The sequence below is a fragment of the Aeromonas sp. S18(2024) genome (assembly GCF_041402525.1).
In the GTDB taxonomy this organism is placed as follows: domain Bacteria; phylum Pseudomonadota; class Gammaproteobacteria; order Enterobacterales; family Aeromonadaceae; genus Aeromonas; species Aeromonas enteropelogenes.
This window is the reverse complement of record NZ_JBGLQV010000005.1, coordinates 56,942-279,900: the sequence shown is the minus strand read 5'-3', so window position 1 is coordinate 279,900 and position 222,959 is coordinate 56,942. Positions and strand designations below refer to the sequence as shown.

Annotated in this window: 221 protein-coding genes and 1 pseudogene (2 of these 222 running past the window's edge); 114 read left to right on the top strand and 108 right to left on the bottom strand. The window is 60.6% G+C overall.

Features of this window, described 5'->3' with window-relative positions:
* Positions 1–25: the final stretch of an iron-containing alcohol dehydrogenase gene (locus ACB034_RS11300; protein ID WP_371172853.1), read on the top strand. 1,127 nt of this gene lie to the left of the window's left edge; the window shows 25 of its 1,152 coding nt (coding positions 1,128–1,152); its start codon lies beyond the left edge, outside the window; the stop codon is at positions 23–25.
* A gap of 67 nt (positions 26–92) precedes the next feature.
* Here ACB034_RS11300 and ACB034_RS11295 read toward each other — a convergent pair whose 3' ends face one another.
* The 3 genes from ACB034_RS11295 to ACB034_RS11285 form a co-directional block, all read right to left on the bottom strand.
* Positions 93–551, bottom strand: a complete 459-nt coding sequence (locus ACB034_RS11295; RefSeq protein WP_026456374.1) for a methylglyoxal synthase — start codon at positions 549–551, stop codon at positions 93–95.
* 166 nt (positions 552–717) lie between these two features.
* Positions 718–1,194, bottom strand: coding sequence for a bacterioferritin (gene bfr, locus ACB034_RS11290; protein WP_042025922.1), 477 nt, complete (start codon positions 1,192–1,194; stop codon positions 718–720).
* Between the two features lie 132 nt (positions 1,195–1,326).
* Positions 1,327–1,533: a bacterioferritin-associated ferredoxin gene (locus ACB034_RS11285; RefSeq protein ID WP_026456376.1), complete on the bottom strand. Its 207-nt coding sequence runs from the start codon at positions 1,531–1,533 to the stop codon at positions 1,327–1,329.
* A 138-nt stretch (positions 1,534–1,671) separates the two neighbouring features.
* On the opposite strand from ACB034_RS11285, the gene ACB034_RS11280 reads away from it, so the two are divergent.
* A complete protein-coding gene (locus ACB034_RS11280) occupies positions 1,672–1,986 on the top strand; it encodes an HlyU family transcriptional regulator (RefSeq protein WP_371172852.1) in 315 nt (104 codons plus the stop codon).
* The gene (locus ACB034_RS11275) at positions 1,983–4,031 is read left to right on the top strand and encodes a tRNA(Met) cytidine acetyltransferase TmcA (RefSeq protein WP_371172851.1); all 2,049 of its coding nucleotides are present in this window, start codon (positions 1,983–1,985) and stop codon (positions 4,029–4,031) included. Before ACB034_RS11280 ends, ACB034_RS11275 begins: the two co-directional genes overlap by 4 nt.
* Before the next feature lie 59 nt (positions 4,032–4,090).
* On the opposite strand, the pseudogene ACB034_RS11270 reads toward ACB034_RS11275, so the two are convergent.
* From ACB034_RS11270 to ACB034_RS11235, 8 genes and pseudogenes are all read right to left on the bottom strand, one after another.
* Positions 4,091–5,061: pseudogene (locus ACB034_RS11270) on the bottom strand (ElyC/SanA/YdcF family protein).
* Between the two features lie 170 nt (positions 5,062–5,231).
* Positions 5,232–7,982, bottom strand: a complete 2,751-nt coding sequence (locus ACB034_RS11265) for a collagenase (RefSeq protein WP_061476300.1) — start codon at positions 7,980–7,982, stop codon at positions 5,232–5,234.
* A gap of 216 nt (positions 7,983–8,198) precedes the next feature.
* Entirely contained in the window at positions 8,199–9,593 is a 1,395-nt protein-coding gene (locus ACB034_RS11260) for an AMP-binding protein (RefSeq protein ID WP_061476297.1), read from the bottom strand.
* 13 nt (positions 9,594–9,606) lie between these two features.
* Positions 9,607–10,536 (bottom strand): o-succinylbenzoate synthase, encoded by a 930-nt coding sequence (menC, locus tag ACB034_RS11255; RefSeq protein WP_061476294.1) that lies wholly within the window; start codon positions 10,534–10,536, stop codon positions 9,607–9,609.
* The gene (gene menB / locus ACB034_RS11250) at positions 10,536–11,396 is read right to left on the bottom strand and encodes a 1,4-dihydroxy-2-naphthoyl-CoA synthase (protein ID WP_061476291.1); all 861 of its coding nucleotides are present in this window, start codon (positions 11,394–11,396) and stop codon (positions 10,536–10,538) included. The genes menC and menB overlap by 1 nt, the downstream gene beginning before the upstream one ends.
* An 87-nt stretch (positions 11,397–11,483) precedes the next feature.
* Positions 11,484–12,287 (bottom strand): 2-succinyl-6-hydroxy-2,4-cyclohexadiene-1-carboxylate synthase, encoded by an 804-nt coding sequence (gene menH / locus ACB034_RS11245; protein ID WP_061476286.1) that lies wholly within the window; start codon positions 12,285–12,287, stop codon positions 11,484–11,486.
* The gene (gene menD, locus ACB034_RS11240) at positions 12,247–13,992 is read right to left on the bottom strand and encodes a 2-succinyl-5-enolpyruvyl-6-hydroxy-3-cyclohexene-1-carboxylic-acid synthase (protein ID WP_061476283.1); all 1,746 of its coding nucleotides are present in this window, start codon (positions 13,990–13,992) and stop codon (positions 12,247–12,249) included. Before menD ends, menH begins: the two co-directional genes overlap by 41 nt.
* Before the next feature lie 34 nt (positions 13,993–14,026).
* Positions 14,027–15,346, bottom strand: a complete 1,320-nt coding sequence (locus ACB034_RS11235) for an isochorismate synthase MenF (RefSeq protein ID WP_042025912.1) — start codon at positions 15,344–15,346, stop codon at positions 14,027–14,029.
* A 208-nt stretch (positions 15,347–15,554) separates the two neighbouring features.
* On the opposite strand from ACB034_RS11235, the gene ACB034_RS11230 reads away from it, so the two are divergent.
* On the top strand, positions 15,555–16,460 hold the full coding sequence (locus tag ACB034_RS11230; protein ID WP_042072708.1) for a 1,4-dihydroxy-2-naphthoate polyprenyltransferase: 906 nt from the start codon (positions 15,555–15,557) through the stop codon (positions 16,458–16,460).
* A gap of 105 nt (positions 16,461–16,565) precedes the next feature.
* On the top strand, positions 16,566–16,784 hold the full coding sequence (locus ACB034_RS11225) for a DUF6500 family protein (protein ID WP_042072669.1): 219 nt from the start codon (positions 16,566–16,568) through the stop codon (positions 16,782–16,784).
* Between the two features lie 79 nt (positions 16,785–16,863).
* Here the strand turns inward: ACB034_RS11225 and ACB034_RS11220 are convergent, their stop codons facing one another.
* Positions 16,864–18,261, bottom strand: coding sequence for a PepSY-associated TM helix domain-containing protein (locus ACB034_RS11220; RefSeq protein ID WP_371172850.1), 1,398 nt, complete (start codon positions 18,259–18,261; stop codon positions 16,864–16,866).
* A gap of 286 nt (positions 18,262–18,547) precedes the next feature.
* On the opposite strand from ACB034_RS11220, the gene ACB034_RS11215 reads away from it, so the two are divergent.
* A complete protein-coding gene (locus ACB034_RS11215; protein ID WP_371172849.1) occupies positions 18,548–18,940 on the top strand; it encodes a hypothetical protein in 393 nt (130 codons plus the stop codon).
* On the opposite strand, the gene ACB034_RS11210 is transcribed toward ACB034_RS11215, so the two are convergent.
* Both ACB034_RS11210 and dbpA read right to left on the bottom strand, forming a co-directional pair.
* On the bottom strand, positions 18,937–19,227 hold the full coding sequence (locus ACB034_RS11210) for a YkgJ family cysteine cluster protein (protein ID WP_371172848.1): 291 nt from the start codon (positions 19,225–19,227) through the stop codon (positions 18,937–18,939). The genes ACB034_RS11215 and ACB034_RS11210 overlap by 4 nt on opposite strands.
* A gap of 74 nt (positions 19,228–19,301) precedes the next feature.
* Complete coding sequence (gene dbpA / locus ACB034_RS11205) at positions 19,302–20,681, bottom strand: ATP-dependent RNA helicase DbpA (protein ID WP_371172847.1); 1,380 nt, start codon at positions 20,679–20,681, stop codon at positions 19,302–19,304.
* 507 nt (positions 20,682–21,188) lie between these two features.
* Between dbpA and ACB034_RS11200 the strand changes: the two genes are divergently transcribed.
* Positions 21,189–22,394 carry a NupC/NupG family nucleoside CNT transporter gene (locus ACB034_RS11200; RefSeq protein ID WP_124238924.1) on the top strand — a complete coding sequence of 402 codons (1,206 nt, stop codon included), beginning with the start codon at positions 21,189–21,191 and terminating at the stop codon, positions 22,392–22,394.
* A gap of 53 nt (positions 22,395–22,447) precedes the next feature.
* On the opposite strand, the gene ACB034_RS11195 is transcribed toward ACB034_RS11200, so the two are convergent.
* The 4 genes from ACB034_RS11195 to ACB034_RS11180 all read right to left on the bottom strand — a co-directional run bounded on the left by ACB034_RS11195 (position 22,448) and on the right by ACB034_RS11180 (position 24,486).
* Positions 22,448–22,948 carry a metal-dependent hydrolase gene (locus ACB034_RS11195; RefSeq protein WP_201979788.1) on the bottom strand — a complete coding sequence of 167 codons (501 nt, stop codon included), beginning with the start codon at positions 22,946–22,948 and terminating at the stop codon, positions 22,448–22,450.
* Positions 22,949–23,036: 88 nt separating this feature from the next.
* The gene (locus ACB034_RS11190) at positions 23,037–23,597 is read right to left on the bottom strand and encodes a cytochrome b/b6 domain-containing protein (protein WP_371172846.1); all 561 of its coding nucleotides are present in this window, start codon (positions 23,595–23,597) and stop codon (positions 23,037–23,039) included.
* A gap of 46 nt (positions 23,598–23,643) precedes the next feature.
* Positions 23,644–23,913: a PepSY domain-containing protein gene (locus ACB034_RS11185; RefSeq protein WP_042025904.1), complete on the bottom strand. Its 270-nt coding sequence runs from the start codon at positions 23,911–23,913 to the stop codon at positions 23,644–23,646.
* 120 nt (positions 23,914–24,033) lie between these two features.
* Complete coding sequence (locus tag ACB034_RS11180) at positions 24,034–24,486, bottom strand: YaiI/YqxD family protein (RefSeq protein ID WP_026458268.1); 453 nt, start codon at positions 24,484–24,486, stop codon at positions 24,034–24,036.
* A 118-nt stretch (positions 24,487–24,604) separates the two neighbouring features.
* On the opposite strand from ACB034_RS11180, the gene zntB reads away from it, so the two are divergent.
* Both zntB and ACB034_RS11170 read left to right on the top strand, forming a co-directional pair.
* Positions 24,605–25,570, top strand: a complete 966-nt coding sequence (gene zntB / locus ACB034_RS11175) for a zinc transporter ZntB (protein WP_371172845.1) — start codon at positions 24,605–24,607, stop codon at positions 25,568–25,570.
* Positions 25,571–25,579: 9 nt separating this feature from the next.
* Complete coding sequence (locus ACB034_RS11170; RefSeq protein ID WP_026457682.1) at positions 25,580–26,098, top strand: mechanosensitive ion channel domain-containing protein; 519 nt, start codon at positions 25,580–25,582, stop codon at positions 26,096–26,098.
* 40 nt (positions 26,099–26,138) lie between these two features.
* On the opposite strand, the gene ACB034_RS11165 is transcribed toward ACB034_RS11170, so the two are convergent.
* From ACB034_RS11165 to lpxL, 7 genes are all read right to left on the bottom strand, one after another.
* Positions 26,139–26,387 carry a hypothetical protein gene (locus ACB034_RS11165; protein ID WP_042025902.1) on the bottom strand — a complete coding sequence of 83 codons (249 nt, stop codon included), beginning with the start codon at positions 26,385–26,387 and terminating at the stop codon, positions 26,139–26,141.
* 65 nt (positions 26,388–26,452) lie between these two features.
* Positions 26,453–27,031, bottom strand: coding sequence for a DNA-J related domain-containing protein (locus tag ACB034_RS11160; protein WP_371172844.1), 579 nt, complete (start codon positions 27,029–27,031; stop codon positions 26,453–26,455).
* On the bottom strand, positions 27,028–28,815 hold the full coding sequence (locus ACB034_RS11155) for a sodium:proton antiporter (protein ID WP_354688487.1): 1,788 nt from the start codon (positions 28,813–28,815) through the stop codon (positions 27,028–27,030). Before ACB034_RS11155 ends, ACB034_RS11160 begins: the two co-directional genes overlap by 4 nt.
* Before the next feature lie 171 nt (positions 28,816–28,986).
* Positions 28,987–29,508, bottom strand: a complete 522-nt coding sequence (locus tag ACB034_RS11150; RefSeq protein ID WP_042072650.1) for an MltR family transcriptional regulator — start codon at positions 29,506–29,508, stop codon at positions 28,987–28,989.
* Between the two features lie 116 nt (positions 29,509–29,624).
* Positions 29,625–30,773 (bottom strand): mannitol-1-phosphate 5-dehydrogenase, encoded by a 1,149-nt coding sequence (locus ACB034_RS11145; protein ID WP_042025898.1) that lies wholly within the window; start codon positions 30,771–30,773, stop codon positions 29,625–29,627.
* Positions 30,774–30,810: 37 nt separating this feature from the next.
* Entirely contained in the window at positions 30,811–32,739 is a 1,929-nt protein-coding gene (locus tag ACB034_RS11140; RefSeq protein WP_371172843.1) for a PTS mannitol transporter subunit IICBA, read from the bottom strand.
* 642 nt (positions 32,740–33,381) lie between these two features.
* Positions 33,382–34,305 carry an LpxL/LpxP family Kdo(2)-lipid IV(A) lauroyl/palmitoleoyl acyltransferase gene (gene lpxL, locus ACB034_RS11135; protein WP_371172842.1) on the bottom strand — a complete coding sequence of 308 codons (924 nt, stop codon included), beginning with the start codon at positions 34,303–34,305 and terminating at the stop codon, positions 33,382–33,384.
* A gap of 204 nt (positions 34,306–34,509) precedes the next feature.
* On the opposite strand from lpxL, the gene hldE reads away from it, so the two are divergent.
* Positions 34,510–35,937 carry a bifunctional D-glycero-beta-D-manno-heptose-7-phosphate kinase/D-glycero-beta-D-manno-heptose 1-phosphate adenylyltransferase HldE gene (hldE, locus tag ACB034_RS11130; protein ID WP_042025895.1) on the top strand — a complete coding sequence of 476 codons (1,428 nt, stop codon included), beginning with the start codon at positions 34,510–34,512 and terminating at the stop codon, positions 35,935–35,937.
* Positions 35,938–36,038: 101 nt separating this feature from the next.
* Here the strand turns inward: hldE and tolC are convergent, their stop codons facing one another.
* Positions 36,039–37,361, bottom strand: coding sequence for an outer membrane channel protein TolC (gene tolC, locus ACB034_RS11125; RefSeq protein ID WP_026456748.1), 1,323 nt, complete (start codon positions 37,359–37,361; stop codon positions 36,039–36,041).
* Positions 37,362–37,670: 309 nt separating this feature from the next.
* On the opposite strand from tolC, the gene nudF reads away from it, so the two are divergent.
* The 9 genes from nudF to parC all read left to right on the top strand — a co-directional run bounded on the left by nudF (position 37,671) and on the right by parC (position 45,750).
* Positions 37,671–38,312, top strand: a complete 642-nt coding sequence (nudF, locus tag ACB034_RS11120) for an ADP-ribose diphosphatase (protein ID WP_026456747.1) — start codon at positions 37,671–37,673, stop codon at positions 38,310–38,312.
* Between the two features lie 96 nt (positions 38,313–38,408).
* Positions 38,409–38,858 (top strand): DUF1249 domain-containing protein, encoded by a 450-nt coding sequence (locus tag ACB034_RS11115; protein WP_371172841.1) that lies wholly within the window; start codon positions 38,409–38,411, stop codon positions 38,856–38,858.
* 22 nt (positions 38,859–38,880) lie between these two features.
* Complete coding sequence (gene cpdA, locus ACB034_RS11110) at positions 38,881–39,699, top strand: 3',5'-cyclic-AMP phosphodiesterase (RefSeq protein WP_201941705.1); 819 nt, start codon at positions 38,881–38,883, stop codon at positions 39,697–39,699.
* Between the two features lie 10 nt (positions 39,700–39,709).
* A complete protein-coding gene (locus ACB034_RS11105; protein ID WP_371172840.1) occupies positions 39,710–40,297 on the top strand; it encodes a YqiA/YcfP family alpha/beta fold hydrolase in 588 nt (195 codons plus the stop codon).
* A 2-nt stretch (positions 40,298–40,299) separates the two neighbouring features.
* Positions 40,300–40,923, top strand: a complete 624-nt coding sequence (locus tag ACB034_RS11100) for an NUDIX hydrolase (RefSeq protein ID WP_201941704.1) — start codon at positions 40,300–40,302, stop codon at positions 40,921–40,923.
* A 36-nt stretch (positions 40,924–40,959) separates the two neighbouring features.
* On the top strand, positions 40,960–41,142 hold the full coding sequence (locus tag ACB034_RS11095; RefSeq protein WP_371172839.1) for a hypothetical protein: 183 nt from the start codon (positions 40,960–40,962) through the stop codon (positions 41,140–41,142).
* Positions 41,143–41,176: 34 nt separating this feature from the next.
* Positions 41,177–43,063 (top strand): DNA topoisomerase IV subunit B, encoded by a 1,887-nt coding sequence (gene parE, locus ACB034_RS11090; protein WP_042025890.1) that lies wholly within the window; start codon positions 41,177–41,179, stop codon positions 43,061–43,063.
* A 20-nt stretch (positions 43,064–43,083) separates the two neighbouring features.
* Positions 43,084–43,395, top strand: a complete 312-nt coding sequence (locus ACB034_RS11085) for an antibiotic biosynthesis monooxygenase (protein ID WP_371172838.1) — start codon at positions 43,084–43,086, stop codon at positions 43,393–43,395.
* Between the two features lie 63 nt (positions 43,396–43,458).
* Positions 43,459–45,750, top strand: a complete 2,292-nt coding sequence (gene parC, locus ACB034_RS11080) for a DNA topoisomerase IV subunit A (protein WP_371172837.1) — start codon at positions 43,459–43,461, stop codon at positions 45,748–45,750.
* A gap of 44 nt (positions 45,751–45,794) precedes the next feature.
* Here parC and ACB034_RS11075 read toward each other — a convergent pair whose 3' ends face one another.
* Positions 45,795–46,712: a hypothetical protein gene (locus ACB034_RS11075; RefSeq protein WP_371172836.1), complete on the bottom strand. Its 918-nt coding sequence runs from the start codon at positions 46,710–46,712 to the stop codon at positions 45,795–45,797.
* 390 nt (positions 46,713–47,102) lie between these two features.
* Between ACB034_RS11075 and ACB034_RS11070 the strand changes: the two genes are divergently transcribed.
* Both ACB034_RS11070 and ACB034_RS11065 read left to right on the top strand, forming a co-directional pair.
* The gene (locus tag ACB034_RS11070; RefSeq protein WP_371172835.1) at positions 47,103–47,426 is read left to right on the top strand and encodes a hypothetical protein; all 324 of its coding nucleotides are present in this window, start codon (positions 47,103–47,105) and stop codon (positions 47,424–47,426) included.
* Between the two features lie 64 nt (positions 47,427–47,490).
* Positions 47,491–47,703: a hypothetical protein gene (locus ACB034_RS11065; RefSeq protein WP_026457462.1), complete on the top strand. Its 213-nt coding sequence runs from the start codon at positions 47,491–47,493 to the stop codon at positions 47,701–47,703.
* A 140-nt stretch (positions 47,704–47,843) separates the two neighbouring features.
* On the opposite strand, the gene ACB034_RS11060 is transcribed toward ACB034_RS11065, so the two are convergent.
* The gene (locus ACB034_RS11060; RefSeq protein WP_042025886.1) at positions 47,844–48,095 is read right to left on the bottom strand and encodes a hypothetical protein; all 252 of its coding nucleotides are present in this window, start codon (positions 48,093–48,095) and stop codon (positions 47,844–47,846) included.
* 701 nt (positions 48,096–48,796) lie between these two features.
* On the opposite strand from ACB034_RS11060, the gene tnaC reads away from it, so the two are divergent.
* From tnaC to ACB034_RS11045, 3 genes are all read left to right on the top strand, one after another.
* Positions 48,797–48,916: a tryptophanase leader peptide gene (gene tnaC, locus ACB034_RS11055; RefSeq protein WP_082037478.1), complete on the top strand. Its 120-nt coding sequence runs from the start codon at positions 48,797–48,799 to the stop codon at positions 48,914–48,916.
* Between the two features lie 179 nt (positions 48,917–49,095).
* Positions 49,096–50,553, top strand: a complete 1,458-nt coding sequence (gene tnaA / locus ACB034_RS11050; protein WP_042072637.1) for a tryptophanase — start codon at positions 49,096–49,098, stop codon at positions 50,551–50,553.
* Between the two features lie 83 nt (positions 50,554–50,636).
* Entirely contained in the window at positions 50,637–51,851 is a 1,215-nt protein-coding gene (locus ACB034_RS11045) for an aromatic amino acid transporter (protein ID WP_371172834.1), read from the top strand.
* Between the two features lie 199 nt (positions 51,852–52,050).
* Here ACB034_RS11045 and ACB034_RS11040 read toward each other — a convergent pair whose 3' ends face one another.
* The 9 genes from ACB034_RS11040 to ACB034_RS11000 all read right to left on the bottom strand — a co-directional run bounded on the left by ACB034_RS11040 (position 52,051) and on the right by ACB034_RS11000 (position 59,373).
* On the bottom strand, positions 52,051–52,491 hold the full coding sequence (locus ACB034_RS11040) for a hypothetical protein (protein WP_197064454.1): 441 nt from the start codon (positions 52,489–52,491) through the stop codon (positions 52,051–52,053).
* Between the two features lie 316 nt (positions 52,492–52,807).
* Positions 52,808–53,710, bottom strand: coding sequence for a hypothetical protein (locus ACB034_RS11035; RefSeq protein WP_371172833.1), 903 nt, complete (start codon positions 53,708–53,710; stop codon positions 52,808–52,810).
* 11 nt (positions 53,711–53,721) lie between these two features.
* Entirely contained in the window at positions 53,722–54,489 is a 768-nt protein-coding gene (locus ACB034_RS11030; RefSeq protein WP_042025944.1) for a hypothetical protein, read from the bottom strand.
* A 12-nt stretch (positions 54,490–54,501) separates the two neighbouring features.
* Complete coding sequence (locus ACB034_RS11025) at positions 54,502–55,032, bottom strand: hypothetical protein (protein ID WP_216993652.1); 531 nt, start codon at positions 55,030–55,032, stop codon at positions 54,502–54,504.
* A gap of 6 nt (positions 55,033–55,038) precedes the next feature.
* Complete coding sequence (locus tag ACB034_RS11020) at positions 55,039–55,323, bottom strand: J domain-containing protein (RefSeq protein ID WP_026458058.1); 285 nt, start codon at positions 55,321–55,323, stop codon at positions 55,039–55,041.
* A gap of 299 nt (positions 55,324–55,622) precedes the next feature.
* Complete coding sequence (locus ACB034_RS11015) at positions 55,623–56,144, bottom strand: protein disulfide oxidoreductase (protein ID WP_371172832.1); 522 nt, start codon at positions 56,142–56,144, stop codon at positions 55,623–55,625.
* A 3-nt stretch (positions 56,145–56,147) separates the two neighbouring features.
* Positions 56,148–56,894, bottom strand: a complete 747-nt coding sequence (locus ACB034_RS11010; RefSeq protein ID WP_371172831.1) for a DsbA family protein — start codon at positions 56,892–56,894, stop codon at positions 56,148–56,150.
* Positions 56,895–56,904: 10 nt separating this feature from the next.
* Complete coding sequence (locus tag ACB034_RS11005) at positions 56,905–58,947, bottom strand: protein-disulfide reductase DsbD family protein (RefSeq protein ID WP_371172830.1); 2,043 nt, start codon at positions 58,945–58,947, stop codon at positions 56,905–56,907.
* A 51-nt stretch (positions 58,948–58,998) separates the two neighbouring features.
* Positions 58,999–59,373 (bottom strand): hypothetical protein, encoded by a 375-nt coding sequence (locus ACB034_RS11000; RefSeq protein WP_371172829.1) that lies wholly within the window; start codon positions 59,371–59,373, stop codon positions 58,999–59,001.
* Between the two features lie 164 nt (positions 59,374–59,537).
* Here ACB034_RS11000 and ACB034_RS10995 point away from each other — a divergent pair, with 164 nt between their 5' ends.
* The 4 genes from ACB034_RS10995 to pspG all read left to right on the top strand — a co-directional run bounded on the left by ACB034_RS10995 (position 59,538) and on the right by pspG (position 61,611).
* Positions 59,538–60,266 (top strand): 1-acylglycerol-3-phosphate O-acyltransferase, encoded by a 729-nt coding sequence (locus ACB034_RS10995; protein WP_371172828.1) that lies wholly within the window; start codon positions 59,538–59,540, stop codon positions 60,264–60,266.
* Positions 60,267–60,475: 209 nt separating this feature from the next.
* Positions 60,476–61,138 (top strand): phage shock protein PspA, encoded by a 663-nt coding sequence (gene pspA / locus ACB034_RS10990; protein ID WP_342017684.1) that lies wholly within the window; start codon positions 60,476–60,478, stop codon positions 61,136–61,138.
* Positions 61,139–61,140: 2 nt separating this feature from the next.
* Entirely contained in the window at positions 61,141–61,347 is a 207-nt protein-coding gene (locus ACB034_RS10985) for a PspC domain-containing protein (RefSeq protein ID WP_026457503.1), read from the top strand.
* 45 nt (positions 61,348–61,392) lie between these two features.
* The gene (gene pspG / locus ACB034_RS10980; RefSeq protein ID WP_042025875.1) at positions 61,393–61,611 is read left to right on the top strand and encodes an envelope stress response protein PspG; all 219 of its coding nucleotides are present in this window, start codon (positions 61,393–61,395) and stop codon (positions 61,609–61,611) included.
* Between the two features lie 75 nt (positions 61,612–61,686).
* Here pspG and ACB034_RS10975 read toward each other — a convergent pair whose 3' ends face one another.
* A complete protein-coding gene (locus tag ACB034_RS10975; protein ID WP_371172827.1) occupies positions 61,687–62,022 on the bottom strand; it encodes a GIY-YIG nuclease family protein in 336 nt (111 codons plus the stop codon).
* A gap of 44 nt (positions 62,023–62,066) precedes the next feature.
* Here ACB034_RS10975 and ACB034_RS10970 point away from each other — a divergent pair, with 44 nt between their 5' ends.
* Positions 62,067–62,801, top strand: coding sequence for an ABC transporter substrate-binding protein (locus ACB034_RS10970; protein ID WP_268855389.1), 735 nt, complete (start codon positions 62,067–62,069; stop codon positions 62,799–62,801).
* Here the strand turns inward: ACB034_RS10970 and rarD are convergent.
* Entirely contained in the window at positions 62,783–63,670 is an 888-nt protein-coding gene (rarD, locus tag ACB034_RS10965; protein ID WP_042025872.1) for an EamA family transporter RarD, read from the bottom strand. The genes ACB034_RS10970 and rarD overlap by 19 nt on opposite strands.
* Positions 63,671–63,768: 98 nt before the next feature.
* Here rarD and ACB034_RS10960 point away from each other — a divergent pair, with 98 nt between their 5' ends.
* Positions 63,769–64,350 carry a uracil-DNA glycosylase family protein gene (locus tag ACB034_RS10960; RefSeq protein WP_042025941.1) on the top strand — a complete coding sequence of 194 codons (582 nt, stop codon included), beginning with the start codon at positions 63,769–63,771 and terminating at the stop codon, positions 64,348–64,350.
* A gap of 13 nt (positions 64,351–64,363) precedes the next feature.
* Here the strand turns inward: ACB034_RS10960 and ACB034_RS10955 are convergent, their stop codons facing one another.
* Positions 64,364–65,221, bottom strand: a complete 858-nt coding sequence (locus tag ACB034_RS10955; protein ID WP_042071044.1) for a DMT family transporter — start codon at positions 65,219–65,221, stop codon at positions 64,364–64,366.
* A gap of 91 nt (positions 65,222–65,312) precedes the next feature.
* Between ACB034_RS10955 and ACB034_RS10950 the strand changes: the two genes are divergently transcribed.
* Positions 65,313–66,230 carry a LysR substrate-binding domain-containing protein gene (locus ACB034_RS10950; protein ID WP_042071046.1) on the top strand — a complete coding sequence of 306 codons (918 nt, stop codon included), beginning with the start codon at positions 65,313–65,315 and terminating at the stop codon, positions 66,228–66,230.
* Between the two features lie 97 nt (positions 66,231–66,327).
* Here ACB034_RS10950 and znuB read toward each other — a convergent pair whose 3' ends face one another.
* Positions 66,328–67,107 (bottom strand): zinc ABC transporter permease subunit ZnuB, encoded by a 780-nt coding sequence (gene znuB / locus ACB034_RS10945; protein WP_026456077.1) that lies wholly within the window; start codon positions 67,105–67,107, stop codon positions 66,328–66,330.
* Positions 67,108–67,128: 21 nt separating this feature from the next.
* Positions 67,129–67,893: a zinc ABC transporter ATP-binding protein ZnuC gene (gene znuC / locus ACB034_RS10940; protein WP_371172826.1), complete on the bottom strand. Its 765-nt coding sequence runs from the start codon at positions 67,891–67,893 to the stop codon at positions 67,129–67,131.
* 95 nt (positions 67,894–67,988) lie between these two features.
* On the opposite strand from znuC, the gene znuA reads away from it, so the two are divergent.
* Both znuA and ACB034_RS10930 read left to right on the top strand, forming a co-directional pair.
* Complete coding sequence (gene znuA / locus ACB034_RS10935) at positions 67,989–68,903, top strand: zinc ABC transporter substrate-binding protein ZnuA (protein WP_371172825.1); 915 nt, start codon at positions 67,989–67,991, stop codon at positions 68,901–68,903.
* A gap of 73 nt (positions 68,904–68,976) precedes the next feature.
* Positions 68,977–69,651, top strand: coding sequence for a transglutaminase-like cysteine peptidase (locus tag ACB034_RS10930; RefSeq protein ID WP_042025866.1), 675 nt, complete (start codon positions 68,977–68,979; stop codon positions 69,649–69,651).
* Here the strand turns inward: ACB034_RS10930 and ACB034_RS10925 are convergent.
* Positions 69,646–70,575 carry a TAXI family TRAP transporter solute-binding subunit gene (locus ACB034_RS10925; RefSeq protein WP_042025864.1) on the bottom strand — a complete coding sequence of 310 codons (930 nt, stop codon included), beginning with the start codon at positions 70,573–70,575 and terminating at the stop codon, positions 69,646–69,648. The genes ACB034_RS10930 and ACB034_RS10925 overlap by 6 nt on opposite strands.
* Positions 70,572–71,870 carry a LapD/MoxY N-terminal periplasmic domain-containing protein gene (locus tag ACB034_RS10920; RefSeq protein ID WP_371172824.1) on the bottom strand — a complete coding sequence of 433 codons (1,299 nt, stop codon included), beginning with the start codon at positions 71,868–71,870 and terminating at the stop codon, positions 70,572–70,574. The genes ACB034_RS10925 and ACB034_RS10920 overlap by 4 nt, the downstream gene beginning before the upstream one ends.
* A 260-nt stretch (positions 71,871–72,130) precedes the next feature.
* Between ACB034_RS10920 and mepM the strand changes: the two genes are divergently transcribed.
* The gene (gene mepM / locus ACB034_RS10915; protein WP_026456082.1) at positions 72,131–73,468 is read left to right on the top strand and encodes a murein DD-endopeptidase MepM; all 1,338 of its coding nucleotides are present in this window, start codon (positions 72,131–72,133) and stop codon (positions 73,466–73,468) included.
* 74 nt (positions 73,469–73,542) lie between these two features.
* Here mepM and ACB034_RS10910 read toward each other — a convergent pair whose 3' ends face one another.
* Positions 73,543–74,487: a D-2-hydroxyacid dehydrogenase gene (locus ACB034_RS10910; RefSeq protein ID WP_371172823.1), complete on the bottom strand. Its 945-nt coding sequence runs from the start codon at positions 74,485–74,487 to the stop codon at positions 73,543–73,545.
* Positions 74,488–74,650: 163 nt separating this feature from the next.
* Here ACB034_RS10910 and ACB034_RS10905 point away from each other — a divergent pair, with 163 nt between their 5' ends.
* From ACB034_RS10905 to ACB034_RS10885, 5 genes are all read left to right on the top strand, one after another.
* On the top strand, positions 74,651–75,232 hold the full coding sequence (locus ACB034_RS10905) for a YjaG family protein (protein WP_042071060.1): 582 nt from the start codon (positions 74,651–74,653) through the stop codon (positions 75,230–75,232).
* Between the two features lie 467 nt (positions 75,233–75,699).
* Positions 75,700–76,890 (top strand): Na+/H+ antiporter NhaA, encoded by a 1,191-nt coding sequence (gene nhaA / locus ACB034_RS10900; RefSeq protein WP_371172822.1) that lies wholly within the window; start codon positions 75,700–75,702, stop codon positions 76,888–76,890.
* Complete coding sequence (locus ACB034_RS10895; RefSeq protein ID WP_371172821.1) at positions 76,887–77,291, top strand: hypothetical protein; 405 nt, start codon at positions 76,887–76,889, stop codon at positions 77,289–77,291. Before nhaA ends, ACB034_RS10895 begins: the two co-directional genes overlap by 4 nt.
* Positions 77,278–78,210 (top strand): transcriptional activator NhaR, encoded by a 933-nt coding sequence (gene nhaR, locus ACB034_RS10890; protein WP_042025859.1) that lies wholly within the window; start codon positions 77,278–77,280, stop codon positions 78,208–78,210. Before ACB034_RS10895 ends, nhaR begins: the two co-directional genes overlap by 14 nt.
* 48 nt (positions 78,211–78,258) lie before the next feature.
* Positions 78,259–78,561, top strand: a complete 303-nt coding sequence (locus tag ACB034_RS10885) for a metalloregulator ArsR/SmtB family transcription factor (RefSeq protein WP_026457879.1) — start codon at positions 78,259–78,261, stop codon at positions 78,559–78,561.
* A gap of 49 nt (positions 78,562–78,610) precedes the next feature.
* Here the strand turns inward: ACB034_RS10885 and rpsT are convergent, their stop codons facing one another.
* The gene (rpsT, locus tag ACB034_RS10880; RefSeq protein WP_042025858.1) at positions 78,611–78,874 is read right to left on the bottom strand and encodes a 30S ribosomal protein S20; all 264 of its coding nucleotides are present in this window, start codon (positions 78,872–78,874) and stop codon (positions 78,611–78,613) included.
* A gap of 191 nt (positions 78,875–79,065) precedes the next feature.
* On the opposite strand from rpsT, the gene murJ reads away from it, so the two are divergent.
* The 12 genes from murJ to tppA all read left to right on the top strand — a co-directional run bounded on the left by murJ (position 79,066) and on the right by tppA (position 92,923).
* Positions 79,066–80,631, top strand: a complete 1,566-nt coding sequence (murJ, locus tag ACB034_RS10875) for a murein biosynthesis integral membrane protein MurJ (RefSeq protein WP_042025857.1) — start codon at positions 79,066–79,068, stop codon at positions 80,629–80,631.
* 61 nt (positions 80,632–80,692) lie between these two features.
* Positions 80,693–81,667, top strand: coding sequence for a bifunctional riboflavin kinase/FAD synthetase (gene ribF, locus ACB034_RS10870; protein ID WP_201979630.1), 975 nt, complete (start codon positions 80,693–80,695; stop codon positions 81,665–81,667).
* Positions 81,667–84,528, top strand: a complete 2,862-nt coding sequence (gene ileS / locus ACB034_RS10865; RefSeq protein WP_371172820.1) for an isoleucine--tRNA ligase — start codon at positions 81,667–81,669, stop codon at positions 84,526–84,528. The genes ribF and ileS overlap by 1 nt, the downstream gene beginning before the upstream one ends.
* Positions 84,528–85,043, top strand: coding sequence for a signal peptidase II (gene lspA / locus ACB034_RS10860; RefSeq protein WP_201979589.1), 516 nt, complete (start codon positions 84,528–84,530; stop codon positions 85,041–85,043). The genes ileS and lspA overlap by 1 nt, the downstream gene beginning before the upstream one ends.
* Positions 85,040–85,492, top strand: coding sequence for an FKBP-type peptidyl-prolyl cis-trans isomerase (gene fkpB / locus ACB034_RS10855; RefSeq protein ID WP_224210421.1), 453 nt, complete (start codon positions 85,040–85,042; stop codon positions 85,490–85,492). Before lspA ends, fkpB begins: the two co-directional genes overlap by 4 nt.
* Entirely contained in the window at positions 85,492–86,427 is a 936-nt protein-coding gene (gene ispH, locus ACB034_RS10850; protein WP_026455784.1) for a 4-hydroxy-3-methylbut-2-enyl diphosphate reductase, read from the top strand. The genes fkpB and ispH overlap by 1 nt, the downstream gene beginning before the upstream one ends.
* A 256-nt stretch (positions 86,428–86,683) precedes the next feature.
* Positions 86,684–87,187 (top strand): type IVa pilus pseudopilin TppE, encoded by a 504-nt coding sequence (gene tppE, locus ACB034_RS10845; protein WP_042071071.1) that lies wholly within the window; start codon positions 86,684–86,686, stop codon positions 87,185–87,187.
* Positions 87,184–87,597 carry a type IV pilus modification protein PilV gene (pilV, locus tag ACB034_RS10840; protein WP_223379148.1) on the top strand — a complete coding sequence of 138 codons (414 nt, stop codon included), beginning with the start codon at positions 87,184–87,186 and terminating at the stop codon, positions 87,595–87,597. Before tppE ends, pilV begins: the two co-directional genes overlap by 4 nt.
* A complete protein-coding gene (locus ACB034_RS10835) occupies positions 87,594–88,688 on the top strand; it encodes a PilW family protein (protein ID WP_371172819.1) in 1,095 nt (364 codons plus the stop codon). The genes pilV and ACB034_RS10835 overlap by 4 nt, the downstream gene beginning before the upstream one ends.
* 11 nt (positions 88,689–88,699) lie before the next feature.
* A complete protein-coding gene (locus ACB034_RS10830; RefSeq protein ID WP_124240288.1) occupies positions 88,700–89,176 on the top strand; it encodes a PilX N-terminal domain-containing pilus assembly protein in 477 nt (158 codons plus the stop codon).
* A gap of 10 nt (positions 89,177–89,186) precedes the next feature.
* Positions 89,187–92,513, top strand: coding sequence for a pilus assembly protein (locus ACB034_RS10825; RefSeq protein ID WP_371172818.1), 3,327 nt, complete (start codon positions 89,187–89,189; stop codon positions 92,511–92,513).
* A gap of 8 nt (positions 92,514–92,521) precedes the next feature.
* Complete coding sequence (gene tppA, locus ACB034_RS10820; protein WP_042025847.1) at positions 92,522–92,923, top strand: type IVa pilus pseudopilin TppA; 402 nt, start codon at positions 92,522–92,524, stop codon at positions 92,921–92,923.
* A 3-nt stretch (positions 92,924–92,926) separates the two neighbouring features.
* Here tppA and ACB034_RS10815 read toward each other — a convergent pair whose 3' ends face one another.
* Positions 92,927–93,316, bottom strand: a complete 390-nt coding sequence (locus ACB034_RS10815) for a type IV pilin protein (RefSeq protein WP_026455777.1) — start codon at positions 93,314–93,316, stop codon at positions 92,927–92,929.
* 95 nt (positions 93,317–93,411) lie between these two features.
* Between ACB034_RS10815 and ACB034_RS10810 the strand changes: the two genes are divergently transcribed.
* The 8 genes from ACB034_RS10810 (at position 93,412) to luxS (ending at position 100,952) form a co-directional block, all read left to right on the top strand.
* The gene (locus tag ACB034_RS10810; protein WP_026455776.1) at positions 93,412–93,945 is read left to right on the top strand and encodes a GspH/FimT family pseudopilin; all 534 of its coding nucleotides are present in this window, start codon (positions 93,412–93,414) and stop codon (positions 93,943–93,945) included.
* Positions 93,946–93,965: 20 nt separating this feature from the next.
* Positions 93,966–94,553 (top strand): PilW family protein, encoded by a 588-nt coding sequence (locus ACB034_RS10805; RefSeq protein WP_026455775.1) that lies wholly within the window; start codon positions 93,966–93,968, stop codon positions 94,551–94,553.
* 4 nt (positions 94,554–94,557) lie between these two features.
* Positions 94,558–95,664, top strand: coding sequence for a PilX N-terminal domain-containing pilus assembly protein (locus tag ACB034_RS10800; RefSeq protein WP_042071082.1), 1,107 nt, complete (start codon positions 94,558–94,560; stop codon positions 95,662–95,664).
* Between the two features lie 8 nt (positions 95,665–95,672).
* Positions 95,673–97,781, top strand: coding sequence for a prepilin-type N-terminal cleavage/methylation domain-containing protein (locus ACB034_RS10795; RefSeq protein ID WP_371172817.1), 2,109 nt, complete (start codon positions 95,673–95,675; stop codon positions 97,779–97,781).
* Between the two features lie 73 nt (positions 97,782–97,854).
* Complete coding sequence (locus tag ACB034_RS10790; protein WP_371172816.1) at positions 97,855–99,477, top strand: NAD+ synthase; 1,623 nt, start codon at positions 97,855–97,857, stop codon at positions 99,475–99,477.
* A gap of 9 nt (positions 99,478–99,486) precedes the next feature.
* Positions 99,487–99,825 carry a nitrogen regulatory protein P-II gene (gene glnB, locus ACB034_RS10785; RefSeq protein WP_026455772.1) on the top strand — a complete coding sequence of 113 codons (339 nt, stop codon included), beginning with the start codon at positions 99,487–99,489 and terminating at the stop codon, positions 99,823–99,825.
* Positions 99,826–99,830: 5 nt separating this feature from the next.
* Positions 99,831–100,424 carry a transglycosylase SLT domain-containing protein gene (locus ACB034_RS10780; RefSeq protein ID WP_061476378.1) on the top strand — a complete coding sequence of 198 codons (594 nt, stop codon included), beginning with the start codon at positions 99,831–99,833 and terminating at the stop codon, positions 100,422–100,424.
* 18 nt (positions 100,425–100,442) lie between these two features.
* Positions 100,443–100,952, top strand: a complete 510-nt coding sequence (luxS, locus tag ACB034_RS10775) for an S-ribosylhomocysteine lyase (protein ID WP_026455770.1) — start codon at positions 100,443–100,445, stop codon at positions 100,950–100,952.
* Between the two features lie 302 nt (positions 100,953–101,254).
* Here luxS and ACB034_RS10770 read toward each other — a convergent pair whose 3' ends face one another.
* On the bottom strand, positions 101,255–101,887 hold the full coding sequence (locus tag ACB034_RS10770; protein ID WP_026455769.1) for a prepilin-type N-terminal cleavage/methylation domain-containing protein: 633 nt from the start codon (positions 101,885–101,887) through the stop codon (positions 101,255–101,257).
* A 43-nt stretch (positions 101,888–101,930) separates the two neighbouring features.
* On the opposite strand from ACB034_RS10770, the gene ACB034_RS10765 reads away from it, so the two are divergent.
* From ACB034_RS10765 to deoD, 7 genes are all read left to right on the top strand, one after another.
* Complete coding sequence (locus ACB034_RS10765; RefSeq protein ID WP_371172815.1) at positions 101,931–102,710, top strand: TatD family hydrolase; 780 nt, start codon at positions 101,931–101,933, stop codon at positions 102,708–102,710.
* Positions 102,711–102,926: 216 nt separating this feature from the next.
* A complete protein-coding gene (locus ACB034_RS10760; RefSeq protein ID WP_061476227.1) occupies positions 102,927–104,201 on the top strand; it encodes a NupC/NupG family nucleoside CNT transporter in 1,275 nt (424 codons plus the stop codon).
* Positions 104,202–104,325: 124 nt separating this feature from the next.
* Entirely contained in the window at positions 104,326–104,496 is a 171-nt protein-coding gene (locus tag ACB034_RS10755) for a XapX domain-containing protein (protein WP_005340467.1), read from the top strand.
* Between the two features lie 390 nt (positions 104,497–104,886).
* Positions 104,887–105,660 carry a deoxyribose-phosphate aldolase gene (deoC, locus tag ACB034_RS10750; protein WP_371172814.1) on the top strand — a complete coding sequence of 258 codons (774 nt, stop codon included), beginning with the start codon at positions 104,887–104,889 and terminating at the stop codon, positions 105,658–105,660.
* Positions 105,661–105,766: 106 nt separating this feature from the next.
* The gene (deoA, locus tag ACB034_RS10745; RefSeq protein WP_026458151.1) at positions 105,767–107,098 is read left to right on the top strand and encodes a thymidine phosphorylase; all 1,332 of its coding nucleotides are present in this window, start codon (positions 105,767–105,769) and stop codon (positions 107,096–107,098) included.
* 14 nt (positions 107,099–107,112) lie between these two features.
* Positions 107,113–108,321 (top strand): phosphopentomutase, encoded by a 1,209-nt coding sequence (locus ACB034_RS10740; RefSeq protein WP_124238431.1) that lies wholly within the window; start codon positions 107,113–107,115, stop codon positions 108,319–108,321.
* Between the two features lie 78 nt (positions 108,322–108,399).
* Positions 108,400–109,116: a purine-nucleoside phosphorylase gene (deoD, locus tag ACB034_RS10735; RefSeq protein ID WP_005340471.1), complete on the top strand. Its 717-nt coding sequence runs from the start codon at positions 108,400–108,402 to the stop codon at positions 109,114–109,116.
* Positions 109,117–109,176: 60 nt separating this feature from the next.
* On the opposite strand, the gene ACB034_RS10730 is transcribed toward deoD, so the two are convergent.
* Together ACB034_RS10730 and ACB034_RS10725 are read right to left on the bottom strand one after the other, a co-directional pair.
* The gene (locus ACB034_RS10730; RefSeq protein ID WP_371172813.1) at positions 109,177–111,423 is read right to left on the bottom strand and encodes a PAS domain S-box protein; all 2,247 of its coding nucleotides are present in this window, start codon (positions 111,421–111,423) and stop codon (positions 109,177–109,179) included.
* A gap of 55 nt (positions 111,424–111,478) precedes the next feature.
* Positions 111,479–112,099 carry an AhpA/YtjB family protein gene (locus ACB034_RS10725; protein ID WP_042025835.1) on the bottom strand — a complete coding sequence of 207 codons (621 nt, stop codon included), beginning with the start codon at positions 112,097–112,099 and terminating at the stop codon, positions 111,479–111,481.
* 119 nt (positions 112,100–112,218) lie between these two features.
* Here ACB034_RS10725 and serB point away from each other — a divergent pair, with 119 nt between their 5' ends.
* Together serB and ACB034_RS10715 are read left to right on the top strand one after the other, a co-directional pair.
* Positions 112,219–113,226 (top strand): phosphoserine phosphatase SerB, encoded by a 1,008-nt coding sequence (gene serB / locus ACB034_RS10720; protein WP_371172812.1) that lies wholly within the window; start codon positions 112,219–112,221, stop codon positions 113,224–113,226.
* A 61-nt stretch (positions 113,227–113,287) separates the two neighbouring features.
* Positions 113,288–114,193, top strand: a complete 906-nt coding sequence (locus ACB034_RS10715) for an alpha/beta fold hydrolase (RefSeq protein WP_201979547.1) — start codon at positions 113,288–113,290, stop codon at positions 114,191–114,193.
* A 103-nt stretch (positions 114,194–114,296) separates the two neighbouring features.
* On the opposite strand, the gene ACB034_RS10710 is transcribed toward ACB034_RS10715, so the two are convergent.
* Positions 114,297–116,675 (bottom strand): PilZ domain-containing protein, encoded by a 2,379-nt coding sequence (locus tag ACB034_RS10710; RefSeq protein WP_371172811.1) that lies wholly within the window; start codon positions 116,673–116,675, stop codon positions 114,297–114,299.
* A gap of 100 nt (positions 116,676–116,775) precedes the next feature.
* Here ACB034_RS10710 and radA point away from each other — a divergent pair, with 100 nt between their 5' ends.
* Complete coding sequence (gene radA, locus ACB034_RS10705; RefSeq protein WP_371172810.1) at positions 116,776–118,143, top strand: DNA repair protein RadA; 1,368 nt, start codon at positions 116,776–116,778, stop codon at positions 118,141–118,143.
* 66 nt (positions 118,144–118,209) lie between these two features.
* Here radA and ACB034_RS10700 read toward each other — a convergent pair whose 3' ends face one another.
* Both ACB034_RS10700 and ACB034_RS10695 read right to left on the bottom strand, forming a co-directional pair.
* Positions 118,210–118,590: a PilZ domain-containing protein gene (locus tag ACB034_RS10700; RefSeq protein ID WP_026458689.1), complete on the bottom strand. Its 381-nt coding sequence runs from the start codon at positions 118,588–118,590 to the stop codon at positions 118,210–118,212.
* 98 nt (positions 118,591–118,688) lie between these two features.
* Positions 118,689–119,171 (bottom strand): Rsd/AlgQ family anti-sigma factor, encoded by a 483-nt coding sequence (locus tag ACB034_RS10695; protein ID WP_042025829.1) that lies wholly within the window; start codon positions 119,169–119,171, stop codon positions 118,689–118,691.
* A gap of 328 nt (positions 119,172–119,499) precedes the next feature.
* On the opposite strand from ACB034_RS10695, the gene hupA reads away from it, so the two are divergent.
* Complete coding sequence (gene hupA, locus ACB034_RS10690; protein ID WP_005340484.1) at positions 119,500–119,772, top strand: nucleoid-associated protein HU-alpha; 273 nt, start codon at positions 119,500–119,502, stop codon at positions 119,770–119,772.
* Between the two features lie 100 nt (positions 119,773–119,872).
* On the opposite strand, the gene ACB034_RS10685 is transcribed toward hupA, so the two are convergent.
* Both ACB034_RS10685 and ACB034_RS10680 read right to left on the bottom strand, forming a co-directional pair.
* Positions 119,873–120,724, bottom strand: coding sequence for a hypothetical protein (locus ACB034_RS10685; protein WP_371172809.1), 852 nt, complete (start codon positions 120,722–120,724; stop codon positions 119,873–119,875).
* A gap of 112 nt (positions 120,725–120,836) precedes the next feature.
* Positions 120,837–122,060 carry an Nramp family divalent metal transporter gene (locus tag ACB034_RS10680; protein ID WP_371172808.1) on the bottom strand — a complete coding sequence of 408 codons (1,224 nt, stop codon included), beginning with the start codon at positions 122,058–122,060 and terminating at the stop codon, positions 120,837–120,839.
* 237 nt (positions 122,061–122,297) lie between these two features.
* Here ACB034_RS10680 and rpsF point away from each other — a divergent pair, with 237 nt between their 5' ends.
* From rpsF to ACB034_RS10660, 4 genes are all read left to right on the top strand, one after another.
* On the top strand, positions 122,298–122,684 hold the full coding sequence (rpsF, locus tag ACB034_RS10675; protein ID WP_026456576.1) for a 30S ribosomal protein S6: 387 nt from the start codon (positions 122,298–122,300) through the stop codon (positions 122,682–122,684).
* A gap of 30 nt (positions 122,685–122,714) precedes the next feature.
* Positions 122,715–122,945 carry a 30S ribosomal protein S18 gene (rpsR, locus tag ACB034_RS10670; RefSeq protein WP_005308890.1) on the top strand — a complete coding sequence of 77 codons (231 nt, stop codon included), beginning with the start codon at positions 122,715–122,717 and terminating at the stop codon, positions 122,943–122,945.
* A gap of 52 nt (positions 122,946–122,997) precedes the next feature.
* A complete protein-coding gene (gene rplI, locus ACB034_RS10665) occupies positions 122,998–123,444 on the top strand; it encodes a 50S ribosomal protein L9 (RefSeq protein WP_026456575.1) in 447 nt (148 codons plus the stop codon).
* Between the two features lie 100 nt (positions 123,445–123,544).
* On the top strand, positions 123,545–124,288 hold the full coding sequence (locus ACB034_RS10660) for a ferredoxin--NADP reductase (RefSeq protein WP_201979530.1): 744 nt from the start codon (positions 123,545–123,547) through the stop codon (positions 124,286–124,288).
* A gap of 53 nt (positions 124,289–124,341) precedes the next feature.
* Here the strand turns inward: ACB034_RS10660 and ACB034_RS10655 are convergent, their stop codons facing one another.
* Positions 124,342–124,662, bottom strand: coding sequence for a hypothetical protein (locus ACB034_RS10655; protein WP_082037480.1), 321 nt, complete (start codon positions 124,660–124,662; stop codon positions 124,342–124,344).
* 33 nt (positions 124,663–124,695) lie between these two features.
* On the bottom strand, positions 124,696–124,992 hold the full coding sequence (locus tag ACB034_RS10650; RefSeq protein ID WP_224210400.1) for a hypothetical protein: 297 nt from the start codon (positions 124,990–124,992) through the stop codon (positions 124,696–124,698).
* A gap of 257 nt (positions 124,993–125,249) precedes the next feature.
* Between ACB034_RS10650 and ACB034_RS10645 the strand changes: the two genes are divergently transcribed.
* Entirely contained in the window at positions 125,250–126,254 is a 1,005-nt protein-coding gene (locus ACB034_RS10645; protein WP_371172807.1) for a Preprotein translocase subunit SecY, read from the top strand.
* Between the two features lie 7 nt (positions 126,255–126,261).
* Here ACB034_RS10645 and fos read toward each other — a convergent pair whose 3' ends face one another.
* The gene (gene fos / locus ACB034_RS10640) at positions 126,262–126,663 is read right to left on the bottom strand and encodes a fosfomycin resistance glutathione transferase (RefSeq protein WP_026456571.1); all 402 of its coding nucleotides are present in this window, start codon (positions 126,661–126,663) and stop codon (positions 126,262–126,264) included.
* A gap of 32 nt (positions 126,664–126,695) precedes the next feature.
* A complete protein-coding gene (locus ACB034_RS10635; RefSeq protein ID WP_167335326.1) occupies positions 126,696–126,863 on the bottom strand; it encodes a hypothetical protein in 168 nt (55 codons plus the stop codon).
* A 56-nt stretch (positions 126,864–126,919) separates the two neighbouring features.
* On the opposite strand from ACB034_RS10635, the gene ACB034_RS10630 reads away from it, so the two are divergent.
* From ACB034_RS10630 to gshA, 4 genes are read left to right on the top strand one after another with little or no spacing between them, the layout of a single operon-like run.
* A complete protein-coding gene (locus tag ACB034_RS10630; protein ID WP_371172806.1) occupies positions 126,920–127,897 on the top strand; it encodes an NADP-dependent oxidoreductase in 978 nt (325 codons plus the stop codon).
* The gene (locus ACB034_RS10625; protein ID WP_042025822.1) at positions 127,894–128,331 is read left to right on the top strand and encodes a YqaA family protein; all 438 of its coding nucleotides are present in this window, start codon (positions 127,894–127,896) and stop codon (positions 128,329–128,331) included. The genes ACB034_RS10630 and ACB034_RS10625 overlap by 4 nt, the downstream gene beginning before the upstream one ends.
* A gap of 25 nt (positions 128,332–128,356) precedes the next feature.
* Complete coding sequence (locus ACB034_RS10620) at positions 128,357–131,170, top strand: M16 family metallopeptidase (protein ID WP_371172805.1); 2,814 nt, start codon at positions 128,357–128,359, stop codon at positions 131,168–131,170.
* A 59-nt stretch (positions 131,171–131,229) separates the two neighbouring features.
* Positions 131,230–132,828 (top strand): glutamate--cysteine ligase, encoded by a 1,599-nt coding sequence (gene gshA / locus ACB034_RS10615; protein ID WP_223379109.1) that lies wholly within the window; start codon positions 131,230–131,232, stop codon positions 132,826–132,828.
* A 45-nt stretch (positions 132,829–132,873) separates the two neighbouring features.
* On the opposite strand, the gene ACB034_RS10610 is transcribed toward gshA, so the two are convergent.
* On the bottom strand, positions 132,874–133,596 hold the full coding sequence (locus ACB034_RS10610) for a lipopolysaccharide kinase InaA family protein (RefSeq protein ID WP_371172804.1): 723 nt from the start codon (positions 133,594–133,596) through the stop codon (positions 132,874–132,876).
* A gap of 154 nt (positions 133,597–133,750) precedes the next feature.
* The gene (locus ACB034_RS10605) at positions 133,751–135,541 is read right to left on the bottom strand and encodes a long-chain fatty acid--CoA ligase (protein WP_224210394.1); all 1,791 of its coding nucleotides are present in this window, start codon (positions 135,539–135,541) and stop codon (positions 133,751–133,753) included.
* A 186-nt stretch (positions 135,542–135,727) separates the two neighbouring features.
* Here ACB034_RS10605 and ACB034_RS10600 point away from each other — a divergent pair, with 186 nt between their 5' ends.
* Complete coding sequence (locus tag ACB034_RS10600) at positions 135,728–136,270, top strand: thioredoxin family protein (protein WP_371172803.1); 543 nt, start codon at positions 135,728–135,730, stop codon at positions 136,268–136,270.
* A 29-nt stretch (positions 136,271–136,299) separates the two neighbouring features.
* On the opposite strand, the gene rimI is transcribed toward ACB034_RS10600, so the two are convergent.
* The 3 genes from rimI to ACB034_RS10585 form a co-directional block, all read right to left on the bottom strand.
* A complete protein-coding gene (gene rimI, locus ACB034_RS10595; RefSeq protein ID WP_026456903.1) occupies positions 136,300–136,749 on the bottom strand; it encodes a ribosomal protein S18-alanine N-acetyltransferase in 450 nt (149 codons plus the stop codon).
* Positions 136,750–136,879: 130 nt separating this feature from the next.
* Complete coding sequence (locus ACB034_RS10590; RefSeq protein ID WP_201979499.1) at positions 136,880–137,284, bottom strand: DNA polymerase III subunit psi; 405 nt, start codon at positions 137,282–137,284, stop codon at positions 136,880–136,882.
* Positions 137,285–137,292: 8 nt separating this feature from the next.
* Positions 137,293–137,445 carry a hypothetical protein gene (locus tag ACB034_RS10585; RefSeq protein WP_201979495.1) on the bottom strand — a complete coding sequence of 51 codons (153 nt, stop codon included), beginning with the start codon at positions 137,443–137,445 and terminating at the stop codon, positions 137,293–137,295.
* A gap of 78 nt (positions 137,446–137,523) precedes the next feature.
* Between ACB034_RS10585 and ACB034_RS10580 the strand changes: the two genes are divergently transcribed.
* Together ACB034_RS10580 and viaA are read left to right on the top strand one after the other, a co-directional pair.
* Positions 137,524–139,137, top strand: a complete 1,614-nt coding sequence (locus tag ACB034_RS10580) for an ATPase RavA domain-containing protein (protein ID WP_371172802.1) — start codon at positions 137,524–137,526, stop codon at positions 139,135–139,137.
* A 9-nt stretch (positions 139,138–139,146) separates the two neighbouring features.
* Positions 139,147–140,601: an ATPase RavA stimulator ViaA gene (gene viaA, locus ACB034_RS10575; protein ID WP_371144234.1), complete on the top strand. Its 1,455-nt coding sequence runs from the start codon at positions 139,147–139,149 to the stop codon at positions 140,599–140,601.
* A gap of 12 nt (positions 140,602–140,613) precedes the next feature.
* On the opposite strand, the gene ACB034_RS10570 is transcribed toward viaA, so the two are convergent.
* Positions 140,614–141,618: a diguanylate cyclase domain-containing protein gene (locus tag ACB034_RS10570; protein WP_338611231.1), complete on the bottom strand. Its 1,005-nt coding sequence runs from the start codon at positions 141,616–141,618 to the stop codon at positions 140,614–140,616.
* A gap of 199 nt (positions 141,619–141,817) precedes the next feature.
* Here ACB034_RS10570 and ACB034_RS10565 point away from each other — a divergent pair, with 199 nt between their 5' ends.
* From ACB034_RS10565 to ACB034_RS10550, 4 genes are all read left to right on the top strand, one after another.
* Positions 141,818–143,680, top strand: coding sequence for a diguanylate cyclase (locus ACB034_RS10565; RefSeq protein WP_371172801.1), 1,863 nt, complete (start codon positions 141,818–141,820; stop codon positions 143,678–143,680).
* Between the two features lie 259 nt (positions 143,681–143,939).
* On the top strand, positions 143,940–145,529 hold the full coding sequence (prfC, locus tag ACB034_RS10560; protein WP_124240017.1) for a peptide chain release factor 3: 1,590 nt from the start codon (positions 143,940–143,942) through the stop codon (positions 145,527–145,529).
* A 168-nt stretch (positions 145,530–145,697) separates the two neighbouring features.
* Positions 145,698–146,036 carry a nuclear transport factor 2 family protein gene (locus ACB034_RS10555; RefSeq protein WP_342010552.1) on the top strand — a complete coding sequence of 113 codons (339 nt, stop codon included), beginning with the start codon at positions 145,698–145,700 and terminating at the stop codon, positions 146,034–146,036.
* Between the two features lie 116 nt (positions 146,037–146,152).
* The gene (locus ACB034_RS10550; RefSeq protein WP_223379088.1) at positions 146,153–147,103 is read left to right on the top strand and encodes a bile acid:sodium symporter family protein; all 951 of its coding nucleotides are present in this window, start codon (positions 146,153–146,155) and stop codon (positions 147,101–147,103) included.
* A gap of 61 nt (positions 147,104–147,164) precedes the next feature.
* On the opposite strand, the gene ACB034_RS10545 is transcribed toward ACB034_RS10550, so the two are convergent.
* Positions 147,165–148,073 carry a GNAT family N-acetyltransferase gene (locus ACB034_RS10545; RefSeq protein ID WP_371172800.1) on the bottom strand — a complete coding sequence of 303 codons (909 nt, stop codon included), beginning with the start codon at positions 148,071–148,073 and terminating at the stop codon, positions 147,165–147,167.
* 89 nt (positions 148,074–148,162) lie between these two features.
* Positions 148,163–149,359 (bottom strand): multidrug efflux MFS transporter MdtH, encoded by a 1,197-nt coding sequence (gene mdtH / locus ACB034_RS10540; RefSeq protein WP_042026994.1) that lies wholly within the window; start codon positions 149,357–149,359, stop codon positions 148,163–148,165.
* A 93-nt stretch (positions 149,360–149,452) separates the two neighbouring features.
* On the opposite strand from mdtH, the gene ACB034_RS10535 reads away from it, so the two are divergent.
* The 3 genes from ACB034_RS10535 to rimJ all read left to right on the top strand — a co-directional run bounded on the left by ACB034_RS10535 (position 149,453) and on the right by rimJ (position 151,547).
* Positions 149,453–150,349, top strand: coding sequence for a LysR family transcriptional regulator (locus ACB034_RS10535; RefSeq protein WP_042026993.1), 897 nt, complete (start codon positions 149,453–149,455; stop codon positions 150,347–150,349).
* 92 nt (positions 150,350–150,441) lie between these two features.
* Entirely contained in the window at positions 150,442–150,996 is a 555-nt protein-coding gene (locus tag ACB034_RS10530; protein WP_371172799.1) for a GNAT family N-acetyltransferase, read from the top strand.
* Positions 150,996–151,547 (top strand): ribosomal protein S5-alanine N-acetyltransferase, encoded by a 552-nt coding sequence (rimJ, locus tag ACB034_RS10525; protein WP_342010554.1) that lies wholly within the window; start codon positions 150,996–150,998, stop codon positions 151,545–151,547. Before ACB034_RS10530 ends, rimJ begins: the two co-directional genes overlap by 1 nt.
* 62 nt (positions 151,548–151,609) lie before the next feature.
* On the opposite strand, the gene ACB034_RS10520 is transcribed toward rimJ, so the two are convergent.
* From ACB034_RS10520 to ACB034_RS10510, 3 genes are all read right to left on the bottom strand, one after another.
* Complete coding sequence (locus ACB034_RS10520) at positions 151,610–151,858, bottom strand: hypothetical protein (RefSeq protein ID WP_026457957.1); 249 nt, start codon at positions 151,856–151,858, stop codon at positions 151,610–151,612.
* Positions 151,859–152,167: 309 nt separating this feature from the next.
* Positions 152,168–153,217, bottom strand: a complete 1,050-nt coding sequence (locus tag ACB034_RS10515; RefSeq protein ID WP_371172798.1) for an oxidoreductase — start codon at positions 153,215–153,217, stop codon at positions 152,168–152,170.
* A 113-nt stretch (positions 153,218–153,330) separates the two neighbouring features.
* A complete protein-coding gene (locus tag ACB034_RS10510) occupies positions 153,331–154,494 on the bottom strand; it encodes a multidrug effflux MFS transporter (RefSeq protein WP_026458190.1) in 1,164 nt (387 codons plus the stop codon).
* Positions 154,495–154,730: 236 nt separating this feature from the next.
* Between ACB034_RS10510 and rdgB the strand changes: the two genes are divergently transcribed.
* Positions 154,731–155,327 carry an RdgB/HAM1 family non-canonical purine NTP pyrophosphatase gene (gene rdgB / locus ACB034_RS10505; RefSeq protein WP_342013204.1) on the top strand — a complete coding sequence of 199 codons (597 nt, stop codon included), beginning with the start codon at positions 154,731–154,733 and terminating at the stop codon, positions 155,325–155,327.
* Positions 155,328–155,419: 92 nt separating this feature from the next.
* Positions 155,420–156,565: a radical SAM family heme chaperone HemW gene (gene hemW / locus ACB034_RS10500; RefSeq protein WP_371172797.1), complete on the top strand. Its 1,146-nt coding sequence runs from the start codon at positions 155,420–155,422 to the stop codon at positions 156,563–156,565.
* 114 nt (positions 156,566–156,679) lie between these two features.
* Here hemW and ACB034_RS10495 read toward each other — a convergent pair whose 3' ends face one another.
* Both ACB034_RS10495 and zntR read right to left on the bottom strand, forming a co-directional pair.
* A complete protein-coding gene (locus tag ACB034_RS10495) occupies positions 156,680–156,940 on the bottom strand; it encodes an alternative ribosome-rescue factor A (protein ID WP_371172796.1) in 261 nt (86 codons plus the stop codon).
* 148 nt (positions 156,941–157,088) lie between these two features.
* Positions 157,089–157,520, bottom strand: coding sequence for a Zn(2+)-responsive transcriptional regulator (gene zntR / locus ACB034_RS10490; RefSeq protein WP_371172795.1), 432 nt, complete (start codon positions 157,518–157,520; stop codon positions 157,089–157,091).
* A gap of 421 nt (positions 157,521–157,941) precedes the next feature.
* Between zntR and purH the strand changes: the two genes are divergently transcribed.
* Positions 157,942–159,534 carry a bifunctional phosphoribosylaminoimidazolecarboxamide formyltransferase/IMP cyclohydrolase gene (gene purH, locus ACB034_RS10485; RefSeq protein WP_371172794.1) on the top strand — a complete coding sequence of 531 codons (1,593 nt, stop codon included), beginning with the start codon at positions 157,942–157,944 and terminating at the stop codon, positions 159,532–159,534.
* 110 nt (positions 159,535–159,644) lie between these two features.
* Positions 159,645–160,934, top strand: coding sequence for a phosphoribosylamine--glycine ligase (gene purD / locus ACB034_RS10480; protein WP_371172793.1), 1,290 nt, complete (start codon positions 159,645–159,647; stop codon positions 160,932–160,934).
* Positions 160,935–161,053: 119 nt separating this feature from the next.
* Here purD and ACB034_RS10475 read toward each other — a convergent pair whose 3' ends face one another.
* Complete coding sequence (locus ACB034_RS10475) at positions 161,054–161,371, bottom strand: hypothetical protein (RefSeq protein ID WP_042026978.1); 318 nt, start codon at positions 161,369–161,371, stop codon at positions 161,054–161,056.
* Between the two features lie 310 nt (positions 161,372–161,681).
* Between ACB034_RS10475 and ACB034_RS10470 the strand changes: the two genes are divergently transcribed.
* Together ACB034_RS10470 and chrA are read left to right on the top strand one after the other, a co-directional pair.
* Positions 161,682–162,125, top strand: a complete 444-nt coding sequence (locus ACB034_RS10470) for an NUDIX hydrolase (RefSeq protein ID WP_371172792.1) — start codon at positions 161,682–161,684, stop codon at positions 162,123–162,125.
* 125 nt (positions 162,126–162,250) lie between these two features.
* Positions 162,251–163,393: a chromate efflux transporter gene (gene chrA, locus ACB034_RS10465; RefSeq protein ID WP_371172791.1), complete on the top strand. Its 1,143-nt coding sequence runs from the start codon at positions 162,251–162,253 to the stop codon at positions 163,391–163,393.
* A gap of 80 nt (positions 163,394–163,473) precedes the next feature.
* Here the strand turns inward: chrA and msrB are convergent, their stop codons facing one another.
* The 4 genes from msrB to malQ form a co-directional block, all read right to left on the bottom strand.
* Positions 163,474–163,860 (bottom strand): peptide-methionine (R)-S-oxide reductase MsrB, encoded by a 387-nt coding sequence (gene msrB / locus ACB034_RS10460; protein ID WP_042026974.1) that lies wholly within the window; start codon positions 163,858–163,860, stop codon positions 163,474–163,476.
* Between the two features lie 68 nt (positions 163,861–163,928).
* Positions 163,929–166,085 (bottom strand): glycogen debranching protein GlgX, encoded by a 2,157-nt coding sequence (gene glgX / locus ACB034_RS10455; protein WP_371172790.1) that lies wholly within the window; start codon positions 166,083–166,085, stop codon positions 163,929–163,931.
* A complete protein-coding gene (gene glgB / locus ACB034_RS10450) occupies positions 166,085–168,262 on the bottom strand; it encodes a 1,4-alpha-glucan branching protein GlgB (protein WP_371172789.1) in 2,178 nt (725 codons plus the stop codon). Before glgB ends, glgX begins: the two co-directional genes overlap by 1 nt.
* Before the next feature lie 82 nt (positions 168,263–168,344).
* Positions 168,345–170,534, bottom strand: a complete 2,190-nt coding sequence (gene malQ / locus ACB034_RS10445) for a 4-alpha-glucanotransferase (protein ID WP_371172788.1) — start codon at positions 170,532–170,534, stop codon at positions 168,345–168,347.
* 345 nt (positions 170,535–170,879) lie between these two features.
* Between malQ and gap the strand changes: the two genes are divergently transcribed.
* Positions 170,880–171,875 carry a type I glyceraldehyde-3-phosphate dehydrogenase gene (gap, locus tag ACB034_RS10440; protein WP_026457038.1) on the top strand — a complete coding sequence of 332 codons (996 nt, stop codon included), beginning with the start codon at positions 170,880–170,882 and terminating at the stop codon, positions 171,873–171,875.
* An 85-nt stretch (positions 171,876–171,960) separates the two neighbouring features.
* Entirely contained in the window at positions 171,961–172,827 is an 867-nt protein-coding gene (locus ACB034_RS10435) for a D-hexose-6-phosphate mutarotase (RefSeq protein ID WP_371172787.1), read from the top strand.
* Between the two features lie 59 nt (positions 172,828–172,886).
* Here ACB034_RS10435 and nadA read toward each other — a convergent pair whose 3' ends face one another.
* From nadA to ACB034_RS10420, 3 genes are all read right to left on the bottom strand, one after another.
* On the bottom strand, positions 172,887–173,960 hold the full coding sequence (gene nadA / locus ACB034_RS10430) for a quinolinate synthase NadA (RefSeq protein WP_371172786.1): 1,074 nt from the start codon (positions 173,958–173,960) through the stop codon (positions 172,887–172,889).
* A 214-nt stretch (positions 173,961–174,174) separates the two neighbouring features.
* Positions 174,175–174,630 (bottom strand): NfeD family protein, encoded by a 456-nt coding sequence (locus tag ACB034_RS10425; protein WP_342013217.1) that lies wholly within the window; start codon positions 174,628–174,630, stop codon positions 174,175–174,177.
* Positions 174,627–175,550, bottom strand: coding sequence for an SPFH domain-containing protein (locus ACB034_RS10420; protein ID WP_042071176.1), 924 nt, complete (start codon positions 175,548–175,550; stop codon positions 174,627–174,629). The genes ACB034_RS10425 and ACB034_RS10420 overlap by 4 nt, the downstream gene beginning before the upstream one ends.
* 256 nt (positions 175,551–175,806) lie before the next feature.
* On the opposite strand from ACB034_RS10420, the gene cysG reads away from it, so the two are divergent.
* The 5 genes from cysG (at position 175,807) to cysC (ending at position 182,162) form a co-directional block, all read left to right on the top strand.
* Positions 175,807–177,240: a siroheme synthase CysG gene (gene cysG / locus ACB034_RS10415; RefSeq protein WP_371172785.1), complete on the top strand. Its 1,434-nt coding sequence runs from the start codon at positions 175,807–175,809 to the stop codon at positions 177,238–177,240.
* Positions 177,241–177,344: 104 nt separating this feature from the next.
* Positions 177,345–178,253 (top strand): sulfate adenylyltransferase subunit CysD, encoded by a 909-nt coding sequence (cysD, locus tag ACB034_RS10410; RefSeq protein WP_371172784.1) that lies wholly within the window; start codon positions 177,345–177,347, stop codon positions 178,251–178,253.
* 11 nt (positions 178,254–178,264) lie between these two features.
* Positions 178,265–179,692 (top strand): sulfate adenylyltransferase subunit CysN, encoded by a 1,428-nt coding sequence (gene cysN, locus ACB034_RS10405; protein ID WP_371172783.1) that lies wholly within the window; start codon positions 178,265–178,267, stop codon positions 179,690–179,692.
* A gap of 4 nt (positions 179,693–179,696) precedes the next feature.
* Complete coding sequence (locus ACB034_RS10400; protein ID WP_371172782.1) at positions 179,697–181,421, top strand: SLC13 family permease; 1,725 nt, start codon at positions 179,697–179,699, stop codon at positions 181,419–181,421.
* Between the two features lie 147 nt (positions 181,422–181,568).
* Entirely contained in the window at positions 181,569–182,162 is a 594-nt protein-coding gene (cysC, locus tag ACB034_RS10395) for an adenylyl-sulfate kinase (protein WP_371172781.1), read from the top strand.
* A gap of 274 nt (positions 182,163–182,436) precedes the next feature.
* Here cysC and ACB034_RS10390 read toward each other — a convergent pair whose 3' ends face one another.
* The 10 genes from ACB034_RS10390 to ACB034_RS10345 form a co-directional block, all read right to left on the bottom strand.
* Positions 182,437–183,732 carry a hypothetical protein gene (locus ACB034_RS10390; RefSeq protein ID WP_371172780.1) on the bottom strand — a complete coding sequence of 432 codons (1,296 nt, stop codon included), beginning with the start codon at positions 183,730–183,732 and terminating at the stop codon, positions 182,437–182,439.
* A 602-nt stretch (positions 183,733–184,334) separates the two neighbouring features.
* Entirely contained in the window at positions 184,335–185,972 is a 1,638-nt protein-coding gene (locus ACB034_RS10385) for a PAS domain-containing methyl-accepting chemotaxis protein (protein WP_371172779.1), read from the bottom strand.
* Between the two features lie 242 nt (positions 185,973–186,214).
* Positions 186,215–187,075, bottom strand: coding sequence for a TIGR03899 family protein (locus ACB034_RS10380; RefSeq protein WP_225634077.1), 861 nt, complete (start codon positions 187,073–187,075; stop codon positions 186,215–186,217).
* Between the two features lie 103 nt (positions 187,076–187,178).
* Positions 187,179–187,649 carry a DUF3299 domain-containing protein gene (locus tag ACB034_RS10375; RefSeq protein WP_371172778.1) on the bottom strand — a complete coding sequence of 157 codons (471 nt, stop codon included), beginning with the start codon at positions 187,647–187,649 and terminating at the stop codon, positions 187,179–187,181.
* Between the two features lie 35 nt (positions 187,650–187,684).
* Positions 187,685–188,932, bottom strand: coding sequence for an ABC transporter permease (locus ACB034_RS10370; RefSeq protein ID WP_371172777.1), 1,248 nt, complete (start codon positions 188,930–188,932; stop codon positions 187,685–187,687).
* Positions 188,926–189,615 carry an ABC transporter ATP-binding protein gene (locus tag ACB034_RS10365; protein ID WP_216993730.1) on the bottom strand — a complete coding sequence of 230 codons (690 nt, stop codon included), beginning with the start codon at positions 189,613–189,615 and terminating at the stop codon, positions 188,926–188,928. Before ACB034_RS10365 ends, ACB034_RS10370 begins: the two co-directional genes overlap by 7 nt.
* Before the next feature lie 4 nt (positions 189,616–189,619).
* Complete coding sequence (locus tag ACB034_RS10360; protein ID WP_371172776.1) at positions 189,620–190,198, bottom strand: DUF2796 domain-containing protein; 579 nt, start codon at positions 190,196–190,198, stop codon at positions 189,620–189,622.
* 27 nt (positions 190,199–190,225) lie between these two features.
* Positions 190,226–190,522, bottom strand: coding sequence for a hypothetical protein (locus tag ACB034_RS10355; RefSeq protein WP_371172775.1), 297 nt, complete (start codon positions 190,520–190,522; stop codon positions 190,226–190,228).
* 44 nt (positions 190,523–190,566) lie between these two features.
* Positions 190,567–191,109 (bottom strand): YtfJ family protein, encoded by a 543-nt coding sequence (locus tag ACB034_RS10350; RefSeq protein ID WP_026458078.1) that lies wholly within the window; start codon positions 191,107–191,109, stop codon positions 190,567–190,569.
* 220 nt (positions 191,110–191,329) lie between these two features.
* A complete protein-coding gene (locus ACB034_RS10345; protein WP_026458079.1) occupies positions 191,330–192,211 on the bottom strand; it encodes a hypothetical protein in 882 nt (293 codons plus the stop codon).
* A 139-nt stretch (positions 192,212–192,350) separates the two neighbouring features.
* Here ACB034_RS10345 and ACB034_RS10340 point away from each other — a divergent pair, with 139 nt between their 5' ends.
* Entirely contained in the window at positions 192,351–192,698 is a 348-nt protein-coding gene (locus ACB034_RS10340; protein ID WP_061476151.1) for a hypothetical protein, read from the top strand.
* 25 nt (positions 192,699–192,723) lie between these two features.
* Here the strand turns inward: ACB034_RS10340 and ppa are convergent, their stop codons facing one another.
* From ppa to hrpB, 4 genes are all read right to left on the bottom strand, one after another.
* Entirely contained in the window at positions 192,724–193,254 is a 531-nt protein-coding gene (gene ppa, locus ACB034_RS10335; RefSeq protein ID WP_042071210.1) for an inorganic diphosphatase, read from the bottom strand.
* A gap of 198 nt (positions 193,255–193,452) precedes the next feature.
* Positions 193,453–193,854, bottom strand: coding sequence for a VOC family protein (locus tag ACB034_RS10330; protein WP_216993735.1), 402 nt, complete (start codon positions 193,852–193,854; stop codon positions 193,453–193,455).
* A gap of 63 nt (positions 193,855–193,917) precedes the next feature.
* Complete coding sequence (gene mrcB / locus ACB034_RS10325) at positions 193,918–196,239, bottom strand: penicillin-binding protein 1B (RefSeq protein ID WP_042071216.1); 2,322 nt, start codon at positions 196,237–196,239, stop codon at positions 193,918–193,920.
* A 156-nt stretch (positions 196,240–196,395) separates the two neighbouring features.
* A complete protein-coding gene (hrpB, locus tag ACB034_RS10320) occupies positions 196,396–198,849 on the bottom strand; it encodes an ATP-dependent helicase HrpB (RefSeq protein WP_371172774.1) in 2,454 nt (817 codons plus the stop codon).
* A 178-nt stretch (positions 198,850–199,027) separates the two neighbouring features.
* On the opposite strand from hrpB, the gene thpR reads away from it, so the two are divergent.
* The 8 genes from thpR (at position 199,028) to panC (ending at position 205,707) form a co-directional block, all read left to right on the top strand.
* Positions 199,028–199,561: an RNA 2',3'-cyclic phosphodiesterase gene (gene thpR / locus ACB034_RS10315; protein WP_371172865.1), complete on the top strand. Its 534-nt coding sequence runs from the start codon at positions 199,028–199,030 to the stop codon at positions 199,559–199,561.
* Positions 199,562–199,564: 3 nt separating this feature from the next.
* Positions 199,565–200,308, top strand: a complete 744-nt coding sequence (sfsA, locus tag ACB034_RS10310) for a DNA/RNA nuclease SfsA (RefSeq protein WP_371172773.1) — start codon at positions 199,565–199,567, stop codon at positions 200,306–200,308.
* Between the two features lie 119 nt (positions 200,309–200,427).
* Positions 200,428–200,877, top strand: coding sequence for an RNA polymerase-binding protein DksA (dksA, locus tag ACB034_RS10305; protein ID WP_005335644.1), 450 nt, complete (start codon positions 200,428–200,430; stop codon positions 200,875–200,877).
* Positions 200,878–200,986: 109 nt separating this feature from the next.
* A complete protein-coding gene (gene gluQRS / locus ACB034_RS10300; RefSeq protein WP_371172772.1) occupies positions 200,987–201,907 on the top strand; it encodes a tRNA glutamyl-Q(34) synthetase GluQRS in 921 nt (306 codons plus the stop codon).
* Between the two features lie 81 nt (positions 201,908–201,988).
* Positions 201,989–203,437 (top strand): polynucleotide adenylyltransferase PcnB, encoded by a 1,449-nt coding sequence (gene pcnB / locus ACB034_RS10295; protein WP_371172771.1) that lies wholly within the window; start codon positions 201,989–201,991, stop codon positions 203,435–203,437.
* 11 nt (positions 203,438–203,448) lie between these two features.
* The gene (folK, locus tag ACB034_RS10290; RefSeq protein ID WP_026458410.1) at positions 203,449–203,958 is read left to right on the top strand and encodes a 2-amino-4-hydroxy-6-hydroxymethyldihydropteridine diphosphokinase; all 510 of its coding nucleotides are present in this window, start codon (positions 203,449–203,451) and stop codon (positions 203,956–203,958) included.
* Positions 203,955–204,749, top strand: a complete 795-nt coding sequence (panB, locus tag ACB034_RS10285; protein ID WP_061476138.1) for a 3-methyl-2-oxobutanoate hydroxymethyltransferase — start codon at positions 203,955–203,957, stop codon at positions 204,747–204,749. Before folK ends, panB begins: the two co-directional genes overlap by 4 nt.
* 103 nt (positions 204,750–204,852) lie before the next feature.
* The gene (gene panC, locus ACB034_RS10280) at positions 204,853–205,707 is read left to right on the top strand and encodes a pantoate--beta-alanine ligase (RefSeq protein ID WP_342018152.1); all 855 of its coding nucleotides are present in this window, start codon (positions 204,853–204,855) and stop codon (positions 205,705–205,707) included.
* A gap of 74 nt (positions 205,708–205,781) precedes the next feature.
* Here the strand turns inward: panC and ACB034_RS10275 are convergent, their stop codons facing one another.
* The 5 genes from ACB034_RS10275 to hpt all read right to left on the bottom strand — a co-directional run bounded on the left by ACB034_RS10275 (position 205,782) and on the right by hpt (position 209,243).
* Positions 205,782–206,309: a rhodanese-like domain-containing protein gene (locus tag ACB034_RS10275; protein ID WP_371172770.1), complete on the bottom strand. Its 528-nt coding sequence runs from the start codon at positions 206,307–206,309 to the stop codon at positions 205,782–205,784.
* Between the two features lie 4 nt (positions 206,310–206,313).
* Positions 206,314–206,733 (bottom strand): MauE/DoxX family redox-associated membrane protein, encoded by a 420-nt coding sequence (locus tag ACB034_RS10270; RefSeq protein ID WP_042026932.1) that lies wholly within the window; start codon positions 206,731–206,733, stop codon positions 206,314–206,316.
* Positions 206,734–206,911: 178 nt separating this feature from the next.
* Complete coding sequence (locus ACB034_RS10265; protein ID WP_026457884.1) at positions 206,912–207,685, bottom strand: ABC transporter permease; 774 nt, start codon at positions 207,683–207,685, stop codon at positions 206,912–206,914.
* On the bottom strand, positions 207,682–208,599 hold the full coding sequence (locus ACB034_RS10260; protein WP_042027009.1) for an ABC transporter ATP-binding protein: 918 nt from the start codon (positions 208,597–208,599) through the stop codon (positions 207,682–207,684). The genes ACB034_RS10265 and ACB034_RS10260 overlap by 4 nt, the downstream gene beginning before the upstream one ends.
* Before the next feature lie 113 nt (positions 208,600–208,712).
* Complete coding sequence (gene hpt, locus ACB034_RS10255) at positions 208,713–209,243, bottom strand: hypoxanthine phosphoribosyltransferase (protein ID WP_026456183.1); 531 nt, start codon at positions 209,241–209,243, stop codon at positions 208,713–208,715.
* Between the two features lie 201 nt (positions 209,244–209,444).
* On the opposite strand from hpt, the gene ACB034_RS10250 reads away from it, so the two are divergent.
* The gene (locus ACB034_RS10250; RefSeq protein WP_026456182.1) at positions 209,445–210,059 is read left to right on the top strand and encodes a TetR/AcrR family transcriptional regulator; all 615 of its coding nucleotides are present in this window, start codon (positions 209,445–209,447) and stop codon (positions 210,057–210,059) included.
* A 78-nt stretch (positions 210,060–210,137) separates the two neighbouring features.
* On the opposite strand, the gene ACB034_RS10245 is transcribed toward ACB034_RS10250, so the two are convergent.
* Together ACB034_RS10245 and mpl are read right to left on the bottom strand one after the other, a co-directional pair.
* Complete coding sequence (locus ACB034_RS10245) at positions 210,138–210,743, bottom strand: flavin prenyltransferase UbiX (protein WP_371172769.1); 606 nt, start codon at positions 210,741–210,743, stop codon at positions 210,138–210,140.
* Complete coding sequence (gene mpl / locus ACB034_RS10240; protein ID WP_371172768.1) at positions 210,740–212,122, bottom strand: UDP-N-acetylmuramate:L-alanyl-gamma-D-glutamyl-meso-diaminopimelate ligase; 1,383 nt, start codon at positions 212,120–212,122, stop codon at positions 210,740–210,742. The genes ACB034_RS10245 and mpl overlap by 4 nt, the downstream gene beginning before the upstream one ends.
* Positions 212,123–212,322: 200 nt before the next feature.
* On the opposite strand from mpl, the gene ACB034_RS10235 reads away from it, so the two are divergent.
* Complete coding sequence (locus ACB034_RS10235; protein WP_201941605.1) at positions 212,323–213,024, top strand: phosphatase PAP2 family protein; 702 nt, start codon at positions 212,323–212,325, stop codon at positions 213,022–213,024.
* Between the two features lie 66 nt (positions 213,025–213,090).
* On the opposite strand, the gene galE is transcribed toward ACB034_RS10235, so the two are convergent.
* The 7 genes from galE to barA all read right to left on the bottom strand — a co-directional run bounded on the left by galE (position 213,091) and on the right by barA (position 221,878).
* Positions 213,091–214,104 (bottom strand): UDP-glucose 4-epimerase GalE, encoded by a 1,014-nt coding sequence (gene galE, locus ACB034_RS10230; RefSeq protein ID WP_268855456.1) that lies wholly within the window; start codon positions 214,102–214,104, stop codon positions 213,091–213,093.
* Positions 214,105–214,187: 83 nt separating this feature from the next.
* Positions 214,188–215,183: a 2Fe-2S iron-sulfur cluster-binding protein gene (locus ACB034_RS10225; protein WP_371172767.1), complete on the bottom strand. Its 996-nt coding sequence runs from the start codon at positions 215,181–215,183 to the stop codon at positions 214,188–214,190.
* An 88-nt stretch (positions 215,184–215,271) separates the two neighbouring features.
* Positions 215,272–216,921, bottom strand: coding sequence for a hydroxylamine reductase (gene hcp, locus ACB034_RS10220; RefSeq protein ID WP_371172766.1), 1,650 nt, complete (start codon positions 216,919–216,921; stop codon positions 215,272–215,274).
* Positions 216,922–217,128: 207 nt separating this feature from the next.
* The gene (locus ACB034_RS10215; RefSeq protein WP_026456176.1) at positions 217,129–217,596 is read right to left on the bottom strand and encodes a Dps family protein; all 468 of its coding nucleotides are present in this window, start codon (positions 217,594–217,596) and stop codon (positions 217,129–217,131) included.
* A gap of 123 nt (positions 217,597–217,719) precedes the next feature.
* A complete protein-coding gene (locus ACB034_RS10210) occupies positions 217,720–218,586 on the bottom strand; it encodes an N-acetylmuramoyl-L-alanine amidase (protein ID WP_371172765.1) in 867 nt (288 codons plus the stop codon).
* A gap of 16 nt (positions 218,587–218,602) precedes the next feature.
* A complete protein-coding gene (locus tag ACB034_RS10205; RefSeq protein WP_124240719.1) occupies positions 218,603–219,082 on the bottom strand; it encodes a DUF1456 family protein in 480 nt (159 codons plus the stop codon).
* Between the two features lie 87 nt (positions 219,083–219,169).
* Positions 219,170–221,878 (bottom strand): two-component sensor histidine kinase BarA, encoded by a 2,709-nt coding sequence (gene barA / locus ACB034_RS10200; protein WP_371172764.1) that lies wholly within the window; start codon positions 221,876–221,878, stop codon positions 219,170–219,172.
* A 153-nt stretch (positions 221,879–222,031) separates the two neighbouring features.
* Between barA and rlmD the strand changes: the two genes are divergently transcribed.
* Positions 222,032–222,959: the 5' portion of a 23S rRNA (uracil(1939)-C(5))-methyltransferase RlmD gene (gene rlmD, locus ACB034_RS10195; RefSeq protein WP_371172763.1), read on the top strand. It continues 395 nt past the right edge of the window; 928 of the gene's 1,323 nt are visible here — the first part of the coding sequence; it begins with the start codon at positions 222,032–222,034; its stop codon lies beyond the right edge, outside the window.

The following is a 222,959-nucleotide window of genomic DNA, read 5'->3' as shown; positions in this document are numbered from 1 at the left end:
GCGGATCCTGGTTCGAGCGCTGTGAGCCCGTCAGGCAAGTGCACAACGACAAGGGCCGCATCATGCGGCCCTTGTTGCATCTCGAGATTCGATTACTCGGTTCTGGCCTTGAGATAGCCGGCGTAATCGGGGATCTGCACGCTGAATTTTTGCTGCATGTGGGGGCTGTCCATGATGAAGTCGGCGGTCGCCTCGTTGGTGGCCACCGGGATGTTCCACACCGCCGCCAGGCGCAGCAGGGCCTTCACGTCCGGATCGTGGGGCACCGCATTGAGGGGATCCCAGAAGAAGATCAGCACGTCTATCTTGCCCTCGGCGATCAGGGCGCCGAGTTGCTGGTCACCGCCCATGGGGCCGGAGAAGAGGCAGGTGATGGGCAACTGGGCATTTTTGCCGAGCATGGTGCCCGTGGTGCCGGTGGCATAGAGATGGTGGAGCTTGAGCTCCTCCTTGCGGCGCATCACCCAGTTCAGCAGGGCGGTCTTCATGTTGTCGTGAGCCACCAGGGCGACCCGCTTGTGAGGGGCCATCTCGCGTGCGATCTGTTCCATGGAAAATGTCCGTAATCATATGATGAGAAGAGAGGCGTATCCTAAACGAAAGCCGTGGCGCTTGCTGTACCGGTCGCGCTAACTGTGATCCTGGCGGACAGTTTTGCGGGCCGGCAAACGAAGACACCCGCCGTAGCGGGTGTCGGGTGGCATGCATGAGGCGCTCTCAGGAGTCGTGATGCAGTTGGGATTGCTGGTAGTTCTCCAGGCCGATGCGATCGATGAGATCGAGCTGGGTCTCCAGCCAGTCCACATGCTCCTCTTCATCTTCCAGTATGTCCTGGAACAGGTCGCGGCTGACGTAGTCCTGCACCGACTCGGCGTAGGCGATGGCCACCCTGAGATCGGGGATGGCGTCCAGCTCCAGCGACAGGTCGCAGCGCAGCATCTCCTCCACCGTCTCACCGATGCGCAGCTTGCCCAGATCCTGCAGGTTGGGCAGCCCTTCCAGAAACAGGATCCGCTTGACCAGTTCGTCGGCGTGCTTCATCTCATCGATGGACTCGTGATACTCCTTGTGCCCGAGCGCCTTGAGGCCCCAGTCATCGTAGATACGAGCGTGGAGGAAGTATTGGTTGATGGCAATCAGCTCATTGGCCAGCACCTTGTTGAGGTGGGCAATGATCTTGGGATCTCCTTTCATCGACAGTGCTCCTTGGTTCGTGCCTGCGGCTTCGATCGTTAGAGCTTAGTCGAGAAAAGTGACAAAAGAAGGTCAGACGAGCCTGCTCGTCTGATGGGAGGGGTGAGTCGGCAAAGCCGACAGATGGCCGGATCAAGCCACTTCGTAGTAGAGCGGAGGTTGCTCCTTGGCCAGTTTGTCGAGCTCGGTGGCGATGATCTCCATGGTCATGCGCACACACTTGCCACACTGGGCGCCGACTTCCAGCTCCTGCTTGAGCTGGCGAAACTCGCCGCTGCCTGCCTGTACCGCCTTGCGGATCTGGGTATCTGTGATGCCACGGCACAAACAGACATACATAGTGATTACCTCATGCTGCAATTGAGGGAAATCTAAATGATAATGGTTTGTAATGCAAATAACCATTGGTAATAAGTTGCTCCGCTTGCCACTCATCCACCCCTTGGGGACAATGCCCTGTCACAGAGGGGGATCATCATGCTCAAGAAACTGTTCGGCGCCCTGTTCGGGAGCCAGTCACCGCAAGCCGCCGAGGTCACGCCCACCGAATACGCCGGTTATCTTATCTACCCCGAGCCCATGGCGGAGGGAGGCCAGTACCGGCTGGCAGGCCGCATCACCAAAGAGGTGGACGGTGTCCTGCTGACCCACCGCTTCATCCGCTCCGATCTGTTTGCCAACCCGGCCGATGCTGAACGCTTCATGGTGCAGAAGGCCCACATCTTCATCGACCAGATGGGGGAGCGCATGTTCGAGCCCAGGGTCAAACCGGGCGACAACACCGCATCATGACGCCATCAGAGGTGGGAGACTTGCGCCAATGCCTGGCCCGTACCGGTGAGCGGCGGCTGATCTGGCTGGAGGGGGAGCAGACCGACTGTATCGCCCGTGCCGATGCCCTGCTCGGCGAGGCTGTCTTTTGGCTCGGGGAGGGGCCTGTCTGTCATAACCCCCTGCCGGCAGCCAAGGCGTTGCAGCGACTCGGGCAGGAGTGCGACACCCTGGTGCTCAACGCCTTCAGCGGCTTTCACCCCGACGCCTTCGGGGCGTTGGCCGGTACCCTGCGCGCTGGCGGCTTGCTGCTGTTGCTGACTCCGCCGAGGGCGCAATGGCCCGGCTACCCGGACTCGGATCGGGTGCGGCTGGTGGCCCGGCCCGAAGAGGCCGCGCAGGCGGGGCACGGCTTTATCGCCCGGCTGGTGCGGTTGCTGGAAGGGGATCCGGCGCTCTCTTTGCTGCCCCCGGACGATGGCGAGCCCTGGCAGCCGTTGGGGCCCGATCGTCCCTTGAGCGACGATCAGGCCCTTGCCCTGCCCGCCATCCACAAGGTGCTGCACGGCCATCGTCGCCGTCCGTTGGTGCTGAGCGCCGACCGTGGCCGTGGCAAGAGCAGCCTGTTGGGGATCGCCGCCGCCGAATTACTGCGTGACCAGCCCGACCTGCAGATAATTGTGACGGCCCCCTCCCAGGGGACGGTCGCCACCCTGTTTGACCACGCGGCCAAAAGGCTTGGCACCACGGTGGAGAAGCTGGCGGGCATTGCGTATTGCTCGCCGGATCGGCTGGTACACGAGGGGCTGCAGCCCGATCTGCTGCTGGTGGACGAAGCCGCCGCCATCCCGACCCCTCTGCTGGAGGCCATGCTGGCCCGTCACAGCCGCATCGTCTTCGCCACCACGGAGCACGGTTACGAGGGGACGGGGCGTGGCTTTCATCTGCGCTTCAAGCGGGTGCTGGACAGGGAGACGCCGGACTGGCAGGAAGTTCACCTGGCCTCGCCAATCCGCTGGAGTGCCCGGGATCCGCTGGAGCCGCTGGTGTTTCGCCTGCTCGGCCTCAACGCCGAGGTGGCAGCTCCCTTGCCGCCGACTCATCCGCGCTGGCGGATGATCGCGCAAGACGTGTTGGCAAAGGACGAAACGCTGCTCAACCAGATATTCGGCCTGCTGGTGCTGGCTCACTACCAGACTACGCCAAGTGATCTCAGAGCTCTGCTGGAGAGCCCAAGCCTCGATATCCACCTGCTGGAAGAGGCGCAGAGCTTGCTTGGGGTGGCTTTGGTAGCGCGGGAGGGCCAGATAGAACCCGAGCTGGCGGAGGCGATCTGGGCTGGCCGGCGGCGACCGCGCGGTCATCTGCTGCCCCAGTCATTGCTGGCCCACGCGGGGTGCAAGACGGCTGGGGAGCGCAGCTACGCCAGGGTGATGCGCATCGCCATCCATCCCGAGCTTCATCGCCATGGTCTCGGCTCGCTGTTGCTTGGCCAACTGGAGGCGCACTACCGCCAGGCGGGCCTCGACTACCTCGGCTCCGCCTTCTCGGCCAGCGCCGATCTGCTGCCGTTCTGGCGCAAGGCGGGGCTGGTGGCGCTGCGCATCGGGTTGCAGCGGGATGCCGCCAGCGGCAGCCACGCCGCCCTGCTGCTCAAGGCGCTCAAGCCGGAACATGAGCCCGAGCTGGCCCTGTGGCGACGGCGTTTCGTGGCCCAGTTGCCGACCCTGCTGGCGGGGGAGCTCAAGGGGCTGGACCCAGAGCTGGTGTGGCAGTGTGTGCAGGGCAGCGAGCCTGTCTCGGGTGAGCCGGATGCGTTCGTGTGTGATGAGCTGGCCTGCTTTGCTCACCATCACAAGCCGTTCGAGCTGTGTCAGCCCAGCCTGCAGCGCTGGCTGGCGGGCAATATTGACCGGCTCGCGCCGCTAATGGCCGACGAGCGCCATCTGCTGATCGCCACCATCTGGCAATATGCAGACTGGACCCGTCTGGCCGGCCGGCTGCAACTGGCGGGCAAGCCTGCGCTTATCAAGGCGCTGCGTGCCCTGCTGGCCCGTCTGCTGTAACCGTTGGCAACTTCCCCTTCAACGAAAACGACCCGCCAATTGGCGGGTCGTTTGTCATATCAGGTGGCCATGGCGGCGTTGGTCGCAGACTCCGGCGCTTGCTGCTCTACCGGTGGTGCGACGGCTGGCTCGGGTTCTTGCGGTTTCACCGGTGGCGCGACGGCCGGCTCGGATTCTTGCGGTTTTACCGGCGGCGCGACGGCCGGCTCTGATTCTTGCGGTTTTACCGGTGGCGTAACAGCTGGTTCGGATTCTTGCTGCTTTACCGGCGGGCGACGACTGGCTCGGATTCTTGCTGCTTCACCGGTGGTGTGACCGCCGGTTTGGGCTGCTTGATGCAGGGATGCCGGGTACTCAGGGTGCTCAGTGGCTCGCAGGGGACGGGCAGACCGATGGGAACCGGGTCGCCGAGAAACTTGGGCCCCTTGTCCAGCACATAGAGATCGAGCAGCCCCATCACCCTGGCAAACACCTCCCGGATCCGGGTGCGGATCCCCTGATAGGCGCTGGGGTCCTCGGCGTTGAAGCCGATGGCGTTGATGCCGAAGTGGTGGGCGATGAAGATGGCTCGCTCATTGTGAAAGCCCTGGGAAACTACGGTGAAGCGCTCCTGGCCGAACACCTCCTTGGCCCGTACCACGGAATCCAGCGTGCGGAATCCGGCGAAGTCCATGTAGATGGCAGCTGCCGGGATGCCCGCCTTGATCAGGGCGCGGCGCATCTGGCGCGGTTCGTTGTATTGCAAGGTGGCGTTGTCGCCGGAGACCAGGATGTAATCCACCTTGGCGTTGTTGTATAGCTCGGCCGCGGCCTTGATGCGGTACTTGAAGTAGTGGTTGGGGCCGCCACCTGCAAGGTATTTGGAGGTACCCAGCACCACGGCTACCGGGTTGTATGGCACCTCGCTCACCTCGTCATAGGTGTATTGGCGGGTGTCGGAGACAATCCACTCGCCATAGGCCAGCAGCGAGGCAATCAGCGCCAGCAGCAACAGCAGGGAGGCGAGGAGGATCTTGGCAAACTTCTTCATGCGCGGTGCGATTCGGGTCTGAAGTTGAAGTGGTTTTCGGCATTCTATTACAACTCGGGGGCGGGCGTCAGACTTGATAGCAAGGGGTTGTCTGGCTGGGGCAGGGCTTGTCGCAGCGGCAGAGGATAAAAAGGGGACAGCCATGGCTGTCCCCTTGTGTATCAAATGAATCAGTGCACGGAGTCATTCCCCTTGCAGGCGTCGGACTCCTTGTTGGCCTGCCACCAGGGCAGCAGTTCCCTGTTCAGCCAGGTCTGATAGGCGGCACTGTCGCTGGCGATCAGTCGATCCATCTCCCCCTCGAAGTCACTCAAAGCCTGCTGGCGATCCGGGTTGCGCAGGGCCTGCGCCAGGGCCAGCCAACTGGCGTTGCGACCGGTGTCGTTCAGGAAGCGGTGAACGGTATAGGACCAGGAGTAGACCATGTCGCCGCCCTGATCGTAATCGAGGTGGAGGATCTCCCCCAGGGTTGGCTGCCGGTCGGCGGGGCGGCCGGCTACATTGTCCAGACCGCGGGCGAAGCACTGGCCGTGGGCGATGTACTCCGCCAGCCCCTCCGCCCACCAGGTGGTGCGGTTGAGGGGGTACTGGCCGAAGCTGCCGTACTGGTTGAAGCGGGCATCCAGATAGTGGACGTATTCGTGGCGCAGGTTCCACACCTGGAAGGCGGGGCGCTTCCACTCCGCCTCATAGGCGAAGAAGCGGGCCTGGTTGCCCGGACGAGCCGGATCCCCTTCGATATAGATGCCGCCATTGTCGGTGGAGACCCCGAACAGGGCGCCGCCGTAGCGGTTCCAGTCGGCGGAGGAGTCGAAGATCACCAGCTCGAGGGTCTCGTTGTGATCGTCGGCCACCGGTTGCCAGCCTGTCTCCATCTGCTGGTGGAACTGCTGCTCCTCCGCCCCCAGCTCGCGGCAGATCTCCTCGGCCTGGGCCTGGGTCAGATCCTGGGCCCGCAGGCGCAGGGTGGGTGAGCAGGTGTGTTCGAACGGCAGTATGTCCTCCATCCGGATGGGGGTGCAGAGTCCGGCGAAGTCACCGCTGATGCAGGCCTCGCTGGTGCGATCCGTGTAGGTGAGGTAGTAGCTGGAGAGGGTCAGGGAGACATCCTCCAGCAGCGTGGCCGGGTGGGGGCCGCCCGGGATCAGGCCGTGGTGACGCATGATGGCGATGACATCGCGGTCCAGCAGCTGGCGATAGCGGGCCGCCTCGTCCGGTCGGCTGTAGCTCATCATCCGGTAGAGGCGGCTGTGGGCGTCGAGGATGTTGTTGAAGACAAACAGATCCCGCGACCCGTCACGCTGTTTCCAGAGCGCCAGCTCGCTCATGCCCAGTTGGCGCAGGCTCTGGCGCAGAGAGGGCTCCTGTGCCATGAAGGTGGCGCTGAAATCGGCCTGCTGGCCGGCGTTGGCGCTCTGGTCGATCAGGTTGAGCAGCTCGAAGATGCCGTCAGCCCACGGCTTGTGGCCATTGATCAGGACGGCATGCTGCGCCGCGTAGGCGAGCGCCCGGTTGAGCTGGACCAGCATGGGGCCGGCGCTCTGGCGAAACGCACTTTGCTCCAGCTGCCCCTGGGCGGCGACGCTCCAGGCCTCCAGCACGGTACCGGCCTGATCCTGCGGTTCGGCGGTGAGCAGCAGGGGGTGATCGAGCAGCGCCATCATCACGGCCGCGAGTTCCCGGGCTACCTGATCGCTCTCCCGGCGCACACCGTCATGGTAGTTGTGGGCGCGCACATAGTAGAGCAGCTTGTCCATGGCCGGGTGGGTCGGCTGGTTGGCGGCCAGCAGGGCGCGCATGCCGCGCACCACCGCCATCAGCTTGGCGTCGTCGTGGCCATAATCGGCCTGCCAGGCGGGACTGTTCTGGCCGCTGACATCGGTGACCAGCTGCGCCGCGTCGGCATCCAGCAGCGTAGTGTCGGGCTGATCCGGCTCGCCGCAGGGACGGCCATTGGGGCGGTGGCACGCCAGTAGCTCCTCCTTGCTGGCCAGTACGATGGGGCGCTGTATCACCCGGCTCTCCTGCCACTCGTCGGTCTCCGGCAGGGGTTGCCACTCACGGCCGCTGACCGGGTTCTGATAGCCCGTGTCTTTCAGGGTCACCATCACCTCGCTGCCGGCCGGAATGACCTGGCGGCAGAGGCGGTAACGAACGGTGTTCTCCCCCTCCTGGCGCTCCATGGGCTCGTCACACTCCTGCTGGATGGCGGCGGCCTGCTCCAGCTGCCAGCGATAGCTGCGCCAGACGTGCAGCTCGCTGACCTGGCTGGCCGCCAGGCTGCCGGGGACGGGCTGCAGGCGGAAGAACACCTGCTCCAGTCGGCCATCCCGCTCACTCGGGGTCTCCTCCTTCACTTCCAGCTGTTGCCAATCCTGCGGCTGATAGTGCCACTCGGGATCGGCGCAGCGCCCCCGGGCGTTCAGTTCGCAGCGATCCAGCTCCTGCTCGGTATGACCCAGCAAGACGGGTTCGGGTAGGGGGAAGCGATCCGTGCGGGAGGCGGTCGGCGTGCCGGCCAGCTGTTCCCATCGCCCCTCCTTGAGGCCATAGCCGTAGTCGTAGCTGGTGGCGGGCACCGCCTTGCCGGCCGGCACTCGCTGCTCGCAGCTGAGATAGCGGATTTGCCAGCCCGCCTCGACCCGCAATTTGGGTTCGCTGCAGTGATTTTCAGCCAGCGAGGCGAGATCGCTCTCCTGCCAGTCGAAGCGACGATAGACCCTGAGTTGCTGATAGGGGGCATCTGCGTCGCGTGCCTTGAGTTCGTAGGTCACCTCGGTAACGCGGGGGGCGAGCTGGCGGTTTGATTCACCGGTCAGCCGGTAGTCTTGCCAGTCGGTGGGGGAGTAGTCGGCCTGTGCCTGGGCGGCAACAAGCAGCGGGGTGGCCAGCAGCCACCACCTTGAGCCTGAACGAGTCATTGTTATCCCTTCGTTTTTTATTGTCTACGTGGTGAAGGGAGGGCAATCTACTAGGCCCCAAAAGGATATCAACTGTAAATTAACACACTGAAAAATAGATAAAATTTATATCATACGCCAGTTTGTGACTCGGACGGGGCTTGATTGAAAGTAAAGACTCACATGCGGCTTTTTTGAACGATGGGTAAAAACATAAAATGTGATAAACATCACATTTCATGTCCTGTCTCCCACGTGGATCCGGGCCGTGTGGGCCAGATGCTGACGGGAGGGCTTCAGGTTGCCGCCGAGATCGGGCCAGGGCAGCCAGTGATCCGGCACCATAAAGCCGGGCAGGGAAGCCTTGATCCAGGCGACCAGTTCGGCATGGGGAACGGGGTCTCCGTGCCAGTCGATAAAGGCGGCGGGGCGCTGCCCCCACTCATCGTTCGGCACCGGCACCACCAGCGCCTGGGCGATGGCGGGGTGATCCACCAGCCGCTGCTCTATGGTTTCGGGCTGGATGTTCTCCCCGCCCGAGATGAAGAGGTTGTCAAGCCGCCCCTCCACCACCAGCTCGCCGTTCGGGGTGAGGTGCCCCTTGTCGCGGGTGTGGAACCAGCCGTCCTGATCGAGGGGCAGTTCCAGCGCGCCATCACGGTAGTAACCGGCAAACAGGGTGGCGCCGCGCACGCAGATTTCCTGTCCCTTGATGCACAACTCCCGCCCCGGCAGCGGGCGGCCCACCATCCCCGCCCAGGCAGGCAGAGCGGTACAGACCTGGCTGCCCATCTCGGAGAGGCCGTAGCTCACCTTGGGGGTGAGCCCCATGGCGGCGAGGCGCTCGACCAGCGGCTGCGGGATGGCGGCGCCGCCGAGCAGCAGCTCGCGCAATCGGGAGCGTGCAGGATCAAAGCCCCGGGCCAGCAGGCGCCAGAGCTGGGTCGGTACCAGGGACAGGTGGGTGATGGGCTGGCGCTCGAGCCGTGCCTCGAGGGGGCGGCTGCGATCGTCCAGCACCAGGGCGGCTCCCGCCAGAAAGACCCGAAACAGAATGGCGTAACCGCCGACATGAAACAGCGGCAGGGAGAGCAGCCAGCCACACTCTTCGTCGAGGGGAATGAGGGCTGCGGAGCCCCGTGCCGAGGCCAGATGGTTGGCCAGCCGGTGCATCACAGCTTTCGGTGTGCCACTGGAGCCCGAGGTGAGGATCATGTTGTTGAGCTGGGTTGGCTCAAGCGGCCACTCGTCATCACCTGCTGCCAGCTCGCGGCTGAAATCGAGCCGTAGCGCTTGCCAGTCACCGCTCGGCATGTCGCCCGCCGACCAGAAGGCCCGGGCGTCGAGGCGGCTGGCCAGCTCGGCTTGTCGGGTGAGCGGAAAGGCGGGATTGAGCGGACAGAACACGATACCGCTGCGCACGCAGGCCCAGGCCAGCAGCACATCCTCCAGCGCGCCGCGCACCACGGCGGCCAGATGATCCCCGCGGGTGAGGCCGGCACGGGCGAGCTGGTCGCACAGGCTGTTGAGGCGCCGATCGAGCGTCCGGTAGCTCAGCGGGGTGTCGGTGTGGATGGCGATGCGATGGGGGGCGAGCCTTGCCCAGTGGCGTACTGGGCAAGTCTCCTGCATTGGGGCGGGGAAATCAGTCACGGTAAAACAGGGTCTCCAGGGCGCCGGTGTCCGGCTCCCCGGCTTCGTTTAACAGATCCGCCGCCATCCAGCGACGGGTATCCAGCCCGGGGGCCTGCTCCGGGGCCCACTCTCCGGCGAGGTGGAACAGCTGGTTCAGGCCAAGGCCGGATTCGAAACAGGAGGAGATGATCACCTTGAGTCGCAGCTCGCGGGCGCGGCTGATCAGCGCCTCGCAGCGTTCCAGCGAGCCGAGCAGCATGGGCTTGAGCACCAGGGCGCGCAGCTGCGGGATGGGCTCCCATGGTTTGCCCTGGGCCAGCAGCTCGTCCAGCGCCACCGGCATGCCGGTGCGGTTGGCGACAAAAGCGATGTCGGCGAAATCGGCGCAGGGGTCTTCCAGATACTCGATCCGGTTCGGGTCCAGATGGCCGCAGAAGGTCCAGGCCTCCTCGCGGGTCCAGCCCTGGTTGGCATCCAGCACCAGCTTGAGGGTCGGAATGCGGTCGCACAGCAGCCGGATCAGCGCCAGCTCGTCCCGCATGGGATAGCGGGCCACCTTCAGCTTGGCCTTGTTGGGAGTGCGATGGAGCCACTCTTTCCAGTGTTTCAGCAACTCTTGGGGGGAGCCCTGAATAAGGGGATAGGGTTCGGGCAGGGGGGGCGTCTGTGCGGGCCAGACCCGGCGGGCACAGTCGAAGCCAAATTGCACCGAAGGCAGGCGCGGGGCTATGGGCTGCCCCGCGGCCAGTTGTTCCAGACAGGCGATGGCCTCGGCGTGTGCCTCGGCCAGGGTCTCTTTGGAGAAACCGGGCAGGGGGGCTATCTCCCCCCAGCCGTCGCCAACGCGGACCAGCAAGCCCTCGCGCGCCACCTCCACCTTGCCGTGAAAGGTCAGGGGCTGGGTAAAAGGCAGTCGGTAGCGATAGAGGGCGAGTGTCATCAGGGGTTCCGCTTGTATTTGGAGAAGTCGGGGCGGCGCTTTTCGTTGAAGGCATTGCGCCCTTCCTGACCCTCTTCGGTCATGTAGAACAGCATGGTGGCATTGCCCGCCAGCTCCTGCAAGCCCGCCTGACCATCGCAGTCGGCGTTCAGCGCGGCTTTCAGACAGCGCAGGGCCATCGGGCTGTGTTGCAGCATCTCGCGGCACCAGCGCACGGTTTCACGCTCCAGCTCGGCGACCGGTACCACGGTATTGACCAGTCCCATGTCGAGGGCCTGCTTGGCGTCATACAGACGGCACAGGAACCAGATCTCGCGAGCCTTCTTCTGGCCGACGATGCGTGCCATGTAGGAGGCACCCCAGCCGCCGTCGAAGGAGCCTACTTTCGGACCGGTCTGGCCGAACATGGCGTTGTCCGCGGCGATGGTCAGATCACACATCATGTGCAGCACATGGCCGCCGCCGACGGCGTAGCCGGCCACCATGGCCACCACGGGTTTCGGGCAGGTGCGGATGTCGCGCTGGAAGTCGAGCACGTTGAGGTGATGAGTCCCCTCGTCGTCGCGGTAGCCGCCGTAGTCGCCCCGGATCTTCTGGTCGCCACCGGCGCAGAAGGCCTTCTCGCCGAAGCCGGTCAGGATGATGGTGCCGACCTGATCGTCATAGCGGGCATCGGCCAGCGCCTGCAGCATCTCTTTCACGGTGCGGGGGCGGAAGGCGTTGCGTACCTGGGGACGGTTAATGGTGATCTTGGCAATGCCATCGCCGGACTTGTGATAGAGGATGTCCTCGTAACCGGCGGAGCAATCGCGCCACTCGACAGGTGCGTACAGTTCCGCTTCCGTCATTGCCTCAATCATGGTTTTTTCCTTCTAGTCTGTTCGAGCGAAAATGGAGCAATCACGGCCTGCTGGACAGGTGCGTACCGTTCCGCTTCCGTCATTGCTTCAATCATGACTCTTCTCTTCTGGTTGGTTGACCCACTTCGCAAGGAACCGGGCAAAGATCTCGGGCTGGCTGGCGTGCAGGTTGTGGCCGCCATCCAGTACCAAGTGGTTGATTTTGCGATGCTGACTCGCCAGCTGGCAAGCCAGGTGGTGGAATTTCTGATCCCGCTTGCCGCTCACATAGGTGACCGGCAATTCGGCCTTTGCCAGCCAGGGGGCGAGATCGGGCTGTTGCCCCAGCGAGGTGGCGCGCAGCATGGTGGCGATGGCGCCCCCCCGGTTGCCGAGGCGACGGGCGATCTGGCGGGCTCGGGCCGTTTCGTCCAGATCGGCAAAGACCCCCTGCCGGTACCAGTCCGCCAACACGTCGGCAAGCGGCTCGCGCTCGAAGCGCATCGCCCACCCCTCGTCATGGGCGATGCGGGCGGCCCGCTCGGCAGCAGGCAGACCGGGATGGCAGTTCTCCAGCAGCAGGGCCTGCAAACCATTCGGGGAGCGGCTGGCGTGATAGAGGGCGAGGCGCCCGCCGAGGGAATAGCCCGCCAGCAGATAGTGCTCGATATCGTGGGCGGCCAGCTCGTCACAGAGCCAGCGATGGGCCTCGTCAAAGCCGTTCACCCGCACAGCGTGGTTGCAGCCGTGGCCCGGCAGGTCGAGGGCCACGCAGCGGATGGCGGGCAGGCGGTCGATCACCGGCTGCCAGTCAGCGGCATCCCCCAGCAGGCCGTGCAGCAGCACCAGGGAGCGCGGCCGTTGGGCCTGTTCAGGCGCCACGGATGGCGGCCCCCAGTGCCTTGATATCATCGGCCACCTGTTCGCTCGGCACCCGGATCTCGATCAGGGTGACGCCGGCACCAAGCGCCTCGGTATAGGCCTGCTCGAACTCGGCCAGGCTGTCCGGCGCACGATAGGCGAGGCCGAACATGGCGGCGGCATGCTCAAAACTGAGGCCATGGGGCAGCCGATAGTAGCTCTCCAGCAGCTCCCCTTCGGTGGGCACCGGCAGCATGCGAAAGATGCTGCCACCATCGTTGTTGAGCAGGATCACCACCAGCGGTCGGCTGGCCTTGCCGAGCAGGGCCAGGCTGTTGAGATCGTGCAGGGCGCTGAGATCCCCGAGCAGCAGGGTGGTGGGCTCGGCGCTGCCCTGCTCGACCGATTGCGCGAAGCCGTAGGCGGTGGCAATGAGGCCATCGATGCCGGAGGCGCCGCGGTTGGTCATCACCCGGCTCGGCCCCTGGCCTGGAATGCCCAGCATATCCATCAGCCGGGCCGGCATGCTGTTGCCGACAAACAGCTGACCCCGGATCAGCCGGTTGAGGCGATGGCATACCCCCAGCTCGGAGAAGCGCTCGCAGGCGGCGGCGATTTGCCGACTCGCCTTTTGTTGCAGGGCCTCCAGTCGGTGCCAGGGAGTCGCCGTGGCTGCGACCGGATGAGTCGCCACGAAGGCGCGGGCGCTGCACAGCAGGCGGTTGCGCAGCCGGTAGTCGGGGTCGAGCCGGGCCGGCTGCGGATCCACCAGCCAATAATCCTGCCAAGGGTGGCTCTTGATAAACTGGCCGAGCCGCTTGGAGACCAGACGGGCGCCAAATTGCAGCAAGACCTCGGCGCGCCCCAGTTCGGCGACGAATTCGGGATCGTTGAGCGCCAAATCCATGTGAATGAGGTTGCGGGCATCGAAGCGGATCTGGCTCTGGATATCCGCCAGCAGGGGCCAACCGAGGCGCTCGGCCAGCTCTACCACCGCCTGTGCCTGCTCGGGGTGGGTGATCCGCCCGGCGATGATGACGCCGCGCTTGCCCTGCAGCTCGCTCCAGCCGGCCTGGGGCGGGCAGCTCTGCTCACCCAGCTGCCAGGGGCTCCAGGGACGAGCCGAGGTGAGCCAGTCGCCGAGGGGGGCCAGATAGGCGGCAAAATCCTGATACTGGTCGCCGGGGTAGAGGGGCTCGGGATACATGCAGTTGATGTGTACCACCCCCGGCGTGCGCGCTTGTTGCGCCAGCGCCTGATCCACCGAGCTCAGCACGAAAGCGGCGGGGATGGTGGGGGTGGGGCTTGGCAGGCTCTGCTGAAAAACGGGGTAGTGGCCGAAGATCCCCTGCTGATCGATGGCCTGGTTGGCGCCGTTGTCGATGAGCTCGTGGGGGCGGTCGGCGGAGAGAATGATGAGCGGCACACCGGTGAGCTGGGCCTCGGCCACCGCGGGCCAGAGGTTGGCGACCGCGGTGCCCGACGTCATGATCACTGCCACCGGCCGGTTGCTGCCCTTGGCCAGCCCCAGCGCCATGAAGCCCAGACCCCGCTCGTCGAAATGCAGATGGCGGCGAAACCCGGAGTGGGCGGCGGCGGCCATGGTGAGCGGGGCGCTGCGCGAACCCGGGGCCAGCGCGATATCGCGCACCCCGAGGCGATAAAGCTCCTCCAGTAGCAGGGAGGACCAGACATGGTTGAAGGTGGCGTGCTGAGTGGGAAAGACGGTGCTCGCAAACACTTCACTGGCGGACATAAGCGCTCTCGCGGGTTGGAAAGAGGATGAACGGCTATCCCAGCAGGGAGAGCACATTGGCGATCTTGTTGTCGAGCTCGGCCCACTCGGCGGCGGGCTCGGAACCTGCCACTATGCCAGCGCCGGCAAACAGGGTGACGCTGCCAGGCTGGATGCGGGCACTGCGAATGGCGACGGCAAACTCCGAAGTCTCCCGGCTCAACATGCCGCAGGCCCCGGCATACCAGCCGCGCTCGTAGGGTTCGTTTTCGCGGATGAAAGCCAGCGCCGCTTCGCGCGGGGCGCCGCCCACAGCAGGGGTCGGGTGCAGGGCTTCGAGCAGCTGCCAGTCGCAGACGCCGGGCTTGAGCTCGGCCTCGATGTCGCATTTGAGGTGCTGCAGCAGGCGCAGCTTCAGGATGCGCGGCTCGGTCAGGGTGGCGTCGTGGGCCAGCTGGGCCAGGCGGCTCAGGATGTCGGCATGCACCAGCCGATTCTCCAGCCGGTTCTTGCTGTCGGCCAGCAGCTCGGCGGCCAGGGCTGCATCGGTCGCCTCGTCGCCGGAACGGCGGATGGTGCCTGCCAGCGCCTCGCTAAAGAGGTGGCGATCCTCGCGTCGGTAAAGGCGCTCGGGGGAGCAGGCGATAAAGGCCTGCTCGGGGGAAAACTGGAAGCCGAAGTGGAAGCAGTCCTGGGCATGGCCGATCCACTGGTTGAGCATGACCCAGGGGCAGACATCCTCGCCGCCTTGGTGGCTGGTCAGCACGCTCTCGCGGGAGAGCACCACCTTGGGGGTGTGGGCCTGAAATTCGGGGGAGGTGACCTGCTCCACCAGGCGCTGCCACTGGGCCGGCTCAGGGCAATCCTGACGCTGCCAGCGCTGCTTTTGCAGCTGGGCCAGGGGCGCTTCCGGCTGCAGGGCGTCGAGGGCGGCTTCGGCGGCGGCCAGCTCTGACTCGAGGTTCTCTTTGGTCAGCCAGAGATTGAGGCAGAGGCTGACACACTCGCCGCGGCGCACCAGCTCGATGCGGGGCAGCACGAAGCGGCAGGCGCCAAACCCTTGCCAGCCCGGCTGGGCCGGATCGAACGCCACGCCGCCATAGTAGCGGGGGCTGTCGTCATGATACTGGCTGGTGTTGGTGCAGACCTGGCGGATGGCATCGGGCTCGGTCAGCTCGTGGATGGCGCCCAGGGCAACATACTCGGGGCGATCCTGGCCACGGGCGTGCCAATAGATGCGGGGGTAGAGAGTCTGCGCCGCGAGCCAGCCCAGGAAGGATCGAACCTCGATCCCTACGCGCAGTCGTACGAAGCCGCTGACGTTGTTGTGACGCAGGGCGTCCAGTTGTTGCTTGATATGGGTCTGAGCCAACATGGATGTAGTGTCTGAACCGGGTAGTAACGACCGATCCCGTAGCAGGATGCCGTAGGTTTATGCCAAAGGGCGATGATTTCCTATATATTATCTGCCCATTCGTCCATGTAAATCGCCCGAGGGAGCTTCACTTCCGGGGCCCAGTATACCCAAATCCGGTTCGATAACCCTTAACACGATCAATATCCGATTGTTTGGCCATCACAATATGACAAATACCTTATCAACATGGTTGCTGGCGGCTCGTTTGCGAACATTGCCGCTCGCCTGCTCGTCCATTCTCCTGGGTTCCGGGCTGGCCGCCAGCCGCGGCGCCTTCGACGGCACCATCATGGCGCTCTCCCTGCTGACCGCCATCCTGCTGCAGATCCTCTCCAATCTGGCCAACGACTACGGCGATGCGGTCTCCGGTGCGGACAATGGCGAGCGGATCGGTCCCCAGCGGGCCGTGGTATCCGGCCTCATCACCCGCAAGCAGATGTGCGTGGCGATGGCGCTGACCGCGCTGGCGGCGGTGGCGAGCGGCCTGTTGCTGCTGGGCTGCGCCTTCGGCGGCCAGTGGCTGCAGATCCTGGCGTTTGTGGTGCTGGGCGGGGCGGCCATCGTCGCGGCGGTGACCTACACGGTGGGCAAGACGCCTTACGGTTATCGCGGCTTTGGCGATATCTCGGTGTTCCTCTTCTTCGGCCTGCTGGGGGTGCTCGGCTCCTACTACCTCTTTACCAAGACCCTGCAGTGGGATCTGCTGTTGCCCGCGGCCGCCTGTGGCCTGCTGGCCACCGCCGTGCTCAACATCAACAACGTGCGCGACATCGAAACCGATGCCGCCAGCGGCAAGATCACCCTGGCAGTGCGCCTCGGTCGCAATCGCGCCATCGCCTATCACTGGGTGCTGCTGGGATCTGCCGTGCTGGCGACCGTACTCTTCATCCTGACCCAGCCGGCCAGCTTCTGGCCCTGGATCTTCCTGCCGGCCATGAAGCCACTGACCGATGCGGCCAGGACACTGCGAGAGAGTTTCGATGGCGAGGTGCTGACAGGCGCCCTCAAGAAGACCGCCATCAGCGCCTTCCTCTACAGCCTGTTGCTCTCCATCGGGCTGGCGCTCTCCTGAGTCGCGACCCGTTTTGGCAATGAAAAAGGGCTCCCGGACGGGGGCCCTTTTTGCTGGCTGGGGTATGCTGCCTTGCATGCCACCCACCAAGCAGGGAAAGCCGCCATGCGCGACTCACTCAGAGAGAAAATCATCCAGGTCTGCCACCAGAAAATTGCGCAAAAGGGGGAGGCGGTCGGGCTCTCCTTCTATGCCTTCTTCGCCAACAAGAATGAGGATCCCGAGTTGTTGATGGAGGCGGCGACCTGGTGGATCCAGACCCACAGGCTCGATCACTTCGAAAAGGCCAGCAAGATCCTCCGGCTGGTCGAAGCGATGAAATAGCCGGACTGAAGCAGCAAGGGCTCCCCATCGGGAGCCCTTGCTATTGAATGGCGTTGTCATTCGGTCGCGAGAGTGGGGTCTAGCCGATCTCCGCCAGTTTGGGGGCGCGGCGGGAGAAGATCAGGCTGTCCAGCAGCCAGATGGCGACCATGGAGGCGCCTACCAGCGGGAAGCAGATGCCGAGCAGGATCAGCAGGGCGATGGCGCCACGCATGGGGGGGAGGCTGGCGGGCAGCGGCGGGGCGGCCAGGCGGCCCTGCGGGCGACGGCACCACCAGATCCACAGGCCGCTCACCGCGCTGGCCAGCACCATCAGGCAGATGAGCAGCATGGCGAGCTGGTGAGGCCAGCCATAGAGCTTGCCCATGTGCAGCATGACGCCAGTCTCCACCGTTTTGGCCACCGGGCCGTAATCCTGCCAGCGCACGTCGGCCAGCACCTTGCCGCTGTATTGATCGATGTGCAGGGTGGCGTCGTTGCGCGGGTCGTCGGCAAACAGGGCGATGGTGAAGACACCGCTATCCCCCGCCGGCGGCGTGATGCTGTAACCTGGGCTGACCCCGCGTTTGTGGGCAATCTCCACCACCTGTTGCAGCGGGATGCGCCGGCTGGCCATTACCACGCCGTCGTGGGTACTGCCATGGTCCATGGCGCCGTGATCATGGCCCTCTTCCACCATCTTGGAATCCGGCATGGGGGTATTTTCCACCGCCCAGGGCACTGTCTGCTCATGAGCCTGGTTGAGGCTGCGGGCAAGGGGGGCCGATTTGGGCACCTGGTTCCACATGGCGGCGGGGAAGCGGTTCCACACATTGGCAAACTGATCGCCCCAGAAACCGGTCCAGGTCATGCCGCTCAGCAGCAACAGCAGCAGGAAGCCGGCCCCCCAGAAGCCGACCACGGCGTGCAGGTCACGCCACCAGAGGCGGCCACGTTGGTGCATTCTGGGCCAGAGGATGCCGCCCATGCCCGGTCCCTTGCGTGGCCACCAGAGATAGAGGCCGCTGATGAGCAACACCAGCCCCCAGCCGGCGGCCAGCTCGATCAGCCGATCCCCCGTGGTGCCGAGCAGCAGATCGGCGTGCAGGGCGCGCGCCACCGCCTGCAGGTTCCACTTGTTGTCCATGGTGCCGAGCAGGTTGCCGCTGGCGGGATCCATGAACAGGGTCAGCTCCTGGCCCTGTTGCATGACGATGAGCTGGGCGCTGGCATCAGGGCTGGTTGGCGGCAGGTATTTGCGCAGGCTGGCATCCGGCATGGCGGCCATCGCTCGGGTCAGCAGTTCATCGGCACTCAGAGTCTGGGCCGTCGGGGTCACCTTCATCAGCTCGGGGTACATGAGGTTGTCGAGCTGGGGCTTGAACAGATAGATGATGCCGGTCAGGGAGAGCAGGATCAGGAAGGGGGCGACAAACAACCCGGCATAAAAGTGCCAGCGCCAGATCCGTTGGTAGTAATGGGCATCCCTGTTTTTCATCTCGGTTCCTTGTATCGATGACCAACATTCCTGCTGGTGGAGTGTTTTATGGTCGCGGATGATAACAGCAACGTTTTGTTAACGGCAATGCCACATCTCTGGTCGGCCCCTTGGATGAAATGAAAAGAGATTGTTGATAAAGATCATAATGAGTGGAAGCAAGGGGGCGCCATGGGGTCAGCGGCAGTATGGGAACCTGGTGATGTTTTCGATGTTGTAGATTTTTTGATGTAAATCATTATCTTATAAAAAAACACCGGAATGGCGCCAGTCAGGGAGGAGCGGAATGCAGCCGCACGGCAAGTTTGCAATGGAACGCAGGGGGCAGATGCTGATCTGCCGCCCGAGTGGTGCCTTCAATCTGGCGGGCGCCATGGCCTACGAGGCCCGCTTCCGCGATGTGTTGGCGGAACTGCAAGGCGGCCCCTGGGGCATAGTCGAGGTTATCACCGAATTCGAGGCGGCCGGCCCCGAAGTGCTGCACCGCTTTCATCGCCAGTTTGACTGGTGCGCCGGCAGCGGTTGCCAGTATCTGGCGGTAGTGTTGTCGGGAGGCTTCAAGCGTTATCTGGCCGATCAGGTCTTCGCCGGCGTGCCCTTCAGGGCGGTGCACTATTGCGAGTGCGAACAGGCGGCCATCACCTGGCTCGAGGCGCAACTGGCCTGCTCACCCTCCTAATCGAGTCTGATAAACCACTTGTTGCGTTCGTCGATGCAGTCGGGTTCGCCCATTTCGAATTCGCGGCAGATCAGGGGGCGCACATCATAGATGCGACACATCATGGTATTGCGATCGAGCGCCGCGCACCAGCCATCGTCCAGCCGCTGCATCACGGGTACTTCGCCCTCCCGCTCTTCGATGTAGCGATCCGGCACCCCTGTGTCGGTCAGCAGCATTACTTCCAGGCGGCAGCAGCAGGCTTCGCAGTTCTGGCAGCTTATCTGTGGCTCAGTTGTCCGGGTCATGGTCTCTGTCTTGTCGTCTTGCGACCTTGGTGAAAATGAAACAGGCGCCATGCCGGCGCCTGTGCTCGTCGGGCTTAGCCCAGTTTGCGGGCGCGGTAGCTGCGTCCCTTGATCTTGCCTTCCTGCAGCCGCTTGAGCGCCGCCTTGGCCACGCTCTGCTTGACCGCAACGTAGGAGTACTGCTCGGCGATCTGGATCTTGCCCACATCTGCCCCGGCAATACCACCCTCGCCGGTCAGGGCGCCCAGGATATCCCCAGCCCGCACCTTGGTCTTGCGACCCGCGTCGATGGAGAGCGTCACCATCTGGGGCGCAAGCGGCTTGATAGTGCGGCCGATGGCATCGAGATCGCCTTGTAGCAGCGGTGCCTGCTGGTACTCCTCGATGAGGTTGACGCGCTGCGCTTCGTTCGGCTGATAGAGGCTCAGGGCCAGACCCTGCTGCCCGGCGCGGCCGGTGCGGCCGATACGGTGCACATGCACCTCGGGGTCATAGGTGAGCTCATAGTTGATGACGGCGCCCAGCTCCTTGATGTCGAGGCCGCGGGCCGCCACGTCGGTGGCCACCAGTATGGTGGCGCTGCCGTTGGCAAAGCGCACCAGCACCTGATCCCGCTCGCGCTGCTCCAGATCGCCGTTCAGCGCCAGCGCCGAGAAGCCCTTGGCGGCCAGGTGGTCGGCCACATCGTTACAGGCGCGCTTGGTGTTGCAGAACACCACGCAGGAGGCCGGTTGATAGTGGCTGAGCAGCCAGGTGAGGGCGTCGAGACGCTGGCCGGCCGGCACTTCATAGAGCTTCTGTTCGATGGCGCTCTCCTGGTGCAGGGACTCCACGCTCACCTCGACCGGGTTGCGCTGCACGCCACGACTCATCTGGGCGATCCCCTCCGGATAGGTAGCGGAGAAGAGCAGGGTCTGGCGATCCCGCGGCGCATAACCGATGACCCGGTTGATGTCTTCGCCAAAGCCCATGTCCAGCATGCGATCAGCCTCGTCCAGCACCAGCGTCTTGAGGCAATCCAGATCGAGGGTGCCCTGCTCCAGATGCTTGAGCACCCGGCCCGGGGTGCCGACGGCGATGTGGGCACCAAAGCCCAGGGTGGCCGACTGCGGTGCGGTCGGGGTGCCGCCGCACAGGGTCACCAGTTTGACGTTGGGCAGGGTGCGGGCCAGACGACGGATCTCGGTGGCTACCTGATCCGCCAGTTCGCGGGTCGGGCAGAGCACCAGTGCCTGCACCTCGAGCCGGTTGACGTCGAGGCTGGCCAGCAGGCCGAGACCGAAGGCGGCGGTCTTGCCGCTGCCGGTTTTTGCCTTGGCGATCAAGTCTTTGCCATCGAGCACCAGAGGCAGGCTCTGGGCCTGGATCGGGGTCATCTGCAGATAACCCAGGCTGGCGAGGTTCTCTTGCAGGGCGGAGGGGAGGTTCAGGCTGCTAAATTCGCTGTTGTTCACAAAAGGACTCTATTTCACGGAAAACGGGGTGCGCGGCGCGCAAGGGGGCGCATCATACCAGAATGTGACGTCCGATGTGGCGGAAATTTGAACGGTTGACCGAGGGGCTGTTGATGGTGTCATTGGTTTATCTGCCAGAGTTTGATGGCACGCCAACGGCAGCTGCGAAGAAATTAAATAAAAGGTGTTTGGTTATATAAGATAAACGTTTTGCTGATGTCTTGTTTAAATAAAGGAATGTTTCGGCGCCTGTTTAAACAGGGTTAAAAATATCAAAGGTCAATAAATGTTATCTGATTAATAATTTATCGTATTGAATTTGCACGATTTTGGTGTTTTTTGCTCAGGGTGTTAAAAACGGATTTTTCAAGATTAATTTAAAAACGTTTTTACCATAGCAAGCTCCCGCTTATTGAGTGGGAGTGTGATGATTCTCTGATTTTTAAATATACGAATCTCTATGATGGCGCCGGTCGAAAATTACAATTCACCCAGGTGCTACAGGTTATGGAATATCTTCACTTCGTGCTCGGACTCGTGATGGTCCTTGCGCTCTCGCTGCTGGTCAACCGCCACAACTGGAAACAGATCAAGGTGCGCTACATCATCCAGCTGCTGGTGGTCGAGCTGGCGCTGGCCTGGTTCATGCTGAACTCGGAAGTGGGTCTGGCGGTGGTGGGCGGTTTTGCTGCCGGTTTCACCAAGCTGATGGAGTTTGCCAAACAGGGAACCGACTTCGTGTTCGGCGGCCTGGTCAACGAGGGGGCTTTCTCCTTCTTCCTGATGGTGCTGATGCCCATCGTCTTCATCTCCGTGCTGATCGGCATCCTGCAGTACATCCGTCTGCTGCCGCTGGTCATTCGCGGCATCGGTACCGTGCTGGCCAAAATCAACGGCATGGGCAAGCTGGAATCCTTCAACGCCATTAGCGCCATGATTGTCGGCCAGTCTGAAAACTTCATTGCGCTCAAGAAGATACTGCCGCACCTCAACGAGAAGCAAATGTACACCCTGGCGGCGACCGCCATGTCCACCGTCTCCATGTCCATCGTCGGCGCCTACATGCAGCTGATCGAGCCGCGTTACGTGGTGGCCGCTCTGGTGCTCAACATGTTCAGCACCTTCGTGGTGTTGTCCCTCATCAACCCCTACGAGCCGGACAACACGGTGACCGACGCCAAGGCGCTGGCCGAGGGGGACGAGCACCACACCCCGAAGAAGGAGAACTTCTTCGAGATGCTGGGGGAGTACATCATGGCTGGTTTCACCGTGGCGGTCATAGTCGGGGCCATGCTGGTGGGCTTCATCGCCCTGATCGCCCTCATCAACTACCTGTTCGAGATGGCGTTTGGCGTCAACTTCCAGCACGTCATGGGCTACATTTTCTATCCCATCGCCTGGATCCTGGGCATCCCGGGCAGTGAAGCGCTGCAGGCGGGCTCCATCATGGCGACCAAGCTGGTGACCAACGAGTTTGTGGCCATGATGGATCTGGGCAAGATCGCCGCCGATCTCTCGCCGCGCACCGTCGGCATCCTCTCCATCTTCATGGTCTCGTTCGCCAACTTCAGCTCCATCGGCATCATCGCCGGTGCGGTGAAAGCGCTCAACGAAGAGAAGGGCAACATGGTCTCCCGCTTCGGCCTCAAGCTGGTCTACGGCTCCACCCTGGTGAGCCTGCTCTCCGCCGTGATCGCAGGCATCATGATCTGATCATTCGCTGCCTTGCGATTGTCAGGCCCCCGGCTTTTCGGCCGGGGGCTTTTTCATAGGCGCCAGCCGCACCACCAACCCGCCACCAGCAGGGTGAGGGTGCAAAAACCGGTCTCGAGGGCGCCGCCACTTTTAAGGGGCCAGCCCGGCAACCGGTAGCGCCGCTTGCCGGGCCACAGCAGCGGAATACCGGCCGGAGTGAGCCAGTCCCCCAGCAGATGGCTGAGATAGCCGACGATCAGGGCATCCTTGACACCAACCGGCAGGGTATCGGGGGGAAGGCTCTGGTTCAGCCCCCAGATGGCCACAGCCACCGCCAGCAGACTGTGGGTGAAGCCGCGATGACCGAACAGCCGGGATAGCGGTTTCGAGATCCACGGCAGCCGCTGTCCCAGCACAGATTTGGGGTGATCGAGATCCGGCAGCAGGGCGCTGGCCAGTGCCGCGGGAATGGCGTGCCACAGGCTGGCATCGGCCAGGGCCGGGGTGAGCTGGAATTTGTGGGCGAGCAGGGTGCAGGTAACGGAAAACAGCAGGTGCCCTTGGGCGGTCATGGTTGTCACGGCGTGGAGAAACGGCGGCGCATCTTACCTGTGTCACCGGGGATTGCAGCAAAAAACCGGGGCCGGCAGGCCGGCCCGGTCACTCGTTGCGCGGATCTTCCACCTTGATGTGAAGGGGCACCCGTTTTTTGCCGAACACCATGGCCCGCAGCAGATCGCTGCGGGTGAGGCGATCGGTCAGGATCACCACGGCGGCATGGACGCCCACCGCCGCCATCAGGGTGTTGGCGATGACGCCGTGCAGCTCCTCCAGCCAATCCTCGCCCCAGAAAGCATCCCAGGTAGTGAGCCAGCCGGTGACGATAGTGCCGAGCAGCGACAGCAACAGCAGCCAGATCATCAGGGCGCCGGCCGGATTGTGCCCGAGGTAATAGGGATGGCGTCCCTGCAGCAGCTGGCGCAAATAGGCGCGCACCCTGGCCGGGGTGGGCCACCACTGGCCGAAGCGGGCATAGTAGGAGCCGACCAGCCCCCACAATAGCCGGATCAGCAGCAGGGCACCCAGGGCATAGCCGACATATCTGTGGTTGCGGCTGCCCTCTTCCAGCACGAAGAAGTTAAGCAGACAGAGGGTGACCGTCAGCCAGTGAAATACCCTGATGACGGGGTCCCAGACCCAGGTTTCAGTCCAGTTGGTCATGGCAAGGCTCCATAGAGAGGGCCGCGGGGTGCGGCCCGTCGGGACGTCAGTTGTCGATCTCTTCTTTCACTTTCTTGAGATCGGTCGGGTCGAAGTAGATCTCGACACGGCGCTTCTCCTTGTCCCAACCGTAGATCTCGTAGCAGTTGGTGTCGGTGACCTTGAACTTCTTGATCTCGTAACCCATCGCCTTGATCTGCTGCTGGGCATCGGCCTCGCTCAGCCAGCTGGCCTTGTCGGTCTGGGTACACTGGGGTTCGGCCAGGGCGGCGGCACTGAACAGGGGGATCAGCAACAACAGGGGGGAGAGTTTCATCACAGGCTCCTTGTGGATGTCAGTCAAACATCCACAAGGCTAGTTCGTGAGGCTTAAGAAAGAATTAAGCGCGAAACGGGCGGAGGGCTTTTTTGCAGGCAGCGGGGCAGAGTGCCAGGGTCACCCCAGCTTGCCGCGGATCAGCCACTTGTCGAGGGCGTTGGCGAAACGCTGCTTGTCGGCGGCGTTGAGGGGGGCCGGGCCGCCAGTCTGGACCCCGGCCGAGCGCAGCTCCTCCATGAAGTTGCGCATGCCGAGCCGCGCCTTGATGGTCTCGCGGGTGTAGATCTCGCCGCGGGGATTGAGCGCCTCGCCGCCGGCTTCGATCACCCAGGAGGCGAGGGGGATGTCCCCCGTTATCACCAGATCGCCGGGTTGGACTTGCTGGGCGATGACATGATCCGCCACGTCGAATCCCTTCTCCACCTGCTGGGTCTTGATAAAGGGGGAGGGTGGCACCCGCAGCCCCTGATTGGCTACCAGGGTGGTCACCACCTGGGCGCGGTGAGCGGCGCGGTAGAGGATCTCCTTGATGGGAATGGGGCAGGCATCGGCATCAACCCAGATCGGCATGGCGTGGTTTCCTGTAGGCAAAAAAACGCGAGCGGGCATGGTATCACAGGGGCGGGCTGAGTCGGGGCAGCCTTTGGTGTAAGCTGGGCGCCAGCGATTGAATCAGCGAGGAGAAGAGATGGATCGGGTGCCCAGTGATGTGATTTATGCCCTGACCCTGGATGGCAAGGGGGGCATGACCCCGCTTGCAGCAGGCAGCGAGGTGCCGGCGGAGGAACCCGGCTGGTTGCATCTGGATTACGGCAATCCGGAGGCGGCACGCTGGCTGTTGCAGACCCCGCTGCTGAGCGATGCGGCGCGCGAATCCCTGCTCGGCCAGAGCAACCGCCCCAAGCTGGTGCGGATGGGGGAGACTGTGCTGCTGATCCTGCGCGGCATCAATCACAACAAGGAGCACAGGCCAGAGGAGATGGTGGCCCTGCGCATCTTCATCACCCCTGATCTCATCATCAGCAGCCGGCGCCGGCCGTTGCTGTCGGAGCAGGACGTGTTCAACCAGCTCAAGCTGGGGGGCGGCGCCGACACCCCGGCCGACTGGCTGGTGGAGGTGTGTGATGCCCTGACCGATCGGGCTGGGGAGTTTGTCGAGGAGTTGCACGACCAGATCCTCGATCTGGAGGAGCAGGTGTTGACGCGGGATCTGCCCGCCAATGGCCGGCTGGCGCTGATCCGCAAGCAGCTCATCATGATCCGTCGCTACCTCTCGCCCCAGCGGGATCTGGTAGCGCGGCTGGCCAACGAGAAGATCAGCTGGCTGGACGAGGACGACAGGCGCCGCCTGCTCGACATCGCCGATCGGTTGCGGCGCTGGCTCGACGATCTGGATGCCGGGGTGGCGCGTACCGCCGTGCTGGCGGACGAGATCAACAACCTGATGGCGGAGGCGACCAACCGCCGCGCCTACCAGATGTCGGTGATGGCGCTGCTGTTTTTGCCCGCCAGCTTCCTGACCGGCCTGTTCGGCATCAACCTGGGGGGGATCCCGGGGGCTGACAGCCCGACCGCCTTCTGGATCTTCTGCGGTTCCCTGACCGCGCTGGCTGTCGGGTTGGCGGTCTGGCTCAAGCACAAACGCTGGTGGTGACCCATGAACCTGACCATGTGGCAATCCATCGGCCTCACCCTGCTGCTGTTGCTGGCCCATGCCCTGCTGCGGCGGATCATTCGCAAGAGCCTGCTGGCGCTGGCCCAGACCAAGCAGGTAAGCGAGAACCGGGTCATCTACGTGGCCCATGTGTTCCACTTCCTGCAAGGGTGCGCCACCCTGCTGATCCTGGCCGGGGTGTGGGGGCTCGACTTCTCCCGGCTGGTGGTGCTGGCCTCCTCCTTCTTCGCCGTGCTGGGGGTGGCCATGGTGGCCCAGTGGTCGATCCTCTCCAACATCACCGCCAGCATCACCATCTTCTTCGCCTTCCCCTACCGGATTGGCGACCGGATCCGCATCCTCGACAAGGATGACTCCGTCACCGGCGTCATCACCGAGATAGGTCTCTTCTATGTGCGGGTGCGCGATGACAACGGCGATCTGGTCACCTATCCCGCCAACCTGATCCTGCAAAAACCGGTCAGGCGACTGGAGGGCAAGGAGCCGGAACCGCTGCAACCGGAATGAAAAAAGGCTCCTTCGGGAGCCTTTTTCTGGTTGGGGGCGCTCAGCGCTCGAAGAAGCGGTAGAGGTGTTCTACCTGCACCGGGCAGTCCGCCACCAGGTGGACATGCTCGCGGGCCTGTTCAACCGTGCCGAAGCTGATGGGGCAACCCAGGGTGTCAGTCAGCTCGAACAGAGAGCCATCCTTGCCGCGAAACTCGATGATCCAGCCGGGAATGGCAATGTCGTGCAGGATCTCGGCCTCTTGCAGGGTCTGTTGCTGATAGAGCTTGCGAAGTTCACTGACGGTCATGATGCGCTCCTGTGGAGGAATATCCCTCTTCAGTTTATGTCCGGCACCAAAGAGCCGCAAAGGGCTCACCCTCGCAGGCACTCCCAGGCCCAGCGGATGCGCATGAAGGCCTCTGCATCTCCGCCCCGATCCGGGTGATGACGCAGTGCCAGTACCCGCCAGCGCTGGCGGATGGTCTCCCGGGTCGCATCGGCCGCAAGCCCGAACAGGGCCAGCGCTTCCCGCCGGTTCTCCTCGCCATCCAAGCCTCGCCAGAAGCGGTTGAGCAGTGCCTCTACCTCCTCCCGGTCGGTCTGCCAGAACACCTGCCAGTCGCAGTAGTAGTCGCGAAGAGAGTGGTTGTGCGCCATTGCCTTTTCATCCATCGACTTGCCAGCACGAGCCTCCAGCCGGATATCCAAGGTGCTGATCACCAGCCACCATCCCTCCTCATAAAGCTCCTCCTGTAGCTGGTAGAGGGCGTTCATGATGAGGAAGTTGACCCGAAACAGCTGCAGTTGCTCATCCTCGGCCAGGGTGGGGATGGCCCCCTGCCGGCGCAGTTCGGCCAGCAACTCGTGCACCTTGTAGCTGCCGCTCGCCTGTTGCAGCAGTGCCAGCAGGGGAGCGAGCAGCGGGTTGCCTGGAGGCGTGCCGGTGCTCACGGCAAGGGGTTCTCTTTTGGCGGTTGCAGGGCGATCAGTAACTCACCGGCATCCGGGCTGACCGGCCCCGTCACTATTTGCGGCGTACCCTTGGCATCCAGCACGAATAGCGGGATGGCGCCCGGGTTGGCCTCCTGATATTGCGCCCAGTCGAACGCCTCGCTCAGGCGGGTCCCCTTGATCTGGCCGCCGCGGCTCAGCAGGCTGCTCAGGCGGGCGTAGGTGACCTCTGGCCCGAACAGGTTCTGGCGGGCGCGGAAGGTGGCGCTCTCCCGATTCGCCTTGCCGTGCTGTTCGCTGGAACGCAGGGAGTAGACCCTCTCCTCCCCGTAGAGGTGGGCAAAATGCAGCACCCCGAGGGCGTTGTTGTGGCGGTTGGGGGAGAGGGCCAGCACGTTGCTGATGCTGGTGAGGGGCAGATGCAGCTCGGCATGTTCCGACTGGGGATTGCCGAAGTAGCAGGGCAAGTTGCTCATGCGCGCCTGGCGGCAGAACTCCCAGGCCGGGTCGCAGAGCTGAACCGGCACCCCCTGGTCCGCCAGCGCCTTGCCGATGGCCCGCGCCACCGAGTTGGCACCTATGATGAGCAGGGTGTTGGGGGCGCTTTGGCGCATCTGGAGCAGCTCCGCCAGCGGTGCCGAGGTGAGGCTCTGCAGCACCACGGTGGAGATGATCACCGCAAACACCAGGGGCACCAGCTTGTCCGCATCCGGGATACCTGCTTCATGCAGGCTGATGGCAAAGGAGGCGCTGACCGCCGCCGCCACTATGCCGCGCGGTGCGATCCAGCCGAGCAGGGCCCGCGCGCGCCAGGAGAGATCCGATCCCCAGGTCGAGACCAGGATGCAGAGTGGGCGGGCGATGAATTGCACCACGCACAGCAGCGCCAGTACCATGGGGCCGAGCTGCCAGAGCTGGGCCAGATCGAGGCGGGCCGCCAGCAGGATGAACAGGCTGGAGATGAGAATGACGGCGAGGTCCTCCTTGAAGGCCAGCACCTCCTCCAGATCCAGCCCCTCCTGATTGGCGAGCCAGATGCCGAACACGGTCACCGCCAGCAGGCCGGATTCGTGGCTGAGCCAGTCGGAGAAGGTGAAGGTGATCAGCACCAGCGCCAGCACACCGAACTTGTGCAAGGTGACCGGCAGCCAGTCCTTGCGCATGAGCAGGGTGGTGAACCAGCCTGCCGCCACCCCGGTCAGGGTGCCGATGCCCACCGTCTTGGCCAGGGCCAGCAGGGTGTGGCTGACCAGATCCCCCTGGCTGCCGAGGCGCACCGCCTCGAACACCAGCACCGCAAACAGGGCGCCGATGGGGTCGATGACGATCCCCTCCCAGCGCAGGATGCGGTCCACCTCCCGGGTGGGACGGATCACGTTGAGCATGGGGGCGATCACGGTCGGCCCCGTCACCACCAGCACGGCGCCGAGCACCATGGCGACCCGCCAGTCCAGTCCCAGCAGGAAGTAACCGGCGCTGCCGATGACGGCGAAGCTCACCAGCATGCCGGTGGAGCAGAGGTTGCGTACCACCTTGCCGATCCCCTTGAGCTCCTTCAGGTGCAGGGTCAACGCCCCCTCGAACAAGATGATGGCGACCGACAGCGATACCAGCGGGAATAGCAGATCCCCGAGCAGGGCATCCGGGTCGAGCAGGCCGCTGACCGGCCCCAGCGTGAGGCCGGTGAGCAGCAAAAACAGGATGGCAGGCACCCGCAGCGACCAGGCAAGCCATTGGGCCAGCACGGAGACCAGAGCGATGCCAGCCAGGGAGAGAGCGATCATGAAGACCTCGATTCAGGAGATGGACCTGGAGCTAGTGTAGTGGGGTTCATGGTCGGATTGACACCCCGTAGAGTGAGGAACAGCGACGATGACAGGGAGAAAACGGCAATGGAAGGTGCCGGAAAAAGGGAGGGCGACTCCTTGTCGCCTGGCTCGGGCCGCAGGGCCTGATTAGATGGGGCTTTCCTTGTGGAGATCGTTGACGCAGTCTGCGATCGCCAGCACCAGTGCGGAGCGCACCATCTGATCGAGTCGGTTGAGTTGCATCTGGTAGAAGGGCCAATCCGCTTCGTCGGCGGGGGGCTCCTGGGAGAGCATGCTGCCGGAGTTGATGCCGTGCAGGCGCTCGAGCAGATCACGAACCGGTTTGTCGCAGAATCGGTAGTCCTTGGGGTCGCGCACCAGAAAATCGCGGAACTTCAGATAGGCTTCAAGATCTTGATAACGTTCGAGGGAGATGAGGCCGAGGGCGAAGATGAGCTTGAGCCGTACCTCCAGCTGACCGAGGGGGCCGCTCTGGTTGAGCAAGGGTTCGATGGCGTATTTGACGGCGTACTCCTCCTGACGAAAGGCTTGTCGCATCAGGGAGTCGACCGCTTCTTCCAGGATGGTGACGGCTTCGAGAAAGAAGCCTCGGGGGCCATCCTGCTCGTTTAGTCGTTCCAGTACTTCATCTTCCTGGTGTGTGGTCATAACTTCATTGGGTCCTGCTGACTTGGGAGAGAGAAGGCCTCTCTCCCGGTTGCTGTCATATGGGGCGTATTGGCCGATCCTTCAATGGCTTGTGATCACAGCAAGCGCCCCTCCGATCACTTCATGCTCTCGTAACGGGCGACGATGGTGCCCACTATCTCACTGTCGGCCTCCAGCCCGGTCACCCGGGCCAGTGCCCTGGCCGGGCCCAGATCCGCCAGCAGGGTCTGCAATTCCACCGCCTGGGGATCATCGGCGTTGCGATAGTGCAGCGCCGCGGCGATCCCCTCCTGCAGGTGATCATTGGGCAGGCCGTACTCCAGGGTGCCGAGCAGTGGCTTCACCAGCCTGTCCCCTGCCGCCAGCTTGCGCAGCGGCTGACGGCCAACCCGGTCGATCTCGTCCACCAGATAGGGGTTGGCAAAACGGGCCAGGATCTTTTCGATATAGGCGGCGTGCAGACGTGGGTCGAAGCCGTAGCGTTTCACCAGCACGGCACCGCTCTCCTCCATGGCGCGGCGCACCTTGCTGCGGATCACCGGATCCTCGATCGCCTCGCGTACGGTGCGATAGCCCCTGAGTTTGCCGAGGTAGGCGGTGACGATGTGGCCGGTGTTGAGGGTGAACAGCTTGCGCTCGACGAAGGCCATCAGGTTGTCGGTGGGCTCCATGCCTGCTACCTGGGGCAGCTCGCCCTTGAACTGGGTCTGGTCGACGATCCACTCGCTGAAGCTCTCCACCGTTACCTCCAGTGGATCGTCGTTGGCCGCGGCCGTGGGCGGGACTATGCGATCCACCGCCGAGTCGACGAAACCGACGCAGGATTCGAGGGTGGCATGATACGCGACAGGCAGATACTTGAGTACCTCCTGCTTGAGGTGGCTGGTGCCGCGCACCATGTTTTCACAGGCGATGATGTTGAGCGGAGTCAGGTTACCGGCATCGAAGCGTGCCTGTAGCCCCTTGGCCAGGGTGCTGGCAATCTTGTCCAGAATGTTGGGGCCGACCGCCGTGGTCACCAGATCGGCGGTGATGAGACGGGCGATCACCTCATGACCGGCGGAGCTGACGGCGGCGACGTTGCGCACCACGTCCAGCTTCTGGTCTGCCCCCACCACGTGGACCCTGTACTCCTGACGGTGGTTGAGCTGGTCGATCAGGGTCTCGTTGACGTCGGCGAAGGTGACCTGGTGGCTGGCATCCGCCAGCAGTTTGCCGATGAAGCCACGACCGATATTGCCTGCACCAAAATGTAAAGTTTTCATGATGTTAACCTCTATAACCAAAGACGATGAAGGATGATTAGGCGGCCTGTTCGGCACCCAGCAGATCCAGGAACTCCTGGGGATCCGTGGTGCTGGCCAACTGGTCGATGAGACCGGGTTCATCCAGTGCATTGGTCAGGCGGGTTATCACCTGAATGTGTTCGTCGTTGCGGGCGGCGATGCCGATCACCAGGCGTGCCACCTCGTCCGCCGCCTCACCGAACGGAACGCCGGCCGGATACTGACAGATGACGATGCCGGTACGCTTGACGTGCTCCTTGGCGGCGATGGTGCCGTGGGGCACGGCGATGGACTCGCCGAGATAGGTGGAGACCAGCTGCTCGCGCTCCAGCATGGCGTTGACGTAGTCCGGTGCCACATAGCCCCGCTCCGCCAGCAGCCTGCCGGCCGCCAGGATGGCCTCTTCCTTGTTGTCGGCCTTGAGGCCCAGATGCACGTCCTGCAGGCTCAGGGTGAAGACTTCCGGCTCCTGCTGCTCATAGTTGTCATCGTTGGCAGCCACCAGCAGCTTGGGGTTGGCCACGTCGTCGTTGGCGGCGCGGGCCTGGGTCAGGCTTTGTACCAGCTCCTGATAGAGCGCGTTGTCGAGGAAGTTGGTGAGCGAGATGTGGTGAGCATTCGGCGCATGGCGGCGGGCCCGCTCGGTCAAATCCTTGTGGGTGATGACCCAGTCCACCTGATCATCGAGCTGATCGATGGCGCGGTTGGTCACGCTGATATCGAGACCGGCGGCCTGCACCCGCTTGCGCAGCATGCCGGCACCCATGGCGCTGGAGCCCATGCCCGCATCGCAGGCAACCACGATATTGCGTACCGCCATCAGTTCGCCATTGCTCTTCTTGGCGGGGGCGCTTTCCGGTTTGCCGCCTTTCATGGCTTTCATCTTGCGAGTGGCTTCATCCAGCGCATCGGCCTCGTCGGCTTCCGGCTGCTGGGCACGGACAAAGACGGCGGCGACCAGGAAGGAGACGGTAGTAGCGGCGGCGATGGAGAGCAGCACGCCCACCAGGGAAGCCTTGGGTGTCATCAGCAGCACGGCGAAGATGGAGCCCGGAGACGCCGGGGAGACCAGACCCGCGTTGAACAGGGTCAGGGTGAAGACCCCTGTCATGCCACCGGCGATGACGGCCAGAATGAGGCGCGGATTCATCAGTACGTACGGGAAGTAGATCTCGTGGATGCCACCGAAGAAGTGGATGATGGAGGCGCCGGCGGCAGATTGCTTGGCGGCGCCGCGACCGAACACCATGTAGGCCAGCAGCACGCCCATGCCAGGGCCCGGATTCGCTTCGATCAGGAAGAAGATGGAGCGACCCTGCTCGGTGGCCTGCTGGATCCCCAGCGGCGAGAAGATGCCGTGGTTGATGGCGTTGTTGAGGAACAGGATCTTGGCCGGTTCGACGAAGATGGAAGTGAGGGGCAGCAGGTTGTTGTCAACCAGGAAGCCGACACCGCCCGCCAGCATGCCGGAGAGCACCTTGACGAAGGGACCGATCACGAAGAAGGCGAGGATGGCCAGCAACATGCCGATGAGACCGGCGGAGAAGTTGTTGACCAGCATCTCGAAACCGCTCTTGACGCGTCCGTCCATCGCCTTGTCGAAGCGCTTGATGGCCCAGCCGCCGAGGGGGCCAACCATCATGGCACCCATGAACATGGGGATGTCGGTACCGACGATGACCCCCATGGTGGTGATGGCGCCCACCACGCCGCCCCGCTCACCACCCATCAGCTTGCCGCCGGTGTAGCCAATCAGCAGCGGCAGCAGGTAGGTGATCATGGGACCGACCAGCTTGGCCAAGGTTTCGCTCGGCAGCCAGCCGGTGGGGATGAAGAGGGCGGTAATGAACCCCCAGGCGATGAAGGCGCCTATGTTGGGCATGACCATATTGGACAGGAAGCGTCCAAAATTCTGTATCTTGACTTTGGTATCCGGTGATAACATGACGGCACCCCGTTTTAAGCCTGTTTGATTGAAAGTAGTAGTCGGGATGACGGGTTTTGCCGAACCCCCATCCCTAGTCGTCTAAGCAACTTCAATCTACCAGCTTGCGATCAAATTAGGCTGAAAACGGGGTGTCTTGTGATCTACATCTCACATACCCCGGGGTGGCACATCTATTCATAGTGACGCCGATCACATTAAATTTATGTAATTCGGCTACATTTCGACATTTCCTGTTTTTTACTCCCATTTTTTGTGATCGATATCACCATTTATCGTTTGCGCAAGATACTGAAATAGATGATCTGTATCACAAATTTAATTTTTGCATCCAAACGAGGCTTGCTGGCGAGTGCAACTATTCGGGGTGGTAGCAATCGATTTCTGGCGATCAAATCCTGCTCACCAATGAATCAATAAATTTGTAACTCACTTTCAGTTTTTGCCCTAAGTAACTAGGTCTCGTTCGTTTAGCATCAGGTGTTACTTGCAGAGGGGAGAAAGGGATTTATGTGAGCGTCGATTTCTCTTGCCAAAGGCCGTTTGATGAGGGCGATGAGAGAGAGCATCGAGGTTCGTGGAAGGCCCATAAAAAAACCGCCAGCAGGCGGTTTTTTTATGGGCTTTTTATCACAGGGGGCGTTAGTAGAAGCCGGCGTCCTCGGGGGAGGGGCGGGTCTTGAAGCGGCGGTGCAGCCACATGTATTGCTCCGGCGCCTGCCGAACGGCGGCTTCTATTTCCCTGTTGGCACGGGCGGCATCGGCCAGGTCATCGCCAGTGGGGTAATCGGCCAGCGGTGCCCCTATGTGCAGGGTGTAGCCCTCTTTGGTGCGGATGTTGTAGCAGGGCAGGGTGACGGTGGTCTTCACCCGCGCCAGGGTGGCGGTGCCTGTGATGGTGGCGGCCTGCTCCACCGCGAAGTAGGGTACGAACACGCTGGCATGAGCACCGTAGTCGTGATCCGGCGCGTACCAGAGCGCATCGCCGTTGCGCAGCGCCTTGATCATCCCCTTCACGTCGGTGCGATCCACCAGGTATTTGTTGGAGGCACAGCGGCCATGGTACTGGGCATATTCCAGCACCGGGTTGGTGTTGGGGCGATAGACGCCGACCCCGGGACGTACCAGACCGAAGCAGCGGGCATTGAGCTCCAGAGTCAGGAAATGACAGGAGAGCAACAGCATGCCCTGGCCCTGTTCCACGGCGGCGATGACGTGCTCTTCTCCTTCTACCTTCATCAGATTGCGCATCCGCCAGTCCGGCCAGAACCAGGCGATGCCCACTTCGAAGATGGCGCAGCCGACGCTCTCGAAATTCTGCACAAGCAGCTTCTCCCGCTGATCCTTGGTCAGCTCGGGCATTGCCAGCTCCAGATTGCGGCGGGCAATTCTGACCCGCGATTTGAGCACCTTGGCGGCGAGACGACCGAGGTGGCGCCCCAGCCACATCTGGCTGCGCCACGGCAGCAGTGTCAGCAGCCAAAGCAGGGAGAGGCCGAACCAGCTGGCCCAGTAACGGGGATGAAACAGGCGGGGCTCAAGGCGGGGAGCGTTGTCGTGTGCCATGGCTAATCTCTTGTTCGCAAACACAATCGGGAGATTCTATCCGAAAAGGGGGCGAGTGGGCGAATGGCCGTGCGCTGGTCAGAGGGGTCGTTGCGTCCGCTTTACGTGACAAGGGTTGGCAACCGCGTTCGGCTTTTTCTACACCGGCTAAAAGAGTGTGATAAAATCGGCGGCTGATTTTTCAGGTTTTGAGAGTCTATACAGATGAAGATCACCCTGCCCGAGTTTGAAAAAGCCCGCATTCTGGTCGTTGGCGATGTCATGCTTGACCGCTATTGGCATGGCCCCACCGGCCGGATCTCGCCCGAGGCACCGGTGCCCGTGGTCAAGGTTGAGCACATCGAGGAGCGCCCTGGCGGCGCTGCCAACGTGGCCCTCAACTCCGCCGCGCTGGGTGCCCAGGCTGTGCTGCTGGGCCTGACCGGTCAGGATGAGGCGGCCGATGCCCTGGCTGGCCAGATGGCCGGCGTCAAGGTCGCCTGTGACTTCGTGCGTCTGGCCGACTATCCGACCATCACCAAGCTGCGGGTGCTGTCGCGCAACCAGCAGTTGCTGCGCCTCGACTTTGAAGAGGGCTTCCATGCGGTCGATGCGTCCCTGCTGATGGGCAAGGTGGAGCAGGCGCTGCCGAACTCCGACGTGATGATCCTCTCCGACTACGGCAAGGGTGCCCTCAACGACGTGCCCGGCATGATCAAGCGTGCCCGCGCCGCCGGTATCCCGGTGCTGGTCGATCCCAAGGGAACCGACTTCGAGAAGTATCGTGGTGCCACCCTGCTGACCCCCAACATGTCCGAGTTCGAGGCCGTGGTAGGTAAGGTGAAGAGTGAAGACGAGCTGGTCGCCAAAGGCCTGGAACTGGTCAAGCGTTTCGAGCTGGATGCCCTGCTGGTGACCCGTTCCGAAAACGGCATGACCCTGATCCGCGAAGGGCAGCCCGAGCTGCACCTGCCGGCCCAGGCTCACGAGGTCTATGACGTCACCGGTGCCGGCGATACCGTGATCTCCACCCTGGCTACCTCACTGGCGGCAGGCAAGAGCCTGGATGAAGCCTGTGCCCTGGCCAACACGGCTGCCGGCATCGTGGTCGGCAAACTGGGTACCTCCACCGTCAGCCCGGTGGAGCTCGCCAACGCGCTCTACACCGAGCAGGAAACCGGCTTCGGCGTCATGTCCGAGGCCCAGCTGAAGGTGGCCGTGCGCGCCGCCCGCCTGCGCGGCGAGAAGGTGGTGATGACCAATGGCTGCTTCGACATCCTGCATGCCGGTCATGTCTCCTATCTGGCCAATGCCGGCAAGCTGGGGGATCGCCTGATCGTGGCGGTCAACACCGACGAGTCGGTGCGCCGCCTCAAGGGACCGGGTCGTCCGGTCAACCCCACCGAGCGTCGCATGGCGGTGCTGGCTGCGCTGGGTGCCGTGGACTGGGTGGTGCCGTTTGGTGAAGACACGCCGCAGCGTCTGATCGCCGAGATCCTGCCAGACCTGCTGGTCAAGGGTGGCGACTACAAGCCGGAAGAGATCGCCGGTTACGCCGAGGTGACTGCCAACGGTGGCGAAGTGCGTGTTCTCAACTTCGAAGACGGCTGCTCCACTACCGACATCATCAAGACCATCCGCGAACGCGGTTAAGGTCGAGCGGGGCCCGCTAAGGCTGGCCCGGCTTCCTGACCTGGCAACGGGCAGCAAAAAGGCGACCTTGTGGTCGCCTTTTTCATATCCGGGTCATGCTATCAGGCCTTGGGTTTGGCGCTGGCGGGCATCAGTCCCTGGTTCACTTCCACCAGATCCTGCTCTTCCAGGATGCCGGCCGCCTGTTTCAGGCTCAGGATGTTGAGGATGTAGTTGTAACGGGCGGCAGAAAGTTTCTGCTTGGCGTCGTACAGCTTGCGGGTGGAGTCCAGCACGTCGACGATGGTACGGGTACCGACCTCATAACCGGCTTCGGTCGCCTTCAGGGCGCTGTCGGCGGAGATGACGGACTGGCTGTAGGCACGTACCGAGCCGATGCTGGCGTTCACGTTGTTGTAGGAAGAGCGCACAGTGCTCTGCACCGAGCGGAAGTTCTTCTCCAGCAACTCGCTTGCGGCCACATAGTTGAACTGTGCCTGTTTGACCTGGGAGCTGGTGGCGCCGCCGCTGTAGATGGGCAGCTTGAAGGTCAGCCCGACATTGGCCTGGTTGCCATTGCTCTCGGGGTTGATCACTTCATCCTTGTAGTCGGTGTTGCTGGCGGAGAGACCGGCACCCAGATCCAGAGTCGGTTCGTGGCCGGTCTTGGCCAGATCGATCTGTTCCTTGGCGATGTCTTTCGCGATGCGGGCACTGTGCAGTTGCAGGTTCTTGTCCAGCGCCAGCTCCAGCCACTTGTCGGAGCCAAAAGCGGTCTTCTGCGGGCTGAAGCGTTCGGTGTTGAGCACATCCAGCGAACGATGGTCGATACCGGTCAGCTCGCGCAGGGTCTCGTAGCTGTTGTCCAGCTCGTTCTCGGCGCTGATCTCGTCCGCCAGCGCCTGGTCACGGGAGGCTTCGGCTTCATGCACGTCGGTGATGGCGGTCAGACCCACCTCGAAACGCTGCTGGGTTTGCTCCAGCTGACGCTCTACGGCCACCTTGTTGGCACGCACGAACTCCAGGGTGTCCATCGCCTTGAGTACGTTGAAATAGGCCTGGGCGGTACGCAGCATCAGGTTCTGGATTTCAAGGTTGTAGGCGACGTCAGACTGGGTGGCACTCTTTTCGGTCAGATCCAGGTTGACCCAGTTGCTGCGACGATAGATGGACTGATCCAGAGAGAGGGAGCCGCTGGCGGTGGTACCGGTCTGGGTATCGTTCTTGTTCTGCAGGTAGTTCAGACCAGCGCCCAGATTGATCTGGGGCAACAGGGCTGCGCGGGATTCATTGATCTTCTCGAAGGCTTGGTCGCGTACTGCCTTGGATTGCAGCAACTGCGGGTCTTTGAGCTGGGCCTGTTGGTAGATGTCGAGCAGGTTCTCGGCATGGGCACCGGCACTGACGCCCAGCAACACCATGACGGACAAGAGTGTTCTTTTCATAGATCGTTTTAACCTTATGTAGTAACCCAAAATGGTTGCTGGAAGAGGGCAAATATTGTCACCGACCAAGCTTGATTGCAGCTTAATCACTCTACTAGTTAGCAAAATTTAATGCCAAGAGTCTCCGGTCCAGTGACGGGAACGTCAAGAACCGAACGCTATTTTCTCCCCCCTGTGCCTAGCCAAATGGTCTGTGGCTGCTAAAATCCACCCCTCATTGACCTTGGTGCAGAGAGTGAATGAATGTTCATTCATGTTCCTCGGATTTTATGGTCAAACAGATTCAAGTCAAGCTGACGGGAGCCTCGAATGTCACAGCATCCCCTGCCGCAGGATCGGCACTATGCCGCCGAAGACGTAAAAATAATTTCAAAATCATCGGGTTATAACGGCTTCTTCAAGGTGAACGTTTATCGTTTGCAGCACAGGTTATTTGCTGGTGGCTGGAATCAACCCATAGTCCGCGAGCTGTTCGAGCGGGGCCACGCCGCCGCGCTGCTCCCTTATGATCCGGTACGCGACCAGATTGTGCTGGTGGAGCAGTTCCGCATCGGCGCCATGGAAACCAGTCGCACCCCCTGGCTGCTGGAGCTGGTGGCCGGCATCATAGATGAAGGGGAGACTGCCGAGGCCGTGGTACGTCGCGAAGCGGTGGAAGAGGCAGGCATCGAGGTGGGTCGCTGCGAGCACGCCATCAGCTATCTGGTGAGTCCGGGTGGCAGCACGGAGCGGATCGAGGTCTATGTGGGCGAGGTGGATGCCAGCAAGGCCGAGGGACTGCACGGTCTGGCGGAAGAGGGGGAAGATATCCGGGTGCACGTGGTGAGCCGCGAGCAGGCCTATGCCTGGCTCAAGGAGGGGCGCATCGACAACGCCGCCTCCGTCATCGCCCTGCAGTGGCTGGCTCTCAATCATGGCGAGCTGCGCGCCCGCTGGTTGGCGGATCGCTGAGATGGCGATGACCCGGCTTCAGGCCAGCATTCACATGCCAGATCTGCTCGCCTGCGAGTTCAACTACCCGTGGGATTGGATTGATGGAGCTGCAACATGTCGTTAGTCCAGAGCCCGTTCAAACGCTATGTACCTGATTTGATGTCCTTGCAGCGCACCTGCGAGGTCAACTACATGGCGCTGATGAAGCTGTTGCCCCCGGGTGGAGAGGTAGGGGCCGAGCGGCGCTACCGGGTCGGCAACGATCTGCAGTTCCAGCTCACCGTCTGTGGCGAGAGTCGCTTCACCTGCGAGGTGTTGCTGAGCCAGCACAACCCCGAATTGCCCGAATATCTGCAGGCGCAAATAGAGATTCGTTTGTATCATGATGTGCGAATGGCGGAAGTGTGTGCAACGCAACAGATTTCTCGTTTGCAACCACGTTATGATTATCCCAATAAAAAGATGCACCAGCGGGATGAAAAGGAGCAGGTAAATCTGTTTCTGGCCGAATGGCTGAAATTTTGTCTCAGACATGGTACCAGTCCGATCAATATCTCCAGTTGAACAAATATAAAGAAGCGTGATTTTGGAAACAGAGCTACCTCAGGCGCAGGACGGCAGTGTGCACCTGCTGCAAATTACCGATACCCATCTTTTCGCCAGCGCCGAGGGTCGGCTGCTGGCTGTGCGCACCGCAGAGAGCCTGGCCGCCGTGCTGGAGCAGGTGCAGGCCAACGCCCACCCTTACGACCTGATCCTGGCCACCGGCGATCTGTCGCAGGACCACAGTCCGGAGTCCTACCAGCGCTTCGCCACCATGATGGCGCCGCTCTCCCGCCCCATCTACTGGCTGCCCGGCAACCATGACGACAGCCCCCTGATGACGGAGCACCTGCATGCCGCCGGGATCAGCGAGGCCAAGCAGCTGGTGGGGGAACACTGGCAGGTGATCCTGCTCGACACCCAGGTGCGCGGCAAACCCCACGGCATGATCGGGGATCACCAGCTGGAGGCTCTCGACAACGCCCTGCGCCAATATCCGGATCGTCACGCCCTCATCGCCCTGCACCATCAGGCGGTGCCGGTGGGCTGCGCCTGGCTGGATCAGCATAACCTCAAAAACGCCGACGACCTGTTTGCCGTACTTGCCCGTCACCCGCAGCAGAAGACCATACTGTTTGGCCACGTCCATCAGGAGTTTGACGAGGTGCATCGCGGGGTGCGGCTGATTTCCAGTCCCTCCACCTGCATCCAGTTCAAGCCGCTCTCCGATGGTTTCGCGCTGGACGAGTCCGGCCCGGGCTGGCGCTACCTCACCCTCTACCCGGATGGCCGCATCGCCAGCCAGGTGTGGCGTCTGCCGGTCGGCCAGTTCGTGCCCGACCCCAATGCCACCGGTTACTGAGGAGCACTGCATGAAGCCCGTCCTCCTCTACCTGCACGGTTTCAACTCCTCACCGGGTTCCGCCAAGGCCCAGCAGATGGCGGCCTGGGTGGCAGAACACAGGCCCGATATCGAGGTGGTGATCCCGGCCCAGCCCAATACTCCGGCGGCGGCCTGGGCGGCCATCGAGCAGACCATCGCGGATCTTGTGGCTCGCCATGGCGTTGCGCTGCGGCTCGGCGCCGTGGGCAGCTCTCTCGGCGGCTTTATGGCGACCAGAGTCAGTGAGTTGTATGGTTGCCGCGCGGCCCTGATCAATCCGGCGGTGCGTCCCCATGAGCTGCTCTGCGACTATCTTGGCCCCCAAACCAATCCTTATACCAACGAGCGCTACGAGCTGTTGCCGGCGCACATGGACGAACTGAGAGCGCTGGCGGTGCCGGTGACCGCCCCCGGGCGGCTCTGGGTGCTGCAACAGCAGGAAGATGAGGTGCTGGACTATCGCAAGGCACTGGAGGAGTACCGCTTCGCTCGTCTGTCGCTGGAGTGCGGCGGCAACCACGCCTTCGTGGCGTTCGAGCGCTACCCCGCCCAAATCGTCCGCTTCCTCGGGCTCTGATCATGCCACCGCCGCTGGCCGCCTTTCTGGAACAGGTACTGGCCACGGCGCAGGCGGGGCTCACCTACTCCAAAGACCCTTTCGATATCGGCCGCTTCGAGGCGCTGAGAGCGGCCACGGCAGCCCTTATCGCCAGCCAGAGCGAGCTGGCCCCCGAGGCCATCGGCGACTGGATCGCCCTCGACACTGGCTATCCCACCCCCAAGCTGGATGTGCGTGCTTTCATCGTGGATGAGGCAAGACGGATCCTGCTGGTGCAGGAGCGCAGCGACGGCGGCTGGACCCTGCCGGGTGGCTGGTGCGATATCGGCGACTCGCCGGCAGCTGCCGTGGTGCGGGAAGTGGTGGAAGAGACCGGCCTCGAGTGCCGGGCGGTGCAACTGCTGGCCCTGTTCGACAAGCTCAAACACCCCCATCCGCCCCAGCTGCCCCACGCTCACAAGGCTTTCTTCCTGTGCGAGGTGACCGGCGGCCAGCTGCTCACCGAAACCGATGAAACCCGGGGGGCAGCTTATTTTCCCATCGAGGCACTGCCCCCACTCTCCCGCCACCGGGTGGTGGAATCCCAGCTGCATACCCTGCACCGGCATGTGCAAGAGGGGCGGGGCGATACCCTGTTCGATTGATTCACTCGGCACGTAGACTGGCGGCAAGGAGGCAAGATGATCAAGCGTATCGGCAATACTCCCATTCAGGCTAAGCACAAGGCGCGGGGCCTTGGTGCTGGAACTCAGCTTGCCGTACGGCATGGTGATGCCCCGCCAATGAGTCAAAAGCGGGCCGCGCGCCTATTCAGATCAAGCTTTCTGTGCGGGGCGTTTGTCCTGATCCCGCCTAGCAGTTAAGATTCCCTCCAAACGTCAATTCGCAAGGCCCTCCATGTCTACTCAATACAATGCGGATGCCATTGAGGTCCTCAATGGCCTTGAACCGGTGCGTCGTCGCCCCGGCATGTATACCGACACCACCCGGCCCAATCATCTCGGCCAGGAGGTCATCGACAACAGCGTCGACGAGGCGCTGGCGGGGCATGCCCGCAATCTGGAGGTGATCCTCCACGAGGATCAGTCCCTCGAGGTGATCGACGATGGCCGCGGCATGCCGGTCGACATCCACCCGGAGGAAGGGGTGTGCGGGGTGGAGCTGATCCTCTGCAAGCTGCACGCGGGGGGCAAGTTCTCCAACAAGAACTACCAGTTCTCCGGCGGTCTGCACGGGGTGGGGATCTCGGTCGTGAACGCGCTGTCCGATCGGGTCGAGGTGACGGTGCGCCGCGACGGCCAGGTCTATGACATCGCCTTCGAGCGTGGCGACAAGGTGCAGGAACTGACCATCACAGGCACTTGCGGGCGTCGCAACACCGGCACCCGGGTGCGTTTCTGGCCGCAGGCGAGCTATTTCGACTCCCCCAGGTTCTCGGTTTCCAAGCTCGAACACCTGCTCAAGGCCAAGGCCGTGCTCTGCCCTGGCCTCACCATCAAGTTCCTCGACAAGAACACCGGCATCAAGCTTGAGTGGTGCTACGAAGACGGCCTCAAGGATTATTTGATCGACGCGGTCAAGCAGTTCACCTGCCTGCCGGAGCAGCCCTTCGTCGGCACCTTCAGCACCGATCAGTCGGCGGTGGACTGGGCCCTGTGCTGGTTGCCGGAAGGGGGCGAATGCCTCGCCGAATCCTATGTGAACCTGATCCCCACCGCCCAGGGCGGTACCCACGTCAACGGCCTGCGTCAGGGCCTGCTCGACGCCATGCGCGAGTTTTGCGAGTTCCGCAACCTGTTGCCGCGCGGGGTCAAGCTGACCCCGGAAGACATCTGGGATCGCTGCGCCTACATCCTCTCCATCAAGATGCAGGATCCGCAGTTTGCCGGTCAGACCAAGGAGCGGCTGTCGTCGCGCCAGAGCTCGGCGTTCGTCTCCGGCGTGGTGAAGGATGCCTTCAGCCTTTACTTGAACAGCAACACCGAGCTGGCGGAACAGCTGGCCGAGCTCTGCATCTCCAGCGCCCAGCGCCGGATGCGCGCCGCCAAGACGGTGGTACGCAAGAAGATTACCCAGGGCCCGGCGCTGCCCGGCAAGCTGACCGATTGTGGCTGCGCCGACCCCATGCAGGGTGAGCTGTTCCTGGTGGAGGGTGACTCTGCGGGGGGCAGCGCCAAGCAGGCGCGGGATCGCGAGTTCCAGGCCATCATGCCCCTGCGCGGCAAGATCCTGAACACCTGGGAGGTGGAGGCCGGTCAGGTGCTCGCCTCGCAAGAAGTGCACGACATCTCGGTGGCCATCGGGCTCGATCCCGACTCCAACGATCTCAGTGGCCTGCGTTATGGCAAGGTGTGCATCCTGGCGGATGCGGACTCGGACGGTCTGCACATCGCCACCCTGCTCTGCGCCCTGTTTGTGAAGCACTTCCGCGCCCTGGTGGAACAGGGCCACGTCTATGTGGCCATGCCGCCCCTGTATCGTATCGATATCGGCAAGGAGGTGTTCTACGCCCTCGACGAGGACGAGAAGAACGGCGTGTTGCAGCGGGTCGAGGCCGAGAAGAAGAAGGGCAAGGTGATGGTGACCCGATTCAAGGGCCTGGGCGAGATGAACCCCAAGCAGCTGCGGGAAACCACCATGGATCCCAACACCCGTCGCCTGGTGCAGCTCACCATGGACGAAGGGGAAGAGACGCTGCAGCTGATGGACATGCTGCTGGCCAAGAAGCGCGCCAGTGATCGCCGCGAATGGCTGGAAGAGAAGGGCAACCTCGCCGAAGTGTGAGAGCCGGACAAGGAGCACTGATGATAGCCAATACCCCGGAACCCCCTTACTACGCGGTGATCTTCACCTCGCAGCGCACCGATGTGGATGAGGGCTACGCCGCCATGGCCGAACGCATGCTGGCACTGGCCCGCACCCAGCCGGGTTTTCTCGGTGTGGAGTCGGCCCGTGACGGGGTGGGCATCACTGTCTCCTACTGGCGCGATCTCGAGTCGATCCGTCACTGGAAGGGCGATCTCGAGCACCAGGAGGCCCAGCGCCTCGGCCGCGAGCAGTGGTATCGCACCTTCAAGACACGCATTGCAAGGGTGGAGCGCGATTACGGTCTGTAACGCGCCCTTGCCCACGATTTTGGCGGCCACGGCCGCGACCCAAATAACCAAGAGAAGCACCACATGAGTGATCTAGAGCTCAGTCTGGACGGGGTAGAGCGCCAGCCCATGCGCGCCTTTACCGAGCAGGCTTACCTGAACTACTCCATGTACGTCATCATGGACAGGGCCCTGCCCCATATCGGCGACGGCCTCAAGCCCGTGCAGCGGCGCATCATCTACGCCATGAGCGAGCTGGGGCTCTCCGCCCTCTCCAAGCACAAGAAGTCGGCCCGTACCGTGGGTGACGTACTCGGTAAGTACCATCCCCACGGCGACAGCGCCTGTTACGAAGCCATGGTGCTGATGGCCCAGCCTTTCTCCTACCGCTACCCGCTGGTGGATGGTCAGGGCAACTGGGGGGCGCCGGACGATCCCAAATCCTTCGCCGCCATGCGTTATACCGAGGCGCGCCTGTCGCGCTTCTCCGAGCTGCTGCTCTCCGAGCTGGGGCAGGGCACGGTGGAGTGGACGCCGAACTTCGACGGCACCATGAAAGAACCCGTGGTGCTGCCAGCTCGCCTGCCGCACATCCTGCTCAACGGGGTGACCGGCATCGCGGTGGGCATGGCGACCGACATCCCGCCCCACAACGCCCGCGAAGTGGCCCACGCCTGCGTCGAGCTCCTGGACAACCCCACTGCCGGGCTGGATGCCTTGATGGCGCACATCCAGGGGCCGGATTACCCGACCAACGCCGAGATCATCACTCCCCGCGACGACATCCGCAAAATCTACGAGACCGGCAAGGGCTCCATCAAGCAGCGGGCGGTGTGGAGCGAGGAGGATGGCGACATCGTCATCACGGCGCTGCCCCATCAGGCCTCCGGCGCCAAGATCATGGAGCAGATCGCCGCCCAGATGGTGGCCAAGAAGCTGCCGATGGTCACCGACCTGCGGGATGAGTCGGACCATGAGAACCCGACCCGTCTGGTGATCGTGCCGCGCTCCAACCGGGTGGACGTGGAGGGGCTGATGGCCCACCTGTTCGCCACCACGGATCTGGAGAAGAACTACCGGGTCAACCTCAACATCCTGGGTCTGGACAACCGTCCCCAGGTCAAAGACCTCAAGACTATCCTCACCGAGTGGCTGAGCTTCCGCCGCGAGACGGTGCGCCGCCGCCTGCAGTATCGCCTCGACAAGGTGCTGGCTCGCCTGCACATCCTCGAAGGCTTGCTCATCGCCTACCTCAATATCGACGAGGTGATCGAGATCATCCGCACCGAGGAGGAGCCGGGCCGGGTGATGATGGAGCGCTTCAACATCAGCGAGACCCAGGCCGAGGCGATCCTCGAGCTGAAACTGCGCCACCTGGCCAAGCTCGAAGAGTTCAAGCTGCGTGCCGAACAGAATGAGCTGGCGGAAGAGCGCGACAAGCTGGAACTCATCCTGGGTTCCGAGCGCCGTCTCAGCACCCTGCTCAAGAAAGAGATCCTGGCGGACGCCGAGAAGTACGGCGACGATCGCCGCACCCCGCTGGTGGAGCGCGCCACCGCCGTGGCCCTGACCGAGAAGGAGCTTACTCCGAGCGAACCGGTCACAGTGATCCTCTCCGACAAAGGCTGGGTGCGCGCCGCCAAGGGCCACGATGTGGATGCCGAGGGGCTCTCCTACAAGGCGGGGGATAGCTATCTCACCCACGCCTGCGGTCGCAGTAACCAGCAGGCGGTGTTCCTCTCCACCCTGGGACGTACCTATTCCCTCGAGGCCCACACTCTGCCATCCGCCCGCAGCCAGGGCGAGCCGCTCACCGGCCGCTTTGCGCTGGGGGCCGGCGAAGAGGTACGCCATCTGGTGATGGGCAACGAGGGCGAACCGTATCTGATCGCGAGCGATGCAGGTTACGGCTTCGTCTGCAAATATGACGACCTGATTGGCAAGAACAAGAACGGCAAGGCGCTGCTGACCGTACCGGAAGGGGGCCTGGTCATGGCGCCCCAGAAGATAGGCGCGCCGGACACCGATCTCTGCATGGCCATCTCCAACGAGGGGCGCATGCTGCTGTTCCCGCTGAGCACATTGCCGGTGCTCGGCAAGGGTAAGGGCAACAAGCTGATCAGCATCCCCTCGGCCCGCGTGAAGGCGCGGGAGGAGTTTGTGGTGATGGCCGCCGTCATCCCCCAGGGCCAATCGGTCACCCTGTTTGCCGGCAAGCGCAAGCTGACCCTCAAACCCTCCGATCTCGACTACTACCGTGGCGAGCGCGGTCGCCGCGGCGCCAAGCTGCCCCGCGGTTTGCAGCGTGTCGATCGCATCGAGATTGAACCCGTCGCCGGCGCCGAGCCGGTAGCCGGGGAAAATCAGGAAGGGTAATTAATATAGAAGGGCGCAAAAGCGCCCTTCTTATTTGATAGGAATTATGTGTTAGCCCATATTTTATTTGATTCAATAATAATGGACTCACGCTCTTTCTGGTATGCTTTTTTATGTGACAGCCAAGCGTCAAAATTATTATTGTTTATCAAGTAGTCTATGTATTTGTTGATTAACCAAATGTCGTTGATTATTTCTCTTATGTAATGCTGAGATGAATTCTTAGTGAGAAATATGGAGTCAATATTAATTAATATGTTCTCTTTTGAATCATTTAAAAAATCATCAGAATCTGCATTTTTTATTTTTAGAAGAATTTTTCTTACAAAGGGAAGTGCGGACACTATATGTTCAGAACGTTCTTTTACCAATAAGTAATCCTCATTGCTACATGCGGTTATTGATTTACTTAGTTCGATAGTGTAATCCAATGTAATAAAGAAATCTTCAGCTCTACCATCTACTTTTTGTAGCTGAAGATCCATGTTCATAAACATCTCTGCATAATCATCATCCCACCCATTATGAAGGGCTTCGAAGAGATCATCGAAAAACTCTTTTGTAGATTTGCGTTGTAAGCATAAAAATCGAGAGCGTGAATCTCTGCCGAAAGCATTCTTCAGATGCGATTTAATCCATTTTATATGAATTTTTGTATGTATAGCTTTATCTATTAAATTGTCATATGTGGTTTGGTCACGCCACTGTGATGCGGATGCCTCAGCTGCTTTTGCCGCTCTAGATGCAGCAAAAGCAGAATAACCAGTGAATATGGCTGCGGGGATGGTTGCTAATCCAGATACCCATGCACCAGCGTTGGCAACTCCTTGTCCATGCCAATCAATTCCTTTCCACCAATTACATAGCTCTGATGGTGTTATGAAAATAAGCATTCCAATTATTAACCCAAAAAGAAATGCAAACGAGAATCCTTGAAAAATGATTATCCAGTGCTGTTTCATGCTTGTTTCCAAGAGTTATCAAGATGGTGAGTGCGATTCTCGCCATAGTGTACCTCTGTATGGGTCTTGCCTGAAACCGTGAGAGGCTGGATTGCAGGGCTGTAGGTTTGATTAGCGAAGCGTAATCAGACGTTCGCGAAAACAAGTTACCGCAAGGTTACCGGTCATCCATCAGATCTTCTTTTCCATTGGCATGGAGTCTGCGGTGCGATCGATTACGCTGCGGCTCGATATGGTTTTTGTTGCCAGGTAAGAGGGATAGTAGCAAAGCGATTCCGATTCTTGCCGTCGTCATATATAGCGGGTTCTGTTCGGGCGTCTTTAAGGGCATGATGGTTAAGTGCCAATCGAATCAAATGTTGGCGTTGTTGATGCAAGGAAGGTGAGAGGATGAGAGTTGCCCTGTTTTTGTTGTGTGCTGCCTGGCTATTGCCGCTGCATGCCGAGACCCGTGAACCTGTGCAGGCGGGGACCATGGCCAACCAGCAACTGATCCGGGATGCCATGGTCGGTGTCGCGGGCTGGGTGGCAACCAAGGGTTGCGAGGCGCCGGAACGTTTTGTGCCCGCCGTGCTGCAACTGCCCAAGGGGGAGCCGGGTAGTCGCTACTGGCAGGAGCGTTGGACGGTGACGGGCTGCGGCACCGAGTATCCCGTGGTCATCGATTTTCGCGAGACAGGGATGGATAGCGCCATGTGGACCATCACCCCTTGACTCTGCCAACTTCCTGCCCGGGGCCTAAACTGGAAGGGGACACCCCAGTGCCAGGAGGCCAATCATGGAAACAGAAAAAGCCATCGGGCTTATCGAGGCTCACGGGATCTTTCACGGGGATCACTACAGCTTCAACAGCGACGATTTTGTGCAGTGGTGCGAGGAGGATGCCCAGCAGACCCTCACGCTGGAGCAGGCCAATCAGGACCTCTCGCCGTTTTGCATCCGGGTTGGTTACTCGGAGCCGGTGCGGATGTGGCGCTACTACCTGACCTGATCAGGTCAGGCTGCGCCACCACAGATAACAAGAAGGAGCCGATAAGGCTCCTTCTTCAATTTTGGCGTGTCGGCTCAGGGCGCGGGAGCGCTGGCTTCACTCCGCCAGTCGTATCAGAGGTGTATGACGTAGTGAAATGGTCAGGCGGGGATCCGGCCGTTGCGCACCAGGGCCCGCCGGATATTGCGGCACATCTTGCCAAAGCTGGATAGCTCGTCAAAGGTGGGCGGGATGCCGCGATTGATCTGGTATTGCCAGTAGCAGAGCTCGGTATCGACCAGTTCCATCAGTTTCTTCGGGCAGCCGATGCAGGTGTTGTCGGGGCCGCATTTGAAGGTGTCGGCCTGATAGAGGGGGAACTCCTGTTTGACGGCATCAATGATCTGCTGCATCGCGGTAATGCGATCCGGTTTTCTGCTCATCTTGTCAAATACCCCACTTCATATCAGGCGGGAATTATAAACGCTGAGCCTGGTGGCACAATTGCGCAAAGGGGGTAGACAAGATGACTGGATATATCCAGAGCTTTTGTTGGGGAGGCTGTTTATCACGAAATGCCGATGATAGTGAACGTAACGAGTCGATTTAATCTGTCTGTTAAATTATCAATTGATTAATAACCTCTCATCTCATTCCAACGGGTAGCGTATTTCCGGGTTTCTCTTTTCTATATTGAGTGACGACCCCTGACCTTAATCTCTTGAATACAGATGGATATAAAAGGTTGGCCATCAGTTGGTCATCTTGCGGCCAGGAACAGGGGCATATGATGGTCCTTGATAAGGGGAGGAGGGGGAACCAAGCTGATTGCAAGTGCAACAAAATTTAACATGGACTGATGGCCATCCGTTGGTGAAATCACCCGGTAGGCGGATGATTTATTATATTTTTTTGTATTGAATAAGTTGCCAAATATCAATAAATACAAAGCGTTACGCTTGATGTTATTATGTTTACACTTTATTTGGCTGCGCTTGGCTCTATGCCGTGACGGGGCGAGCGTCACTCCCGTTACAAAAAGAGTTGTATAAAATGTTATCAAGATCCCAGTTTACTTATCTGGCGTATTGAACCCGGATGCCTTCTGTTCATAATGAGCTGGTCATATCGACATTTTATTTTCAACTGGGTGGGCACCATGAATCGCACATTCACTTCCTGCAAATGGTTCAATCTTGATCGCAAGATAGCCTTCTTCTTCCCAATCAAATAAGCCTTCCGTTGTGGGCCGGCGGCCCCTTCTGCGCATCTTCCTGTGCTGACATTCTGTTTCTGAAATCTGGTTTGTCGCCATATGTAGCCAAACCGGGTCTCTATTTATCTATTTTCCTGCGCATCCTTTAATTTGCGCCGGATGGCGATCCTGTTCGCCAAATAATGCCGAGGTTTACCATGGAACATTTCAAACACCTGCCCGAGCCGTTTCGCATTCGTGTCATTGAGCCGGTAAAACGCACTACTCGTGACTACCGCGAGGCCGCCATCAAGCAGGCCGGTATGAACCCCTTCCTGCTCGACAGCGAAGACGTCTTTATCGATCTGCTGACTGACAGCGGCACCGGCGCCATCACCCAGGACATGCAGGCGGCCATGATGCGCGGCGACGAAGCTTATAGCGGCAGCCGCAGCTTCCACGCCCTGCGCAAGGCAGTGCAGGAGATCTTCGGCTACGAGCTGACCATCCCGACTCACCAGGGGCGCGGCGCCGAGCAGATCTATATTCCGGTTCTCATCAAGAAGCGTGAGCAGGAGAAGGGGCTGGATCGCAGCAAGATGGTGGCGCTCTCCAACTACTTCTTCGACACCACCCAGGGCCATACCCAGATCAACTGCTGCGTAGCAAAGAACGTCTATACCAAGGAAGCGTTCGACACCAGCGTCACCGCCGATTTCAAGGGTAATTTCGATCTCGACAAGCTGGAGGCGGCAATCCTGGAAGCGGGTCCGGCCAACGTGCCCTATATCGTCAGCACCATCACCTGCAACTCGGCCGGGGGCCAGCCGGTCTCCATTGCCAACCTCAAGGCGGTTTATGCCATCGCCCGTCAATACGAGATCCCGGTGATCATGGACTCCGCCCGTTTCGCCGAGAACGCCTATTTCATCCAGCAGCGCGAGCCCGGCTACGCCGACTGGAGCATCGAGCAGATCACTCGTGAGGCCTACAAGTATGCCGACGGCCTCGCCATGTCCGCCAAGAAGGACGCCATGGTGCAGATGGGCGGCCTGCTCTGCTTCAAGGACGAGTCGATGCTGGACGTCTACAACGAGTGCCGCACCCTGTGCGTGGTACAGGAGGGCTTCCCCACCTATGGCGGTCTGGAAGGGGGCGCTATGGAGCGGCTGGCGGTCGGCCTGCGCGACGGCATGCGCCAGGACTGGCTCGCCTACCGCATCCAGCAGGTGCAGTACCTGGTGGATGGGCTGGAGGCGATCGGCGTGGTCTGCCAGCAGGCAGGGGGTCACGCGGCTTTCGTCGATGCGGGCAAGCTGCTGCCCCACATCCCGGCGGATCAGTTCCCGGCCCACGCTCTGGCCTGCGAGCTCTACAAGGTCGCCGGCATCCGCGCGGTCGAGATAGGCTCCCTGCTGCAGGGCCGTGACCCGGCCACCGGCAAGCAGATGGCCTGCCCGGCCGAGCTGCTGCGCCTGACCATACCGCGCGCCACCTACACACAGACCCACATGGACTTCATCATTGAGGCTTTCCAGGAGGTCAAAAAGAACGCCGCCAATATCAAGGGGCTGACCTTCACCTACGAGCCGCCGGTACTGCGTCACTTCACCGCCCGGCTTGAAGAGGTGGCGCCAAATACGGCGACGACGGCCAGACAGCTGGCCGAAGCATAACAACCAATAAGCAAAGCAAGGCACAGAAGATTCTGTGCCTTTTTTGAATCTGCATTCAGGGAATAAGACAGGGGGGGAATACGATGGCCAAAAATCCATCCATAGTGGGGGGCGCTTGTATCATAGCGAGCGTCTGTGTCGGGGCAGGGATGCTGGGGCTGCCCAGCGCCGGGGCGGGGGCCTGGGCCAGCTGGTCCACTCTGGTCATCACCCTGACCATGATAGTGATGACGGTCTCGGGCTGGATGCTGCTGGAGGCATTCAAAGGCTACGAGCTGACCGTCTCCTTCAATACGGTGACCCGGGATCTGCTGGGATCCAGGGTCAATATGTTCAACAACCTGGCGGTCTATTTTGTCGGCGGGATCCTGCTCTACGCCTATATCACCTCGTCCGGGCTGATCCTGCATGGGCTGCTCGGCATCGACAGCAAGATCGCCTCCGTGCTGTTTGTGCTGCTCTTCTCCAGTCTGGTGTGGCACTCGACCCGGGCGGTGGACCGGATCTCGGTGGTGCTGATCGCCTTCATGCTGTTGAGCTTCGTGTTCGGGGTCTCCGGGCTGGCGATGCGGGTCAATGTGGATCAGCTGTTTGACTCCATGCACCAGGAGATGGGGTATGCCCCCTACGCCCTGGCCCTGCTGCCGGTGGCGCTGACCTCGTTCGGTTATCACCACTCGGTGGCCTCGATGCGGGCCTATTACGGGAGCGAACACAAGGCCAAGAGGGCCATTCTGGGGGGCACCCTGATCGCCCTCGGTTTCTACATCCTCTGGTTGGTGAGCATCTTCGGCAACCTGCCGCGCCAGCAGTTTGGCCCCGTCATCGCTCAAGGGGGCGAGGTGGATGCGCTGCTCAATGCGCTGGGATCGGTGATCGACTCCCGCAGGGTCGACCATGCGGTGCACGCCTTCTCCATGGCGGCGATTCTCTCCTCCTTTATCGGGGTGGGGCTCGGGGTATTTGATTACCTGGCGGATCTGTTCAAGTTCGACAACAGTCGCCGTGGCCGCGCCAAGTCGTGGGCGGTGACCTTTCTGCCGCCGCTCCTGATGTCACTCCTGTTTCCATTCGGCTTTATCATCGCCATCGGTTACGCCGGAGCGGCCGCCACCGTCTGGACCTGCATAGTCCCGGCCCTGCTGGTGATGAAGGCGCGCAAGGCGGAAGGGGGAGATCAGGGCTTCGTGGCACCGGGCGGCCAGGGCATGGTGATGGGGGTGATCCTGTTTGGCATCCTGATCGCGCTGTTCCATATGCTCAATATGGCAAACCTGCTGCCCATCTTCACCGGGTAGTGGCGCAGGCAGAAATCGGATAGCACAACGCCCGGCAAGCCGGGCGTTGTTATAAGGAGAGAGGGGAGGTAACAGGCAAGATGGATTCGTTAAGCGGCAACATGAGATCTGTTACCCAGCCAACGGATCAATAAATCATGGCCAATTTAATTTCATCCGGGAGATGACGATATTTCCCCCGCACTCCCTTCTGGCCAAATTATTTTTTCATCAACTTTTCAAATTCTGCCTTATCGATTCCTTTCTCAATACCAGACATGGCCTTCTGCACTTCAGGAGCGGAAAACAATTCGCTGGCGGCGACCTGACCCAATAACTGGAAGCTGGTACTGATGGTATTGGTCCCTTCATAAGTCAGTGCTTTGGTTGCCTGATCCCGGCATGAACTGGTCAATAATTTGGTAAAGAGTTTGCCCAGCGTGGCATTGGAATCATCCAGTTCTTTTTGTGATACGTTGCTGATGGATTTGACGGCAGGGTGTGCCGATGCCGAGGCGAACATCCACTTGACGAGAGACGTTCTGTCATCTTTTGTTGTTGATTCTACAAGGCATTTCGCAAGATCATCCCCATAGGGGCCGGCATTGGCGGTGTGCGACAGGAAAAGAGCTGCGATGATCGCCAAGTATTTCATTTTCATGATGTGTCTCATGGATAATAGTGGATAGGACTTGGATTAATGCACTGAACTGTGAGTGTGAATCACGGGCATATTAATCGAGAGCATACCAAAATCAAATGGCTCCCTTTTGTGACCGATATCCTCCTTCCTGCGGCTTCTCTCAGTGTTTATTTATTCCGTGCTGTGATGAAAAATACCAGTCATTCGATGTGTGCTGATCTCTAGGCCTGTTTTTGATCTCGGGGGGAAATATTGTGCTGGTTGCCGGATAGCACAACGCCCGGCAAGCCGGGCGTTGGATTACAAAGAGAGCCGCCTGTTGGCAGGCTGGCCATCAGAAGTCGTGATAGAGGGGCCAACCGAGCAGCGGGTGCTTGATACCGGCGCGCATCTCGAAGCTGTCGAGTTTCTCCGGCGAGGCGCTCTCTTTTTGCAGCAGCTGGTACTGGCGCACAAAGCCGAGGGTATGGAGGAGGTTGGGCACAAAGCCCGGGCTCAGCTCCTGGCGGATCGCCGCGGCCATGTCGGCGGGCAGTTCGCCAAGCATCAGGGCGAGCTGGGTCGCCAGATGGTCGGTGTCGTACCACTCCTCCTTGAGCTTAATCTCCCGCGCCAGCTTACGCTTGAGATCCTGCTTCACCTTGAGCGGGGCGGCGCCACTGCCTTTGCCGCAGAGAATGCGATAGAGCAGGGCCTCGGCCAGCTTGTCTTCCATGGTGGGGTGATCGTTCTCGCTGGCGAAGAAGTGCTGGTCGATAAGCCCCATCAATCGGTTCTTGTTGTGCTCGGCCAGCGCCTTCTCGTACTCCTGCCACCCCTGCCACTCCTCCACATCGGGGGGGCTGGAGATCTTGTCCAGCAGGCGTGCATCCACATCACCGTAGAGGCTGTTGCCGGTCTGCCTGGGGCTGACGGTGATGAGCATCGACCAGCCTTTCTGGAACGGCTTGATGGGCCCCTCCGGCGCCTGCAACAGGGCCAGCGCCTTGGCCGGATCCCGCTGGGAGAGCTCCTGCAACCCTAAGCTCACCACACCGATGACGTCGTGGGCGGCCTGTTCCAGCAGGTGCATCTTGTACTTGTTGTAGTACTTGTCGGCGAATTTGAGGCTCATCAGCACCGCCTTGCCCTTGATGGCGGCCAGTTGCTGTTGGCTCAAACGCTCGTTGTCGCGGCCAAAGCGCAGCACCTGGGTGAGAAAGGGGCCCTGGTTGGCATCGCGAATGACTAACTGCATGAATGGGCTCCTTAATCCAGAAAGCTGAACATGTCGTCGACGTCGCCGTACTCGTCTTCCTCGACCTTGTTCTTCTCTTTGGCCTGCATCACCAGCTCGGCGGCGAACTTGTTGATGATGCCGTCCCAGGTGGAGTGTTCATTGCGCAGCAGCGCCTTGATGGATTTTTCCACCTCGGGGGCCAGCTCGCGAATGAGCATCAGCAGGCTTCTCGGGTCATCCAGGGCGTAGTCGTGGACATCCTCGCTCTGCTGGCGTTCGCTGTAGCGCAGGGACTCTTCGAGATCTTCCTCCTCGGCGTGCAGCACGTCGCGATAGCCTTCGTCATCCTCGTAGCGATCGCCGCGATAGAACTCGATAAAGGGGATGGCGAGGTAGAAGAGGCCGGCCGGGTCTTCGGCCACGCACTCGAGGATCTCGCGCTGCTTGGCTTCGCTCTCCTGAGTGCGGATCAGGTAGTTGAGGAAGTCGAAGGTGTGCTGCTGCAACTCGTCGGCGTTGTTCTTGATCGCCTCTTCCCAGTAGAGGGGCTGCTGGCAGACGATGTCGCGGATCCGCTCCGGGGTCATCAGCTCGGAGATGATGGAGGGGAAGGAGATGTCGTGCTGGCCGTTGATCTGGGTCAGGGTGACGATATCAATGTTTTCAATCACTTCTGCCAGCTGATCGTCAGACATGGTCTTGGCGATCAGCTCGAACTTCTCGCTGGCCTGCTTCGGCTCGACCACGGCCAGCTCTTTGATCTCGATGGCGGTAATTTCTATCAGACTGTTGTTCATGCGTTGCCCCAATTAGAAACGTACTTCGTCGTACATATCCTGATCGCCGTCGTCGTGTTCATCGCCATTGTAGTCGGCGTCGGCATCTTCCCCGTCTTCATCCTCGTCGTCGCGCAGCTCATAGTCATCATCGGCACGGCGGCTGCCGCGTGGCAGCGGATTGTCGAGCTGGAACAGCACGGCGCAGGCTTCCATCAGCTGATCTTCGCTCTGGGCGCGCACCGCTTTGACCAGCGGCAGTTCGGCGTTGCTGAACGCCACCGACACCTTGAACTCGTCCCAGGAGGGCTGCTCGCCACTGGTGAGCCAGCGGGTCCACTGCGGTTTGGCCTTGGGCGGAAACTGCACCCGACCATAGAGGGCGAGCGGCAGGTATTCGGGCATAAACTCCAGCATGCTCATGTCGGCCAGCAGCAGGGCCTTCATCTTGCCGGTGAACTGTTCCAGCGCCTTGGGATCGTCCTGATCCCGGTAGGATTCGATATTTTCACTGGCATCGCTCAAGAGGGTCTTGAGTCGTGCCTGATCCCATTTTTTTTGCATGATGCCTCAGGGGTAGAATTGGTCCCACATCTCCTGCATGGCAGAAGCGGGATCGGTCACGATAACGTTGTTGAAATCCTTGATAAAAGCGGCCCGCTGCTTTGGATCGGACAGCACTTCATAGGCCTGCTTTATCTGGTGCAGCTTGATGGCAGCCTGCTCTTTCTCGTCGTCAGTGGCCCCGATCAGCTTGTCGGGGTGGTACTGGTTCGACAGCCGTCGATAGGCTTTCTTGATGTCGTTTTCACTGGCGTTGGACTTGACGCCCAGCACCCGAAAGTAGTTGTTCATGGCAGATCCTGCCTCACTGGCATCTTGGAATTCACACTGCGGGTGCCTGGTCGGGCTTGGCAAACCAGGCACGGCAAAAACCCGTCATTTTAACGGAAACGGATCCGCACCGCCACGCATTGGCGATGATATGGCGAGCAAGTTGCATCACCGGGCTCGTTGGCAGGCGGACGAATGGCGTCAGACACAGCGTAAGTGCCGATTGTTACCATTCTGGCAATGGCGAGAGGTGCTATCTGTGACGGCGGTTGAAAAAATGCCCGGCATGGCCGGGCATTTGCAATTGGCGTGGCGCCGGGTTAGTGAAGGCTCGCCCACCACAGGCGCAGCGTCAGCCCGAGCCCCGAACTCCAGCCCGTGGTGCTGCTTACCAGCTCTCCATCCTTGACGATGAGGAAGGTGGGGGTCACCCCCACCTGCCAGCGGGCGGCGAGCGCTCCCGATTCGTCATTGTGGGTGGGAAAGGTGAGCCCCTTCTTCGCCATCCCTTCACGCAGTTGGGCGTCGCTGCCGGAGCGTTGCGCCACTGTCAGCACGTTCTCCCCCTCCTGCCACAGGGTCTCCACAGTCGGCGTGGTGTAACGGCATACCCCGCACCAGCTGGCCCAGTAGTAGACCAGCAGCGGCTTGCCCCGGCTCAGTGTTGCCAGATCCGTGGTGGTGCCATCCTGCAGGGTAATGGGGGCGCTCATGGCTCCCTCAGGCAGGGTGGGACTGCGCCACAAATCCAGCAGGGTGGAGATAACCAGCGCCATCAGCAACAGCCAGAGCGCCTCCTTGCCCCAGCGTTGCCAGCGGGGCCGGGTGGGTGTGGTCGCCATGATTTACCCCAGCTTGGCCAGCTCGTCTTTTACCAGCTGCTCCAGCTCCTCATAGGGGATGGCCCCCGGTACCAGCTGGTTGCCGATCAGGGTTGCCGGCGTGCCCTGCACCCCCAGGATGGTGCCGATGCGCAAGCTGTTGCGCAGCTCCTCGGTCGTCTTGGCATCGGGCTTGAGCGCCGTGTTGCCGGTGGCGGCCAGCGCCTTGTTGATGTCCGCCTCGGTCAACATGCCCTGCTTGCTCATCAGCTTGTCGTGCAGGGTGAGGAAGCGAGCCGGATCCTGTTGCCACAGGGTCAGGCTGTACTGGGCCGCCTTGGCGGAGCTCTGCCCCTTGAATGGCAGCAGCTTGATCACCAGCCCCAGATCGTTGGGGTAGGCCTTGAGCAGCTTGGCAACCTGGGGATCGAACTGCTTGCAGTAGGGGCAGTTGTAGTCGGTGAACAGCACCAGGGTCAGCTTGGGATTTTTGGCGCCAAGGCGCGGGCTGGTGGTGCTGTTGAACAGCACATCCTTGTTGCCCTTGATGAAGTCGCCGAGCTGGGCTGCCTGGGCCGCGGCGTTCTGCTTCTCCCAGGATTCGGCCGCCTCGTCGAGGATCTTGGGGTTGGCGACCAGGGTTTCGCGAATGAGCTCCTTGATGCGCGCCTCCTGCTCCGGGGTAAAGGGCGCGGCGTGCAGGGACGGCGCCGTCAGCATGCCGGCAGAGAGGGCGGTAAACAGGGCGAGGGTGCTGAGAGTCGGTTTCATGAGGTTCTCCTTAGAATCGGGTTATGCCGGGGCGGATGAGGCCCGCCTGGCTCAACAGAGTAAGCAGGTCGTCCTGATCGAGCAGGGGCGAGAGGGTCTCCCCCTGTGGCAGGCCGGGGCCGTAAATCTGGTTGAAAGGGACGGCTGCGGCGCCGCGCTTGCGCAGGAAGGCGGCTATGGCGTCGTCGGGTCTGCTCCAGTCGCCGCGCAGGGCCACCACATCGGGGGCCGAGAGGGCGGTTTGTACCTCATCGCGCAGCAACACGTTGTATTTGTTGGCCTTGCAGGTCACGCACCAGTCGGCGGTGACATCGACGAAGACCCGTTTCTTCTGGGCCAGCGCCGCAGTGATGGCTTGCTCCGAGAGAGGCTTCCAGACTACCCGATCGACGCTGTTGCTGCCCTGAACGGTGAACGCACCTCCCAGCAGCAGGGCTCCGCCGATGAGGGCCGAGAGGGAGAGGGCAAGGGTGAAGCCCCGGATGCCGTAACGCCAGATGATACCTACCAGCAGCACCAACACCATGACCACCATCAGCCAGCCGGTGGTCGTGCTGCCCAGATGATTGCCGAGCAGGCTGGTGAGCCAGAGGCTGGAGCCCAGCATCATCAGCCCGAGCAGGAGGCGCAGGTGGCTCATCCAGCGGCCGGGTTTGGGCAGCCAGAGCGCGATGCGCGGCACGGCCGCCACCAGCAGCCAGGGCAGGCTCATGCCGATCCCAAGTGCCGTGAAGACGAGCCAGAGCTGGCCGAGCGGCGCCGCCAGCGCAAACGCCACAGCTGTGCCGAGGAAGGGGGCCGAGCAGGGGGTGGCCAGCAGGGTGGCAAAGCTCCCTTGCAGGAAGTGGCCACCCAGACCCTGGCCACCGCGGGTGGCGAGCCGGGTGGTGAGGGAACTGGGCAGACGGATCTCGAACAACCCCAGCAGATTGGCGCAAAACAGCAGGGTCACCAGCACCATGAAGCCGATGAACGTCGGGCTCTGGAACTGGATGCCCCAGCCGACCGCCCCCTGCGTAGCGCGCAGCAGGCTGCTCATGGCTGCCAGCACCCAGAAAGAGGTGACGATGCCTGCGCTGGCGGCGAGAAACTGCTTGCGCACATCGCTTTGTTTTTGCTCTTGGTGTTGCAGCACGGAACCCAGCTTGAGGGCCAGCACCGGCAGCACGCAGGGCATCAGGTTGAGGATGAGGCCGCCAAGCAGCGCCGCCCCCAGCAACCAGAACAGGGGCTGGCTCGGTTCGGGCAGGTTCAGGGGCTCGCCGATGGGGGCCTGGCCCTGCCAGGCCTGCTCCCCGCTGGTGAGTAACACTCCGAGCGCCTTGCCGCGCAAGTCAGGTGCATCCCCCTGCCAGCCATCGCTGACCGGGACGCGAGCGATCAGGGTGGTCTCCTTCACTTCAAGCTCGGGCTTGCCGAATTCCGCCCCTTCAAGGGTATCGATAAAGAGCGCCGGTGTTTGCCAACCGGCGGGCCGCTCGGCCATCAGTTGCAGCTGGTTTTGCTGATAACCCAGGCTGATCCGGATATCGGGGGGCAGTGGCTGGGGCAGGTTGCTCGCCGCCTTCGCATAGGCAAAATCAAAGCCGGCCGGCGCCTCGCCTCCGGCCGCGAGGGTGAAGGGGTAGTCGGTGAGGATGCAGACATTGCTGCAGGTCGAGAGGCGCAGGGTCCCCTTGAGCGGCTTGTCAGCGGGATAGTTCAGGCTGAGCGGGAAGCTTACGCTCTTTTCGTAACCCTGGGTGCTGAGGCCGGCCACCTCGAAATGGCGCGGCGCGGGCCAGCGCCACTGGAACGCCTCGACCGGCTCGTCCCACAGGATCTGGGGCGCAATCCCCCCTTCACCCGGGCTGTGCCAATAGGTTTTCCAGCCTGACTCGAGTTCGACATCGAGCAGGATGCGGGCCTTCTCCGGTGCGCTGCGGTCGGCCTGCAGCCGCACCCTGGCGTGATCGTTCTGGGGGCTGGTGAGCCAGCCCGTGTCGCTGGCCAATCCTATGGATTGCCACAGCAAGCAACCCAGCAGCAGGGTTGCCTTGAAGAGATTTGACATCTGTTTGGTCTCGCAAAAATGAGTGATGACTGACGAAGAACGCAGCCGGGCTCATTCCCGCCAGACGCAGAGGGTGAGGTGCAGACGCCGCTCCGGCGGCGAGATGGCCCTGGGGGGCGGCAAGGGTGGCGTGTAGCGCCAGAGCGGCGCCAGCAGGGCGATCAGCAGTGCGACGGCAAAGAAGATCTGTTCGATGCAGAGCAGGGTGGTGGCACTCAGCCATTTGCCATTGAGCTGGCAACTGGTGTGTTGCGGACTGGGGCTGGCCTCGGCCTGCTCGTCGTCCGTCACCTGGGTGAGCTGGATCTGGCAGCCGATGGCCTGATCGAGCAGGGCCAGCCGGGCCAGCGGCTGGGCCGCACAGTTGAGCACCAGCAGGCAGACCAGCAGCAGTAGGTGTTTCGCCACGCGTTGTTGGTGAATCATACTCGCCCCGTCCATCAAGATGGCCACATCCTAGCGAGCAATGGCAAGCGGGGCAAGCCGAGGCCCCGGCCGTGGCGGTGAGCCTGGTCAGTTCTGTCTGGCGAACGCTTGTTCGCTAAAAGGGGGATCAGTATACTGCGCCGAGTTCAAATTCGAGGTGTTCGATGCTCAAACTTGCCCGTGTGCTGCTGCTTGGTCTGCTGCTCGTCTTCTGGTTCCTGTTCGGTCTGCTGCTCTGTCTGGCCCGTCCGCGTCACCCCAACAACGTCTATGTATTTGCCCGCATGTATCACGCGGTGTGCCCGCTGATCGGGATCCGGGTCAAGGTGATGGTGGATGAGGCGGTCAAGTCGGTGGGGCCGGCGGTCTATGTCTGCAACCACCAGAGCAACTACGACATCTTCACCGTGACCGGCGCCGTGCAACCCGGCGTGGTGGCGGTGGGCAAGAAGAGTCTGCTGTGGCTGCCCTTCTTCGGCCTCATCTTCTGGCTCTCCGGCAACGTACTGATCGACAGATCCAACCGTTCCCGCGCCATTGGCACCATTGGCCAGGTGGTGGATCGCATCAAGGCGCGCGGCACCTCCATCTGGATGTTCCCGGAGGGGACCCGCTCCCAGGGGCGTGGCCTGCTGCCGTTCAAGGCTGGCGCCTTCCATACTGCCGTGCAGGCCGAGGTACCCGTGGTGCCCATCGTCTGCTCCAGCTACTTTGGCCAGATCGACCTCAATCGCTGGGACAACGGCGAGGTGCTGCTGGAGGTGATGGCTCCGGTATGCAGCAAGGAACACGGCGCCGCCGGCATCCGTGAGCTGTCCGAGGTCTGCCGTAGCCGGATGGAGGAGAAGCTGGCCGAACTGGACAGCAAGCTCGGCCACCACAAGGCCGCATGACGCCTCGTCGCGCAAAATGAAGGGGAGCCGCTGGCTCCCTTTTTTTATTGGTGAATTTCACCATTTTGTTGGTGATATTCGCTAACTCATTGCCGGTCATTCGGTACCATCAATTCCCATCTCATTGTAAAACAACATAAAAATATCTTGGCACGGCACTTGTAATGCTCTGAGAAGAGCTAACCATCCCATCAACAAGGAGCCAGACCATGAGCGTATTCAGCCGCCTGACCGACGTGATCAATGCCAACCTGCACAGCCTGCTCGACAAGAGCGAAGAGCCGGAAAAGATGTTGCGCCTAATGATCGAGGAGATGGAGCAGGTCCAGGTCGAGATGCGTACCCAGGCCGCCCGCATCATCGCCGAACAGAAACAGCTGGAGCGGCACCAGCAGACATTGCAGCACCAGATCCAGGAGTGGTCGACCAAGGCCGAGCTTGCCCTGCAGAAGGGGCGTGAGGATCTGGCTCGCGCCGCCCTCACCGAGAAGCTGGCCGAGGTCAGGCGTTGTGAGCAACTGGAGCAGGACAAGGCCCGGGTAGCCGAGGTGCTGACCCAGCTGACCGCCGACAGCGAGCGGCTGGCGGCCAAGCTGACCGAGGCCCGCGAGAAGCAGAAAATGCTGACCCTGCGCGAACAAACTGCCCACAGCCGGCTGCGGGCCCGCGCCCAGGTCGACAACCAGCGGATGCATGAGCTGATGGCCCGTTTCGACGGTTTTCAGGGGCGGATCGATCAGCTGGAAGCCCAGCTTGAAGCGGCGACCCTGGGCCAAAATCCTTCGCTCGAGGCACAGTTCCGCGAGCTGGAGCTCAATGACGAGATAGAGCGTGAGCTGGCTCGCCTGAAAGGCCAGAAGGCGGAGGTGTGATCATGCGCCCCTGGCCCAAGGATCTGGTGCATCGCAAACTGACCGGGGTGTGCGCCGGGATTGCCAATCGGCTGGGGGTCTCCCGTGTCACGGTGCGAATCGTGGCACTGATCGCCCTGATCCTGCTGCCGCCGGTGACTCTGGCCGCCTATCTGCTGGCAGTGCTGGTGATGCCACCCCGTTATGAATTGAAACGCTGGCTGGATTGACCGCAGGGTCAGCGAGTCGGCCTCATCCTCTGTAAGGAGCAAGATATGCTGGAATTTTTCGTATTGCTGGTGGTGTTGGTGATCATGGCGCTGACCGGCTTTACCCTGATTGCCATGTTGCTGGTCAGCGGTTTGTTCGTGCTGCTGGGAGCCCTGGGCGGCATGCTTGCTCTCATCATCAAGCTGGCGCCCTGGCTGCTGCTGGTACTGGTGGTCTGCTGGCTCATCAGCAACCGCAAGCGCCGCACCAACACCTACCTCTAGTTGTCATACGTTGTTAATGCTTCCCGAACTCCCTTTGTTGGCCACTCAATAGAGTGGCCTTTTTTATGTTGGCGCTCAAACGTGCCGGGATTGCCACTCCCGATACCAAGCCGGCCAGAAGGCGGGCTCCTGCATCAGCCGCTCCTTGACCGTTTTGGGCTGCTGCTTGAGACGGTATTCGATGCGCAGGGCCGTGCCCTTGTCTGCTACCTGCTGTTGCCATGCCAGGACAAGCGGCCCCTTGCCACGCAGGGCACGGGATCCCTTGCCACTTTGGTGTTGGCGCAGGCGGCGACCCGGATCCGTGCTGATCCCGGTGTAAAGGGCTCCTGTGGCCGTGCGCACCATATAGACGAACCAGTCGGTGGGCGGGGAGGAAGATAAGGCGGGCTGTGCCGCGGATTTTTTCATTCGTGCTCTCTGTGCCAAACTCAAGGCTAACCTTGGGAGGTGCAATGCGATTCTGGCTCTGGTTGTGGTTCCTACTGGCGACACCCGCGATGGGAGAGACGCTCCGTCTCTACGATTACCATCAGCATCCCCCTTTCAACACCGGGCCTGATGCGGGGATGAGTCGGGAGCTGGTCAAGTATCTCAATGAAAAGCTGGGGGGTGAACCCAGAATAGAACTCTGGCCGGTCAATCGTGCCAGACTGGCGCTGGAGATGTCGGATCCCGGCTTCGACTGCCTGGTTGCCTGGGTCAATCCGGCCTGGATGGGAGATCCCATGCGCGAACGCTACCTCTGGACCCTGCCCATCATGCGCGATACCAACGAACTCATCTCCAGCGTGAACAAGCCGGTCATCTATCACGGGCCGGATTCACTCAAGGGGCTGGTGTTCGGGGGCGTCGAGGGGTATCGCTACCAGGGTATTGATGAGGCCGTGGCGAGGGGAGAGGTCATTCGCCATGATTCCAAGAAGGTGAAGAGCAATTTCAGCATGCTGGTGCGGGGCCGTATTGATGTGACCCTGGTCCCGGGCTCGGCGCTGGCCTTCTTCACCCGGGATCCTGCGTTCGAGGGCAAGCTGTTCGTCTCTCCCTTTGCCCAGTCCACCTATTCCCGCCATATATTGCTGCCCAAGTCTCGCCGCGATCTGCATACCAGATTGAACGACATCGCCGAGCAGATGGACAGGGATCCCCGCTGGCACCAGGTTCTGGAGTCCTACCGCACCGCCCCCTGAGGTCGTCTGAGGCGATGCAGCGGCAGCAGGCTGACCAGCAGGCCGGCCCAGACGAAGGCAAATCCCACCGATTTCACCGGATCCGGCGTCTCGCCAAACCAGTAGATGGCGATCAGGAAGGCGAGGCTCGGCTCGATATATTGCAACAATCCCACCGTGCTCATCCGGGTTCTGGCGACGGCGTAGCAGAACAATCCCACCGGCAGCAGGGTAGCGGGAGCACTGCCGATCAGCAGCAGCTTGTCGGTCAGATCGCCATTGACAAACATTCCCTCGCCCTGCCACGCCAGCAGGCCGATCAGCAACAGGGCGACGGGCAGCTGCACCAGCGCTTCAAGGTAGAGGCAGGTGCCGGTGTCGTAGTGGATCTTCTTCTTGATGAGGCCATAGAGGGCGAAGTTGGCACCCATGATGAGGGAGAACCAGGGCAACTGGCCGTAGCAAAACAGCATGTAGGCGAGCCCCGCCAGCGCCAGGGCGACCGCCAGGTGCTTCTGCGGGGTGAGCCTCTCTTTGAGGAAGAGCACGGCGAACACGATATTGAACAGCGGTGTCATGAAGAAGGCGAGGCTGGTTGCCAGCACCTGGCCGGTGGTCAGGCACCAGGTGAACATGCACCAGCTGATGGACATGACGGGGCCCGCCAGCAGGATGAGGCCAAGCTGGCGTGGCTCGCCGCGCAGGCTGGCCCAGGGAACCTTGTGACCGATCAGCACGAACAGGGCACCCAGCAGCACCACGGACCAGAGCACCCGGTGAGAGATGAGCTCCCACATGTTGACCTCGGGCATGAACTGATAATAGAGCGGCAGCATGCCCCACAGAATGAAGGAGAGGGCGGCCGTGCCTGTACCTAGCCAGTTTTTCATGATCACCTGTTTATTAAATTAAACGCGCGTTGAGATGATATGTGTCTCGTTTGGCTTTCACAAGAGGGAAACCGGGAAAAGCTGTTACTATGAGCCCCATGCAACGTATCGATATCCTGTTTGAGCAAATCAGGGCCTGCCGTCTGTGCGAAGCCCATCTGCCGCTAGGGCCGCGCCCGGTGATCCGGGGGGCCGGGAGTGCTCGTCTGCTGATCATCGGCCAGGCGCCCGGTACCCGGGTTCATGCCAGCGGCATCCCCTGGGACGACGCGTCCGGCGACCGGCTGCGTCACTGGCTCGGAGTGGACAAGGCCACCTTCTACGATGAATCCCGCATCGCCATCATGCCGATGGGCCTCTGCTACCCCGGCAAGGGCAAGTCGGGGGATCTGCCGCCTCGGCCCGAGTGTGCCCCGACCTGGCACGACAAGGTGCTGATGTTGCTGCCCAATATCGAGCTGACCCTGCTCATCGGCCAGTACGCGCAAAACTATTATCTGCGCGAGTCGGGCAAGGGGTCGCTGACCGAAACAGTGCGCAGCTGGGCAGAGTACGGGCCCGGCTGGCTGCCGTTACCGCACCCTTCACCGCGTAACACCTTCTGGCTCAGGAAAAATCCCTGGTTCGAGCAGGATGTGCTCCCGCACCTGAGGAAGAGGGTCGCTCCCCTGCTGGTGTGACCCTCGGTTTTGTTCAGACCGCAGGTTCGGCCAGCGGTTTTGGCTTGCCACGGGCCATGGCCACCAGCGGCAATATGATGCACAGACAGCCCAGCAGCAGCGGCAGGCCGGGCTGCTCGTCAAACAGCCACACCCCGATGGCGACAGCCATCAACAGGCCCGTATATTCCGCCGAGGCGATCTTGCTCGCCTCCGCCTTGCGATAGGCCATCACGCACAATCCGGCATAGACCATGATGAGTGCCGACGAGCCGAAGGCTGGCCACCACATCTGCCACTGCCACTCTCCCCCTTCCCAGAAGGCCAGCGCCAGGATGAAGGGCATGCTCAGCACATTGGTGAAGAACAGGGTCTGGGCGATGGGCTGCTTGAGCGGGATCCGCTTGATCAGCAAATTGTTGACCGCCATGGAGAGCGCCACCCCGAGTGCCGCGAGTGCAGCCCAGTTCACCTCGGTCGGGCGCAGCACGATGAGCACCCCGACGAAGCCGATAAAGGCCGTCAACACCTTCTGGCGCGAGATGGCCTCCCCCGCCAGCCATACCGCCAGCGGCACCATCATCAGGGGCGCAGCGTAGAAGAGGGCGTTGGCGGTGGCGAGTGGCAAGCGGGTGAGGGCGATCACCATCAGGCAGACGCCGACCGCCCAGATGTGGGCACGCAGCAGATGCCACTTGAGCGCCACCGGCGGGTGGCGACGCCACGACCAGAGCAGCCAGGGGGCCAGCAGGATGGCGGCAGAGAGCTGGCGGAAAAAGACAAACTGAAAGACGGGCTGGCTCGGTTCCAGCACCTTGACCAGCGCATCAGAAAAAACCGCCACCATGTTGCCCAGCACCAGATAGAGGATGCCGATCCCGACTGCATTCATACCGCCTCCCGTTTCAGAGTAGAGAAGGGTAGCTCGGGCGCAGTTATCCAGTAAAATGATAAAAAATAACCATCTATGAGATTTTTGGATAATGAAATTGCCCCCCCTGCGCGCCGTCCAATATTTTGAGGCGGTTGCCCGTTTGTTGAGCTTCTCCCGCGCCGCCCTTGAGCTCAACGTCAGCCAGAGCGCGGTCAGCCACCAGATCCGCTTGCTGGAGGATTTTCTGGGGGAGCGGCTGCTGCTGCGTCAGGGGCGAGCGCTGTCATTGACGCCGCAAGGGGAGGTCTATTTCGAGGGCATTGCTGCGGGCCTGGCCCAGATTGCCCAGTGCAGCGAGCAACTGCGTGGTGGCGGCGAGATGCGGCTGCGCCTCGCGGTCTACAGCTCGTTTGCGGTGAAGTGGCTGATCCCGCGCCTGGCCGGTCTGCGCCAACTCTACCCCGAACTGGATCTGAGCCTGGAGATGGTGGCAGAGGATCCCGAGCTTTCTGATCGGGTGGCGGATTGCTTCATCACCGTCTCCCCCGAGGGGCGTGGCTATGTCCACGATCTGCTCTATCGGGAGCGGTTGATGCCGGTGTGCAGCCGGCGCCTGTGGCAGCAGGTGGAGGGGGAGTGGCCGGCAGCCCTGTGGCAGCTGCCGTTGCTCTCCATCCAGGCGATTTACAGGGAGAAGGGGGAGGATTGGCGACGCTGGGCGGAGGCGGGCGGGCTGATGATTGCGCCCGAGGCAAGAATGCACCACTTCAGCCATATCCTGCTGGCGCTGGAGGCGGCCAACTGGGATCAGGGGGTGGCGCTCATCAACGATTACATGCTGCAGCCGGAGGATCCCCGTCTGGTGCGCTTGCCGCTGCATGCCCTCGAGACCGGGGACAACTTCTACTTTGTCTGCAAGCGCTCGCGGGCCCATGAGCCCGCCATCAACCGGCTGCGCCAGTGGCTCTGGCAGGAGGCGCAGGCCAGCCTGCGCCCCGGGGAGACGGAGCCGCTCAGGCGCGTTTGAACTGTGCTCTGGATAAAGAGACTGGATGGCCGAGGGGCCGATCCCGGGCGTGCCCTGATAGCGGTGGAGAGTCCACCGCTATCAGGAGGTGCGATGTTTAAGCGCGTTTGAACTGGCTCAGGATAAAGAGGCTGGTGGCGCAGACGACGACCGATGGACCGGCCGGGGTGTCCTGATACCAAGAGAGGGTGAGGCCGCCCAGTACCGCCAGGCAGCCGATCAGCGCGGCAAAGCCGGCCATCTGCTCCGGCGTCTGGCTGAAGCGGCGAGCGGTGGCAGCGGGAATGATCAAGAGCGAGGTGATGATCAGAGCCCCGACAAACTTCATCGCCACGGCGATCACCAGGCCAATCAGCAACATCAGCACGCAGCGCAGCACATCGACCCGGATCCCTTCAACCCGCGCCAGCTCCTCCGAGATGGTCATGGAGAGCAGGGGATCCCACAATCGCCACAGGGTGAGCAGCACCAGGGCGCCGCCACCATAGATCCAGATCAGGTCCATCGGCTGCACCGAGAGCAGGTCACCGAACAGGTAGGCCATCAGATCGACCCGCACGTTGTCCATAAAGCTCAAGGTAACCAGACCCAGCGACAGTGCGCTGTGGGCCAGGATGCCGAGCAGGGTGTCGGTGGCCACCTGCTGGTTGCGGCTCATGATCACCAGCAGCATGGCCATGGCGAGGCAGCAGACCACCACCGCCAGGGTGAGATCCACTTGCAGCAGGATACCCAGCGCGATGCCGAACAGGCAGGCGTGGGAGAGGGTGTCGCCGAAATAGGCCATCTTGCGCCATACCACGAAGCTGCCGAGGGGGCCGGCCAGCAGGGCGATGCCGAGACCTGCCGCGAGGGCATATAACAGAAAGCTGTCCACTTGAAGGTCCTATTGCTTGCGCTATTTGTTGCGAGAGGGCAGGCGAATGACGGGAGCCTGCGGTTCATGATGATGGTGTTCGCCGTCGCAGTGGTGATGGTGGGTGTAGACCGCCAGTACCTCCTGCTCGGGCCGCCCGAACAGACGGGCAAATTCGGGGTGGCGCGCCACGCTCTCCGGCTCGCCATGGCAGCAGACGTGGCGATTGAGGCAGATCACCTCGTGGGTGCTGGCCATCACCAGGTGCAGGTCGTGGGAGACCATCAGCACGGCGCAGTTGAGCTCGGCGGCCAGCTGACCGATGAGGGCATAGAGCTCGATCTGGCCGTTGATGTCGACCCCCTGTACCGGTTCGTCCAGTACCAGCAGCTCGGGTTTGACCAGCAGGGCGCGGGCCAGCAGCACCCGCTGCATCTCGCCGCCTGAGAGTTTCTGCATTCGGTTGTCCAGCAACTCCTGGGCGCCGACTCGGCCCAGTGCCTCCTCAATGGAGAGGCGACTGTTTTTGCCCAGTTGCAGGAAGCGGCGAACCGTCAGCGGCAGGGTGGGATCGAGATAGAGGCGCTGGGGGACATAACCGACCCGTAAATCACGGCTACGGTTGATCTCGCCGGAATCCGGGGTGAGCAGGCCCAGCACCAGTTTGCTCAGGGTGCTTTTGCCTGCCCCGTTGGGGCCGACCAGGGTGGTAATTTTGCCTTTATTGAGGGAAAAGGAGACCTTGTCGAGCACAGAGCGTCCATCGAACGACAGACTGACCTCTTTCAGCTCCACCAGTTGGGTCATGACAACTCCGGGGTTTACAGCCAGTGAGAGTTATAATATAACAAAAAAATTGGTTTGTTATATTATCACAATGACACCTGCTGACGAGACCCTCAATGCGAATTCTTGCCCTGATCACTGCCCTGCTGGCAGTGAGTTTGCCCGTTCGTGCCCTCGAGGTACTGACTACCATCAAGCCCCTCGGTTTTATCGCCGCCGCCATCACTGACGGCGTGAGCGAGCCCAAGGTTCTGCTGCCCACCGGCGCGTCTCCTCATGATTTCTCCCTGCGTCCTTCCGATATTCGCAGCATTAATGGCGCCGATCTGGTGGTGTGGGTTGGCCCTGAACTGGAAGGCTTCATGGCCAAACCACTGGCCAACCACTCTCATGTGTTGACCCTGACCCAGGTCGAGGGCATGCCGCTGTTTGATTACGCCAAGCAGGAGGGGCACGAAGAGCACGCAGATGAAGAACATGAAGGTCATGACCACGATGGCCATGAGGGACATCACCACGAGGGCATCGATCCCCACCTCTGGCTGGGACCGACCCAGGCCAAGGTCATCGCTCGCGCCATCGCCGTCGAGCTCGGCAAGCAGGATCCGGCCAACAAGTCTCGTTATGAGGCCAATCTCGCCGCCTTTGATGCCAAGGTCGATGCCAAGGACAAGATCATTGCCGAACAGATGAAGGCGGTGAACCAGAAGGGATATTTCGTGTTCCATGAAGCCTATGGCTACTGGGAGCGCCACTACGGCATGAGTTCGAAGGGCCACTTCACCGTGAGTCCGGAACGCCGCCCGGGAGCCAGGACGCTGGTGGAGATCCGCAAGGCGCTGGAAGAGAAGCAGGCCAGTTGCATCTATGCCGAACCGCAGTTTTCCCCCGCCGTCATAGAGTCGGTAGCCCGCAATACCGGGGCCAGGGTATTGCTGCTGGACGAAGTGGGTGAGCAGGTGCCGCTCGGTCCGGATGGCTATCCCCAGTTCATGCAGCAATTGGCGGATGCCTTCGCCCAGTGCCGTTAAGCCTGTCCTTGTCGCGATAGCGCTTGGCCCGCCTACTATACTGACCTCCAGCATCTGGCATGGAGTGTCCGGTATGAAATGGTGGCTCGTCCCTGCCTGCGCGTTGGCCCTTTTGGGGAACAATGTGCAGGCCTCTCGTCTCTCTGACTATATCGCCAGCCCCGAATTGCAGGCCAAGTTGCAGGAGGTGTATGGCGGCAGGGCGATCCAGCGGGCCGAGGCATTCTCCCGCCTGCTTGCGCCGCGGGCCGGCACCACGGATCAGCAAAAGCTCGAGCTGGTGAACAATTACTTCAACAATCTGACCTACAGCGATGATCCCAAGCTGTGGGGGATGGAGGATTACTGGGCCAATCCGCTGGAATTTATCGGCGCCCGCGGTGGAGACTGCGAGGACTACAGCATTTCCAAATACTACACACTCATGGAGCTGGGGGTAGCGGAGGGGAAGTTGCGGTTGGCCTACGTCAAGGCGGTGAGATACAACCAGTTTCACATGGTGACGCTTTATTTTCCGACCCCCAAATCAGACCCGTTAGTGCTCGACAATATCAACAGCCGGATCCTGCCAGGCAGCAAGCGCACCGATCTTATTCCCGTCTACAGCTTCGATGCCAAAAGCATCTGGATCATGAAGTCCCGTCGGGAGGGGACCCTGGCGGGGAGCGCAGACAGGCTGGCGCAGTGGACTGCCATGAAGACCCGCTTCTCCAGCGAACATCTGCGCACGCCACGCCGTCAGTTATAGTTTCCCGGCCGCTTTCAACTCGGCAAAATAACGCGCCGCACCGGGGTGTTGTTCAATGCTCAGCACAGGACCCGTCTTGTTGCGGGCCCGATAAAACATATTGGCATAGCCATAGGTCTGTTCATTGAACTTGGTTTGCTGGTCCACCATGGCCTTGGTCAGCTGGTAAACTGCCTCTTCCGGCATAGTGGCATTGGTGACCAGAGTGGCGGCGATGGCGAAGGTCGGGGTCGGCTTGAGATTGCCCGGATAGATGCGGGCTGGTATTTGACTGCGCTGGTAGTATTTGACGTCTTGGATCAGTTGTTCCCTGAGCTCACCATCTACCGGCAAGAAACTAATGGCGCAGCGTTTGGCGGCATTGAGTACATGGCGGTTCGGATGGCCCATGACGACGGCGAAGGCATCTATCTGTTTGCTGCACAGGGACTCGGGCAGGTTCGCCATGCTCTTGAGGTCGAGATCCTGCTCTTTTATTCCCAGCAGGTTGAACAGCGCCAGAGCGGTTTGGCGGGTACCGGAGTTTTTCAATCCCATGTCGATGGGGGCAAGTTTGAGCTGCTCCAGTTTGGTGATATCACCATCGGCGCGGATCACTATGGTAAAAGGCTCAGCATGAGTGGCGAACAAGGCTCGCAACTCGGGTTGTGGCTTGCCGGTGAAAGGGCCTGCGCCCTGGCTGGCCTGGTAGAGCCAGTCTGACTGCACCATGGCGTAAGAGACGTCGCTGCTCTTCAGGCGCTGCAAGTTCTCCAGTGAGCCGGAGGTGGCTTGCAACTGGCAGTTCAACTGCGGAGCCAGGCGACAAAATTCCCCCATGATTTGATGGTATATCCCCTGTTCACCCCCAGTGCCAATGGTGACGGAGGCTGCCGTGGCAGCCGGTTGCCAAAGCAGGGCCAATAATAGGCTTATCCTTCTCATGATTGAACCTCCCTGGCATATCCGTCGATCCCCCAACTGCGCAACTTGTCTACTTCAGCCAGCTCGCCCGCCTCGGCCAACAGGGTGTAACCGGTTGCATGCATGGTTTGCGAGACCAGATGCCAGTAAATAGGAGCCTCCGTTATCTGGCAACAGATAAACACGGGATTGAGAGGATCGAGTTGATTGAGGGTGTCCGCATTGAGAGGAATGGCGCTGAAAGCGAGTTCAACCCCCTGCTCTTGCAGTGAGAGCAAGAGGGACTGCCCTTGATTCGGAAAGGCGGGGAGATCCCAGCGCCAATCCAGTGTCTTGCCACGGCCCTGGGTCAGCAAGGGGGCTATTTCCGGCCATTGTGGGTGGTTGAGCAGGGAAAGCGGCAAAGAGATGCCCTCGACGTTTTGTTGTAGCCATGGAGCCAGGGCCGCTTCGATAACTGAGAGCTCACTGTCGGCTGACACTGTTTGCTCAGGCAGGAATCGTTGATAGAGGGGGATCTCTCCCTGGGTCGAGAAAAATGTTTGCAGATAGCCTCCTCTAGCTTGTGAAACCATTCCATGCAACGGAACGTGAGGTGTCATAGGAAGCTGTTTACCCAGTTGGGTGATCTTGAGGCGTTGTTGCAGCAGATCCCGTTTTCGTTCCGAGATCAGTTGATTGATGGAGGATGTCACTTCTCTGAGATCGTGCAGCCAGGGGGTGGACAAGGTGTTGTTGTACTGATGCTTGCGAAGCCGGCCAAGTTGCAGGTTGATATCTGTCAGTGGTCGCAGCAGTCGCTTGCAGGCCCAGGAGATCGCCAGGGTAAAAACCAGCAGCCCTGCCAGCAAGGCAAAGCCGGTGCGGCTGATGGCATTCCAAAGATGCTGATAGGCATAACCACTGTGTCCTTCCAGCGTCAGTGTGCCCAGTATGCGCCAACCATCGGTCAGCTCTTGTTCGCTCCTGACAGGTGGCATGTCAATGGCCGAAGGGAGCCAGGACGGCACATTCTGCTGGGAGGATTGAAATACCTTGTTGAGCAGTATTTGGCCATCGGGATCAACCAGGGTCACAGCGCTGACAAAACCGCCATCGAACATGGCATTGACGATGGTTTCGGCCAGTACCTTGTCATCGTTGAGCAGGGTGCCCTGCAGTACCAGACCCAGGGCGGTAATCGCCGTCTCCAGATTGGCCGACATCTGGTCGATGATGGATTGGCGGACGGTCGTGATCTCAAGCAGAAGCAGCAGAACGGCACCGATTAGAAACAGAACGAAAATCATTCTGTTTAACAATTTGGCTAGCGACATATCCACTCCATGGAAAAGTTATTGCAACATTTATGTGCCTTGTTCCGAATCGAGTCTGACCCAGTTCTTAAAAATAAGAAAAAATCGTTAAAAAAGGCGATCATTTCTGCCCATAAGGGAAGGTTATGCATAAAATGTGAGGTTCATGCAGATTGCGATGAACTTTTTGTATCTTTATTTGTCCAAAAATCAGTTTTATACGGTTTTGTCACAACTGACATCGCAACTCACACTATTTAGATCTAAACACAGGATAGCGGATGAAACGTCTCCGTCCCTTGGTCGCGCAGGCTGCCAACTGGGAACCACCGGTTCCCCGCAAACACTTTTATGCCATGGTAATGCTGACGGCCATGACCCTTTCAGCCGTCGCATTGCTCCCGGCACCAGGCGATATCCTGGAACGGCCGTTGCGCCTTGAGTTGCCAATTGATACTGCCGGTACGGCAACCAACGAAAACAACACCGACTTCAACGAAATCCCGGATCACGAGCTGGTTGAGCCGAGCACACCCGAAGATGACATCCCGGTCGATACCACCCCACAATGGCAGGATTATCAGGTCCGCAGTGGCGAGAATCTGACGGCGATCTTTAACAATCTGGGACTCTCTACCACCACCCTTTACAAGGTGCTGGATGCTGACAACAAGAACTATCTGGCTCGTCTCAAACCCGGGCAAAATATCGAGCTGCTGATCGATCAGGACAACATACTGCAGCAACTTAAGATCCGTCTGAATATCAAGCAAACACTGGTAATGTCGCGCAGCGATGATGCCTACACCTCCTCCATGCTCAACGAAAAGGTGGAGTGGCAGCCGCAGCGTTACAACGGGGTGATCAACGGCAGCTTCTATGTCAGTGCACGTAATGCTGGCATTCCGGCCAACCACATCCAGAAGATCGCAAACCTGTTTCAATGGCGGCTCAACTTTGCCAAGGACTTGAAAAAGGGCGACAAATTCAAGGTGCTGGTGCGTCAGGAGACGGTTGAAGGCAAGGGCACGGGCAACAGCCAGCTGCTGGGAGTCGAAGTGACCAGTCAGGGCAAGACGGTATCGGCCTGGCTTGCCGGAGATGGCAACTATTACGATGGTGAGGGTAACAGTCTGGAGCGCGGTTTCCGCCGTTATCCCACCCACAGCCGTTACCGGATCAGCTCCAACTTCAACCCGGCGCGCAAACACCCTGTAACGGGGGCTATCCGTCCCCATGAAGGCACCGACTTTGCTTTGCCGATAGGGACGCCAGTGTTGGCAACCGGTGATGGCGTCGTCCAGAAGGCGACCAGTCACCCGCTGGCGGGCACCTATATCGTCATCAAACATGGACGTACCCTAGCGACCCGCTATCTGCACCTGAGCAAGCTGCTGGTCAAGCCGGGCCAACGGGTGAAGATGGGCGACAAGATTGGCCTGTCGGGCAATACCGGCCGCTCTACCGGTGCCCACCTGCACTACGAGCTGCGCATCAACAACCGTCCGGTCAACGCCATGACCGCCAAGTTGCCAATGGCAGAGGCGCTCAGTGGTAAGGAACGTCGTCAGTTCCTGGCCCAGGTGAAGAGTTATCGCAAGGAGCTGGAGGCGAGTTGATATCGTCTCTTGCTGACGCAATAAAAAGGCCCCGCCACACAGGCGGGGCCTTTTTATTGGGAGGTGGGGCCGGATCAGTAACCCTTGTCGAAATCGATCTTGCCCTCCAGCGGTTGACCGTCGATGAAGCGGATATAGTTGCGCACGAAGATCTGGGCCACATCTTCCGGGAAACTGTAGGCGCCGTTGTGCGGGGTCACGATCAGATTGGGCTGCCCCCAAAGCGGGCTATCAGCCGGCAGGGGCTCCTGTTCGAACACATCCAGTACCGCCATGGCCAGCTTGCCGGTGCGCAGGGCAGTAAGCAGATCATCGGATTGGACCGCGCTGCCACGTCCCACATTGAACAAGATAGCCCCCGGCTTGCAGTGTTCGAAACGGGCCGCATTGAAGAGATGGCGAGTTTCCCGCGTGGCAGGCAGCACGCTGACGATGACATCGGCCTGGGCCAGCAGCTTGTTCAGGGCTGGGAGCTGATAGACCTGCTCAAATCCGGCTCGTTCCCGCCCGGATCGGCTGATGCCGAGCACCTTCATCCCAAAGTGTCTGCCGGTATGGGCGATATGTTGGCCAATGCTGCCGGTACCCAGGATCAGCATGGTGCGCCCCTTGAGACCCTGATAGGAGTGGCTCTGCCACAGGCGTTGCTTCTGTTGCTCCCGGTAGAGCGGCAGTTGACGCATCAGGCTGAGCAGATGGCCGAACACATATTCGCTCATCAGCGGTCCGAAGATGTCGCGTACATTGGTGAGCTGGTAATCTCGACGGCTACCCGCCTCCAGCAAGACGTCGACCCCCGCATAGGTGGATTGCAACCAGGTCAGCTTGCGGGCTTTGGTGATCAGGGGTTTGGCGCGGGCCGGTTCCGCCATCAGGATATGGGCTTCACCGATCAGTTTTTCCGCATCGGCCTGATTATCTGCCCGCAGAATGCGCAGGTGAGGGAGGTTGGCGGCCTTGAGCAGACGTTCGTAGTGAGCATTATCCTGGCTGAGCAAAAGAAGGGTGCGTTGGCTCATACTCTTGTTCCTTATCAGAATTCGCGGCGCAACGAGATGTCGCCCTTGCCCTCATCTTACCCGAGTTGATGTTGCAACATAGCCGACCAGGGCGCATTTTCGTTTTCGCCACGTCCTGTGTGGGCTACAATCTGCCCCACATTTTGCAAAGGATCCGACTCCAGTGTTTGGTGACAAGTTTTATAAGCGACTGGCCGAGCTACAGCCTTGGCAGCAGACCGTCTACACCCTGGCGCTGGCAGAGCGCATGTACCCCAACTATGCCCTGTTCAGCCAGGCCTCCGGTTTTGGCAATGCCGCTTCTTTCCGGCATGCGCTGGATCAGATGTGGAACTACCTCACCGTCAAGGGATCTCGGGTCAATCTGGGGGCAATTCTCGAAGATTTCGAGTCGCACATTCCGGATCCCCGCAAGTTTGAATCTTACGGTGCCTACCCGGCGCTGGATGCCTGTGTGGCGCTGGGTTGTGCCTACAACTCTGTCATTTGCCGGGTGGGGGAAGAGGCCAATGACGCCAGCCATGCCTCGGTTGGTACCGTAGCCGGCTTTATCGATATGCTGGAAGAGCGCGAGCTGACCGAAGAGGAGCTCTACGAGCACGAATACATGGAGGCCGAGCTGGAGTTTCAGGTTGAACTACTCAAGCGGGTTGCCCACGAGCGCGACAGTGATCGCATCCTTGCCATCAAGAAGTTTGCCTCCCAGGGGGGCGTTTCCAACATAGGCATCAGCCTGGAAGAGTAATCTCTCTTTAGTTCGAGGTGACACCTTCGTCACTCAATCAAAAAGCCAGTCATTCTCCTGACTGGCTTTTTTTATCGAGTTTTTATTTACCGACTCAAGGTATAGCCTTAAGTCAGAGGGAGGGGTGACTGGCGCGCCATATGTTGTTGCTTGCGAAGATTTCCAACGCACCAGGATGAACATGACTCAACTACTCCGGCGACGGCTCATGGGGCCTTTGAGCAAGCCTGTGACAACCTGGATGGAGCAGTACCAACCAGAGTGGAGTTTATTCATGAAAATAACTGGAAATTCATTTTAATGACTAGGTTATCGGTAGTGAATGGGGATGGAAAAGGCGCATGGAAATTGTGCGCCTTCGTTTTTCGTTTCGGTATTTCCGTTGTATTGAGCAACAAGAAACGATTTTCCATCAGTTGTTACGCGTTATAGACTCAAACAAAAGCAATACTGTGGACTTTTTAACCATGAGTGACGTAATTAAGAAGTTTCTGAAACTGGAGGCTGCCTCCGGGATTATTCTGATCATGGCGGCATTGCTGGCAATGGTATTGGCCAACACAGGATTGGCTGGTGGGTATCAGGCATTCCTCGATACCCAGGTACAGGTACGTATCTCCGCCCTTGACATCAACAAGCCGCTGCTGCTCTGGATCAACGATGGCCTGATGGCGATTTTCTTCCTGCTGGTTGGTCTGGAAGTCAAACGCGAAATGCTGGAAGGTGCGCTCTCGTCCCGTGTGCAGGCGACCTTCCCGGCCATTGCGGCCGTAGGCGGCATGCTGGCTCCGGCCCTCATCTATGCCTTCTTCAACTATTCGGACGAAGTAGCCCGTGCAGGCTGGGCGATCCCTGCCGCTACCGATATTGCATTTGCCCTTGGCGTGATGGCGCTGCTGGGCAAGCGAGTGCCGGTGAGCCTGAAAGTGTTCCTGCTGGCGCTGGCGATCATGGATGACCTGGGGGTCATCATCATCATTGCGCTCTTCTATACCCAACAGCTGTCGTTGGCAGCGCTGGCTGTAGGCATCATGGCGACCCTGCTCCTGTTCTGGATGAACCGCCGTGGCGAGGACAGGATTAGCCTCTACATGGTGGTGGGTCTGGTACTTTGGGTGGCTGTGCTCAAGTCCGGTGTTCATGCGACTCTGGCTGGTGTGGTGGTGGGCTTCATGATCCCGCTCAATGGCAAGCGTTATGCGTCGCCGCTCAAGCATCTGGAGCATGCGCTGCACCCTTGGTCCGCCTTCCTGATCCTGCCGCTGTTTGCCTTTGCCAACGCCGGGGTCTCGCTGGAGGGGATTGGTCTCTCCTCCCTGATGAGCCCGGTGCCCATGGGGATCATGCTGGGATTGTTTGTTGGCAAGCCGCTCGGGGTGTTTACCATCAGCTGGTTGTCGGTCAAGCTGGGGATCGCTCAGTTGCCGAATGGAGTCAATTTCAAACAGATTTTTGCGGTCAGCATTCTCTGTGGTATCGGTTTTACCATGTCGATGTTTATCGCATCGCTGGCCTTCGAGCATGGCGGGATGGATTATGGCAGTTACTCCCGTCTCGGGATCCTGGCGGGTTCCACCATGGCAGCGCTGGTTGGCTATCTGGCACTGCGGTTGTCTCTTCCCAAGGGGGAGGGAGATCAAAATGCGGAGGGATTATGAAAACACCATGGTTGTTACTGTTGCTGGCCAGCCCCCTTGTCTGGGCTGATGGTCTGGAAGAGTGCAAGCGGGACGCAGCCTCGGCCAGCTGTTCTACCTACCTGAACGGAGTAGTGGACAGCGCCCTGCTGCTCGGTGACAAACAGGCCAAGGCCCGTTTCGGAGAAACCTTCTATGAACGGGCCCTGAGCAGCCGGGCAGGGGAGCGGCTCAAGCACGCCAACAAGCGCTATTGTGGTGATCGACAGCCGGATAAAGATCGTCTCAAGGCCAGCTTGATGGAGCAGTTTACCTTGAACAAGGTTGACTCGGTCAGCGACATGTATGACATTCTGGCGGTTGAACTCAGCTGCTACCGGAGCCCGCGAAAAGCGGTAACCCCATCGGATGTCACACCTTAACTACAACCACCTCTATTATTTCTGGATGACTCAAAAGAAGGGCTCCGTTACCCAGGCAGCGGAAGCCCTTTTTTTGACACCACAAACCGTGACCGGCCAGATCAAGCTGCTGGAGCAGCGCCTGGGTGGCAAACTGCTCAAGCGCAAGGGCCGTTCCCTCGAAGCGACCGAACTTGGCCAACTGGTTTTTCGCTATGCCGACAAGATGTTCAGCCTCTCCTACGAGATGCTGGATATCGTCAACTATCGCAAGGAGAGCCAGATCCTGTTCGACGTTGGTATTGCCGATGCCCTCTCCAAACGCCTCGCCAGCCGGGTGCTGCTATCTGTCATCCCCAACGATGGCTCCATTCATCTGCGCTGTTTCGAATCGACCCACGAACTACTGCTGGAGCAGCTCAGTGAGCACAAGCTCGACATGATCCTCTCCGACTGTCCGGTGGATTCCAGCCAGCACGCGGGGCTGCTCTCCAAGCGGCTCGGGGGCTGTGGTGTCAGCTTCTTCTGCAAGGCGCCGTTGCCCGAGAAACCCTTTCCGGCCTGTCTGGAGGAGCGCAAGCTGCTTATTCCCGGACGCCGTACCGCCATGGGACGTCAACTGACCCAGTGGTTCGAGCAGCAGGGGGTATCGCCGAGTATCCTGGGTGAGTTCGACGATGCGGCCCTGATGAAGGCATTCGGTTTCTTCAATCAGGGTATCTTCATGGCTCCCACCATCTACCGGGAGGAGATCCTGGAGGGGGAAGAGGTGATGTTGCTGGGGGAAACCCAGGATTTGACGGAGGAGTACTACGTCATCTTCGCCGAGCGGATGATCCAGCACCCCGCAGTCAAACGGGTATGCGAGAGTGATTTCACCTCCCTGTTTGCCGGGCAGGAGAACTTCTCGGCGATCCAGCCTGCCACCCTGTCGTTTTAAAACGGCTCGTCACCACGTATCATCGCCGACTGGCAGAGGAGACATTTGATGCAACTGGAAGAGATGGAAGCCAAAGCCGGTCAGGCGGTGGCGCTTCTCAAGGCGCTGGCCAATGAACGCAGGCTGTTTATCCTGTGCCAGCTACTGGAGCGAGAGCTGTCGGTCGGGGAGCTTAACGAGCGGTTGGGGCTGAGTCAGTCTGCCCTGTCACAGCACCTGGCTTTGTTGCGGCGGGATGAATTGGTCACGACCAGAAAAGAGGCCCAGACGGTCTTCTATTCGCTGCGTAGCCATGAGGTGCGCGAGGTGATCAGTTTGCTGCATCGACTCTACTGCAGTGAAGAGAAATAAAAAACCGGCACAATGGCCGGTTTTTTCAGCTTTGGTCAGCGTGAGCTGATTAAGCCATAGCTTTGATCTGGGCAGACAGGCGGCTCTTGTGACGAGCAGCTTTGTTCTTGTGGATCAGGCCTTTGGTCGCCATGCGATCCATGATCGGCTGAGCAACAGCGAAAGCAGCAACAGCAGCAGCTTTATCGCCAGAGGCGATGGCAGCAATTACTTTTTTCAGGTAGGTACGGGTCATGGAACGACGGCTGGCGTTGTGCTGACGGCGTTTTTCTGCCTGAATCGCGCGCTTCTTAGCAGATTTGATGTTAGCCAAGGTAAAACTCCTAAAACTGTCTTAGCGAGTGTATTGAAAAGGCCCAGAAATATGCCTTCCCAACCACATATTGTCAAATGATTTGTGCAAATAAACACCGCCCCCCGGTGGTGTGTCAGATGGGAGACGGTTAAACTGTCGGCCGATTCTAGCAGCATTCTTTTCATTCTGACAGTTCCAGAGGCCCCGTCTTGAGTAAGAAATTGATCAAATCCGGCATGATAGTGTCCGGAATGACGTTGGCATCCCGTGTGATGGGGCTGATCCGCGATGTGGTCATCGCGAATCTGCTCGGTGCCGGGGTGGCTGCCGACGTCTTCTTCTTCGCCAATCGCATTCCCAATTTTCTGCGCCGTCTGTTCGCCGAAGGGGCTTTCAACCAGGCGTTTGTTCCCGTGATGACGGAGTACAAAAAAAACGGTGACGAGCGGGAGGTGCGCGAGTTGCTGGCCGCCGTAGCGGGCACCCTGGGGGGAATAGTTACCGTGGTGACCCTGCTCGGCGTGGTGGGATCGGGCGTACTGACCGCCATCTTTGGCTGGGGCTGGTTCTGGGACTGGTTGCACGGCGGACCTGCCGCCGAGAAGTTCGAGCTGGCCAGTCTGATGCTCAAGATAACCTTCCCCTATCTCTGGTTCATCACCTTTACCGCCATGGCGGGGGCCATTCTCAATACCTTCGGCCGTTTTGCCGTCTCGTCCTTTACCCCGGTATTTCTCAACATCACCATGATTGCGGCCGCCTGGTGGATAGCGCCCATGATGGAGAAGCCCGAGCTCTCGCTGGCGATAGGGGTATTTTTGGGCGGCTTGGTTCAATTTTTGTTCCAGTTCCCATTTTTACGGCAAATCAACATGCTGGTCTGGCCCAAGTGGGGATGGCATCACCCCGGTGTAGTGAAGATCCGCACCCTGATGATCCCGGCGTTATTCGGGGTCTCGGTCAGCCAGATCAACCTGCTGATCAACACCATGCTGGCTTCTTTCCTGGCTACCGGTGCCATCAGCTACCTCTACTATTCTGATCGTCTGCTGGAATTCCCCCTCGGCCTGTTTGCTGTGGCTATCAGCACAGTGATCCTGCCTGCCTTGTCGAAGAAACATGTGGATGCCGACCCGGCCGATTTCTCCCGCACCATGGATTGGGGGGTGCGGATGGTGGTGCTGCTTGGCTTGCCCGCCATGGTGGGGATTGCTGTGATGCGTGAGCCCATACTGCGGGTACTGTTCATGCGCGGCGAGTTCGGGCTGCACGAGGTGAGCATGTCCAGCGCGAGTCTGCTGGCTTCCACCACAGGCCTGCTGTCGCTGATGTTGATCAAGGTGCTGGCGCCGGGTTACTACGCCCGTCAGGACACCAAAACCCCGGTACGCATCGGCATCATGGCCATGGTGGCCAACATGGTGTGCAACCTCATCTTTATTTATCCCCTGGGCTATGTGGGGTTGGCGCTGGCAACCGCCTGTTCCGGCACCCTGAACGCGGCCTTGCTGTTCAAGGGGTTGTATCAGCAGAGCGTCTACCGTCCATCCCGCCAGACCGGAGTGTTCTGTCTCAAATTGCTGGTGGCGACCCTGCTGATGGGGGGCGTGCTGGCTTATCTGTCGCCGGATCTGGCCCAGTGGGGCGCCTGGGGCATGGGCAAGGCCACCCTGGAACTGGCCATGTTGCTCTCCCTGGGGGCTGCCATCTATGCGGTGGCGCTGTTGGCGCTGGGAATTCGGCCAAGACACCTGAAATCGGGGCATGAGGGCTGATCCTGATTGCTGCCTGATATATAATCCGGCGATTTTCATAACAGCAACGTACAAGGCACCGATGGAGCTTATTCGCGGCATTCATAATCTCAAGCCCCGTCACCGGGGATGTGTATTGACCATTGGCAACTTTGATGGGGTTCATCAGGGTCACCATGCGGTACTGGCACGTCTCAAGGAGAAAGCGGCCCATCTGGGATTGCCCGCCTGCGTCATGCTGTTTGAGCCCCAGCCGCTGGAGCTGTTTGCTGGCGCTGCGGCCCCGGCCCGGCTCAGCCGGTTGCGGGAAAAGTATGAAGCGCTCAAGGGGCTGCAGATCGATCGCCTGCTCTGCGTGCGCTTCAGCCACCATTTTGCCGGACAGGCGGCGTCTACCTTCATCGAGCAACTGCTGGTCGAGAAACTCGGCGTGCGTTACCTGGTGGTCGGCGATGACTTTCGCTTCGGCAAGGGGCGGGAAGGGGATTTTCACCTGCTGGAAGAGGCGGGCCGCCGCTTCGGTTTCGAAGTGATCAGCACCCAAAGTTTCCAGCTGTCCCGCCAACGGGTGAGCAGCACCCTGGTGCGCGAAGCCCTCAAGGCTGGCCGGATGGCCGAGGTGGAGCTGATGCTTGGCCGCCCCTATACCATCAGCGGCAGGGTGGCCCACGGCGACAAGCTGGGGCGCACCATAGGTTTTCCTACCGCCAATCTGGCCCTCAAGCGCCAGGTTATCCCGGTCGGTGGCGTGTTCGCGGTGGAAGTGTTATGTTCCGGCAAGACCTTCCCCGGTGTCGCCAATGTGGGTGTACGGCCTACCTTGAGCGGTACACAAGCTAGATTGGAAGTACATCTATTTGATTTTTCTGGTGATCTATATGGTCAACAGGTCAAGGTGCTGCTTCGCCACAAGCTGCGCGAAGAGCAGAAGTTTGCCTCTTTCTCTGCCTTGAAAGAGCAAATCGAACGAGATGCCCTGGCGGCCCGAGCCTGGTTCGGGCTGCCACAATTTCATTTACCCAGCACTCTTTTAGAAAAGAAGGGAACCCAGGACTGATGAGCGACTATAAACACACCCTGAATCTTCCGGAAACCGAGTTTCCGATGCGTGGCGATCTGGCCAAGCGCGAACCCAACATGCTCAAGCGTTGGTACGATCAGGATCTCTACGGCGCTATTCGCCGCGCCAAAGCGGGCAAGCCTTCTTTCATTCTGCACGATGGCCCCCCCTATGCGAACGGCAACATTCACATCGGTCACTCGGTCAACAAGATCCTCAAAGACATCATCATCAAGTCCAAGGGCCTGTCCGGCTTCGATTCCCCCTATGTCCCGGGTTGGGACTGCCACGGTCTGCCCATCGAACTGAAAGTGGAAGGCATGGTCGGCAAGCCGGGCGAGAAGGTTTCCGCCGCCGAGTTCCGCGCCGAGTGCCGCAAGTATGCCAAGACCCAGATCGAGGCCCAGAAGGCCGACTTCATCCGCCTGGGTGTGCTGGGTGACTGGGAACACCCCTATCTGACCATGGATTTTGGCACTGAAGCCAACATCATCCGCTCCATGGCCAAGATCGTCGAGAATGGCCACCTGCACAAGGGCTCCAAGCCGGTGCACTGGTGTACCGATTGCGGCTCTGCCCTTGCTGAAGCTGAAGTGGAGTACTACGACAAGAACTCCCCCTCCATCGACGTGCGCTTCAAGGCCGTCGACGAGGCTGCCGTGGCTGCCAAGTTTGACTGCGCCGAAGGGCACACCGGCAAGGGCACTCTCTCTGCGGTGATCTGGACCACCACCCCGTGGACCCTGCCGGCCAACCGCGCCATCGCCATGCACGCCGATCTCGACTATGCCCTGGTGCAGGTCGAAGGGGACAACCCCGAGCGCCTGATCCTGGCTGCCGAGCTGGTCAAGGATGTGATGGATCGTGCCGGCATCGAGCACTACCACAACCTGGGTTACGCCAAGGGGGCGGCCCTCGAGCTGCTGCGCTTCAACCACCCCTTCTACAGCTTCGACGTGCCTGTGGTGCTGGGTGATCACGTCACCCTGGATGCCGGTACCGGCGCCGTTCACACAGCTCCGGGCCATGGTCAGGAAGACTTCGTGGTCGGCCAGAAATACGGTCTGGAAGTGGCCAACCCGGTGGGCAGCAACGGCGTCTACCTGCCGGATACCGAACTGTTTGCCGGCCAGCATGTCTTCAAGGCCAATGCGGCCGTGGTCGAGGTGCTGACCGAGCGTGGCGCCCTGCTGCATCACAAGGTGTTCAACCACTCCTACCCCCACTGCTGGCGCCACAAGACTCCGATCATCTTCCGTGCCACCCCGCAGTGGTTCATCAGCATGGATCAGAACGGCCTGCGCAAGCGCGCCCTGGAAGAGATCGATCGCATCGAGAAGGATGGCATCGCTCAGCACGGCCAGAGCGGCTGGGTCCCGGCATGGGGCAAGAACCGCATCCAGGCCATGGTGGAAGGTCGTCCGGACTGGTGTATCTCCCGTCAGCGCACCTGGGGTGTGCCCATCTCGCTGTTCGTCCACAAAGAGACTCAGGAGCTGCACCCGGAATCCGTGCGCCTGATGCATGAAGTGGCCAAGCGGGTCGAGCAATCCGGCATTCAGGCCTGGTGGGATCTGGACAAGGCCGAGCTGCTCGGCGCCGATGCCGATCTGTACGACAAGGTGCCCGACACCCTGGACGTCTGGTTCGACTCCGGCTCTACCCACGCCTCCGTGGTCGACGCTCGTCCCGAGTTCAACGGCAAACCGGCCGACATGTATCTGGAAGGCTCTGACCAGCACCGTGGCTGGTTCATGTCCTCCCTGATGATCGGCGTGGCGATGAAGGACAAGGCCCCCTACAACCAGGTGCTGACCCACGGCTTCACCGTGGACGGTCAGGGCCGCAAGATGTCCAAGTCCATCGGCAACGTGGTGAGCCCCCAGGACGTGATGAACAAGCTGGGTGCCGACATCCTGCGTCTGTGGGTTGCCAGCACCGACTACACCGGCGAGATGACCGTCTCCGACGAGATCCTCAAGCGCTCCGCCGACGCCTATCGTCGCATCCGCAACACTGCCCGCTTCCTGCTGGCCAACCTGAACGGCTTCAACCCGGCGACCGATATGGTCGCGCCTGCCGACATGGTCGTAGTGGATCGCTGGGCCGTGGGCCGTGCCAAGGCAGTACAGGCCGAGATCGTGGCGGCGTTCGACGAGTACAACTTCCATGGCGTGACCCAGAAGCTGATGCAGTTCTGCTCCATCGAGATGGGCTCCTTCTATCTGGATGTCATCAAGGACCGTCAGTACACCGCCAAGGCGGACAGCCTGGCCCGCCGCTCCTGCCAGACTGCTCTCTATCACATCGCCGAGGCCATGGTGCGCTGGATGGCACCCATCATGAGCTTCACCGCCGACGAGATCTGGGCACTGCTGCCGGGCGAGCGTGGCGAGTTCGTGTTCACCGAGGAGTGGTACGACGGCCTGTTTGGGCTGGAAGCGGGTGAAGTGCTGAACGACGAGTTCTGGGCCGAGATCCTCACTGTGCGTGGTGAAGTGAACAAGGCGCTGGAAGCCGCCCGTGGCGAGAAGCGCATCGGTGGCTCCCTGCAGGCCGAAGTGACCCTGTTCGCCAAGCCGGAGCTGGCTGCCCGCCTCAACACCCTGGCCGACGAGCTGCGCTTCGTGCTGCTCACCTCCAAGGCCAAGGTGGTCGTGGCCGATGCGGCTCCGGAAGGGACTGTAGCGACCGAGCGTGATGACCTGTGGCTGAGCGTGGCCCAGTCTGCCGCCGCCAAGTGCGACCGCTGCTGGCACCATGTGGAAGACGTGGGTACCATCGCCGGTCACGAAGAGATCTGTGGCCGCTGTGTCACCAACGTCGAGGGTGACGGCGAAACTCGTCAATTTGCCTGATGAACATGACTCACCATAAAAGCGGCCTGCGTTGGCTGTGGCTGGCGGTGCTGGCCTTCATACTGGACCAGGCGAGCAAGCTCGCCGTGGTCAAGTTGCTGCCATTTGGCTACCCGGGGGTGGAGATCACCCCCTTCTTCAATCTGGTCCACGTCTACAACAAGGGCGCAGCGTTCAGCTTTCTGGCCGATCAGGGGGGCTGGCAGCGCTGGTTCTTCGCCGTGCTGGCCTTTGCCATCTGCGGTCTGCTGATCCACTGGCTGCGCAAGCAGTCGGTGACCGAGCGCTGGAGCGGTATCGCCTACAGCCTCATCATCGGCGGGGCGCTCGGCAATGTGTTTGACCGGCTGGTGCTGGGCCATGTGGTCGATTTCCTCGACTTCTACTGGGGCCGGGCCCACTGGCCGGCCTTCAATCTGGCCGATACCTTCATCTTCATCGGCGCCGCCATGATAGTGCTGGACGGCTTTCGCTCATCCAAGGGTGAGAAAGGCGAGAAAAAGGGGGCGGCATGAGCCGACAGATTGGTGCTGACAGCAGCGTGCTGTTTCATTTCGCCATCAAGCTGGAAGATGGTTCGGTTGCCGACAGCACGGCACTGCACGGCAAGCCGGCCCGTCTGCGGATGGGGGATGGCAGCCTGACTTCGAGCTTCGAGCAGTGTCTGCTCGGCCTGGGCGAAGGGGAGAACAAGAGCTTTACCCTGGCCCCTGAACAGGCCTTTGGTCTCTCCAACCCTGACAACATCTACCATCTGGACAGAGCCAAGTTTGGTACCGATGCGGAGCCGAAAGTCGGCACCATCATCCTGTTCGACCAGCCCAACGGTAGCGAGCTGCCCGGCATCATTCGGGCGGTGGAAGGGATGTCGGTGACGGTCGATTTCAACCACCCGCTGGCCGGTCATACGGTCACCTTCGAGGTGGAGATCCTGGGCGTTGACGACGAGGAGAAAGTGCTCTGATGGATATTTTGCTGGCCAATCCCCGCGGCTTTTGCGCCGGTGTAGACCGCGCCATCAGCATCGTCGAGAGCGCACTGGAGAAGTTCGGTGCCCCCATCTATGTCCGCCATGAGGTGGTGCACAACCGCTATGTGGTGAACAAGCTCAAGGATGCCGGAGCTGTGTTCGTCGAGGAGCTGGATGAGGTGCCGGACGACAGCATCGTTATCTTCTCCGCCCACGGCGTCGCCAAGACGGTGCGCGAGATGGCCAAGTCCCGTGCTCTCAAGGTGTTTGATGCCACCTGCCCGCTGGTGACCAAGGTGCACATGGAGGTCCATCGCGCCAGCCGCAAGGGCTCCGAAGCCGTGCTCATCGGTCACGCCGGCCACCCCGAGGTGATCGGCACCATGGGACAGTACGAGAACCGCGAGGGGGGCATGTATCTGGTGGAGACGCCGGATGACGTAGCCAAACTCCAGGTGAAGAACCCGGATGATCTCTGCTTCGTCACCCAGACCACCCTCAGCATGGACGAGACCGCCGAGGTGATTGATGCCCTGCGCCAGCACTTCCCCAAGATCCAGGGGCCGCGCAAGGATGATATCTGCTACGCCACCCAAAACCGTCAGGACGCGGTACGGGAGATGGCGGAGCTGGTCGATGCCATGCTGGTGGTGGGTTCCCGCAACTCCTCCAATTCCAATCGGCTGCGCGAGCTGGCCGAAAAGGTGGGCACCAAGGCCTATCTCATCGATGATGCTTCCATGATCGATGCCGCCTGGCTGGACGGTGTGAAGGCGATCGGTGTGACTGCCGGGGCTTCGGCACCCGAGGTGCTGGTGCAGAGCGTCATCACCCGCCTTCGCGAGCTGGGGGGCAAGATGGTGGCCGAACACCCGGGTCGCGAAGAGAATGTGGTGTTCGAGGTACCGCCCGAGCTGCGCATCATCTGACGCGTCTCATCCTCGCCGGATGACCATGTATTGCCAAAGCCACCTTTTCGAGGTGGCTTTTTGTTTTTGGTTCCAACGAGTCCTTTGTGCACGTTCGCGACCAGATCGCAGCGAAAATTGATGATGTAGCTCGAAATTTTGAATAGACAGGATTGAAACCCAATGTGTCCGGCATAGACTGCCTGCAAGCCCCTACTCTGGCTGAACACACATGGAGCTGTGTCTGCATCCCCGGAACAAATCAGAGCGAAACAGGATGTTTTTGCGTTCAGGTTTTAGCCTTGTCGAGCTGATGGTTACCATAGCGCTCGTCTCTCTCTTGCTGACGCTGGGAGTGCCCTCCTTCAACTCTCTGCTGCGCAGCATGACGCTCAATACCCAGGCCAACAACTTTGTGGCAGCTATCAACCTTGCCCGTTCCGAAGCCATTCGCCGCAATGCGGCGGTGACCCTGTCCGCCTCGGCCGAGAACCTGACCCAGCATCACTGGGAGGCCGGTTGGCAGATCTGGGTCGATGGCAATGGCAACGGCAGGCTCGATAACGGCGAGTTGCTGCGGGGTTTCCCCGATATGGAGACAGGTACCCTGAGCAGCAATACCTCTCTGTTGCGCTTCAGTGGCGACGGTTTTCTCGATGGCCGCTCACAGGCATCGCAGGTGTTTGCCCTGCGCCCGGAAGGGTGCCGCAACGAGGCGGCCCGCGATATCACCATCACTGCGGCAGGTCGCCCTTCCATCGCCGAGGTACGTTGCCCATGACACGACAACAGGGCTTGTCACTGCTTGAAATCATGATCTCGGTGCTGGTGCTCTCCATCGGCATTCTGGGCATGGCGACCCTGCAGCTGCAGGCACTCAAGAGCAATCAGTCTGCCCTGACGCGCACCGAAGCGACCCAGTACGCCTACATGATCAACGACATGATGCGGGCCAATCGCAGTGCGGCCCTGATCGGGCAATACAACATCGATCTGGGCGAGACGGTCTCGGGCAGTTCCATGGCGGTACAGGACTTGCTGCACTGGAAGCGGGTATTGAGCGAGCTGCCGGGTGGCGATGGTGCCGTGGCGGTCAGCGCCGGAAGGGCCACCATCACCATTCAGTGGGATAGCAGCCGGCTGGCCACCGATCCTGCATCGCGCAGCATGACCCTTAGGACGGATCTATGAGCAGGGCCGGTTTGCCACTACGTCAGCGCGGGATTGGCCTGGTCGAGGTGATGATCGCCCTGGTGCTCTCCTTGGTGACTGTGGGGGTCATCATTCAGGTATTTCTTGGCAATCACAAAACCTATCTCACTGGCGAGGCCATTGCCCGGGTACAGGAAGACAGCCGGTTTGCCATCAATCTGCTGCAAAAAGAGTTGCGGATGGTGGGCTATCAGGGGTGCCTCAGCAAACAGGGGGTCAATATCACCAATACCCTCAACAACAACGCGGCACTGCCCTACAACTTCACTACCTTTTTGCGTGGCTATGACAATGTGACGGCCACCTTGCCAGCCCCTCTTTCTGCCCTGTTCACGGGAGCCGAGCCCAGGCCCATGCCGGGTAGCGATGTGCTGCTGGTGCAGGGGCCTACCGGTGTCGGTATCCCTGTGGTGCGCAACAACAGCGCTGCCCAGCTGTTTGTCCAGCATCTCTCCAGCAAGGTGGATTATTGCGGCACCGGCAAGCAGGGTTACAGCGATCTGTGCGAGGGAGACATCGTCATGGTCTCCGATTGCCAGAAGGCGAGGATCTTCCAGATCACCCAGACCCAGGTGGTCGGCGGGGGGGACGAGGTCAATATCGGCCACTCCAATGACAACAAATTCACGCCAGGCAATGCCACCAGCTCCTGGGGCGGTGCAAGCAGCCCGGTCGAGGAGCGCTTCGGCCCGGGCTCGACACTGAACCGGGTGGAAACCCGCCTCTACTATATTGCTCGCCCTTCGGCCAACAGCCCCTACGCCCTCTATCGCAAGAGTGGGGTTGCCATCGGTATGCCCCTTATCGAAGGGGTGGCCAATATGCAGCTCACGTTCGGGGAGGATCAGAACCGGGATCGGGCGACGGATCGCTATGTGAGCGCCGCCAGCAATCCAAACTGGGACAACGTCCTGGGGATTGGGGTGCAGCTTCTGATGCGCAGCAATCAGGGCAATGTGGTGTCGGCCCCGCAAGCCCTGAGCTTTGCCGGCACCACCTTCCAGGCGACCGATCGCAACTGGTACTGGGTAGCCGAGACCACGGTCGCGCTGCGTAACCGGTTACCTTGAGGAGCCCAGTCATGATGCATCGACAACAGGGGATGGCGCTGGTGATCAGCCTGATTTTTCTGGTCATGGTAAGCCTGCTGGGCATGGCCGGCATGCGGGGCGCGCAGCTGCAGGAGAAGATGGCCGGCAACCAGAAGGAGGCATTGCAAGCGCTGCAGGCGGCGGAAGCGGGATTGCGCGCCGCCGAACGCTATATCGAGGCTGGTAACTCGGGTCCTTATGACAACAGCGCGGGCCTGTATGAATTTGTCGATACTGCGGTGGATCCCGCATCACCCTCCACATCCTGGCGCACCTATGCCAACAGCGGTCTGGCGGGGCGTGCCCCCGAATACTTTATCGAACGGCTGCCCTATACCCAGGGGGGCAGCGAGAATCTGGCGGTCGATGAGCCCATCAGCGAGCGTCGCCTCTATCGCATCACGGCAAGGGGATTTGGTCTCTCGGACGAGAGCCGGGTGCTGTTGCAATCGACCTATAGTCGCTAGGAGGCGAGGTATGGGCAAACTCGGTTTTGGACTCTCGGTGATGCTCTGCTGCGCTTCGGCGCAGGCGGCGCTCGATATTGCCCAGGTTCCCCTCTATCTCGGCACCCGAGCCGATCCCAATATCATGTTTACTCTGGATGATTCGGGCTCGATGCATTTCGAGATCATGCCCGAGTCCTTGATCGAGAACGATGCACGCTATGTCTATCCACGTGCCAGCCAGGTCTACGGAAGTGATGATTACGACAACTATACGATCACCTTTGCCAGCGACAATGCCCGCAATGCCTACGTGCGCTCCAGCCATAACAACAAGCTCTATTACAACCCGCAGCTGACCTATCGTCCCTGGGCCAATGCGGATGGCTCCTTGATGGCCAATGCCAAAGTGACCTGTGCCCCTCACAACCCTATGAAGACGGCGGCCGGTTGTCGCGACCTGACTCAAACCAATCGAGCATGGTGGGCCATCTATTACACCGAGTTTTCTCCTTATTATTACAACCAAGACGAGAGTTTCTGGCCGGCTGTCTATTTTGACTACAAGGGAAGTGGCAATGTATTCAACGCCAAGAACTATACCCGGGTGGTGATAAACAAAGCGGTGGCCACCATCTATGACGGTCGCCCCAATCGCAGTGACTGCAAAAATGCGCCCGTTTGTACCTATGACGAGGAAATTCAGAACTTTGCCAACTGGTACACCTATTATCGTTCGCGGATCCTGGCGGCCCGGGCCGGAGTAGGAAGAGCCTTCGCCAGCCAGGGGGAGGCCATTCGGGTCGGCTTTGCCACCATCAATGCCAGCGGCAGCGTGATCCGCGGTGTCACCCCTTTTTCAGGTACTGATCGAACCGCTTTTTTCGATGAGCTGTATGGCCGCGACATTCCGGCGAAGGGGACACCGCTGCGCACCAGCCTGAAAGAGGTAGGGGAGTATTTTTCCCGCAGTGACAATAACGGCCCCTGGTCTGCCCGTGCCGGCAGCACACTTCCTCATCTGACCTGCCGCCAGAGCTACAACATTCTGATGACGGATGGCTACTGGAACGGTGATTCGCCATCGGTCGGCGATCAGGACCAGGATGGCATCAAGAACACCCTGGCGGACGTGGCCTACAAATACTGGAAAACGGATCTGCGTCGCGACCTGGCCAACAAGGTGCCGACCAGCACGGCAGACCCTGCCAACTGGCAGCATCTGGTCAACTTTACCGTAGGGCTTGGGGTCAACGGTTCGCTCAATCCTGCCAACGGTATCCCGGGCAGCTGGCCGAATCCTTATGATTCCGATGAGTTCAAGATCGACGATTTGTGGCATGCGGCCGTCAACAGCAAGGGGAGTTTCTTCAGCGCGGCGGATCCGGATACCTTCGCCGAGGCCCTGAGCAGTACTTTGGCACAGATTGCCGCCCGCAACAGCTCCGCCAGTTCGGTAACGGCCAACGCCACCCGTCTCGACAGCAACACCCATATCTACCAGGCCCGTTACAACAGCGGTGACTGGTCGGGACAACTGGTCTCGATCCCGCTTAACAGTGATGGCTCTCTGGGGAATATCGCCTGGGATGCCGCCACCCAGATACCGGAGCCTTCGGCACGCAGCATCTTCACCCGGCAAGGCGGGGCCGGCATCGCCTTCACCTGGGAGGCGCTTAACAATACCAACCGCACCCTGCTCAATATTGCCGGTGACAATCTGGGAGAAAGCCGGGTCGCCTATCTGCGCGGTGAGCGCGGTGGCGAGCAGCGCAATGGCGGGGTATTTCGTAATCGCAGCGATCTGCTCGGTGACATCATCAACTCGGATCCCGTCTATGTGGGCAAGCGCGATTACGGCTACAGCAGCGCGACTGGCCTGACCCAGACCGAGCGGGAGAGCTATCAGGCGTTCCTCAGCTCGACGGCGATCGCCCGTCGCCCGCCCATGCTCTATGTCGGTGCCAATGACGGCATGCTGCACGGCTTTCGGGTGGCCGACGGTGTCGAGCAACTGGCCTATATCCCGGCCAGCCTGCTGGGGGAACTGCCCCAGCTGACCAGGCCGGATTACAACCACCGCTACTATGTGGACGGGACGCCCAGGGTCGGGGATGCCTATCTGGGGAGTCGCTGGAAGACCCTCTTGCTGGGCTCTACCGGAGCGGGAGGCAAGGCGGTGTTCGCCATCGATGTGACCGCACCGAACAACTTCACCGCTGACAAGATGCTGTGGGAGTTCACCCATTCCGAGATGGGGATCGCGTTGGCCGCCCCGACGCTGGTACGGGTCAAGGCCGACAACAAGTGGGTCGCCCTGGTGGCCAACGGGTACAACAGTAACAGCCAGACGGCACGGCTGTTTGTGCTGGATTTGGCGACCGGCGCCGTTATCAAGGAGATCGACACCCAGGTAGGCTCGGCCAGCGAGCCCAATGGCCTCTCTTCGCCATTGCCTGTGGATGAGGATGGCGATCGGGTGGTCGACTATGTCTATGCTGGCGATTTGCAGGGTAATCTCTGGAAATTCGACCTGAGGGACAACAACAGCGCCCAATGGGGAATCGCGTTCAAGGCCGGCAATAAACCCAAGCCGCTGTTCCAGGCTTGCGATGGCGCCTGCTCGGCCAGCACACGCCAGCCCATCACCATGCGGCCGCTGGCGATCCGCCATCCCAGGGGAGGGATCATGGTGCTGATGGGCACGGGCAGCTATTTTACCAATGATGACAAGTCATTGCCCACCAATCCAAGATTGGAGGCCGTCTACGGCATCTGGGATACGGGGACGGAGGTGAGCCGCAGCCAGTTGTTGCAGCAGAGCATTACCCATGAATTCGTGGCCAATGGCACCACCATCAAGTTCAATGTGCGGGTGGTCTCCAGCAGGGATGTCAATTACACCAGCCAGAAGGGCTGGTATCTGGTGTTGAAATCACCCGGGCTGAGCAAGGGGGTCGGGGAGCGAGCCGTTTCCGAGATGTTGTACCGCCACAAGCGGCTCATCTTCAACACCTTGATACCGTCGGCTGATGCCTGCGATTTTGGTGGCCGCTCCTGGCTGATGGAGCTGGATCCTGTTTCGGGCGCCCGCCTCACCTACTCGGTATTCGACGTCAATGGCGACGGAGCCGTCAACGATGATGACTATGTCGGGATCAAGGATGAGGCTGGCAATGACATCAAGGTGCCGGTCAGTGGCAAGCAATTTGACGAGCTCACCACGACGCCAAGCGTAGTGGAGGATGCCGATATGGAGCGTAAATACATCAGCGGCTCCAGCGGCAACATCTCGGTCACGCTGGAAGAGGGGGCGGGCGATCTGGGTGGTCGTCAGTCCTGGTTGCAACTGGAGTAGAGGCTGGAATGGAACGTGGATTTACCCTGATTGAGTTGATGATAGTGGTGGTCGTGGTCGCCATTCTGGCTGCGATCGCATATCCCAGTTACAACAACTACATGGCGTCCGCCAAGCGGGCCGAAGCCAAAGCGACTTTGCTGGAAGCCGCGCAATATCTGGAGCGGGAGTTTACCGCCAATGGCAATTACGACACTGGCAACCTGGCCTCTGCCGGCTTGGCAACCCTGCCCAGGGACGGTGGTACGGCTTATTACAATCTGGCGCTCAATGCCAGCGGGGCCCGTTATACTCTGACGGCTATTCCGACCGGTGTGATGAATGGCGACCCCTGTGGATTGTTGACTCTCGATCAGAGCGGGCAGCAGGGGGTATCGCGTGCCACCATGACAACGGCCGAATGCTGGTAAAACTTATTTCCAGCACTCGGTCGGGGTCTTGATGTCGGCCTTGTTGATGGTCAGGCTGTCGCAACTGGTGCTGCCGGACTTGTCGCCGACCTGGGCACCCTTGCTGGTTGCAACCAGGGTGTATGCGGTGGCAGTGGCGCCTGAAATGGTGAAGGTATAGTAATCGCTGGTCGGGTTGCCCACATTGGCTACAGCACTGCTGTAGCTGGCATTGGAGATGCGGAACTCTTCCTGTTTGAGCTGCATGGTCAGCAACCCCTTGACGGCTTCAGCCCGACGGGATTTACGCAGACCATCTGTAAAACTGGGGTAGGCGACAGCGGCAATGATGGCGACGATGGCGACTACCACCATCAATTCCAGCAGGGTAATGCCTGATTGTTTGATTCTCATGGGGGCGGCAGGGTTCGTTAAACAGATAGATACTATAGGATAGTACTGACACCACACTCTACTGGCATGTGCGAAAAGAAAGGAGTCTTTAGCCAATGGAATGCGCAGAGTGCCGCTCCGCCGGTTTTACCATGATTGAATTGATGATTGCCCTGGCGCTGGTCGCGTTGCTCCTGACCGTGGCGATCCCCAGCTATCAGTCTTTGCGCCAGGAACAAATGGTCAAAGCAGCCACCCAGGCTGTATACACGGATGTGATGCTGCTCAAGTCAGAAGCGATCAAACGTAATCGCACCTTGCAGTTTATTATCTTCAACAGCGGCACCAGTAACTGGTGTTATCGAATCCATATTGATGGTAGCTGCAGCAGTTGCAGCGATTCCTGCTCAAGCATTGAGGGACGCAAGGGGGCCGATGCCAGCGAATACCCCGGTATCAGCCTGGTGGCCAGTTACAGTGAATCGGTGACCAATGTCAGGCCTCTAAGTATCTCGCCCAGAAGGGCCACCTTGGCGGCGGGGAATATTGCCATTTCGTCCGGTACCTACTCCATGCAGGTCAAGACCAATAATGTCGGGCGTGTGCGCACCTGTGGTGTCAGCAATGTCAGTGGAGTGCCTGCATGTTGAAAGCACCAAGGGGATTCAACGTGGTGGAGCTGATGGTGGCCATGGTCGCGGGTCTGTTTCTGGTCGCCGCAGTGACATCTTTGTTTGCCACCATCCTCAAGGCCAATCAAACATCCATGCAGGTGAGTCGCCTCAATCAGGAGCTGCAGAGCATCACTGACATGATAGCCCGTGACGTGCAGCGAACCGGTTACGATCAGGGGGCGACTGCATTTCTTGGGGCGGCATCGGGAGCCAGATCCCCGTTTTATTTCGATACGAGCAGCGATCTGATGAATGAGACCGTCAGTGGTTCCAAGATTTATCGCTGCATCAGACTGAAATACGATGATGATAACAACGGGTCTCTTGGCTCTGATGAAACCTTTATTTACAGCTATGACAGTGCTGACAAAGGGGTGCAGCTTGGCACCAGTTGCAGCACTGGCAACCTGCTCAGCACCGACAACACCATAGAGGTAACCGATCTGACCTTCTCGCTGTTTGGCAGTAGCGCCTCGGCCGGCGCGAGGACGGTGCGCATGGCCATCTCGGGTCAGTACAAGGCGAACTCCGCACTCAAACTCACCCTGCAGCGCGATATCAAGCTGCGCAACGACGGGTATTGATGCCATGAAACGTCATCTCGGCTTTACTACCTTCACCATCACCCTGCTGCTTATCGTGATCCTGCTTGGCATCTCGTTGCTGGTGGGCAAACTGATGGTGGCGGATCGTCGTGTCAGCCTCAACGAGGTGCAGTATCGCCAGGCGCTGGCGTTGGCCGAACTGGGGGTGTCGGACGGGGTCGGGCGGCTTGCGCAGGATGCCACTTGGCGTACCCCTAGCAGCGGTGTTTCCGTCACCGTATCGGCCGGCAATTACACCCTCTTTGCGCTGGATGAACCGGCTGTGATCGTGGGGGGGGCGAGTGTAACACCGGTGAAAATACGCACCCAGGCGACCCTGGTTGATGCGACGGCCAATGCCGAGGTTGAGGTAAAGGCTATCAAGATAAGCGTATTGGCCGGCACCCCGGCCGCCCCCCTGACGGTAGCTGGTGGCATGGCCGTATCCGGCAACTTTACCGTGGTGGCTAATCCTAACGGAGGGGGACCTGGAGTGCCGCTCTCCATCTGGACCAACGGTAATGTGGACCTGACAAATGGCTCCGGTCAGACCTGCCATCAGGGGGACTACAGCGGAGGCTGCAGCGCCAACATCAGCCAGAAGGGCGACAAACAATCGGACATCAAGGACAACGATACCGACTTCCCCACGGATCTGGTCTGGTATCTGTTCAACGAGAATGATGATGCTGCCGGCTGGGCCAATCTGGAGTCTCGGGCGGTGCAACTGCTGACCAATTGCGATTCACTCTCGACCGCCTCGCGCGGTCTCATCATCGTCGATGGTGATTGCAAACCGGGTGGGTCGATCGGTTCGATCGCTGCGCCGGTCGTGCTTATCATACGCAACGGCAACCTGATGGTGAACGGGAATGCGACCCTGTACGGACTGGTGTTCGCCTACTCAGCCACGCCCGCTACAGCCACCACCGACGTCAGCCTGAAGGGGGGAGCAATCGTCAACGGCGCTGTAGTAGCCAACTATCAGCTGGGCAAGACGGCCAATGGGACCTTCGATGCCAAGTATGATCAGGCGGTGTTGAGCAATATTGAAAATGGGGCGGCGTTTCAGAGCATCAATCTGGTGCCTGGTAGCTGGCGGGACTGGTAGGAGCATCTATGAAACCGCACAAGGGATTTGGGCTGTTGGAGATTTTGATCACCCTGGTTCTGCTTGGGGTGGGTGTGGCAGGTCTGGTGGCCATGTCTCGCTCATTGCTCAATACCTCCCAGGATAGTCGCCGCTACGAGGTGGCCATGCGGCTGGCCGAGTCACAACTCGATGCGTTTCGCACCTTCAACGGGGTGGTGAGTGCGGTTTCGCCGCTCACGGCCTACAACAACATAACGGCGGGCACCAGTTCGGCCACTCCCGCCGATGGCGGGGGGACTTATGCCCTGAGTTGGACCGTCAGCAACCAGTACTGGAATGGTTCTGCCTGGCAGACCACGATCCCGGCGGGTTATTTGTTCTCCTATCCTGGCCGAAAGGTAGTCAATGTGACCGTCAGCTGGAGCGACAGCGTCGGGCAGGCTCATTCCTTGCTGCTCTCCGGGGCCGTGTCGCCGGCGGAGTCGCTGACTCAGAATCAGTTCAACGGCGGGCTGGATACCAGTCGCGAGCCGCCCCACGTGGTCTATACCCCCGGAGTTGCGCCTGATGTCATCTCCATCCAGATCGATCAGGAGGGTCGCAAGCAGGAGACCAGCAAGCCGCTGCCGACCGTGACTTCCAAGGATGGTGCGGTTGGCAAGCTGGTGCAGTTCGAGACGGTCACCTACAAGCCCGACAATGGCGGCAACACCCAGCAGGTGCTGCAGGATCTGGCCTCGGTTTCTTGCTCCTGTACCTATGGCTCGAGCATAAACGCTTATCTGCCCGGCCAGGCCACCCTGACCAGCAGCAATTTGCTTTATTGGAATGCGGGTTCCCAGGTGATCAAGCAGACAGGGGTACTCAACAGCAGCGTCAAGGATCAACCGGCCCTCTGTACCAGTTGCTGCAAGGATCACTTCGATGGCAGTGGCAGCAGTTTCGACCAGTTTTACTCGCCGCTTCATACCAGCCGGCAGCGCTACAGCAGCTCCCTTTCATCGGTCAATAGCGGGAATTATGTCGATGCCTGCCGCTTTGTCCGGCTCGATGGCTACTATCGTCCCCTGCCGGACTGGAATCTGATCAAAGTCATAGTGACCAGCGCCGACTTCCTCGCCAAGGCTGAGAACCAGACCAGCTACCAGAACTACATCAAGTACGTTGTTACCACTTATGTTACCTGGCAGAAGAACACTCTCAACTGGACTTCGAATCCCACGGCAACGCCCCCCTCGATCATTGAATTTGCCGACTGGCTGCCTACCAACGCGGCAGCGGGAGGAGACACCAGCACCAAGATCACCATGAACACGGGGACGGCCCAGCTGATTGCCCGCGGTATCTATGTGGATGTGCTCTCACCAGACAATCTCGCGAAGCTTGATCTGACATCACAGGATTTGTTGGCCCGAATCCCGTTTCAGGACATCAACCTGACCATGCTGGCGGAGTGGAGCCTGGTGCCCCTGAATGGCCAGCTCACCGGCAGTACCTCTGATTACGTGGGAGTGACCAACGAGACGGTCAAGACGGTGGTTGATCTCAGCAACTACTACTTCGGCAGTTACAGCCGTGGCTATTTGTCGGCCAAGAAGAGCACCAAGGATGCGTCCAACGTGTTGCAGAGCGCCTCGATCAAGGTAACCGCCTATCAGGGGAACTCGGGGATCACCGCTTCGCTCATCTCTCCGGTGGATCAGAGCGAGGCCAAGAGTGCCACCATGCCGGTGGCGATCGATACCAGTTCCCAGACGGTGCCGACCCTGACCGTATCGGGACGAATCGAGTGTCTTGAACAGGGCAATGGGCAAAATGCCACTCCAGAGTCCTGTAAGGCCAACACGTTCAGCGGGCTGACAGTCACTACGACAACCACGGGAGCCACCTGTCGTATCGATGTGCCAAAAACCAACAACCAGCCCGCTACATACGTTTGTTCTGCTGCACAAAACAGTAATCTGGTTGTGAATTTATCCTATAGCGCTCAGGGCAATAAAACCTACTTGTTGAAGCCGGCCTCCCTCAGTATCGCCATGACGCCGCCTGCCAGCGGCCAGGTGATCACGGGCCCCTGTGCCCTGCTGGTGGACAACGGAGTCAGCAATGCGGCGAACCTGACTTGTACCCCCTGAACCTCGGGCGCTGGCACAGCCAGCGCCTTTTCTTTATCATTCCCCATCATTTTTGATTTTAAGATGCATCGCCATGGCAAAAGCCCTCTCTCTGATGCTTGCCCAGTTGAATCTGACGGTAGGCGCCATCGAAGAAAACTGTGACAAGTTACTGGCTGCGGCCGCCGAGGCAGAGCGGCAAGAGGCCGATCTGCTGGTCTGCTCCGAGCTCGCATTGACCGGCTATCCGCCGGAAGATCTGCTGCTGCGCAGTGATCTCATGCTCCGGGTTGATGCCGCGCTGGCCCGCCTTGCTGCCTGGGCAGGCAACTGCGCCATTCTGGTGGGGCACCCCTGGCGGGAAGGAGAGACACTCTACAACGCCGCCTCCCTCTACGAGCAGGGCAAGCTGGTGGCACGTTACTTCAAGCAGGATCTGCCCAACTACGGAGTGTTTGACGAGAAGCGTTACTTCACGGCAGGTACAGAGACGTGCGTGGTACCATTCCGTGGTCATCAGTTGGGTCTGCTTATCTGCGAAGACCTCTGGCAGCCGGGGCCGGCGCTGGCCGCCAGGGCGGCGGGAGCCGAGCTGCTGCTCACCATCAATGCCTCACCCTACGATCAGGAGAAACCCTGGATCCGCCGCGAGTTGATGGCGGAGCGCTGCGATCAGACCGGCGTACCGCTGATTTACCTCAATCAGGTGTGTGGCCAGGATGAGCTGATCTTCGACGGCTGCTCAAAAGTCTTCAATAGCCATGGCGAGCTGACTCACAGGCTGGCGCCGTTTGCCGAAGAGCTGGCGCTGGTACGCTTTGCCGATGGTGAGCCGGTGAAAGAGCGGGAACCGGCTGCGCCGCTGAATCCTTTGGCCGAAACCTATCAGGCGCTGGTACTGGCGGTACGCGATTACGTTACCAAAAACGGCTTTCAGGGCGCAGTGCTGGGGCTTTCCGGCGGTATCGACTCTGCCCTGACTCTAGCGATTGCGGCCGATGCCATCGGTGCCGATAAGGTGCAGGCGGTGATGATGCCATTTCGCTATACCGCCCAGATGAGCGTGGAAGATGCCAAGGAGCAGGCCGAGCGGATGGGTGTTGAATTCAACATCATCTCCATCGAGCCCATGTTCGAAGGGTTTATGGGTCAGCTGGCTCCCCTGTTTGAAGGCACTGCTCGCGATACCACCGAAGAGAACCTGCAGGCTCGCTGCCGCGGTGTGCTCTTGATGGCGCTCTCCAACAAGCGTCGTCGCATTGTGCTCACCACCGGCAACAAGAGCGAGATGGCGGTGGGTTATGCCACCCTGTATGGCGACATGGCCGGCGGTTTCGACGTGCTTAAAGACGTGCCCAAGACCCTGGTCTTCAAACTGTGCGAATACCGTAATTCGGTCGATTATGTGATCCCCCAGCGGGTCATCGACCGTCCCCCTTCGGCAGAATTGGCGCCGGATCAGGTGGATCAGGACAGCCTGCCTCCCTATGACATCCTGGATGCCATCCTCAAGCGCTACGTCGAAGAGGATGCCTCGGTCGCCGACATGGTGGCCGAAGGGTTCGAAGAGGCGGTGGTGCGCAAGGTGATCCGTCTGGTGGATCTCAACGAATACAAGCGCCGTCAGGCCGCAGTCGGTCCCCGCATCACGGCCCGCAACTTTGGTAAGGATCGCCGTTACCCCATCACATCCGGGTTTGGCAAACAGAACTGGTAAGGAGTCACCATGAAGAAGATTGAAGCCATCATCAAACCGTTCAAGCTGGACGATGTGCGCGAGGCTCTGGCCGAGATTGGCATCAACGGCATGACGGTATCCGAAGTCAAGGGTTTTGGCCGCCAGAAGGGGCACACCGAGCTTTATCGCGGTGCCGAATACATGGTGGACTTTCTGCCGAAAGTGAAGCTGGAACTGGTGGTGCAGGATGAGGATCTCGATGCCTGCCTGGAAGCGATCCAGAACACAGCCCGCACCGGCAAGATTGGTGACGGCAAGATCTTCGTCTGTGACGTGGAGCGGGTCATTCGTATCCGTACTGGCGAAGAGAACGAAGACGCCATCTGATGTGGATGCGCCTCGTTGTGGTGGCAGGCCTGTTGGCTGGCCTGACCGCCTGTAGTAGCCGGCCGCCGGCCCAGCCGGAAAACCTGTGCCAGATCTTTCGCGAGAAGCCTGACTGGCATGAGGCGGCCCTCAAGATGAACGAGAAGTGGGGAACTCCGATCCAGGTGGTCATGGCCATGATGTATCAGGAGTCCTCCTTCGTACATGACGCCCAGCCGCCCATGGAGTATTTCCTCTTCATCCCGACCGGGCGGGCCAGTTCCGCCTATGGCTACGCTCAGGTGAAAGATGAAACCTGGGCCGATTACCAGCGGGAAACCGGCAACAGCTGGAGTGACCGGGACGATTTTGCCGACGCCATCGATTTTATGGGCTGGTACACTCACAAGGCCCAGCGGTTGAACGGCACCTCCAAGTGGGATGCGTATGGCCAGTATCTCAACTATCACGAAGGGTGGGGTGGCTACCGGCGTGGCAGCTATCGAAGCAAGGGCTGGTTGATGAAAACCTCCCGCAAGGTAGAGGCCCGTGCCCAACGCTACGGCGCCCAGTATCGACAATGCAAGGATCAGCTCTCCACCGGAGGCTGGTTCTGGTAACCCAATCAGGAGTCAGAAATGCCGTTATTGGACAGTTTTACCGTTGACCACACCCGTATGGAAGCCCCTGCGGTACGCGTGGCCAAGACCATGCAGACCCCGAACAAGGACACCATTACCGTGTTCGACCTGCGTTTCTGTGTGCCCAACCAGGAGATCCTCTCCGAGCGTGGCATCCATACCCTCGAGCACCTGTTTGCCGGTTTCATGCGGGATCACCTGAACGGTAATGGGGTCGAGATCATCGACATCTCCCCCATGGGCTGTCGTACCGGTTTCTACATGAGCCTGATTGGTGCGCCGGACGAGGCGCGGGTGGGTGCTGCTTGGCAGGCGGCCATGAACGACGTGCTGACCGTGCAGGATCAGAAGCAGATCCCCGAGCTTAACGAATACCAGTGCGGTACCTTCAGCATGCACTCTCTGGAAGAGGCGCACGCCATTGCCCGTCACGTGCTGGAGCGGGGTATCGGGGTCAACCACAACGACGAGCTTGCCCTGCCCGAAGAGAAGCTCAAGAGCCTCTAAGGCATATGCCTCGTAAATCAATCCAGAGAAGCCGGTCAGCACTGCTGCCCGGCTTTTTTATTGGTACTGATGCGGACAGACAGGCAGCTTGTTCAGCGGGAGTTCTCTGGTAGCATGGTGTTCGACTGAACAAGAAAAGAGGGATGCTATGAGCATGAAAGGAGTCTTGCTGCGTTGGTTGGCCCGTTACGACGCATGGTGCGAAGAGTGGGGGCTCACACCGCAAAACCGGCGCTGCTGCACGCCGGTGCGTTACGATGAGGAGTCATCAAAAGATCAGTCGGAAAAGACCTCTTCTTCCTCTAGTCAAAATTGCGAGTCACGGCACCGGTAACGCTGTTGTACTCAAAGCCGAGGCCGTTTTCATAATCTGAACCAGTCTGGAAGCGACCCATCGAGTCGCGCAGGATATAGCGGCAGTTGTAATGCATCTCATCACCCTCCTCCTCATCAGGATGTCCCGGGCCAACCATGTCCGAAAGATAGTCCGCCTGCTTTTTGATCTCATCAGGTTGGTTGGTAGAAGCTACCGTCTGGTCGCCATCAAGGAGGTCGGTAAACAGCAAACGGCAATCCGATTGATTGCTGACCGAGATATGGTTTCCTGAACCGGGCTGATAGGGAGTATTGGCGGGTTGGTTGTAATCCTCTTCGGAACCTGACGGCCATCCGTAGCGATTGATGTCCGACTTGCCCTCCCCATGGCTCCCCAAATTGTAAAGTGCGACCGCCTCTCCCTTGGTGGCAACAGCCCATCCTGCATGGGCCAGCTGCACCGCACTGGCAAAACTACCCGCCGTCGCCGCGACACTGCTTCTTAACGCATCATCCTTGATATTGATAAAACGGGGCAGGGCGATGACTGCCAGAATACCCAGCACTATGATGACCAGTACCAGTTCAATCAGGGTAAAACCATGGTGTCTGTGTTTCATTGTGTTGAATGACCCATTAAATACCGCAAATAGGTGTAGTGATATGCAGCTGATTGACAGTCATTGCCATCTCGACTTTCCCGTCTTCGACAAGGACAGGGAGGTGTTACTGGCTCATTGTCGGCAGCTTGGGATCCGGGAGTATATCATCCCTGCCATCGCTGAGGATAACTGGGAGCGGGTAATGGCTTTGGCAGGCCAGCATGCCGATATTTTCTATGGCTTGGGCATTCACCCCTGGTATGCCGGCGCACAGCAGAAAGGGGTGATGGAACGGCTGCGGATGCTGGTGGCTCGTCGCCCGACCGGGCTGGTGGCGATAGGCGAGTGCGGGCTGGATCTGCGTTCCCATGTTCCCCAAGAGGGGCAGATGGATCTATTTGAGGCGCAAGTCAGGCTGGCTTGTGAATATGAGCTGCCATTGATCGTGCATTCGGTACGGGCCAATGACACGGTTGCCAAGCTATTGCGCCGTTTCAAACCAGCCAGGGGTGGGGTGATTCATGCGTTCAGCGGCTCCCGGCAGCAAGCCGACACTTTCTGGCAGATGGGATTTCGCTTGGGGGTCGGTGGGGTGATCAGTTATGAGCGGGCCAACAAGACCCGTGAGGCATTTCGTGATATGCCGCTTTCATCTCTGTTGCTGGAAACCGATGCGCCCGACATGCCGTTGCAAGGGGACCAGGGGCAGCGCAATACCCCGGCGTCATTAGTAAAAATAGTGACTACTCTGGCTTCAATAAGAGAGGAAGGCATGTTGGATGTTGCAAGGGTGTTGCATGAATCTACCCTTGAACTTTTCCATCCTGAACGTCAATGCTGAAACATATATGCAACAAGGCTTTTGGGCGGCAGAAAAAAAAATGAGCGTAAAAATCGTTTGCTGTCTACTTTTGTGACAATCGATCATTTTGACACTGATAAAATGTGACCAGCATTCTATTTTAAAGGCCTTTAATTAGTATAATGCGCTCCCCTTGATTAGCGGCTTGAGGTTACAAGTTGCTAACAAGATAGGTGCTACTAGAGGAAGATAATAATGAGCTTAATCATGGGTCTGGTGGGGATGGCAACGCTCGTCCTTATCGCGGTGCTGTTCTCCAGCAATCGCAAGGCAATTAACGTACGTACCGTACTGGGTGCGTTCGCAATTCAAGCCGGTCTGGGCGCTTTCGTGCTCTATGTACCGGTAGGTCGCGATATTCTGGTGGGCGTATCCGACGCCGTATCCAGTGTGATCAGCTATGGCCAGAACGGCATCGACTTCCTGTTCGGTGGTCTGGTCAGCAACAAGATGTTTGAAGTATTCGGCGGCGGTGGCTTCGTGTTTGCTTTCCGTGTTCTGCCGGTCATCATCTTCTTCTCTTCCCTGATCGCAGTGCTCTATTATCTGGGCATCATGCAGGTGGTGATCAAGCTGCTGGGCGGTGGCCTGCAGAAAGTGCTGGGTACCTCCCGCACCGAATCCCTCTCTGCTACTGCCAACATCTTCGTGGGCCAGACTGAAGCCCCGCTGGTAGTTCGTCCTTACATCTCCAAGATGACCGACTCCGAGCTGTTTGCCGTCATGTGTGGTGGTCTGGCTTCCGTAGCCGGCTCCGTACTGGCCGGTTACGCCTCCATGGGCGTCAAGATGGAGTACCTGATTGCCGCATCCTTCATGGCTGCTCCGGGTGGTCTGCTGTTCGCCAAACTGCTGGTGCCCGAAACCGAGACCCCGAACTACGATGAAAGCGCCGCCGATGCCGAGCTGGATGACAAGCCGGCCAACGTGATCGACGCTGCCGCTGCCGGTGCCTCTGCCGGTATGCAACTGGCTCTGAACGTAGGTGCCATGCTGCTGGCGTTCATCGGCCTGATCGCCATGATCAACGGTATCTTCTCCGGTGTGGGTGGCTGGTTTGGCATGCCTGAGCTCTCTCTGGAGCTTATTCTGGGCTGGATCTTCTCCCCGCTGGCCTTCCTGATCGGTGTGCCCTGGAACGAAGCCGTGGTTGCCGGTTCCTTCATCGGCCAGAAGCTGGTGGTGAACGAATTCGTGGCGTACCTGAACTTTGCTCCGTACCTGAAAGATGAGCTGCTGATCAATGGCGCCGTCATGTCCGATCACACCAAGGCCATCATCTCCTTCGCTCTGTGCGGTTTCGCCAACCTCTCCTCTGTTGCCATCCTGCTGGGTGGTCTGGGGTCCATGGCACCGAACCGCCGTGGCACCATTGCACGATTTGGTCTGAAAGCCGTACTGGCCGGCTCTCTGTCCAACCTGATGTCTGCCACTATTGCAGGCTTCTTCCTGGCGCTGTCCGGCATGTAATATCGCCTGACCAGACAGGTATAAACACAAACGCCACGGCATCTGCCGTGGCGTTTGTGTATGGGACGGTGACAACCGTTTTCCTATCTAAACTAATAATAAAATGAGTCAAATCGGAGGTTTTATGAATGAAGTGCTACTGGCGATGGTGGCCGGCTTTATCGTTGGCTTGTTGTTTTCTTTCCTCAAATTGCCCATTCCTGCGCCGCCGGTCTTGTCCGGGGTGATGGGGATCGTGGGGGTCTACCTGGGTGGCTTGGCCTACTCCTGGATCCTCACCCGTTTCTTCTCGTAAGGCTTTTTCTACCAGGGTTTGCCAGATGTGAGATACCTCTGAAAATGGCAAATCCGGCTTGCAAACACGGGGTATCTCGGCTGAAATAGGCATTGCCAGCAGGGTGCTGGCATTGACTAATGCCCGATGAAATCGGGTGTTGGCGGTCAAATGGAATTGATTGGGAAGTCGGGTCAGATGTTGTCGGCCTTTCTCAAGTCTTCATGGAACCAAGTCCGCACTTTTGTAAGAAAGTGACAGGGCTCTTGCCTTATTTGCAGCCAGCTATGCCTCTGCATACGCGCTGTAATTCCATTCCCGTATCCTTGGGAGTCGAGTCTTGCCGGTTGCGTTGCAACAAGCGGGCCTTTGCCCCGGGATCCGGACTACTTAGAGACTTTGGAGAACAGAATGACTGATCTGAAACTGGCCGCCCAGCGCGCCCTGAACCTGATGGACCTGACTACCCTGAACGACGATGACACCGATCAGAAAGTGATCGACCTGTGTCACAAGGCCAAGTCTCCGGCTGGTCTGACCGCCGCCGTCTGTATCTATCCCCGTTTCATTCCCATCGCTCGCAAGACCCTGCGTGACATCGGCGCTGCCGACGTGCGCATTGCGACCGTGACCAACTTCCCCCATGGCAACGACGATATCGAGATCGCCGTGGCCGAAACCCGCGCCGCCGTCGCTTACGGTGCCGACGAAGTGGACGTGGTGTTCCCGTACCGCGCCTTCATGGCGGGCAATGAACAGATTGGTTTCGATCTGGTCAAAGCCTGTAAGGAAGCCTGTGGCGCCGATGTGCTGCTGAAAGTGATCATCGAGACCGGCGAGTTGAAGGAAGAGGCGTTGATCCGTCGCGCTTCCGAGATCTGTATCGATTCCGGTGCCGACTTCATCAAGACCTCCACCGGCAAGGTGCCGGTCAATGCGACTCCGGAAGCGGCGCGCATCATGATGGAAGTGATCAAGGCCAAGAACCCGAAAGTGGGCTTCAAGCCTGCCGGTGGCGTGAAAGACGCGGCCGTTGCCGGCCAGTACCTCGCCATGGCCGAAGAGATCCTGGGCAAGGACTGGGTATCCGCCCGTACCTTCCGCTTCGGTGCCTCCAGTCTGCTGGCCAGCCTGCTGGCGACCCTGGGTCACGGCGAAAAGCCGGCCAATACCAGCGGTTACTAAGTTGACCCGAGAGGGCGAGCCCGGCTCGCCCTGTTATGCCCGGCCACATGGCCTGTGGCAGGGCGTCCGGCTTTTGTAACGCCAGTCATGGCGGAGGGAATGAAAGATGTTTTTGCCTCAAGAAATTATTCGCAAGAAGCGCAACGGCGAAGCGCTCAGTACCCAAGAGATTCAATTCTTCGTTCAGGGCATTACCAACAACACCATCGGCGAGGGCCAGATCGCGGCACTGGCGATGGCAGTCTATTTCCAGGATATGACCATGGATGAGCGGGTTGCCCTGACCTGCGCCATGCGCGACTCCGGCATGGTGCTGACCTGGGATCACCTGAACCTGGGTGGCCCCATCGTCGACAAGCACTCCACCGGTGGTGTGGGTGATGTCGTCTCCCTGATGCTTGGCCCCATGGTCGCCGCCTGCGGCGGTTTCGTACCTATGATCTCCGGCCGTGGTCTGGGCCACACCGGCGGTACCCTGGACAAGCTGGATGCCATCCCTGGCTACCAGACTTCAGTCGACAACGACCGTTTCCTGAAGGTGGTGAAAGAGGCGGGTGTCGCCATCATCGGCCAGACCGGCGATCTGGCCCCTGCCGACAAGCGTATCTATGCGGTGCGTGATATCACAGCCACCGTCGAATCCATCGCCATGATCACCGGCTCCATCCTCTCCAAGAAGCTCGCCTCCGGGCTGGAAGCGCTGGTGATGGACGTCAAGGTGGGCTCAGGTGCCTTCATGCCGACCTTTGAGGCGTCCGAAGAGCTGGCGAAGAGCATCGTCGCCGTGGCCAATGGGGCCGGTTGCCGCACTTCTGCCTTGCTGACCGACATGAACCAGGTGCTGGCCTCCAGCGCCGGCAACGCGGTGGAAGTACGCGAGGCGGTGCGCTACCTGACCGGTGAATACCGCAACCCGCGGATCCACGAAGTAACCATGGCCCTGTGTACCGAGATGTTGATCTCCGCCGGGCTTGCCAGCAATGATGTCGATGCCCGCGCCAAGCTGCAGGCAGTGCTGGACAACGGCAAGGCGGCCGAGATCTTCGGCCGCATGGTGACCGGTCTGGGTGGCCCGTCCGACTTCATGGAACGTTATGACGCTTACCTGCCCAAGGCTGCCATCGTGCGCCCGGTTTACGCGGCCAACGCCGGTTTCGTCACCGCCATGGATACCCGCGAACTGGGTCTGGCCGTGGTCGCCATGGGCGGCGGTCGTCGCGCAGCCGGTGACAAACTCGATTACGCGGTCGGTCTGACCGACTTTATTCGCCTGGGTCAGAGCGTCGATGCAGACAAGCCACTCGCCCTGATCCACGCTCAAACTGAAGAGCAATTCGCTCAGGCTGCCGGCATGGTGCAGGCAGCCGTCAAGATCGGTGATACCCGACCAGAGGCGCTGCCCGAGGTCTACCGTCGCATCGGTCTGGCTGATTTGTAACAAGGGGAAGTCCCATGAAACGTACCTTTATTCTGATGATGGACTCTTTCGGTATTGGCGCTGCCGCCGATGCCGACAAGTTCGGAGATGTGGGCGCCAACACCCTTGGCCATATCGCCAAAGCCTGTGCCTCCGGCGAGATTGAGGGTCGTGGCCCGCTCAACCTGCCGAACCTCAACAAGCTGGGTCTGGGCCACGCAGGTGAACTCGCTTCCGGCACCTTCCCGGCGGGTCTGAACAAGGAGATCGAGGTGGTCGGTGCCTACGGTTTCGCCCAGGAGCTCTCCTCCGGCAAGGACACCCCGTCCGGTCACTGGGAGATTGCTGGCGTGCCCGTGCTGTTCGAGTGGGGCTACTTCAAGGATCACCAGAACAGCTTCCCGCAGGAGCTGCTGGACGCCATTGTCGAGAAGGCCGGTCTGCCCGGGTATCTGGGCAACTGCCACGCCTCCGGCACCCAGGTGCTGGACGACCTGGGCGAAGAGCACATGCGCACCGGCAAACCGATCCTCTACACCTCTGCCGACTCCGTGTTCCAGATTGCCTGCCACGAAGAGACCTACGGCCTCGAGAAGCTCTATGAGCTGTGCCACATCGTGCGCGAGCTGCTGGAGCCCTACAATATCGGCCGTGTCATTGCCCGTCCGTTCGTGGGCAGTGGCAAGGGGGACTTCAAGCGCACCGGCAACCGTCACGACTACTCGGTACTGCCGCCGGCGCCGACCGTGCTGGACTACATGAAAGAAGCGGGTGGCCAGGTGGTTTCCATCGGCAAGATCGCCGACATCTATGCCCAGCAGGGCATCACCAAGCAGGTGAAGGGCACCGGCCTGACCGAGCTGTGGGATCGTACCCTGGAAGAGGTGAAGGCCGCCGGTGACAACACCATCGTCTTCACCAACTTCGTCGACTTCGACTCCTCCTACGGTCACCGCCGTGACGTGAAGGGCTACGCCGATGCACTGGAGTATTTCGACTCCCGTCTGCCGGAGCTGTTCGAGCTGATGCAGGATGGTGACGTGGTGGTACTGACCGCCGACCACGGTTGCGACCCGACCTGGAGCGGCACCGACCACACCCGTGAATACATTCCGGTGCTGTTCTACGGCAAGCCGGTAAAGGCTGGCAGCGTCGGCCGTCGCGACACTTTCGCCGACATCGGCCAGAGCATCGCGGCCTACCACGGTCTGCCCAAGCTGGCATACGGTACCAGCTTCCTGTAAGTTACCCGCCCGCCGCCTCGGCGGCGGGCAAACCAATAAAGACAATAAAACTCAACCCAGTGTGAAGGAATCAAGAGAATGGCAACTCCTCATATCAATGCGAAAGATGGTGCGTTTGCAGATACCGTACTGATGCCGGGCGACCCCCTGCGTGCCAAGTACATCGCCGAGACTTTCCTGGAGAACGTCGAGCAGATCTGCGACGTGCGCAACATGTTCGGGTTCACCGGTACCTACAAGGGCCGTCGTATCTCCGTCATGGGTCACGGCATGGGTATCCCGTCCTGCTCCATCTATGCAAAAGAGCTGATCACCGACTACGGTGTGAAAACCCTGATCCGCGTGGGCTCCTGCGGCGCCGTACGTGAAGATGTGAAACTGCGTGACGTGGTGATCGGTATGGGTGCCTGCACCGATTCCAAGGTGAACCGTCTGCGCTTCAAGGATCACGACTTCGCCGCCATCGCCGACTTCGATCTGGTTGCCAATGCCGTACAGGCCGCCAAGAACAAGGGCGTGGCCGTGCGCGTAGGCAACATCTTCTCCGCCGACCTGTTCTACACCCCGGACCCCTCCATGTTCGACGTCATGGAAAAATACGGCATCCTGGGTGTCGAGATGGAAGCTGCCGGTATCTACGGCGTGGCTGCCGAGTATGGCGCCAAGGCACTGACCATCTGCACCGTCTCCGACCATATCCGTACCGGTGAGCAGACCACTTCCGAAGAGCGTCAGCTGACCTTCAACGACATGATCGAAATCGCGCTGGATTCCGTCCTGCTGGGCGACAAGTAATCCCTTCGCGTATGAAAAAGGCGGCCTTCTGGCCGCCTTTTTGCATTTCTGAAGCAGGGGTTAGAGGTCGAGTACGAAGCGTCCCTTACCGGCCTGTTTGGCCCGGTACATGGCGGCATCGGCTCGATTCAGCAGATCATCGATCCGGGAGTGCCGACCCGAGCGGCAGAGTGCCCCGCCTATGCTGCCGGCAAGGGAGAGCTGATGGCCCGCGACATCGGCGGGCACGGCCATGGCGGCCAGCAAGCGATCGCACAGGGCGGGCAGCTCCTGTTCGGGATGGTGCAGGGCGGGCAGTACGACGGTGAACTCGTCGCCGGCAAGACGAGCCACCATGTCGCCGGGGCGGACTTCCGATGTCAGCACGCTGGCGAAGCGTTGCAGCAGGGCGTCGCCGACGTGATGGCCCAGCCGATCATTGATCTGCTTGAAACCGTCCAGGTCGAGAAACAGCAGACCGAGCGACTCCGCACTGTAATGTACTCGCTCCAGTTCGCGGGCCAGGCGCAGGGTGAAGGCACGCCGGTTCGGCAGCCCGGTGAGGGGATCGTGGGCCGCCTCGTGCTCAAGCTGAGCCTGCAATGCCTTGTACTCGGTGATGTCGGTGCCGAGGATATAGACGCCCTGTTCATCGCTGCGACTCGGGATCATGGTGATGCGCAGATCTCGCTCTCCGATGGGTAGTGTAAAGCGGGACTCGAAGCTGAGTTGCTCGCCGGCCTGTGCGCGCTCGAGATAGGCTTGGGCGCGCTGATAGCTGGTTTCACCCATGCTGTCTCGCAGGCTCGTGCCAAACAGCAAATCGGAAGCCAGCCCGAAGTAGCGACAGTAAGCCTGATTGGCGAACAGATAGCGACCGTTCGGTGCCACCATGCTGATGGTGACAGGCAGGCCGTCGGTGATGGCGCGCAGCCGGGCCCGGCCACGCTCGATTTCGGCCTGCACCCGGCGACGGGCCGTGATGTCGTGTAGAAAAAGGGCCAGGCGAACCTTGTCATCGAAGCGGTAACGCTCGGCAATAACCTCGACCGGGAGACGCCGCCCGTCACGGGTATGGATGTCACACTCTAGACGCCGCGGCTGATCGCCGGAAATCGGCAGCTGGGTGAACAGGGGATGATTCTCTTCAAGCAGGCGAGCCAGGGGCTGACCCAGCATCTCTTCGGCTTGCCAGCCAAGCAGGGTGGTGGAGGCAGGGTTCCAGCCGGTGATGGTGAGTGCCTCGTCGAGCTCGAGAAAGGCATTGCTGGTGTGCTCCAGCATATGCTGCAGGCGTCGCTGCTCTCGCCACAGGCTTTGCTGTACGGCACTGCGTTCGTTCATTTCCCGATGCAACTGCACCACTGTTTCCGACAGTTCGTGAGTGCGTTCGCGCACCTGCTGCTCCAGCCCTTGCTGCAGGGTGAGCAGTTCGGCTTCGGCCTGCTTGCGTTCGCTGAGATCGGCGAACACGGCGATCATATGGGGGGCCACGGTACGGCTCTCGCACAGGGCGACGCTGAGCTGCACCCAGCACAGGGAGCCATCGGCGCGGATCATCCGCTTCTCCAGCCGATAGTCCTGGCGCCGCCCCGCGATCAGCGCTTCAAACAGGGGGAGCTCCCGGACCAGATCTTCGGGATGAGTCATGTCATGCCAGGTGAGCCCGAGCATCGCTTGTTCGCTGTAGCCAAGCAGTCTCTCCAGCCCCGGGTTGGCCCGCAACCACTGTCCCTCAAGGGAGGAGAGGGCCATGCCGACCGATGACTGGTTGAAGGTGAGAGTGAAGAGGTGTTCCTTGTCTTCCAGTATCTGGTTCAGACTGCGTACCTGATGGCGTCGCTCCAGATCGTGCAGGGTGTTCTCCACCAGGCGGCCGAAGTCGTCCAGATCCTGACATTGGGCCTGGTCGAGTTGGCGGGGGTGCTGATCGACCAGGCAGAGGGTGCCGAGCACCACGCCGTCGAGGGCCCGCAGCGGACGGCCGGCATAGAAGACCACGTGAGGCGCTTCTGTCACCAGCGGATTGTCGGCGAAGCGCGGGTCACGCCTGGCATCGGGCACCTGCATGATGTCGGGACGCAGGATGGCGTGGCCGCAGAAGGAGTGTTCCCGGCTGATCTCGCACATCTCCACTCCGCTTTTGGAGAGGAACCACTGCCGATCCACATCGGTCAGGGAGACCATGGCAATCGGCAGCGAGAAGTGTCGGGTGATGAGGCGGGTCAAGCGATCCAGTTGATCGATGGGTTCCCGGTCGAGCAGGCCAAGGATGCGCAGTCGCTCCAGTCGACTCTTCTCATCCAGTGGCAGAGGGGGGGCAATCATGCAGCGCTCCTGCTGTTGGTATTGCCATGGTTATATACAAGGTTACCAATAGGGTCTACTCACCTTGCGGCGGATCGACCGGTTTGCTCTTCTTCTTGTGCTTGCGAACCCGCATATAGTTGCGACGCACTCCATAGGAGAGGAGCAGGCCTGCCAGCAGGGCCACCAACAGCATCAGCCGCTGTTTCTCCTGCGTTACCTTGAGTCGGGTGTCCTTGTCCGCCAGCAACTGCTGCTCTTCCAGGGTGATGCGCAGGTAGCCGAGGGTTTGATCACCATCCAGGATCTCCTGCACGTATTGGGTGCGTCCCTTGCCCTGTTCCGGCACCGACTTGTTGTCACTGCCGATGGGCAGCAGGCTCTCCAGTGGCATGGCCTGTTCCGACTGGGCGAGAGGAATGCCGCGGGCATCGTACAGAGTGACATCGAGGATCTCCGGCTCGGCCGCCAGATCCCGGGCCAGCCGCTCCAGTTCGCCGGTTTTATCTTCCTTGAGCCAGCGTTTCATGTCGCGAGCCGCATAGGCCACCAGTGCCTGGGCACGGTTGCGTGCTTCGCTGTGCAGGGCAGCCTGGCTTTCGCCCTGCATATGGATGAGCACGCCCAGCACCCAGCATCCGAGCAAAATACCGGCGCCCAGACTGAGAACACGTTTGATGGGAAGATGACGCTGCAAGCCGAGGCCTCATGATGACTAGGAGTGGCGGGATCTTGGCGCTTGCCTGTACAAAAAGCAATACGCTACTCTGGGCCGGCACTATTAACCCCCAGATCACCAAGGAAGGCGTACCCCCTATGTTGTTGTCCCAGCTCCCCCCATTGTTGTCCGATTGGCCTGCGCTGTTGTCTCACTCTTCCTGCTGGCAGCTGGAAGGCGAGACCTTGCAGCCTGCGAGCGTGCCCTTGTCGGCCGCCTGGCTGGTGCTGTTTGGTAAGGGACTGGGCCCCGATCATCTGGCCAGGGTGGCAACCTTGCTGGCGGCTAATGGGATGGAGGCCAGCCTCTATCCGCCGACCGAAGTGGCGGGTGTGCCGCTCATGCTGCTTGGCACGGCACGTTTCAGCCAGGAGCTGGTGATGCAGCTCAAACAGGAAGAGTGGGACATCGATCTCTGTCATCTGCCAGCATTGCCGACCCTGAGCGAACCCGGCTTGCTGGTGATGGACATGGACTCTACCGCCATTTGCATCGAATGTATCGACGAGATAGCCCGGCTGGCCGGTGTCGGGGAACAGGTAGCTGCCGTAACGGCCGCCGCCATGCAGGGCAAGCTGGAGTTTGCCGACAGCCTGCGCAACCGGGTCGCCCTGCTGGCAGGTGCTCCCGTCGCCATTCTCGACGAGGTGGCTGCCGACATGCCCTGGATGCCGGGACTGCAACTGATGGTGGATACCCTGAAGAAGGCTGGCTGGAAGGTGGCGATCGCCTCGGGCGGATTCACCCGTTTTGCCGGCGAGCTACAACGGGCGCTGGGGCTGGATGCCATCTTCGCCAACGAGCTGGCGGTGGAAGGGGAACGGCTGACCGGCCAGGTCAGCGGTCGTATTGTGGATGCCGGCGTCAAGGCGGAGGTGTTGCAGCAGCTGGCGCAGGAGTTTGGTGTGCCCGCATCCCAAACCGTGGCCATCGGCGATGGCGCCAACGATCTCAAGATGATGGGGGTTGCCGGGCTGGGTATTGCCATTCACGCCAAGCCGCTGGTGCGGGCCGAGGCCGCCGCCACCCTCAATCATCACGATCTGGAAGGGGTGATCTGTCTGCTGGGCGCGCTGGCCTGTCGCGATCGTCGCTGGAGTTTCTGATATCCCTTATGTCAGGGCGGTGGTACACCGCTCCCTACGTCATGGAGGACGTAACAGTCACATGGAGCTGATGCAACAATCTCTGTTTATTCCCTGTGGCGAACATCAACTGCATGTTCGCCACATCCAACCGGGCATCGCTGTGCATGGCGAGCCGATCCTGATGGTGCACGGCGCCATCGAGAATGGCCGGATCTTCTACACCGAATCGGGCAAGGGACTGGCCTGTTTCCTGGCCCGTCACGGCTATCAGGTCTATGTGGCCGATCTGCGGGGCCGTGGCCTGAGTACGCCAGCCATCGCCGAGCAGGCCGGCCATGGCCAGCATGAACTGATCACCGAGGATTTGCCCGCGTTGCACCGCTGGGTGGCCGAGCGCCATTCAGGCTTCAAGGTGCACTGGGTCGCTCACTCCTGGGGCGGCGTCATCATGGCTTCGACCCTGGTCCGTTTTCCCGAATTGGCCCGGCAGGTGGCCAGTCTGCTGTTTTTCGGCACCAAGCGGGGCGTCTCGGTACAAAATCCGGAGCGCTGGCTGAAAGTGGATCTGATCTGGAACCGGCTGGCCCCCTGGTTGGCCAGGCGCCGTGGTTTTCTGGCGGCGCGCAATCTGAAGATAGGTGCCGATGACGAGCCGCTGCGCTACCTGCAAGAGACCATTCCCTGGGTCAAATGCGGCCCCTGGCTGGATCCCCACGATGGCTTTGCCTATGACGAGGCGGCGGCCCGGGTGAACTGGCCACCGCTCTGGATGATTTCGGCCAAGGCCGACAAGGTGCTGGGACATCCCACCGATGTGCGCCGCTTCAGTGACGAGATGGGGTTGGCGGCGCGCCACACCCGGCTGGGGCGGGACAACGGCAATCGCCTCGACTATGACCATATCAACATGCTGACGGCGCCACAGGCTCAGGAGGATCACTTCCCCCAGATCCTGGCGTGGTTGCAGGACCCGCAGGCGGCTTGATGAAGGCCGGGAATGAAACAATGGCGGGCCTGTGCCCGCCATTGGTTGCTTGCCGATTTGCCTGAGCGATGTCCGGAGTTAACTGGCTCGCCTGTATGAGCGTTTAGTGGCTGGGGGGCGCAATGCCAAGGCGGAACAGCGTGGCCCGGGTGGTATCGGTCAGCTCGCCAACGCCGACCACGCTCCACAACTCCTCTTCCAGCTTGCGCGCCTTGTGGATGGCGAACTTGGCGATGTAGTCGAGCTCGTTGGCGATGAAGTTGGTATCGGGGCGTCCGGTACGGGAGATACCGACCAGTACCGAATAGAACTCCCCTCTCTTTAGCGCCAGCTCGATGAAGGCGCGCTTCTCCTGTGCGCTGGCAAAACTGCTGGCCAACCGGCTGTCAAACACCGGGAGGCCGGTATTGGTCTGCTCGCAGGCGATGTAGACCTCATCCTCCTTCGGTTTGTCTTCCCGCTCTATGGCCCGCAGCGGGTTCATCAGCAACTCCTTGAGCAGCCCCCCCTGAAAGAGAGGATAGAGGTTGTCCTGGTCCGGCAATTCAGCACAGGCTTCAAGCAGCTGGTGAAGGCTGCGTGGTTGCAGCGATTTGCCGATTGATGCCGGTTTGGGGGCGCCTTTCAACTTGTTGATATAGACCGGCGAGTTGAACAGGTGATGGGTATAGATGTTGCGAAGCGCCCGAGCCAGCCCCCGGTAACGCCGCTGCTCCTGCGCTGCCTTGAGCTTGTTCTGGTTGCTCTCTATCAGCAGGCTGAAGAACTGGCGGCCGGTGTGGCGATCCGAATCCCCCTCAATACACAGATGCAGCACGGTACGGGTCGTGTTGAGGCTGACCAGACGGTAGGAGAGACGCTGCAGATCCATGCTCTTGGAGAGCTCCTGCAGACGGGGCAGCGCTATGGTCACCACATCATTCTTTTCGCCGTCGAAGGCCTCTTCCAGCTCTATCTGCAGGCCGTGGGTCGAGATGTCCCGGGTCCAGCCCAGCCAGGATTTGCCCTTGTGATGGATGGCAACCGCCGTCTTGTGGATGTAGCGCAGCTCTTTGCGAAGCTGGACATAGTGCAGGGTTTCGATTTCGAACGGGGCCGCTTTCTGGTCGTGAGCATAGCAGTGCAGCTCGTTGGCATTCTCGTTGAGTGCCTCCTGCGGGCGGAACTCGTCGCGCTGGGACTCCTGGGTAATGTCCTGCAGCAGGCCGACGTAGCCAATCTGTTTGAGCCGCTCGGTCAGCAATATGTCCTGTAGTTGCGGGTTGTCCTGCCCCTGCAGTTGACCGATATCCGCCTCAACCAGATCGCATGCCTCCAGGGTGAACTTGTAGACCCGCCAGCTGGGCCGCCGTGAGCCCACCTGGAAGAACAGGGATTTCAGGCCGCTTTGCTGCAGCTCCTCGGCGCTCGCCGAGAAGAAGTAGATATGGCTGCGTACCGTATGGGTGAAGGCGTAGATCAGGGTTTCGCTGGTGGAGCCCGAGGGGGGACAGAGCTGCTTCATCCGTTCGGCGAAGAACAGGCTCGCCAGGGTGTCGCGGTTTTTCTCGTCTCGCCAGTACTCCAGCAGGTGCTGGTTGTTCTCGGTACGCAGGGCGATTTCCAGAGACGGGCTGTCTCCCTTGCCGAAAAACAGCGGCATGCCGGTCATGCGTGGCAGGTAGAACTGCTCATATCCCTTGATGATGGCGGCGGAGAGCAGATAGTCGACACTGACCCGGTACCGTGCCTTGTTGGCTTCGATGAACTCCTCAAGGAAGGTATCGAAGGCGGAGTGTTCACCGGTGCGCACCAGACGCAGCCAGTACTTCCCCTCCTTGCTCTCCTCGCCGAGGATCTGGTAGCTGACGGGCTGGTGCAGGACGGGGTTGGGGTTGTCCCGTTCCAGTCCGGTGAAGAAGACCTCCACCTGGGCTCCGGTCAGGTAGTTGGGCAGGTAGGGGACGGAGACGCGCATGCCCCCCAGCGACAGATCCGAGCTCTTGGCAAACAGCTTTTCACCATCCTGAAACTTGATCAGCAGGGGGGAGCTGAAGTGCATCCGCTCCTGACGGCGGCCGTAATAACTGGCAAAGGAGATGGTGTTGACATCGTATTGCCGGAAAGGGCTCGCGGGAGGGGTGAGCTGGCTGTCTGAGCGGGCATGGTGTTGCCGCAGCCACTGCTGCATGGCTTCATAGACACCCAGGGTATAGATGTCGCGATAGAGATAGCACTGGGACTGGAACAAGCCTGCCGCCTCGGTGGGCATGAAGTGGGTGATCCCCTCAAACTCGTGCACCTGGCATTCCTCCCCCAGCTCGTCGCGCATGTCGATGACCCTGCGGCAGGGGGAGCATTTGCGTTTGAGCTCCATTTTGATCAGAAAACGGCTGTTGCTGTTTTCCTCCTGGGTCAGGCGGTTGAAGATCTCTTCGAAATCCTTCTCCCGCAGCAAGGGGACGAGTTGTTCAATCAGATGTTGCTGATGCGCTGAATCCATGTGTTCCTGCCACGGAAATCCATTTTTCCGATTCTGGGTTTGATCTGTGGGTTGCAAACAAGTATATCAAGCAGGAATTCATCCTGTCCCCGAGTTATCAATGGCTAAAAATAAAACTGCTTATGTATGTTCCGAATGTGGTGCCGACTTCACACGCTGGCAAGGCCAATGCAGCGAGTGCAAGGAGTGGAATACCATCACCGAGGTGCGCCTCGGCTCGATGCCGCCCGCTGGCAAGAGCGCCCGTTACACCGGTTATGCCGGTGCCATCGGCAGCCAGGTTCAGACATTGGCAGAGATAGCCACCACTGAAATTCCCCGTTTTACCTCAGGTTTCAAGGAGCTGGACCGCGTGCTCGGTGGCGGTGTGGTGCCGGGATCGGCCATTTTGATAGGCGGCAATCCGGGGGCGGGCAAGTCCACCCTGCTGCTGCAGACCATGTGCGGCCTGGCGGAGCGCATGAAGACCCTGTATGTCACCGGGGAGGAGTCTCTGCAGCAAGTGGCCATGCGTGCCAACCGCCTGGGGCTTCCCACCGACAAGCTGCGCATGCTCTCGGAAACCAGCGTCGAGCAAATTTGCCTGATCGCCCAGCAGGAACAGCCCCAGATCATGGTCATCGACTCCATCCAGGTGATGCATGTGGCAGATGTCCAGTCGGCGCCGGGTTCTGTCTCCCAGGTGCGGGAAGCGGCCGCCTTGTTGACCCGCTATGCCAAGCAAAACCACGTGGCCATCTTCATGGTGGGCCATGTCACCAAGGATGGCACCCTGGCGGGCCCCAAGGTGCTGGAACATTGCATCGACTGTTCCGTGCTGCTGGACGGGGGGCACGACTCCCGTTTTCGCACCCTGCGCTCCCACAAGAATCGCTTCGGGGCGGTCAACGAGCTCGGCGTGTTTGCCATGACCGGGCAGGGGATGCGGGAAGTCAGCAACCCTTCCGCCATTTTCCTTAGCCGCGGTGAAGAGCAGGCCCCAGGTTCCATCGTCATGGTGATCTGGGAGGGAACCCGTCCCCTGCTGGTGGAACTGCAGGCGCTGGTGGATTATTCCCAGCTCTCCAACCCGCGCCGGGTGGCGGTGGGGATGGATCACAACCGTCTCGCACTGCTGCTGGCGGTGCTGCATCGCCACGGTGGCTTGCAGATGGCGGATCAGGATGTGTTCATCAACGTGGTTGGGGGCGTCAAGGTCGAAGAGACCAGTGCGGATCTGGCCCTGCTGCTGGCCATGGTTTCCAGTTTCCGCGATCAGGCGCTGCCCAAGGATCTGGTGGTTTTCGGGGAGGTGGGGCTATCCGGCGAAATCCGTCCGGTACCGTCCGGCCAGGAGCGATTGCAGGAGGCAGCCAAACATGGCTTCCGCCGCGCCATCGTGCCCCACGCCAACGCCCCCAAGCATCCCATCGAGGGGATGGAAGTGGTGCCGGTGAAGAAGCTGGCCGATGCGCTGGAAGCCTTGTAACCATATTGAATCACAATAAAAAAGAGCGCTTTGGCGCTCTTTTTTATTGTCGGAACGGCTCTGCCATCAAGGCTGGTTGTGCTCAAGGTGCTCGCTTAGCAGTTGCTCCAGTTCCCGGTGGAGCAGTTCTTCATCACCCACGTTGAGTTCAATCATCCGCTTGAGGTGGGTGGCGCTGTCGATATCGATGTGATGGCAGTAGAAACCCAGCTTCTTGCTGGCAGTATGGGTCAATTCGACTTGCATCTTTATCTCGATGTCGCTGCCACTCAGGACAAAACTTATCTGGTATTCCTTGTTGTCATGCTCTTCCCAGTCATCGGGCCTTATCAGCAGAGCACCCTGCAAGGAGACGTCGACCAGCTGAGTCTGCCACTTCTCTTCCCCTTGAGTTAGTTCAGCCGTGGTCAAATAGAGGATCCGTGCAAAACGGCGGCGCTCAGACATGCTCATCTCCTGTATGCAATTGCTGTAGACGCTGGGTCACTGTTCTGAGTGTAATCGACCTTGACCGCCAGTATCTTGAACTTGCTCCAAAAATGGGCTCAGGCCTGCTGGGCACTCAAAGATTCCACTATATGCAGCGCCTTGACCAGGCGATCCTCCTGCTTGAATCGCTCCTCAAGCACCGGACCCAACTGGTTGAGGTCTTCATCCAGCAGCAGCAACTGCGCTTCGTCGGCTTCACTGTACTTGTCGTTGAACTCGAGGGCGAACTCGGTGCTGGTGCGGATGTGGGGGTAGATGCGTTTGGCCAGCTCCAGGGTCTCTCCGCTGGCCTGTTCGAAGGCGGTGACAACGTGGTGATAAATCTCGAAATGACCTGCACTGACGTAATCGACCAACTTGTCACAGAAGTGCTGCAGTTCTTCTGGTTTGGGCAGGCAGCGTTGCTTGGCGCGCGCCGGGGTGAGGCCGGCCAGCCTCATGTATTCGACCAGCAAGGCTTGCCTTTCATCCAGCCAGTCGTCGATTGCCTTATGTTTGCCTGCCAGCGCCTGTTTGGTCTGTTCCAGTTTCGTCAACATAATCCCTCCATGGGACAAGGCCGGGCGATTGATGGGACTCCCAAGCCGTTTGAGCCGTGACCTCACCTATAACTATGGAAAATCTGTCCGACCGTCAATAGGCTTGCCCGGATATTGTGCATTGGTGAAGAATCAGACGACCCGTGTTGGCAGGGCTAGCAGGTTTCAGGCCTGTCCGCGCTTTTTGGCATGTGTAATGTGACTATTTCCGCAGATCTTGATGAAAACCCCAGCGTTTAACGTCTCCTGGTCGATAAAGCCTTTGCCTGGGCGTTTTTTTTTGCATAGAGTGACCCAGCGCTAAATGCCCGATCATAAAGGAAATGTTATGAACAAAGCTCAACTTGTCGATGCAATTGCCGCCAAAGCAGATCTGAGCAAGGCTCAGGCCAAAGTGGCTCTGGAAGAGATCATCAATGGTATTACCCAGAGCCTGAAAGAAGGTGACGCTGTGCAACTGGTTGGTTTTGGCACCTTCAAGGTCACCCACCGTGCTGGCCGTACCGGTCGCAACCCGCAAACTGGTAAAGAGATCCAGATTGCTGCTGCCAACGTGCCTTCATTTGTGGCTGGCAAGGCTCTGAAAGACGCTGTCAAGTAAGTCCGAAAGTCCAATTCTGTCCAATGCCAGTCAGCTTGCTGACTGGCATTGTTTTTATCTGCCCCCGTGAAATAGCGCCTTCTAGCCTGATCGGCTCACCTTATGGGGGACAGACCCGACTGATCATGGTGAACCCCTCGTCTGAAGGTGCCAGCTGCACAGTAACCTCCCCGAGTTCGGCCAGATCGGCGACATGGGTTCCCCCGCAAGGGATAGTGACCTCTTGCCCATCCAGTGTGCAGTGCCAGTAGCGCGAATCGATGATCGCCTCGCCAGCCCGGCTGCGGCGGATTCTGCCACCAACGGCCAACCACTTGCCCAGCTGCTGGTTGATACTGGCTTCAATATGGGCGAGGTCGGTCAGCAGAGCCTCACCGTTGACTCCCTTCTTGCGCAGGCTCTTGCCGATGCGGTATTGATCGTGGCAGCCCATGGGCTCGACCCGTGACGCCTGCATGGCGAGGCGTTCGAAATCGGGCTGAGCCAGTGCGTCCCGCTCACTCACCTCTTTTCTCCAGTACGGGATAAGTGCCCGGTTGAGGGCCAGTGCCGCTAGATGACAGCCGCTGTGGCCCAGGCTCAGGGCATAGCGGGCACCGTCATCCACCCGCAGTTCGACCAGGGTACCAGCAGCCAAGGTGTGGCAGCCCGCCAGCGGATGCACCACTACGAAGGCCCACCCCTCGGTGCCCCGTTTGACCGGGATGTCCTGATCCACGAACAACTTACCCTCCGGGCTGATGGCGCCCATGCGGCATGGGCCCACAGCCGCTTCGCCACCCTCCCAATGGGCTGTACCCACATCACCCGGTTGATCGGGCCAGAGATGGCTCTGGGGGTGAAATGGAGTGAGATCGGTGACCAGCAGGCTGGTCTCGCCATTTTGGCAATAGAGTACTTTGGCCTGCTCACAGAGATGGTCCAGCATGAAGCTGGTTCGGGTATGTTCCATGGAAAGGCTCCCGTTGTGAAATGAATAGGGGGGAAGGTGGCAGCATACGCCAAAGCGAGCAGGGGCTCATTAACCGACGTTAATGAGCCCCTGCGTTTTTCCATGGTGAACGCTAGATCATGGCGACCAGCAGATAGGCATTGAGCCCTATCACCAGAGCCACAATGAGGCGTCCGAGCGCCTGGGTGACGGGGTGGTTGCGATGCTCGCCCATCAGTGCCCGATCGCCGGTCAGCATCAACAGGGGGATCAGGGCCAGTGCGATACCGAAGCTCAGGATCACCTGGCTCAGTACCAGGATCTCGGTGGTGTTGAGCCCCATGGCGATTACCACGAAGGCGGGGGTCATGGTGATGGCGCGTCGCAGCCAGAGCGGGATGGTAAAGCGCACGAAGCCCTGCATCACCACCTGGCCTGCCAGGGTACCGACCACGGTGGAGGAGATGCCGGACGCCACCAGTGACAGACCAAACAGGGTCGCCGCAGCTTGTCCCAATAGTGGCGTCAGGGTCTGGTAGGCGGACTCCAGCTCGGCCACCTGCTGGTTGCCGGAGCTGTGGAAGGCGGCAGCCGCCATCGCCATCATGGCCAGGTTGACGAAGCCGGCGATGGTCATGGCGATGGCCACGTCGATCCGGGTGGTGTGCAGCCGCTGGGGGACCGAGCCCCGATCCTGGGTGTGCTGGGTCAGCGCCGAGTGCAGGTAGATGACGTGGGGCATCACGGTGGCGCCGAGCACCCCGGCCGCCAGATAGACGGCGTCGCTGTTGGGCAGGCCGGGGAAGAGGGCCCCTTCCAGCAGGCTGGGCAGATGGGGGCGGGAGAACACCAGCTCGACGATGTAGGCCGCCGCCACGAACAGCAGCAGGCCGCCCACCACGAACTCCAGCGGTTTCTGGCCGCGGGACTGCAGCATCAGGATCCCCCAGGTGACCACGGCGGTGATGCCGGCCCCTTCCAGCAGGGTGACGCCGAGCAGCAGCTTGAAGCCGACCGCGGCCCCGATGAATTCGGCCAGATCGGTGGCCATGGCGATGATCTCCGCCTGCACCCAGTAAGCCCAGACCGCCGGCTTGGGCAGCCGATCGCGAATGTGTTCCGCCAGGTTCTTGCCGGTGACGATGCCGAGCTTGGCCGACAGGGTCTGCACTACCATGGCCATCAGATTGGCCCACACCACCACCCACAGCAGTTGATAGCCGAAAGTGGATCCCGCCTGGATATTGGTGGCGAAGTTGCCGGGATCTATGTAACCGATGGCAGCGATAAAGGCCGGCCCGAGCAGGGTCAGCTTGAATTTGCGGGCCGGAATGGCCGTGGTCAGTGCGGGTTGCATGGCATCACCCTCCATAAGGATATGGAGAAAGAATAGATCTAAATGATAACTATTATCAATTGATGTTTTGTATCATACCAATAGGGAAAAACATTTGAGGCGGTGAGTTGCAGTGACGGGCGCGATTTCGTACAATATGCCGCCCTAGAAAAGCAGCGACTAAACACCTTTATGTTCCTTGCCTCCGAGGTCTGGCTGCACCTGGGCGGAGGCTGAATTAATCCGTAAGGAGCTAAAATGCGTCATTACGAAATCGTCTTCATGGTTCATCCGGACCAGAGCGAGCAAGTACCCGGCATGATCGAGCGTTACACCGGCGCCATCACCACCTCCGGTGGTACCATTCATCGCCTGGAAGATTGGGGCCGTCGTCAGCTGGCTTACCCGATCGACAAACTGCACAAAGCCCACTACGTTCTGATGAACGTAGAAGCAGAGCAAGCCGTTATCGATGAGCTGGAAACCAGCTTCCGCTTCAACGATGCCGTTATCCGCAACATGATCATGCGCACCAAGCACGCCGTGACCGAAGTTTCTCCGATGGCCAAGGCCAAAGAAGAGCGCTTCTCCCGTCGTGACGACGAGCGCCGCGAAGAAGCTACTGAAGCTGCTTCCGAAGAGTAATTCTGGATCACTGACTAGAGGATAAAGGCCATGGCACGTTATTTCCGTCGTCGTAAGTTCTGCCGCTTCACCGCCGAGAACGTTACCGAGATCGACTACAAAGATATCGTTACTCTGAAAAACTACATCACTGAATCTGGCAAGATCGTACCGAGCCGTATCACCGGTACCCGCGCCAAGTATCAGCGTCAGCTGGCACGCGCCATCAAGCGTGCTCGTTACCTGGCTCTGCTGCCGTACACCGATCTGCACAACAAGTAAGAATCGGTCCGGCGCTTAAGCCTAACTCAACGAAATTTATAGAGGAAAGGTAATGCAAGTTATCCTGCTCGACAAAATCGCCAAACTGGGCGGTCTGGGTGACCAAGTTTCCGTGAAAGCTGGTTATGCCCGTAACTATCTGATCCCGCAAGGCAAAGCTGTTATGGCCACCAAGGCCAACATCGAAGCCTTCGGTGCTCGTCGCGCTGAGCTGGAAGCCAAACTGGCTGCCAACAAAGCTGCTGCCGAAGAGCGCGCTGCCAAGCTGGGTGAACTGGCTGCCGTTGTTATCGCTTCCAAAGCTGGTGACGAAGGTAAACTGTTCGGTTCCATCGGTACCCGTGACGTGGCTGAAGCCATCACTGCTGCCGGCGTAGCCGTTGCCAAGAGCGAAGTCCGCATGGGCAACGTTCTGCGCAACACTGGCGAGTACGAAGTTGCCGTTCAGCTGCACGCTGACGTTAAAGCAACCGTACAGCTTCAGGTTGTTGCCCTGTAATAGCGATTCGCTGTTGCAGAAAAACCCGCGCAAATGCGCGGGTTTTTTATTTTGGGGCCCGGGGGTAGAGTGAAGATCTGTTCCTCTGGAGGAGATCCTTATGGCAGCCTGGGTCGAAGGCCGCGTCATTGAACGCATCGAATGGACACCCACCCTGTTCTCCCTGCGCGTGGCGGCAGAGCTTGCCCCCTACAAGGCAGGGCAATTCACCAAGCTGGCCCTCGAGCAGGGCGAGCGGCGCATCCAGCGTGCCTACTCCTTCGTCAATCCCCCTTCCTCGCCTTATCATGAATTCTATTTTGTCGAGATCCCGAGCGGAGAGTTGACCCCCTCTCTTGGCTCCTTGCAGGTGGGTGATAATTTGCTGGTGCAGTCTCAGGCCACCGGTTTCCTGACTCTGGATGAAGTGCCTGCTGGCCGCGATCTCTGGCTGCTCTCCACCGGAACCGCCATCGGACCCTTTCTCTCCATGCTGGCGGAAGGGGAGGCCTTCTCCCGTTTTGAGAGTCTGGTGCTGGTGCACGGGGTGAGGAAAGGGGAAGAGCTGAGCTATCAGCCGCTTATCGCCAGTTTTGGCGAGCGTTACGGGGCGCGTTTTCGTTATGTGCCTTTCGTCAGCCGTGAGGTGTGGCCGGGGGCGATGGCCGGGCGGATCCCTGCCGCCATTAGTGATGGTCAGCTGCAAGCACGGGTTGGTCTCGATTTTTCACCCGAGTTCAGTCAGGTGCTGATCTGCGGGAATCCCGCGATGGTGAAGGAGACCCAACAGACCCTGCTGGGATTGGGGCTTGCCAAGAACCTGCGGCGCGCGCCAGGCAACATCAGTGCGGAAAACTACTGGTAGGCAACATGAAAACAGGGGCCTTGGGCCCCTGTTTCATAGATGCGATACACAGGTCAGTGCTTCTTGTTGCCTTTGTCTTTGAACTTGTCGTGCCCCTGACCCGGGTTGTTGCCGCTGTGAATGCTGCGGTTGTAGTGATCCCGGTACTTGCCATCCATCTTGTCGCAGTTGAGCTTGATGCGGCTATCGCCGATGCCGAGATCCAGGCAGTTGTTCTGCCACCAGTCGTACTCCTTGTCATCCCAGTCGACGTTCAGCTTCACATTGTCGGTGGAAATCCGGATGCCATCGCCGTCCTTGGAGTGGGGAGGGGCGGCAAAGGCGACCCCGTTGGCCAGCAGCAGGGAGAGCAGCAGGGCACCTTTGTTGAACATGGTTTTATGAGTCATAACGAGAATTCTCCGTTGTTACTGGCCGTTGCCCGGGGTGGTTGGCATCTGGTTGGTGCTGGGTGGATGATTGCGGTGCTCTTCATCATCGAGATCGATTCTGACTCTCCGGCATTCGGAAGGGGCTGTATCGCCCACCCCCAGATCGAGGCAATCGGCTTGTGACCAGCCAAACTGCTGGTCATCCCAGTCCAGATTGAAGGTTAGCTCATCGACGGAGAACGCTGAACCACCCCCGTCCTCGTACTGTGATACGGCCTGTGCTGCACCGGTAACGAGAAAAAGGGACAGTAACAAGGTAGTCGTTCTGTTCATGATGGCCTCGGTTAATTGTCATTGCGGGTCAGTCTATTCCAGCCGGGCTGAACCCGGGCGGAACCGCACCCAATCTCATCATACTATTCAGTGTGGCAAGAAAGTGTACCGACTTTTTGCTGTCGATTTGTCCGTTTTGGTCGCACTCTGGGCAGCTGATCACTGATCTCGTGCAATTCGCATGATTGCCCTTCTCTCGGCGAGTCCGCTGACTATAATCGGCAGCCACCTTTTCTCCACAGCACCACCTCTTCATCATGACAACACAGCTTTCTTCTGCCCAACGCTACCCCAAGGGATGGTTCGCACTGACCACGGTATACAGTTTTACCGGGCTGGCCATTCTGGCTTCCATCGTCTTCTCCCTGCTGCTGTTTCTCTCCATTGATGACAACCCGCTGATGAAGTGGCTGTTTGGCGGCCTGGCGATCATCTTCGAACTGGGCAAGTTCTATGTCTGGTATGAGTATGGTGAGCGCAAGGCGCGCCGGGATCTCGGCGGCGCCCTCTGGTCACTGTTGTTCTACAGCGTGCTGGCTGCCATCTCCATCGGTGGCAGTATCGGCGGCATCAACAGCGCCACCAACACCATCCTCAACCAGCAGGCCCACCATGAACGGGTTATCGCCCGTTTTGACGAGCAGATTGCCAGCATAGAGCGGCAGATCAAGCTCAACGAGGAGGCGGCCCGCAAATACATCGAGCTGGCGCGCATCTCCAGCGGCGTGACCGCACTGCAGCGTGACAACACTCGCCTGCGCCTGCAACAGGACGAATTGCGCCAGCAGCGCGACGCCAAGCCAGTCAATGAGCAGTCCTCCATGCTGGGCCTGATGAGCAGCCTGGCAGATGGTATGGGGATGAGCATCAGCCAGGTGCAATTCCTGCTGGTTTGCTTCCTCTCCATCCTGCTGGATGTATTCGGTGCTTTCTTTGTCAGTCTGATTGGCGAGGAAAACCGCTTCCGCCGCCAGTGGCAGCGCCAGCAGGATCAGGAGCGCTGGGAGGCCCAGCAGGCTGTGCAAGTGCCGGTGCCTGTCCAGCCCGAGGTGGTGGCTCAGCCCGAGCCGGCTCCGGCCGTAGTGGAGCGGGTACGTGGTGCCCTGGAGAGCGGAGAGCTCAAGTGCAGCAAGCGCTCGGTGGCCCAGGCGCTGTCATTGTCGCTGGAGGAGGTGGACAGGGTATTCCATCACCTCTTGTCACAAGGGGTGCTGGGGCAGGGGAGCAATCGCCACTATCATCTGCGTACTGAAAACAGCTGAATCCTGTTCAGTCGTACCAGACCAATCCCTCATAGGGGCTCTCCCTGAGAGAGGAAAGTCGGCTCTCAAGGTTGCCAACGTGGATTTCAAGTTGATGGCCGTCAGGGTCTTTCAAGTAGAAGGATTCACCTTCGCTGCGATTGGTTTTCCATTCATCAGTGCCCGTCTGGCGTAGGCGGGCACAAAACGCCGAAAAGTGTTCAGAGGTGATGCTGAAGGCCACATGGGTGTAGTCCCTTGCCGGGTGCGGGTGGTCGCAGGAAAGGCAGAGCCACAGTTCGCCCAGTGTTAAATAGGCACCTCTTGTCCAGCGGACACGCGGTTTGAAACCCAGGATTTCGACATAGAAGGCAAGGCTCTTGTCGAGATCCCCTGTTGTCAGGGTCAGATGGTTCAGACCAGTCAGCATTATTCCTCCAGCTCCCTTGTTCGTTCTTGCCCCTAGTGCGTCAGCACCATCATCAGGGCAAGAAATGCTGCCAGCCCGCCACCCAGACCGATGATCCAGTAAAACCCCTTGGCCCCCTGCTTGAGGGGGATGCGAAAGTAGAGCAGAAACGCCCACCAGCCCAGCGCCAGCAACAGGGGAATAAGAAACATTCGAGCCATGGTGTCCTCGCTGTTATTCTGTTGACCCTTGATCAATCAACAGGATGGATTGTGCAATGACGCAACTACAGATTACCGCATTCGGTGACCCCTCGGTACTCAGGCTCAACCCTTCTCTCGACAAGGTGCCGGCAGAAGGGGAAGTGCGGGTGCGCATCTGCTTTGCGGGGGTCAACCCCATCGATGCCAAGACACGCGCCGGCCTCGGCTGGGCGGCGGCCCAGAACAAGGACAAGCTGCCCTGGACGCCGGGCTATGACGTTGCCGGCGTGGTCGAGAAGGTCGGCCCTGGTGTCAGTTCGCTGGTCGAAGGGGATCGGGTGTGCGGCATGGTGGGCTTTCCGCTGCAGGCGGGGGCCTATGCAGAATCCGTGGTGGCTGGTGAAGGGGAGCTGGTCAGGCTCAATGGCGTCAGCCTCAAACAGGGGGCTGCACTACCGCTGGCAGGGCTCACCGCCTGGCAGGGATTGTTCGAGCACGGCGCTCTCAAGGCGGGGCAGCGAGTGCTGATCCTGGCCGGTGCAGGCGGTGTGGGCCATCTGGCGGTGCAGTTTGCCGCCGCTTATGGCGCCGAGGTGGTCGCCACGGCCAGCGGCGACAATCACAGCTTCCTGCACGGTTTGGGTGCCAATACGCTGGTGGATTATCACGATGCCGACTGGGCCGAACAAATAGTGGCCGCGGGCGGCCAGGTCGATCTGGTGCTGGATCTGGTGGGGGGCGAGAGCGGCAAGGCGGCCCTGGCCTGCGTCAAGCCGGGCGGGCTTCTGGTGACGGTGCCGACCATCACGGCCCAGCAGATCAAGGATGCGGGGGCCGAGGCCGGAGTCGAGGTACTCGGCATGCTGGTCCATCCCGACCAGAAACAGCTGGCCCAGATGCTGTTGTTACTGCGCCAGGGCGAGGTGAAGATCACTGTCGCCGGTGAGTTCCCCCTGGCCGAGGGGGCGCTGGCCCACAGAACCATCGAGGGCGGACACGTGCGCGGCAAGCTGGTACTGTGCATGCCCGCCGCCGACGACTACCCTGCATGAACGATCTGATGGAGATGGGGCTGGGGTGGCTCTTTTTGAGCGCCTTCACCTCGGCGACTTTGCTGCCAGGTGGCTCGGAAGTGCTGCTGGGGGCCATGGCAGCCAAGGGGCAGTGGAGCATGGCCAGCCTGCTCGGGTGGGCGACACTCGGCAATACCCTGGGCTCCATGACCACCTGGTGGCTCGGCTGGCTCGCCACCTTCAAGAAAAAACCGGAAGATTTTCAAGGCCGTGGGGAACAAAAAGCCCTGGGTTGGCTCAAACAACATGGCCACTGGTGCCTGCTGTTGGCCTGGACGCCTGTGGTCGGTGATGGACTCTGTCTGTTGGCTGGCTGGCTGCGTCTCTCTTTCTGGCGCTCTCTCGTTCTCATCGGGCTCGGCAAGTTGCTGCGTTATACCCTGATTTTTCTGCTGGCCAGGCAGATCTTCTAGCCCTTTTGTCACTCACGAGGTAACCGTGAACAAACTCATTCCATTAAGCATGCTGCTGGGCTTCACTCTGCCGGTGCTGGCAGCGCCCACCCTGGTGTCGGAACAGGTCAAGGAGGAGGGCAAGCTCGCCATCCCCTACCAGATGTACAAGCTCGACAACGGCCTGACCGTGATCCTGGCTCCCGACAAATCCGATCCCCTGGTGCACCTCGACGTCACCTACCACGTGGGCTCGTCGCGAGAGACGGTCGGCAAGTCCGGCTTCGCCCACTTCTTCGAACACATGATGTTCCAGGGCTCGAAAAACGTCGGTGATCAGGAGCATATGCGGATCATCAACGAGGCCGGTGGCGACATGAACGGCACCACCAACCGGGATCGCACCAACTACTACGAGACAGTGCCGGCCAACCAGCTGGAGAAGGTGCTCTGGCTGGAGGCGGATCGCATGGGCTTCCTGCTTGATGCGGTGAGCCAGAAGAAGTTCGAGATCCAGCGCGCCACCGTCAAGAACGAGCGTGCCCAGCGCGTCGACAACCAGCCCTATGGTCTGGTGGGGGAGAAGGTAGGTGAGGCACTCTATCCGCGCACCCATCCCTACTCCTGGCAGCCCATCGGCTATGTGGAGGATCTCGACCGGGTCGACGTGAACGACCTCAAGCAGTTCTTCCTGCGCTGGTATGGTCCGAACAACGCCACCCTGACCCTGGGGGGCGACTTTGATACCAAGCAGGCGCTCGCCTGGATTGAGAAGTACTTCGGCCCCATCCCGCGTGGCCCCGAGGTGGCGGAGCCAACCCCCAAGCCGGTGACCCTGCCCAAGACCCGCTATGTGACGCTCGAGGACAAGGTTCACCTGCCGCTGCTCTACATCAGCTACCCGACGATTGCTCTTGGCGATCCCCAGGAGCCGGCGCTCGACATGTTCGCCGACGTGCTCGGCGGCTCTGCCAGCTCCATGCTCTACCAGTCATTGGTGAAAACCGGCAAGGCGGTCGATGCGGGAGCCTCCCACTACTGCGAAGAGCTGGCCTGTACCCTGACCGTCTACGCCTATCCCAACCCGGCGGTGGATGGCAGCCTCAAGACCCTCAAGGGGGAGGTGGACAAGGTGATCGGCGAGTTTGCCGAGCGCGGCCTCAAGTCCGACGATCTGGAGAAGGCGATCAACAAGTACCGCGCCTCCGCCATCTGGGGGCTGGACAGCGTCTCCGGCAAGGTGAGCCAGCTCGCCATGGGCCAGGTCTTCGCCCAGGATCCCAACTATGTCTTCAAGACCCTGGATGCCATCGGCAAGGTGACGCCCGAGCAAGTCAAGGCGGCCTACGACAAATTCATCGCGAACAAACCTGCGGTGGTGCTGAGCGTAGTGCCCAAGGGCAAGACGGATTGGCAGGCGGCCACCCCCAACTTCACCCCCACCAAGCGCGAGCTGCCGGATTACAGCAAGCATGACAAGGCGCTGGCCGAGCGGCCGGTGAAAGACAGCTTCGATCGCAGCGTCCAGCCCAAGGCGGCGGATGCGGTGAGCGTCAAGGTGCCGGCCATCTGGCGCGGCAAGCTGGACAAGAACATCGAGATCATCGGCACCGAGAGCGACGAGATCCCCGCCGTCTCCATCATGATCGCCCTGCCGGGCGGCATTCGCGCCGAAGAGCAGGGGCAGCTCGGACTGGCCAATCTGACCGCCGCCATGATGGGGCAGGGGTCGGTACGCCTGACCGAAGCCCAGCTCAGCGACGAGTTGCAAAAGCTTGGCTCCAGCATCAATGTCTCCAGTGCCCAGTACAACACTCTGATCACCATCAGTTCGCTGGCGGACAAGTTGCCCCAGACCATGGCGCTGGTGCGCGAGGTGTACGAGCGCCCCGGCATGCGCGAGGCTGACTTCGAGCGGGTCAAGGCGCAGCTGCTGCAGGGGATGCAGCAGAGCGAGCAGCAGCCAGAATGGCTGGCGGGCCAGGCGTTCCGCGAACTGGTCTACGGCAAGGAGAACCGCCTCGGCCAGCCCACCGACGGTGTGATCGGCGACGTGGCCAAGCTGACCCTGGCGGACGTGAAGCGCTTCTACCAGACCTACTACAACCCGACCAATGCCAAGGTGGTAGTGGCCGGTGATGTGGGTCGCCAGCAGATCGAGGAGCAACTCGGCTTCCTGACCGAATGGAAGGGGACAGCCCCGACTCTGGGCAGTCTCAAGCTCAAGGGCGAGCAGGCCAAGCCCGGCATCTATCTGGTGGACAAGCCGGGGGCGCCCCAGTCGGTGATCCGCATCGGCCGTCGTGCCTTGCCGTTCGACACCACGGGTGACTACTTCACCGCCAACCTGATGAACTTCAACCTGGGTGGCAACTTCAACAGCCGCATCAACCTCAACCTGCGGGAAGACAAGGGTTACACCTATGGTGCCAGCTCCGGCTTCTCCGCCAACCGCGAGGTGGGCACCTTCGCCACAGGCGCCAATGTGCGCAGCGATGCGACCGTGGATGCCATCCGTCAGTTCCTCAAGGAGATGGACAACTACCGGGCGAGCGGGCCGACACCGGTCGAACTCGCCTACATGCGCAGCGCCGTCTCCCAGCAGGATGCCCTCTCCTACGAGACCCTCGGCCAGAAGGCGGGTTTCCTGTTGCAGATGATCATGTATGACCTGAAGCCGGACTATGTGCAGGCCCAGAGCAAGCTGATCAAGACGGTGTCGCCCGAGACGCTCAAGGCCAGTGCGGCCCGCTGGCTCGACCCGGCCGACATGGTGATCGTGGTAGTGGGAGACAAGCAAAAGCTTGAAAAACCCCTGAAGGAGCTTCATCTTCCCATCTATCCGCTGCAGTTGCCGTAACTGGCACTTCATATCAATAGAGCCGCCCTGGACGGGGCGGCCTCACATGAGCCGAGAATATGACTACAACAAGCTTGTCGCTCACCGAGTTGCTGGGGGCGCTGGGAGCGCCGGAACGCCTGACTGCCCTCAAGGGGATCCGGCGCGGGCTCGAGCGTGAATGTTTACGCATCACGCCGGAAGGCCGGCTCGCCCAGAGTGATCATCCGCGGGCGCTGGGGTCGGCCCTGACCCACCCCAATATCACCACCGACTACTCCGAGAGCCTGCTGGAGTTCATCACCCCGGCCACCGACTCCATCGACAGCCTGATGGAGCAGCTCGGCGATATTCATCACCATGTGATGCAGCACCTGGGTGACGAGCGGATTTGGCCTCTCTCCATGCCCTGCTTCGTGGGTGGCGAGGAGAGCATCCGGCTGGCCCAGTATGGCAGCTCCAATATCGGGCGGATGAAGACCCTCTACCGTCAGGGGCTCAAGAACCGTTACGGCAGCCTGATGCAGGTGATCGCCGGGGTCCACTTCAACTTCTCCATGCCGGACAGCTTCTGGTGCGAGTGGCAGGAGCTGGAGTGCGCCGGTTGTTGCAGCCAGCGCTTCATCTCCGACAAGTACATGGGGCTTATTCGCAACGTCTACCGTTTCGGCTGGCTGGTACCCTATCTGTTTGGGGCATCCCCGGCCATCTGCGAATCCTTCCTCAAGGGGCGCAAGAGCGCGCTGCCGTTCCAGAAGACCGGCAAGGGCACCCTCTACCTGCCCTACGCCACCGCACTGCGCCTCTCCGATCTCGGCTATACCAACAGCGCCCAGGCCGGGCTCAAGATCAGCCACGACAGCCTGCCCGCCTATGTGAGCAGCCTGCGCCGAGCCATCAACACCCATGATCCGGACTTTGCCAAGATCGGGGTCAAGGTGGACGGCGAGTACCGCCAACTCAACGACAACGTGCTGCAGCTGGAGAACGAGCTGTATGCCCCGATCCGTCCCAAGCGCACCCCGCGCAGCGGCGAGAAGCCGTCCGACGCGCTGGAGCAGCGCGGCATCGAGTACATCGAGCTGCGCACCGTGGACGTCAACCCCTTCACTCCGCTGGGGATCGAGGCCGATCAGATCCGCTTCTTCGACCTCTTCCTGGTCTGGTGCCTGTTGCGCCCGTCTCCCGTGCTCGGCGAGGAGGAGATCGCCCGCAATCGCCGCAACCAGAACAAGGTGGTGCTGGAGGGGCGTCGCCCCGGTTTGATGCTGGAGGACGAGCAGGGCAACCCCATCGGTCTCAAGGAGTTCGGTCTCAAGCTGTTTGACGAGCTGGCCCAGGTGGCCGAGCTGCTGGATCGCTGCTGCGGCCGCCACCATTACCGCAAGACGCTGGCCGAACACCGCGAAAAGCTGCTCGACCCCGAGCTGACCTACTCGGCCCGCATCCTCAGGGATCTGCTGGCAAGCGGCGAGGACAACGGCTGTTTTGGCGACAAGCTGGCGACCCGTTACCGGGAGCAGCTGCTGGCGGCCGAGCTGCAATACTGGGATGAGGCCTATTTCGCCGGCGAGGCGAAGGACTCCCTGATCAAGCAGCGGGAACGGGAGCGTAGCGACAGCCAGTCGTTTGATGACTTCCTGGCCGACTACTTCGGAGCCAGCACGACTGCCGCCTGATATCAGGCACACCAGAAGCCGCTCGATGAGCGGCTTTTTTATGGGTTAAGGCTTCATGGATTCTGGCTGAGGCAGGCCAGCCAGACGGCGCAGCTGGGTCAGCAGATAATCCCGGTAGAACTGCCCGAACAGCTTGCCGGGCTCGAGAGAGGAAATCACTGTCTGGCGCAGCCGCTCCAGATTGCTGGGCAGGCGGCGCACATGGGTATCGATCCAGACGATGTTGCCGGAAGGGGAGAGCATCAGGTTGCCCAGATGAAGATCCCGGTGATAGTAGCCGTGCTTTGCCAGGTGATAGATATCCTTGGCGAGCCGGTGCAACAGGGCCAGGCGATCGCTCTCGTCTGCCTGTTTGAAGTAGTGCTCGCCGGAGCTGTGCTCCGCCAGGTAGTGCACCGCCAGGAAAGAGGCGTGGGGGTTGAGCGGATTGAGGGCGATACCGGCGGCCTTGCAGGGGACAACCTGGAGCCCGGCCTTGCGCAGGCGGCGATTGCTCTGCCACTCGCGCAGGGCGTCGATATGACCGATCAATCGCTTGCTGAGCTGATCCCGGCACCACCAGCCGAGGGTCCAGCGCGGGTACTTGTCTGGCACTATCTTGCACAGGCTGTTGCTGGCGGGATGGAGCCAGAACTGGCTGCTGGCGATGCGCTCCAGACGGCGGGTCTGCTCGGTCTGCAGCAGTGACCAGTGATCCAGTTCGAGCTGGTCATGGAGCAGCAGGTAATAGTGTTTCTTGCCGTGCAAGTCGAGTGTGGTCAGCGTCATGGGATTGGGCGTTGATCGGGACGATAGGTACCATCCCCGAGGGGATGATGATTATCTGTACCAGTGTGCGACCCTGTTGCTGACCGGAGCTGAATGAACAACAAAAAAGCCGCCCCGGGGAGGGGCGGCTCTTTGTTGGTGCGAAGCGGCGGGATCAGACGTGGTTGTACATCGCCTCGATCTCGTCCTGATACTTGGCCTCGATGATCTTGCGCCGCAGTTTCATGGTCGGGGTCAGCTCCCCCAGCTCCATGGAGAAGGCGCTCGGCAGCAGGGTGAACTTCTTCACCTGCTCGAACTTGGCCAGCTCTTTTTGCAGCTCGTGGATCCGCTCCTCGAAGAAGGTCACCACCTTGGAGTGGCGCAGCAGCTCGGTCTTGCACTGGTACTGCAGGTTGATGGAGCGGGCGTACTCCTCCAGCGACTCGAAGCAGGGCACGATCAGCGCCGAGACGAAGTGGCGGGCATCGGCGACGATGGCGATCTGCTCGATGAAGCGATCTTTGCCGAGGGTCCCTTCTACCAGCTGGGGGGCCACGTACTTGCCGTTGGAGGTCTTCATCAGCTCCTTCAGCCGTTCGGTGAAGTAGATGTTGCCCTCGCCGTCGAGCTCGCCGGCATCGCCGGTGCGCAGGAAGCCATCCTCGGTCATCACCTCGGCAGTGGCCTCGGGTTTGTTGTAGTAGCCGCGCATCACGGTCGGGGAGCGCACCAGCAGCTCGTTGCTCTCGCCAAGCTTCACTTCGATGCCGTTCAGGGCGGTGCCGATGGAGCCCAGCTTGAATTGGCTATCCTCGTAGCAGCAGACAGTGGCGGTGGTTTCGGTCATGCCGTAGCCGTACTTGAGGTTGAGCCCCATAGCCTGGAAGAAGAGGTTCACGTCATCGGCCAGGCGGGCGCCGGCTACCGGCAGGAAGCGGGTACGACCGCCGAAGCGGGCGCGCAGCTTGCGAAATACCAGGCGTTCGGCCAAGGCCAGCTGGGCGTAGAGCCAGGGGGAAGCGGACTTGCCCTGCTGACGGGTGGCAACCATCTGCTTGCCGACCCGGGTAGCCCAGCCAAACAGGGCGCGGCGCAGGCGCGGCGCCTGGGCGACTTTGGCCTGGATCATGGCGTAGGCCTTCTCGTAGAGGCGCGGCACGGCGCACATCACGGTCGGCTTCACCTCGCCGATGACATCCATCACCTTCTGCGGGTCGCGGATGTAGACGTTTTCGGCACCGCAATAGAGCACGTAATAGGTCCAGGCTCGCTCGAACACGTGGCTGAGCGGCAGCATGCAGAGCGACACATCCTGCTCGTTCAGATCGAGGCGGCTGTTGTGCATCTCGAAACAGGCGGCGATGTTAGCAAAATCGAGCATGACCCCCTTGGGCTCGCCCGTGGTGCCGGAGGTGTAGATCAGGGTCAGCAGGTCGTCCATCCGGTACTGGCTTTCGCGCTCCCGCAGCGCCTGTTCGCTGGCCTGATGGTTGCCGGAGACCAGGAAGGTCTGGAAGTGGCTGGCCTGCGGGCAGCCACGCAGATCGACTGTGCCATCGAGGGCGACGATCTGGCGGATCTCGCCGGCCTGCAGCAGGGTCAGCGCCTGATCAAACTGGGGCTGCTCACCGACGAACAGCAGGCCGATGTTGGCATCGCGTACTATGTAGCGCAGCTGATCGAGCGTACTGGTGGGATAGATGGGGACGCTGACGCCGCGGGCGGCGAGGATGCCGAGATCGGCCTGGGTCCACTCCGGCATGTTGCGGGCATAGATGCCGACCATTTCGGTGGGCTGGTGGCCGGCGCGGATCAGCGCCTGGGCGCAGTAGTCCATGGCCTGGCCCAGGGTGCGCCAGCCGATGGCACGCCATTGACCATCCTGCTGAACCCGCAGGGCGGCCTTGTTGCCAAGCTGGGCAATGCGCTCACGCATCAGTCGAACCAGATGAAGCTTCGGCATCAATCAAACATCCTTTAATTACAGTTGTACGCCCGCGAGGGCACTAAAAATCGGGCTAGAGTTTAAACTCGACCATTACAGCTTACAAGTGTTCGCTGTTTGTTCTGGATCACAAAGAGTGCAAATAGCTCTATCTCTGCACAGGGCAGCCGATATAAAAAAAGTGTGTACAGGGGAGGTAACAATATGAATTTATGGCTTAAAGGGGGATTGGCCGCCGGGGTGCTCATGGTGGCGGGGGGCGTCGCCTGGTTCTTCTCGGGCAGTGAGGCGGACAAGGCCGCCAGCGCCTGGTATCAGGGGGATGAGGGCTATCAGAGCGCGCAGCGTCAGGCGCTGTCATCCGGCCAGCCGCTGCTCTATGTACTGGAAACCCCGAAGTGTCGCCGCTGCAAGGCGCTGGATCAGCGCTTCTGGCAGAGCGACGAGATGGTGGGCCCCCTTTCGCGACTGGTGAAGGTGAGGCTCAATCCGGGGAGCGGGGATGGCAGCGAGCAGATCCTGCGCCGCTTCCCCAGGGTGGCGACGCCGCCCGGCATCTACGTACAGCGACCGGGTGAACCCTTGAAGCCCATCAAGCTGGTGGTGGATATCAACCAGATCTGGATGCCGGGCAAGACCTGGCAGCGGGGCTTCTATATGCCGCTCTCGGCGGCAGCCTTCGAAGCCGTGCTCGAGACCACCCTGGCGCTGCAGGATCCCGCCCTGGACAATGCCCCGCTGGAGTGATGTCGGGGCAGGGCACAAAAGCCCTGATGTCAGCCGAAGTCGAACAGGCGCGACATCAGGATCGCATCTTCCCGCTCGCTGCCGGTGCCGTAGTAGTCGGCCCGGCGGCAATATTCCGCAAAGCCGGCGCTCTCGTAGAGGCCGATGGCGGCCAGATTGCTGGCGCGCACCTCGAGAAACCAGGCCTCGGCCCCCTTCGCCTTGCTGCGAGCCAGATACTCCTTCAGCAGCGCCCGGCCCAGCCCCTTGCCCTGAAAATCCGGGTGCACGCAGATGTTCATCAGCGAGCTGTCGCCGGCCACCAGATCCGAGATGTAGAAACCGGCCGGGCGGCCATCCACCAGCATCAGACCGTTGAGATAACGGGGGCCAAAGCAGGAGAGCAGGTTGGCCTGACTCCAGGGCTCCTTATGGGCGGCCTGCTCAATGGGATAGACAAGCTCGAAATCGCTCTCGAGCAGGGGACGAAACTCAGCCATGGAAACTCCGAAACTAGGGAAAAATGGCGACAAGCCGCACTGGCACCCGCCGAACCAGGTGGCGTGCCGCTTTTGTAAAATCAGGTAAAAAGAGCGGCATCACTGGGCCGGCTTGCGACAAGCTGCCCTCTTATGCCGCCGTCGCGGCCAGTCGTTGACGCAGCTGTTGCCACAGCGCCCGCTTCTGCGTCCCGTTGGGTGCGAGCGGGCAGATCAGGGCGTCGGGCCAGCGGGGATCGCCCTCGGTCAACCAGAGCAGGGGCGGCTCGCCGGCGGGCATCTCCCCAAGCAGTGACACCTCTTCCGGCGTAATGCCGAGCAGCTGGCAGATATCGGCCAGCAGAGGCTGAGCGGGCAGCTGCGGGGCCAGCAGCCAGAGCTTGCCGTCTGGCATGACAGCCTCTTGGGTCTGTTCGCCGCTGGCGGGCTGCGGCTCGGTAGGTTCAGGGGCGCCACCCAGCAAGGCCGGGCGGCGCAACTGCCAACCTTGAATGCCCATGCGGGCCAACATGCTCTGACGTACGGGATCTTGCATGGGGTGACTCACTCTTGATCTGCGTTGGGGAAAATCGTGCCGGGCAGGGTACACTCGAACGGGTTTTGCTGCACCCTTTGCAGCGTACAGCCTTGGCCCGTGCGGTTTTTTCCTGCCAGAACGGGGTATTTTGCAGCAACCAGGGCCAGAATAAACATCATAACAAGACAAAATCCAAGGGCGAACAAACGGATATCACCCCTTGGCGCCATCATTATCTCAGCTTCGGAATTGTCTCTATGTCGCTTTCAGCTCAAGCCCACGCCGCCGTGCGGTCCATGCCCATCCATGAACGTTTACCCCGTCTGCTGACCGCGCTCGGCGAGGGGCTCTATGAACGCCAGGATGCCCTGCGGCTCGGTCTGCTGGCTGCTCTCAGCGGCGAGAGCGTGTTTCTGCTGGGACCCCCCGGCATCGCCAAGAGCCTGATCGCCCGCCGGCTCAAGCTGGCCTTTCACGAGGCCCGCCACTTTGAATACCTGATGACCCGATTCAGCACGCCGGAGGAGGTGTTCGGTCCTCTCTCCATCCAGGCCCTGAAGGAGGATGGCAAGTACCTGCGCCTGACCAATGGCTACCTGCCGGAGGCCGAGGTGGTGTTCCTCGACGAGATCTGGAAGGCGGGCCCCGCCATCCTCAACACCCTGCTCACCGCCATCAACGAGCGGCAGTTTCGCAACGGCGATGGTCAGTACCCCATCCCGATGCGGCTGCTGGTGACCGCCTCCAACGAGCTGCCGGCCCCCGACAGCGGGCTGGAGGCCCTCTACGACCGCATGTTGGTGCGGATCTGGATGGACAGGGTGCAGGAGAAGGCCAACTTTCAGGCGATGCTGGCCAGTGACGGTCACGCCCATCAAAACTTGCCGGCCGCCTTGCAGATCCAGGGGGAGGAGTACCTGCAGTGGCAGAGCCAGATCGAGCAGGTGCGCCTGCCGGAAGCCTGTTTCGAGCTCATCTATCAGCTGCGCCAGCAGCTCGACAGCCAGCTGGCCCATCGCTGCTACGTGTCGGATCGGCGCTGGAAGAAGGCTGTGCGGCTGATCAAGGCGAGCGCCTTCTTCAACGGCCGCGACGAGGTGGCACCCCTCGATCTGCTGCTGTTCAAGGATTGCCTGTGGCACGACGAGGAGTCCCGCACCGCCCTGCTGGAGATGATGACCGAGTTTTCCCGCCTCTACGGCTATCAGCAGCTGGCCATGACCCGTCAGCTGCTGGCCCTGCGGGACAGGTTCAAGCAGCTCAAGCAGCGGGTCGCCCAGCGTCTCTGCTGCAAGGCGCGTCAGCGCAAGCAGTGGTTTGGCCGTCGCGCGCGGGGGATCGAGATCCCTCTGGCCAACGCCAGGGCCTTCGGCAAGGCGGTGCACTTTCACCTGCTCACCCCGGCGCCGCTGGATGGCGGCGATCCCGAGCGTCTGACCGAGACTCTGGTGTTCGATCGTACTCTGCTTTCCCACTGGCACCCGACCGGTGAAGCTCTGGCGGGCTATCAGTATGGCAACCCGAAAGAAGGCCATTTTGAGCTGGTGCTGGATGACGAGCTGCGGCTTCACGTGCTGGATATCCAGCGTCAGCAGATCCCGCTGGTACTGATGGAGCGCAACGCCATCCCCGAGGTGGTGCTGGAACCCTGGCTGCAGGAGCTGGACGAGTTGCAGGCCGAGGTGGCCAAGGTGGTGCTGTCGCTCAAGCAGCAGCGCAGCCTGTTCGAGCGCCATCAGCAACACCTCTTCATCGGCCAGCGCTGGCTGCAGCAGGTGGAGGACAGTTTCTTCGTGCTAAACCGGGATCTCGAGCAACTCTCCGGCGAGCTGGCACACTGGCGCGAGCGGTTGCCCAGGCTGGACGACTAAGGAGCTCCCATGCTGGAAATTGGCATGCTGGATCTGGGGCTCCTGATGGGGGAAGGGGAGCTGGCGGGGGAGGTGGCGCTGCTGCTGGCGGCCTCTCCCAAGATCTCCGAGTTCATCAAGCGCTCGCCGCTACAGGGCAAGCTGTTGAAAAAGCGCCTGCAGAGCTGGGGCGAACAGCTTGGCGAGGAGATCCGCCACAAGCCGGTGCCGGTGGCGCTGGAGCAGGAGTACCTGCTCTATCAGGCGCATCGCCAGCTACCGATGACTGAGCTTATCGGCCGCTTGCCGGCGCTGCTGGAGGCGCTCGAGCAGTACAGCCCGTTCGCCGGCGAAGCCCGCAGCCTGGTGCGCCAGCTGGTGGCTCATCCGACCGAGAGCCTGCGCCAGCTGTTTGTCGAGAAGTGGCGTGCCAGCCTGGTGGGCAGTTTGCTGCAACTGCAGCAGCAGATCGCCGAGGCGGAGCGGGAGAAGCAGCGCCAGGAGATCGAGGATCAACTGCTGGCGAGCCGCACCCTGGCCGATGCCCTCGATCCCCACCAGATCTCGGCCGGTGGCTTGTGGGATCTGGCCCAGGGCAGCTGGCACAAGCGCAGTCTGGTGCTGGTCAAGCAGTATGCCCGCATGTTGCAGCGGGAACCCCTGCTGGCTGAGATAGCCGCCCAGCTTGGCCGCAGCGAACGGGATCGGCAGGCGCAGGAGCAGCCGGTGCCGCCGGTGCAGATGCTGGAGCTCGAACCTGCCCCCAGCGATGATGTGCCCGACGATCTGGTGGGGATCCATCAGGCCAGCGACCTGATGCGGCTGCTGCCGAGCGAGGCGGTGATGTTGGGGCTGCCGGAACTGGAGCTGGAGTTCTATCGCCGCTATCTGGAGCGGCGCCTGCTCAGCTACCAGTCACGGGGCACCCTGCCGCGCCAGCGCATTATGCTGCGTACCCCGGAACAGGGGGGACACCAGTTGCAGCAGCGGGGGCCCTTCATCGTCTGCGTCGATACGTCGGGCTCCATGGGCGGTTATCCGGAGGAGTGCGCCAAGGCGCTGTTTCTGGCGCTGCTCAAGGTGGCGATGGACGAGAAGCGCGGCTGCTATCTGATGCTCTTCTCCACCGAGGTGGCGACCCTCGAGATCACCGCTGACACCGGGCTGGACAAGGCGGAGCGCTTCCTCTCCATGAGTTTTCACGGCGGTACCGATCTGGTGCCCTGTCTCGAGAAGGCGTTGATCAAGCTTGACGAGCCTGCCTTTGCCAAGGCGGATGTGCTGGTGATTTCCGACTTTATCGCCCAGAGTCTGCCCCATCCCCTGCTCGATCAGATGAATCGCTATCGTCATCGCGAGACCCGCTTTCACGCCGTCGCCATGTCTCGCCACGCCAAGCCGGCGCTATTGCGGGTATTCGACAACAGCTGGTTGCTGGATTGCGGCCTGCGTGGCCGTCTGCTGCGCCGCTGGCAGCAGCACTGAGGAATCCCGCCGTCAGTGAGCCGGGGTGTGGCTCAAGGCGCGTTCGTTGACCTGTTCCTGATCCAGCAGTGGCTGACCGCTCGGACGGGAGATGTGAAAGCCCCGTTTGCCACTGCGTTTGACCCGGTACATGGCCTGATCGGCCCGGGCCAGGGCGGCGCCGAAGTCATCCTGGGGCCGGATGGCCGCAATTCCCATGCTCAGACCCACATTCCCGTCGCCGTTGGCGAGGGGGAAGGGGGTCGAGATGAGCTCGATGCAGAGTCGGGCCAGCTCGTGGGTGCGGGGATCCTCGCTCTCCCAGGGGAGCAGCAGCACAAACTCGTCTCCGCCGATGCGCCCCAGTTCGCTCTCCTCTGGGCAGCACTGCCTGAGACGCTGGGTCAGGGCGACCAGCAGCTCGTCTCCGGCCCGGTGGCCCAGATTGTCATTGACCTGTTTGAAGTCATCGAGATCGATGAAGCAGATGGATTTGAAACCCTGGTTGAACTTGCGCTGCAAGGCGGTGCGGTTGGCCAGGCCGGTGAGGGGATCCCGATGGGCGAGCCGGGCCAGCTGCTGCTCGTACTCCTTCTCGTGGGTGATGTCGATGTGAGTGCCCATCACCCGGATGGGGTTGCCCTGTTCATCCCGCTCCACCACGCGGCCCCGATCCAGCACCCAGGTGGTCTTGCCATCCTTGGCGATCATCCGGTGCATCACCTGATAAAAGGGGCTCTTGCCGCTCAGATGGTCGAAGAAGGCCTGCAGCACCCGCTCCCTGTCTTCCGGGTGCAGGTGCTCGCGCCAGACGTCGAAATGGGCAGACAGCTCCTTGGGCTGAAATCCCAGCATGGCGCCCCAGCGGCGGTTGAAGATGATGAGCTTGCCGGTGGGGATGTGGTTTTGCCAGATGCACAGGCCGGTACCATCCATGGCTGCGTCCAGTTTTTCGCGGGCATCGTCGGCGATGCGCTTTAGCCGCTCGTTTTCCAGCTGCAGCCTGGCATAGGCAGCCTGCAACTCCTCGTATGTCATCCCGCCACATCCCTGCAAAAAGAACATATAGTCGATGCTGGGTCTGCTCCTGTAAAGCGCCGGATTTCGTCATTGTGAGGAGGGCTAAAAACCGGATTTGGCATAAGGTTTGCTGCCAGGTCGGACAAGGAACGATATGATGAGTTATCAGAGTATCAGTGCTATCGAATGGGGAACCTGATCCGGCATGAAGCGTTGCATGACCTTGATCCTGTGGGCGTGTCTGGCTTGCTCTCCTGCATGGGCGGCACGAGGCCCCCTTGGCGAGCCGCAATTATCCAAAGAGTTGCAAGCGCTGGAAGAGGGGGGCCTGCCCGATCGCATCTACCGATTGCGGGTCGCCGCCCTGGCGGCCAATCGCGATGCCTATTCCCCCGACGTGCAGGGACGGATTGCCCGGTTGCAGTGTCGGGCAATGCCGGCCGAGCGGGACAGCGAGTATCGCGCCGTGGTGGCTTTTGCCGACAAGGAGCTGGCCATCGCCAGGGCGCGCAAGGATCGGCTCACCGAAACCGGACTGCTTGTCTGTCGCGGCTTTCACCAGCAGATGCTCGGCAACATGAAGCTGGCGCTGGCCGATTTTGGGCAGGCACAGGGGTTGGCGCGGGAGCTTGGGGATCGGATGCAAGAGGCCGATGTCCTCAGCTATCGTGGCGAACTCTACTCCTATCAGGGCAAGCTGGCCGAGGGGCTGAAGGAGCTTATCGAAGCGTACCAGCGCTATGAAGATCTGGGCATGGAGGGCAAGGGGCGGGAAGTATTGACCCTGATTGCCAACTCCTATCGGCGCATGGGGCTCTATGAGCGAGCCGACGACTATTTCAAAGAACTGGAGCAGGACTATCGCCAGCTGGGGGCCCGGGAACAGCTGGTGGATATCCATGCCCAGCAGGCGCTGCTCTACGCCGAAATGGACGAGTTCGACCGGGCCCTGCCCCTGATGCAGGAGGCCGAGCGCTACTATCAGTTCCAGCGTCAGGAGGGACTGCTGGCCTGGAGCCAGATCGAGGTGGCCACCATGCTGCTCAACCAGAACAAGGTGAGCGAGGCCAAAGCCAAGCTGAAACAGGCCGAAGTACTGCTGCACGATCGCGAGGGGAGCGACAGCGTGACCCTGGCGCACTGGCAACTGGTGATGGCCATGGTGCTGGATGCCTCGGGAGAGCAAACTAGGGCCCTCGACTATCTGGCGCGGGCGGAGACCGTTTTCGCCAGGGAGCATAACCAGCGTTTTCTGATCCGTGTCTATGGTCTGCGCTCGCGCATCTTCGAGCGTCAGGGTCGGGTCGGCGATGCGCTGGCCAGCCTCAAGCAGTATGTGCAGACCCGGCATGCCACCGAGCTGGTGCTCAGGGAGCAGCGCTCCTTGCAGATGCGCTTCGAGTTCGATCTGGCCCGCAAGGAGCTGGAAAACCAGACCCTCAAGACCAAACAGCTGTTACAGGAAGCCAAGCTCAAGCAACTGCAGGAGCGCCGCCAGTGGCAATTCGCCGTGGTGGCTCTGCTGCTGGTGGTGATGGGCATGCTGGTGCTCTACCTCTTCAACCGCAGCCGCAAGATGAGGCGGCTGGCCATGACGGACGAGCTGACCGGTCTCCACAATCGTCGCCAGATCATGGCGCGGGGTCAGGCCTGTTTCGATCAGGCAAAAAGTGGTGGTCCTTCCCTGAGCGTCTTGTTGCTGGATATCGATCACTTCAAGCAGGTCAATGATCACCTGGGCCACCACATGGGGGACATGGTACTCAAGGCGGTGGCTCGTTGCCTCGGTGAGCAGCTGCGGGTGCAGGACGAGGTGGGACGCAACGGCGGCGAGGAGTTTCTGGTGCTGCTGCCCGACACCAGACTCGAGGAGGCAGCCGAGGTGGCAGAGCGGATCCGCCAGCGGGTCTCCCGGCTGTGTATAGACGGGATGCCGGAGGGGCGTTTTGTCCATGTCAGCATAGGCTGCGCCCAGTATGGCTCCCTCGATGATACCCTGAGTGCCCTGATCCGGCGGGCCGACGAGGCCATGTACCAGGCCAAGCAGACCGGGCGCAACCGGGTGGTGCTGGCTCAATAGGCTTGACGTGTACCTTGCGGATTTATCCACCATGCCAGGCTGGGTATTTTTCGCTCGCGCGGGTATAATGCCGCGCAATTTTGCTTTGACTCAGGCGAGACGACCCATGTAATGCAACGCTTTCCCCCTTTTTCCACCTGGCTGGCCTGATGCCTGCCGGCGTGGCATGCGCTGCATACAGATGTGCCGTGAGTCGAATGCGGCATCCCGGATTTATTCCCACGGTGGCCAAGGCCGCCGCCCAATAGAAGAACGTTGAATTATGTCAGCTGAATTTCTGAGTGAAGTCTCCAAGAGACGCACTTTTGCGATCATCTCGCACCCGGATGCGGGTAAAACCACCATCACCGAAAAAGTCCTGCTGTTCGGACAGGCCATTCAGCGCGCCGGTACCGTCAAGGGCCGTGGCTCGGGCCAGCACGCCAAATCCGACTGGATGGAGATGGAGAAGCAGCGCGGTATCTCCATCACCACCTCTGTGATGCAGTTCCCCTATGCCGACTGCCTGGTCAACCTGCTCGATACCCCGGGTCACGAGGACTTCTCCGAAGATACCTACCGTACTCTGACGGCGGTCGACTGCTGCCTGATGGTCATCGACGCCGCCAAGGGTGTTGAAGACCGGACCCGCAAGTTGATGGAAGTGACCCGGCTGCGCGATACCCCCATCCTCACCTTCATGAACAAGCTGGACCGCGAAGTGCGCGATCCCATGGAAGTGATGGACGAAGTGGAGCGCGAGCTCAACATCATGTGCGCCCCCATCACCTGGCCCATTAGCTGCGGCAAATCCTTCAAGGGTGTCTATCACCTCTACAAGGATGAGACCTACCTCTATCAAAGCGGTCAGGGCCACACCATCCAGGAGAAGCGAGTGATCAAGGGGCTGAACAACCCGGATCTGGACGCCGCCATCGGTGAAGATCTGGCTCAGCAGTTGCGTGATGAGCTGGAGCTGGTGCAGGGTGCCTCTCCCGAGTTCGATCACGACGCCTTCATCGCCGGCGAGATGACACCGGTCTTCTTCGGTACCGCACTCGGCAACTTTGGTGTTGACCATATGCTGGACGGCCTGACCGACTGGGCGCCGGCTCCCATGCCGCGCAAGGCCGAGAGCCGCGAAGTGGCTGCCACCGAGGAGAAGTTCTCCGGCTTCGTGTTCAAGATCCAGGCGAACATGGACCCGAAACACCGCGACCGTATCGCCTTTATGCGCATCGTCTCCGGCACCTACTCCAAGGGCATGAAGATGCGCCACGTACGTCTGGGCAAGGATGTGAACATCTCCGACGCCGTGACCTTCATGGCTGGCGATCGCGAGCAAGCGGAAGACGCCTTCGCGGGTGACATCATCGGCCTGCACAACCACGGCACCATCCAGATCGGTGACACCTTCACCCAGGGTGAGGATCTCAAGTTCACCGGCATCCCGAACTTCGCGCCGGAACTGTTCCGCCGCATCCGTCTGCGCGACCCCCTCAAGCAGAAGCAGCTGCTCAAGGGGCTGGTACAGCTCTCCGAAGAGGGGGCGGTGCAGGTGTTCCGTCCGCTGCAGAGCAACGATCTCATCGTCGGTGCGGTCGGTGTGCTGCAGTTCGACGTGGTGGTCTCGCGCCTCAAGAGCGAGTACAACGTCGAGGCCCTGTACGAGGCGGTCAACGTCTCCACCGCCCGCTGGGTGGAAGGGACAGATGCCAAGAAGTTCGAGGAGTTCAAGCGCAAGAACGAGATCAACCTGGCGCTGGATGGCGGTGACAACCTCACCTACATCGCGCCGACCATGGTCAACCTGCGCCTGGCCCAGGAACGTCACCCGGACGTCCAGTTCCGCCAGACTCGCGAGCACTGATAACGCTTCTCAAGCCTGCATGGCTGACGAGACAAGAGACCCCGCTTCGGCGGGGTCTTTTTTTATCGGCTTTTACGGGGAACTGTGAGGGGAAGGGAATTTGTCTGCTATCGACGATTGAGTAAAAAACCAATATAAATGAATAAATTAAATTTATTGGAGAGTGCCATGTCCGCCTCGCAGCCCGTCCAGGCACAGCTGGAAGCCTACAATGCCCATGATATCGAGGCCTTCCTGGCTTGCTTTTCCGAGCAGTTCAAAGCCTATCGCATGCCGGCAGAACCGCCCTCCACCGTTGGCAAGGAGGCGCTGAGAACCTTTTATGCAGAGCATCGCTTCAACAACCCGCTGCTGAAGGCCGAACTGCTATCGAGGACGGTGCTCGGCAACAAGGTGTTCGATCATGAGCGGATCCACGGTCTTTCTCCGGATCCCATCGAGAGCGTGGCGGTGTTCGAGGTGGAAAATGGCCTCATCCAGACTGCCTGGTTCTTCTTCCCCTCCTGACACACCCGTCCTACGCTGCCGCACGGGCCTGCCGGCGACAAAGCTGGTATAAGAGAAAGTTCCCCGCGGGCGCCTGTGCCTGCCCGCGTCTGGACGACAACAACAAGGAGTACATCATGCTTGGACGCATCACCAACCTCTTCCCGCTCTGGGCCTTGCTCTTTTCCTTGCTGGCCTACTGGCAGCCGGGCCTGTTCACCGATCTCAAGGCGCAGATAGTGCCGCTGCTGACCATCATCATGCTGGCCATGGGGCTGACCCTCAAACCCCGGAACTTCCTCGATGTGGTGCGCAACAAGAAGGCCATCGGACTCGGGCTGGTGCTGCAATTCAGCGTAATGCCACTGGCTGCCCTGCTGATCAGTCTGCTGCTGGGTTTCGATGCCGAGCTGACGGTGGGCATGGTGCTGGTGGGCAGCGTGGCTGGCGGCACCTCTTCCAATGTGATGTGTTACCTCGCCAAGGGGGATGTGGCCCTCTCGATCACTATGACGGCGCTCTCCACGCTGCTGGGCGTCATCATCACGCCTTTGCTGGTGCAACTGCTGGCCGGCAAAAGTGTCGACGTGCCGGTGCTGGACATGCTGCTGAGCCTGGTCAAGATAGTGCTGATCCCCGTGGTACTCGGGGTGGTCGCCAATGTCTTCCTGCACTCCCTGACCGCGCGCATCGAGCCAGTACTCCCCCTGGTCTCCATGGCGGCCATCGTGTTGATCATCGCCACCGTCGTGGCGCTCAATGCGGGCCAGTTCGCCAGCATAGGCCCCATAGTGGCGCTGGCGGTGATCCTGCATAACGGTATCGGCATCACGGCGGGCTACTGGGTCAGCCGGCTGCTCGGCTTTGATGAGCGTATCTGCCGTACCGTCGCCTTCGAGGTGGGGCTGCAGAACTCGGGGCTGGCCACTGCGCTCGCCATGAAGTTCTTCACGCCGGCTTCAGCCATGGCGGGAACCCTGTTTTCGGTCTGGCACAACCTCTCCGGTTCTCTGCTCGCCGGTTTCTGGGCCAGACGGCCACTGAACCAGACCAGCACGATAACGGGAGAGGCGGCAAGAGAGGGTTAATCGAAACAGGTTTTCGATGGTAGGCCCCTGCTCGCGGGGGCCTGCCGGTTTTACGGCGTGGTTACAGGGTGAGCACCATGCAGATCTCGCAAGCATCGTGGCCGGTGCAACCGAGCGGGCCTGACAGGTGTTCAAAACCCAGTGACTCGTAGAGGCTGGTGGCTTCCCGCAGTACCTCTGTGGTCTCAAGGTAACAGCGCCGGTAGCCGAGGGTTCGTGCCTCCTCCAACGCCTGCAGCACCAGCCGTCGCCCCAGTCCCAGCCCGCGCAGGGCGGGCATGAAGTACATCTTCTGCAGCTCGCAGGTCTCCTCTTCTCCCGCCAGCCCGGCTATGCCGCCGCCACCCAGAATGGCGCCGTCGGGCCCTTCAATCACCCAGTAGCGGCAGCCCTTGCCCTGATAAGTCTCATGGAGCTGATCCAGGTTCGGGTCGGCGACTCCATAGCCCTTGTCGGCGGTGAGGCCGTATTCGGCGGAGACGGCGCGGATCACCGCAGCGATATGGGGATTGTCGAACGCCCGGATGGGACGAATGTGGTAGCCCTGCTGGCGGCGGGCACGGGAGAGGGCGCTGCGATAGAGGCGCAGGCCTTCCCACAGCCGCTCGCGTTCTTCCTGAGTCAACTGGGCCAGGGTCTCTTCCATGGCGCAGTCCATCTCCCTATGCAGCGCCAGTAGCTGGCTTTGACCGGTGATGGTGAGGCGAGCCTCCTTGCTGCGGCCATCGGAGGGATGGGGATGCCAGCTGATGAGGTCCCGTTCGGCGAGGCGCGCCAGCGGACGGCTGGCGTTGGACTTGTCGATGCGCAGTTTCTCTGCCAACTGCTGGTTGGTGGCGGGGCCGCTCTCCAGTTCGATCAGCAGGTGGGCTTCGATGGGGGTGAGGGCCAGCTCGCCGCATTGCTGGGAGAGCATGCCGAGTTCGCGAACCAGCTCGCGAGAGAGGGCGCGCAGGGGGCGGGGATCCATATCAGGGTTTCCTTTTTGTTGTGCACAACAACCAATTTAGCGATTTGGTTGTTGTGCGCAACTTTATTTTTCATTTCCCTGAAAATGGTTCAGGCTGCCGCCCGGCTTCTCAGCTCCGGGCGGCGGGCGAAGCAGTGAGCCAGCAGCAGCATGGTGACCACGCCGATCGTGCCCAGTACCAGCCAGGGGAGGGCGGGTTGCCCCTGCTGCAGGGCATAGTCATAGAGGGAGCCTCCCCCCACGTAGCCTGTCATGCCCCCCAAGGCGAGTCCGAGTCGGCTGAAACCCATGTAGCTACCGCGTGCGTTGGGGTTGGCCAGCCGGGTCATCAGGGTCTCCCGCGCCGGCTCGCAGATGATTATCCCCAGATAGAAGCAGGCCAGCAGCACGAAGAGCCCCGACAGGGTGTTGACGAAGGCGACCAGCCCTATCCCTATTGTCATCAGCAGGATGCCGGCCATCAGGCGATTTTCCAGCTTGTAGCGCCGCTCGCTAAAACGGGCGATGGGGTAGAGCAGTGCCAGCGACAGGGCGGTCTCCAGGCTGTACATCCAGCCAACCGCCGTGGTGCTGCCGGAGAGCTGCTTGACCAGGATGGGGAAGATCAGCATCACTTGTACCCACAGCATGTAGTAGCCGCTCAGGATCAGCACCAGCCGGCAGAAGGCGCGATCTGCCAGTACCTGCCCCAGTCCTTGCCGCATCGGGGTCGGCTTGAGGGAGAGGCGGTAAGGGGGCAACAGCAGCCAGTTGCACAGGGCCGCCAGGGTGAACAGGCCGGCGCCCAGCAGGCAGACATAGGTGAAGTCAAAGCGCAGCAACCAGCTGCCGAGCAGGGCCCCGGTCACGGCGCCGGCGCTCTCCAACATCATCAACAGGGAGATGAAGCGGCCCCGCTCACCGGGGCGGGTGAACTTGATCACCAGGGCGGCCCGCGGTGGATCGAACAGGCAGCCACCGAGACCGGAGAGGAAGCAGGAGAAGATCAGCATGGCGCCGCTCTCGGCCCAGGCCAGGGTGGCGAAGCCGACGGCGCGCAGCAGCATGCCGGTGACGATGAGAGGACGGGCACCGAAGCGATCGGCCAGGGAGCCGCCGAAAATCCCCAGCCCCTGCTGGGTCAGCTGACGCAGCCCCAGGGCCAGCCCCACCAACCCCGCCGCCCAGCCGAGCTGATCCACGAAGCGCAGGCTGATCATCGGCATCACCACAAAGAAACCCAGGATAACCAGCGTCGTATCCAGCGCCAGAAACCAGCGCCCCCAATGCCTTGCCCGCTCGACCATAATGCCCTCTCTATTGATTGATGACTCCATTCTGGAGGGGCATCAGATATAGTGGTAGACGACAACTACCTATATTTCATATCAGGATTTTTTATGTCTATGGATCTGGACGATTTGCAGCTGCTGCTGGATGTGGCGGAGCTCGGCAGTTTCAGTCAGGCGGCGGCGATCCGCGGTTGGTCGCAACCTCTGGTGAGCCAGCGAATTGCCCATCTGGAACTGACTCTGGGGGCACCGCTGTTCCAGCGTCATCGCCGCGGTGTGACCCCGACTCGCGCCTGTGAGGAGTTCCTGCCAGCGGCTCGTTCGGCCCTGACAACCCTGAGCGAAGGGCGGCTGGCGCTGCAGGGGGCACCGGCGCTGCCCTGCATCCGTCTCTCCAGCCTGCCTTCCCTGACCTCGGTGGTGTTTGGCTCGCTCCTGATGGAGCTGGTGGACGAGGCGTTCGAGATCCGCTGCACCACGGATCACTCAGGCGTCATCATGCAGGAGCTGCTGACCGGGGTGACCGACATCGGCTTCGTGCTCAAGTGCCCGCCCGTGGCGGGACTGCAGATGGAGCTGCTCTGCTGCTCCCCCATCATCGCCATCGCCTCGCCTATGCACCCGCTGGCGGGGTGCCACGGTCTGACTCTGCAGGACATCGCCGATCAGCGGCTTGCCCCCCAGGTGTGGGGGCCCGGTTGTGACGTCTTTATTCAGCAATTGCGGCGGCTGCGCCGTGCCGCCAGCCCCTTGCACGGGGTGCAGCCCGCGAGTGCGGCCCGGGATCTGGCGCTGGAGCACGGCTTTATCACCCTGATGCCAGAGCTGGCCATCGCGCGGGATCTGGAGGTCGGGCGACTGGTCAAACTGGATGTCTGCAATCTGCCCCAAGAGCACTGGGACGTGATGATGGCCTGGCGCGGTGGCAAGCGGCCCAATCCGGCCAAGGAGGCGGTGCTGGCGACAGCCCGTGCCCTTGCCAAACGGTGGCGCGGTGAGAGGTGAGCGACCCCTGCAAAAGGGTTGGCACCTCTGGAAGCAATTGGCTACATTGGTGCTGTTTTGTCATTTGATGACTGATTTCAAAGGAGAATCCCATGTTCTCATGGCAGTTGGACGATGAGCTTGCGCTGCTCTTTTTGCAGCCCGACATGGCGAGCGAGCTGTTTGCCCTCTGCCGTGACAACCGGGAATACCTCTCCCAGTGGTTGCCCTGGCCGCCCCTGATCCTGCGCCCTGCCGACAGTGCCACCTTCATTCGCCACGCCATCGAGAAGTTTGCCCGCGGCGAGGGGCTGACTACCGCCATCGAGTATCAGGGGGAGGTAGTCGGGGTGATCGGCTACAACCAGATAGACGCGGATCTTGGCAAGGTGGTCATCGGCTACTGGCTGGCGGAGCGCTGGCAGGGCAACGGCATCATCACCCGGGCCTGTCAGGCCCTTATCCATCATGCCTTCGAGGAGATGGGTATGGAGAAGGTGGAGATCAGCGCCGCTACTGACAACGAGCCAAGCCGGGCCGTCTGCGAGCGGCTAGGGATGCAGCAGGAGGGGATCACCCGGCGCGCCGAACGGCTGGCCGACCGGGTGGTGGATCACGTCCACTACAGTTTGCTGCGCGATGAGTGGCTGAGGCTGAGGGAATCCTGATGGTGCTGCCACATCTCAAGACGGCCCGAGCCCACCTGACGGTGCTGTCGCCGGATCAGGCCCCCATGATTCTCGACTTCTACCGGCGCAATCGCGCCCACCTCACCCCCTGGGAGCCACTGCGGGATGAGCGCTTTTATACCCTCCCTTACTGGCACGCCAGGTTGCAGGAGAGTTATGGCCAGTTCTTCCATGGCACCGGCGTCAATCTGGCGGCCCTGGATCCGGCGGGGGAGCGGGTGATCGCCACCTGCAACTTCAGCAATATATTGATGGGGATATTCAAGGCGTGCCACCTGGGTTATGCCGTCGATCAGCAGCACCAGGGGCAGGGGCTGATGCAGGAGGTGTTGCCCGTCGCCATCGATTACCTGTTTCGCGAACATGGCCTGCACCGCATCATGGCCTGCTACATGCCGGCCAATCATCGCAGCGGCGCCCTGCTGGAGCGGCTCGGCTTCGAGCGGGAGGGGTATGCCAGGGAGTATCTGATGATCAATGGCCGCTGGGAGGATCATATCCTCACCTCATTGATCAATCCGGCGCCGTAAACGGCCCATAAAAAAACGGGCCCGAAGTTTCCTTCGGGCCCGTCTTCGAATGAGGTGCTGGCTTAGTTGGCCTTGGCATCGCTCACGGCAGCTTCAACCTTGGTGGCTACGTCGTCAGCAGCTTTCTCAACGGTTGCAGTCGCTTCGGAAGCGGCTTTTTCAACGGTAGAAGTGGCTTCGCTGGCCGCTTGTTCTACGGTTGCTGCGACTTCGGCGGCCGGAGTGGCAGCAGGTGCGGCAGCCTTCTCTTCTTTCTGACCGCAAGCGGTCAACATCAAACCCAGGATACCGGCTACCAGTACTTTATTCATGTGTATACCCTCAACAAAAGATGGAGAGATGGTTGTGACAACCATCAAAGTGCGTCCTTTCACCCGGTTTTCCAATCATTGGCCGGGAGCCAAGAGGCGGACGCAATATAGCCCCAACGGTTGCAGATGAAAACGGATATCACAATGACATTTTTTCGTACCATAGATAAAAAGAACTGCTCATTTAGCTAAATTCAACTAAAAATGTCCAAAAAATGGTGATGTAGCACAATTAATCACCATTTTATCTTGCCTGCTTGGTATCTAAACGGTTTTAAGGTTTTGTTTGAATCTTTGTTGTCGGCGTGGTCAGTCAGACAGCTTCTGACAAGCAAGGCGTTTTCCCGAGCTATGGCTCTCGCGTGCCAGATCCAGCAGCGCCATGACCGTCAGGGCCTCTCCGGCGGGCACCGGATTTGCCCCTTCGCCCAGGATGGCGGCGCAGACTCCGCGGTAGTAGGCACCGTAGTCGCCGGCCTCACCTGCGACCAGCTCCTGTTGCAGTTGGCCATCCCGGATCCGGCTGAGCCGGCCTGGCTCGCTGTCCACGCCCCAGTCGGCCGCCAGAGGGCGCTTGCCGAGCTTGAGCTGCTCTTCCTGCACATCCATGCCGAACTTGATAAACGAGCCCGCACTGCCGTGAATGATGAAGCGGGGCATGGTGGCCGACACCAGGCAGCAGCCGTGCAGCACCACCCGCATCTCGCCGTAACCCAGCACCACGTGGAAGTAGTCATCACTCAGGGAGCCCGGGCGTTGCCCGGCCAGATCGGCCTGCAGCCAGTCGGGCAGACCGAACAGCTGCAGCGCCTGATCCAGCACATGGGGGCCGAGATCGAACCAGAGCCCGGAACCCGGACCGCCCGCCTCGCGCCAGCGCTGGCGCACCTCGGGGCGATAGCGATCGAAGTGCGATTCAAACTGGGCGATCTGCCCCAGGGTCCCCTCTGCCAGCAGGCGGCGCACCGTGAGGAAATCCCCGTCCCAGCGCCGGTTGTGGAAGATGCTGAGTAGCCGCTGCTGTTTTTCCGCCAGTTCTGCCAGCGCCTTGGCCTCGGCCAGATCCAGGGCGAACGGTTTGTCGATCACCACGTGCTTGCCGGCCAGCAATGCCTGGCGGGCGAGGGGAGCATGGGTATCGTTGGGGGTGGCGATCACCACCAGATCAACCGTGTTGTCGCTCAGCACCTCCTCCAGCGAACCGACCCGGCAATCGGGCAGATCGGCCCGTACCTTGGCGGCATCGCGGCTTACCACCCAACTGAGGCGAAGGCCCGGAGTGGTGCCGAGAAAGGGGGCGTGAAAGGTCTTGCCTGCAAAGCCATAGCCCACCAGGGCGGCGTTGAGAGTCTGGCTCATGGGTGTTTCTCCGCTGACATGAGTCGGGGTCGGGCGCCTGTGCCGGCGGGCGACGGGTCACAAAAAGAGGAGGGGGCCAGCGGCCCCCGGATGTGCTCATCAGAGCACAGGATTTATTGCAAACACAAGCGCCGCCCCTGGCGGGTCATCAACACCACCAGTGGTGGCAACAGCAGCCACATGTGCAGGGCCAGCTGATCCAGGGGATCCTGCATCAGGGCGCCGGTGAGGCCGACCAGGGCGCCAGCCCCGCTCATCTGGAACAAGCCGAGCAGAGCGGCGGCGGTACCGGCGCACTGGCCGAAGGGGGCCAGCGCCATGCCGGCGGCCGAGCCCAGGATCATGGCAAAGGCGATGCTGGAGAGGAACACGGGACCCATCATGCCCAGCGGATGATCAAGATGCATGGTCAGGGTCAGGGTGATGGCTGCCACCAGCAGGGCCAGCAGGCCGATGCGCAGGGTGCGTCTCGGTCCCATTTTGGCAACGCAGCGGGGGGCCAGGAAACAGGCAAGGATGTTCACCGCCGCGTTGGCGGTAAACCAGTAGCTGAAGCCGTTCATGTCCAGCCCCAGCTTCACCATCAGCTGCACCGGTGCGGCGGTGACATAGGCGAGGATCACCGCCATCGCCAGCATGCATTGCGCCGCGTTGAACAGGAAGGTAGGGGATCGCAGCACAGGGCTGTAGCGATCCCAGCTGATGAGAGCTCCCTCGCTGCGGGTATCCTCCGGGCGGGTCTCCGGCATGCGCCATAGCAACCAGCCGCCGACCAGCAACGCATATCCGGCCATGAACCAGAAGTTGGCAGACCAGCCCGCCTTGGCGGTGAGCCAGCCACCAAACAGGGGGGCCAGCGCCGGAATGAAGCAGATGGCGCCATTGAGGTAGGAGATCATCTGGCCGCTCTTTTTCGGGCCATAGCTGTCACGCACTACCGAGAAGGCCGCGACCGAGGTGGCACAGGCGCCAAAGCCTTGCAGCACCCGAGCCAGCATCAGCTCCCCGAGGCTGGCGGCGAAGCCGGCGCCCAGTGCGCTCAGGCCGTAGAGCAGTACCCCGCCCAGGGCGATGGGCTTGCGGCCGTAGCGATCGGCCAGCGGTCCCACCAGCAGCTGGCCCAGACCCATGCTGAACAGGAACCAGGTGATGGTGCCCTGCATCAGGGTCACTTCTGCGCCCAGCTTTTCCGCCATCTGCGGAATGGCGGGCAGGTAGATGTCGATGGCCAGCGGGCCGAACAGTACCAGAAGTACGAGCAGAAGGATCAAGGGCATCAGCCACCTCATGAAGACAGGAGAAATCGGTTGGTGCGCGAGTCTACTGAGTCACAGTAATGAATAGAAATGGTATTTAATCACTTCGGTTATTCCTGTACGGAAACATGTATTTTTCCGGTAGCAAACAGGGCCATGTGACGGGCCTTGGATGGGGCGGGATTAGTGACAATTGGCGCTTTTACTAAACGGCTGCGACGCATAGAATGCGCAGATTATTTTTGCGGAGGTGTGCGATGAACAAGCTTGTCCTGGCAACAGGGAATCAGAAAAAGGTGAAGGAATTGGCCGCCATGCTGGCCGATATGAAGATCCAGGTGATCCCGCAGAGCGAGTTTGAAGTGGCCGATGCCGATGAGACCGGCACCACCTTCGTCGAAAACGCCATCATCAAGGCCCGCCACGCCGCCCGCATCACCGGACTGCCCGCCGTGGCCGATGACTCCGGCCTCGAAGTGGATCTGCTGCACGGCCGCCCCGGTGTCTACTCCGCCCGTTTCGCCGGTGACAACGCCAGCGACAAGGAGAACATCGACAAGCTGCTGGGTGAGCTCAAGGGGGCGCCTGACTATCTCAAGAGCGCCCGCTTCTGGTGTGTGCTGGTCTATATGCGCCACGCCGACGATCCCACTCCCATCATCTGCCAGGCGAGCTGGGAGGGGATGATCATCGACGAGCCGCGTGGTCAGCACGGCTTTGGTTATGACCCCGTCTTCTTCGTACCGGATCACGACTGCACCGCCGCCCAGATGCCAGGCGATCTGAAGAACCAGCTCAGCCATCGTGGCCAGGCGCTGGCCAAGCTGAAAGAGGCCCTGGCCGCGGCACACTGAGCCCGGGCACGGCGCCGGGATACTCCGGCAAGCATTTCATCTACAATGGGGGCCGTCAGCCCCCGTTTTTATTTTTGATTAGTGGAATCCCCATGCTGCAACTGCCGCCTCTCTCCCTCTATATCCATGTGCCCTGGTGCGTCCAGAAGTGCCCCTATTGCGACTTCAACTCCCACGCCCAGAAGGGAGAGCTGCCTCACCTCGAGTACGTGGCCGCCCTGCTGGAGGATCTGGAGCAGGATCTGAAGTGGGCCCAGGGGCGCCCCCTCTCCTCCATCTTTATCGGCGGCGGGACTCCCAGCCTGCTGACGGTGGCGGCGATGCAGGCGCTGCTGGACGGGGTGCGGGCCCGCATCCCGTTGACGGCGGACTGCGAGATCACCATGGAGGCCAACCCGGGCACGGTGGAGGCGGACAAGTTCGCCGGTTTCCAACGGGCCGGCATCAACCGCATCTCCATCGGGGTGCAGAGCTTCCAGCAGGAGAAACTGACCCGGCTCGGGCGCATTCACGGCCCCGAGGAGGCGCGCAAGGCCGCTGCATTGGCCCACGCCATCAAGCTTCCCACCTTTAACCTGGATCTGATGCACGGCCTGCCGGATCAGAGCCTGGACGATGCTCTCTACGATCTGCAGCAGGCCATCGATTGTGCGCCGCCGCACCTCTCCTGGTATCAGCTCACCATAGAGCCGAACACGGCGTTCGCCTCCAAGCCACCCCGATTGCCGGAAGATGACACCTTGTGGGACATCTACGAGCAGGGCCACGCCATGCTCACCGCCAGGGGCTATCAGCAGTACGAGATCTCGGCCTACGCCAAAGAGGGTTATCAGTGTCGCCACAACCTCAACTACTGGCGCTTTGGTGACTACCTGGGGATTGGCTGCGGCGCTCACGGCAAGGTGACGGATCTCGCCAGTGGCCAGATCCTGCGCACCGCCAAGGTGAAGCACCCGAAAGGCTATCTGGATCTCGCTCGCCCCTATCTGGACGAGCAGTGGCAGGTCACCGGGGACGATCTGCCGCTCGAGTACTTTATGAACCGGTTCCGTTTGTTTGAACCGGCTCCCAAGGCGGAGTTCGAAGCCTATACCGGTCTGCCGCTGGAGCGGGTGGAGACGGTACTGGACATCGCCCGGAGCAAGGAGCTTATCGAGGATCTGGGGGAGAGCTGGCAGCTCACCGCCCTCGGCCATCGCTATCTGAATGTGCTGCTGGAACTCTTTATGGATGAGTAAGCCCAGGATGGCGAGCTGGCCATGAGGCAATAAGCGCCTGCGGCTCAGCCTCTCTCATCAAAGCAATCAGGGCGCCATCGGCGCCCTGATTGTTTATGGTCGATAGAAACCCGGTCAGCAGCAGACGTGCACCATCTGCTGTTGGCCGGGCTCCCACCGCCTGGCGTGCTTGGCCTTGCGCTGATAGCTGCCCTTGCCCTTCCTGTTTTGCTCGACCCGACTGCGAAACAGCGGATCCGTGAGCAGGGCCTGCAGGTGGTTCTCTTTTATCTCGCCACGCCGATGGGCGTAGCCGGTTCCCTGAACTGTTGTTTCCTCAGGGAGGGGGGTCTCCCGGGAGGAGACGGTAGGTTGTGCAACCCTTCTCTTGGCCATGGTGGCTCCTCGTCTCTGGATGGATGATGTGCTGGGCGGTGTATCGTCATGGCGGTGAGCCACTTGGCAACCCCTTGGGGCACACCGTTCAAAAACGCGGCGATTCTGTCACCAAATCGCCGCCGTCGCAATCAGTCGGCAGGCAGGCTTACTCGTGGTGGTGCTCATGATGGGTTGGAGCGCCTGACTCCAGGGTCTCCAGGATGGCGCAGTGCTCCGCCGAACGCGGGCCGCCGCAGCAGATGTCGGAGAGCTCCCTCAGGTTTTCGCGAAAACGGGTCAGCTCCAAGATTTTCTGCTCCACCTGGGCCAGCTTGGCATCGGCCACCGCCTTTACTTCCTGGCAGGTGACCTTGGCCTTGTTGGTGTCGAGGGCCAGCAGCTCGCCGATGTCGGCCAGGGAGAAGCCCACCGACTTGGCGCGGATGATGAACTCCAGTCGCCGCTTGTCCTGCTCGCCGTAGAGGCGATAGCCGGACTCGTTGCGAATGCCCGGCGAGATGAGTCCGTTCTTCTCGTAAAAGCGCAGGGTATCTGCCTTTACCCCGCACGCCTTGGCCAGTTCCCCAATCCGATACATGGCTTGTTCCCCGTTGGATATGCCGCTCAGTAAAAAATCGCCTCCACTATCGCCCCTTTGCCCGTCGATTGCCAGCCAAGGGCGTGAAAGGGACAGATAAAAGTCAGATGAAGGGCATTTTTCCGGTAAAACCCTGAAAGTGAAAACGTTTTGCAAAAATCAGCAGGAAAACGTTTAATGCCGCGCCACACAAGGCTTTGTTGTTTTAAAAAATCCCCCACGCGTCACATTTTTTGTGTAGAATACGCGCCCATAAGAGAGCGTCGCGCCAAGCGGGCATTTCTTAAAACACTTTGGCCAGGGACGGGTCCCTGGATAAGAGTGGTTTGCGAAATCCCCCACTTCCATTTATTAGGGGACTCTCTGTGTTGAGCCTCGCCTCCCATGGAACGGTCCCCGTTATGTTGAGGACGATAGTGTGATGGAACAAGCTCGACCCATTCGCCGTGCATTGCTGAGTGTGTCTGACAAGACTGGCATCGTGGAATTTGCCAAGGCACTCAACGAGCGTGGTGTTGCCCTGCTCTCCACTGGCGGTACCGCCAAACTGCTGAGCGACGCGGGTCTGCCGGTGACCGAGGTCTCTGACTATACGGGGTTCCCCGAGATGATGGATGGCCGGGTCAAGACTCTGCATCCCAAGGTTCATGGCGGCATTCTTGGCCGTCGGGATCAGGATGATGCCATCATGGCCCAGCATGCTATCTCCCCCATCGACATGGTTGTCGTCAACCTCTACCCCTTCGCGGCGACCGTCGCCAAGCCTGGCTGTACCTTGGAAGATGCCGTCGAGAACATCGACATCGGCGGCCCGACCATGGTTCGCTCCGCCGCCAAGAACCACAAGGATGTCGCCATCGTGGTCAAGGCTGCCGACTACGACCGCGTCATCCGCGAGATGGATGGCAACGGCAACAGCCTGACCCTTGCCACCCGCTTCGATCTGGCCATCGCCGCCTTCGAGCACACCGCCGCCTACGACGGCATGATCGCCAACTACTTCGGCAGCATGGTGCCTTCTTACGGCGACAACAAGGAAGGTGACGAGGAGTCCCGCTTCCCGCGCACCTTCAACAGCCAGTTCATCAAGAAGCAGGACATGCGCTACGGCGAGAACGGCCACCAGGCTGCCGCTTTTTATGCCGAAGAGCATGCGGCGCCGGGTTCTGTCTCCAGCGCAGCCCAGCTGCAAGGCAAGGCCCTCTCCTACAACAACATCGCCGACACCGATGCAGCGCTGGAGTGTGTGAAAGAGTTCAGCGAGCCGGCCTGCGTCATCGTCAAGCACGCCAACCCGTGCGGTGTGGCCATCGGCGACGACCTGCTGGCCGCCTATGAGCGCGCCTGGCAGACCGATCCCACTTCGGCGTTTGGCGGCATCATCGCTTTCAACCGTGAACTGGATGGCGCTACCGCCAAAGCCATCGTCGATCGCCAGTTTGTCGAGGTGATCATCGCCCCGACCGTGAGCCAGGAGGCGCGCGATGCCGTCGCCGCCAAGCAGAACGTGCGTCTGCTCGAGTGTGGTCAGTGGACCGCACCGGCGGCCGGTTTCGACATGAAGCGGGTCAACGGCGGTCTGCTGGTGCAGGAGCGCGATCTCGGCATGGTGACCCTGGGTGATCTGACCGTGGTCAGCAAGCGCCAGCCGACCGAGGCGGAACTCAAGGATCTGCTGTTCTGCTGGAAGGTGGCCAAGTTCGTCAAATCCAACGCCATCGTCTACGCCAAAGATGGCCAGACCATCGGCGTCGGCGCCGGCCAGATGAGCCGCGTCTACTCTGCCAAGATCGCCGGCATCAAGGCGGCGGATGAAGGGCTGACCGTGGCGGGCTCCGTCATGGCCTCCGATGCCTTCTTCCCGTTCCGCGACGGTATCGATGCGGCGGCCCAGGCCGGTATCTCCTGCGTCATCCAGCCGGGTGGCTCGATGCGTGACCAGGAGGTGATCGACGCCGCCGATGAACACGGCATGTGCATGGTGTTCACCAACATGCGTCATTTCCGTCATTGATGGGTCAGGGCCGCCTCAGGCGGCCCTTTTGTTGTCTCTTTTCAACTGACTATTTTCACCGGTCGCGGCGCAAGCCGGGGCGGTGACCACAAATAGAAGCGAGCGAAACGATGAAAGTACTGATCATTGGTAACGGTGGCCGTGAACATGCGTTGGCCTGGAAGGCAAAACACTCTCCCCTGGTGAGCCACGTCTTCGTGGCCCCGGGCAATGCGGGCACCCAGCTGGAGCCGGGGATAGAGAACGTGGCCATTGAGGCGACCGACATCGAAGGACTGCTGGCGTTTGCCAAGGCGAAGCAGATCGGCCTGACCATAGTCGGCCCCGAGGCTCCGCTGGTGAAAGGGGTGGTCGATGCCTTCCGCGCCGCCGGTCAGCCCATCTTCGGCCCGACTGCCGCCGCCGCGCAGCTGGAAGGCTCCAAGGCCTTCACCAAGGATTTCCTGGCCCGTCACGCCATCCCGACCGCCGATTACCAGAACTTCACCGAGGTGGAGCCGGCGCTGGCCTACCTGCGCGAGAAGGGCGCACCCATCGTCATCAAGGCCGACGGCCTGGCGGCCGGCAAGGGGGTGATCGTCGCCATGACCCTGAGCGAAGCCGAAGAGGCGGTGCGGGACATGCTCTCCGGCAACGCGTTTGGCGATGCCGGCGCCCGGGTGGTGATCGAGGAGTTCCTGGACGGGGAGGAGGCGAGTTTCATCGTCATGGTCGATGGTGAGCACGTGCTGCCCATGGCCACCAGCCAGGATCACAAGCGGGTTGGTGATGGCGATACCGGCCCCAACACTGGCGGCATGGGGGCTTACTCTCCGGCCCCCGTGGTCACCCCCGAGGTGCACCGGCGCGTGATGGAACAGGTGATCATGCCGACCGTGTGCGGCATGGCGGCCGAAGGCAACGTCTACACAGGTTTCCTCTATGCCGGCCTGATGATCGATGGCCAGGGCAATCCCAAGGTGATCGAGTTCAACTGCCGCTTCGGCGATCCCGAGACCCAGCCCATCATGCTGCGGATGCAGTCCGACCTGGTGGAGCTTTGCCTGGCGGCCTGTGAGGGCAAGCTGGATCAGAAAGAGGCGCTCTACGATCCCCGCGCCGCCATCGGTGTGGTACTGGCGGCGGGCGGTTATCCCGGCAACTACAGCAGCAACCACCCCATCAGCGGTTTGCCGGTGGATGAGGTCGCGGGCGAGAAGGTGTTCCACGCCGGGACCCGGCTGGAAGGGGATACCAGCCTGACCCAGGGTGGCCGCGTGCTGTGTGCAACCGCCCTTGGTCACACGGTCGCCGAGGCGCAGAAACGTGCCTACCAGCTGGCGGCCCGCATCAAGTGGGATGGGGTGTTCTACCGCAAGGATATCGGCTGGCGTGCCATCGCACGGGAGCAGGATGAGTAACCCCGCCCGTGGCCAGAGTCACGGCATAAAGAGATCAAGGCGCCATTGGCGCCTTGATTTTATTGAGACTCTGGTGATGGTGAGTACGAGCAAGCAATAGCGGTTGCGCTCGCCGGCGGTCAGACGCTGACCTGGCTGATGTCCTCTACCTGCAGCAGCCAGCCTGACGGCTCCTGTTGCGGTTCGCCACTCAGGCGCAACCGCTCACCACTTTGCACCCACTGCCCCTCGGGCAGGGAGACCAGCAGGCTCTCGCTGCCGTTGTCGAACAGCCAGCGATCATCCCCCAGCGATTCGATCAGATAACCTTCCATCTCCACTCTGGACTCGGTTTGCCAGGATGGCGCAACGGAATCACGGCTCTCGATGAAATCCCCCTGAACACCAAAGCTGGCTAGCCCCCACAGAATGGAGAGCCCGACCAATGATGACTGCATCTTGTCTCTCCTCTTTTGGAACTGCAGGGCCAGTATGGGAAGAGAAAACTGAGCGCACCATGAACAGGTTGGCAAAGTGCAGGCGAGATCGCGAAAAAAACCATTCTGTGGCCAGATTTTGTCATTTTATGATGAATGGATCACACCAGCTGGCGGTTTTCGCTACCATTCGCGCCATTGCCGGGTTATTCAATCCCGTGGCAATGGCGCGCCAAGCCGTATCGACAGGGCCGCTTGGCACTTGCCCCCTGGTGTCATTGGGTCTAAGGTGGGCCCCGTTCATGTTGTCGTATCGCAAGGAGCTTCTCGTATGGCCACTCCCTATCCCCGCGTCGGTGTCGGCGTCATCCTGACCAACAGCCAGGGCCAGGTGCTGCTCGGCAAACGCAAGGGGAGCCACGCCCCTTACTGGTCCATTGCGGGCGGCCATCTGGAGTTGGGAGAGAGCTTCGAGTCGGCAGCCATTCGCGAGGTGGCCGAAGAGACGGGGTTTGTCATCAGCGACCCCAGGGTCATCGCGGTGACCAACAACCTGGAGACCTGGCGCGAGAGCGGGCTGCACTACATCTCGGTCACCCTGCTGGCCGAGGTGGCAGGCGAGCCGCAACTGCTGGAGCCGGAAAAGTGCGAGGGTTGGGTCTGGTGCGATCCTCGCACGCTGCCCGAGCCTCATTTCGATGCCAGTCGCCAATCCATCGCTTGCTGGCTGGCGGGGCGCTGCTATCTGCCACAGTCAGGCCAGGAGGCATCATAACCATCGCCTGCCGGCTGACCGTTCACTGCGATTTGCCAGCGGGATCACCCGAATAGTCATAAAACATTCATCCCTTTGTCATATCATCCCGCCAGTGCCTTTTATAACAAGACAGGAGTGGTGGCGTGGGGCAGGTGTTTATTCAGTTTCTGTGGCTGGGTTGCGTCAGTTTCGGTGGGCCGGCCGCCCATATCGGCTATTTTCAGCGCACCTTCGTCGAACGGCTGCGCTGGCTGACCCAGGCCGAGTTCGCCCAGTTACTGGCCCTGTGCCAGCTGCTGCCGGGACCCGCCTCCAGCCAGCTTGGCTTTGCCATCGGCCGCCACCGTGCGGGTCTTGCGGGCGCCCTGGCAGCCTTCATCGGCTTTACGCTCCCCTCCTTTGTGTTGCTGCTGGCCGCCGCCATCGGCGTGGGCCTGCTCACTGACAACCTCTGGCTGGAGGCCGCCCTGCACGGACTCAAGCTGTTGGCGTTGGTGGTGGTGGCCGATGCCGTGCTCACCATGAGTCGCCAGTTCTGCAAGACGGTACTGCAACAGGGGATCATGGTGGTGACCGCCGCCGCCCTCTGGTGGCAACCCGGCCTCTTGACCCAGCTGGTCATGCTGGCGGGCGCGGCCCTGCTCTGCGCACGTCAGGGGGAGGGCGCAATGGCGGCGGCGCCGCAGGCTGGCGAGCGGCGCCAGCCGCACTGGCCGACCCTGTTGCTGTTTGCCCTGCTGTTCCTCGGTCTGCCACTGCTGGCAACGGATCCCGCCAGCCGTCTGGCCGCCGATTTCTATCAGGCTGGCAGCCTGGTGTTTGGTGGCGGTCACGTAGTGTTGCCCCTGCTGCAGGAGAGCGTGGGACATACCCTCAACCAGCAGCAGTTTCTGACCGGCTACAGCCTGGCCCAGCTGGTGCCGGGCCCCATGTTTACCCTGGCCACCTACCTGGGTGCCCAGCTGTTGCCTGCAGCGCCGTTTGCGGGGGCCCTGCTGGCGACGCTGGCCATCTTCCTGCCGGGATTTCTGCTGCTGTGGGCCATGGGGCCCTGTTGGCAGAGCTGGCTGGCCAACCCCAGGTTGGCGGGGGCGGTGACGGGGATCAATGCCGCCGTGGTGGGGCTGCTGCTGGCCGCCCTCTATCAGCCGGTGTGGCAGAGTGCCGTCTTGGCGCCAACGGATCTGGCGCTGGCCGCCATCGCTTTCTATCTGCTGAGGGTCGTGAAGCTGCCCATTCTGGCCATGGCCGGCCTGCTGGTGGGGGCCGCCCTGCTGCTGGCCTGATGGTGGACATGACTGGAGCCCAGTAAAAACGGCGCCCCTGATGTCAGGGGCGCCGTTTTTTATTGCTCGGGATGGCTTGCTCAGGCTTCGGGATCGAAGTCCAGGCTCAGGCTGTTGACGCAGTAACGCTGGCCGGTCTCGGTCGGGCCGTCCGGGAAGACGTGGCCCAGATGGGAGCCGCACTGGCTGCAGGTGATCTCCACCCGCTTCATGCCGTGGCTGTTGTCTTCGGTGTAGGTCACAGTCCCTTCGATGGCCCGGTCGAACGAAGGCCAGCCGCAGCCGGAGTCGAACTTGGCATCCGAGTGAAACAGCACGCTTTTGCAGCAAACGCACAGGTAGTCACCACTCTTGCGGTTGTGCAGCAGGGCGCCGCTGTAGGGGCGCTCAGTGCCTTTCTCCCAGCAGACGTGAAACTGCTCGGCGCTCAGCTTGTCGCGCCACTGTTCGGGGTTGTTACTGCTCATTCCGACTCCTCGCCACTGATAACGGTGCCCAGCATAGCGGCTCTGTAAAGCTGACTCCAGCATGCCTGTTATGGTTTGCCCGCATCTGTGATCGGGTTGGCAGGCGGCGCCACCACGGTGGCGGGAAGATGCGCCTCCTCATGGGGCAAGGCTTCTTCTGCCTGCTCATCGCGCACGATCCGTTCCAGCAGCTTGAGGGAGTGGGCCCGGCTGACCGCCACCTGGCGTTTGATGTCGTCAGGCAGAAACGGCAGACCATCGTTGGTGGCCGTGTCTATGGTCTGGATCCACTCCATCCCCTCGCCGGGCGGAGGCAGGCGGAACTGGATGTCGTAGTCGCTGGCGTTGAACAGCACGTACCAGCGCTCCCCGGGGCAGGTGATCATGCCGATATCCATGGCAAAGGCCTGGCCCATGGGGGCGTGCCAGTCCTGATCGGTGAGCTGGTGACCATCCGGGTGATACCAGTTGACCTGATGGCAGCTGGCGGGGGCACCATTCCAGCTGTCGTCGCTCAGCTGCAAATTGGAGAAGACCTCGGACTCTGCCCGCAATGCCATCATCTGCTGGGTGAAGGCAAACAGCCGCTCGTCTTCCGGGCGCCACTGCCAGTTGACCCAGCTTATCTGGTTGTCCTGGCAATAGGCGTTGTTGTTGCCAAGCTGGCTGCGCCCCATCTCGTCACCGGCCAGGAAGTGCGGCGTGCCCTGGGAGAGCAGCAGGGTGGCGATCATGTTGCGTTTCTGCTGCTGGCGCAGGTTGTTGACCCGCGGATCCAGGGTCGGCCCCTCCACGCCGTAGTTGTTGGAGAGGTTGTTGCCGTGGCCGTCCCGGTTGTCCTCGCCGTTGGCCTGATTGTGGCGCTGGTTGTAGGAGACCAGATCCTCCAGTGTGAAGCCGTCGTGATAGCATAGGTAGTTGACGCTGGAGTGGGGCGCGCGCCAGTTCTTCGGGAAGAGATCCCGCGAGCCCACCAGCCGGGTGGCAAAGTCCCCCATCTTGCCTGCATCGCCACGCCAGAAGGCGCGCACCGTGTCGCGATAGCGATCGTTGATCTCCAGCCACTGGCTCGGGAATTGGCCGAGGCGATAACCGAACGGGCCTATGTCCCAGGGTTCGGCGACAAGCTTGACTTGTGACAGCACAGGGTCTGCCATCAATGCCTTGAAGAAGGCGCCCATGGGATCGAACTCGCCCGCCTCTCGCGCCAGTGTCACCGCCAGATCGAAACGAAAGCCATCTACCTGCATCTCGGTGACCCAGTAGCGCAGGGCATCCAGCACCAGCCTCAGGGGGTTGGGATGATCCAGATTGACGCTGTTGCCACAGCCGGTCACGTTGGCGTGACGGCTGTAGTCGGGGCCGTGCGGGCCCGCCTCGAAGGCGTAGTAGCCCGCATTGTCGAATCCCTTGAGCGACAGCATGGGACCGTCGAAGCCCGATTCGGCGGTGTGGTTGTAGACCACGTCCAGGATCACCTCGAGCCCGGCCTTGTGCAGCTCGCGCACCATGGTCTTGAACTCGGTCACCGCCTCGCCCGTATGCGCGCTGTAGCGCGGTTCGGGGGCGAAGAAGGCGACGGGGTTGTAACCCCAGTAGTTGCTGAGCCCCAGTTGCTCGAGCCTGGGTTCGGACATGAAGGCCGCCACTGGCATCAGCTGCACCGAGGTGATGCCGAGGGACTTCATGTGTTCGATCATCAGCGGGTGGCTGATGCCAAGATAGGTACCCTGCAGTGTTTTGGGGATCCCCGGATGCTGGCGGGTAAAGCCCTTGACGTGGGCCTCGTAGAGGATGGTGCGGGCCGGTTCGATGGCAGGCTTGCCGATCCCCTGCCAGTCGAAGGCGTCATCCACCACCACCGACTTGGCCATCATGGCCGCACTGTCTCCCTGATAGAGGGCGTCGTCCCAGTAGAGGGGACGGCTGAGGGCCCGGGCATAGGGGTCGATCAGCAGCTTGTCCGGATCGAACAGCATCCCCTCCTGGGGCGTGCCATGCACCCGATAACCATAACGCTGGCCGGCTTTTACGCCGTGCACATAGCCGAATCGGTACTGGCCGCGTCGGCCAGGCAGTTCGAGCCGTGCCTGTTCCTGCTCGTTGTCGTCGAACAGGCAGAGTTCCACCCTGTCCGACTGGGGGGCCCAGACGCAGAAGTGGCAACCTGCCTCATCAAGACGGGCCCCCAGGGGGTGGCCCGACCCTTTTTCCATCACAAGCATCAGGACTCCTGTTTGATAAACAAGGTCGCCAAAGGCGGCAGATCCAGCACTATGCTGTGCGCCATCCCCTGCCAGGGGGTTGGCTCGGCGGCGAACACCAGACCCACATCATAGTTGCTGCCCCAGTAATACTCGCTGTCGGTGTTGAGTACCACCCGGTAGTGGCCCGCCGCCGGTACGCCGAGGCGATAGTCGGTGCGGGGAACCGGGGTGAAGTTGGCCGCGACCATGATGGCCTGCTCGCCCTCCTTGTCCGCCCGCAGCCAGGCAAAGATGCTGTTGTCGGCATCGTTGTGATCGAGCCAGCGAAAGCCGGTCTGCTCGTAATCGGCCTGATAGAGGGCCGGTTCGTGGCGATAGAGGTGGTTGAGGTCGTGGATCAGCCGCTGCTGGCCGGCATGCTTGGGGTATTGCAGCAGGTGCCAGGGCAACTGGGCATCGTGGTTCCACTCGTTGCTCTGGGCGATCTCGGTGCCCATGAAGTTGAGCTTCTTGCCCGGGTGGGCATACATGAAGCCCATGTAGGCGCGCAGGTTTGCCGCCTGCTGCCACTCATCCCCCGGCATCTTGTAGAGCAATGAGTGCTTGCCGTGCACCACCTCGTCGTGAGAGAGCGACAGAATGAAGTTCTCGTCATAGTGGTACACCATGGAGAAAGTCATGTCGTTGTGGTGATAACGGCGGTGAATAGGCTCTTTTTGCATGTAGGTGAGGGTGTCGTGCATCCAGCCCATATTCCACTTGAAGCCAAAGCCCAGGCCACCCAGGAAGGTGGGGCGCGAAACCCCGGCAAAGGCGGTGGACTCCTCGGCGATGGTCATGGCGTGAGGATACTTGCCGTACACCTCCTCGTTGGTCCACTTCAAGAGGCTGATCGCCTCGTAGTTGTGGTTGCCGCCATCGACGTTCGGCACCCACTCGCCGGCGTTGCGGGAGTAGTCCAGATAGAGCATGGAGGCGACCGCATCCACCCGCAGGCCGTCGACGTGGAACTTGTCGAGCCAGTAAAGAGCGCTCGCCACCAGGAACTGGCGTACCGTATCGCGGCCGAAATCGTAGATGTAGGAGTTCCAGTCCGGGTGCCAGCCACGGCGCGGATCCTCGTACTCGTACAGCGGCGTGCCGTCGAAGCGGGCCAGGCCATGGGCATCGGAGGGGAAGTGGGCTGGCACCCAGTCGAGGATGACGCCGATCCCGGCCTGGTGGCAACTGTCGACGAAGAACTTGAAGTCGTCTGCGCTGCCATAACGGCTGGTGGGGGAGAACATGCCCACCGGCTGATAGCCCCAGGAGCCACTGAACGGGTGTTCGGAGACCGGCAGCAGCTCGATGTGGGTGTACTCCATCTCCCGCACATAGTCGACCAGTTCCACCGCCAGCTCGCGCCAGCTCAGGCTGTCGCCGTTGGAGTGGCGCTTCCAGGAGCCGATATGCAGTTCGTAGATGGAGATGGGCTGCTCGCGCTTGTCGTTGCGCTGGCTCGCCACCCAGTCCGTATCCTGCCACTGGTACTGATCATGGTCATAGACCACGGAGGCGAACGACGGGTACTGCTCGCAATAGAAGCCCACTGGATCGCTCTTGTGCGGCAGGCGGTTGCCCATGGGGTCTTTCAGTTCGAACTTGTAGCGCTCCCCGGCCTTGAGACCCGGCACGAACAGCACCCAGTGGCCGCACAGACTGCGCTGCATCGGATGGCGGCGGCCATCCCAGAAGTTGAAGTCGCCGATGAGGCTCACCGAGGTGGCGCTCGGCGCATAGACCGCAAAACGAACCCCTTCCACCCGTTGGCCGAGATGTTCCACGGTGCGCAACTGGGCGCCCAGAGTGTGGTAGAGGTTTTCCGGCTGATAGGTCAGTTCGGCGAGCCCTTCCCAGGCGGCGTCCTGGAACTGGTAGGGGTCTATGACGTCGGTGGTGGCATTCGGGTAGCTGACGATCAGCTGGTAGGGGAAGGGGTTCTTGCGGCGGGTGAAAACAGTTTCAAAAAGACCTGTGTCATCGGAGGACGCCAGGGTGGCAACAACTTTGCCCGATTTGAGGTCCCTGACGCGAACTTCGGTGGCATCAGGCAACCAGGCGGTCAGTTTGAGGCCGGGCCCATCCGGATTGGCCTGCAGGCCTAAATGAGAGAAGGGATCGGAACAGCGGGCAGCAACCAAACGTTCAACGAGCATCGAGATTTCCTTTCATGACAGATCATCCGCTCCGGCCAGCGCCGGAGCGGATTGAGGTGAGTCAGCTGTGCGCGACAGCGGCTCAACGACTGGCCTCATCACGGGCACGGCTCATCTGGCCGGCCAGCGCCTTGAGCGCCTCATTGGCAAAAATATCCTCCAGGTCGGCGGAGAGCTTGCGGCGCCAGTTGGGGTATTCGTAACTGGTGCCCGGCACGTTGACCGGCTTGTCCATCTCCAGCCAGTCTTCCAGCTGGGTGCTGAACAGGGCGCAGCTGCCACGGGACATGTGGATCTGCAGGCCATGGTTGAGCTCGGTATTCATGCCAACCCAGTTGACGTCACGGCTGATGTTGTCAGAGATGACATTGTGGGCGTGCAGGCTGTCGAGGATCCGCTGTTTGGCCTGGTGGCGATCAGCATACAGGGTCTTGAGAACGTCTTCATCCGGATACAATCCGAGCTCGCGTCCCAGCGCCAGATCGTCGCAATGCCAGAAGCCCTTGAGGGTCGGCATGTCGTGGGTGGTCAGGGCCGACATCGCCTGCTCGGCGTAGTGGGCCGGGGAGATGAAGCCACCGTCCTCCTTGGAGCGCTCGAAGAAGAACACCTTGTAGGAGTGGACGCCGTTCTCCTTCAGGGTCACGTCGATCCCCTCCGGCACAGTGCCGAGATCCTCGCCGATCAGCAGGCATTGATTGCGGTGGGATTCGAGGGCCAGGATGCCGAGCAGGTCGTTGACCGGGTAGTAGATGTAGGCGCCCTTGGCGGCGGACTCTCCGGGCGGTACCCACCACAGGCGCAGCAAGGCCATCACATGGTCGATGCGCAGGGCGCCGCAGGAGCGCATGTTGGCGCGAAACAGATCCACCATCGGCTGATAGGCGGCTTCGAACAGCTGGTTCGGATTCATGGGGGGCAAGCCCCAGTTTTGACCGAGGGGACCCAAAATATCGGGCGGCGCACCGACCGAAGCTTTCGGGCAGTAGAGATCCTGGTTGGCCCAGATCTCGGTAGAGCCTTCGGAGACACCCACCGCCAGATCCCGGTAGATCCCCATCACCATGCCGGCGGCCTTGGCGCGGGCATCGGCCTGGGCCAGTTGCTCGTCGGCGAGGAATTGCAGATACAGGTAGAAGGCCACATCCTGCTGGTGTTCCGAGGCCCAGGCTGCGACCGCAGGGTTGTGGTAGTCACGGAAGGCCTCGGGCCACACCGGCCAGCCCCAGGCGTTTTCGCCCTTGGCGTAGAAGTGAGCCTGCAGGGCATCGAAGGTGGCCTGTTGTTGCAGACTGTCGCCACCGGCGGCGACAAAGCTGTCGAATGCAGCCTGACGTTCGGCGCTGAGTTTGGCCTGGTCAAACACCTGGCGCAGCATGGCGATCTTGGTTTCGATGACGCCTGTGTAGTCGACGTTCTCTTTGGCGCGCAGCTCGGTCAGGCGCTGCTGGAAGGCGGGGCTTGCCACTTCCGCTTTGAGGCCTGTGTTCCCCTGGAATTCGGGGACGGCTGCCACGTCGATATAGGCGACGTTGAGCCAGCGACGGGATGAAGGGCTATAGGGGCTGGCGCTCTCCGGATTGGCCGGATAGAGGGCATGGATGGGGTTGAGGCCGACGAAGTGGGCCCCCCAGGCGGCCGCTTTCTCGACCAGCTGGCCCAGATCGCTGAAATCACCGATACCCCAGTTATGGCGGCTGCGCAGGCAGTAGAGCTGAACGCTCGGGCCCCATACCTTGCGGCCATTGGCAATGGGGGGCTGCTTGTAGCAAGCCTTGGGCGCGACGATGAGACGCATGGTGGCGAGCGGTTCGTCATTGCCCTCTTCCAGCAGCACCAGCTGGTGGTAACCCAGCTCCGGGGTCATCGCCAGGGTGACGCGATAGGCCTGGCACTCCATCTCCTCGAATTCGGCGACGCCGACCAGCTCGCCCTCGATGGGGGTGAACTGACCGGACAGCACGGCCCCCTGCTCCTGCTGGAGCTGCCAGGTGAGGGCGTCATTGACGAATTCGATGGGAAGGCGGACTTCGAGGGTCACCGGCTCGCCGGTGCGAACCACCATCACGGGGTCCAGCGCGCGCAGCCAGTGCTGGCGGTGCTCCTGCTCCAGCTGCTCGGTCAGGGCGGCTTCGTCATCGACGCGATAGCCCATGGCGCCCAGCATGGCGGCCTTGCTCTCTTCAGACACCTGGGCCGGTTGGCCCCAGGCATCGACATACTCGCTGGCGATGCCTTTTGCGGCAGCCAGCTGTTCGATCAGGGTGGTCATAGTTTGAGAATTCCCGCTGTGGATTCTATCTATACTATTTTGATTAATTTTTATGGGTGGTACTTGAACAGTGGCTCTTTGGCCATGCTAAACCGCGTTCATTTTTACATATCTGTCGTTATGGTTGTGTGACCGAGTAGGCACTATTGTTGATAATTGCGAAGGGGGCAAACAGGATGTTTTTTTGTCAAAGTACGGTAATCAGTTACATAAACAGAAAATAAATTTCACAGTTTTTCATGATATAGCGCAATTTCGGACCGAATGTTGGTTGACTCACCGTAGAGTTCTAGTAAATTTACAAGCGGAATTTTCTTTGACTACTGAACAGTTAGGTAACTAAATATGACTATCAAAGTAGGTATTAACGGTTTTGGCCGTATCGGTCGTTTCGTATTCCGTCTGGCTTGCGAGCGCAACGACATCGAAGTTGTTGGTATCAACGACCTGATCGACGTTGACTACATGGCTTACATGCTGAAGTACGACTCCACCCACGGTCGTTTCAACGGTACCGTTGAAGTTAAAGACGGCAACCTGGTTGTTAACGGCAAAACCGTACGTGTTACCGCTGAGCGTGACCCGGCCAACCTGCGTTGGAACGAAATCGGTGTTGACGTTGTTGCCGAAGCTACCGGTCTGTTCCTGACCGACGAGACCGCTCGCAAGCACATCGCTGCCGGTGCCAAGAAAGTTGTTCTGACTGGTCCGTCCAAAGACGCTACCCCGATGTTCGTTATGGGCGTTAACCACGCTACCTACGCTGGCCAGGACATCGTTTCCAACGCTTCCTGTACCACCAACTGCCTGGCTCCGATCGCCAAAGTACTGAACGACACCTTCGGTATCGAGTCTGGCCTGATGACCACTGTTCACGCTACCACTGCTACCCAGAAGACCGTTGATGGTCCGTCTGCCAAAGACTGGCGCGGTGGCCGCGGCGCGGCTCAGAACATCATCCCGTCCTCTACCGGTGCTGCCAAGGCTGTTGGCGTAGTTATCCCGGAACTGAAAGGCCTGCTGACCGGTATGGCTTTCCGTGTTCCGACTCCGGACGTATCCGTTGTTGACCTGACCGTTAACCTGAAGAAAGCTGCCACCTACGCAGAAATCTGCGAAGCGATGAAAGCTGCTTCCGAAGGCGCCATGAAGGGCGTTCTGGGCTACACCGAAGACGAAGTGGTTTCTACCGACTTCCTGGGTGAGCGTCAGACCTCCGTATTCGACGCCAAGGCTGGTATCCAGCTGACCGACAAATTCGTTAAAGTTGTATCCTGGTACGACAACGAAATGGGCTACTCCAGCAAGGTTCTGGATCTGATCGCTCACATCTCCAAGTAATTTGGGATGCGCAATCGCGTAGCTTGAAAAAGGCGGCCACTGGCCGCCTTTTTGTTTTTCGGTTCCCATGATGACAGGAGTCCACATGCAATCCATTCGCCCCCTGACCGCCAACTGCCAGCTCGCCAACAATGCGGCCGGTCTGCCCGTTCTCACTATCAGCAATGACAGCGCCAGGGCCGAGATCAGCCTGTTCGGCGCCCATGTGCTGAGTTATCAGCGCCATGGCGAACCCACCTCCATCTGGTTGAGTGACAAGGCCGTGCTGGATGGCAGCAAGCCCATCCGTGGCGGCATTCCCCTCTGCTGGCCCTGGTTCGGCCCGGCGCCGGCTCGCGTCGGTAGCGGCAAACCCTCCCACGGCTTTGCCCGCACCAGCCTCTGGACCCTGGACGGCGTCTCCGATCACGCCGACGGTACCCTGGTGCACCTCTCCCTGCGCGACAGCGAGGCGACCCGTACCCAGTGGGATCATGCCTTCGAGCTGGAACTGGACGTGCTGGTGGGCAAGGAGCTCTCCCTGGTGCTGACCACCCGCAACACTGGCAGCCAGCCCCTCGTCTACAGCGGCGCCTTACACACCTACCTGGCGATCAGCCAGCCGGAAGCCGTCATTGTCAGCGGGCTGGGCGAACCCTATGCCGACAAGCTGACCGGTCAGGATGGCAAGCAGCAGGGGGCCTTGACCCTGAACGGCCCGCTGGATCGCGTCTACTGGCAGCCCGAGGCGCTGGTCAGCGTCAAGGATGGTGAGCGCGAGATCCGGGTGGTGAGTGGCAACCATGACAGCGTGGTGGTCTGGACTCCCTGGCTGGAAGGGGCCACCGCCATGGCCGACATGAGCGACGACGGCTATCGCACCATGCTGTGCGTCGAAGCGGCCATCGCCGGCGAGGCGGGCGTCACCGTCGCCCCCGACGAGGAGCACAGCCTCTCCACCGTGATCATCTGATCGTCTGGCAAGTCATATAACAAGAGGGCTCCCGCGGGAGCCCTCTTTGTATTTCGTCATCAGGCATTGCCCTGCGTCTTGAGCTTGAGTTCGGCGGCAAAGTCCAGCATGCGATCGAGGGGGATCAGGGCCTTGATCCGCAAGGCTTCGTCCACATGGATTTCGTGGCGCTCGGCACCATCGGTGAGGGCGGACTTGATGGCCACCAGGCCGTTCATCGCCATCCAGGGGCAGTGGGCGCAGCTGCGGCAGGTGGCGCCATCACCACCGGTCGGGGCTTCCACCATCTCTTTCTCCGGACAGGCCTGCTGCATCTTGTAGAAGATGCCGCGATCGGTCGCCACGATGAGCTTCTGCTGGGGCAGCTCCCTGGCTGCCTTGATCAGCTGGCTGGTGGAGCCCACCGCATCGGCCAGTTCGATGACAGAGGCGGGGGACTCCGGGTGCACCAGCACGGCGGCATCTGGATTCTGCGCTTTCAGATCGCGCAGGGCGCGGGCCTTGAACTCGTCGTGGACGATGCAGTGCCCCTGCCAGCGCAGCATCTCGGCGCCGGTCTTCTTCTCGATGTAGGCGCCGAGATGGCGATCCGGGCCCCAGATGATCTTCTTGCCCTGGCTGTCGAGATGCTCGACGATCTCCAGCGCTATGCTGGAGGTCACCACCCAGTCAGCCCGCGCCTTGACCGCCGCCGAGGTGTTGGCGTAGACCACCACGGTATGGTCGGGATGGGCATCGCAGAAGGCGGAGAATTGCTCGATGGGGCAGCCCAGATCGAGGGAGCACTCGGCCTCCAGAGTCGGCATCAGCACTCGCTTGTGGGGGCTCAGGATCTTGGAGGTCTCCCCCATGAAGCGCACGCCGGCCACGATCAGGGTCTGGGCGGCGTGATCCCGGCCAAAGCGGGCCATCTCTAGGGAATCTCCGACGAAGCCACCGGTGGCTTCGGCCAGCGCCTGAATCTCGGGATCCGTGTAGTAGTGGGCGACCAGCACGGCCTGACGCTCCTTGAGCAGTGCCTTGATGTCTGCGATCAGGGTCGTCTTCTGCTCGGCGCTCAGGGGAACCGGTTTGGCCGGAAACGGGTAGTCCATCTCGACTACCGGCGGGATACTGCTCAGTGCATTGCTCATTGCGACTGTTCCATCAACGCTTGGAAAGGCAAAAATTATAACCAGAAGCTGGGCACAAACCCATCAACAAATCGGCCCTTGTGCGGAGCTCGACATATCCCGACGTTATTTCATCGGGTGGGGGAGTCGTCCGTTACTGATGAAGGGCTGCCATGGATATTGACCAACAAAAAGCCCGCGCGATGGCGGGCTTGGTGTCAGTCGTCGAAAGCCCTCAGGGGAGGGGCTCGACCAGCAGGATATGGGAGTCGTACCCCGTCACCCGAACCCTGCTGCCCGCCGGGAGTGGCTGGTTGCAGCGCACCGTCCAGACGGTGTCGTCCAGATGGACCCGGCTCGTGCCCTGATTGACATCATCCAGCAGGGTCAGTTCGCGCCCCAGATAGCTCTGCATCCGCTCGTTGATGGGGGCGGCGGCATCCTGGCCGGAGCGATCCCGCTGGTGCTGCCAGCGCCACCAGGCCCAGGTGGTGAGCAGGGATTGCACCGCGAACAGCAGCAGCTGAGCCTGCCAGCCGAAGGGCCACACCAGCAGCAGCAGGCCTACCTCCAGCGCGGCGATGCCGGTCCAGAGCAGAAAGCCCACCGACCCCAGCACTTCGATGGCCAGCAGCACGAAGCCGAGTCCCAGCCAGTGCCAGTAGGTCAGCCCCTCAAACAGGGCTGTCATGGTTTGCCGCCCTTGCCATCTTTGTTGAACAGCTCGGCCATGCCGGCCACCGAGCCTATCAGGCTGCCCGCCTCCAGCGGCATCATTACCACCTTGCTGTTGGGGCCTTCACCGATGCGGGCCAGCGCCTCGGTGTACTTCTGGGCCACGAAGTAGTTGATGGCCTGTAGATCCCCTTCGGCGATGGCTTTTGACACCATATGGGTCGCCTTGGCTTCTGCTTCTGCTGCCCGCTCCCGCGCCTCGGCGGCGAGGAAGGCGGCCTGACGCTCACCCTCGGCTTTAAGGATCTGGGACTGCTTCTCCCCCTCGGCTTTCAGAATTTTGGACTGGCGAACCCCTTCGGCTTCCAGTACTTCGGCCCGTTTCTGGCGCTCGGCCTTCATCTGGGCGTTCATGGCTTCTACCAGCGCCAGCGGCGGACGCACATCCTTGATCTCGATGCGGGTCACCTTGATCCCCCAGGGGGCGGTGGCGGCATCCATGGTGCGCAGCAACTTCTCGTTGATGGTGTCGCGCTGGGAGAGCATCTCGTCCAGCTCCATGGCGCCCAGCACGGTACGCATATTGGTCATGGTGAGGTTGCGGATGGCGCTGGTCAGATCGTTCACTTCATAGCCTGCCTTGCGGGCATCCACCACCTGTACGAAGCTGATGGCGTCGATGGTGACGTTGGCGTTGTCGCGGGAGATCACCTCCTGTGCCGGGATGTCCAGTACCTGCTCCATCATGATGATCTTGTGGCCGATGCGATCTATGTAGGGGATCAGCAGGTTGAGACCGGGGGTGAGGGTACGGGTATAGCGGCCGAAGCGCTCCACGGTCCAGTTGTAACCCTGCGGCACTATCTTGATCCCGGCGCTCAGGGTGGCGATCACCAGGAATATGAAAATTCCCAGCACAATCAATGATTCATTCATCATTTGACTCCGTTTCAATGTGTCTCGATAGACTATACCCCGCACGGTGAAAGCACCAGTCACCCGCGGCATGCCGGGCATTTCGCTACCCGCAATCTTCTTTTCTGCACCCTCTATTCAAGGGCATCGCGCTCCCCCTGATTTGCCATCCTGCGGCAAAGTATATTCCCAAAAGATATAAATGAACGTTCTTTATTATTTTATCGCGCTTAGCCATCCCGATAGAGTGCGCTCATCAGGTATGGAGAGATGCAAAATGGATTATTTGCCGATGTTTGCCAAATTGGACGGTCGCCCGGTATTGCTGGTGGGCGGGGGCGAGGTTGCCCTGCGCAAGGCGCGCCTGCTGCTGGCGGCCGGTGCCAGGCTGACCCTGGTCTCTCCCAAGCTTGAACCTGCATTCGACGAATTTGCCGGTCGCTTCACCCATCTGGCCGAGCGTTTCCGCCCGGCCCACCTGGCCGGCCAACTGCTGGCCGTGGCCGCTACCGACGACCTCGAGGTGAACGCCCTGGTCTATCAGAGCGCCAACCAGCTCGGTCTGTTCGTCAATGTGGTGGATGATCCCAAGCGCTCCAGCTTTATCTTCCCCTCCATCATCGATCGCAGCCCCATCATGGTGGCGGTCTCCAGCGGCGGCAAGGCGCCTGTGCTGGTGCGCCTGCTGCGCGAGCGGCTGGAGAGCCTGCTGCCGCGCCATCTCGGCGGTCTGGCCGAGCTCTCAGGCCGGGTGCGCGACAAGGCCAAGCGGGTGCTTTCATCGATTTCCGATCGTCGCCGCTTCTGGGAGCGCGCCTTTGCCTCCAACACCTTGGCCGGTCTGATTGAGAAAGAAGATTGGCAAGGGGCCGAGCAGTGGCTGAACCAGGGGCTCGACCATGCGAAAAGCGAAGTGGGCGAGGTGGTGCTGGTGGGGGCGGGCCCCGGCGATCCGGGCCTCCTGACCCTCAAGGCGCTGCAACAGATTCAGCAGGCCGAAGTGGTGCTCTATGACCAGCTGGTTTCCGCCGAGATCCTGGACCTGGTGCGCCGCGACGCCACCCTGGTATCGGTCGGCAAGAAGGCCGGCGCTCACAGCGTGCCGCAGGAGGAGACCAATCGCCTGCTGGTGGAATACGCCAGGGCGGGCAACCGGGTGGTGCGGCTCAAGGGGGGGGATCCCTTCATGTTCGGCCGTGGTGGCGAAGAGCTGGAAGTGCTGGCAGACGAAGGCATCCCCTTCTCCGTGGTGCCCGGCATCACGGCCGCCGCCGGTGCCACCGCCTATGCCGGCATTCCGCTCACCCACCGCGACCATGCCCAGAGCGCCGTTTTTATCACGGGCCACTGCCAGAAAGAGGGCAAGGAGCCCGACTGGCAGCAGCTCGCCGCCACCAGCCAGACTCTGGTGATCTACATGGGGCTGATGCGCTCCGAGCATATCCAGCAGCAGCTGGTGAGCCATGGCCGAAGCAGCACCACCCCCATCGCCATCATAGAGCGCGGCACCACGGCGCGGCAGCGGGTGCTGACCGGCACCTTGGCGGATCTGGCCGAGCTGGCCGCTCAGGCGGTGAGCCCCTCCCTTATCGTCATCGGCGAGGTGGTGGCCTTGCGCGAACGGCTGGCCTGGTTTGGCGAGGGATATGAACAGAACACGGGGCGCAGCGATCTCGATGGCTGCGATCTCAAGCTGGTAAAGCTGGCCTGAGCGCCGGCATAGAGAAGCGAATTGACGCTGCCGCCACTGCGGCCGTGAATTGAACCAACACCGCGCCCTGACCTGGCGTGTTAGCAATGACCCGAGGACCCGACATGGACCGTGAAAGACTGACCCACTTGCAGCAGCTGGAAGCCGAGAGCATTCACATCATCCGCGAGGTGGCTGCCGAATTCGAAAACCCGGTGATGATGTACTCCATCGGCAAGGACTCCTCCGTCATGCTGCACCTGGCGCGCAAGGCCTTCTATCCGGGCAATATCCCCTTCCCCTTGCTGCATGTCGACACCGACTGGAAGTTCAAGGAGATGATCAAGTTCCGCGACGAGACCGCCAAAAAGTACGGGCTGGATCTCATCGTCCACAAGAACCCGGACGGGCTCGCCATGGGCATCAATCCCTTCGTGCACGGCAGCGGCAAGCACACCGACATCATGAAGACCGAGGGGCTCAAGCAGGCGCTGAACAAATATGGCTTCGATGCCGCCTTCGGCGGTGCCCGCCGCGACGAGGAGAAGTCCCGTGCCAAGGAGCGGGTCTACTCCTTCCGTGACAAATCCCACCGCTGGGATCCGAAAAACCAGCGCCCCGAGCTGTGGCGCGTCTACAACAGCCAGGTCAACAAGGGGGAGAGCATCCGGGTCTTCCCCCTCTCCAACTGGACCGAGCTGGACATCTGGCAATACATCTATCTCGAGAACATCGACATAGTGCCGCTCTATTTCGCGGCTCACCGCCCTGTGGTGGAACGCAATGGCATCAAGATTATGGTGGACGACGAGCGCATGCCGCTGACCGCCGATGACGAGGTGAAGCAGGAGCTGGTGCGCTTCCGTACTCTCGGCTGCTACCCGCTGACCGGGGCCATCGAATCCAATGCCACCACCCTGCCGGAGATCATCGAAGAGATGCTGATTACCACCTCGAGCGAGCGGCAAGGGCGGCTCATCGACCACGATCAGGCCGGCTCCATGGAGCAGAAGAAGCGTCAGGGATATTTCTAAGGAATCGCAACATGAACAACCATATTCAGACTGCTATCAGCGAACAGGGCATTGAAGCCTACCTGCACGCCCAGCAACACAAGAGCCTGCTGCGCTTTCTCACCTGCGGCAGCGTGGACGACGGCAAGAGCACCCTCATCGGCCGCCTGCTGCACGACTCCCAGCAGATCTATGAAGATCAGCTCAAAGCGCTGGAGTCCGATAGCCAGAAGCTCGGCACCACCGGCGAGAAGCTGGATCTGGCGCTGCTGGTAGACGGCCTGCAGGCGGAGCGCGAGCAGGGCATCACCATCGACGTGGCCTACCGCTATTTTTCTACTGCCAAGCGCAAATTCATCATCTCGGACACCCCGGGCCACGAGCAGTACACCCGCAACATGGCCACCGGCGCCTCCACCTGCGATCTGGCCATCATCTTGATCGACGCCCGCAAGGGAGTGCTGGATCAGACCCGCCGCCACAGCTTTATCGCCAGCCTCCTTGGCATCAAGCAGTTCGTGGTGGCGGTCAACAAGATGGATCTGGTGGAGTTCAGCCAGGAGGTGTTCGAGCGCATCAGCGCCGAATATCGCGAATTTGCCAAGAAGCTCAGCGTCGACACCATCCATATCGTGCCGGTCTCGGCGCTGGACGGTGACAACGTGGTCAACCCAAGCGACAAGCTGGCCTGGTACGAAGGTGAAACCCTGCTTTCATTGCTAGAGTCTGCCGAGGTAGAGCGCGAGCTGGAGCGCCACCCGGTGCGCCTGCCGGTGCAGTACGTGAATCGCCCCAACCTCGATTTTCGCGGCTTCGCGGGGACCCTGGCCTCCGGCATTCTGCGGGTTGGCGATCGGCTGGCTGTGCTGCCGTCCGGCAAAGAGAGCACTGTAACCCGCATCGTCACCTTCGACGGGGATCTCGACTATGCGCTGCCGGGTCAGGCCATCACTGTGACCTTTGCCGACGAAATCGACATCAGCCGGGGCGATCTGCTGGTGGATGCCGCCAAGCGTCCGCAAGTGACCCAGAACGTGCTGGCCCACATCGTCTGGATGGGGGAGGAGTCCCTGCAACCGGGCCGGGTCTATGACGTCAAGCTGGCCACCAAGAAGAGCCGTGGTCAGGTGGAGGCCATTCGCCACCGTATCGAGATCAACAAGCTCGATGAGCTGGATGCGAGCGAACTGAAGCTCAACGAGATCGGCCTGTGCGAACTGAGCCTGACCGACCCGGTGGCGTTCGACCCGTACCAGGAGATCCGCGATACCGGCAGCTTTATCCTGATCGACCGTCTGACCAACGTTACCGTTGGCGCCGGCATGATAGTGGAAGGCTTGGCCGCGAAAGCAGTGAAAGGGCAATACAGCGAGTTCGAGATCGAACTCAACGCCCTGGTGCGCAAGCACTTCCCCCACTGGCAGGCACTGGCCATCGGCAACGACGGCAACAAGGAGTAAGGCCATGACCTGGCAACAATCTCTGGTGCTGGGTCTGCTGGCTGCCCTCGTCGTCCTGCTGATCCAGGGCAAACTCCGGCCGGCGCAGCTCTTCTCGGGCGCCGTGCTCATCACCTATCTGAGCGGGCTGGCGGACATCAACGCCGTGGTGGCGGGCTACACCAACAGCGCCCTGCTGACCCTGGTGTTGCTGCTGCTGGTCTCCTTGGCGGTGGAAAAGACCCGGGTCATGAGCTGGTTCGCCAACCTGGTGGGCACAGGCTCGTTCAACAAGGTGTTGGTGAAGGTGTGGTTCTCCACCGCCTTCCTGTCGGCCTTCGTCAACAACACCGCCGTGGTGGCCTCCATGCTGGGGGCGGTCAAGCGCAACCCCAATCATGCCCCTTCACGGCTGTTGCTGCCCATGTGCTTCGCGGCGACCTTTGGCGGCGTGCTGACCCTGATCGGCACCTCCACCAACCTGATCGTCAACAGCTTTCTGGTCAAGATGGGGGTTCCTCCACTCGGCATGTTCGACTTCTTTATGGTGGGGGCGGGGACCCTGCTGACCGGCCTTATCGCCGTGCTGCTGTTTGCCCGTCATCTGCCGGAGCAGGACACCGAGATGAGCCGGGAATCCGGCTATTTTCTCGAGGCCAAGGTGGGCCCCGGCTCCCCCATGGCCGGGCGCAGCGTCAAGGAGAACGGCCTGCGCAGCCTCAAAAGCCTCTATCTGGCGGAGATCATCCGTGGCGATCAGGTGATCTGCCCGGTGCAGCCGGAACACGAGCTGCATGAGGGGGATATGCTGCTGTTTTGCGGCGATGTGGAGAGCGTCGGCGTGTTGCAGGAGCTCAAGGGGCTGGATCTCTATGGCCAGCACCGGCTCAACGGCCAACATCTGGTGGAGGTGATCGTCAGCCACAGCTCGCGGCTGGTGGGGCAATCCATCAAGGATGCCGAGTTTCGCACCCACTTCGATGCGGTGGTGCTGGCGGTGCGCCGCGGCGAAACCCAGCTTACCGGTGGCCTCGGCCAGATTGAACTGCACGCCGGCGATACCCTGCTGCTGGCGCCGGGGCCCAAGTTCGCCGGCAACAAGTCTCTCTCCCGGGAGTTTCTGGTGGTGAGCGGGCTGGAAGCCTCGACCCGGCTCGATGCCAAACGCAGCGCCGCCGTGGTGCTGGGCTTCCTCGGGGTGCTGGCGCTGTCGGTGTTCGATCTGGTGCCGCTGTTCAAGGGGTTGCTGATGATGCTGGTAGTGCTGCTGTTTTCACGCATCCTGACCCTGGACGAGATCCGCCGCCGCTTTCCCCTGGATATCTGGCTGGTGGTGGGCGGGGCGCTCGCCATCGCCGATCAGCTGGAAAAGAGCGGCCTGGCCAAGCTAATTGCCGACTGGCTGATGGGGGAGTTCAACGGCGCCAGTCCCATCATCGCCTTTATCGGCATCTATGTGTTTACCCTGGTGCTGACCGAGCTGATGAGCAACAACGCCGCCGCCGCCCTGGCCTTCCCCATGGGTTATCAGCTGGCGCTCAGCATGGATGTCTCCACCATGCCGTTTATTCTGGCGGTGCTGTTCGGGGCGAGTTCCAGCTTTATCTTGCCCTACGGCTACCAGACCAATCTGATGGTGTACGCGGCGGGCAATTACCGGATGCCGGACTACCTCAAGCTGGCCCTGCCGGTCTCCCTGGCCTACAGCATCGGGGTGATCGTCATGGTGCCCCTGCTGTTTCCGTTTTAAGGCGGCGCAACTGGGGTCTTGGTGCCTTGCTGGGAATAGGAATACACGACGACCATGGCACTCGTCAGTGGCGAGTGGCCAGAGGCTGAGCTCCAGGGAGCCAGGCCGTTTCAGCATTGAGGCGCGAGCGCCAAGCAAGGAGTGTGAATGAGCAATATTGTGTGGCATCAGCATGCCGTGGGCAAAGAGCGTAGGGCCGAATTGAAAGGGCAAAAGCCGCTGGTGATCTGGTTCACCGGGCTCTCCGGGGCAGGCAAATCCACCCTGGCGGGGGCGCTGGAGCAGGCGCTGGCCGCAGAGGGCAAGCATACCTATCTGCTGGATGGGGACAATGTGCGCCACGGCTTGTGCGGCGATCTCGGCTTCGACGATGCCGCCCGCCAGGAGAATATCCGCCGGGTCGGCGAAGTGGCAAAACTGATGGTGGATGCGGGCCTGATCGTGCTCACCGCCTTTATCTCGCCGTTCCGTGCCGAGCGTGCGCTGGTGCGCAACCTCTTGGGGCCAGACGAGTTTGTCGAGGTCTTTGTCGATGCACCCCTTAGCGTGTGTGAAGAGCGAGACCCCAAGGGGCTCTATAAAAAGGCGCGAGCGGGGGAGATCCGTAATTTCACCGGTATCGACTCCGCCTACGAGGCGCCCGAACAGCCGGAAATCCATCTGCTTAATGCCGGTAAACCGGTGGAGGTACTGGTGGATGAGTTGATTACTGCTCTAAGGCAGCGAGGGTTGATCGACTGAGGTTGATTGTCTGGACGGATTATTGATAAACAAGGGGCGTTCGCCCCCTTGTTTATTGCTTTCCTGCCAATGATTTCCCTTTTTTGTCATCACCATTAATCTGAAGAGAGTTATTGATAATATAGATGATAATAAGCTTCCTCAATATACAGTGAACCTGATACTTAACAATCTGTCGAAATAAGGACAGATGCCGAACTTTCTGTCTCAAAGAAGAAAGACTCAGTTATTAAGGTAGCTATTTGCTTAACATGGATGGTGTTCCAATCCTGTCTTATAGTGTTTCAATAATCATATCTTGGTATGATTTTATTATGGGGAAGCAATTTGTTGCTATGAATGATTTTTTTAAGTCATCAATATGGATGTTATTAATGTCTAAACCTCTATATACGATAGGTGATGCATTGCTGTTCTTATTTTTTTCAGCAAGAAGCATATTTAATTTTACCATGCGAGCAAGCTCTTCTTGATAAAGAAAAAAATGACGCAAATGAGTGTTTGTTATTGTTGTGTGATTTTTACTGTTTGTGGTTAGAATCTCATCGATTAGTCGATTCAATCTAGAGCGAGAGTCAATGGCATCATCAATAATATCTAGCCAGTTATTATCTATAGTGGACAGTAAATTTAAAAAATACAATGTCCTGCTTTTATTATAATTTATGAATCCAGGCCACATTACGTCTTCCTTTGATATGTCAATAGCTTTGTCAAACTGTTTGCATGCAGATGTTAAATACATAGTAATCTCTTCTCGAATGGGGGGGGAGAGAGAAGCAAGTTTTGTATTTATAAGATTAAGTCCCTTAATTGATAGCATATCTGTAGATTCTATTTTTAGAGACTCACGCAGTAAATGCATACCTTTTTTGTTGTAATACAAGCCAAGATAATTGTGATAGATAGTTTTAGTAACAGGGTTACGAAGTATCGGTCCTCGAACATGAAGAAGATCAGCATGAATATTGAAATTTCCATCTGAAACAAAACGTTGATAAGCTACAACAGCTTTAAATAGTTTGATGGACTCGGTAATTTGAATGGAATTCCCTTTACTGATTGAGTATAGAATTTTACGTCGCTTATCTATATTGTTTAGTATGCTCTCCATGCGTTCTTTATAGCGCTTTCTATCAGTATCAGATGCGTTAAAAACAGCAGGAAAGATTACAATTAGATCGATTATATACTGCAATGTATCAGCAAAATGCACTGCGGTATGAGATTCTTTTTTTAACTTGTATTCTATTGATTCAAAGATTTTATTGTCAAGGTCCTTTTCATTTTGAGATTTAAAATGACTAATTAACTCAGGTAGTGAGGTGACATAGTTTTCGTTGTCAAGAATGTTGCCATCCATTTTGCTTATATTATTAACACTGTCAATTGATGTGTATGTGCGGACAGCAATAAATAAAGCCAATAATGCAATGCAAAACCCTACTATTGATATTGTGAAATTAAGTAGATCTTTTCCTTCGTTTAGATAATGTATCCATACTGCAAGACAAGAGGAAAGTAGAACAAGTACAGAAATCGTTACGTAAAAAATGTTTGCTCTTTTCATTTAATTCTCTAATGCGCCTAATTTTTAGTATGAAGGATTGTTAATCTATTCCAAATAAACATTTGGATTATGTTTTTTGTGGCAATTAAAAGTGGTGGCCATCCTTAATTTATCCATCAACACTATAGTTCAAAGAGACTGGATAGGATATATGTTGATATGTCTTTCTTGACGTGTTTGTAGACAATAAATCAGTCACCATATTGAGTGATATTTGGTATGTCGCCACTTGCTTACCTGATTTATCAGACAAAGCTACCGCCCCTGAATTTCAGCCTCCAGTCTGCTGCTTGTGACCCGTGGTGTGGCTCTGGTCTGGGACATAGGTGACTCCGATAAGACGGTTGCCAAGCGACTATGTTACCGAACGGGGCTATGGGAGAAAGCGGGAAACACTCGCTTTCTGAGCAAGATCAATAAATTAATCAATAGCGGGTGGGGCTGGGGCATCTCAACAACGAGCGCGCACCAGAGAGGGAGGTAAAGTCGGGAGGTGAAATCGGGAGCATCGCCAATCAGTTTGTCAGTTGTTTGCTGGCAATAAGAAAACCCTATGGGCCTGCGGGCCCATAGGGTTTTTCTGCGGCGATTGCTCGTGAGGGCTATCTGGCTTGGCGTACCGGCACTGCGTCTGCAAGCGGCATTTCGTGGCGACGTTGGGTGGCCGGGGGGGCTTTCTGGAACTGGCGAACCAGCCGGTCGAGATCGTTTAACTGGCTCACCAGCCGGGTAATGCCGTGCACGGCGTGCTGGCTGCCGACGCTGGAGTCATCGGCCAGGGTCTTGATGCTGAGCACATTGCGGTTGATCTCTTCCGTGACGTGAAATTGCTCCTGCACCGCCTGGGCGATCTGGCCGCTGCCGGAGGAGACCTGCTGCAGCATGCTGTTGATCTGCTGCAGTATGGTACCTGTGGCCGAGGCTTTCTGCTGACAGCTCTCCGACAATTGGCAACCTTTCTCCATCGCATGCTCGGCATTGGCGGCACTGGTTTGCAGCTCGGTGATCATCTTCTGGATTTCACTGGTGGAGGATTGGGTCTTGATGGCCAGTGCGCGGATCTCGTCGGCGACGACCGAGAACCCCCGGCCTGCCTCGCCGGCCCGTGCGGCCTCAATGGCGGCATTGAGAGCCAGCAGGTTGGTCTGGTTGGCGATGTTGTTGATCACGTCGAGAATGCCGTCGATATCCCGGCAGTGGCCGACCAGAGCATTGATCACGCTCTTGGAGGTCATCAGTTCACTGTTCATACCGGCCACGGCAGTCACCGTTTCGGTCACGCTGCGATTGCCGTCCTTGAACAGATCGGCAGTCTCGTCCAGCAGACTGGAGGATTCGCTGGAGCTGTGAGAGACCTCGCGGATTGACTCCGACATCTCGTTGACGGCGGTGGCCACCAGATTGGTCTCACCTTGCTGTTGCTGCAGGTTGTTGGTGATGGACTCAGCGTTGCGCAGATCGCCCTCGGCAGCCTGCAGAATGATGCTGCAGGTCTGTTCGGTACGCGCCAGTACGGCATTGAACCCGGCCTGATTCATTATCATGGAAAGTTCGATGGCGGCGACGTTGTCCACCTTGTTGGTGTAGAGCAGCTGCATCAGAGGATTGTCGAAGCGGCTGCGGGCCATTTTGTTGAGCTTGCCCAGGCGACGGGAGAGACAATTGATAACGATGGCGGCCAGTGCCAGCGGGAGAGCTGCCAGTGCCAGATGCCAGCTCATCTCGCGGTTATATTCCAGACTCAGCATGGCAATCAGGCTCACCAGCAGGCAGAGGTTGATGGTCAGGGTGTGGGAGAAGGTCGGCAGCTTGAGGGCCAGCGGCAGCTTGTCATTGCGCAGGTCGGCATAGATACGTTCGGCTCGCTGCTTGAGCTCTTCGCTTGGCGCGGTGCGTACCGACTGATATTCGACCACCCGGCCACTGGCATCCTTGATGGGGGTGACGAAGGCGCTGACCCAGTAGTGATCGCCATTCTTGCAGCGGTTTTTTACCGGTCCCATCCAGCATTTGCCTTCTTTGATGTGGCGCCAAAGATCGGCGAAGGCCTGTTTGGGCATATCGGGGTGGCGAACCATATTGTGATGCTGCCCAATCAGTTCGTCCGGCGTGAAGCCCGCAATATCGCAGAACTCCTCATTGGCATAGGTGATGCGGCTTTCCAGATCCGTGGTGGAGATGAGGTTCTGGTGATCCGGGTAGAGGCGTTCGCGTTGGGTAATCGGTTGATTGACTCGCATGGCTTGGCTCCCGAGCAGTAGTGGTTGAATTTTGATCTACATCAAGACTCATTGCCATGCAGGTGCCACCAAAAAATGCAATTGATTTGTATCTTATTGACGGACTAATTCCATACGAGGCTCTCGTATTTATCATCCGCAAGGGAGCCGGAAAATGTACCCCGGGGTCTATTGCATTTCTGAGCCATGTCGGCCCGGTCGGGAGCCGCAAGTGGCAGGGCGTGTGCAGCCCCGCCAGAGGATCAGGGGTGGGTATCGGGTTCGGCAGAGGGGGAGTCATTGACGAGTGGCTGAACTTCGATCTGCATCCCCTGCGCCAGCACAGTTTTGAGGTCCTGCAGGTACTCTTCCAGCGGCAGCTCTTGCAGCAGTTGCGCCAGCTCGTTGCCGACCGGGGTCAGGCGGTAGTAGAGCAGGGTGAGGTTGGCCTGTTTGTGGTGCAGGTGCCAGCGCTGGTTGCCAAACTCCAGCTCCACCCCGTCGGCGGGCAGGGGGCCGGATTCCAGTTCGCCGCGATGCAGCAGGCCGAGTTCGAACAGCTGTAGCAGGGCGTTGTAGGGTAGCCGGTATTTGCCAAGGCCGAGGCGGGTCACCTTGGCGCGGCTGAGCAGGCTGCCCCCCTTGTGCAGCCCCAGCAGCAGGCGCTGCTCGTCGCTGCCCAGATAGTGGCAGGAGAGGGAGCAGAGTCGCTGGAACAGCTGGGCCTCGCGCTGGGTCATCTCTTTCAGGGTGGTCAGGGCGCGGATGGAGAAGCGCCCCGGTGTGGCGACCTCGATGGCGAAGATGCGGCCCCACAGCTGCTGCATGGGCACCATGCTGATGTCTTCCGCCAGTTGCAGGAAGCGGGTCAGCCAGTCGCTGTCCATCTCGCCGCCGGCGGCGGTTTCTGCGCAGTGGCGGGAGGCCATCACCATGATGGCTTCCAGATTACGCTGGCGGGCGGCCTGATCCGCCAGCTGGCGAAAGGTGGCACGCTGCTCGAAGGTGCTGTCGGTGTTGCGGGTGAGCATACCGTCGATGCCACGGCTGCGGGCCAGGCGCAGGGTCTGCTCCTGGCTGCTCAGGATGGAACTCTCTTTCTTGGGTGGGGGCAGATCGGCCATGCTGACTCCATTAGCACAGGTTCAGGGGGGAATGTTACTCCAAGCCGGGGAGCAAGATAACAAAGCGGCCTCCACAGAGGCCGCTTTTTTTGAGATCTGACTCTTACTCTTCGTAAACGCTCACCTCGACCGCATCCATCGAGTAGGAGGCGGTGGCCATCTCGTGGCTGGAGCTGACGGTGTGCATCTTGCCCTTCACCCAGATGGCGTCCCACAGGTCATCCACCGGTGCCCCCTTGGGGTAGCTCACATAGATCACCTGGTTGGTAGGGGGCGGCGGCACATGGATGCAGGCGCCGAAGTAGGGCACCAGCAGGAAGGCGGTGATGGTTTTGGCATCCCCCTCCAGCGGCACCACGAAGCCCGGAATGCGCACATCTTGGCTGTTCAGTTTCTTGTTCACGCCCCCGACCGGTTGTGGTACCGACATGGGATCTTCGTGATTGACCTGGGGCGGTGGCAGCAGTTTCTCCCCTTCCGGGATCAGCACATCCCAGTCGATGGTCTTGTAGTCGGCGGCCAGGGCCGGCAGCACCAGCAGGCTGGCCAGCAGCGCCGCGATTTTCCACTTCATCGTGTGTCCTTCTCTTGTTGTTCACGGCGTCATTGCTAGACGCGGATGCTCATGCCATCGCTCAGGCTGTAGCGGTAGGCGCGGGCGGCGGGCAACAGGCCTATCACCATGCCGGCCAGCCACACCAGCCCCAGCAGTTGCCACTCGTAGGCGCTCGGCAGCCCCAAGCTCAATTGCAGGCCATAGTGACCGAGCAGCCAGGGGGTGGCAAGGGCCTGTCCGGCATAGAGGGTGGCGACCCCGAGAGCGATGCCCGCTGTGGTGAGGGCCATCGCCTCCAGCGTCAGCAGCAGGAACAGGTGGGCCGGTCCGGCGCCGAGGGATCTTAGAATGGCGAGCTCCCGGCGCCGCTCGTTGAGTCCGGCCAGCAAGGTGGTCAGCATGCCGATAAGGCCCGCCACCACCACGAAACCGGCGATCACCGAGAGCGCCGTTTCAGCCACGCTCATCAGGCTCCACAGCTCCTGCAGGGCGGCGCCCGGCAGGATCGCCATCAGCGGCTCACCCCGGTATGTGTTGACGCTGCGCTGCAGCTGGAACGCCAGTATCCGGTTGCTGAGGCCCACCATGAAGGCAGTGATGGTCTTGGGGGTCAGATCCTGGGCCAGCGCCTGCTCGGTGGTCACATTTTTGCTGTGACGGCCAGTGTCCCAGCCAAGGTGGATCGCCTCGATGCCGGCCAGCGGCACGTGGATGGTGCGATCGATGGGAGTGCCGGTCGGTGCCAGAATGCCCACCACCTTGAACGGCAGGTTGTCGTGCTGGCTGAACGAGGTATTGCCGGCGCCGTGGGCGATGACGATGGACTGCCCCAGGTGATAACCGAGCTTCTCGGCGACCTGGGCGCCGAGTACGGCTTCGAACGGTGTGTCGAACGGGCGTCCCTCCTTCATCTGCAGCGACTGCTGTCGGCCGTATTTGAGGTGGGTGAAGTAGTCGCCATTGGTGCCGAGCACCCGAAAACCCTTGTGGGAGTCACCGAGGGAGAGGGGAATGGTCCAGGCGATGCCGGGTCTGGTCTTGATGGCCTGATAGGCATCCCAGCCTACGTTGTTGGTGGGATTGCCGATGCGAAACACAGAATAGAGCAGCAGATTCACCTGGCCGGAGCGGGCACCGACAATGAGATCGGTCCCCGAGACCGTATTGGCGAAGCTCTCGCGCGCCTGGTTGCGCACCCGCTCCACCCCGAGCAGCAGGGTGACGCTGATGGCGACCGCCAGCAGGGTGAGGCCGGCGGTGAGGCGGCGGGCCCAGAGACTTTGCAGGGCGAGTTTCAGCATGTGGCCCTCCTGTTCAGCTGTTGCAGGTTTTCCGCTCGGGGGAAGAGGGGCTCCAGATAGGGGTCATGACTGACGAAAATGAGGGTCGAGCCCTGTTTGTCGCACTCCTCGAACAGGAGCTTGATAAAGGCGGCCCGGTTGTCGGTGTCGAGGGCCGAGGTGGGCTCATCGGCGATCACCAGCGGTGGTGAGCCAATCAGCGCCCGAGCGGCAGCCACCCGCTGCTGCTGGCCGATACTGAGGGCATGGACGGGCCTGTGCAGCGCCTCTTCGGGCAGCTGCAGTTCCGTCAACAGGCGCCGGACCTCGGCGTCAGCACTGCCGTGCAGGCGCGCCCGCTTCTCGGGGGAGAAGGTGAGAGCAGCGGTGACGTTGTCGAGAACGGATAAAAACGGCAGCAGGTTGAACTGCTGGAAGATGTAACCCAGATTGGCCGCCCGGAACCGGTCACGGGCACGGCCGGAGAGCCGGGCCAGCGGTTGGCCCAGCACCTCCAGGGTGCCGTGGTTGGCGGTCTGGATCCCGGCGAGCAACCCGAGCAGGGTCGACTTGCCGGAGCCCGAGGGGCCCTTGATAAACACTCGCTCACCCTCTGTGATGGTGAGGGCGGGCAGATCGAGTACAGCCTCATGACCCGGCCAGGCAAAGGCCAGATCGCGGATCTCAACCACGGCGTTTTTCATGACGTTACCAGCTCAGTTGGTTGGCGGAGGGGGTCAGCTCGGCTGCGGTCTGGCCAGTGTGCAAAATACCCTGCACGCTCAGCTTCTCCAGGCTGGGATAGACGCTGAACAGGGTAGCCTCCAGCCCGGCGAGCTTGTCCGGCAGCGCGCAGGTGTAGGTATACATGGCGCCTATATCGGCGTGGCCAGCCTCATCGTGCTGGTGATCATCGTGGCCGTCGTCAGACTTTTGATGGTCATGGTCATGGTCATGGTCATGGTCTTTATTGGCCGCGTTGATTTCCTGCTGGGTCAGCTTGCAGCCCGCCGCCGGTGCGAAGCGAAACAGGGTGTCCGGTTGTTTGAGGCGATCCACCGCCCTGGCGTATTGCGCCTTCTCTTCATCGTTCTTTGCCGCGTGCTCGAAGCCCACCAGATCGGCGGCCGGAGCCTGAAATTCCAGCATCAGCTGGTTGCCATCAAGCACCAGATTGAGGTGGCCGTGACCGTGCTCGTGGGCACCGTGGCCATGGCCGTCGTGTTCGTCGTGATGTGCGTGCGCGCCAAAGGCCGCGGCGGCCAGCAACAGGGTAACTGCTTTCATTGTGAATCCTTTTAAAAAACAAATAATTCAGATGGATGGGAACAGGAAAGCAGTGCGGGGCGGAGCACGGATGGCATAGGCGTGAGCGACCTGGCGAGGAGGTACCGTCGGTATGATGTCGACAGGCTGCCCCCAGGTGGCGATGGGGGGAAGGAGTTGAATCAAAGGAGGGATAGCCTGATTGCCATCCAGATGGAGGGCGCAGATCAGGCAGTGGTGATCGTGTCCGGGCAGGGAGGCGTCAAGGGGGTGCTGGGCGAGGGCGGGTTGCAACCACAACCAGCCCAGCAGCAAGACCCAGATTATATGCTTGAAACGACCCATAGACCCTTACGGGAAGGGCGCCATCAGCGCCCTTCTCTCTGATATCAGAGATGGGACTGGATGAGCCCCATCACGGTTGCAATGTTGTTGGCATCGAGCTGGCCATCTTTGGCAAACAGCACCTTGCCATCTTTATTTACCAGGATGATGGCCGAACTTTCCGGCGCCAGATCCCAGGCATTGCGTGCCATGCCCTTGGCATCCAGCACGATGGCGGACCAGGGGAACTCTTTCTTGCTGTCTTCGGCACTGCTCTTCACAAAGCCCGAAGTGCCCCAGATGGCATCATTGCTATTGATGATGGTGACGGTCTGGTACTTGTCGTGGGGCAGCTTGGCGGCCTTGATCGCCTCGATCATGGGGGCGTTGAGCTCCTTGGCGCTGGAGCGGCCAGCGATGTGCTGGATCATGAATACTTTGCCGCTGAGCGCCTTGCTCTGCCACGGCTGATAGCCAATCTCCTTGCCATTGAGCACCAGCTCGCCCTTGTCACTGATATTGACCAGCGGCACCTGGCTCGCTTCCTTGATGTTGTGGGCAAAGGCCAGGCAGGGCAGCAGCGCCAGAGTAAGTACGAGATGTTTCATCCGGATGACACTCCATTTGTTATGTTATAACGAGTTGCTGGTTGAGGGAATGGGCGAGTTTCATCCTAAACTGATCGGATATGTTTAAAAAGTGTTAAATCAGATCGTGAGATGGATAGCCAGACGCCCCGCCAGTCAGGAGACTGGCTGGCAAGGGCGGCAAGAATGGCATGGCAGCAATAAAAATCAATGAATTGGCGGCTGGTCTGAGGTGTCAGGGTCAGTAGAGGGACTCGCTGATGAGGGGGATCCTGGCCATGGTCATCTGTTGGGCCAGCAGGGGGGAGCCGGTCAGCAAGACGTGGCGTTGATTGTTGATCACCACAATATCGCCGGGCACGCCGCTGTCCGCCGTGATGGCCAGCCAGGCGGGGGAGACGCTGCCGATGCTGATATTCGGGTAGATGATGCTGAGCACGTATTGCGGTGCCAGTTCGGCCAAGAGGCTCGCCATCAGCAGCGCCTTCTCGTCGCTGTCCGCCTTGTTCTCCTGCAGGGCCTGCAACGGCGGTGCGAAGTGATCCATCTGTTCCGGCCGGGTCGGGATGGCATTGAGCCACTCCTGCAGCAGATTGATGCTGGTGGCCAGATCCTTGGCGGCGAACTGCCGTGCCAGCGGCTTGAGATCGCTCTTGAAGTGATAAAAGAGTTGGGAGTAATCGGGGCGCACGCAAGGGAGCTTGCGGTTGGCCGGATGTACGCAAGGGATCACCCGCATCTGGTAGAACGCATCGTCCTGATACTGCTGGTAGGCTTGCCAGAACAGCAGCGACTCCACGCTGTCGTCGTGGACCGTGAAGGCCTGTTCCAGATTGCGAAACTTGGTGGCGGTCTCCGGACTGTTCTGGTTGATCAGGTTGATGCTGTTGTAGAGGCGCGGGCTGATGTAGGCATAGAGGGTCTCCAGCGGGTTGGTGAGGGAGGCGTCGAGCAGGTTCATATCGTGGCGACTGGCGGCCATCACCCGATCGTCCGTGGTCAGCTGGAAGTGTTTGAACTGGCCATCGCTCGATTGCCACTGCCAGCTCAGGTTGATCTCGCTGGCCTCGATGGCGCAGGTGCACAGGCTCAGGCTTAACAGCAGACCGGGTAGCGGCTTCATGGTGATGCTTCCTGCCGGGAACGATAATTAACAACTAGGTGAGCCGGCGGCGGTTTGAGGATGTTTCGTTTTGTGATCGGGATAACAGATTGATGCGCCTTTAAATTTAATTGTGAAATTAAGTCGCTCTGGAGGGGATATGAAGCTTTTGATGGTATGGCTATTTGGCTTGCTGAGCCTGCCGGCGCTGGCCGGGCCGGTGATTGTCAGCAAGGGTGGAGAGAAGATAGACGCCTTTGCCCTGCGGGATCAGCTGGCGCGGGAGCATGAGTGGCAGGAGTGGTTGCGCTTCCAGCAGGCCATCAAGTGGCTGGAGGTATTGCCGGTCAACTGCGAGCTGATGAGTCAGCAGGGAGGAGGGTATCGCTGCGGGGGGGACTACTATCGCCCCTACCAGCAAGATGGACGGGAAATATATATTCAGGGGAATCCTGGCGGAGAAATGTCCGGCCAGCCATCGTCACCATCCATAAAAAAGGCGCCATAAGGCGCCTTTTTATCGACCGGTACGCTTACTTGGCAGCGTAACGTTCGGCAGAGGTTTTGATCTCGGCTTCGGCTTCGGCCTTGTCGCCCCAGCCTTCTACCTTGACCCACTTGCCTGCTTCCAGCTCTTTGTAGCGCTCGAAGAAGTGCTGGATCTGGGCGCGCAGCAGCTCCGGCAGATCGTTCACATCCTGGATGTGGTCGTACTGCTTGGTCAGCTTGGAGTGCGGCACGGCAACGATCTTGGCATCTTCGCCAGATTCGTCGGTCATCTTCAGTACACCAACCGGGCGGCAGCGGATGACGGAGCCGGCCAGCAGCGGGTAGGGGGTCGGAACCAGTACGTCGACGGGGTCACCATCCAGGGAGAGGGTCGCGTTCACATAGCCGTAGTTGCACGGATAGAACATGGGGGTAGACATGAAGCGATCCACGAAAATTGCGCCGCTGTCCTTGTCGACTTCGTATTTGATCGGGTCGGCATTCTGCGGGATTTCGATGATGACGTAGATATCGTCGGGCAGGCTCTTGCCAGCCGGTACCAGGTTCAGGCTCATGATAATTCCTTGATTGTTAGTATCAGGTTTGCAGGCGGATATTATAGCGATGTGATGTTAAATGACCATCTTTCAACGGTCATTGGCCGCATGCCATTGATGGACTCGTTCGCCATGCGGCTTTGATACCCCCTTGATACAACAAAGTGGCGAGTTTTTCCTCGCCTGCCGTGGGTTTGCAGCGACAACATCAGGCACTCAGCAACCTGTCTCATAAAGCTCCAGCGGCAACCCATCGGGATCGGCAAAGAAGGTGAAACGCTTGCCGGTCAGCTCGTCCACCCGCACTGCCTCCACCTCGATGCCGTGGCGTTGCAGATGGGCAATGACCCTATCGATATCACCGACCCGAAAAGCGAGATGGCGCAGGCCGCAGGCTTCAGGTTGAGAAGGGCGAGCGGGGGGATTCGGGAAACTGAATAGCTCCAGCTGGCTGCCATCCGGCAGGGCCAGATCCAGCTTCCAGGATTGGCGGGCTTCGCGCAGGGTTTCGCAGATGATAGGCAGCCCCAGCACCTGGTGATAGAAGTGGCGCGAGCGCTCGTAATCGCTGGCGATGATGGCCACATGGTGGATGGCCTCAAACAGTGGCAAGGTCATGGTGACTCCTTGTCTGCGGGAATAAATAATCAACGGGCAGCCTGCGCTGCCCGTCTCGTCCTGTTAGTTGAAGAAGCCACCGAACCACTCGTCCAGCGTGCTGCGCGGTGAGGGGCTGCTGGCACAGCTGATCGGGGTGCCCAGAGTGGCGGTCTTGGCCGGCACCTGCAGGCTGCCCGGGCAGTTACTGGCAACATGGGCGCCGTTGGCGCGGGAGAAGTTGGCCCAGCTTACCCCTTCCGGAGTCTTCAGCCCCAGGCTGTTGACGCCGCGCTGGCTCATATAGCCACTGAACAGCTGCAGGGCACCGCTGGAGCCGGTCAGTCCCGCCGGAGTGTTGTCGTCGCGACCGACCCAGACGCTCACCAGCTCGTTGTTGTCCAGCCCGGCAAACCAGGAGTCGCGCAGCTCGTTGGTGGTACCTGTCTTGCCCGCCATGGTGGCACCGGGGAACCGGGCGCTGAGGGCCCGTGCCGTACCCTGGCTCACCGTCTTGGTCATGGCAAACAGGGTCAGCCAGCTTGCCTGGGGATCCGTCACCTGCTTGGCCCCCTCGTCATGGCGATAAATCAGGGTGCCATCACCCTTCACTACGGCACGGATAGCCGACAGCGGCTGGGTCAGCCCGCGGTTGGCGATGGGCAGGTACATCTGGTTCACCTCCAGCGGTGACAAGGCGACTGCCCCCAGCACCAGGGACGGATAGGGCTGGATCTCCTGCTCGACCCCCATCTTGTGCAGGGTGTCTACCACCTTCTCCAGCCCCACCTGCAGACCGAGATTGACGGTCGGCACGTTGAGGGAGCTGGCCAGCGCATCCATCAGCGGCACGCTTTGGCGGAACTTGCGATCGTAGTTTTGCGGTGTCCACAGCTGGCCATCCTGGCCGCGAATGCGGATCGGCTGATCCTTGAGCGGGGTCGCCAGGGTCAGTCCGTTGGAGAGACCGGTCAGGTAGACCGCCGGCTTGACCAGAGAGCCTATCTGGCGGCGGGCATCCAGCGCCCGGTTGAAGCCGGCGTAGCGGGGATCCCGGCCACCCACCAGTGCTACTACTTCCCCCTTGTGCCAGTCGGAGACCACCATGGCCGCCTCCAGCTTCTTCTTGCCCCGCTGTTTCTCGATCTGGGCCAGGCCTGATTCGACCGCCCGCTCGGCGGCGTGCTGGGCGATGGGGTCCAGGCTGGTGAAGATCTTGAGGCCGGACTGCTTGAGCAGATCTGAGCCGAAGCGGCTCTGGATCTCCCGCTTGAGCAGGCCCATGAAGGCCGGGGTGCGGCCATAGCTCATCTGGCCCCGGGCGATGATGCCAAGGGGTTGCTTGCTGGCCAGCTCATACTCGGCCTGGGTCAGGCTGCCGTGATCCATCAGGAGTTTCAGCACCAGGTCGCGGCGCGCCTTGGCCCGCTCCGGGAAGCGCCAGGGATCGTAATAGGAGGGGCCCTTCACCAGACCCACCAACAGGGCGACCTGATCGATATCCAGCTCGTTGACCGGAATGCCGAAGTAGAAGTAGGAAGCGAGCCCGAAGCCGTAGACCCCTTGCGAGAAGTTCTGCCCCAGATAGACCTCGTTGAGGTAGGACTCCAGGATCTCGTCCTTGCTGTAGCGATAGTCGATCAGCACTGCCATGTAGGCTTCCTGCAGCTTGCGCCACAGGCTGCGTTCACGGGTCAGGAAGAAGTTCTTGGCCAGCTGCTGGGTCAGGGTACTGCCCCCCTGCACGGTGCGACCCGCCACCAGGTTGGCAAACATGGCGCGCATGATGGCCACCGGCGAGACGCCGCCATGCTGGTAAAACTCACGGTCTTCCGTGGTGAGCAGGGTCACCAGCAGGCTGTCAGGCACCTCGGAGAGGCGTACCAGCAGGCGATCCTCCCGATCCTCGGTGTTGAGGCGATCGAGCAACACCGGGTCCATCTGGGCGTAGCCGAGCTGGCGCTGGTTCTCCAGCGACTGGATCTGCTCCAGACGGGGGCCGTTGAAGGAGAGGCGCAGGCCGCGAGCCCCGTCGGCGCCGTCATAAAACTCGAACGGGCGACGCACCAGCTCGATGCGATTGCCGTTGATGGTGTACTCGCCCGGGGTATGGGGCTGACGCACCCGCTTGTAGCTCAGCATGTTGAGCTCGCGCACCATCTGATCCCGCGACAGGCGCTGGCCCGGGTAGAGCTCCAGCGGCCGGCTGTAGACCATTACCGGCAGTTGCCACTTCTCGCCGTCAAACCGCTCGCGCACCTTGGTATCGAGATAGATACCGAAAACCACCATAAAGGCGGCCCCCACCAGGGAGAGCTTGAAGCCAAGCCAGAACAGCTTGCGCCAGATGGTGCGCTTGGGAGCCGCCGCCTTCTTGGGCGTGCGTTTGCGTCGTTGGGTTGCCATGAATCCTCTTTTACTTGTTATGTCGCCATTGCGGGGTCATGCCTCGCCGGCCTCTGTGGCCAAGCGGGCGTGCTCCCTGCCATGAACTGATCCTGCTCGCCGGGGCAACACTGGCTGCCCCGGCGCGTGGCCTGTCATCAGACCGACATTCGCGGGCTACTCCTGCAGCCCCATCTTTTTCTTGGTGACCCTGGTCGGCATCGCTTCCAGCGGATTGTCCGGCCAGTAGTGGCGTGGGTAGCGTCCCTTCATCTCTTTTTTCACCTGCTCGTAGGAGCCGGCCCAGAAGGCGGCGAGATCGGCGGTGATCTGCAGCGGCCGCTGGGCGGGGGAGAGCAGCTCCACCACCAGAGGCACCCGGCCATCGGCCACGCAGGGGGTGGCCGCTTGACCGAACATCTCCTGAATGCGCACCGGGATCACCGGGGCCTGACCCGGTTGATAACGGATCCTAACCCGGCTGCCGGTCGGCGCCGTGAAGTGGCTCGGTAGCGCCTCGTCCAGCCGTCTGGGCAGCGGCCAGGGCAGGGATTGGCGCAGGATCTCGGTCAGATTGAGCTTTTTGAGCTGCTCCAGCCGGGTCATGCCGCTTACCGCCGGCAGCAGCCACTGCTCAAGGGTCGCCAGCAGACTCTCCTCGTCCATGGCGGGCCAGGCTTCATCCGGCAGCCAGTCGCGGGCGCAGCGCAGACGAGCCAGCAGCCCTTCGCTCCCCTCGTCCCAGGGCAGCACGTGCAGCCCCTTGCGCCGGATCCCCTGCAGCAGGCAGCGCCCCTTCTGCTCATCGGAGAGCTCGGTGAGCGGCCGCTGGCTAAGCACCAGTTCGCCGATCACCTGCTGGCGTTCGGCCCGCACCCGCTCTTCCCGCTCGTCCCAGTCAAACCACTGGCGCTCGCTCACCAGTTCCGGCAACTGGCGCACCAGCTCCTCCAGCTCGACGGGTTCGGCGATGAAAATGCGGCTGCCGCGCTCGTTCTGCCCCATCTCGATGGCGATGAGTGCCCCTTGCCCCTGGCATGGATGACCTTCTACCAGATCGCAGCTCACCCCACCACTGAGTTGATAACGACTGGCGCTGCGCAGCTTGCCGATGCGATCCGGCCAGGCGAGGGCGCAGAGCAGCCCCAACCACTGGCCTTGCGCCTGTGAGGGCCTCGCGCCAAGCCGCTCGAACCAGCGAGCAGCACCTTGTCGCAGGGCCCCCTGACGGCGATGGAACAGCACGGAGAGGCGCTCCGATCCTCGCAGATCCTCTTCCAGCAGCGCCACCAGGAAAGCGGCATCGGCGACAATCCCTGTCAGACCCTCGCGCTCCAGCTCGCGGGCCCGCAGCAACATGCGGGCGAGGCGCGGGTGCGTACCGAATGCAGCCATGGCGCGGCCGGCCGGGGTGAGTTGCTGCTCGCCTTCCGCCTTCATGGCGCCGAGGGATACCAGCAGCCGCTGGGCGCTGGCCACGGCGGCGGCCGGGGGCTTGTCCAGCAGCGGCAGATCGTCAACCTTGGCGCCCCACTGGGCGGCATCCAGCAACAGACCGGTCAGCTCCTGGGTGAGGATGTCGGGCGGACTCTGTTCGGCGAGCCGCTCCTGCACCTCACTGCTCCAGAGCCGGTAGCAGACGCCCGGGCCAAGACGCCCGGCCCGTCCGGCCCGCTGGGTGGCGGAGGATCTGGCGATCGGCCGGGTCTCCAGCCGGGTGATGCCGCTTTTCAGATCGAACGAGGCCCGTCGCTCCAGCCCGCTGTCGATGACCACGGAGATCCCCTCGATGGTGAGGGAGGTCTCCGCCACGTTGGTGGTGAGCACCAGCTTGCGGCGACCCGCCGGTGCCGGTGCGATGGCCGCCTGCTGCGCCGCCATGTCGAGGCGACCGTAGAGGGGGGCGAGCAGCACCTCTTCCGGCAGGCGTTCGGCCAGCCATTGCGCCAGTCGCTCGATTTCACCCTGCCCGGGCAGGAACACCAGCAGGCTGCCATCGTGAGCCGCCAGTGCCTCCAGCACCACGGCGCCCACCTGGGGTTCCAGCCACTGCTGGCGATTGGCGGGGCGGTAGTGGTAGTCGATGGGAAAGCCGCGCCCCTCGGAGCGAATGACGGGGGCATCCGGCAGCAGGGCCTCGAGGGCCATGCCATCCAGGGTGGCGGACATCACCAGCAGTTTGAGATCATCCCGCAGCCCCTGCTGGCTCTCGATGGCAAAGGCCAGGGCGGTATCGGCATGGAGGCTGCGCTCGTGAAACTCGTCGAAGATGACCAGGGAGACGCCACTGAGCTCGGGATCCTGCTGCAGCATCCGAGTCAGTACCCCTTCGGTCACGATTTCGAGCCGGGTGGCGGCACTGGTGCGGCTCTCGCCGCGCACCCGCAGGCCGATGCGCTCGCCCACCTTCTCGCCGAGCTGGCGGGCGAGAAAGCTGGCGATATTGCGCGCTGCAAGGCGTCTGGGTTCCAGCATGATGATGCGACCTGGCAGCCGGTGCTGGCGTACCAGCTCCAGCGGCAGCAGGGTCGATTTGCCCGCGCCAGGGGGCGCCTGCAGGATCACGGAGGCATGCTGGTCGATGGCGGCAAACAGTGCGGGCAGCACCGACTCGATGGGAAGCTGGGACAAAGCGATGAAAACCTTCTGTGGCTCCTTCAAAACGGCGCTTATTCTGCCACAACCCCGGCCACTACCGTGAGCGCCTGTGACCGGGACGGACATAGCTCGGCCGGACGCCGAGACAGGCGCCGCCCCGCTGCCATAGAATGGCCCCTCCATGAACGAGAAAAAGGCATCTATCCGCGCAATGGCCAAACTCTTCTTTGCCCTGCCCGTCGAGGGACTTGCTTCCGAACTCATCGCCTGGCGTGATCGGTTGCCCTGGCCAGGCCAACCGGTTCCCGGGGAGAACCTTCACCTGACCCTGGCGTTTCTGGGGGAGGCGGACGAGGTGACCACCCGTCGCCTCATCGCCGCCGTGGATCGCCAGCACTGTCCGCCGCTTGCCATTCACCTGAACGAGACCGGCTGGTTTGGCCGGGCCAAGGCGGCCTGGATCGGCCCCAAAGAGTGGCCCAACGATCTCAACGTGCTGGCCCGGGCACTGCGCCGTCACGGCGAGAGGCTGCGTCTTGGCAATGGCGAGCAGGGTTATCGGCCCCATGTCACCCTGTCGCGCAAGGCGAGCGAGGCGCCGTCCACCCTGCCGGCACCGGATTTCGTGCTGCAGGCCGATCGCTTCTGCCTCTACCAGTCGGTTTCCACCCCGGATGGCGTGCGTTACGAGCCGCTCGCCTGCTGGCCGCTGCGCGCCCGGGTTAAAGAAGAAGAGAGAGGATGACCCATGATATTTGAACCGCCGCTGCAATCGGGCCAGCTGGTCGCCCGCTACAAGCGTTTCCTCACCGATGTGGCGCTGGATAACGGCGAGCAGATCACCATCCACTGCGCCAACACCGGCGCTATGACCGGCTGCGCCGAACCGGGCACCCGAGTCTGGTACTCTACTTCCGATAACCCCAAGCGCAAGTTGCCCCACAGCTGGGAAATTGCCGAGAGCCCGGCGGGGCACTTCATCTGCGTCAACACGGCCCGCGCCAACCAGATCGCCCGCGAGCTTATCGAGCAGGGGGCCATCGCGCCGCTGACCGGCTATGCCCGCCTGCGCACCGAGGTGAAATATGGCGAGGAGAACAGCCGCATCGATCTGTTGCTGGAAGATGATGAAAGGCCCAGTTGTTACATTGAAGTGAAGTCGGTGACCCTGCTGGACGAGCGGGAAGAGGCCGGCATGGGGTACTTCCCCGATGCGGTGACCGCCCGCGGCGCCAAGCACTTGCGTGAATTGATGGCCATGAAGGCGGCGGGGCACAGGGCCGTGCTGCTGTTTATGGTGTTGCACTCGGGAATAACCAGAATGAGGCCTGCAGCCCATATAGATCCGCACTATAGTCTGCTAATTGAGCAGTCAATTGCGGCAGGGGTTGAAATTTTATGCTATCGGCCCCATGTTGGGGTGCAAGGCACGGTGGCTCAAGGATTTATTCCGTTTGAAGCCAGCCACCTGCTACCCGAGGGGAGTTCATAAATATTGGAGTGGGTAACATAATTGGTACGGCTCGTTTGCTTACCCGTTACCCTTCTGCTATAGATGTCGCCCTCAATTTATGGATGGCACGGGTAGCGTGCTGAATTAGGAGACAGGGCATGCCAACAGGCGAAAACAGGAAATCTCTGGGCCCCCTGGCCATTGCGGGTGTCGCCCCTTACCAGGAAAAACCGGGTGAGGAGTACATGAATGACCAACAGAAGGCGCATTTTCGCAAGATCCTGGGTGCCTGGCGCAACCAACTGATGCAGGAAGTTGACCGCACCGTTGATCATATGAAGGACGAGGCTGCCAACTTCCCGGATCCCGTGGATCGTGCCGCGCAAGAGGAAGAGTTCGCTCTCGAATTGCGTACTCGCGATCGTGAACGCAAGCTGATCAAGAAGATCGAGAAGACCTTGCAGCTGCTTGAAGACGATGATTTCGGTTACTGCGAGCACTGCGGCATCGAGATCGGCATCCGTCGTCTGGAAGCCCGTCCGACCGCCGACCTCTGTGTCGACTGCAAGACGCTGGCCGAGATCAAGGAAAAGCAGATGGCCGGTTGATGGTGTCCGTCTGAACGATGAAAGGGAGCTTGCAGGCTCCCTTTTTTATTGAGCTTTTGGGTGGCGCCATCCAGAATGCAGCCTCAATGAGTTGTTTACCCGAATCGCCATGCCAGTGAATGCCCCTTTGTCATCCCAAACGCGCTCCTATGTCGGCCGCTTTGCCCCCTCTCCATCGGGGCCGCTCCATTTTGGCTCCCTGATTGCGGCCCTCGGCAGCTTTTTGCAGGCCAGGGCCCGGGGGGGGCGCTGGCTGGTGCGCATCGAAGACATAGATCCGCCGCGAGAGATGGCGGGAGCTGCCGACCTTATCCTGCAGACCCTTGAAGCGTATGGCCTCGAGTGGGATGGGGAAGTGATGTACCAGAGCCGGCGCCATGCCCGCTATGACGAGATCATCGACCAGCTCTATCGGGCCGGCGATCTCTACTGGTGCCGCTGTACCCGGCGCGAGATCATGGCCAGCGGCGGTTTTTACAACGGCCACTGCCGCGAGCTGGGCCTCTCGGTGACAGGGGGGGCGCAAGGCGTCGCTGCCCGCCTGCGCCAGCGTCACCCCGTCTATCACTTCGAGGATGGGTTGCAGGGACACATAGAGGTGCCTACTGCTCTGGCGGAGGAGGATTTCATCGTCCGGCGCCGGGATGGGCTTTATGCCTACAACCTGGCGGTGGTGGTGGATGACATGGACAGCGGCATTACCGAGATAGTGCGCGGCGCCGATCTGCTGGAGCCCACGGTGCGCCAGATTGCCCTCTACCAGACCCTGGGGGCCAGCGTGCCTGACTGGGTACATCTGCCGCTGGCGGTGCTGGCGGATGGCAACAAGCTCTCCAAGCAGAACCATGCCCCGGCACTGGCTCAAGATGAGGTGCGTCCGGCCCTGTGGCGGGCCCTGCACTTTCTCGGCCAGTGCCCGCCGCCCGAGCTGATGGCGAGTCCGGTGGCGGAGATGATCCGCTGGGCCGTGGCCAACTGGCGGCTCGCACGCGTCCCCTCCTGCCAGAAGATCCCGCTGGAGGCTGGCTGAGCGGGCCATTCGGTTTTTCATTTGATAAGTGCTGAGCTATGATAGGCCGCTATTTTTTGGCCTCCCGTCAATTTAGAAGTCATGAAGAGGTGTACCATTTTTTCCCAGATCGCAAACTTTTGCCGCAAGGTGCTCGGCAAGGAAGACGGCGAGCAGTCGGTGGAGTCCCCCATTCCGGCCCGTGTCGCTGGTCAACGTCGTACCTTGAGCCGTGATCAGCACCCGATTTCGCGCAAAGAGATCAGCGAAAATGCACTCAAGGTGCTCTATCGCCTGAACAAGGGAGGCTATGACGCCTACCTGGTCGGCGGCGGAGTCCGGGATCTGCTGCTCGGGAAGACGCCAAAGGATTTCGACATCGCCACCAATGCGACGCCGGAGCAGATCAAGGCACTGTTCAGCAACTGCCGCCTGATTGGCCGTCGCTTCCGCCTGGCCCACATCGTCTTTGGTCGTGACGTGATCGAAGTGGCCACCTTCCGGGGTCACCACCATCAGGTCAATACCAGCAAACATGTGTCGGCCCAGTCTGATGAAGGCATGCTGCTGCGTGACAACGTCTACGGCACCATCGAAGAGGATGCCGAGCGCCGCGACTTCACCGTCAACGCCCTCTACTACAGCGTCAAGGATTTCACCCTGCACGATTTCGAGGGCGGGCTGGAAGATCTGGCGGAGCGCAAGCTGGAGCTTATTGGCGATCCCGAGACCCGCTACCGCGAAGATCCGGTGCGGATGCTGCGCGCCGTGCGCTTTGCCGCCAAGCTGGATATGACCATCAGCCCGCGCACCGCTGCCCCCATCAAGGAGTTGGCGCCGTTGCTGCAGGATATTCCGGCCGCGCGTCTGTTCGAGGAGACCCTCAAGCTGTTCCTGGCCGGCGATGCGCTGGCTACCTACAAGCTGCTGCGCGAGTACGGCCTGTTCCAGCAACTGTTCCCTCAGGTGGCCGCGCTCTTTACCCCGCACGGCAACTCCCCTTATGAGCAGTTCATCGAGCAGGCGCTGATCGATACCGATACCCGGGTGCGTGAAGAGAAGCGGGTTACACCCGCCTTCCTTTATGCCACCCTGCTGTGGGGATGTGTCGAGGCCCGTGGTCGGGTGCTGGAGAACGAGAGCGGCCTGCCCTGGTATGACGCCTTCATGCTGGCGGTCAACGAGGTGCTGGACACCCAGGTGCGGATCATCGCCGTGCCCCGTCGTTTCACCACGGACGTGCGCGACATCTGGGCGCTGCAGCAGCGACTGACCCGCCGTCAGGGCCGCCACCCCGAGCGCACCATGGAGCACCCCAAGTTCCGTGCGGCGTTTGACTTCCTGTTGCTGCGCAACCGGGTCGAACGCGGCCTTGGCGAGCTCTCCAGCTGGTGGGAGCGCTATGTGGCCTCCAACCCGGACGTGCGCCCGCAGCTGCAGCGTGAAGCGACTCGCGGTGGCGATCGTGCCCCGGCTGGCGAAAAGCGCAATGGCAATGGCCGCAACCGCCGTCGTCCCCGCCGTCGCAAGCCGAAAGCCGCCGCCGAGTGACCACGGCCATGATGAGCGAGGTCTTCGTCGCCATCGGCTCCAACCTGGCCGATCCGCTCGGCCAGGCTCGCCGCGCCGTCTCGGCTCTGGCGGCATTGCCGGAGACAGAGCTGCAGCAGGCCTCGTCGTTTTACAGCAGCCGCCCCATGGGGCCGGCTGATCAGCCGGACTATGTCAATGCCGTGGCCCGGCTCACTACCCGGCTGGCGCCGCTGGCGCTGCTGGACCAACTACAAAAAATCGAGCTGGAACAAGGACGTGTGCGCAAAGATGAGCGCTGGGGGCCAAGAACCCTGGATCTCGATCTGCTGCTCTACGGCGATCGGGTGATCAATCACGAGCGCCTCATCGTTCCCCATTACGGCATGCAGGAGCGAGAGTTCGTGCTCTTGCCCCTGGCCGAGATCGCGCCCGCTCTGGTGCTGCCCTGCGGCACCCCGCTCGCCCAACTGGTTGCCCGCTGCCCGCGCAATGGTCTCGCCATCATTGCCTCCGGCGCAGACGAACAGGAGCCTTTATGAGCAAGATCACCACCGCCAGCCTGCTGAAGATGAAGCAGGATGGCCAGAAGTTCACTGCCATTACCGCCTATGATGCCACCTTCGCCAGGCTGTTCGACGACGAGGGGGCGCACGTCCTGCTCATCGGTGATTCGCTGGGCATGGTGCTGCAAGGGGGGCAGGATACCCTGGCGGTCAACATGGACGAGATGGTCTATCACACCCGCTGTGTCGCCCGTGGCGCCAGCCAGGCGCTGGTGGTGGCTGACATGCCGTTCATGAGCTATGCCACCCCGGAGCAGACCTACCAGAACGCCGCCCGTCTGATGGCAGCCGGTGCCCGCATGGTGAAGATGGAAGGGGGCGACTGGCTGTGCGACTCCATCCGCCACCTGACCCGCAACGGCGTGCCGGTGTGCGGCCACCTCGGCCTCACCCCGCAATCCGTCCATGTATTTGGTGGCTTCAAGGTACAGGGGCGTGACGAGTTCCAGGCCCAGGAGATCTACCGTCAGGCCCTCGAGTTGCAGGCGGCCGGCATCCAGCTGTTGGTGCTTGAGTGCGTGCCCACTGCGCTCGCCGAGCGCATTACCAAGGCGCTGCGCATCCCGGTGATCGGCATCGGTGCGGGCCCGGCTACCGACGGCCAGATCCTGGTGATGCACGACGCCTTTGGCATCACCTCCGGCTATGTGCCCAAGTTCACCAAGAACTTCCTGGCCGAAACCGGGGATGTGCGTGCCGCCGTCCGTCTCTATGTGCAGCAGGTGAGCGAGGGGAGTTTCCCCGGTCCGGAGCACTGCTTCAACTGACCGGATGTCGTATTGCCATGAGCGGGGGCCTGTGCCCCCGCTTCGCCATCTCTCTTTGGCTGATGTAACCCGTCTCTCTTTTGATTTGGAAGGTGAACTGCTGATGTTGGTCGTTAACAATCCCGTCGTTTTGCGTGAACAGATTAGCCAATGGCGTCGTGAAGGGCGTGCCATTGCATTCGTGCCCACCATGGGCAACCTACACCAGGGCCATCTGACCCTGGTGAAGGAGGCGCACGGCCACGCCGAGAAGGTGGTGGTCAGCATCTTCGTCAACCCGATGCAGTTCGACAAGGCCGAGGATCTCGCCAACTACCCGCGCACCCTGGAGCAGGACTGCGCCGCCCTGGAGGCCGCCGGTGTCGACATGGTATTCACGCCGACCCCGGAGATCATGTACCCGCAGGGGCTGGCGAGCCAGACCTTCGTCGAGGTGCCGGGCCTCTCCAGCCTGCTGGAAGGGGCGCTGCGCCCGGGCCACTTCCGCGGCGTCAGCACTGTGGTCACCAAGCTGTTCAACCTGGTACAGCCGGACGTGGCCTGCTTCGGCCAGAAGGATTACCAGCAGCTGGCGCTCATTCGCAAGATGGTGGCCGACATGGCGATGCCCATTGAGATCGTCGGCGTGCCCACGGTGCGGGCCGAAGACGGGCTGGCGCTCTCTTCGCGCAACGGTTATCTGACTGCCGCCGAGCGCGCCATCGCCCCCGAGCTGGCGCGCACCATGAACTGGATTGCCGAGCAGATCGAGGCGGGAGATAGCTATCTGCCCTCCCTGGTGGCCCAGGCCAGCCAGCGACTCGACAATGCCGGTTTTCGCACCGATGCCATCGATATTGTCGATGCCGACACTCTGGAGTCAGCCACCGATCAGAGCCGCCAGCTGGTGATCCTGATGGCGGCCTATCTCGGCAAGGCTCGCCTCATCGACAACCGCGTCGTCACGGTCAACTCTTGATCCCCTGACTTGAGCAAACCGGATATATAAAGAAGCCCGCAACTGCGGGCTTCTTTCATTCGGGGGCGAGGAGCTTATTCGGCGGAGATGGGGTAGCCGGCCCCTTTCCAGGCGAAGATACCGCCGGGTACCCGGTAGACTTGCTGATAGCCCTGGGTCACCGCCCAGGCTGCGGCGTTGTGGCTGCGGCCACATTTGACGAAGCCGCAGTAGATCACCACGGGGCGGGACTTGTCTTCACCCAGCAGGGCCTGGAACTGTTCGGGAGTGCCGTTGCCTTCCACGATTTCGCTCCAGTCGTCGCCAGACTTGGCCTCCTTCACGAAGACGAAGTTCTTGGCACCCGGGATGTGCTCCTTCTTGAAGGAGTCTTCATAGGGCATGGTATCGATGATCACCAGTTCTTCACCCTTATCCATCCGGGTCTTCAGCTCGGCCACGGTCAGCAGCTGGTAGCCCCCTTGCTGGGTCTCCTGGGAGAGCTGCACTGCGGCTTGCTCCAGCTTGACCTCCTGCTCGAACTGGTTGTCGCCGCAGCCGGCGAGGGCGAAGCTGGCGGCAATGACGGAAGCCAGCAGGGTACGGGATCGCAATGTCATCATGTGACTACTCCTTGATAGCAGGAAAAACGGGGCGGGAGGTACGCAACAGGGCGCCCGCAAGCGTCAGCAGCAGCAGATCCCGCAGGATGGCTTCCGGCAGCGAACTGAGATCCGCCTTGCCAAGACAGCCGCAAGAGATATCGAGCCCGATGGCGATGCCGTAACCCAGCACGGGGATAAACAGGGCAAGCAGGGCGATCACCAGCCAGAGTCCCCAGCGGCGATTGGCTATCACCGCGAGCCCGGCGCACAGCTCCAGGGCGATCAGGCCCCAGGCGGCGGGCAGGATGAGCGGCGACCAGATCAACCCGAAGGCCGCGATCTGTTCGGCGAACAGGGCAGGGGACGCAAGCTTGAAACCCGCCGAGGCGATGAAAAATCCCCCCAGGGCCAGGTTGGCCAGCATGCGCACATAGGCAGGCATAGGGTACCTCTTTATAGAGAGGCTGGAATTGTAACAATTCCCGATTGAGCCGCAATGAGTTTGACGGTATCCGGGCGACCAATTTCCGTTTTTGCCGGACGGGGCCGCAATTACCCGGTGTGATCGCAATAAAAAGGGCGCCCATACGGGCGCCCCTTGAACGGTGCCAGCTAACTACTTAGTGGCGCAGCCCGGTGCCGCGGGAGATGAGCCACCAGGCCAGACCGTAGAGAGCCACGATGAAGCCGATGATGATGAGATAGGCGGTGCCGAGCGGCACGTCGGAGATACCGAGGAAGCCGTAACGGAACGCGTTCACCATGTAGATAATCGGGTTCACCTGGGAGACCCCTTGCCAGAAGGGGGGCAGCAGGGTGATGGAGTAGAAGACCCCGCCCAGATAGGTGAGCGGCGTCAGCACGAAGGTGGGGATGATGCTGATGTCGTCGAAGGTCTTGGCAAACACGGCGTTGATGAGCCCGCCGAGGGAAAACAGGATCGAGGTCAGCAGTACCGTGATGCAGACGCTGAACAGGTGATGGATCTGCAGCGGCACGAAGAACAGCGACACCAGGGTGACGATGAGGCCGACACAGAGGCCGCGCGCCACGCCACCGCCTACATAGCCTGCGATGATGACGTAGTTGGGCACAGGGGCTACCAGCAGCTCCTCCACGTTACGCTGGAACTTGGCGCTGAAGAAGGAGGAGGCGACGTTGGAGTAGGAGTTGGTGATGACCGACATCATGATGAGGCCGGGCACGATGAACTCCATGTAGCTAAAGCCCCCCATGTCACCGATGCGTGAACCGATGAGGTTGCCGAAGATGACGAAGTAGAGGCTCATGGTGATGGCGGGCGGCACCAGGGTCTGGATCCAGATCCGGGTGAAGCGGCTGATTTCCTTGGCCAGAATGCTCTTGAAGGCGATGTAATAGGTGGTCAGATTCATGCTTTTCTCCCCTCTTCGACCAGGCTGACGAACAGCTCTTCCAGCCGGTTGGCCTTGTTGCGCATGCTCAGCACCTGCACTTGCTGGCTCGACAGCTGCTCGAACAGGCTGTTGAGAGACTGGCTCTTGTCCAGATCCACTTCCAGGGTGCGCTCGTCCTGCATCCGGCCATTGAACTGGGGCAGGTTCGGCACGGCGGAGCCCGGCGCCAGATCCAGCATGAAGGTCTCGCGGCCCAGCTTGGCCAGCAGCTTCTTCATGCTGGTGTGCTCGATAAGCCGCCCCTTGTCGATGATGCCGATGTTGCGGCACAACATCTCCGCCTCTTCCAGATAGTGGGTGGTGAGTATGATGGTGACCCCCTGCGCGTTGAGCTCCTTGAGGAAGGTCCACATGGAACGGCGGATCTCGATATCCACCCCGGCGGTCGGTTCGTCCAGGATCAGCAGCTTGGGCTCGTGCATCAGGGCGCGAGCGATCATCAGGCGGCGCTTCATGCCACCGGAGAGGGTGCGGGCCGGCATGTCGCGCTTGTCCCACAGATCGAGCTGGCGCAGATACTTCTCGGCGCGGATTTTGGCCTCGGCCTTGGGCACGCCATAGAAGCCGGCCTGATGGGTGACAATCTGGATCACCTTCTCGAACTGGCTGAAGTTGAACTCCTGGGGCACCAGGCCGAGCTGGGCCTTGGCCTGTTCCAGTTCGGTGTCGATGTCGTAGCCGAACACCTTCACCTTGCCCTGGGTCTTGTTCACCAGCGAGCTGATGACCCCTATGGTGGTGGACTTGCCCGCGCCGTTGGGTCCGAGCAGGGCGAAGAAATCTCCCTGCTGGACAGTGAGATCAATGCCTTTCAGGGCTTCGACGCCCCCCTGATAGGTCTTTTTCAGGCCGCTTATTTCCAGTGCGTTCATTGCAACCTCTGTGATGACAGATGCCATCTCGATACAGAAAAGGCGGCCGAGGCCGCCTGTGCAGATGATGAAGCGGCGCAGGGCAACTTCATCCAGATATGACTGAGCCTGGCTTACTCCTGGGGTACCACTTTGCCGATGAACGGCAGATTGCGGTACTTCTGGGCGTAGTCGATGCCACAGCCCACCACGAATTCATCCGGGATGGCGAAGCCAATCCAGTCAACCGGTACCTGCACTTCGCGGCGGGACGGCTTGTCCAGCAGGGTGCAGATGGCCAGGGATTTTGGCTCGCGCAGGGAGAGGATCTCCCGCACCTTGTTGAGGGTGTAACCGGTGTCGATGATGTCTTCCACAATCACCACATCCTTGCCCTTGATGTCGTCATCCAGATCTTTGAGGATGCGCACGTCACGGGTGCTGTGCATACCGGAGCCATAGCTGGAGGCGGTCATAAAATCCAGGGTGATGGGCAGTTGGCACTGACGGCTGAGGTCTGCCAGGAATACGCAGGAGCCGCGCAGCAGGCCGATCATCACCACTTCATCAGAGCCCTGATAACGGGCGGTGATCTCTTCACCCAATTTGGCGATCCGGGCGGCGACTTCGGCCTCGGAGATCATCACCTCGACAGTGTGTTTCATCACTTACTCCAATATGGCCAAGGGGAATTTGGCCGTTCATTAACGTCAAAACCGATGATTCTACCACTCGTTTCGGGAGGCGCTAGCGATAGATGGTGCTTTTATCAGCTTATTTTAATTGATAGAGTTAGCAGGCACTCAGGCATGATCAGTTAAAATACTATAAACACCATAATCAATAACTATTAGATGATAAAAACTATGGAACCACGCGCAGAAATAAGACGTCGTACCCGGCTGTCGCCGGAAGCCCGTCGAACTCAATTGATGGAATGTGCCATCGAAGTATTCTCCCGCCGAGGCATCGGTCGTGCTGGCCACGCCGAAATTGCCGAAGAAGCCAAGGTATCGGTTGCTACCGTATTCAACTATTTCAACACCCGTGAGGAGTTGGTTGATGAGGTGCTGGCCGAGATCGAACGCTTCATGACCCAGATGCTGTCACAGGCATACTCGGGCAATGACGCAATCCTGGACAAGATCAAACGCCATGTGACCCTGTGTGTCGATGCCGCTTTTGATAAGCCGGATTACGCCAGCATCTGGCTGGAGTGGAGTTCATCGGTACGGGAAGAGGTATGGCCTCGCTATACCCGTCTGCTCGATCAGTGTCTCGACCTGATCGCCAGCGAGCTGCAGTCCGCCATGGATGCAGGGGAGATCACCAGCGTGCTGTCGGCGCAGGATCTGGCCCGCTCCCTGAGTGGTTGTGGCTACGTGATGATGCAGATGATCAACCAGCCCCAGCGCCCCGCCCGTGAAGAGGTGACGGACTTCCTGTTCAAGTACGTGACCGCTCCTATCCAGGCCAGCTGATACGGTTTTGACAAAAACGGCGCCACTCGATGAGTGGCGCCGTTTTTTATGCCGTACTTTTGTCCTGACGGATCAGGCTTAGCCATAACCCCAGCGGCGGGTCAGCTCGTGTTCTATGCCCAGATGGTCAAGGATCCGCGCCACCATGAAGTCCACCAGATCCTCGATGCTTTTGGGCTCGTGATAGAAGCCGGGCGCCGCCGGCATGATGGTCACGCCAAGACGGGCGAGCTTGAGCATGTTCTCCAGATGGATGGCGGAGAAGGGGCTCTCGCGAGGCACCAGGATGAGCTGGCCGCGCTCCTTGATCACCACATCCGCCGCGCGCTCCAGCAGGTTGTCGGAGGCGCCGTTGGCAATGGCGGAGACTGTACCCATGGAGCAGGGGCAAACCACCATCTGTTTGGGTGCCGCCGAGCCGGAGGCCACCGGCGAGAACCACTCCTCCTTGCCGCAGGCGACGATCTGCCCCTCCTTGGCACCATACTGGCGGCAGAGGTAGGCGGAGAGCTCTCTGGGCGAGCCAGGCCAATCCTGTTGCTGCTCGGTCTTGAGCACCACCCGGGCTGCCGAGGAGGCGAGCAGGTAGACCCGATAGTCCGCCTGCACCAGACTCTGGAGCAGGCGCAGGGCGTAGGGGGCACCGGAGGCGCCGGTCAGCGCCAGGGTGATCGCTTTGTTCATAGTTGACCGTGGTAGTCCTTGAGGCGGGCAAGCAGCTTGTCATGGATGCCGCCGAAGCCGCCGTTGCTCATGATCAGAATATGGTCGCCGTCGCGGCACTCGGCCACCAGCCGATTGACCAGGGTCTCCAGATCGTTGAATACCTTGGCCGGGCGGGTCATGTGGGCGGTCACCTCACCCAGATCCCAGCCGATGTTGGGAGGCTGGAAGAAGAACACCTCGTCGGCACCGTCGAAGCAGCCAGCCAGCTCCTCCTTGTGCACTCCCAGCTTCATGGTGTTGGAGCGCGGCTCCAGCACGGCCAGGATGCGGGCCTGGCCTCCGATGTGATCAACCCTGGCGCGAAGGCCGCCGAGGGTGGTCTCGATAGCGGTGGGGTGATGGGCGAAGTCGTCGTAGACGCTGATGCCCGCCACCTCACCCTTGAGCTCCATCCGCCGCTTGGGGGACTTGAACTGGCACAGGGCCGCGATGCCGTGTTCCACCATGACACCGGCATGGCGAGCGGCGGCGATGGCCATCAGGCCGTTGTTGACGTTGTGCTCGCCGATGCATTCCCAGTGCACCTCGCCCTGCTTCTCGCCATCCAGCCACACCTCGAAGGCGGAGCCGTCGTCGGCCAGCTTGACCGCTTTCCACTTGGCATCGTCCTGACCCACCAGCTCCACTTCGCTCCAGCAGCCCATCTTGCGCACGGCGGTGAGGTTGTCATCTGCCTGCGGGAACAGTACCCGGCCGTTGCTCGGCACGGTACGCATCAGGTGATGGAACTGGCGCTGGATGGCGGCGAGATCCGGGAAGATGTCTGCATGATCGAACTCCAGGTTGTTCATCACCAGGGTGCGTGGATGGTAGTGAATGAACTTGGAGCGCTTGTCGAAGAAGGCGCAGTCGTACTCGTCCGCTTCGATAACGAAGAAGGGCGCAGAGCCCAGGCGGGCGGAGACCGGGAAGTTGCCCGGTACGCCGCCGATGAGAAAACCGGGTTCGAGCTTGGCGTACTCCAGTACCCAGGCCAGCATGCTGGCGGTGGTGGTCTTGCCATGGGTACCCGCTACCGCCAGTACCCAGCGATCTTTCAGCACATGCTCCAGCAGCCACTGGGGGCCGGAGATATAGGGCAGATTGCGATCCAGCACATACTCCACGCAGGGGTTGCCACGGCTCATGGCGTTGCCGATCACCACCAGATCCGGCGCCGGATCGAGCTGGGAGGGATCATAACCTTCGGTCAGCTCGATGCCCTGCTGCTCGAGCTGGGTGCTCATGGGGGGATAGACGTTGGCATCGGAGCCGGTCACCCGGTAACCAAGCTGTTTTGCCAACACCGCCAGACCACCCATGAAGGTGCCGCAGATCCCGAGGATGTGAATGTGCATACCGCTTCCTTTTCCATTAAAGGGAGTGCGCATTCTAGCAAGATGGCAGCAATTTGGCAGACCCAAGGGGTGGCCGGACCGGAATAAGTCATGTGGCTTTATTTGAGACTTGCTTTCATGACGTACTTTCTTACAATTCCCGGGTTTTGTGATGGCGATAACAGATCTAGGATATCGCCCTTTTCCGAAGGAGACTCTTCATGGGCAAGTTCCTGCTTTGTTATCTGGTCGGTGGCCTGGTGGCCATCAGTTGGGCCGTCTTGCCCGCACACGGTCCCTGGGATGGCTGGGATCTCGCGATTTTCCATGGGGTGAATGGCTGGCTGGGGGAATCGGCACGCTGGGCCGATCTGGTGGCGATCATCAACAACCGGCTGTTCGATCTGGTGGTGCTGGCCTGCATGGGACTGATCCTGACGCGTTGTTTCGTCTCTCGCGATCTGGAAGGGCGTCGCCAGCTGGTGGCGATGGGACTCTTGATGCTGCTCACCGCGCTGGTCGTCAACCAGATCGGCCACCAGTTGCCGGTAGAGCGCCCCAGCCCGACCCTGACGGTCAGCGATGCGTTGCGCGTCACCCACATCAGTGCCATTCCAACCAAGGACTCTTCCGGTGACAGCTTCCCGGGGGATCACGCCCTCTTCCTGATGATCTTCGCCGGCTTTGCCCTGCGCTACCTGCCCCGCTGGGCGGGGGTCTGCGCCGTGCTGATGGTGCCGCTCTTCTCTGCGCCACGGATCTTCTCCGGGGCCCACTGGTTTACCGATGTCTATGTCGGCGCCCTGGGGCTGGCTACCCTCTGTCTGCCCTGGCTGCTGCTGACGCCGCTTTCGGATCGCCTCATTGCGCGAATGGTTCCTTATATGGCGCGCCTGCCGCTGCTGCGCAGCCAGGCCTGCTGATGGCACCATGCAAAAAAATGCCCTGACACTGCGTCGGGGCGTTTTTTTATCCGGGCTTGAATGCCATCAGGCCTGGTAGCCGTTCGGGTTGTTGCTTTGCCAGCGCCAGGTATCGATCATCATCTGCTCCAGCCCCCGCTCGGCCTGCCAGCCCAGCTCCTCGCGCGCCTTGTGCGGCTCGGCCCAGCACTCGGCGATGTCGCCCGGGCGGCGCGGTTTGATCTGGTAGGGAATAGTGCGCCCGCTGGCCGCCTCGAACGCCTTGACCATCTCCAGCACCGAATAACCCTGGCCGGTGCCGAGGTTATAGGTGAAGACGCCGGTGTCGCTGGCGATGCGTGCCAGTGCCTTGAGGTGGCCGATGGCAAGGTCCACCACATGAATGTAGTCGCGCACCCCTGTGCCATCCGGGGTGGGGTAGTCGTTGCCAAACACCCCCAGCTCCTTGAGCTTGCCGACACCCACCTGGCTGATATAGGGCAGCAGGTTGTTGGGGATACCGTTGGGATCTTCACCGATGAGGCCGCTCTCGTGGGCGCCGACCGGGTTGAAGTAGCGCAGCAGCACGATGGCCCAGCGGGGATCGGATTTGGCGAGATCCCGCAGTATCTCCTCCACCATCAGTTTGGAGCGGCCATAGGGGTTGGTGGCGCTGGTGGGGAAATCTTCCCGCAGCGGTACAGACGCCGGGTCGCCATAGACGGTAGCCGACGAACTGAACACCAGGCGGAATACTCCCGCCCTGGCCATCTCCTCGCACAGCACCAGGGTGCCGCTGATGTTGTTCTGGTAGTAGGTGAGCGGGATCTGGCTCGACTCCCCGACCGCCTTGAGGCCGGCGAAGTGGATCACCGACTCGATCTCGTAGTCGGCGAACAGGCGCTGCAGGCAGGTTCGGTCGAGGATATCCCCCTCGACGAAAGTGACCGTCTTGCCGGTGATCCGTTCGACCCGCTTGAGGGACTCGGGGGAAGAGTTGGAGAGGTTGTCGAGCACCACTACCTGCTGTCCGGCGCTAAGCAGCTCGACCAGGGTGTGGGAGCCAATATAGCCGGCGCCCCCTGTGACCAGAATTGTCATTGTCTATCCCGTGTTCTGATGAAACTGGGGGAAGTTTACCCGCCCAGCCTCAGCGGGAAAAGCATGAGGTACCAATGACTCCATCAATAGTCGACGCTGACATCCCCCCTGGCGGTGCAGGAGCAGGCCAGGGCGACCCCGCTTTCGAGATCCTGGGGGCTCAGGGTCATGATGCTCTGGCGTTCGATCTCCCCCGTGGTGGTGCAGCGGCAAGCCCCGCACACGCCGGCGCGGCAGGCAGCCATCATGGTTTCACCCGCCCCTTCCAGCGCTGCGAGCAGGGTCTGGCCCGGCAGTATCTTCACCTTCTTGCCACTCTTTTTCAGGGTCAGCCAGAAGTGGTCGCTGGTGGCGGGGGCAGACTCGGCGGGCGGCAATCCGAAAGACTCCTGATGCAGTTGCTCGGCGGGCAGCCCGAGCTCTGCCAGCATGGTGCTGACCGCCTCCATATAGGGGGCTGGCCCGCACAGGTAGACGTGGCGGCCGAGCAAGTCCGGCGCCAGCTCTTTGAGCATGGCGGGGGTGAGGCGCCCAGCCCAGGGGTGATCGGCCGGGGCCTGTTCCAGTACCAGCGCATGACGCAGGCCTTCGTGAGCCTCGACCAGGGCGTTCAGTTCACGACCGAAGATGACATCTTCCGGTGAGCGGGCACTGTGAATAAAGCGGATATCGGCGTCCGGTCGCTTGGTCAGCTCGTCCCGCAGCATGGCCCACATGGGGGTGATGCCAGAGCCGGCGCTCAAAAGCAGCGGCCGCTCGCACGGCAGTGCGCTCAGGTTGAAATCGCCTAAGGGGCCATCCACCCGGATCTCGTCCCCCACTTGCAGCGTCTGGTGCAGATGGTGGGAGACCAGCCCCACATCCTTGATGGTGACTTGCCAGAAAGGATCCTGCGGGCTGGAGGATAGGGTATAGGCACGGCAGTGGGGCTGGCCGTCGATGAGGGTGTGCAGGGTCACACACTGGCCGGCCAGCACGGGGGGCAGAGAGCCTTCGAAGGGAACGAACTGCCAGCTGACCACATCATGGGTATCCGCGTGGCGGGCGGTGCAGGTGAGGATGAGAGAGGTGGAGGTCATCGCAAGGCTCCTCGGTTCTATTGGTAAAAGGCATGAGCAAAAAAGGCGAGCCGGGCGGCTCGCCAAACGCTTACAACATGACGAGCTGTCAGGCCGCCAGGATCTCGGCCAGATCCGCTTCGGCACTGGTGGTACCCTTGAGACCGAACTGCTCCTCCAGCACCTTGAGCAGGGCCGGGGTGAGGAAGGCCGGAGCCGTCGGGCCGGTGCGGATGTCCTTCACGCCGAGCGCCAGCAGGGTGAGCAGGATGACGATGGCTTTCTGCTCGAACCAGGAGAGCACCAGGGTCAGCGGCAGATCGTTGACACCGCACTCGAAGGCATCGGCCAGCGCCAGGGCGAGCTGGATGGCGGAGTAGGCGTCGTTGCACTGGCCTACGTCCAGCAGGCGAGGAATGCCGCCGATGTCACCGAAATCGAGCTTGTTGAACTTGTACTTGCCGCAGCCCAGGGTGAGCAACAGGCTGTCTTGCGGCACCGCCTTGGCAAACTCGGTGTAGTAGGCGCGCTCGGCGCGATCGCCATCGCAACCGCCCACCAGGAAGAAGTGGCTGATTTCCCCTGCCTTGACCTTGTCGATGACGGCCGGAGCAGCCTGCATCAGGGCGTTGCGGGCAAAGCCGATGGTGATGAAGTGCTCAAGCTCTTCATGCTTGAAGCCATCCAGCGCCTGCGCCTTCGCGATAACGGCGGAGAAATCCTCCCCTTCCAGATGGGTCACGCCCGGCCAGCCGACAATGGAGCGGGTGAAGATGCGATCCGCATAGTTGCCCACATTCGGGTCGATGATGCAGTTGGAGGTCATCACCACAGCGCCCGGGAAGTTGGCGAACTCTTTTTGCTGGTTCTGCCAGGCGGAGCCGTAGTTGCCCACCAGGTGCGGGTACTGCTTGAAGAAGGGGTAAGCCAACGCTGGCAGCATCTCGCCATGGGTGTAGACATTGATGCCGGTGTCCTTGGTCTGCTCCAGAATGAGCTTGAGATCCACCATGTCATGGCCGGAGACCAGAATGCACTTGCCCGGCACCGGGGTGACACGCACCCGGGTCGGCTCCGGATGACCAAATGCCGTCGTTTCGCCGCGATCCAGCATCTCCATGATTTTGAAGTTGAGCAGGCCGATATCCATGGCGCACTTGAACAGGGGGTCCAGATCGCTGGGATCCGTGCTAAGCCAGCTCATGATGCGGTGGAATTCGGCTGCCACCTCGCTGTCTTGCTGATCCAGCACCCGGGCGTGCTCCATGTAGGCCGCGGCACCCTTGAGGCCGTAGAGGCAGAGCAGGCGCAGCCCCATGATGTCTTCGTTCACTTCGCTCTTGCCACGGTTGACCGCGGTTTGCAGTGCATGGGCCAGCTGTTCCAGCAGCTCGGCACCCGGCTCGAAGCTGGCTGCGGCAGGCAGTCCGGTAACCTGCACCGCGCGTTCGGCCAGACGGTTGGCCAGCTGGTGGCGATAGTCCAGGGTCTGGTTGACGTAGGCAACGATACGGGCGGAGTCGAAGTTGACGTTGGTGAGGGTGGCGAAGAAGGCCTTGGGTACGAAAGCATCGATCTCGCTGTCGATGATGCCGTGCTCGCGGGCGGCCAGCGCCCAGGCGCTCAGCCCCTGCAGCGCATAGATCAGCACATCCTGCAGATCCGAGGTCTCGGCCGTCTTGCCGCACATGCCCTGGGCATAGGCGCAACCGTTGCCGGCGGGGGTACGAATTGTCTGTTCACATTGCACACAAAACATCATGCCTCTCCTAATTGGACATTTCAATTGTCTGTTTTATGCCGATTCTATGCCTCTCGGAAAAAACTTAATAGGCATTCAATTTGCCAATTCATTTTTCATTGATGCAGATCAAAAACAAAAAAGCCGCCCATCGGGGGGCGGCAAGCGGGGGGATAAACAGGAGAGACTATTCAGGGTTCACAACTCAACGGGTTACAAAACGGATCAGGCCAGGTAGGCGCGCAACATCCAGACCAGTTTTTCCTGCTGCTGCACATAGTCAGAGAGGATGGAGGCTGTGCCCTCGTCACCGGCGTCAGCGGCTTGTCCCAGAATGCGGCGCTGGGCGATCAGCAATTCGCGAAAGCTCTCCAGCAGGGATTCGACACAGGCGCGGCCGTCGTGCATGTCTTTTTGCTCGGCAATGGCCGACACCTTCAGATAGTCGCTGAAGCTGTGCATGGGCACGCCATCCAGGGTGAGGATGCGCTCGGCCAGGGCATCGACCTTCAGCAACAGGTCGTTGTAGATCTCTTCGAACTTCAGGTGCAGTTCGAAGAACTGGTTGCCGCGGATATTCCAGTGGAAACCACGGACGTTCATGTAAAGGATCTGGTAGCTGGCCAGCAACTTGTTCAGTTCTGCAGCCAGGGCTTGTGATTGAACGCTATCAAGACCAATCGGGCTTTTCATCTTTCACCTCCAGATTTGGAAACGTATTTCGGAACGGGGTTAGAGTACCGCCATACAAAATGGAGGGATAATCGCTAGTGTCTAACTGATTGATAGCGAATGGCTATCGAATGGCAGGCGGGGTTAGCTGCCGTACTTTTCCAGCAGGGCCATCAGGATGGCCTGGCTCTCGGGATCGGGTTCGCTATCGACCCGGGCCGGGCGAAAGTGGAGTTGAAAGGCGCGTATGACGGCCCGGCTCTGGGCATCCCACTCTCCGGTGATAGGGAGGCCATAACCGTAACGGGCCAGTTGTTGCTGCCAGGTGGCGATGTCCCAGTGCGGCAAGGGGGCGGCAAGCAGCTCGGTGACCCGCTCTTCATCGGGCCAGGCTCCCACCCCGTATTCCAGATAGAGCTGGCGCCAGGGAAAGCGGGGACCGGGATCCTGCTTGCGCTCCGGGGCCACGTCGCTGTGAGCCAGTACCTGGGTCGGCGGGATCTGGTAGCGTTCAACAAGATCCCGGGTCAGGGCGCCGACGGCGGCGATCTGGGTTTGGGTGAAAAGTTGCCAGCGCCGCTCATGGGGGGGCAGGGACTCCTCTTCCCGGGGATAGCCCAGGTTGACGATCTCGATGCCGAGGGAGCTGGCATTGAGCCCGGCATATTGCCGCCAGCGGCTGAGCCCCGCATGCCAGGCGCGCTGGCTGTCCGGCACCAGCTGGTAGACGGGCAGCGGTGTCTCATCGCTGTCGCGGGGGACCAGATAGTGGGCGCTCACCTTGTGTTCGGGTTCGGTCAGCAGGCGCAGAGAGTTGTCATCGTCCTCGTCCGTGTAGTGCAGGATCAGAAAGGCAATGCGCTCGTTCTGGCTGGCGCTCTGGTAACGGGTGGATAGCTGGTAGTCGGTTGGAGTGCAGCTGCCCAGCAGGAGAAGCGGGAGCAGCAGAAGCGGGCGCCATCTCCCGGGTGTCCACAAGTAGGACGGGAGGGAGGAGAGGCGCACCGGCATGGGAAAGATCCTGGTCCTAGCCGCGATACTTGGCGGTCAGACCGATGAGGAAGTTGCGCAGGATCTGATCCCCGCAATCCTGGTAGTGCTTGTGATCCTTGGCGCGGAATAGGGCGCTCAGCTCGGACTTGGATAAGTTGAAGTTGGCCAGCTTGAGAGTGCCCAGCATGTCTTCCTCTTTGAAGTTGAGGCCGATGCGCAGCTTGCGCAGGATCAGGTTGTTGTTGATCCGGTTCGGGATCACCTGGGGCGGCGCATCTTCCCGCACGCCGCGGCGGGTGGCGATGAAACCGTCGAGGAACTGGCTCAGGGCCGAATCGGGGCAGGCGGCAAAGGCCGGATCCTGCACTTCTCCCTCTTCGGCTTCTTTCAACAGCCAACCGTGCAACTGGGCGTGGGTGACGGTCAGGTTGCCCTTGGCAAACATGTCGACCATCTGATCGTTGCTGATGCTGAGGGCGTAGCGCAGGCGGCGCAGAATATCATTATTGGTCATGCTGACTCCTGTGAAAACGGCGCAACTGTACCATCTGGCGTGCCCCGCGTCAGAAAAAGCGGGGCTCTACAGCCAAAACTCTGGGGCTCACGCCAAATAGCGGGGGGCCTCCTGGCGCACCAGCGCCAGCGCATCCTGCAACTCCAGCAGCTCGGGCTCCAGTTCGCTGACCGGCACGCCGTCGCGCAGCTGTTGTTCGAGTTGTGAGAGCAATCGCTGCAGACCGGGCACTCCGGAGTAGGCACAGCCACCGTTGAGACGATGGATCTGGGCCAGCACCTCGCTATCTTCGATGGCGCCGTTCAGGGCAGACTCCAGCACAGGTTCCACCTCGTCGAAGCTGGCCAGCAGCATGGTCAGCATCTCCCTGGCCAGCGCTTCCTTGCCGGCAGCCTGGCGCACCGCCAGCGACCAGTCTATCTGCTGATCACCGTAGTTCTGGTGGCGGCGATGGGCAAAGTCGGCGATGAGCTGGGCCAGCATGCTCTCGTCGATGGGCTTGGCCAGATAGTCATCCATCCCCTGGCGGATCAGGCGCTCCCGCTCGCCTGGAATGGCATGGGCGGTGACCGCGACGATCGGCGTGGTGGTGTTGAGGGACTGGCTGCGGATCGCCTGGGTTGCGCTGATGCCGTCCATGATCGGCATCTGGATATCCATGAAGATGATGTCAAACGGCTGGCTTTGGGCCTGTTTGACTGCCTCCTTGCCGTTCTTGCACACCACCACCTGGCTCACCATCTCCTTAAGCATGGCGGCGATCAGTTTGAGGTTGGCGGCATTGTCATCCACCGCCAGCACCTTGATCGGCTGCAACTGGCGCGGGCTGGGCTGGGCCGGCAATAGCTGGTGGTTCGCCTCCGGAGTGAGCAGGGCGTGCAGCAGCTTGCGATGGTTGACCGGTTTGGAAAGACAGTGCTGGGCTCCGTGGGCCTGCATCGCCTCATAGAGTGCCGGATCGTGGCTGCTGAGCAGCACTATGGTGTTCTGGCGCCCATCGAGGGCATCGAGGCGGGTAAGCACCTGCTGCGGTGTGTGCAGGGTGCTGCTACCGATGATCACCATCTCCTGGCTGCTCATCTCGGGCCAGGGGGCGTCATGTGCCAGCAGCTGGACATCCAGCTGCCATTCGGCCAGCAGGGCGCGCAGGGAGGCCTGGGCAAAGGGATCCGGCTCCAGCAGCCAGAGTCGTTTGCCGCGGATGCGATCCAGCGGCAGAGAGTCGGCCTGGGGCAGGGGGGAGACCTCCACATCCAGACTGAACGAGAAGACCGAGCCTTTGCCGAGTTCCGATTCGAACCGGATCTGGCCGCCCATCTGCTGCACCAGCTTCTGGGTGATGACGAGACCGAGGCCGGTGCCGCCATAACGGCGGGAGATGGAGGAGTCGGCCTGGTTGAAGGCCTGGAACAGCTGGCGCTGCTGCTCCTCCGAGATGCCGATGCCGGTATCGCGGATCTGGACGTTGAGCCTCACCTTGTGATGGCTGCTGCCGATCTGCTGGATGTGCACATCCACGTTGCCCTGCTCGGTAAACTTGATGGCGTTGCCGGCGAGATTGGTCAGTACCTGCTGCAGGCGCATGGGGTCGCCGGTGAGGTAGTCCGGCACCTCGGCATCCACTCGCAGGGAGAGCTCCAGCTGCTTGTCGTGGGCGCTGGGGCCGAGCAGATGCATGGTCTCGTTGAGGGTGTCGCGCAGGCTGAAGGGGATATGCTCCAGCTGCAGCTTGCCTGCCTCGAGCTTCGAGAAGTCGAGGATGTCGTTGATGATGCCGAGGAGGTTGCGCGCCGACTTTTCGATGGTCTGCATGTAGTCGGTCTGGCTCGGGGTCAGACTGGTTTTCAGCAACTGGCGGGTAAAGCCGATGACGCCGTTGAGCGGGGTGCGCAGCTCGTGAGACATGTTGGCGAGGAACTCGGACTTGACCCGGGCCGCCTCCTGGGCGCGCTTCTTGGCCATGTCGAGCTCGACGTTCTGGATCTCGATCTGCTCCAGGGTTTCACGAAGGTCCGAGGTGGCCTGATCGATGTTCTGCTGCATCTCCTCGTGATATTCGGAGAGCGCCTTGGCCATGGCGTTGATGCCGTTTTTCAGCATGTCCAGCTCGCCGGTGAGCTGGCCGTTGACCCGGGTGTCGAGGCGCCCCTCCCTGATCTTGTGCACCGCCTGCACCATGTCGGTGATGGGCTGGGTCACGCTCTTGACCAGGCGGAAGCCAAACAGGGTGCTGAAGGCCACCCCGATACTCACCATGATGACGGCGAAGAAGGTGTCGCGATAGTGAAGCAACATGGCGCGATCTGTCGTTATCTGCATGGAGATATAACCGATCATCGGTGGCTCCACATCGCTTGGCAGCGGGAAGCCGTCCAGGCTGGTTTCGGCCTGGATCGGGGTGCGCAATATGATGTCATCCCCCTGGAAGGTGACACTGGTCAGCTCCGGGATGGGCTGGCCGTCGGGCAGCCGCAGTCGGGTAAAGTCCCTGTGGTAGTTGGAGGTGACGAACAGCTGGTTGTCCTGGGTGAAGACGGCGATGGACTTGATGAGCGGCGAATTCTTGCGATGGGTCAGCCCTATCAGCCGTTTGAGCGACTCCCGGCTGTGCTGGGTCATGCCATATTCGCTGGCGATGGCGAGGGGTTCGATGATGTTGATGCCCTGATCGATCAGGTTGTTTTCCAGCTGCTGATAGCGGTGGAAGGTGAAGTAACCGGCCATCAGGCCGCCGATCAACAGGGTAGGTAGTATGGTAAAGGCGAGAACGCGTGCTCTCAGGCCATATTTGGTCATACGAACAGGCCACCAGTAAACGGGGTTGGCGATAGGGTGAACGGCAATGCACGGGCTCTGTGGCCGTATTTGGTCATACTATTATTCTTGTGGGACAATACACGGCTGCAGATTCCACAATCATGACATAGCCACCTATAGGCACCAAGTTTTATGGCCCAGTTTTTCAAGCCCCAAAAGAAGTCCACCCAGCCCCAACGTATTGAATTTACGATAGACACTCTGGACCACCACTGTGTCGGCATCGGTCGCCACCAGGGCAAGGCGATCTTCGTTGAAGGGGCGCTGCCCGGCGAGACGGTCAAGGCCCGCATCACCGAAGAGAAGAAGCACTATGGCCATGCGGCGTTGCAACAGGTGGTGACGCCGGCGGCCAATCGCATCGCTCCGTTTTGCGGCCACTATCGCGAGTGTGGCGGTTGCAGTGCCCAGCATATGTCGGTGGACGATCAACAGGCCGCCAAGGCGGCCGGGCTGATCAGCCTGTTTGAACGCCTTGGCAACATCAAGGCTCCCGTCCTCGAGCCTGTGCTGAGCGGCGAAGATAGGGCCTATCGCCGGGTCTGTCGCCTCGCCATCAAGTTTGACAAAAACGGTCGCTGCACCCGGATCGGTTTTCGTCGCCGCAATACCAATGATCTGGTCGAGATCGAGGGGTGCCCCGTGCTGGCCGCGCCGCTCTCTGCCCTCATTGCCCCGCTGCGTGCCTGCCTCAATCGCCTCAAGAGTCAGCGTGAGCTGGGCCATGCAGAGCTTATCCAGTCAGAGCAGGGGATCATGCTGCTGCTGCGTCACACCGGGCGCCCCAACGAGACCGACCGCGCCCTGCTGGTGGCGTTTGCCGCAGAACAGGGGATCGATCTCTATCTGCAGGCGAACGACGAGCAGATAGAGCCGCTGCATCAACAATTCGAACCCTCCTACTCGCTCGATGGCCTGTCTCTTGCGTTCGCTCCCGGTGACTTTATCCAGGTCAACGGCCCCATCAACCAGAGCATGGTGGCCCAGGCGCTGGCCTGGCTCGGGGCGACCAGGGATGACAAGGTGCTCGATCTCTTCTGCGGCATCGGCAACTTTACCC

Excerpts from the sequence above, each read along its gene's own strand:
- menD (WP_061476283.1), bottom strand. The coding sequence starts at position 13,992 with ATGTCCGCCAGTGAAGTGTTTGCGAGCACCGTCTTTCCCACTCAGCAC.
- ACB034_RS11115 (WP_371172841.1), top strand. The coding sequence starts at position 38,409 with ATGTCGTTAGTCCAGAGCCCGTTCAAACGCTATGTACCTGATTTGATG.
- ACB034_RS11220 (WP_371172850.1), bottom strand. The coding sequence starts at position 18,261 with ATGAAAAACAGGGATGCCCATTACTACCAACGGATCTGGCGCTGGCAC.
- fkpB (WP_224210421.1), top strand. The coding sequence starts at position 85,040 with ATGAGCCGACAGATTGGTGCTGACAGCAGCGTGCTGTTTCATTTCGCC.
- ACB034_RS10975 (WP_371172827.1), bottom strand. The coding sequence starts at position 62,022 with ATGAAAAAATCCGCGGCACAGCCCGCCTTATCTTCCTCCCCGCCCACC.
- ACB034_RS10510 (WP_026458190.1), bottom strand. The coding sequence starts at position 154,494 with ATGCCCTTGATCCTTCTGCTCGTACTTCTGGTACTGTTCGGCCCGCTG.
- ACB034_RS10420 (WP_042071176.1), bottom strand. The coding sequence starts at position 175,550 with ATGAATGAATCATTGATTGTGCTGGGAATTTTCATATTCCTGGTGATC.
- ACB034_RS10985 (WP_026457503.1), top strand. The coding sequence starts at position 61,141 with ATGCGCCCCTGGCCCAAGGATCTGGTGCATCGCAAACTGACCGGGGTG.
- menB (WP_061476291.1), bottom strand. The coding sequence starts at position 11,396 with ATGATTGAGGCAATGACGGAAGCGGAACTGTACGCACCTGTCGAGTGG.
- ACB034_RS11230 (WP_042072708.1), top strand. The coding sequence starts at position 15,555 with ATGACAAATACCTTATCAACATGGTTGCTGGCGGCTCGTTTGCGAACA.
- ACB034_RS10400 (WP_371172782.1), top strand. The coding sequence starts at position 179,697 with ATGACCTGGCAACAATCTCTGGTGCTGGGTCTGCTGGCTGCCCTCGTC.
- ACB034_RS11155 (WP_354688487.1), bottom strand. The coding sequence starts at position 28,815 with ATGATCGCTCTCTCCCTGGCTGGCATCGCTCTGGTCTCCGTGCTGGCC.
- ACB034_RS11145 (WP_042025898.1), bottom strand. The coding sequence starts at position 30,773 with ATGAAAACTTTACATTTTGGTGCAGGCAATATCGGTCGTGGCTTCATC.
- barA (WP_371172764.1), bottom strand. The coding sequence starts at position 221,878 with ATGACCAAATATGGCCTGAGAGCACGCGTTCTCGCCTTTACCATACTA.
- ACB034_RS10700 (WP_026458689.1), bottom strand. The coding sequence starts at position 118,590 with ATGTCTGAGCGCCGCCGTTTTGCACGGATCCTCTATTTGACCACGGCT.
- ACB034_RS10625 (WP_042025822.1), top strand. The coding sequence starts at position 127,894 with ATGAACGATCTGATGGAGATGGGGCTGGGGTGGCTCTTTTTGAGCGCC.
- nhaR (WP_042025859.1), top strand. The coding sequence starts at position 77,278 with ATGTCACACCTTAACTACAACCACCTCTATTATTTCTGGATGACTCAA.
- fos (WP_026456571.1), bottom strand. The coding sequence starts at position 126,663 with ATGCTGACTGGTCTGAACCATCTGACCCTGACAACAGGGGATCTCGAC.
- ACB034_RS11105 (WP_371172840.1), top strand. The coding sequence starts at position 39,710 with ATGAAGCCCGTCCTCCTCTACCTGCACGGTTTCAACTCCTCACCGGGT.
- ACB034_RS11040 (WP_197064454.1), bottom strand. The coding sequence starts at position 52,491 with ATGAAAATGAAATACTTGGCGATCATCGCAGCTCTTTTCCTGTCGCAC.
- ACB034_RS11035 (WP_371172833.1), bottom strand. The coding sequence starts at position 53,710 with ATGCAGTTAGTCATTCGCGATGCCAACCAGGGCCCCTTTCTCACCCAG.
- msrB (WP_042026974.1), bottom strand. The coding sequence starts at position 163,860 with ATGAGCAGTAACAACCCCGAACAGTGGCGCGACAAGCTGAGCGCCGAG.
- ACB034_RS10580 (WP_371172802.1), top strand. The coding sequence starts at position 137,524 with ATGTCGCTTTCAGCTCAAGCCCACGCCGCCGTGCGGTCCATGCCCATC.
- ACB034_RS10380 (WP_225634077.1), bottom strand. The coding sequence starts at position 187,075 with ATGGCCGATCTGCCCCCACCCAAGAAAGAGAGTTCCATCCTGAGCAGC.
- ACB034_RS10895 (WP_371172821.1), top strand. The coding sequence starts at position 76,887 with ATGAAAACACCATGGTTGTTACTGTTGCTGGCCAGCCCCCTTGTCTGG.
- pspA (WP_342017684.1), top strand. The coding sequence starts at position 60,476 with ATGAGCGTATTCAGCCGCCTGACCGACGTGATCAATGCCAACCTGCAC.
- ACB034_RS11210 (WP_371172848.1), bottom strand. The coding sequence starts at position 19,227 with ATGACCCGGACAACTGAGCCACAGATAAGCTGCCAGAACTGCGAAGCC.
- ACB034_RS10215 (WP_026456176.1), bottom strand. The coding sequence starts at position 217,596 with ATGAAAAGCCCGATTGGTCTTGATAGCGTTCAATCACAAGCCCTGGCT.
- glgX (WP_371172790.1), bottom strand. The coding sequence starts at position 166,085 with ATGCTTGTGATGGAAAAAGGGTCGGGCCACCCCCTGGGGGCCCGTCTT.
- ACB034_RS11195 (WP_201979788.1), bottom strand. The coding sequence starts at position 22,948 with ATGACCGCCCAAGGGCACCTGCTGTTTTCCGTTACCTGCACCCTGCTC.
- ACB034_RS10435 (WP_371172787.1), top strand. The coding sequence starts at position 171,961 with ATGCAATCCATTCGCCCCCTGACCGCCAACTGCCAGCTCGCCAACAAT.
- ACB034_RS10545 (WP_371172800.1), bottom strand. The coding sequence starts at position 148,073 with ATGGATCCCCGCCCCCTGCGCGCCCTCTCTCGCGAGCTGGTTCGCGAA.
- bfr (WP_042025922.1), bottom strand. The coding sequence starts at position 1,194 with ATGAAAGGAGATCCCAAGATCATTGCCCACCTCAACAAGGTGCTGGCC.
- rimI (WP_026456903.1), bottom strand. The coding sequence starts at position 136,749 with ATGGCTGAGTTTCGTCCCCTGCTCGAGAGCGATTTCGAGCTTGTCTAT.
- ACB034_RS10770 (WP_026455769.1), bottom strand. The coding sequence starts at position 101,887 with ATGAAACACAGACACCATGGTTTTACCCTGATTGAACTGGTACTGGTC.
- ACB034_RS10370 (WP_371172777.1), bottom strand. The coding sequence starts at position 188,932 with ATGCTGAAACTCGCCCTGCAAAGTCTCTGGGCCCGCCGCCTCACCGCC.
- ispH (WP_026455784.1), top strand. The coding sequence starts at position 85,492 with ATGGATATTTTGCTGGCCAATCCCCGCGGCTTTTGCGCCGGTGTAGAC.
- lspA (WP_201979589.1), top strand. The coding sequence starts at position 84,528 with ATGAACATGACTCACCATAAAAGCGGCCTGCGTTGGCTGTGGCTGGCG.
- glgB (WP_371172789.1), bottom strand. The coding sequence starts at position 168,262 with ATGCTCGTTGAACGTTTGGTTGCTGCCCGCTGTTCCGATCCCTTCTCT.
- rdgB (WP_342013204.1), top strand. The coding sequence starts at position 154,731 with ATGAACAAGCTTGTCCTGGCAACAGGGAATCAGAAAAAGGTGAAGGAA.
- pilV (WP_223379148.1), top strand. The coding sequence starts at position 87,184 with ATGACACGACAACAGGGCTTGTCACTGCTTGAAATCATGATCTCGGTG.
- nadA (WP_371172786.1), bottom strand. The coding sequence starts at position 173,960 with ATGAGCAATGCACTGAGCAGTATCCCGCCGGTAGTCGAGATGGACTAC.
- ACB034_RS10205 (WP_124240719.1), bottom strand. The coding sequence starts at position 219,082 with ATGACCAATAATGATATTCTGCGCCGCCTGCGCTACGCCCTCAGCATC.
- ACB034_RS10210 (WP_371172765.1), bottom strand. The coding sequence starts at position 218,586 with ATGCCGGTGCGCCTCTCCTCCCTCCCGTCCTACTTGTGGACACCCGGG.
- ACB034_RS10345 (WP_026458079.1), bottom strand. The coding sequence starts at position 192,211 with ATGAAGCCGCTACCCGGTCTGCTGTTAAGCCTGAGCCTGTGCACCTGC.
- ACB034_RS10920 (WP_371172824.1), bottom strand. The coding sequence starts at position 71,870 with ATGTCGCTAGCCAAATTGTTAAACAGAATGATTTTCGTTCTGTTTCTA.
- folK (WP_026458410.1), top strand. The coding sequence starts at position 203,449 with ATGAGCGAGGTCTTCGTCGCCATCGGCTCCAACCTGGCCGATCCGCTC.
- ACB034_RS10995 (WP_371172828.1), top strand. The coding sequence starts at position 59,538 with ATGCTCAAACTTGCCCGTGTGCTGCTGCTTGGTCTGCTGCTCGTCTTC.
- ACB034_RS11060 (WP_042025886.1), bottom strand. The coding sequence starts at position 48,095 with ATGCAGCAGATCATTGATGCCGTCAAACAGGAGTTCCCCCTCTATCAG.
- ACB034_RS10265 (WP_026457884.1), bottom strand. The coding sequence starts at position 207,685 with ATGAATCTGACCACCTATTACATCGCCTTCAAGAGCATTCTGGCCAAG.
- ACB034_RS10950 (WP_042071046.1), top strand. The coding sequence starts at position 65,313 with ATGAAATTGCCCCCCCTGCGCGCCGTCCAATATTTTGAGGCGGTTGCC.
- ACB034_RS10630 (WP_371172806.1), top strand. The coding sequence starts at position 126,920 with ATGACGCAACTACAGATTACCGCATTCGGTGACCCCTCGGTACTCAGG.
- ACB034_RS10970 (WP_268855389.1), top strand. The coding sequence starts at position 62,067 with ATGCGATTCTGGCTCTGGTTGTGGTTCCTACTGGCGACACCCGCGATG.
- ACB034_RS10765 (WP_371172815.1), top strand. The coding sequence starts at position 101,931 with ATGCAGCTGATTGACAGTCATTGCCATCTCGACTTTCCCGTCTTCGAC.
- deoA (WP_026458151.1), top strand. The coding sequence starts at position 105,767 with ATGTTTTTGCCTCAAGAAATTATTCGCAAGAAGCGCAACGGCGAAGCG.
- ACB034_RS10585 (WP_201979495.1), bottom strand. The coding sequence starts at position 137,445 with ATGATGTTTATTCTGGCCCTGGTTGCTGCAAAATACCCCGTTCTGGCA.
- zntR (WP_371172795.1), bottom strand. The coding sequence starts at position 157,520 with ATGTATCGGATTGGGGAACTGGCCAAGGCGTGCGGGGTAAAGGCAGAT.
- ACB034_RS10960 (WP_042025941.1), top strand. The coding sequence starts at position 63,769 with ATGCAACGTATCGATATCCTGTTTGAGCAAATCAGGGCCTGCCGTCTG.
- ACB034_RS10275 (WP_371172770.1), bottom strand. The coding sequence starts at position 206,309 with ATGATGACATTGCGATCCCGTACCCTGCTGGCTTCCGTCATTGCCGCC.
- ACB034_RS11225 (WP_042072669.1), top strand. The coding sequence starts at position 16,566 with ATGCGCGACTCACTCAGAGAGAAAATCATCCAGGTCTGCCACCAGAAA.
- rplI (WP_026456575.1), top strand. The coding sequence starts at position 122,998 with ATGCAAGTTATCCTGCTCGACAAAATCGCCAAACTGGGCGGTCTGGGT.
- ACB034_RS10530 (WP_371172799.1), top strand. The coding sequence starts at position 150,442 with ATGTTCTCATGGCAGTTGGACGATGAGCTTGCGCTGCTCTTTTTGCAG.
- serB (WP_371172812.1), top strand. The coding sequence starts at position 112,219 with ATGTTGTTGTCCCAGCTCCCCCCATTGTTGTCCGATTGGCCTGCGCTG.
- ACB034_RS10365 (WP_216993730.1), bottom strand. The coding sequence starts at position 189,615 with ATGAAAAACGCCGTGGTTGAGATCCGCGATCTGGCCTTTGCCTGGCCG.
- rpsR (WP_005308890.1), top strand. The coding sequence starts at position 122,715 with ATGGCACGTTATTTCCGTCGTCGTAAGTTCTGCCGCTTCACCGCCGAG.
- ACB034_RS10645 (WP_371172807.1), top strand. The coding sequence starts at position 125,250 with ATGACAACACAGCTTTCTTCTGCCCAACGCTACCCCAAGGGATGGTTC.
- ACB034_RS10340 (WP_061476151.1), top strand. The coding sequence starts at position 192,351 with ATGAAGCTTTTGATGGTATGGCTATTTGGCTTGCTGAGCCTGCCGGCG.
- ACB034_RS11215 (WP_371172849.1), top strand. The coding sequence starts at position 18,548 with ATGCAGCCGCACGGCAAGTTTGCAATGGAACGCAGGGGGCAGATGCTG.
- ACB034_RS11260 (WP_061476297.1), bottom strand. The coding sequence starts at position 9,593 with ATGCAGGAGACTTGCCCAGTACGCCACTGGGCAAGGCTCGCCCCCCAT.
- ACB034_RS11015 (WP_371172832.1), bottom strand. The coding sequence starts at position 56,144 with ATGGCGACCACACCCACCCGGCCCCGCTGGCAACGCTGGGGCAAGGAG.
- ACB034_RS10605 (WP_224210394.1), bottom strand. The coding sequence starts at position 135,541 with ATGCCGAAGCTTCATCTGGTTCGACTGATGCGTGAGCGCATTGCCCAG.
- tppE (WP_042071071.1), top strand. The coding sequence starts at position 86,684 with ATGTTTTTGCGTTCAGGTTTTAGCCTTGTCGAGCTGATGGTTACCATA.
- ACB034_RS10795 (WP_371172817.1), top strand. The coding sequence starts at position 95,673 with ATGAAACCGCACAAGGGATTTGGGCTGTTGGAGATTTTGATCACCCTG.
- rarD (WP_042025872.1), bottom strand. The coding sequence starts at position 63,670 with ATGAAAAACTGGCTAGGTACAGGCACGGCCGCCCTCTCCTTCATTCTG.
- deoD (WP_005340471.1), top strand. The coding sequence starts at position 108,400 with ATGGCAACTCCTCATATCAATGCGAAAGATGGTGCGTTTGCAGATACC.
- hcp (WP_371172766.1), bottom strand. The coding sequence starts at position 216,921 with ATGTTTTGTGTGCAATGTGAACAGACAATTCGTACCCCCGCCGGCAAC.
- zntB (WP_371172845.1), top strand. The coding sequence starts at position 24,605 with ATGGATCGGGTGCCCAGTGATGTGATTTATGCCCTGACCCTGGATGGC.
- ACB034_RS10520 (WP_026457957.1), bottom strand. The coding sequence starts at position 151,858 with ATGAATAAAGTACTGGTAGCCGGTATCCTGGGTTTGATGTTGACCGCT.
- gluQRS (WP_371172772.1), top strand. The coding sequence starts at position 200,987 with ATGCCAGTGAATGCCCCTTTGTCATCCCAAACGCGCTCCTATGTCGGC.
- parE (WP_042025890.1), top strand. The coding sequence starts at position 41,177 with ATGTCTACTCAATACAATGCGGATGCCATTGAGGTCCTCAATGGCCTT.
- ACB034_RS10350 (WP_026458078.1), bottom strand. The coding sequence starts at position 191,109 with ATGAAACATCTCGTACTTACTCTGGCGCTGCTGCCCTGCCTGGCCTTT.
- ACB034_RS10815 (WP_026455777.1), bottom strand. The coding sequence starts at position 93,316 with ATGAGAATCAAACAATCAGGCATTACCCTGCTGGAATTGATGGTGGTA.
- ACB034_RS10810 (WP_026455776.1), top strand. The coding sequence starts at position 93,412 with ATGGAATGCGCAGAGTGCCGCTCCGCCGGTTTTACCATGATTGAATTG.
- ACB034_RS11140 (WP_371172843.1), bottom strand. The coding sequence starts at position 32,739 with ATGTTATCACCGGATACCAAAGTCAAGATACAGAATTTTGGACGCTTC.
- cysG (WP_371172785.1), top strand. The coding sequence starts at position 175,807 with ATGGATTATTTGCCGATGTTTGCCAAATTGGACGGTCGCCCGGTATTG.
- rpsF (WP_026456576.1), top strand. The coding sequence starts at position 122,298 with ATGCGTCATTACGAAATCGTCTTCATGGTTCATCCGGACCAGAGCGAG.
- ACB034_RS10885 (WP_026457879.1), top strand. The coding sequence starts at position 78,259 with ATGCAACTGGAAGAGATGGAAGCCAAAGCCGGTCAGGCGGTGGCGCTT.
- ACB034_RS10360 (WP_371172776.1), bottom strand. The coding sequence starts at position 190,198 with ATGAAAGCAGTTACCCTGTTGCTGGCCGCCGCGGCCTTTGGCGCGCAC.
- ACB034_RS11295 (WP_026456374.1), bottom strand. The coding sequence starts at position 551 with ATGGAACAGATCGCACGCGAGATGGCCCCTCACAAGCGGGTCGCCCTG.
- ACB034_RS10760 (WP_061476227.1), top strand. The coding sequence starts at position 102,927 with ATGAGCTTAATCATGGGTCTGGTGGGGATGGCAACGCTCGTCCTTATC.
- ACB034_RS11200 (WP_124238924.1), top strand. The coding sequence starts at position 21,189 with ATGGAATATCTTCACTTCGTGCTCGGACTCGTGATGGTCCTTGCGCTC.
- ACB034_RS10730 (WP_371172813.1), bottom strand. The coding sequence starts at position 111,423 with ATGATTGCCCCCCCTCTGCCACTGGATGAGAAGAGTCGACTGGAGCGA.
- ACB034_RS10385 (WP_371172779.1), bottom strand. The coding sequence starts at position 185,972 with ATGCGAGTCAATCAACCGATTACCCAACGCGAACGCCTCTACCCGGAT.
- purD (WP_371172793.1), top strand. The coding sequence starts at position 159,645 with ATGAAAGTACTGATCATTGGTAACGGTGGCCGTGAACATGCGTTGGCC.
- ACB034_RS11095 (WP_371172839.1), top strand. The coding sequence starts at position 40,960 with ATGATCAAGCGTATCGGCAATACTCCCATTCAGGCTAAGCACAAGGCG.
- mrcB (WP_042071216.1), bottom strand. The coding sequence starts at position 196,239 with ATGGCAACCCAACGACGCAAACGCACGCCCAAGAAGGCGGCGGCTCCC.
- ACB034_RS10235 (WP_201941605.1), top strand. The coding sequence starts at position 212,323 with ATGGGCAAGTTCCTGCTTTGTTATCTGGTCGGTGGCCTGGTGGCCATC.
- ACB034_RS10590 (WP_201979499.1), bottom strand. The coding sequence starts at position 137,284 with ATGCAAGATCCCGTACGTCAGAGCATGTTGGCCCGCATGGGCATTCAA.
- pspG (WP_042025875.1), top strand. The coding sequence starts at position 61,393 with ATGCTGGAATTTTTCGTATTGCTGGTGGTGTTGGTGATCATGGCGCTG.
- ACB034_RS10245 (WP_371172769.1), bottom strand. The coding sequence starts at position 210,743 with ATGAACAAAGCGATCACCCTGGCGCTGACCGGCGCCTCCGGTGCCCCC.
- tnaA (WP_042072637.1), top strand. The coding sequence starts at position 49,096 with ATGGAACATTTCAAACACCTGCCCGAGCCGTTTCGCATTCGTGTCATT.
- ACB034_RS11280 (WP_371172852.1), top strand. The coding sequence starts at position 1,672 with ATGCTCAAGAAACTGTTCGGCGCCCTGTTCGGGAGCCAGTCACCGCAA.
- mdtH (WP_042026994.1), bottom strand. The coding sequence starts at position 149,359 with ATGGTCGAGCGGGCAAGGCATTGGGGGCGCTGGTTTCTGGCGCTGGAT.
- ACB034_RS10660 (WP_201979530.1), top strand. The coding sequence starts at position 123,545 with ATGGCAGCCTGGGTCGAAGGCCGCGTCATTGAACGCATCGAATGGACA.
- ACB034_RS10495 (WP_371172796.1), bottom strand. The coding sequence starts at position 156,940 with ATGGCCAAGAGAAGGGTTGCACAACCTACCGTCTCCTCCCGGGAGACC.
- ppa (WP_042071210.1), bottom strand. The coding sequence starts at position 193,254 with ATGAGCCTGAACCTGGTACCGGCTGGCAAGAGCCTGCCCGACGATATC.
- nudF (WP_026456747.1), top strand. The coding sequence starts at position 37,671 with ATGTCACAGCATCCCCTGCCGCAGGATCGGCACTATGCCGCCGAAGAC.
- radA (WP_371172810.1), top strand. The coding sequence starts at position 116,776 with ATGGCTAAAAATAAAACTGCTTATGTATGTTCCGAATGTGGTGCCGAC.
- luxS (WP_026455770.1), top strand. The coding sequence starts at position 100,443 with ATGCCGTTATTGGACAGTTTTACCGTTGACCACACCCGTATGGAAGCC.
- menC (WP_061476294.1), bottom strand. The coding sequence starts at position 10,536 with ATGACACTCGCCCTCTATCGCTACCGACTGCCTTTTACCCAGCCCCTG.
- deoC (WP_371172814.1), top strand. The coding sequence starts at position 104,887 with ATGACTGATCTGAAACTGGCCGCCCAGCGCGCCCTGAACCTGATGGAC.
- ACB034_RS10330 (WP_216993735.1), bottom strand. The coding sequence starts at position 193,854 with ATGACCTTGCCACTGTTTGAGGCCATCCACCATGTGGCCATCATCGCC.
- ACB034_RS10695 (WP_042025829.1), bottom strand. The coding sequence starts at position 119,171 with ATGTTGACGAAACTGGAACAGACCAAACAGGCGCTGGCAGGCAAACAT.
- ACB034_RS10635 (WP_167335326.1), bottom strand. The coding sequence starts at position 126,863 with ATGGCTCGAATGTTTCTTATTCCCCTGTTGCTGGCGCTGGGCTGGTGG.
- ACB034_RS10835 (WP_371172819.1), top strand. The coding sequence starts at position 87,594 with ATGAGCAGGGCCGGTTTGCCACTACGTCAGCGCGGGATTGGCCTGGTC.
- ACB034_RS10390 (WP_371172780.1), bottom strand. The coding sequence starts at position 183,732 with ATGAAAAGAGCAAACATTTTTTACGTAACGATTTCTGTACTTGTTCTA.
- hemW (WP_371172797.1), top strand. The coding sequence starts at position 155,420 with ATGCTGCAACTGCCGCCTCTCTCCCTCTATATCCATGTGCCCTGGTGC.
- ACB034_RS10375 (WP_371172778.1), bottom strand. The coding sequence starts at position 187,649 with ATGAAGTGGAAAATCGCGGCGCTGCTGGCCAGCCTGCTGGTGCTGCCG.
- ACB034_RS10685 (WP_371172809.1), bottom strand. The coding sequence starts at position 120,724 with ATGGAACATACCCGAACCAGCTTCATGCTGGACCATCTCTGTGAGCAG.
- ACB034_RS10780 (WP_061476378.1), top strand. The coding sequence starts at position 99,831 with ATGCGCCTCGTTGTGGTGGCAGGCCTGTTGGCTGGCCTGACCGCCTGT.
- glnB (WP_026455772.1), top strand. The coding sequence starts at position 99,487 with ATGAAGAAGATTGAAGCCATCATCAAACCGTTCAAGCTGGACGATGTG.
- ACB034_RS11010 (WP_371172831.1), bottom strand. The coding sequence starts at position 56,894 with ATGAAACCGACTCTCAGCACCCTCGCCCTGTTTACCGCCCTCTCTGCC.
- ACB034_RS10470 (WP_371172792.1), top strand. The coding sequence starts at position 161,682 with ATGGCCACTCCCTATCCCCGCGTCGGTGTCGGCGTCATCCTGACCAAC.
- parC (WP_371172837.1), top strand. The coding sequence starts at position 43,459 with ATGAGTGATCTAGAGCTCAGTCTGGACGGGGTAGAGCGCCAGCCCATG.
- ACB034_RS11005 (WP_371172830.1), bottom strand. The coding sequence starts at position 58,947 with ATGTCAAATCTCTTCAAGGCAACCCTGCTGCTGGGTTGCTTGCTGTGG.
- ileS (WP_371172820.1), top strand. The coding sequence starts at position 81,667 with ATGAGCGACTATAAACACACCCTGAATCTTCCGGAAACCGAGTTTCCG.
- ACB034_RS10610 (WP_371172804.1), bottom strand. The coding sequence starts at position 133,596 with ATGACGCTGACCACACTCGACTTGCACGGCAAGAAACACTATTACCTG.
- ACB034_RS10260 (WP_042027009.1), bottom strand. The coding sequence starts at position 208,599 with ATGAACGCACTGGAAATAAGCGGCCTGAAAAAGACCTATCAGGGGGGC.
- mepM (WP_026456082.1), top strand. The coding sequence starts at position 72,131 with ATGAAACGTCTCCGTCCCTTGGTCGCGCAGGCTGCCAACTGGGAACCA.
- ACB034_RS11180 (WP_026458268.1), bottom strand. The coding sequence starts at position 24,486 with ATGCCGATCTGGGTTGATGCCGATGCCTGCCCCATTCCCATCAAGGAG.
- ACB034_RS10825 (WP_371172818.1), top strand. The coding sequence starts at position 89,187 with ATGGGCAAACTCGGTTTTGGACTCTCGGTGATGCTCTGCTGCGCTTCG.
- znuA (WP_371172825.1), top strand. The coding sequence starts at position 67,989 with ATGCGAATTCTTGCCCTGATCACTGCCCTGCTGGCAGTGAGTTTGCCC.
- ACB034_RS10680 (WP_371172808.1), bottom strand. The coding sequence starts at position 122,060 with ATGCAACCCGCACTGACCACGGCCATTCCGGCCCGCAAATTCAAGCTG.
- ACB034_RS10650 (WP_224210400.1), bottom strand. The coding sequence starts at position 124,992 with ATGAACAGAACGACTACCTTGTTACTGTCCCTTTTTCTCGTTACCGGT.
- cysN (WP_371172783.1), top strand. The coding sequence starts at position 178,265 with ATGAACAACCATATTCAGACTGCTATCAGCGAACAGGGCATTGAAGCC.
- ACB034_RS10555 (WP_342010552.1), top strand. The coding sequence starts at position 145,698 with ATGTCCGCCTCGCAGCCCGTCCAGGCACAGCTGGAAGCCTACAATGCC.
- ACB034_RS10740 (WP_124238431.1), top strand. The coding sequence starts at position 107,113 with ATGAAACGTACCTTTATTCTGATGATGGACTCTTTCGGTATTGGCGCT.
- gshA (WP_223379109.1), top strand. The coding sequence starts at position 131,230 with ATGACTACAACAAGCTTGTCGCTCACCGAGTTGCTGGGGGCGCTGGGA.
- ACB034_RS10930 (WP_042025866.1), top strand. The coding sequence starts at position 68,977 with ATGAAATGGTGGCTCGTCCCTGCCTGCGCGTTGGCCCTTTTGGGGAAC.
- ACB034_RS10425 (WP_342013217.1), bottom strand. The coding sequence starts at position 174,630 with ATGACAGCCCTGTTTGAGGGGCTGACCTACTGGCACTGGCTGGGACTC.
- panC (WP_342018152.1), top strand. The coding sequence starts at position 204,853 with ATGTTGGTCGTTAACAATCCCGTCGTTTTGCGTGAACAGATTAGCCAA.
- pcnB (WP_371172771.1), top strand. The coding sequence starts at position 201,989 with ATGAAGAGGTGTACCATTTTTTCCCAGATCGCAAACTTTTGCCGCAAG.
- ACB034_RS10600 (WP_371172803.1), top strand. The coding sequence starts at position 135,728 with ATGAATTTATGGCTTAAAGGGGGATTGGCCGCCGGGGTGCTCATGGTG.
- ACB034_RS11020 (WP_026458058.1), bottom strand. The coding sequence starts at position 55,323 with ATGAACAACTACTTTCGGGTGCTGGGCGTCAAGTCCAACGCCAGTGAA.
- hldE (WP_042025895.1), top strand. The coding sequence starts at position 34,510 with ATGAAGATCACCCTGCCCGAGTTTGAAAAAGCCCGCATTCTGGTCGTT.
- znuC (WP_371172826.1), bottom strand. The coding sequence starts at position 67,893 with ATGACCCAACTGGTGGAGCTGAAAGAGGTCAGTCTGTCGTTCGATGGA.
- ACB034_RS10550 (WP_223379088.1), top strand. The coding sequence starts at position 146,153 with ATGCTTGGACGCATCACCAACCTCTTCCCGCTCTGGGCCTTGCTCTTT.
- tppA (WP_042025847.1), top strand. The coding sequence starts at position 92,522 with ATGGAACGTGGATTTACCCTGATTGAGTTGATGATAGTGGTGGTCGTG.
- ACB034_RS10715 (WP_201979547.1), top strand. The coding sequence starts at position 113,288 with ATGGAGCTGATGCAACAATCTCTGTTTATTCCCTGTGGCGAACATCAA.
- ACB034_RS11000 (WP_371172829.1), bottom strand. The coding sequence starts at position 59,373 with ATGATTCACCAACAACGCGTGGCGAAACACCTACTGCTGCTGGTCTGC.
- ACB034_RS11045 (WP_371172834.1), top strand. The coding sequence starts at position 50,637 with ATGGCCAAAAATCCATCCATAGTGGGGGGCGCTTGTATCATAGCGAGC.
- ACB034_RS10475 (WP_042026978.1), bottom strand. The coding sequence starts at position 161,371 with ATGCAGTCATCATTGGTCGGGCTCTCCATTCTGTGGGGGCTAGCCAGC.
- hpt (WP_026456183.1), bottom strand. The coding sequence starts at position 209,243 with ATGAAACACACTGTCGAGGTGATGATCTCCGAGGCCGAAGTCGCCGCC.
- ribF (WP_201979630.1), top strand. The coding sequence starts at position 80,693 with ATGGAGCTTATTCGCGGCATTCATAATCTCAAGCCCCGTCACCGGGGA.
- ACB034_RS10515 (WP_371172798.1), bottom strand. The coding sequence starts at position 153,217 with ATGAGCCAGACTCTCAACGCCGCCCTGGTGGGCTATGGCTTTGCAGGC.
- ACB034_RS10250 (WP_026456182.1), top strand. The coding sequence starts at position 209,445 with ATGGAACCACGCGCAGAAATAAGACGTCGTACCCGGCTGTCGCCGGAA.
- panB (WP_061476138.1), top strand. The coding sequence starts at position 203,955 with ATGAGCAAGATCACCACCGCCAGCCTGCTGAAGATGAAGCAGGATGGC.
- ACB034_RS11265 (WP_061476300.1), bottom strand. The coding sequence starts at position 7,982 with ATGACTCGTTCAGGCTCAAGGTGGTGGCTGCTGGCCACCCCGCTGCTT.
- ACB034_RS10565 (WP_371172801.1), top strand. The coding sequence starts at position 141,818 with ATGACCTTGATCCTGTGGGCGTGTCTGGCTTGCTCTCCTGCATGGGCG.
- ACB034_RS11065 (WP_026457462.1), top strand. The coding sequence starts at position 47,491 with ATGGAAACAGAAAAAGCCATCGGGCTTATCGAGGCTCACGGGATCTTT.
- ACB034_RS11165 (WP_042025902.1), bottom strand. The coding sequence starts at position 26,387 with ATGACCGTCAGTGAACTTCGCAAGCTCTATCAGCAACAGACCCTGCAA.
- hupA (WP_005340484.1), top strand. The coding sequence starts at position 119,500 with ATGAACAAAGCTCAACTTGTCGATGCAATTGCCGCCAAAGCAGATCTG.
- purH (WP_371172794.1), top strand. The coding sequence starts at position 157,942 with ATGGAACAAGCTCGACCCATTCGCCGTGCATTGCTGAGTGTGTCTGAC.
- ACB034_RS11235 (WP_042025912.1), bottom strand. The coding sequence starts at position 15,346 with ATGTTGGCTCAGACCCATATCAAGCAACAACTGGACGCCCTGCGTCAC.
- ACB034_RS11085 (WP_371172838.1), top strand. The coding sequence starts at position 43,084 with ATGATAGCCAATACCCCGGAACCCCCTTACTACGCGGTGATCTTCACC.
- ACB034_RS11185 (WP_042025904.1), bottom strand. The coding sequence starts at position 23,913 with ATGAAACTCTCCCCCCTGTTGTTGCTGATCCCCCTGTTCAGTGCCGCC.
- rimJ (WP_342010554.1), top strand. The coding sequence starts at position 150,996 with ATGGTGCTGCCACATCTCAAGACGGCCCGAGCCCACCTGACGGTGCTG.
- ACB034_RS10755 (WP_005340467.1), top strand. The coding sequence starts at position 104,326 with ATGAATGAAGTGCTACTGGCGATGGTGGCCGGCTTTATCGTTGGCTTG.
- ACB034_RS10925 (WP_042025864.1), bottom strand. The coding sequence starts at position 70,575 with ATGAGAAGGATAAGCCTATTATTGGCCCTGCTTTGGCAACCGGCTGCC.
- cysC (WP_371172781.1), top strand. The coding sequence starts at position 181,569 with ATGAGCAATATTGTGTGGCATCAGCATGCCGTGGGCAAAGAGCGTAGG.
- ACB034_RS10355 (WP_371172775.1), bottom strand. The coding sequence starts at position 190,522 with ATGGGTCGTTTCAAGCATATAATCTGGGTCTTGCTGCTGGGCTGGTTG.
- nhaA (WP_371172822.1), top strand. The coding sequence starts at position 75,700 with ATGAGTGACGTAATTAAGAAGTTTCTGAAACTGGAGGCTGCCTCCGGG.
- lpxL (WP_371172842.1), bottom strand. The coding sequence starts at position 34,305 with ATGGCACACGACAACGCTCCCCGCCTTGAGCCCCGCCTGTTTCATCCC.
- ACB034_RS10800 (WP_042071082.1), top strand. The coding sequence starts at position 94,558 with ATGAAACGTCATCTCGGCTTTACTACCTTCACCATCACCCTGCTGCTT.
- ACB034_RS10655 (WP_082037480.1), bottom strand. The coding sequence starts at position 124,662 with ATGTTCAACAAAGGTGCCCTGCTGCTCTCCCTGCTGCTGGCCAACGGG.
- ACB034_RS10955 (WP_042071044.1), bottom strand. The coding sequence starts at position 65,221 with ATGAATGCAGTCGGGATCGGCATCCTCTATCTGGTGCTGGGCAACATG.
- ACB034_RS11075 (WP_371172836.1), bottom strand. The coding sequence starts at position 46,712 with ATGAAACAGCACTGGATAATCATTTTTCAAGGATTCTCGTTTGCATTT.
- dksA (WP_005335644.1), top strand. The coding sequence starts at position 200,428 with ATGCCAACAGGCGAAAACAGGAAATCTCTGGGCCCCCTGGCCATTGCG.
- ACB034_RS11100 (WP_201941704.1), top strand. The coding sequence starts at position 40,300 with ATGCCACCGCCGCTGGCCGCCTTTCTGGAACAGGTACTGGCCACGGCG.
- ACB034_RS11030 (WP_042025944.1), bottom strand. The coding sequence starts at position 54,489 with ATGAACAACAGTCTGATAGAAATTACCGCCATCGAGATCAAAGAGCTG.
- ACB034_RS11285 (WP_026456376.1), bottom strand. The coding sequence starts at position 1,533 with ATGTATGTCTGTTTGTGCCGTGGCATCACAGATACCCAGATCCGCAAG.
- cysD (WP_371172784.1), top strand. The coding sequence starts at position 177,345 with ATGGACCGTGAAAGACTGACCCACTTGCAGCAGCTGGAAGCCGAGAGC.
- ACB034_RS11150 (WP_042072650.1), bottom strand. The coding sequence starts at position 29,508 with ATGACCACACACCAGGAAGATGAAGTACTGGAACGACTAAACGAGCAG.
- ACB034_RS10270 (WP_042026932.1), bottom strand. The coding sequence starts at position 206,733 with ATGCCTGCCTATGTGCGCATGCTGGCCAACCTGGCCCTGGGGGGATTT.
- tnaC (WP_082037478.1), top strand. The coding sequence starts at position 48,797 with ATGAGCTGGTCATATCGACATTTTATTTTCAACTGGGTGGGCACCATG.
- mpl (WP_371172768.1), bottom strand. The coding sequence starts at position 212,122 with ATGCACATTCACATCCTCGGGATCTGCGGCACCTTCATGGGTGGTCTG.
- menH (WP_061476286.1), bottom strand. The coding sequence starts at position 12,287 with ATGATATCAAGGCACTGGGGGCCGCCATCCGTGGCGCCTGAACAGGCC.
- ACB034_RS10225 (WP_371172767.1), bottom strand. The coding sequence starts at position 215,183 with ATGACCTCCACCTCTCTCATCCTCACCTGCACCGCCCGCCACGCGGAT.
- galE (WP_268855456.1), bottom strand. The coding sequence starts at position 214,104 with ATGACAATTCTGGTCACAGGGGGCGCCGGCTATATTGGCTCCCACACC.
- gap (WP_026457038.1), top strand. The coding sequence starts at position 170,880 with ATGACTATCAAAGTAGGTATTAACGGTTTTGGCCGTATCGGTCGTTTC.
- malQ (WP_371172788.1), bottom strand. The coding sequence starts at position 170,534 with ATGACCACCCTGATCGAACAGCTGGCTGCCGCAAAAGGCATCGCCAGC.
- ACB034_RS10570 (WP_338611231.1), bottom strand. The coding sequence starts at position 141,618 with ATGACATACGAGGAGTTGCAGGCTGCCTATGCCAGGCTGCAGCTGGAA.
- thpR (WP_371172865.1), top strand. The coding sequence starts at position 199,028 with ATGGCCAAACTCTTCTTTGCCCTGCCCGTCGAGGGACTTGCTTCCGAA.
- ACB034_RS11275 (WP_371172851.1), top strand. The coding sequence starts at position 1,983 with ATGACGCCATCAGAGGTGGGAGACTTGCGCCAATGCCTGGCCCGTACC.
- tolC (WP_026456748.1), bottom strand. The coding sequence starts at position 37,361 with ATGAAAAGAACACTCTTGTCCGTCATGGTGTTGCTGGGCGTCAGTGCC.
- ACB034_RS11070 (WP_371172835.1), top strand. The coding sequence starts at position 47,103 with ATGAGAGTTGCCCTGTTTTTGTTGTGTGCTGCCTGGCTATTGCCGCTG.
- ACB034_RS11190 (WP_371172846.1), bottom strand. The coding sequence starts at position 23,597 with ATGACCAACTGGACTGAAACCTGGGTCTGGGACCCCGTCATCAGGGTA.
- ACB034_RS10535 (WP_042026993.1), top strand. The coding sequence starts at position 149,453 with ATGTCTATGGATCTGGACGATTTGCAGCTGCTGCTGGATGTGGCGGAG.
- ACB034_RS10790 (WP_371172816.1), top strand. The coding sequence starts at position 97,855 with ATGGCAAAAGCCCTCTCTCTGATGCTTGCCCAGTTGAATCTGACGGTA.
- ACB034_RS11025 (WP_216993652.1), bottom strand. The coding sequence starts at position 55,032 with ATGCAAAAAAAATGGGATCAGGCACGACTCAAGACCCTCTTGAGCGAT.
- ACB034_RS10710 (WP_371172811.1), bottom strand. The coding sequence starts at position 116,675 with ATGGATTCAGCGCATCAGCAACATCTGATTGAACAACTCGTCCCCTTG.
- sfsA (WP_371172773.1), top strand. The coding sequence starts at position 199,565 with ATGATATTTGAACCGCCGCTGCAATCGGGCCAGCTGGTCGCCCGCTAC.
- ACB034_RS10830 (WP_124240288.1), top strand. The coding sequence starts at position 88,700 with ATGATGCATCGACAACAGGGGATGGCGCTGGTGATCAGCCTGATTTTT.
- viaA (WP_371144234.1), top strand. The coding sequence starts at position 139,147 with ATGCTGGAAATTGGCATGCTGGATCTGGGGCTCCTGATGGGGGAAGGG.
- ACB034_RS10910 (WP_371172823.1), bottom strand. The coding sequence starts at position 74,487 with ATGAGCCAACGCACCCTTCTTTTGCTCAGCCAGGATAATGCTCACTAC.